Genomic DNA, 230686 nt, shown 5'->3' with positions numbered 1-230686 from the left:
ACGGCCTCGGGCACCCCGGGCAGCTCGGCCAGCGGGGCGAGGGGATCTGTTCCAGTGCTCACTACCCGAGAGTAAGGTCCCGGCCGCCACCCCCGACACAGCAACCCCGCCATCACCCGTTCGAGGCAATCCTTCGTTCCCTGCCCTGTCCGGCCACTCGCCCCGGCTAGCATGGCGCTATCGGAGACGATAACGATTTCCAACACTGGGGATCGGGTAGATCACGAGCGCGAGCCAACGAGCGAGAGCCGGAGTCCCAGATGAAGATCGCCTTCGTCGGCAAGGGCGGCAGCGGCAAGACCACGCTGTCCTCACTGTTCATCCGCCACCTGGCCGCCGCCGGACGCCCGGTCATCGCCGTCGACGCCGACATCAACCAACACCTCGGCCCCGCACTCGGCCTGACCGACGCCCAGTCCGCCGCACTCCCCTCCCTCGGCGCGCACCTGCCGCTGATCAAGGACTACCTGCGCGGCGACAACCCGTTGATCAGCTCGGCCGACGAAATGATCAAAACCACACCGCCCGGCCGGGGTTCACGCCTGCTGCGGATCGTCGAGGAGAACCCGGTCTACGCGGCCTGCGCCCGGCCGGTGGCGCTGGACGAGGGCTCGGTCCGGCTGCTGGCCACCGGCGCCTTCACCGAGGAGGACCTCGGGGTCGCCTGCTACCACTCCAAGGTCGGCGCGGTGGAGTTGCTTCTCAACCACCTGGTCGACGGGCCGGACGAGTACGTGGTCACCGACATGACGGCCGGCTCGGACTCCTTCGCCTCCGGGCTGTTCACCCGCTTCGACCTCACCTTCCTGGTCGCCGAACCGACCCGCAAGGGCGTCTCCGTCTACCGCCAGTACAAGGAGTACGCCCGCGACTTCGGCGTCGCGCTGCGAGTGATCGGCAACAAGGTGCAGGGCCCGGACGACCTCGCCTACCTCCAGCGTGAGGCCGGCGACGACCTGCTCGCGGCCTTCGGGCACTCGGAGTGGGTCCGCCGCCTCGAGCAGGGCGCCGAGCCGCCGCTGCGCACGCTGGAACCCGCCAACCGCGCCGTCCTGGAAGTCCTGAAGACGCAGGCGGACGCCGCCCACGCCCGACGCGACCCGAAGCGGTACACCCGTCAGGCGGTGCAGTTCCACCTTCGCAACGCGGAGAGCTGGGGCAACGCCAAGGTCGGCCTCGATCTCGCGACCCAGGTGGACGAAGAGTTCGTGCTCGGCCGTGAGCAGGCCGTGGCGGGGGCACACGCCTGACCCGCGCCCTGCCCGCACGGCCGGGCCGGGGACCACCACGGCGGGCCGCCACCCTCTCCTCCGAGGGCGGCGGCCCGCCGCGCTGCCTGCGTCGCGAAAGCCCCGATCTGTTCCCCGTTGGTTCGGATACCACCCATAGGGGTGAATCCAGGCCCCGATTCCGCCACCATGTTCTACGCTGTGCAAAGCTTTCATTACTCTCGGTTTACCGATTCTTGATGGTTCCGATACCTGATGGTCCATGGGCCCGCCTGTGCCACCCCCGCGCAGGCCGCCGAGCCCACGCCATCCCGCCACACCGTCGCGACCCACGACAGCCGATCCGACTCCCCCGAGCACCATCCCGGACCTGACTGCGTTCGCTCCCCCGGAAAGACGGGAAGACATGACCCTCGACATCTCCGCCGCCCCCATCGCCTCCGACACCACCGACCACGCCCCGCCGGCCGCCGGCCGCAAGGCCCGGGCCTCGTTCGACCTTTCGGCCTCCCTGGTGGTCTTCCTGATCGCCGTGCCGTTCTCCCTCGGAATCGCCCTGGCCACCGGAGCACCGCTGACCGCCGGCCTGATCGGCGCCGCCGTCGGCGGCATCGTCGTCGGACTGCTCGGCGGCACCTCCCTCCAGGTCAGCGGCCCGTCCGCGGCCCTCACGGTGGTCACCGCCGGCCTGATCTCCCAGTACGGCTGGCAGGCCACCTGCGCCATCACCCTCGCCGCCGGTCTGCTCCAACTCCTGCTCGGGGCCCGCGGCCTGGCCCGCACCGCGCTAGCCGTCTCGCCCGCCGTGGTGCACGGCATGCTCGCCGGCGTCGGCCTGGCGATCGCCATCGCCCAACTGCACGTCGTACTCGGCGGCTCACCGCAGAGTTCGGCATTGGCCAACCTCGCCGCACTGCCCGACCAGCTGGCCGGCCCGCACCTGCCCGCGCTCATGGTCGGCGCGCTCGCCACCGCCATCCTCTGCGGTTGGCCCCGGCTGGGCCGGCTGCCGGGTCGCGCCGGGGAGCTGGGCACCCGGCTGGCACGGATCCCCGGCGCACTGGTGGCCATCGCGGCCGCCACCGCGGTGTCCATGGGCCTGAGCCTGCGGCTGGCCCGGGTCGACATCCCCGCCTGGCAGCCGCAGAGCCTCCCGGCGCTGCCGCACGGGTCGGCGGCCGGCCTGCTCGCCGCCGTACTCACGGTGACCGCGGTGGCCAGCGTGGAGTCCCTGCTCTCCGCCGTCGCCGTCGACCGGATGTCCAACCGCTCCGGCGACCTCGACCGCGAACTGCGCGGACAGGGCCTGGCGAACATGGTCAGCGGCCTGCTCGGCGGGCTGCCGGTGGCCGGCGGCGCGGTACGCAGCACCGCCAACGTACGGGCCGGCGCGCGGACTCGCTGGTCCTCCGTCCTGCACGGGGTCTGGGTGCTGCTCGCCGCCGTGGCGCTGACCGGCGGCCTGCGCCGGATCCCGCTGGCCGCGCTGGCCGCGCTCGTCCTCGTGGTCGGCCTGCAGATGGTGAGCTTCGCGCACATCCGCAAGGTGCACCAGCACCGGGAGTTCCCGGTCTACCTGGCCACCGTGCTCGGCGTCGTCCTGCTGGGCGTACTGCCGGGGGTCGCGCTGGGCGCCGCGATCGCCGTCCTGCTGGCACTGCACCGTCTGACCCGCGCCCATGTGGACGTCACGGCCGCACCCGACGGGTCGTTCGCAGTGCGGACGCACGGCCCGCTGACCTTCGCGTCGGTGCCCCGGCTGAGCCGGGCGCTGGGCACCATCCCCACCGCCGCCCGGGTGACGGTCTGCCACGACGGCTCGTTCCTGGACCACGCCGCGTACGAGGCACTGCACTCCTGGCGCAGCGGCCACCAGGCCGGCGGCGGGACGGTACTGATGGTGACCGAGCGCCAGGCGGACGAGGTGCTGGACCCGGACGGCGCGGTGCGCTCCGGCAGTTCCGCGGGCCCGCACCGCTGCCGGGCCTGGACCCCCTGGGTCGGCCACCACTGCATCGAACAGCAGGAGGACTCGCACGGCCGGCTGCTGGACGGGGTGCGGGTGTTCCAGCAGCACACCGCGCCGCTGGTCCGCCCCGAGCTGGCCCGGCTCGCCCGCGAGGGGCAGACGCCCTCGGAGCTGTTCCTGACCTGTGCGGACTCCCGGCTGGTCACCAGCATGATCACCAACAGCGGCCCGGGCGACCTCTTCACCGTCCGCAACGTCGGCAACCTCGTCCCCGCGCCGTACGAGCCCGGCGCCGCCGACGACTCGGTGGCCGCCGCCGTGCAGTACGCCGTCGAGGCCTTGGAGATCCGCTCCATCACCATCTGCGGGCACTCCGGCTGCGGCGCGATGAAGGCCCTGCTGGACGGTGTGCACGAGCGACCAGGACCGCCCACCGCGCTGACCCGCTGGCTCCGCAACGGACGCGGCTCGCTCGACCGGCTGCGGCGGGCTCCGGCCGGGTTCGCGGCCCGGCCCACCACCGATCTGGTGGAGCAGCTCTGCCTCACCAATGTCGTCCAGCAACTGGACCAGTTGCTGGCCAACCCCGCCGTGGAACGGCGGGTCGCGGACGGCAGCCTCCGGCTGGTCGGGATGTACTTCGACTTCGCCACCGCACAGGCCTACGTCCTCGACCGCCGGAGCGGTCTGTTCTCCCCGGTGACGGAGCACGACACGACACCGCTGCGCACGGCCGCCTGAGACCGGCCGGGCCTCCGCCCACACCCGGCGGAGGCCCGGCCCGGCGGGCCCGGGACCTCCCCGAGCGACCCCGCTTCAGGTCAAAGGTCTACACCAATTCCTCGGAGCCTCTTGTCAACAGCCCTGTTCGCCTGGTGAGCTGTGTGCTGGGACACACGGGACAATCCCTACGCACGGGAGTGTCCCTTGAAGAAACTCGATGAGGAGTGCGCGTTGAGCAACGAGAGCCTGGCCAACCTGCTCAAGGAGGAGCGGCGGTTCGCCCCGCCCGCGGAGCTCGCCGCCGCGGCCAACGTCACGGCGGCCGCCTACGCGCAGGCCTCCGAGGACCGGCTGGCGTTCTGGGCGGAGCAGGCACGCCGTCTCGACTGGGCCACCGAGCCGACCGAGACCCTCGACTGGTCGAACCCGCCGTTCGCCAGGTGGTTCGCCGACGGCACCCTCAACGTCGCCCACAACTGCGTGGACCGGCACGTGGACGCCGGCCACGGCGACCGCGTCGCCATCCACTTCGAGGGCGAGCCTGGCGACAGCCGCGCCATCACCTACGCCCAGCTCAAGGACGAGGTCTCCCGGGCCGCCAACGCCCTGCTGGAGCTCGGTGTCGCCAAGGGCGACCGCGTCGCGGTCTACCTGCCGATGATCCCCGAGGCCGTCGTCGCGATGCTCGCCTGCGCCCGCATCGGCGCCACCCACTCCGTGGTCTTCGGCGGCTTCTCCGCCGACGCCGTCGCCTCCCGCATCCAGGACGCCGACGCCAAGCTCGTCATCACCGCCGACGGCGGCCACCGCCGCGGCAAGCCGACCGCCCTCAAGCCCGCCATCGACGAGGCCCTGGCGAAGTGCCCGCAGGTCGAGCACGTCCTGGTGGTGCGCCGCACCGGCCAGGACACCGCCTTCACCGAGGGCCGCGACGTGTGGTGGCACGACATCGTCGAGCGCCAGTCCGCCGAGCACACCGCGCAGCCGCACGACGCCGAGCACCCGCTGTTCATCCTCTACACCTCCGGCACCACCGGGAAGCCCAAGGGCATCCTGCACACCACCGGCGGCTACCTCACCCAGGCCGCCTGGACCCACCACGCCGTCTTCGACCTCAAGCCCGAGTCGGACGTCTACTGGTGCACCGCCGACATCGGCTGGGTCACCGGCCACTCCTACATCGTCTACGGGCCGCTCGCCAACGGCGCCACCCAGGTCATCTACGAGGGCACCCCCGACACCCCGCACCAGGGCCGCTTCTGGGAGATCGTCCAGAAGTACGGCGTCACCATCCTCTACACCGCGCCCACCGCGATCCGCACCTTCATGAAGTGGGGCGACGACATCCCCGCCAAGTTCGACCTCTCCACCCTGCGGGTGCTGGGATCGGTCGGGGAGCCGATCAACCCCGAGGCGTGGGTCTGGTACCGCGAGCACATCGGCGCCGGCAAGGCCCCCATCGTCGACACCTGGTGGCAGACCGAGACCGGCGCCATGATGATCAGCCCACTGCCGGGCGTCACCACCACCAAACCCGGCTCCGCCCAACGCGCGCTGCCCGGCATCGCCGCCACCGTCGTCGACGACGAGGCCCGTGAGGTCCCCGACGGCGCCGGCGGCTACCTCGTCCTCACCGAGCCGTGGCCGTCCATGCTCCGCACCATCTGGGGCGACGACCAGCGCTACATCGACACCTACTGGTCCCGCTTCGAAGGACGCTACTTCGCCGGCGACGGCGCCAAGAAGGACGAGGACGGCGACATCTGGCTGCTCGGCCGCGTCGACGACGTCATGCTCGTCTCCGGCCACAACATCTCCACCACCGAGGTCGAGTCCGCCCTCGTCGGCCACCCCGCCGTCGCCGAGTCCGCCGTCGTCGGCGCCACCGACGCCACCACCGGCCAGGCCATCGTCGCGTTCGTCATCCTGCGCGCAACCGCCACCGACAGCCCCGAACTCGTCGAGGAACTGCGCGCCCACGTCGGCCGCACCCTCGGCCCCATCGCCAAACCCAAGCAGGTCAAGGTCGTCGGCGAACTCCCCAAGACCCGCTCCGGCAAGATCATGCGCCGCCTGCTGCGCGACATCGCCGAAGGCCGCGAGGTCGGCGACACCACCACCCTCGCCGACAGCAACGTCATGAACCTCATCCAGTCCCAACTCCCCACCAAGGGGGACCAGGCCTGATCAGGTTCGCGTACCGGTCCCGGTACGCGCGGGGGGCTCCCCGGGCAGTCGTGAGACCGCCCGGGGAGCCCTTGCACGTCCGCGCGCCCGGCGGGGCTACTCCGGGTGCCGCTCCGTCACCAAGGTCCGCAGCGTGTCGTAGGCGCCCTGGACGAAGCCCCGGCCGCGCATCGGCTGGGTCCCGGCCATCACGGCCAGTCCGACCTGCGTACGGGGGCTGAAGCCGACAAAGGTCGTAAATCCGCGGGTGGCACCCGCGTGGTAGACCAGCCCGTCGGCGCCGGCCTCGTCCTCCTCGTCGGGGGAGCGCCGGTCGTCCAGGGATCGGTCGTCCGGGGAGCGCCGGTCGTGCAGGGAGCGCTGGTTCCACCCCAGGCAGATCCGCACGCCCGTCCGGCGGCGGCCGACCCTGGGCATGAGCACCTCGCCGAGGGCGGTGCGCAGCGCTGACGCGTCGGTGCGTTCGGGCAACGGGACGGCGTCCAGCGCGAGGTGGGCCTGCAGGTAGCGCAGCATGTCGTCCGCGGTGGAGCGAAGCGCAGCCGCGCCGGGAAGGGCCGGCAGCCGGAACGAGGGGACCCGCCGTCCGCGCCGGTAGCCGATGGCGGGCTCGCCGCCCGGGCCGCAGGAGGTGTCGACCAGGCCGAGCGGCCCGCAGATCCGGGAGAGCAGCAGTTCCTCGTACCGCTGGCCGGCCGCGTTCGCCAGCACCAGGCCGAGCAGGCCGCAGCCGAGGTTGGAGTACCGCACCTGGGCTCCGGGCGTGCCACGGACCGGGGTGCGGGGCAGCGCCCGCAGCAGGTGCGACGGGCCGAAGGTGGCGTACGGCTTGGTGAACCAGCGGGGCACGGCCGCCGGGGTGAGCCCGACCGGGAGCCGGGGCAGGCCCGAGGTGTGGGTGGCCAGGTGGAGCAGGGTGATCGGCCGTTCGTGCGGGTAGCCGGGGGCGGCGTCGGCCGGCAGGTAGCGGTCGATCGGATCGTCGTACCGGACGTCGCCGCGGGCCGCCATCTCGGCGAGGAGCAGGGCGGTGAACGTCTTGGTGACCGAGCCGATCTCGAACCGGGTGTCGGCGCGGACGGGGCGCTCCCCGGCCCGGTCGGTGTAGCCGCGGCAGGAGACGGTGCGCTCGTCGCCGCGGATCACCGCCACGGCCACGGCGGCGCCGGGAGCGGCCGCGTGGAAGAGCGGGCGGAGCAGGGGTTCGAGGTCGGGCGAAAGACGGTCCATCAGATCGGCGTTCATCGGTCGGCGCCCCGAGAGCCGGCGCCCCGAGAGCCGATACCCGGGGTGTCCGTACCCCGGGGGCCGGCGGGCCGGGCGGGGTGACCTCCGAACCGCGGGCGGACGGGCTGCGGACGGGCAAATAACAGGGGCGGGACGCTCTGCGCGCCCTCGCCCCCGGCTATGGCGTGCGGCACGGCCTCGGGGCCGTCCGCCTCCTCGCTGGGCATGGGTGTCTCCGTTCCGGTCGAAGGCGCCGCCCGGTTCGGGTGGCGCCTTCGACCGACGATAGGGAGGGGGTCACCCGTCTGCACCCGCCCGCCGCCATTCGGGGCGCCCTCCCCCGACCCGTGGGGTCGATCGTCCTAAAATGCGCAAAACGGATATCTCCTCGCGCTGCCCTCTAGACTGTCAACGACGCATCAAGATCGTGGATGGGTCAAGGGCGCGCCGGGAAGTCTGGTCGGCACTGCACCACAGGTGTATCCGGATGCCGTTCCCGCCCCAGGAGGTCCCCCGTGACCAGCCAGCCGCCCACCGAGCCGACGCCCCGAAGCCGCCAGTTCCTCGGCCGGCTGTCGCTGCCCGAACGCACCTACATCACCGACGCGCTGCGCACCGAGACGGTCGGCGGCATTCTGCTGCTGCTCTTCGCGATCGCGGCGCTGATCTGGGCGAACGCCTGGCCGCACTCCTACGAGAGCGTGGTGGACTACACGATCGGCCCCTCCAAGCCGCTCCACCTGGACCTCAGCCTCGGCACCTGGGCCAACGACGGTCTGCTGGCGATCTTCTTCTTCGTGGCCGGCATCGAGCTCAAGCGCGAGTTCGTGGCCGGGGAACTGCGGACGCCCAGCGCCGCGGCGCTGCCCGTGATCGCCGCGATCTGCGGAGTCGCCCTGCCCGCGGCCATCTACGCCGTCGTGAACGCGACCAGCGGGCATCTGGGCGGGTGGGCGATCCCGACCGCCACCGACATCGCGTTCGCCCTGGGCGTGCTGGCCGTGGTGGGCAGTCACCTGCCCTCCGCGCTAAGGGCGTTCCTGCTGACCCTGGCGGTGGTGGACGACCTGGTCGCGATCCTGATCATCGCCGTCTTCTACAGCTCGGGCATCAAGTTCTGGGCCCTCGGGCTCTCCGTCGCCGGCCTGGTGCTGTTCTGGTTCCTGCACCGCCGCGGGGTGCACGGCTGGTACCTGTACGTGCCGCTGGCCTTCGTGGTGTGGGCGCTGATGCACGAGAGCGGCGTGCACGCGACGGTCGCCGGTGTGGCCATGGGCCTGATCCTGCGCTGCCACAAGGTCGGCGACGAGAAGCAGTCCCCCGGCGAGCACATCGAGCACCTGGTGCGTCCGATCTCGGCCGGCTTCGCCGTCCCGGTGTTCGCACTGTTCGCCGCCGGAGTGACGATCTCCGGCCCGGCACTGGTCGAGGTGTTCAGCCAGGCGGCGCCGCTCGGGATCATCCTCGGCCTGCTGGTGGGCAAGACCGTCGGCGTCTTCGGCGGCACCTGGCTGGCCGCCAGGTTCACCCGGGCGGAGCTCAACCCGCAGCTCACCTGGGCGGACCTGTTCGCGGTCGCCACCCTGGCCGGCATCGGCTTCACGGTCTCCCTGCTGATCAGCGAGCTGGCCTTCGCCGACGACGCGGCGCTGGCCGACCGGGCGAAGGCCGCCGTGCTGGTCGGCTCGCTGCTCTGCGCGGTGGTCGCCACCGTCCTGCTCAAGCTGCGCAACCGGCACTACCGCGAGCTGGTCGACGAGGAGAACGCGGACGTGGACGGCGACGGCATCCCCGACATCTACCAGCAGGACGACCCGGCCGGGCAGAGCCGGTCGGGCCGCCGGCCCGACCAGCCGCAGTGATCCTGGCCGGTGACCCGGACCAGTGGCCCTGGCCGGTGCCCTCGACCGTGACCCTGCCCGGTGCCCTCGACCGGTGACCCGAAGAAGTGACCGGAGCACCGGTCGAGGGCACCCGTCCGAACGCCGCCCGTCCGACGCCGCCGACCGCCCCCGAGGGCGCGCCGAACTGCCGAACGGGTGCGCGCCGAACTGCCGGACGGGTGCGCGTGGCTCGGACACGCCGCTCCGCCGGCCCCCCCGGAGTGGTGTCCGACTCACCGGTAGGGGCATGATTCTGAGCTGTCGACAGTGCACAGAAGCCGCAGAGGAGAACGCTGATGCCCGCAGGAGCCGCAGACCCGTCCAGCATCGGCCGGGCGCCCTACGAGGGCGAGCGTTCGGTCGGGCAGCTCTTCGCCGAGGCCACGGCCGACCTGTCCGCCCTGGTGCACGACGAGATCGCCCTGGCCAAGGCCGAGATCAGGCAGGACGTCAAGCGCGGTGTCTCCGGCGGGGTCTCGCTCACGGTGGCCGGCGTGGTCGCGCTGGCCGCCGTCCCGATGCTGAGCGCCGCGGCGGCCCTCGGGCTGCACGCGCTGGGCATCACCCTCGGCTGGTCCTTCCTGATCGTGGCGGGCGCCTACCTCCTGCTGGCGGCCGTGCTGGGCCTGCTCGCGCTGCGCTCGTTCAAGAAGATCGAGCCGCCGCGCCGGACCATCGAGGGCGCCCAGGCGACGGCCGACGTCCTCAAGAACGCCAGGCCTCGGCCGGCCACCCAGGAGGAGATCGACCGGGGCCTGGGCCGCCGCCCCTGACCCCGCCCGCACCCGGCCGACGCCCCCGGGTCACGGCCCGTCCCACCGCCGTCCGGAACCCTCCCCGGTGCCGCCCGGGCGGGGCTCCGGAGGGCGTGCCCGGTCGTGCGCCGCCGGATCGGGCGCGGCCAGTACGAGTGCCGGGCACGTGTCCGGCGTACGGATATGACACGCTCTCGCTATGCCGCTCGACCAGAAGCCCGTGCCCCAGCCCCAGCCGTCGCAGCCGTCCTCCGGTGACCTCCCCGGCGATGCCGTCCCGGGAGTCCCCGGTCCGGGACGCTCCGCCGGCGACGCCGCGGCCGACTGGAGCATCCGGCAGGCCGGGCCGTGGACGCACCGCGACCTCGCGGCCAACGGGGCCCGGTTCCACATCGCCGAGCTCGGTGAAGGCCCGCTGGTGCTGCTGGTGCACGGCTGGCCGGAGTACTGGTGGGCCTGGCGCCACCAGATGACCGCGCTGGCCGAGGCCGGCTACCGCGCCGTCGCGCTGGACCTGCGGGGCATCGGCGGCAGCGACCGTACGCCGCGCGGGTACGACCCGGGCAACCTGGCCCTGGACATCACCGGCGTGATCCGGTCGCTGGGCGAGCGGCGGGCGCACCTGGTCGGCCACGCCTCCGGCGGCACGCTGTCCTGGGTGGCGGCCGTGATGCGGCCCTCGGTGATCCAGAGCCTGACGGCGGTCTCCGCCGCGCACCCCCGGGACCTGCGCCGGGCGCTGCTCACCGACCGCCGCCAGCTGGCCGCCTTCGAGCATGTGCTGAGCTTCCAGCGCCCGTGGATACCGGAACGCCGACTGGTCGCCGACGACGGTGCGCTGGTGGGCCGCTACCTCGACGCCTGGACGGGCCCCAACCAGCTGGACCGCGCGGCGGTGGCCGCGTACCGGCAGGCGATCCAGATCCCCAGCACGGCGCACTGCTCGATCGAGCCGTACCGCTGGCTGCTGCGCTCGATGGCCCGGCCGGACGGCATCCAGTTCGCCCGCCGGATGAAGAAGCCGATCACCGCGCCGACCCTGCACGTCCAGGGCGCGGCCGACCCGGTCCTGCTGTCGCACACCGCGCTCGGCGGCGGCGAGTACGTGACGGCTCCCTACCGGTGGCGGCTGATGCCGGGGGTCGGGCACTTCCCGCACGAGGAGGCGCCGGAGGAGTTCTCGGCGGAGCTGATCGACTGGATCGGCCAGCACAAGGACTGACCCGAGAACTGACGCGAGGACTGACGCGAGACCTGCTCGCGAGCCGACGCAGAGACCGGAGCAAGGACCGAACGGTACGGCGCCGCACGGTCGCGCTCGGCCGGACCGGCCCTCCGAGGGCCGGGCCGGTGACGCCGGGAACCGGGCCCGTGACGCCGGGAACCGGGCCGGTGACGCCGAGAACCGGGCAGATGGTCTCGGACGCCCGGCAGTGGCCGCCCACCGGGGCCGGACGGGTCGACCACCGGAGGCGGCGGGCTTCGCCCCATCAACTGTCTTTATGTTGCGCTCATATGACAAACGCATAGGCCAATTCGAGACCCCGCCAGGTGGTTACTCCAAGCGGCCCAGGGGCATCTTTCCGGTATGACCTGGATGCCCGATCGCAGCGCAGCGCCGCGCAGTCGACGCCGTACCAGCCACAGCTCGCAGAGCCTCGTCCACCGGTCCGACTGGACGGACGACCTCGGCTACGACGGGCCGGAGCACCGGTCCGGCCAGGGCGGCCCGAGCCCGCTCGGCATCCCCCGCATCATCGGCCGCCGTGCCCGCTGGGTCGGCGCCCGCCTGCGGCGCGACACCTGAGGGCCCCGAGCCGCCGCGCCTCCGGGGCGGCTCGCCGCCCCGGAGGACCGCCGCCCGGTCAGCCGATGACGCCCGGCGACAGCACCGTGAACCAGAGCAGGACGAAGGTCGCCACCGACATGATCGGCACCAGCACCTTGGTCTCCACGCTGTTGCCGCTGCGCTTGATCAGCACCAGCTCGTAGCGCTCCTTGTGGGGCCAGAGCAGCGGCGCGCCCTTCTTGGTGAGACAGTCGCCCAGCAGGTGGGCCAGTGTGCCCAGCACCACCGCGTACGGCAGCCAGCCCGGCGCGCTCGGCATCCACTTGTTGAGGCCGGCCGTACCCAGCGCGGCGAGACCGATGATCGTGATCCAGCTCGCCGGTCCGTCGCCGGGCGGGTGCAGTCGCAGCGCCCGGATCGCCAGCGCGAGCAGGAAGAACGTCAGGCCCAGGGTGAAGTTGCGGCCGAGGAAGGTCACACCCGCCCAGCTGCCCGCGCCCATCAGCGCGACGAACAGCAGCGAGTGGGTGGCGTGCCGGTGCCCGCCGGAGATCCAGGCGACGAAGCGGCAGAGCGCCCTGGAGATCGGGCCGAGGAAGTTGGCGATCGTCCCGTCGTGGTGGTCGAGGTCGGGCAGCAGGGCCGCGCCCGCGCAGAGCACCGTGCCCATGAGTATGTCGGCGGGCTGCAGCGTGGTGTGCAGCAGCAGCGGGGGCAGGAACGGCGCCGAGGCCGCGTACAGCATCGCCCCGCTGACCGCGTGCGAGTGACCCATCATGGCGTGCTCCCCCTCGTCGCGTGCTCCCCTTCGGGCGCCGCTTCCGTCACGTCGCCGTACGACGCCCCGGCGGGTCCACCACCAGGGCCGGCAGGGCCGGGCGGGTGGGCCGCGCCGACGCTATCAGCAGCGCCCGGGCCGCCGGCGGACGCCGTCGGAGGCGTCCAGGCGTACGGATACCCGCCCGGGGCACCCGTACGCCTGGACCCCGGAGCCCCGGAGTCCCGGAGTTCTGGGGTCCTGGGGTCCGCAGGCCTGGCCGCCGGTGCGCCGGCCGCCGGGCCGGGTCAGAGCGCGCAGCCCTCGGTGTCCACCCTGGCCGTGGCCGTGGCGCCCTTCTCGGCGTCCCCACGGACCTCGGCGGCGGTGAGCACGTATCCGGTGTCGGCGCTGTCCAGCGACTTGGCGAAGACCACGCCGTACACCTGCCCGTCCGGGGTGAGCAGCGGCCCGCCGCTGTTGCCCTGGCGGATCAGCGAACGCACCGAGTACACGTCGCGGACGACCTGGCCGCGGTGGTAGATGTCCGGCCCGTTGGCCTGGATCCGGCCGCGGATCCGGGCCGGCTGGACGTTGAAGGCGCCGTTCTCGGGGAACCCCGCCACGACCGCGTTGTCGTTCGTCCGGGCCTCGCCGGCGAAGGCCAGCGCGGGGGCGTTGAGCTTGGGGACGTCCAGGATCGCGATGTCGCGCTGCCAGTCGTAGCTGACCACCGTGGCGTCGTAGAGCGGCCCGACGCCGCCGACCTGCACGGTCGGCTCGTCGACGCCGCCGACCACGTGGGCGTTGGTCATCACCCGGTGCGGGGCGTAGACGAACCCGCTGCCCTCCAGGGTCTTGCCGCAGGAGGTCGCGGTGCCGACCACCTTCACCAGGGACTGCCTGGCCTTCGCCACCGCGGGGCCGGCGGCCAGGGCCGGATCGGGCGGCGAGACCTCGGTGATCGGCTCGTGCTCGAAGGGGTTGAAGACCTGCGGGAAGCCGTTGCGGGCGAGCGCCTTGGAGAAGTCGGAGAACCAGTTCGGGGCGTCACCCGGCAGGGTGTCCTGGACACCGCCGAGCACCACGGACGTCCGGACCTGCTTGGAGACGGTCGGCAGCGAGGTGCCGGCCAGGGCGGACCCGATCAGCCAGGCCACCAGCAGCATCGAGATCACGTTGACCACCGACCCGCCGGCCGCGTCCAGCACCTTGGCCGGCTTGCGGTCGATGTGGCCGCGCAGTTTCCAGCCGAAGTGCGTGGTGACCGCCTGCCCGATCGCCGCCAGCACGATCACCACCACGACCGCGACCACCGAGGCGGTGGTCCCCGGACTGAGGTGGCTGAGCAGCAGCGGGAGCAACTGGACGGCGATCAGGCCGCCGCCGAGGAAGCCCAGGACCGACAGGACGCCCACCACGAATCCCTGCCGGTACCCGGACACGGCGAAGCCGATCGCGGCGACGATCAACAGCAGATCCAGGACGTTCACCCGGACACCCTCCCACGGCCTCGCGCCGGGCGGGCACCAGGCTCGGTGAACCGCTCCTGCCCCGTGAGCGTCCGGACAACCCCGGACGACCCCGGACGACCCGGGCATCCGAGGGTGTCCGGCGACTCTCCAGCGGCTTCTCCGGCCGCTCTCCGAAAACTTGTCCGGCGGCTCTTCGGGGGTTGTCCGGCCGCTCTCCGAAAACTTGTCCGGCGGCTCTTCGGGGGTTGTCCGGCCGCTCTCCGGAAACTTTGTCCAGCGGCTCTTCGGGGGTTGTCCGGCGGTTATCCGGCCGCGGGGGTGTCGCCCAGCAGGGCCCCGGAGCGGCCGAGACTGGCCTGGGCAAGGTCGATGGCCTCCTCGGAGAGGGCCAGCGTCCTGGTGGTGTCCCAGGGGCGCTCCAGGCCGCTGTGGTGCAGCACCCGGTCGATCACCCCTGCCGTGAATCCCCAGACCAGCCGGTCGGCGACCGCGAAGGCCGGACCGAGGTGACCCGAGGGGTGCCGCAGCCTGGCCCGGTTGGCCGGGTCGGTGAGCTCGGCGATCGGTACCCGGAACACCGCGCCGGTCTCGGCCTGGTCCACCGGCCCGACCGGGCTCTCCCGCCGCCACCAGCCGAGCACCGGCGTGACCACGAACCGGCTGACCGGGATGTACAGCGCCGGGAGCGTCGCGAACACCTGCACGCCGGACGGATCGAGGCCGGTCTCCTCCCAGGCCTCGCGCAGCGCCGCCGCGACCGGCCCGGGCCCGTGCGGGTCGCCGTCCTCCGGGTCCAGCGCGCCGCCGGGGAAGGACGACTGGCCGGCGTGCGAGCGCAGCGAGCGGGCCCGCTCGATCAGCAGCAGATCCGGACCGGACGGCCCCTCGCCGAACAGCATCAGCACCGCGGAGGGCCGGCCCCCCTCGGTCGGCGGCAGGAACCGGCTCAGCTGCTCGGGCCGGACGGTCTCGGCCGCGTCCCGGACGGGCAGCAGCCAGGCCGGCAGGCCGTCCCGCTCGATCCGCGTGCTCATGCGACCTCCCCCTGCCCGTCGCCGGCGGCGGCTCCAGAGCCTGCCGCCCCGCCCGCGCCGGGCGCCGCGGCCTGTCCCGGGTAGCCGGCCGGCGGCCGCAGCCGCTGGCCGGGCTGCCCGCCCAGCTCGTACTTCAGCAGCTTCCGCGCCTTCTCCGGGTCCGTCTCGCCCTCCCCGTAGGAGGGGCAGAGCGGGGCGATCGGGCAGGCCCCGCAGGCGGGCTTGCGGGAGTGGCAGACCCGCCGGCCGTGGAAGACCACGCGGTGCGAGAGCATCGTCCACTCGGACTTCGGGAAGATCTCGGCGACCGCCGCCTCGACCTTCTCCGGGTCCTCCTCGGCGGTCCAGCCGAAGCGTCGCGCCAGCCGCCCGAAGTGGGTGTCGACGGTGATACCCGGCACTCCGAAGGCGTTGCCGAGCACCACGTTCGCGGTCTTCCGGCCGACTCCGGGCAGGGTGACCAGGTCCTCCAGGCGCCCGGGCACCTCGCCGTCGAAGCGGTCCCGCAGGGCGGCCGAGAGGCCGAGCAGCGAGCGGGCCTTGGCCCGGAAGAAGCCGGTCGGCCGGATGATCTCCTCCAGCTCCTCCGGCACCGCCACCGCCATGTCCTCCGGCGTCGGATACTTCGCGAACAGCGCCGGCGTGGTCTGGTTCACCCGCAGGTCGGTGGTCTGCGCCGACAGCACGGTGGCCACCAGCAACTCGAAGGGGTTCTCGAAGTCCAGCTCCGGGTGCGCGTACGGGTACAGCTCCGCCAGCTCACGGTTGATCTTCCGGGCCCGCCGCACCATCGCCAGGTGCGACTCCGGCTTCCTCGGCTTCGCGGCCGGCTTCGTCACCGGCTTCGTGACCTTCTTCGCCACCGGCGCGGCCGCCTTGCGGACCTTGCTCTCTGCCATGCACGAAGGCTACGCCGCGGGAGCGGGCCCACGAAGCTCGTTCACGAGGACGGCCGGACGATCGGCGCCCGGCTCCGGTCCCGAGCCGGAGCCGGGCGGGTACCGTCCGACGGCCGGGCCGGCGGGCCGGACCGCTTCGCAAGCGTCCGGCGCGGCCGCGCCGATCTTGATTGACGCACCGCCAGGCAGGTTGCGCGGCTTCGCGAATGCCCGCACACACGCCGGGGGGGAACAGGCCGCGGAACACATCAGGATTCGAGAAGCGCCGGCCACCGGGCCGCCGCTACGGTGACGGCCATGGACATCACCATTCACACCAGCTTCCTCCCGCACGACGACCCGGAGGCGTCCCTGGCGTTCTACCGCGACGTGCTCGGGTTCGAGGTCCGCAGCGACGTCGGGACCGGGACGATGCGCTGGATCACGGTCGGCCCCGCCGGCCAGCCCGGCACGTCCATCCTGCTGGCGCCGCCGGCCGCCGACCCCGGGATCACCGAGGAGGAGCGCCGCACCATCACCCAGATGATGGCCAAGGGCACCTACGGCTGGATCCTGCTGGCCACCCGGGACCTCGACGGCACCTTCGAGAAGCTGCAGGCCGGCGACGCCGAGGTGGTCCAGGAGCCGACCCGGCAGCCGTACGGCATCCGCGACTGCGCCTTCCGGGACCCCGCGGGCAACCTGGTCCGCATCCAGGAGGTGGGCTGAGCCGGCCGGCCGGCCGACCGGCTCGGCCGCCGCACAGCCGGCGGGCACCCTGCCGCCTGCCCCGGCGGACACCCAGGGTGCCCGCGGACACCGACGAGAAGAAGGAGTCCTCACATGTGCCGTCCCGGGTGGCATCGCGCACGCATCGCGGCGCAGCACCTGAACGACCTCGCGCGGCTGCGCCGCGTACGGGACCGGATCGACCGGGAGTACGAGCAGCCGCTGGACGTGGTGGCGCTCGCCCGCAGCGTGGAGATGCCGGCCGGGCAGCTCGGCCGGGAGTTCCGGCTCGCCTACGGCCGTTCGCCGTACGCCTATCTGACGGCGCGTCGCATCGAGCACGCCAAGGCGCTGCTGCGGTGCGGGGACCTCGGCGCGGCCGAGGTCTGGTCCGCGGTCGGCTGCGCCTCGCCGGGCGTCTTCAGCGCCCGCTTCACCGAGCTGGTCGGCCTGCCGCCCGCCGCCTTCCGGCACCGGGCCGCGGGCCCGGCCGTGGGGTTGCCGCCGAGGCCGGCGGAACACCGGAGCGGACCGGTCAGGAATCGAGAAGCGCTCGCCTCCGAGCCCCAACCAGCGTGACTGTCATGGCAACCGTCGAGTCCCTCGCCATCGAGGTGGCCGGCCTCGCGGCCGCCGACGACATCGGTGTCCCGATCGACGGCAACGGCTCGCACCGGCTGGTGCTCAGCGGCGACGCCGGCCCGTTCAGCGATCCGGACGGGTTCGCCCGGGAGGCCGCCTCGCCGGTGCCCGCGGCCTGATCCTCGCCGCCGACGCACCACGGACGACGCGCGCGCAGGACCCCGCACGCACACGCACCGACGCACGATGCACCGACGACCCGATGAACCACCTGCCCTGCCCTGCCCTGCCCTGCCCTGCCCTGCCCTGCCCTGCCCTGCCCTGCCCTGTCCTGTCCTGTCCGAGAGGAACCGCAATGAAGAGCACCCGGACGTCCGGCACGAGCACCACCGCAGCCGCCGAGAAGTACGACGGCTTCACGGACGAGGAGCGCAGCGCGATGAAGGAGCGCGCCCAGGAGCTGAAGGCGGTCAAGTCCCGCGGCTCGAAGGCGGCCAAGCCGGATCCGGAGATCGAGGTGCTCGCGAAGATCGCCGAGATGACGGAGGCGGACCGCCTGCTCGCCGAACGGGTGCACGGCATCGTCAGGGCCACCGCGCCGGACCTCACCCCCAAGCTCTGGTACGGAATGCCCGCGTACGCCAAGGACGGCAAGATCGTCTGTTTCTTCCAGTGCGCGCAGAAGTTCAAGTCCCGCTACGCCACGCTGGGCTTCAGCGACCAGGCGGCCCTGGACGACGGCACCCTGTGGCCGACCACCTTCGCGCTGACCGAGCTGACCGCCGCCGCCGAGGCGCAGATCACCGAGCTGGTCAGGAGGGCGGTGGGCTGAGGGCAGGCCGGACGCCGGAGGCGCCACGCCGGGGGCGGCGCCGAGAGGGGCTGGCGGCCCCGGCGGGCCGTGGCGGTCCGGCTCGTGGATCATGGGTCAGGGGGCGCGGAGCGCGGGCGTGCGCGCCCTGGCAGACGGGGATGCGACCGTCTCGTCGCCCCCGCGGGGCCCGGTGTGATCTTCTTGAGCCGGACGGTGTCCGAAGCCGCCCGGACGGGTGGACAGCCCACCCGGCCGGCGCTGAACAAACCCTCATCGGAAGGAACTCCCCCATGGACGAGCAGTTCGACGTCGTCGTACTCGGTGCGGGCCCCGGCGGCTACGTGGCCGCCATCCGCGCCGCCCAGCTGGGCAAGCGGGTCGCGGTGGTCGAGGAGAAGTACTGGGGCGGCGTCTGCCTGAACGTCGGCTGCATCCCGACCAAGGCGCTGCTGCGCAACGCCGAGCTGGCCCACATCTTCACCCATGAGGCGAAGACCTTCGGGATCAAGGTCGACGGTGAGGTGTCCTTCGACTACAACGAGGCGTTCAAGCGCAGCCGCCGGGTCGCGGACGGCCGGGTCAAGGGCGTCCACTACCTGATGAAGAAGAACGGCATAGCCGAGTTCGACGGCCGCGGCACCTTCCTCGACGCGAACACCCTGCAGGTCGCGCTGGCGGACGGCAGCACCCGGACGATCGGCTTCGGCGACTGCATCATCGCCACCGGCGCGACCCCCCGCCTGCTGCCCGGCACCAGCCGCAGCGAGCGGGTCGTCACGTACGAGGAGCAGATCCTGGCGGAGGACGTGCCGCGCTCGATCGTGATCGCGGGCGCCGGGGCGATCGGCATCGAGTTCGCGTACGTGCTGCACAACTACGGCGTGAAGGTCACCGTCGTCGAGTTCCTGGACCGGATCGCCCCGCTGGAGGACGCGGACGTCTCGGCGGAGCTGGCCAAGCAGTACCGCAAGCTCGGCATCGACGTCCTGACCTCGACCCGGGTGGAGTCGATCGACGAGTCCGGGCCGCAGGTGCGGGTGAGCGTCACCGGCAAGGACGGCGTGCAGCAGGTGCTGGAGGCCGACAAGGTCCTGCAGGCGATCGGGTTCGCGCCCAACGTCACGGGCTACGGCCTGGAGGCCACCGGCGTGCGGCTCACCGAGCGCGGCGCGATCGACGTGGACGGCCGCTGCCGCACCTCGGTGCCGCACATCTACGCGATCGGCGACGTGACCGCGAAGCTGATGCTCGCGCACACCGCCGAGGCCATGGGCGTGGTCGCCGCCGAGACGATCGCGGACGCCGAGACGATGGAGCTCGACTACCCGATGATCCCGCGCGCCACCTACTGCCAGCCGCAGATCGCCAGTTTCGGATGGACCGAGGCGCAGGCCCGCGAGAAGGGCTTCGACGTCAAGGTCGCCAAGTTCCCGTTCACCGCGAACGGCAAGGCGCACGGCCTCGGCGACCCCACCGGCTTCGTGAAGCTGATCAGCGACGCGAAGTACGGGGAGATCATCGGCGCCCACCTGATCGGCCCGGACGTCACCGAGCTGCTGCCCGAGCTGACGCTGGCCCAGCAGTGGGACCTCACCGTGCACGAGGTCGCCCGCAACATCCACGCGCACCCGACCCTGGGCGAGGCCGTGAAGGAAGCGGTGCACGGGCTCGCCGGGCACATGATCAACTTCTGATCCCGGGGGCGGCCGGACGGCCGCCACCGCATCACCGGGCCCGGCCCGCGGCACCTGCCGCAGGCCGGGCCCGGCCGCGTCACGGCAACCGACGAGCCGATCGCCTCACGCCCCCGCCGAGCCGATCGAGGAGCCCGTCCGGGGGCGCCACGGACCCGTGGTCCACGCCTTTCATGAACATCGTCCGAACTCGGCGCTCCGGGCCGGTCCCGCTGCCTAGGCTGCGGCCGTCCCGCACCAGAATCCGAGAGATGTGACGATGCTCTTCCTTTCCATCCTGCTGCTCGCCGTTGCCCTGGTCCTGCTCATACTCAGACGGCGGCGGGTGACGACGTCCGGCTGGGCCACCTTCGGCGGTCTCCTGTCCGGCGTGCTCGGGCTGCTCGTCGGGCTCGGTACGGTCATGTACGTGGTGGCCCCGTACCAGGTGGGCGTGCCGACCACTCTGGGCAAGGTCGGGGGGACCTGGCAGTCCGGCCTGCACCTGAAGTCGCCGCTGACGGACGTCACCACATTCTCGACCCGGCCGGCCGACCTCAACCTCACCGGCGACAACACGGTGGAGGTCCGCTCCTCCGAGGGCGGGGTGCTCTACGCCGACCTCACCGTGAAGTGGTCCATCGACCCCGAGCACACCCTGGCGCTGTACAAGCTGGCCGGCAGCGCCGAGGCCGTCGAGCAACGCCTGGTCTACCCGGACAGCCGGGAGATCGTCCGCAACGTCTTCGCCAAGCACACCGGCGTGGAGGGCTACTCCTCGCAGCGCGAGGCGATCAGCACCGAGATCGACCAGCTGATCACCCAGCGGCTGGCCCCGCGCGGCATCCTGGTGAACGGCGTCAACCTGCGCAACGTCAAGCCCAGCGACGGCCTGCAGAAGGCCATCGACCAGAAGATCCAGCAGGACCAGGCCACCGCCCAGGCAGAGGCGGCCACCCGGACGGCCAAGGCCGAGGCGGAGAAGCGCAAGATCGAATCGGAGAGCACCGCGGCCGCGAACAGCGTGATCGCCAACTCGCTGACCGACAAGATCCTGCTCAGCCAGTGCATCGAGGCCTTCAAGGCCGCGGCCGAGAAGAACCCGGTCTACGCCAGCCCGTGCGGCCCGGCGGGCACCCCGGTGATCGTGGACGGCACCAAGCGCTGACCGGGCCCCCACGCCGGAGTCCGGCCCGGGCCGCGGCCTGCAACCAGCGCGCGAGCGACCCACGACCGCCCCGCGACCGACCCACGAGCGCCGTCGTGCCCGGGCCGGAACCGGCCTCCCGCGCCCGGCCGGGCGGGCCCTGACCAGCGGGGCCGAAATGTAACCGATGAGTACGAATGGCCCCGTACAGTGCTCCCCGGCGCACCCCCTCCTCATATGATCGGAGCGACATGCGCCATGCTTGGTGATGCAGAGCACTGTACGGACTTGCGCCGACCGCCCCGACAGGCGGACGGCCGAGAAGGAGGAAGCACGTGGACGACGTTCTGCGGCGCGCCGCACTCTTCGCGGCACTCGACGACGAGCAGGCCGGCGAGCTGCGCGCTTCCATGACCGAGGTGACCCTCGCCCGTGGTGAGTCCCTCTTCCACGAGGGCGACCCGGGCGACCGCCTCTACGTGGTCGCCGAGGGCAAGGTCAAGCTGCACCGGGCCTCGCCCGACGGCCGCGAGAACATGCTCGCGGTGCTCGGCCCCAGCGAGATGATCGGCGAGCTGTCGCTCTTCGACCCCGGACCGCGCACCGCCACGGCCAGTGCGCTCACCGAGGTCAAGCTGCTCGGGCTCGGCCACGGCGACCTGCAGCCCTGGCTGCACGCCCGCCCGGAGGTCTCCATCGCGCTGCTGCGGGCCATCGCCCGCCGCCTGCGCCGGACCAACGACGTGATGTCCGACCTGGTCTTCTCCGACGTGCCCGGCCGCGTGGCCAAGGCCCTGCTGGACCTCTCGCGCCGCTTCGGCGTGCCGTCCGACGAGGGCATCCACGTCGCCCACGACCTCACCCAGGAGGAGCTGGCCCAGCTGGTCGGCGCCTCCCGCGAGACGGTCAACAAGGCGCTCGCCGACTTCGCCGGCCGCGGCTGGCTGAAGCTGGAGGCCCGCGCCGTGGTCCTGATGGACGTCGAGCGGCTGTCCCGGCGCTCGCGCTGACACCCGCCGTCACCGGCACCGACGAGGGCCCGTACGCCACCGGCGTACGGGCCCTCGGGCGTTTCCGGGCGCGGGTGCCCGGCCGTGGCAGGCGGGCCGGCCGGCGCTCAGATCAGGCCGTGGTCCTCCAGGTAGCGCAGCTGCGCGCGTACGGAGAGTTCGGCGGCCGGCCACAGCGCCCGGTCCACGTCCGCGTAGACCCGGGCGACCACCTCCTGTGCGGTGCGGCAGCCGGCCTCCACGGCGGTCTCGACCTGGGCCAGCCGGTTCGCGCGGTGCGCCAGGTAGTAGTCCACCGCGCCGAGCGCGTCCGCGAGCACCGGGCCGTGGCCCGGCAGCACCGTACGGACACCGTGCTCGGAGGCCATGGTGTGCAGCCGGCGCAGCGAGTCCAGGTAGTCGCCGAGCTGCCCGTCCGGGTGGGCGACCATCGTGGTGCCGCGGCCCAGCACGGTGTCGCCGGTCAGGACGGCGCCGTCGGCGGGCAGGTGGAAGGTGAGCGAGTCCGCGGTGTGGCCCGGGGTCCCGACCACCCGCAGGTCCAGGCCGCCGACCTCCAGCCGCTGCCCGGGCCGCAGGCCCTCGTCGCCGAGCCGGTGCGCCGGGTCCAGCGCGAGCACCTTGGTGCCGGTCAGCTCGGCGAAGCGGGCCGCGCCCTCGGCGTGGTCCGGGTGGCCGTGGGTGAGCAGGGTCAGCGCGACCCGTCGGCCCTGCCGCTCGGCGGTCTCCACCACGTGGCGCAGGTGGCCCTCGTCCAGCGGGCCGGGGTCGACGACCACGGCCAGGTCCGAGCCGGGCTCGGCGAGCAGCCAGGTGTTGGTGCCGTCCAGCGTCATCGGTGACGGGTTCGGCGCCAGCACGCAATGTGCCCGGGGGGTGGCCTCGCCGCCGACGACGGCGGCGGGGTCACCCGGGAGAAGACCGCTCACCGGCCGCCCTCGCAGCTGCGATGCAGCCGGCGCGACGGGAAGGTGCGCGTCAGCGGGCGCAGCCAGGGCTCGTCGCCGCACTGGCCGCCGCTGTCGGTGGCGAGCGCACGGGGCGTCAGGGTGTGGGAGGTCAGGGCGCGGGCGGGCAGCTCAGGTGCCGTCCGGCGATCCACGTCGTTGTGGTTCATCGGGCGAAGTTCCTTCCTCGGGGTAGTGTCCGTCGATGGTCAGCTCCTCATACCCCGACCATCGCACCGTCATTCGATCACCCGCCACCTCGGCCCGGCCGAGGATCGGGTCCAGTCCGCGGTTGCTCGCCGCGGACAGGGCTTCGGCGGCCGCACGCAGCGGCAGCAGTTCGCGCAGCACGGTCACGGTCGGCGGCAGCATGCCGTACCGGCCCTGCTCGTGCCCCTGGACGGCGTCGGCCGGGGAGAGCCAGGCGACCTTGTCGGCCTCGCCGACCTCAAGGGCGGCGAGCTGACCGGGCGGCATCACGGCGACGAAGAACCAGGTGTCGTAGCGCCGCTCCTCGAAGGCCGGGGTGACCCAGCGGGCCCAGCCGGCCAGCAGGTCGCTGCGCAGCACCAGGCCGTGCTTGCGGAGGAACTCGGCGAAGGAGATCTCGTGCGCCTCCAGGGCGGCCCGCTCCGCGCTCCAGTCGCGCGGGGCCACCGTGCTGGTGGCGTCCGGGCCGGCCAGCAGGACGCCGGCCTCCTCGAAGGTCTCCCGGACGGCCGCGCAGACCACCGCCTGCGCGGTGCTCGGGTCCACCCCGAGTCGGGCGCCCCACTCCTGCGGGCCGGGACCGGCCCAGCCGATCTCGGCCTCGGCATCCCGCGGGTCCACCCCGCCGCCCGGGTAGGCGTACATCCCGGCGGCGAAGGCCATCGAGGCGCGCCGGCGCAGCAGGTATGCCTCGGGTCCGGCGGCGCCGTCCCTCAGCAGGACGACCGTCGCGGAGGGCTTGGGCACCGGCGGCGTCAGCTCGCCGGCCTCGACCGCCCGGATCCGGGCAGGCCAGGACGGCGGCATCGGGAGCGACTTCGCCTGGTGATCCATGTCCGGATGCTATGCAGACGGAGGCGGCCTTGGACAGAGCCCAGGCCGGCCGATTCACGCCGCCGCCCGCCGGAGCGGGCCCGGCCCGGCCGCGCTGCCCCCGCCCGCCGCCACCGACCGGGCGGGCGACCGGCCGGGCGGCGCCCCGGAAAGAGGTCAGGCCCGCGGCCCGAGGGCGGCGGGCCTGCGGCTCCGAGGGGTCAGGCCTGCGGCTTCAGCCGGACCTGGATCTCGATCTCGACCGGGGCGTCCAGCGGCAGCACCGCGACACCCACCGCGCTGCGGGCGTGCACACCGGCCGCTCCGAAGGCGTGGCCGAACAGCTCGCTGGCGCCGTTGACGACGCCCGGCTGCCCGGTGAAGTCGGCGGCGGAGGCGACGAAGCCGACCACCTTCACGATCCGCTCGATCTGGTCCAGGTCACCGATCACGGCCTTCACGGCGGCCAGCGCGTTCAGCGCGCAGATCTGCGCGAGCGCCTTGCCCTCCTCGGGGGTGACCTCGGCGCCGATCTTGCCGGTGGTCTGCAGCTTGCCCGCCACCATGGGGAGCTGACCCGAGGTGAAGACGTACTCGCCCGAGCGGACGGCCGGCACGTACGCGGCGACCGGCGGGGCCACCTCGGGCACGCTCAGGCCGAGCTCGGCCAGCTTGGTCTCGACCTGGCTCATGCCTTCTCCCGCTTGAGGTAGGCCACCAGCTGCTCGGGGTTCGGCCCCGGAACGACCTGGACGAGCTCCCAGCCGTCCTGGCCCCAGTTGTCGAGGATCTGCTTGGTCGCGTGGACGAGCAGCGGCACGGTTACGTATTCCCACTTGGTCATGGGGCTGACTCTAGACGAGGAGGCGGGCGGGCCGGCGCCGCGCGAAGCGCGTCGGGCACGGCGCCGCGGACCCGGCCGGGGTGTGAGGTGAGCCACAAACAGGGCATGAATCAGACCTGGCCATCCCGATGCTCCCGGCATCGGGCCCGGTCCCTGGTTACCCTCGCGGGAGGGCACCTCGCGGTGCCGGCCCTCGGAACGGACGGAGACGGAGCGTGGCACGCACCCCCGACCAGGCGGCCCGGCGCGACCCCGGCGGGGAAGCCGGACCGCGCGGGACGGAGGCCCCGGAGGGCGGTGGGCCGGCCGGCGCAGCCTCGGAGGAGGCCGCACCCGCGGACCGGACCGGCGAGGACGGCCACTGGGAGGGCGTCCGGCTGCACGTGGTCAGCGGGAAGGGCGGCACCGGCAAGACGACGGTGGCCGCCGCGCTGGCGCTGGCCCTGGCCGCCGAGGGCGGCCGCACCCTGCTGATCGAGGTCGAGGGCCGCCAGGGCATCGCCGAGCTGTTCGGCATCGCCGCGCTGCCCTACGAGGAGCGCCGGATCGCCACCGTCTCGCGCGCCCAGCTCGGGCTGCCGGCGGACGGCGGCGAGCGCCGCGCCGGGCGGAGCGCCGCCGGCAAGGCGGGCGCCAAGCCCGTCGGCGGGGGCGGGGAGGTGTTCGCGCTCGCGATCGACACCGAGCTGGCCCTGCTGGAGTACCTCGACATGTTCTACAAGCTCGGCCGGGCCGGGAAGGCCCTGCAGAAGACCGGCTTCGTCGACTTCGCGACCACCATCGCCCCGGGCGTCCGGGACGTCCTGCTGACCGGCAAGGCCTGCGAGGCCGCCCGGCGCAAGGGCGCCGACGGCCGCCGGGCGTACGACGCGATCGTGATGGACGCGCCGCCCACCGGCCGGCTCACCAGGTTCCTGAACGTCAACTCCGAGGTCGCCGGCCTGGCCAGGTTCGGCCCGATCCACTCCCAGGCCCAGGCGGTGATGCGGGTGCTGAAGTCGCCGGAGACGGCCGTGCACCTGGTCACCCTGCTGGAGGAGATGCCGGTGCAGGAGACCGTGGACGGCTTCACCGAGCTGCGGGAGGCCTCGCTGCCGGTGGGCGGGGTACTGGTCAACATGGTCCGGCCGCCGATACTGGACGCCGCCGCGGTCGCGGCCGTGGACGGCGACCACCGCGAGGAGGTCGCCCTGGCGCTGGCCGACGCGGGCCTCGGCGGGCGCGCGCGGACCGGCGCCGCCGTCCGGGCCGCGGTGGAACCACTGATCGACCCGCTGCTGGAGCAGGCCCGCGAGCACGCCGAGCGGGTCGAGCTGGAGCGTGAGCAGCGGGCCGATCTGCAGCACCTCAAGCTGCCGACCTACGAACTCCCGCTGTTGAGCGAGGGCGTGGACCTCGGCGGCCTGTACCGGCTGGCGGGCGAGCTGAAGCGGCAGGGGGCGGCATGACGAGCGGCGGCAGGGGCGACGCGCGCAGCGGCGCACGGGGCACGGCCGAGGACGGCGCACGGCCCGGGGCCCGGGGCAACGGGCTGGCGGTCGACCGGCTGATCGACGACCCGGCGACCCGGATCGTGGTGTGCTGCGGCTCGGGCGGCGTCGGGAAGACCACGACGGCGGCGGCGATCGGCCTGCGGGCGGCCGAGCGCGGCCGGAAGGTGGTCGTGCTGACCATCGACCCGGCCCGCCGGCTCGCCCAGTCGATGGGCCTGACCGAGCTGGACAACACCCCACGGATCGTCAAGGGCGTCAGCGGCGACGGTGAGCTGCAGGCCATGATGCTCGACATGAAGCGGACCTTCGACGAGGTCGTGCTCGCCCACGCCGAGCCCGAACGGGCCAAGGCGATCATGGAGAACCCGTTCTACCAGTCCCTGTCGGCCGGCTTCGCGGGCACGCAGGAGTACATGGCGATGGAGAAGCTGGGCCAGCTGCGCGACGCCGGCGAGTGGGACCTGATCGTCGTCGACACCCCGCCCTCCCGCTCGGCCCTGGACTTCCTGGACGCGCCGAACCGGCTCGGCTCCTTCCTGGACGGGAAGGTGATCCGGCTGCTGGCCGCGCCCGCCAAGGTCGGCGGCCGCAGTGCGATGAAGTTCCTGAACGTCGGGATGGGTCTGATCACCGGCACCCTGGGCAAGATCTTCGGCGCCCAGCTGCTGACCGACGTGCAGACCTTCGTCAGCGCCATGGACTCGATGTTCGGCGGCTTCCGTGAGCGCGCCGACCGGACGTACCAGCTGCTGAAGGCACCGGGCACCGCGTTCCTGGTCGTCGCGGCGCCGGAGCGGGACGCGCTGCGCGAGGCCGCGTACTTCGTCGACCGGCTGGAGGCGGACCGGATGCCGCTGGCCGGCCTGGTGCTCAACCGGGTGCACAGCACGGGCGCGCCGCAGCTCACGGCCGAGCGCGCGCTGGCGGCGGCCGAGGCGCTGGAGGAGAACGGCTCCGAGACGGCCTCCCCCGAAGCCGAACTGCTGGCGGCCGGACTCCTGCGGCTGCACGCCGAGCGGATGCAGATCATGGCCCGGGAACGGCGCACCCGGGACCGTTTCGTGTCGGTGTACCCGGACGTGCCGATCGTCGAGGTCGCGGCCCTCCCCGGTGACGTCCACGACCTGGACGGGCTGCGCGCCGTCGGCGAACTGCTCGGCGGCGGCACCGGGGAGTGACCCGGCGCCCCGCGGCCGAACGGCGGCGGGCTCAGCCCGCCTGCGCGTAGTCCGTCAGGATCACGCCGGTCGCGAGGGACTCCTCGTACTCGGTGCGTGCCGTCTCCAGCAGGCGCCGCCAGGACATCACCGTCGGGCGCCGGCGCAGCAGCGCCCTGCGCTCGCGCTCCGTCATACCGCCCCAGACCCCGAACTCCACCCGGTTGTCGAGCGCGTCCGCCAGGCATTCGGTACGTACCGGACACCCGCTGCACACTGCCTTGGCGCGGTTCTGCGCCGCCCCCTGGACGAACAATTCGTCCGGATCACTAGTGCGGCAGGCAGCCTGCGCACTCCAGTCGTCTACCCAGCCCATGCCGGCGCCGTCCTCTCCCGAATCGAGGCTCCCCCACGGCGGCAACGGCATATTCACCGTTGCCAGTTGAGGACGTTACGGAAGAACGGCAGGTTGCAACAGCCCCTTCGGGCCCAATCTCGAATGACCCGATTGGACTATGGGTACCGGCTAGCTCACTCGTTGGAGTGATCGCAGGTCGCAGGCCTTGCCAAGAACACACTGGCAACTCTCGCCACGCAGGCCGCCACGGAGAGTCACCGATTCGGCGGTACCGCACCCGTGCCAACCACTGCAGACTCGGGCATTTCGGGCAAAGCTCATCACTCACAAGAGTGAAGGAAGCTCACACAGCGAAGCTGTCGCAAGCTTGTGACAAGCCTAGGCGAACACCTGCCCCCATGTGCGGTATTCGGAGACGTAGTGTTCTCCCCATGGCACCGAAGCGCCCCATGGCATCCCAGCGCCCCGGCAACCCAGGATCTCCGAGCGGCGACGGACGCGGCTCACCGCTCGACATGGCGGGGCTCGGAATCAAGTTCCTGGGTGTCAGCGTGCTGTCCGGCGTGCTGCTGGCCGGCATGGCACTGCCCGCCGTCGGCGCCCTGGGGCTCACGGCCAAGAACACCGCCGAGAGCTTCGCGAACATCCCGGACGACTTCAAGACGCCCGCGCTCTCCCAGGCGACCCAGATCTTCGACGCCAAGGGCGGCCTGATCGCGAAGGTCTACGAGCGCGACCGGACGGTGCTGACCGCCGAGCAGATGGCCCCGGTGATGCGCCAGGCCCAGGTCGACATCGAGGACGCCCGCTTCTACGAGCACGGCGCGGTCGACCTCAAGGGCGTGCTCCGCGCGGCCAGCAAGAACGCCGAGAGCGGCACCACCGCCCAGGGCGCCTCCACCCTCACCCAGCAGTACGTGAAGAACGTCAACGTCGAGAAGGCCGGCGACGACGTGGCGGCCGTCCAGGAGGCACAGCGAAAGACCCTGGGCCGCAAGATCCAGGAGCTGAAGTACGCCATCAAGCTGGAGGAGGACCTGACCAAGGACCAGATCCTCACCAACTACCTCAACATCACCTTCTACGGGCACCAGGCGTACGGTGTCGAGGCCGCCTCCCAGCGCTACTTCAGCAAGAGCAACAAGGACCTCACCGTCCCCGAGGCCGCGATGCTCGCCGGTCTGGTGCAGAACCCGTCGGCGTACGACCCGGTGCGCTTCCCCGAGGCCGCCCTCAAGCGCCGCAACGTGGTGATCGACAAACTGCTGGAGAACAAGCACATCACCGCGGACCAGGCCAAGGAGGCCAAGGCCGCCCCGCTGGGCCTGAAGTACAAGGACCCGCAGAACGGCTGCATCACCGCCCAGGCCGGCATGGGCTTCTTCTGCGACTACGTCCGCCACGTGGTGAAGCAGGACCCGACCTTCGGCAAGAGCGCCGCCGAGCGCAAGAAGCTCTGGGACCAGGGCGGCCTGAACATCTACACCACCCTCGACCCGGACAAGCAGGCCGCCGCACAGAACGCCGTGACCAAGAAGGTCAAGGTCACCGACCCGGTCTCGGCCGCCGCCACCATGATGGAGCCCGGCAGCGGCAAGATCCTCGCGATGGCGCAGACCCGCCCGTACGGCCTGGACCCGAACAAGAACCAGACCGTGGTCAACCTCAACGTCGACGCGTCGATGGGCGGCGGCAACGGCTTCCAGACCGGCTCGACCTTCAAGCCGATCCTGGCGGCGGCGGCCCTGGAGTCCGGGATGCCCCCCACCCAGGCCTTCCCGTCCGAGAACCGGATCGACTACCCGTCGATGACCACCTGCGCCGGCACCTGGAAGAACAACGCCAAGGGCAAGGACCGCAGCGTCGGCAACGAGTCCGCGAGCGAGGTCGGCCCGTACGAGCTGAAGGAGGCGATGGCCAAGTCGGTCAACACCTACTTCGTCCAGATGGAGCAGCAGGTCGGCCTCTGCGCGATGAAGCAGATGGCCAACAAGCTCGGCATCAGCCAGACCGCCAAGGGCGACCCCTTCGTGGAGGTCCCCTCGATGGTCCTCGGCACCCTGGAGCTCAGCCCGCTGACCATGGCGAACGTCTACGCGACCTTCGCCGCCCGCGGCAAGTACTGCACCCCGGTCGCGATCAGCAAGATCACCACGGTGGACGGCAAGGACGTCCCGGTCCCGGCGAGCACCTGCAGCCAGGCCTTCTCCGAAGGCACCGCGGACGCGCTCAACACCGTCCTGCTGAACGTGACCGAGAAGGGCACCGGCGCCTCGCTCCAGCTGGACGACGGCCGCAAGATCGCCGGTAAGACCGGTACCACGGACAAGAAGAAGGCCGCCTGGTTCAACGGCTACACCCCGCAGCTCGCCACCGCCGTCTGGCTCGGCGGCCCGGCCGGCGGTGTGGAGATGAACAACATCACCATCGGCGGCCACTACTTCGACACCGTCTTCGGTGCCACCGGCCCCGGCCCGATCTGGCAGCTGGCGATGAACCAGGCCCTGGCCGGCTCCCCCCGACAGGACTTCACCACCATCAACATCCCCGACCCGGCCCCCAAGCCCGACCCCAACGCCACCGCGACCCCGCCCAGCGGCGACGCGGCGGCGAACGGCGCCGGCGCCGGCGGAATGATCGGCGGCGGCTTCACCCTCCCGCCGGGCATCATCGGCGGCGGGAACGGCAACGGGAACAACGGCGGGAACGGCAGGCCCGGCGGGCACTGAGCCGGGGCCGGACCACAGCGCCTGAACAACCACAGCGCTTGAACCACAGCGCTTGAACCACAGGCGCTTGAACCACAGGCGCTTGAACCACTGAGGGGGCGCCTCCCGGATTCGGGAGGCGCCCCCTCGGACGTTCCTGGCGTGTGCGGCGCGGCCTGCGTACGTCCGGGCCGGGCCCCTGCGGAGCTCCGGTGCGGGGCCCCGGCGTGGGCGGGTCAGCCCGCCAGGGCGGCCCGGACCGCGGCGGCGACCCGGCCACCCTCGGCCAGCCCGTCGACCTTCGGCTTCACCAGCTTCATCACCGCGCCGATGCCCTGCGGACCGCTCGCCCCGCTGGCCGCCACCGCCTCGGCCACGACGGCCGCCAGCTCCTCGTCCGAGAGCTGCTTCGGCAGGTAGCCCGCCAGCACCTCGCCCTCGGCCCGCTCCCGCGCGGCCGACTCCGTCCGGCCGGCCGTGTCGAAGGCCTCCGCGGCCTCCCGGCGCTTCTTCGCCTCCCGGGCGAGCACCTTCAGCACCTCGTCGTCCGAGAGCTCACGCTTCGTCTCGCCGGCCACCTCCTCGCTGGTGACCGCGGCCAGCGTCAGCCGGATGGTGGAGGAGCGCAGCTCGTCCCGAGTCCTGATGGCAGCCGTGAGGTCCTCATGCAGCTGCTCCTTGAGCGTCGTCATGCCCCGAGTCTCGCACCTGGCGCGGCAGACCGCCCCGGATTAAGCAGCCGGCCGGAACTGCCGAAGAAACTCCCGAAGAAATTCCGAACCCACCTGCAACCCCGACCCGCGCCACACGTCTTCATAACTGAGGGGCGAGAAAGCCCCCGAGGAGACGGGCGGACCAGAACCCGCCCGCACGACCAGCAAGGCCGGCACCACCACCAACGGGACCAGCAGCACCAGCAGCACCAGCAGGACGAACGGGACGACGGACAGCACGCCGCGGACAACCGGCGGACCACCGTCCACCCGAGGACGACAGGCGGACGGGAAACCGTCCGAGTACGGCAAAGCACTACCCGGCCGCCGCAGCAATTTCGGCCCGCCGCACATCCACCGGCACCGCCAATCGCTGCTGACGCATGCCCGCAGCCAGAATTCAGGGGGAATTCGATGTCCGTCACCACCCGCACCCGCCGCTCGCGCCGCACCATCACCACCGCCGCCACCCTCGGGGTCGTACTGGCCACCGGGACGCTGCTGCTGTCCGCCCCCGCCGCCTTCGCCGAGACCGCGCCCGAGGCCAAGCTCACCGTCCAGGCCCCGGCCTCGGTCGGCTTCGCCGGGCAGCCGGTCGAGTTCACCGAGACCATCAGCAACCCGACCGCCGAGGACGCCGGGTACCACCTGTACCTGAGCACCACCACCGAGCTGGGCACGCCCCCCGACGCCATCGTCATCGACTACAAGGACCCGGCGGACGGCGCCTGGAAGTCCGTCCCCCTGGAGTTCGCCACCAACGAGACCGCTCACTACGACGGCGAGCTGCCCTCGGTGGTCACCGTCCCGGCCGGCGGCAGCACCACGCTGAAGCTGCGCATCGGCGCCCCGATGGGCCTGCCGCACCACGGCGCCAGCAACGGCGGCTTCCGCTCCATCGACCTGCGCTCGGCCGTTTCCTCCCTCGACGGCTCCCACGTCGCGCTGGACCAGTCGACCAAGACCATCGGGGTCGACTCGATCTCCACCTCACTCGCCCACGTGCCGGCCGCGGCCGTGGCCGGCGGCGCCCCGATCGAGTTCGACGCCGTGCTGGCCAACCCGACGCTCTCCGACTACATCAACGTCGGCAACGTCCTCTTCACCGACACGCACGCCACCGTCCAGGTCCGCAAGGCCGACGGTTCCTGGAGCAAGCTCGCCCAGGTGCTCCCCGGTGCGGCCGACACCCAGCCCGGCGTCTACCTGGAAGGGCGCGACTCCGCCATCCGCAGCGGCACCACCACGACCACCCGGGTCCGGGTCTCCTTCGACGCGACCACTCCGGCCGGCGACATCAAGCTCAACCCGTGCGTCTTCGTCAACGAGGGCAAGGACACGCCCTTCCGCGGCACCACCCACTGCGCCCAGGGGGCCACGGTGAAGGTCACCGCAGCCACCGGGACGCAGTCCCCGGCCCCGGCTCCGAGCAGCACCGCCCCCACCACGCCGGCGCCCTCCGCCACCGCCACCGCCTCCGCCTCGGCCCCGGTGCCCACCACCCCCGCCACCCCCACCACCTCGGCCCCGTCCGAGGCTCCCGTCTCGACCGACGGCCGGCTCGCCGAGACCGGCGCCGGCCGCGCCCCGGCACTCCTCGCCGCCGGTGCCTCCCTGCTCACGGCGGGCGGCGGCGCGCTCTGGCTGGCCCGGCGCCGCCGCAGCGCCTGAGGCCCAACCGGCGGCCGGCGGCCCCGGTGCACGGCCGGCCGGGCCCGGGCCGCCGGGGCCGACCGGCCGTGCACCGGCTGATCCACCGTCTGAGAGCATGGACCGATGCGACCGCTGTACTCCGTCCCCCTCGGAATCGCCGCCACCGGCGCCGCCTGCCTCGCCTACTCCGCCGGGTACGAGGTCCGCTCGTTCCGGCTGCGCCGGATCGACGTGCCCGTCCTGCCGAAGGGCGCCCGGCCCATCCGGGTGCTGCAGGTCTCCGACATTCACATGGTGAGCGGGCAGGAGAAGAAGCAGCGCTGGCTGAAGAGCCTTGCCGGACTCCGCCCCGACCTCGTGGTGAACACCGGTGACAACCTCTCCGACCCGCTGGGCGTACCCGCCACCCTGGACGCGCTCGGGCCGCTGATGGACTTCCCCGGTGTCTACGTGTTCGGCTCCAACGACTACTACGGCCCGGCCCGCAAGAACCCGGCCCGCTACCTCTCCGCCATGCGCAGCGGCATGCACGGCCTGAACAACCCCGACGGCACCGGCAAGCGCGGCATCACCGGCGCCGTCCACAACCCTTGGGAGAAGCTCCGCGACGGCTTCGACGCCGCCGGCTGGCTCGACCTCACCAACCGCCGCGGCCGGCTGCCGATCGGCGGCCTCGACATCGAGTTCACCGGCCTCGACGACCCGCACATCCGCCGCGACCGCTACGCCGAGGTGGCAGGCGGCCCGTCCGCCGACGCCGACCTCTCGCTCGCGGTCGTCCACGCCCCGTACCTGCGCGTCCTGGACGCCTTCACCGCCGACCGCTACCCCCTGATCCTCGCGGGCCACACCCACGGCGGCCAGCTCTGCATCCCCTTCTACGGCGCCCTGGTCACCAACTGCGACCTGGACGCGAAGCGGGTCAAGGGCCTCTCCACCCACCAGGCCGGCGGCCGCCTCTCCCACCTGCACGTCTCGGCCGGCTGCGGCACCAACCGCTACACCCCCGTCCGCTTCGCCTGCCCGCCGGAGGCCACCCTCCTCACCCTCGTCGCGGCCCGCTGACCCACCCACTGACCTGCACCGAAGGCTCGCCGGGAATCGGATTTCGTCTCCCGGCGAGCGTCCGGTAGAGTTCTACTCGTTGCACCGGAGACGGAGGCAACACCAGCAGGACCGGGGTGTGGCGCAGCTTGGTAGCGCGCTTCGTTCGGGACGAAGAGGCCGTGGGTTCAAATCCCGCCACCCCGACCCAGTAACACCAGCTCAGGGCCGGTGACCCGCAAGGGTTACCGGCCCTGACTGTTTTCCCCGAGCCCCTGTGGAGAATTCTGGGAGCACCCCGCAGGGGAGCTCCTCCCAGCGACAGCTACTGACGCGCTCTCAGCAGTGTGTCGAGGGCCGTCGACGCTCTCCCGGCGCCGTCCTGTGACGCCTCCCACGTCCCCGCCAGGCCCACCAAAACCACCCGCCGCATCTCCGGTGTGACGTGGGGGGCACCGGGCCTGGGCCGAGCCGTCCAGGCGCCCCACGCGATCGGCGCTCAGGGTGCCTGACGAGCGCGCTGCGGCACCTCGGCCTCGTGGAGGTCGAGGTATGCCATCCGCCGTTCCTTGAACGAGGCTGGCTGGTTGGGCGCGGAACCCGGGGACGGTGCGATGCGTTGCGTCGTACGAAGATCGCCCAGCAGATCGTCGGAGGGCTTCCGTGGTGATGTCGAGTCTTGTGGATGAGATCTGCGAAGTTGTCGAGGCTCTGCCCGTCGACCAGTCGTTTGCGCTGTCGGCTCGCCACCAACCGATCACGCTGCTGTGGGCGATCGGGCCCTCGGGGGCGGCGATCGGGCACTTGCGCGAACTTCCGTCCCACCAGGTCGACCGGAATCAGCTTCTCTACCATCGGGATCATCACTCCACGGGTGAATGGCACGGACCCGGCGGTGATCCGGCAACCCCGACCGAGTAGTGCAGAGGCCCCATCGGAGAGTTCCGACGGGGCCTCTGCCGTATGCCGGCGCGAGCTTGGGCGACGTTCCGCCGGGCCCCGACTGCGGGCAAGGACTGCTGAGGAGACGTCGGGCGGGCGGACCGCCCCGGTCGGTGTCGTCCGACGGCGGACGGCCGGGCCGTGGTCCGTCCTGGCCCCGGGCCGGGCTTCTCAGCTCCTTCTTTCCAGCAATCCGGCTCGGGGCGGCCCGCTCGGGACGCCGCCCCACGTCCGGACGCCGGGCTGCCCCCGCGAACCACCCCTGCTGCCCGAAAGGGCAATGGCGGGTGATCACCTTGCGCCCCCGTATACCGGGTATGCATACTCGGTATGTAGAGGCTCGGCGTATCGGCCGGGCCACGCGGCCGGGGCGGTGACGCCAGGTCATAGCCTTGCCGCCACCGGCGGCAGCCACAGGAAGAGAGCCGACGAGTGACGAGCACGACCACACGGGAGCGGGTGCCCGGGCAGCGGGCCGTCCTGCAGTTGCGGGGGCTCTCCCGGACGCACGGGCAGGACGGGGCACGGGTGCACGCGCTGCGCGAGGTGGACCTGACGGTGCTTCCGGGAGAATTCGTCGCTGTGATGGGCCCCAGCGGCTCGGGCAAGTCCACCCTGCTCGGGCTGGCCGGTGGGCTGGACAGTGCCACCTCCGGCGAGGTCCTGGTGGAGGGGCAGGGGCTGGGCGGACTGTCCCGGAGCGCGTTGTCCGCCGTCCGGCGCCGCGCGATCGGGTACGTGTTCCAGGACTTCAACCTGATTCCGACGCTGACCGCCGCCGAGAACGTCGCCCTGCCGCGCGAGCTGGACGGGGCGCCGGGGCGCCGGACCAGGGAAGAGGCGCAGGCCGCGCTCACCGAGGTCGGGATCGCCGAACTGGCCGACCGGTTCCCCGACCAGCTGTCCGGCGGCCAGCAGCAGCGGGTCGCCATCGCCCGCGCGCTGATCGGTGACCGGCGGCTGGTGCTCGCCGACGAGCCGACCGGTGCCCTCGACTCCACCACGGGCGAGGGCGTGCTGACCGTCCTTCGGGCCCGGTGCGACGCCGGGGCCGCCGCCGTCGTGGTCACCCACGACCCCCGTCATGCACAGTGGGCGGACCGGGTGGTCCTGCTGCGGGACGGCCGGGTGGTGGAGGAGCGCGCCGGGTCCGGCGGGGCTCGGGCCACCGGGACGGCAAGCCCGTGCTGAGCGCGAGCCGGGGTCGGCCCCGGACACTCGGGCGTCCCGCCGGACCGCCGGCCGCGTGCCCTACCGCCCCGGCCGGGTGGACCACCAGGAAGGACGACACCCGATGAGCCTCTCCGCCTGGCGGGCCGCCCTGCGCATCGCCCGCCGCGACGCGCTGCGTGCCAAGGGCCGCAGCGCCCTGATCATCGCCATGATCGCGCTGCCGGTGGTCGGGGTGACGGCTGCGGACGTGGTCGCCCGCAGCAGCCGGCTCACCCCGCAGGAGAGCGCCACCCGCCTGATGGGCGGCGCCGACGCGTACCTCAGCACCGTGCGGGCCGGCTGGCGGCTGGAGCAGGCTCCGACCCCCGATCCGGCCACCACACTGGTCCTCTCGCAGCACGGTCCGAAGCCCGTTCCGACCGAGCAGGAGTCGGCGCGCTCCGCCCAACCGCTGGACCGGTTGCTCACGGAGGCGCTGCCGGTCGGGGCCCGGCTGCTGCCGGTGGAATCCCCCGCGGGCTACACACTGACCAGTACGACCGCCGGCCAGGGGCGGGTGCAGGCCTGGGGCCTGGACCTCGCCGATCCGCTCGCGCGAGGCATCACCACGCTCCGCGAGGGCGACTGGCCCGGTGCTCCGTACGAGGTCGCCGCCACCACCGAGTTCCTGGCCGAGTCGGGGCTGAGCGTCGGCCGGAGCACCACCCTGGCCGGCACCCACCAGGCGCTGCGGATCACCGCGGCGGTCGAGTACCCCGGGGATCTCAAGGCCGTCCGCCTGGTGGGGCGGCCCGGCGAGCTGGGCGGGCTCCTGGCCACCGCCGAGAACCGCGCCGAGCAGAACTCGGCCGGCGGCCCGACGGACTTCCTGGTCTCGCTGCCCGCCGGCGCCGCCTTCGGCTGGGAGGACGTGCAGCGGGCCAACACCTACGGCTTCACGGTCGCCTCCCGGGCCGTCCTCGCCGACCCGCCGCCGGACGGCGCCGTCCCGTTGTTCCGGGACACCCCGCTCTCCGGCGCCGCCGACACCGACGCCCTGAAGTCGTCGACGATCGCCGCCACCGTCGTCGGCATGGCCCTGCTCGAGATCGTGCTGCTGGCCGGTCCGGCGTTCGCGGTCGGCGCCCGGCGGTCCCGCCGGCACCTCGGACTGGTCGCGGCGGGCGGTGGCGACCGCGGGCACATCCGCGGGGTGGTCCTCGGCGGCGCCGTCGTGCTCGCCGGTACGGGCGCGCTGGCCGGCACCGTGCTCGGCGCTCTCGCCGTGGCCCTGGGCCGGCCGTGGCTGGAGGTGAGGTCCGGGGCGCGCTTCGGGCACTTCGCGCTGGAGCCGCTCGACCTGCTCGGTGTGCTGGCGATCGGCGTCGTGACCGGCCTGCTGGCCGCGATCGTCCCCGCGGTCCAGGCCGGGCGGCAGCCGGTGGTCGCCGCTCTCACCGGCCGCGCCGCCGCCCGCCCGCCCGCGATCTGGATCCCGGTGGCCGGTGTGCTGGTGGCCGGGGCCGGGACGTGCCTCGCCCTGTTCGGCGCGCTGGAGGGCTCGCGGACCCGGGTCGTGATGCTGGGTTCGGTGATCGCGGAGCTGGGTCTGGTCGCCTGCACCCCATGGTTCGTCAGCCTGCTCGGCCGGCTCGCCCGGGCCCTGCCGCTCGGGCCGCGCCTGGCGTTGCGCGACGCGGCCCGCAACCGCGGCCGCTCCGCCCCGGCCGTCGCGGCGGTGATGGCCGCCGTCGCCGGGGCGGTCGCGGTGCTGACCTTCCAGACCAGCGGCGACGCCGGGGACCGGGCGGACTACGCGGCGGCCGCCCCCAGCGGCGCCGTCGTGCTGCAGACCCAGCAGGTGTCGCCCACCTCCGTCACAGCTGTCACAGCCGTCCCGGCCGGGACGTCCGCGGCCTCCGTGGCGGCCGCCGCGTCCGACCAGGCCGCCGACGACCTGCGCCGGACGGTGGAGCGGGCCGTCCCCGGCCTCGGCGTCCGCGCGGACCTGCGGGACCTGACCTACGGCGCCTGCGACGGCCGGCCGGGAAGCTTCTGCGGCAGCGTCAAGCTGACCGTGCCGGCCGAGAACGCCTGCCCGCCGGCGCTCGGCGCGGCGGGCCCCTGGGGCACTGTGCGCCTCGACGTGGCCGAGGCGCGGCGACTGCTCGCCGAGGACCCCCGGTGCCGTCCGAGCACCCCCGCGCCGCAGAACGTCCGCGAGGTGATCACCGGCGACGCGAACGTGCTGCGCAACCTGCTCGGGGTGGACGACCCCGCGGCCGTGCAGGCGCTCGCGGCGGGCCGGGCCGTCGTGCTGGACCCGCACTTCGTCAAGGACGGCACGGTCCCCCTGCAGCTCACCCGGTACGGCGCCGACGGCCCGGGCGGCAACCAGCTCAGCACCGTCAGCCTCCCGGCGTTCGCGGTGCGGGCGCAGGTCCCGGCGGCGCGCGCGGTGCTGTCGCCGGCCGCGGCCGAGGCGGCGGGCCTGACCCCGACCACCTACGAGTCGGTCTGGCTGCCCCCGCACGCCCCGGGCGCGGCCGACGAGCAGCGGGCCAACGCGGCCGTCGTCGCGCACGGCGCCGGCGCCAAGCTGTCCGTGGAGCGCGGTTACCGGAGCACGTACGGCGACGCCACCCTGCTGGGCCTCGCGATCGCCGCCTCGGCGGTGGCGATCGCGGCCGCCGGCATCGCCACCGGCCTGGCCGCGACGGACAGCCGGGGCGACCTGGCGACCCTCGCGGCCGTGGGCGCCGCGCCGGGCATCCGGCGCCGGCTGTCGGGCTTCCAGTGCGCCACGGTGGCCGCGCTCGGCGCCGTGCTCGGCGCGCTGGCGGGCTTCGTGCCGGCGGCGGCCGTCCAGCGGGTCGAGAACCTCGCTGTCAGGCCCTGGGTGGACGCCACGGGCGGCATCCGCCTCGGCACCCACCCTCTGGTGGTCCCCTGGCCGTACCTGGCCGCCCTGGTGCTCGGGCTGCCGCTGCTCGCCTGGGTGGTCGCCGCCGGGTTCACCCGCTCGCGGGTGGCGCTGACCCGGCGTACGGGGTGACGCGGGGGGGCGAAGCAGCCCGGCGTACGGGGAGAAGCGGGGGGGCGAAGTAGCCCGGCGTACGGGGTGACCCGGCGTCCCGCCCGATCACCGGACGGCACGACCGCGGCCGCCCGGCCCCGCTACGGGGCCGGGCGGCCGCGGGTTGGAGTCCCGTTACTCGGCCCCGGTGCCGTGGCGGCCCGGCCGGAACGGTCCGGCGGGGCCGCCGGGGGCGGGCGGGGGTTCGGTGCCGGTCCGCTCGAAGGGCGCGGAGCCGTCGGAGATCTCGGGTGCGCCGACGTCCGGACCGGTGGACGGCAGTTGGGTGGCGCCCTTCGCGCCGGCGGCCGCGTCGAGCTCCCGGTGCACCACTTGGGCGACCCGCTGGATCGTGCTGATCCCGTACGCCTCGGTGGGGTTGTCGTGGGTGAGGAAGGCCATCCGGTAGTTCCGCCCGGGGCCGGTGAAGATGCCCAGGCTGTGCACCCGCCAGCCGTGCGTTGCCCGCTGCAGCCAGCCGTTCTTGACGTGCACGGTGACGCCGGCCGGCGCGCCGTACGGGGCGCCCCAGCGCTGCTCCGGCACGACCTGGCTCATCAGGTCCAGCCCGTACGCCCGGCTCTCCGGCGAGAGGACCGACGGGTCGTCGGTGTAGACGTCCAGCACCTTCAACTCGTCGGCCGCCGTGATCTGGGTCAGGCCCCAGTGGTCGTCGGCGCCCAGGACGGTGTCGGTCAGGCCGGCCAGCCGCAGGAAGGCGTCCAGGCGGGGCCGGCCGAGGTCGCGCCACAGGGCGGTGGCGGCGGCGTTGTCGGACTGCGTGATCATCGGCCGGAGGTTGTCCTCCTCCCAGGCGGTCACCGGCCGGCCCTCCTCGTCGGCCCGGCGCAGCACCGCGCCCATGATGGTCGCCTTGACCACGCTCGCCGAGTCGAAGTGCGCGGACGGGCGGTAGGCGCACGAGGTGCCGGTGCCGGCGTCCCACAGGGTCAGGGCCACCGTGCTCTGCCGGCCCGCCAGGGCGGCCGTGATGTCCCCGGCGAGGCGGTCGGCCAGGGCCGGGTCGGTGGCCGAGCTGCAGCTGCCCGGTGTCGGGGCCGACGGACGGATCGTGGTCCGGGCGTCGGCCGGCGCGGCGAGTACCGTCAGCAGGGCGACCGCGACGGCGGCCGGGGCGGCCTTGGCCAGGCGTCTGCCGGTGGTCGAGGGGTGGGCCATGGGTGGGGTGCCTTCCGCTGGTCGGGTTGCCGGCGCCCTTGGGGGGGACCGGACGGTCCAGCACCAGCAGACACGACCGTCCGTCAGGGCCCCTGCTCCGAACCGCGTTCCAGCGGAGGCGGCGGACGAAATCACTCGGCGGGCGCAGGCCGGGACGGCCGACCGACCGACGCACTCCCGACGAACCGCCCACCCCGGCCCACCGATCACCGGGTTACCCGACTACCCGACTACCCGGGGCGAACGGTCGCCCCCTCGGCTCGGGCGGACTCGCCCAGCCGGCGGGCGCCCTCGGCCAGCTCGGCCGGGGTCGCGGCGGCGGCGAAGCCCAGGCGCAGGTAGCTGCCCGGTGCCTCGGCGGGGAAGTAGCGGCCGCCGGCGTCGACGGCCACGCCGCCGGCCCGGGCCGTCTCGGCGGCGGCGCGGTCGTCCTGGCCGGCCGGGAGGGCGACCCGGACCGGGGTGCGACAGGAACCGGGAGCGGAGAAAGTCGGAGCACCCGGCCGGTGACCGCTGCCGGGGCGCCCGTCCGATCGCCCCGGCAGCGTCCGGCACGCACCTCTCAAGAATTAGTAGCCATGGACATAGTATCCATGTACTGTAAATGCCATGGGCCGGAGCACATCGACCCCGGCCCGCGGCAGCGGACTCCCCGAAGAAGGAGCAGCCATGTCCACCACCCCCAGCCTCAACGGCCAGGTCATCGGCCTGGCCCACTACGCCACCCGGGCCCTGCTGGAGCGCGAACTCGCCCGCACCGGAACCACCTTCGTCGAGTCGCTGGCGCTCAACGCCACCGCCGACGGCGGTGGATCAGCCGACTGCGACCAGCTCGTCGCGCGGCTGACCACCGGCCTGAAGATCGACGACGACAGCGCCTGGGCCGCCCTCGCCGGGCTCACCGAAACCGGCCTGTTGGAGGAGCAGCCCGCCGAACCCTCCCGGCTGCGCCTGACAGCCGCCGGCCAGGAGCGGCAGCACCGGATCCGGGCCGCCGCCGGCGGGATCACGGCGCGGCTGTACGGCGACTTCACGACCGAGGAGCTCGCCGTCGCCGGGCGGGTGGTCGCCACTGTCACGGCCCGCGCCAACGCCGAACTGGCAGGAGCCTAGGGCGGGTTCACCCGTACGCGGCCGACCCTCAGCCGGGCGGCACCGGTGCGGGGACGCTCAGCCGGGCGGCACCGGTGCGGGGGCGCTCAGCCGGTACGTGGTCGGGTGGGCGAGGCGTCCGCAGAGCACGTCGTACCGGAGCCGCGACTCGTCGGGGTAGCGGCCCTCGGTGCGGATCCGGCGGAGGTACGCCCTCCACTCCTCGGGGTCCTGGGTCTCGAACACCGTCTCCCAGGGGCCCTCCCAGGCGGCGGCGCGCTGCCGGCGCTCCCGCTCCCGACGCTTTCGTTGTCCTGGCACGGAACGATCCTGACGGGCCGTCGGCGGACGGGCAAGGGGGTTGTTCACCGGTCCGTACCAGCCACGGCCCCGCGGGCCGGCGCCGGCCCGCGCCGGGCGTACCGGGCCGGCGGGGCCCCGACCACGGCGGTGAAGTCCCGTACCAGGTGGGCCTGGTCGGCATAGCCCAGGTCGGCCGCCAGGGCGGCCCAGTCGACGCCGGTCCCCTGCTCGGCCCGGGCCGCCGCCTCGTGCAGCCGGGCCCGGCGCAGCACCCACTTCGGGCCGGCCCCGACATACTCGGCGAACAGCCGTTGCAGGCCCCGCACCGAGATTCCCGAAGCGGCGGCCACCTGGTCGACCCGGACCAGGGCGGGCGTGTCCGCGATCAGGGCCAGGACCGCCTCGGCCTGCCGGGCCGCCGGCTGCGGCGGGTCCGCCGGCAGGACGCCGCGCAGGAAGTCCTCGGCCGCCGCCGCCATGGCGGCCGGGTCGGCGGTGCCCAGGACGGCCCGCCCGGCCTCGTCGGCGGCCGGGCCGAACAACGCGGCGGCGGGCACCACCCGGTCGGCGAGGCCGGCCACCGGGGCGCCGAGCAACGGCCGGAACGCCCCCGCGCGGAACCTCACCCCGAGGACGTGGCCGGCGCCCGTCAGCCGCCGGGAGAAGAGTCCGCGCTGCACCCCGTAGACGGCGGCCGCCGGCTCCTCGAAGACCAGGTGGACGTTCGGGTGGGAGAGCACCTGCTGCTCGTACGGCGGGCGGCCGCGCAGGTCCCACCGCACGATCCAGTGGTACTCGACGTACGGGGCGAGGTCGGCGGCCGGCTCCCGTCGCAGCAGGTCGAACTGGGTGGCGGCGGCGGCCGGGCGGAGCACCCCCCGCCCGAGCCCGGGGTCGGTCATCGTCCCAGCGTAGTCCGGCGCGGGGGGCCGGCGGGGGCTGTCGCGTTTGTTCAATACCGGGCCCCGACGGGGTGCCTACGGTCGCCCCATGAACCAGAAAATTGAGCAGGCCGGGCCGGCGGCGGCTCCCGGAGGGGCGATGGACGAGCAGTTGCACCGGGCGCTGGCCGAAGCCGCCGCCGAAGCCGCTCGGGTGGCCCGCGGCATCACCCCCGGGCAGCTCCCCGGCGCCACGCCCTGCACCGACTACGACACCCGCACCCTGGTCAACCACTGGGTGCTGTACTCCTCGCACGGCCTGGAGCACCGGGCCCGCCGCGAGCCGATCCCGGACGAGTTGCTGACCCGCGACTTCACCGCCGAGGACGGCTGGGCCGACGCCTACGCCGAACAGCTCGACCGGGCCGTGGCCGCCTGGGCCGACCCGGCGGTCTGGGAGGGCGAGATCGAGAGCGGCGGCGGCAGCACGCCGGCCCCGGCGCTCGCCGCCCTGCTGCTGGCGGAGCTGGTCCTGCACGGCTGGGACGTCGCCCGGGCGACCGGCCAGGAGTTCCGGTGCTCGCCGGGGACCGCCGAGGCGGTGCTCGCGGTGGTCGAGGAGAACGCCGAGCTGTACCTGAAGTACGGGGGCTTCGCGGAGCCGGTGGAGGTGCCCGGCACGGCGCCCGCGATGGACCGGGCGCTGGCCCGCTCGGGCCGGAACCCGGCCTGGGCCGGCTAGCCCCGCTCCCGCCCCGACCCGCCCTGCCCCGACCCGCCCTGCCCCGACCGGGACCGGCCGTCCGGCCCAGGTGTCAGTGCGCGCCGACCGCCAGGTCGCTCGCCCGCAGCGCCGCCACCAACCCGGCGGGCGCGGTGGCGACGGACCAGGCCTCGTACGGCGGCCGGGGGTCGTACTCCACCACCAGCTGGATCGCGCGGGCGGTCTCCTCGCCCGCGATCCGGCCGGCGAGTTCCAGGGCGAGGTCGATGCCGGCCGAAACCCCGGCGGCCGTGGCGTACTTGCCGTCCACGACGACCCGCTCGGGGGTGGGGACGGCCCCGAAGGCCGGGAGGTGCTCCAGGGCGGCCCAGTGCGAGGTGGCCCGGCGGCCGGTGAGCAGTCCGGCCGCGCCCAGCAGCAGCGAGCCCGAGCAGACCGAGGTGGTCCAGGTGGTCCCGGCGTCGACCTGGCGGATCCAGTCGAGCGTGGGCCGGTCCGCCAGGACGTCGGCGGTGCCCGGGCCGCCCGGGACGAGCAGGACGTCCGGCGAGGTCACCTCCGACAGCGCGGCGTCGGCGGTCAGCGCCAGCGTGCCCTGGTCGGTGCGGACCGGCCCCGGCCGGGCGGCGGCGAAGACCACCTCGACCCCGGGGATCCGGCCGAGGACCTCGTACGGGCCGACGGCGTCGAGCGCGGTGAAACGGTCGTGGAGCAGGACGGCGATCTGCATCGGGGTCTCCCTCGGTGATGGCGGGTCGGTGGGTGGATACGGCGCGCCCGGGCGCCGGGGGGGCGAGGTGCTGCGTGCGGTACGGGCGGGCGGTGCCCGGGGGGGGTGGGCGTGCGCGGTCAGGCCCCGGTCAGGCGGGCCTGAACCGCCGGCGGTACTCCGCCGGGGACACCGCCAGCATCCGGACGAAGGCGCGCCGCATCCCCTCGGCGGTGCCGTAGCCGCAGGCCCGGGCGATCTCCTCGATCCCGCTCGCGCTGTCCTCCAGCCGGCGCCGGGCGGCCTCCAGCCGGACACCGTCCACGTACCGGCCCGGGCCGACGCCTACCTCGGCCTTGAAGACCCGGGCGAACTGGCGCGGCGACAGCGCGGCGCGGGCGGCCAGCGCGTCCACCGAGAGGTCGTCGCCGGGGTGCTCGGCGATCCAGCGCTGGACCTCGCGCAGCGGGCTCCGCTCCGCGACCTGCGCGGCCAGCTGCACGCTGAACTGCGCCTGCCCGCCGGGCCGGCGCAGGAACATCACCAGGTGGCGGGCGACCAGCAGCGCCGCGTCCCGGCCGTGGTCCTCCTCGACCAGGGCCAGCGCCAGGTCGATGCCGGCGGTCACCCCGGCCGAACTGGCGATCCGCCCGTCCCGAACGTAGATCGGCTCGGGATCGACCCGGGTGTCCGGGTACCGCCGGGCCAGCGCGTCGCAGTACGCCCAGTGGGTGGTCGCCCGGCGCCCGGCCAGCAGGCCGGCCTCCGCGAGCAGGAAGGCGCCGGTGCAGACCGACACCACCCGCTCGGCCCCCGCAGCCAGTTCGGCGATCCGCCGCACCAGCGCCGGATCGGGGTCGGCGGTGCCGTGACCGCCGGGCACCAGCAGGGTGTGCGGCGGCTCGTCCGGGCCGGGGGCGAGGTCCAGGTCCAGGTCCAGGTCCAGGTCGGGCAGCAGGCACAGCCCGCTGCTGGTCCGGACCGGCAGGCCGGCCGGCCCCGCCGTCCGCACCCGGTAGCCCGACCCCGGCCCGGCGGCGGCACCGGCGCCCGCGAACACCTCCAGCGGGCCGGTCACATCGAGGCTCTGCACGCCCTCGAAGAGGACGATCAGCACGTCGCGGGTCGTCATGCGCCCCAGCCTGGCAGCGGCCGGGGACGGCAGCAATGACGTCCTTCCCACCATTCCTGCCATCGGCGCCGGGGCACTCCCCGGGCCGCGGGGCCGACCGGAACTCTCAGAGCAGTCCGGCGAGTTCGCCGCGGGAGGCGACGCCGAGCTTCGGATAGGCCTTGTACAGGTGGTGGCCGACCGTCCGCGGGCTGAGGAACAGCTGGGCGGCGATGTCGCGGTTGGAGCGGCCCTGCGCGGCGAGGCGGACGATCTGGAGCTCCTGCGGGGTCAGCACCGCGAGCGGCCCGCCGGCCGGCCCGGTGGGTCCGGCTGGGGCGGCCGTGCCGGTGGCGGTCAGCTCGGTCCGGGCGCGCTCCGCCCATGGGTGCGCGCCGAGCAGTTCGAAGGCTTCGAGCGCGGCGCGCAGGTGCGGACGGGCGTCGGTCCGGCGGCGCTCGCGGCGCAGCCACTCACCGTAGAGCAGCGCGGTCCGGGCCTGCTCGAAGGGGCGGCCGGAGTCACGGTGCAGCTCCAGGGCGGCCAGGTAGCCGGACTCGGCGAGCTCGTCCGGGCCGAGCAGGGCCTGGCAGCGCAGCCGCAGCGCGTGCGCCCAGGGCTGCCCGGTGGCGGCGGCCCAGCGGGCGAAGCGCTCGTAGGGTTCGGCGGCCCGCTCCGGGGCGCCCAGCCGGACGGCGGCCTCGACCAGGTCGGGGACGGCCCGGGTGGCGCCGACGTGGTGGCGGTGGCGTCCGGTGGTCAGCGGCCGGAGCCGGTCGGCGGCGTCGGCGGCCCGGCCATGGCCCAGGTCGAGCAGGGCGAGGGCCCACTGCGCCCACGGCTCGCCGGCGGGCGGCGCGCCGCCCGGACCGGCTCCGGCGAGGGCCCGGCGGACCAGGGCGGCGCAGCTGTCGGCGTCCCCCCGCAGCGCCGCCAGGTAGGCCAGCAGTGAGCCGAGCTGGCTGACCCACTGGCGCTGGCCGGTGTCCTCGGCGAGGGCGAGCGCCTCCGTCGCGGTGACCTCGGCGTCCCGGTGGCGGCCGTGGAAGAGTTCGGCCTCGGCAAGGAAGAACTGCACGGTGGGCAGCATGCCGACGGCGCCCTTGGCGCGGGCCTCGGTAGCGAGTTCGGCGGCGAGTTCATGGGTCTCGGCGTCCCGGCCGAGGATCAGCGTGGCGCCGCAGAGCTGGACCAGATCACTGGGGACGGCGCCGGCCCGGCGAGCCGCGGCGGCCGTCTCGCGGGCGGACGGCAGGGGCGGCGCGTCCCGGCCGAGCAGCGGGAGGGTGCCGGCCAGCAGGTGGTGGACGAGCGGCGCGGCCGGCTCCCCGGCCGGCAGCCGCAGGGCCGCGAGGCGGTCGAGGACGGCGCCCACCGGCTCCTCGCCGACGTACCAGGCCGCGTGGAAGGCCTGGAAGAGCATCCGGGCGGCGTGCGAGACCTCGATGCCGGGGGTGCAGGCGTCCAGCAGCAGGCGGTACGCGGCCGGGTGGTCGCCGCGCCAGAACTGGGCTGTGGCCCGGACGTGCGCGATCATCGCGTGCGCGAAGGGGTCGTCGGTGCGGGCGCCGGCCCGCTCCGCCAACGCCTCGGCATGCTCCAACCGCCCTTCCTCGGTGGCGGCTTCGGCGGCCAGCACCAGCCGCCGGGTGGCGCCGTCGCGGTCGGGGGTGAGCCGGGCCGCCCGCTCGTACGCGGCGGAGGCGGCGCCGTGCCCACCACGGGCCTCGGCCCGTTCGGCGGTCCGCTCCAGGGCGTCCGCGAGGGCCGCGTCGGGTGCGGTGGCGGCCAGCGCCAGGTGCCAGGTACGGCGGTCGCCGTCCGCCAGGGCCTCGCCCAGGGCCCGGTGCGCGGCCGACCGCTGCCGCAGCGGCGCGCGGTGCAGGATCGCCGCCCTGACCAGTGGATGCCGGAAGGCCAGCACGGCGGCGTCCTCCGGGCCGGTGATCCGGACCAGGCCGGCCCGCTCGGCGGGGGCGAGCGCGTCGGGGCCGGCCCCGAGCGCGGCGCCGGCGCGCAGGACGGCGGCCAGGTCACCGGCCTCTTCGGCGGCGGCGACCAGCAGCAGCGTCTGGGTGGCGGCGGGGAGTTTGCTGACCCTGCCGTGGAAGGCGAGTTGGAGCCGGCTGGTGAGCGGCAGGCCGCCGGAGCCGGTGCTGCCGGCCGGTTCGGCGGCCAGCGCCGCGGGCAGCTCGGTCAGGGCCAGCGGGTTGCCCCGGGCCTCGGCCAGCACCCGGCGCCGGACGACCGGCGGTACGGTGCCGACGCCGTGGGCGGGAGCGTCGGCGAAGGCGGTCGGCGCCCCGGATTCGGCTGCTGCGGAGAGCAGTTCGGCGGCGGCCGCCTCGTCCAGCCCGGCCAGCCGCAGCTCCGGCAGGCCGGCCGCCGGGAACGCGCCCTCGTCGTCGCGGGCGGCCAGCAGCAGCACGATGCCCTCCGCCTGCAGCCGGCGGGCGGCCAGCAGCAGCGCCTCGGCGGACGAGCCGTCCAGCCACTGGGCGTCGTCCACCAGGCACAACAGCGGTTTCTCGGCAGCGAGTTCGGCCAACAGTCCGAGGGTGGCCAGGCCGATGAGCAGCCGGCCGCCGGCCGGCCCGGACTCCTCGGCGAGTCCGAAGGCGCCCTCCAGCGACCGGCGTTGCGGCCCGGGCAGGGCGGGCAGCCGGTCCAGCCCGGGTGCGAGCAGCAACGTGAGCCCGGCGAAGGGGAGTTCCGCCTCGTACTCGACGCCGGTCGCCCGGATCACCCGGAATCCCGGACCGGCGGCCGACGCGGCGTGCTCCAGCAGTGCCGTCTTGCCGATGCCCGGCTCGCCGCGCAGCACCAGCACCCCGCTGCGGCCGCCCCGCGCCTCGTCCAGCAGGCGGCCGATGGCGGCCTGCTCCGCACCCCTCCCGTACAGCATGCCCCCGACCCTACCCACCTCAACGCCGGTAGTCCCGGCCGCGATTACCGATGCGTGACCGATTCGGCCGGCCGGCGATCTCCGTACCTTTTCGACCAGCGGGAACGGCCCGCGACCGAGCACGAAGGAGCAGGACCATGACGGATCTCCAGCAGCTGGCCGAGCGCTACATCGCCACCTGGAACGAGGCCGACGCCGACGCCCGGCGCAAGCTGGTGGGCGAGCTGTGGAGCGAGGACGGCGACTACACCGACCCGCTGATGGCCGTCACCGGCCCGGACGCGATCTCGGCGGCGATCGGCGCGGCCCGGGCGCAGTTCCCGGGGCTGGTCTTCACCCTCGGCACGGTGGACGCGCACCACAACCTGGCCCGGTTCACCTGGGACCTGGGGCCGGCCGGGGCGGATGCGCTGATCGTCGGCTTCGACGTCCTGGTGGCGGACACCGAGGGCCGGATCGCGTCGGTGCTCGGCTTTCTGGACCGCGTCCCCACCGCGTGATGCCCCGCCGGGGGCGCCCCACGCGTCCCCGGCGGCGCACCGCCCCGCACCCACCGGCACCACTCCGCACCATTTCGCACCCCCCGCCCCGCCAGGACCGACCCGGCCCGGCCCGCCCCGGGCTCGCCGGAGCCCGGCACCGAGGAGAGTCCCGCGATGAACAGCAGCCTGCGCAGCAACCGGCCGGCACGCCGGCCCACCCCGGCCCCGGCACCCGGCCCGAACCCCGGGCCGGCACCCAGACCGAAATCAGCACCGAAATCCGTACCGGGACCCGGACCGGGACCCGGACCGGGACCCGGACGCCCCGCCCGGGGCCTGCTCCCGGTCGTCCTGGCCGCGACCTTCATGACCGCGCTCGACTTCTTCATCGTCAACGTCGCCGTCACCTCCCTCCAGGTCGATCTGCGCGCCGGGCCGGCCGCCGTGCAGTGGGTGATCGCCGGATTCGGACTGGCCCTGGCCGCCGGGCTGGTCACGGCCGGGCGGCTGGGCGACCGCTACGGGCGCCGCCGGGTGTTCGCCCTCGGGCTGGCGCTGTTCACCCTCGCCTCCGCCGGCTGCGGGCTGGCCCCGACGGCGGGCGCGCTGGTCGGCGCCAGGGTGCTGCAGGGGCTGGCCGCCGCCCTGACGGGCCCGCAGGTGCTGGCCATCCTGCGGACGGCGTTCAGCGGGCCCGCGCTGGCCAGGGCGTTCGCGATGTACGGGCTGACGCTCGGAGTCGGCGCGGTGTTCGGACAGCTGATCGGCGGCCTGCTGATCCGGGCGGACCTGTTCGGCCTGGACTGGCGGGCCTGCTTCCTGATCAACCTGCCGGTCGGCCTGGCCGCCCTGGTGCTGGTGCGCCGCTGCCTGCCCGAGTCCCGCGCGCCGCAGCGCCCCGGGCTGGACCCGGTCGGCGTCGTCCTGGCCACCCTCGCCCTCACCACCCTGGTGCTGCCCCTGATCCAGGGCCGGGAGCAGGGCTGGCCGCTCTGGACCTGGCTCTGCCTGGGCGGATCGGCCGTTCTGCTGGCCGCCTTCGGCGTGCACCAGCACCGGCACAGCGCCTCCCCGCTGGTGGACACCCGACTGTTCCGCGAGCGCGCCTTCACCGCCGGGATCCTCGCCCAACTGGCCTTCTGGCTCGGCCAGGCCTCCTTCTTCCTGGTGCTCGCCCTCTACCTGCAGCAGGGCCGCGGCCTGGACGCCCTCGGCGCCGGCCTGGTGTTCACCGCGATCGGCCTCGGCTACCTGCTGACCTCGATCACCGCGCACCGGCTGGCAGCCCGGCTGGGCCGCCAGGTGGTGGCGGTGGGCGCGCTGCTGATGACCGCCGGTCTGGGGCTGATCGGCCTGGCCGCGTACGAGGTGGGGACCACGGGCAGCGTCTGGTGGCTCGCGCCGGGCCTGTTCCTGGACGGCCTCGGGATGGGCATGGTGATCGCCCCGGTGACCACCACGGTGCTGACCAGGGTCGCCCCCGAACTGGTCGGCTCGGCCGCCGGGGTGCTGGCCACCGTCCAGCAGGTCGGCGGGGCGCTCGGGATCGCGCTGATCGGCATCGTCTTCTACGGCGCCGACGGGTTCCCGCAGGGTTTCGAGCGGAGCGTGGCCGCGCTGGCGGTGCTGGAGCTGGTGCTGGCGGCCTTGGTCCAGCTGCTGCCCCGGACCGGCCCGGCCCCCGCCGTTCCGGCCCCGGCCCGGGGCGCCTGACCGGCACGACACTCCCCGCCCGGCGGTCCCGGCAGCCACTGCCGGGGCCGCCGGCGTTCCGATCTCCCCCGCCCATCGGGTTGGATGGGCGGATGAGTGACGAGAAGAGCGCGGTGCCGGTCTGGGAGCAGCGGTTCAGGGCGGCGCGGGTCTCCCTGCCGGACTGGGCGGAGGACGCCCCCGACCGGTCCCTCTACGTGTCGAACGCGACCGGCACGTACGAGGTGTACGCCTGGGACCGCGCCACCGGCGTCCACCGCCGGGTGACCGACCGGCCGAACGGCACCACCGACGCCGAACTGTCCCCGGACGGCGAGTGGATCTGGTGGTTCGACGACAGCGACGGCGACGAGTTCGGCGTCTGGCGCCGCCAGCCGTTCGCCGGCGGACCGGACGAGCCGGCCGTCCCCGGCCTCGCCGCCTCCTGGTCGGCCGGCCTGGTGCTGGGCCGGGACGGGACCGTGGTGGTCGGCCGCTCCACCGACGAGGACGGCACCACCCTGCATCTGCGCCGGGCCGGCTCGGTGGAGCCGGAGGAGGTCTACCGGCACGAGGAGTACGGCGGCATCGGCGACCTGTCCTACGACAGCGCGCTGCTCGCCGTCGACCACACCGAGCACGGCGACGCGATGCACTCCGCGCTCAGGGTGATCCGGCTGGCCGACGGCGCGACGGTCGCCGAACTGGACGAGGTGACCGGTCGCGCCGAGCCGCGCGGGGTGGCCTGCCTCGGCTTCGCCCCGGCCGAGGGCGACTCCCGGATGCTGATGGCCCACCAGCGCCGCGGCCGCTGGGAGCCGATGCTCTGGGACGTCCTGACCGGCGCCGAGACCGAGCTGGTGCTGCACGACGAGGACGGGCGCGAGCTGCCCGGCGACGTCTCCGCCCAGTGGCGGCCGGGCGCCCGGGCTCTGCTGGTGGAGCACGAGTTCGAGGCCCGCAGCGAGCTGTTCTCGTACGACCTGGAGAAGGGGCTGCTGACCAGGCTGGCCACCCCGCGCGGCACGGTCGGCGGCGCCACCGCCCGCCCGGACGGCACGGTGGAGTTCCTCTGGTCCTCCGCCGCCGAGCCCGCGGCCGTCCGCTCGACCTCGGGCGCAGTGGTGCTGCGGGCGCCGGGCGAGGTACCGCCCGGGTCGGTGCCGGTCGAGGACGTCTGGGTGGACGGGCCCGGCGGCCGGGTGCACGCGCTGGTGCAGCGCCCGGCCGGCGAAGGCCCGTACCCCACCGTCTTCGAGATCCACGGCGGCCCGACGCACCACGACAGCGACTCCTTCGCCGCCGGCCCCGCCGCCTGGCTGGACCACGGCTTCGCGGTCGTCCGGGTCAACTACCGGGGCTCCACCGGTTACGGGCAGGCCTGGACGGACGCGCTGCGCGAGCGGGTCGGGCTGATCGAGCTGGAGGACATCGGCGCCGTCCGCGCATGGGCGGTGGCGAGCGGGCTGGCCGACCCGGCGCGGCTGGTGCTCTCCGGCGGCTCCTGGGGCGGCTACCTGACCCTGCTCGGGCTCGGCGTGCAGCCGGAGGACTGGTCGCTGGGCCTGGCCGCCGTCCCCGTCGCGGACTACCTCACCGCGTACGACGACGAGATGGAGGCACTCAAGTCGCTGGACCGCACCCTCTTCGGCGGGACGCCGGAGGAGGTGCCGGAGCGCTGGACGGCGTCCTCGCCGCTGACGTACGTGGAGCGGGTCCGGGTGCCGGTGTACATCAGCGCCGGGGTGAACGACCCGCGCTGCCCGATCCGGCAGATCGAGAACTACGTCGAGCGGCTGGAGCAGCTGGGCCGGCCGCACGAGGTGTACCGCTACGATGCCGGCCACGGTTCGCTCGTGGTCGACGAGCGGATCAGGCAGTTGCGGCTGGAGATCGCCTTCGCGCTGCGGCACCTGGACATGGGGGAGATCCGATGAGAAACCGCACCGGGCCGGCGGCCGTGGTGATAGCCGTCGCGGCACTGGCCCTGACCGGCTGCTCCAGCGAGGACGCGCAGGCCTGCCCGGACACCCGGCAGGTCTTCACGCCCGCGGCCACCTCGTCGGCCGTACCGTCGGCCGTACCGTCGGCCACGCCCTCGGCCGCCAGGACGGCGGCCGCCCCGACGGCCACCAAGGCGGCGTACGACGGCGCCGGCACGGTGCTTCCGGCCGTCTTCGGCACCCGGCTGACCGGCGCGGACGCGGCGGGGTCGGAGGTGGCGGGGTCGGACGTGGCCGGGGCGGACGCGGCGGGGTCGGACCCGGCGGTCGCGTCCGGGAGCGCGGCGGCGGGCGGCACCGCGGTGAGCTTCCTCGCGAAGAGTTCGAAGAGCTCGAAGAGCAGCAGTTCGAAGAGCTCCAAGAGCAAGCGCAAGGTGCGTCACCACACCGACCACGATGACGACGACAGCTCCTCGGGCAACAACAACTGCAGCGACACGTACCCGACGAGCTCGCCGTACCCGTCCCGGTCGCCCTCGGCGTCCCCCTCGCCGTCGCCCTCGGCCGGCCGCGGCGCCGGCGTCCCGAGCCCGTCGGCGAAGCCGGCGCTGCCGCCCTCGGTGCCCTCGGTCAAGCCGTCCCGCTAGTCAAGCCGCCCGGCCGGTCCGGGCGCCCGGCGTCACTCCAGGACCGGGTCCAGTCCCAGGGCCCGGTCCTGCTCGGCCTCCGCCTCCCGGCGCACCAGGCGGAACCACATGAAGACCACGAAGCCGCCGAAGACGAACCACTCCAGCGTGTAGCCGAGGTTCTGGAACGCCCGCAGGCTCAGCCCGTCGCCGCCCTGCGGCTGCACGGTCGGCACCGCGGTCAGGCCGGCCGGCACGGTGTCGGCGGCCACCCAGCCGTCGTACCAGCCGTCGTACGGGAGCATGTTGAGCAGGGTGGCCCGGCTGATCGTGCCGAGCTGACCGGGCGGCAGGCCGCCCGCGACCGCGCCGTTGCTGCCGCTGCTCTCGCCGGCCTGCAACCGCCCGGTGACGGTCACCTCGCCGGCCGGCGGCGCGGGCGCGGCGGCGGGCGCACCGGGGGCCCAGCCCCGGACGACGGCGACGGTACGGCCGTCGGCGGTGCGCAGCGGGGTGAGCACGTAGTAGCCCTGCCGGCCGTCCAGCACGCGGTCGGGCACCAGCAGTTGGTGCTCCGGGTCGAAGCTGCCGGTGGCGCTGACGCTCCGGCCCACGGTGTCGGTGCCGACCTGCGGGACGGCCTCGGTGAGCACGCCGCCGAGCGGTTCGACGGATCCGGCCGCGGCGGCGGCCATGGTGGCGGTGGTGTCCCGGTGGGTGGAGACCCGGTCCTCGAACCGGCCGAGCTGCCAGGAGCCCAGCCAGAGGCAGACCGCCACGGCCACCAGGGCGAGGACGGTGCTGCTCAGCCAGCGCGGAGTCAGGAGGAACCGGTACACACCCCCCACGGTAACCAGTGCCCCCGGGTCGGCGGACCGCTGGGGTGCGCCCTGCCCGCACCGCGGCGGGCCGCCCGGTGCCTCCCTGGCCCGGCCCACCCGGGTCCCCGACAGCTCGCCCACGCTCATGGGTCCGGGTCGGACCCGGCCCGCCGCTGGGCCAGCCGGAGGGTCAGCCGGAGGCGGAGGGGCCCGAGGGAGCGGGCGGGGCGGGTTGCGGAGCCGTGCGGTAGACCGTGCCGGAACAGGCTCCGGCGATGACGGCGGTGACGGTGCCGGCACCGGCGGGCGCCGGGGTGTACGCCAGCGTGATGCTCGTGCTGGGGGCGGTCGGCGCGGCGGTGGGGCTCGCGGTCGGACTGGGCGCGCTGGTGCCACCGGCGGTCGGGGAGGGGGACGGCGCCGCCACCACGCCCGGTGTCGGCGCGGCCGAGGCGGCATCCGCGGCCGTCCTCGGCGCCGGTGAGGCCTGTTCCTGGGCGCCCCCGGCGGGGACGGCCGGCGGCGCGCCGGTCCGCGGACAGGAGCCACCCGGCACCCAGCCGAACTGCACCCGGTAGGCGGTCTTCGGAGCCAGTACGGGCGGTCCGGCGGCGGCGATCCCCACCGGGTCCGGCAGGGCCGTCGCGGCGTCGCCCGCCAGGTGGTCCAGGACCTTCACCAGCGCCGGGTCGAACCCGGTCACGGCGCTCACCAGCAGGGTGCCGGGCCCGCTCAGTACGCAGCTGCGTCCCGAGGTGTTGGCCACCGTGAAGGAGCCGTAGACCGCCCCCGCCGCGTCGGGCGCACCGACCTGCGCGGTGCCCGGGCCCAGGTCGGCCCGCTCGCACTCCGGCAGCGGCGCCATCCCCGATCCCGGCCCGGCGGAGACGGCGCCGGTCGCCGTGCCGCCGGCGCCGGCGGCGCTCGACGTGCTCGGGGACCCGGGCCAGCTCCCGGCCGTCCCGCCGGCGCCGCCCCAGCTGTAGGGGCCGGTCGGCCGCCCGGCCGAGGTCGCGCCCGTCGTCCGGGCGGGCGAGGGAACGGTGCCGGTGACGTCCGCGGTGCCGACCGCGGCCGGGCCGGACAGTCCGAGGCCCTCGGGGTAGTGCAGGGCGGGCAGCGCGACGGCGGCGGCCAGCACCACGGCGGCGGCGCCCGTCCAGACGCCCCTGCGCACGGCCCGGCGGCGGGGCACCCCGCTGCGGATCCGGGCCAGCGCGGTGCCGTCCGGTTGGAGCCCGGCGACGGAGCGCCGCATCAGGTCCCGGACGAGCCGCTCCTCGGCCGACAGCTGCCCGCCGGGGCCGGCGAGGTCACCGGTGACGTCGAGGTCGTCCAGGTGCTCCACGCCGCCGGTGCGGCCGGTGCTTTCGAAGCGGCCCGGGCCGCCGGGGGTGCCGGGCCGGCGCCGACCGGGCTCGCCGGGCGGGCAGGCCGGCTGCCCGGCCGGCCGGTGGTCGTCGGTCATTGCCCGGCCTCCATCTGCACCCGCAGCGCGGCGAGCCCCCGTGACCCGTACGCCTTCACCGAGCCGAGCGAGATGCCCAGGGTGTCGGCGACCTGCGCCTCCGTCATGTCCACGAAGTAGCGCAGCACCAGCACCTCCCGCTGACGACGTTGCAATCCCCCCAGCGCGGCCTTCAGTTGGTCGCGCTCCAGCGCATCGTAGGCGCCTTCTTCTGCACTGGCCATGTCAGGCATCGGCTTGGGGAGCAGCCGCAGGCCGAGGATGCGCCGGCGCAGCGTGGACCTGGAGAGGTTCACCACCGTCTGCCGCAGGTAGGCGAGGGTCTTCTCCGGCTCGCGGACCCGCCGGCGGGCCGCGTGCACCCGGATGAACGCCTCCTGGACGACGTCCTCACAGCTGGAGAGGTCGTCGAGGAGCAGCGCCGCCAGCCGCAACAGGGAGCGGTAGTGGGCCTGATAGGTCTCGGTGAGCAGGTCTTCGCTGGTACCCGCCGTGCCGGCTGCGACCGCCGTCATCGTGCCTTCTACCGACCTATCCACCGGCCGCAGGGCGCGCGGGGACAGCGTCGCGACGTTCATCGCCCCGACACCGACCCCTACCCCGACCATGTTCGCCACGCCCGTTGGACACTCGATCCCCTGTCATGGTTGCCCAGCTTGCGGCACATTCTCCCGCATAGGCCGAATCCCCCTCCAGGGGTGGGAGGGGGATTCTGACAGTTTGTCTCAGAAGAGGTCCGGCGGTACCGGTCGGCCCGGCCGCGCGGAGCGGTCCGAAGCGGGCGGCGTCGGGCCGGGAGCCCGGCCGGACCAGGGCCGGGACCCGCCGCACCGGGCGGCGGGACCGACCCCGGGGTTCAGCGGCCGGTGCCGCCGTAGACCACTGCTTCGTCCGTGTCGCTGTCCAGGCCGAAGGCGGAGTGGACGGCGCGGACGGCCTCGTTGACGTCGTCGGCGCGGGTGACGACCGAGATCCGGATCTCCGAGGTGGAGATCAGCTCGATGTTGACGCCCGCCTCGGAGAGCGCCTCGAAGAAGGTCGCGGTGACCCCCGGGTTGGAGCGCATACCGGCGCCGACCAGGGAGATCTTGCCGATCGCGTCGTCGTAGCGCAGCGACTCGTAGCCGATGCCCTCCTTGACCCGGCCGAGCGCGTCGATGGCCTTCTGGCCCTCGGCCTTCGGCAGGGTGAAGGAGATGTCGGTCAGACCGGTGGCGGCCGCCGAGACGTTCTGCACCACCATGTCGATGTTGACCTCGGCGTCCGCGATGGCGCGGAAGATGCGGGCCGCCTCGCCCGGCTTGTCCGGCACGCCGACGACCGTGACCTTGGCCTCGGACGTGTCGTGGGCGACCCCGGAGATGATGGCCTGCTCCATCTCGCCCCCTTCGGGCTTGGTCGGGTTGGTGCTGCTGACAATGGTCCCCGGAAGCCCGGAGAAGGACGAGCGTACGTGAATCGGGATGTTGTAGCGGCGCGCGTACTCGACGCACCGGTCCAGCAGCACCTTGGAACCGGAGGACGCCAGTTCCAGCATGTCCTCGTACGCGATCCAGTCGATCTTGCGGGCCTTCTTGACCACCCGCGGGTCGGCGCTGAACACGCCGTCCACGTCGGTGTAGATCTCGCAGACCTCGGCCTTCAGCGCCGCCGCCAGGGCGACGGCGGTGGTGTCCGAGCCGCCGCGGCCCAGGGTGGTGATGTCCTTGCTGGACAGCGAGACACCCTGGAAGCCCGCCACGATCGCGATGTTGCCCTCGTCGAGGGCGGTGCGGATCCGGCCGGGCGTCACGTCGATGATGCGCGCCTTGTTGTGGACCGAGTCGGTGATGACCCCGGCCTGACTGCCCGTGAACGACTGGGCCTCGTGACCCAGCGATTTGATCGCCATGGCCAGCAGCGCCATGGAGATCCGCTCTCCAGCGGTCAGCAGCATGTCGAACTCGCGGCCGGCAGGGATGGGTGACACCTGCTCCGCGAGTTCGATGAGCTCGTCCGTCGTGTCGCCCATCGCGGACACCACGACGACGACCTCATGGCCGTCCTTCTTGGTGTCGACGATTCGACGGGCCACGCGCTTGATGCCCTCGGCATCCGCAACGGATGAGCCGCCGTACTTCTGCACGACAAGGCCCACGTGCGCTCCTCGACTTGTGTCGGTTCTCCGGTGACCGGGTCAGCCGCGGGTGGCGCCTGCCGGCCGCCGGACCCCCGGTGTGTGCCGGGGTTCTGCGGTCCGCGCCAGTCTACCGAGCGGGGCGGGCCCGCCAGCCGCTTTCCATATGATGAGACGCCTGTTTCACCTGATGGTCAGCCGTCCGACACTCCGACGGGCAGGTCTGCGGACCGGCCGGTGCGGGCCCGGAGAATCGCCGGGCGGCGAGGGGCGGGCCCCGGAATTCTTCGACCGGCCCACGCCGAAAAGATTTTCCGAGGCCTGCGTCACAGTCCCTCCACAGGCCGGCTCCGGCCGCCACCGACGCGCCCCGGAGCCCTGGCCGGCCGCCACCGCCCGGGCGCAGCCCGACCGGCGCCGCCGCCCTACAGGCCGAGTTCCGCCGCCATCAGGTCGCCGGCCTGCTGCTCCAGCTGCTCGTCCGTCAACCCGTCGTCGTCCGTGTCCGCGCCGTCCTCGGCCGCGCCCAGCGGGCTGTCCAGCCGGACGTGCGCGATCAGCGACTGCAGCGCGCGCAGCACCGCCGAACAGGTCGAACCCCAGTTGGAGAGGTACGAGAACTGCCACCACCAGAGCGCCTCGCTGACCCGGCCCTCGCGGTAGTGGGTCAGCCCGTGCTGCAGCTCGCTGACCACGCCGGCCAGATCGTCCGAGATCCGGAAGGCGTTCGGCCTGGTCGGCGGCTCGTACGGGTCGAAGACCTCGTGGTAGACGTCGATCGGCGCCAGCAGCTCGGCCAGCCGCTCGCGCAGCTCCACGCCGTCCGGCTCCGGGCCCGCGTCGGGCTCGAACCGGTCGTCCGGCACGACGTCCTCGATCGCGCCGAGCCGGCCGCCCGCCAGCAGCAGCTGCGACACCTCCAGCAGCAGCAGCGAGACCGCGCTGCCGGGCTCGTCGCCCTTGGCCACCTCGGTGACCGCGAGGACGAAGCTCTCCACCGAGTCCGCGATCTGCACCGCGAAGTCGTCCGGCTCCGAACCGTGGGCGTGCGTGTGGGTACCGTGCGTCTGGTCAGACATCGAGCAGTCGTCTCCCTTCGAAGGCCCGGCCGAGGGTGACCTCGTCCGCGTACTCCAAGTCCCCGCCGACGGGCAGTCCGCTCGCCAGCCGGGTCACCCTCAGGCCCATCGGCTTGCACAGCCGGGCCAGGTAGGTGGCGGTCGCCTCCCCCTCCAGGTTGGGGTCGGTGGCCAGGATCAGCTCGGTGACCGTGCCGTCCGCGAGCCGCGCCAGCAGCTCCCGGATCCGCAGGTCGTCCGGGCCGACGCCCTCGATCGGGCTGATCGCGCCGCCCAGCACGTGGTAGCGGCCGCGGAACTCCCGGGTGCGCTCGATCGCCACCACGTCCTTGGACTCCTCGACCACGCAGATCACCGCGAGATCGCGCCGCGGGTCCAGGCAGACCCGGCAGCGCTCGGACTCCGCGACATTGCCGCAGACCGCGCAGAACCGGACCTTGTCCTTGACCTCCAGCAGCGAGTGCGCCAGTCGGCGGACGTCCGTCGGGTCGGCCTGCAGGATGTGGAAGGCGATCCGCTGCGCGCTCTTGGGCCCGACGCCGGGCAGCCTGCCCAGCTCGTCGATCAGGTCCTGAACCACGCCCTCGTACAACGTCGTGCCTTCCCTCGTGCCTGCCTGCGGTCCGGTCGCCCGGCCCTGCTCGCGGTACCGGTCGCCCGGGTGCTCCGCCGTCCTACCGGCCTGCCCGACCTGACGGGGACGGCGCCGGCCATGCCTCCGGCCGGTCGGGCCGTCCCGCGGCGGGTGCCGACGGTCCGGTGCCATCATCCAACGAATCGGGCGCCGGACACACCGTCCGACGCCCGACTCCCTCACAAATCACACAATGCCGTCGCCACGGTCACCCGCTGTTCGAACGGATGCCTCCGGACCGGCCGGAATGGACCGATCCCGACCGAACGTGAACCGACCCGGTCCGGGCGTGGACCGACCGGTCCGGGCGTGGACGGGCGTGCCGGGCCTGGACCGGGGTACCCGGACGTGAGCCGGGTGGTCAGAACGGCAGACCGGGGATGCCGCCGCCGCCCAGGCCCTGGGTCAGCGGGCCCATCCGCTCGGCCTGGATCTTCTGCGCGGCCTGGTTGGCGTCCCGGACGGCCGCCAGGATCAGGTCCGCCAGGGTCTCGGTGTCGTCCGGGTCCACGGCGGCGGGCGCGATGGTCAGCGCCACCAGCTCACCGGCCCCGGTCACCGTCGCCTCGACCAGGCCACCGCCCGCCGAACCGCTCACCTTCGCCTCGGCCAGCTCCTGCTGGGCCCGGGCGAGCTCCTCCTGCATCTTCTGCGCCTGCTTCAGCAGCTGCTGCATATTGGGCTGGCCACCACCGGGGAACACGGCTCACTCCTGCCTTGGTACGGACGTCGGGTACGCACTGGATCACGCCGCCGGCACGGAAGCTCCGTACCCGGACCCCCGTACGCCGGCGTACGTCACAGGCGAGCCTACGTGCTGCGGGTGAACAGCGCGGGCCTACCCGGCGCGGAACCGCCGCGGCCCGCCCCCGGCCTGTGCCGGGGGTGCCGGGCGGGTGGTGGATCGGTGCCGGGCGAGTGCCGGGACGCCGCCGGGCAGGTGCTGGGCGAGTCCTGGGCCGCCGCCGGGCGGGTGCCGGGTCCGCGTCCGGCGGGTGATCCGGGCGGCGGCGGGCCTGGGTCGGCGCCCGCGTCTCACCCTCCCGTGTGGTGGATCTCCTCCAGGATGGTCGCGCCCAGCTCGCGGATGATCAGCTCCTGGCCGGAGAACGCCTCCGCCTGCGGGGCCGGGCCGTCGTTCTCGGACATGTCGTCCTCCGGCCCCTCCCCCGGACCGCCCTGCGGACCGGCCGGCTGGCCGACACCCGACGACCGCCCCTGCGCCTGCGCCTGCCCCTGCGACTGCGACTGCGACTGCGACTGCGACTGCGCGGAAGCCTGGCCCGGCCAGCCCTGCTGGCCCTGCTGGCCCTGCGCCGAAGGAGCCGGCTGGACCGGCGGCGCGTCCTGGACCGTCCTGGACGGCGCCGGCGGCGCGGCGGCCGGCGTCGCCATCGGCGTGAACGCGGCCGGTGTCTGCGGCAGCGCTCCGGGAGCGGTCGAGGCCGCATGGGCACCACCGCCCCACCCGCCGCCGCCACCACCGGAGGCGGGCGGCGGCGCGCCGCCGCCCGACGGGTCGACGATGCACTCGATCCGCCAGTCCACGCCCAGCGCGTCGGCCAGCGCCTGCTTCAGCACATCGTCGCTGTTGCTGCCGACGAAGCTGTCCCGGGCGCCCGCGTTGATGAAGGAGACCTGCAACACGCTGCCGTCGAAGCCCGCGACCTGCCCGTTCTGGCTGAGCAGGATCCAGGTGAAGCGGCGGCGATTCTTCACCGCCTCCAGGATCTGCGGCCACATCTGCCGGATCTGCGCCGCACCCTGCGCCGCCGCGGGCGTCGGCTGGCCGCCACCGGGCGGTGCCACGACCGGCGCCGCCGCGGCCACCGGAGCAGGAGCGACGGGAGCCGGCGCCGACGGCTGCGGCTGCGCGGCCACCGGTGCGGGCGCCCCGCCGGCCGGCGGGAAACTGCGCGGGATCGGCCAGGCCCCCGGGGCGGGCGCCCCCGCTGCCGCGGGCTCGGGAGCCGCCGGGGCGACCGGCGCGGACGCGACCGGCGGGTAGGCAGCCGGTACCGGCGCCGGCGCGGGCGCCTGGAGCTGCGCGGGTGCGGGAGCCTGCGGGGCGACGGCCGGGGCGGCCGCCGGCATCGCCGCGACCCCTGCCCCTGCCCCTGCCCCTGCCCCGAAGCCTGCCGGGGCCTGGGCCGCGAAGCCGCCGGCGGCCGCCCGCCGCTCCAGCTTGTCGAGGCGCGCCTGCAGCGACAGCTCGTCGCTGTACGCCCCGGGCAGCATCACCCGGGCGCAGATCAGCTCCAGCTGCAGCCGGGGCGCGGCGTTACCCCGCATCTCGGTCAGGCCGGTGTTGACGATGTCGGCGGCCCGGCTCAGCTCGGCCGCCCCGAAGGAGTCCGCCTGCGCCTGCATGACCGCGACGCGGTCGGCCGGGGCGTCGATCAGGCCCTTCTCCCCCGCGTCCGGCACGGTGGCGAGGATCACCAGGTCCCGCAGCCGCTCCAGCAGGTCCGTCACGAACCGCCGGGGGTCGTGCCCGCCCTCGACCACCCGGTCGATGACCTGGAACACCGTCGCGCCGTCCTGGACGGCGAAGGCGTCCACCACCTCGTCGAGCAGCGCCGAGTCGGTGTACCCGAGCAGCGAGGTGGCCATGGTGTACGTGACGCCGGCCTCGTCCGCGCCCGCCAGCAGCTGGTCCATCACCGACATCGAGTCCCGGACGGAACCGGCGCCCGAGCGCACGACCAGCGGGAACACCGAGTCCTCGACCTGGATGCCCTCGCGCCCGCACACCTGCGCCAGGTAGTCCCGCAGCGTGCCCGGCGGCACCAGCCGGAACGGGTAGTGGTGGGTGCGGGAGCGGATCGTCCCGATCACCTTCTCCGGCTCCGTGGTCGCGAAGATGAACTTGAGGTGCTCCGGCGGCTCCTCCACCACCTTCAGCAGCGCGTTGAAGCCGGCCGAGGTCACCATGTGCGCCTCGTCCAGGATGAAGATCTTGTACCGGCTGTGCACCGGCGCGAAGAAGGCCCGCTCACGCAGGTCACGCGCATCGTCCACACCACCGTGCGAGGCCGCGTCGATCTCGATCACGTCGATCGACCCGGGGCCGCCGGTCGCCAGGTCCGTACAGGACTGGCAGACCCCGCACGGTGTCGGCGTCGGCCCCTGCTCGCAGTTCAGGCAGCGCGCCAGGATGCGCGCACTGGTCGTCTTGCCGCAGCCACGCGGGCCGCTGAAGAGGTAGGCGTGGTTGACCCTGTTGTTGCGCAGGGCCTGCTGGAGCGGAGCGGTCACGTGCTCCTGCCCGATGACCTCGGCGAAAGTCTCGGGGCGATAGCGGCGGTACAGGGCTAGGGACACACCACCGACGATATCGGGACGCACGGACAAACGCGGCGCCCCTCGACCCCCGGCCCCGCCCCCGGGAACGCAAAGACCCCCCGTGCACCCGCCAGAGCCCTCTTACCCTTGCTGCCTTCCGGCCCTGGGGGGGTTCAGAGAGATAACGCCACACGAGGGGCTGCCCCCAGAGTAGCGGATCCCGGCCCCACCTCCTACCGCCCACCCCACCTTCCGATCCGCAGGTCCCCGCCCACGACCACCTGCGGATAGCTGGTCGCGAGCACCCCCAAACATGTACTAAGCTCTCCCACGGAGGATTCGCCTAGTGGCCTAGGGCGCACGCTTGGAAAGCGTGTTGGGGGCAACCCCTCACGAGTTCGAATCTCGTATCCTCCGCACCCGCCCGCCAGGGCAGATGAAGGCCCCGACCGCACTGCGGTCGGGGCCTTCATCGTTCCGTGGTTGCAGTTTTGGTTGCGTTTACATAGGGCATTGAGCACATTTCGCTCCTTTTTGCAGCCTGGTGGTCTGCCACGCCAGGTGGAGGAGTCGCACTCGACCCCCGCGATCATGAGGGAGAATGCCGACGGGCGGGGAGAGCGCGCTGACCGAGTTGCCGCATCGCGCGGGGCTGGAGGCGGTCGGGCATGGTCGCGTCCATGAGGCGAGGCCGGTGGGGCCGCCTGGCGGCCGATGATCGTCGGGAGCGCGGAACCCCCGGTCACTGCACCGGGCGACCATCCCGACCTGGTGGCGGAGCCGAACCGGCGGTGGCACGGACTTGCGGTCGAGCATGGGGTCATCGACACGAACGGCGAGTTCCTGATCAGCGTCGCCGGCCAGGGTTCCGGCTGCTGTGGGCGCCCCCACCGGACGAGGGCGAGGCTGCCGGAGCAGGCCGACCCCGCCGGGGCTCTGGGCCCCGAGCCGGGCCGGCCGGAGTTCGTCGCCATGTCCGTGGACGGGGAGAGCGTGCTCGGGGCCAGCGCCGAGGAGGACGCGGCGTGGCTCATCACAGTCGACCGGGTCATGGACTGCGCTCACCGCCGCACGCCGCACAAGGCGCGCCTTGCTTGCGGGTGCTATATATGGCAAGTATGGTCACTTGTATGGCATCGAAGAAAGTGACCGTGACGATCCCGGAGGATCTCCTTGAGGAGATCCGCGCGGAAGCCGACGAACGGGGCATCTCCGCCTACGTCACCGACGCGCTGCGTTCCAAGCGCGACCGGGACAAGCTCCGAGAGCTCGTCCACTGGCTCGAAGAGGAGCACGGACCCGTCACTGAGACTGAGCGCTCAACGGCCTACGCCGAGCTGGACGACCTCGATGCCGAGCACGAACGCCGCCGCGCTGCCCGGAGCAAGCGCACCGGAGAGGCCGCGTGACGAGGAAGCACGGCAGCGAGGCCACGCCGGTGCGTGTCTTCGTGCTCGACTGCGAAGCCCTCTCCCTGGCCGTTCGCGGTGATCGGATGATGATCGCCCGCCTCGAACTCGCGGCGCGTGGCGAGGCCGACGTGGTCACCTCTCCCATGACTCTCGTCGAGGCATACGACGGCAGGACCACCGAGCAGCGCTGGGACTGGGTCCTCTCTCGTGTCAGCGTGGCCGACCTGGGCAAGGACGAGGCCAGGCAAGCCCGCAGACTGCTGGCCGCAACGAACCTGCACGGTCACAAGTACGCCATCGACGCGATGCTCGCCGTTGTCGCCATGCGCCAGAAAGGACAGGTCACCGTCTTCACCTCCGACGTCGACGACCTGGAGAAACTGCTCCCGGACACCATCGTCGTCAGCAAGGTCTGAACCGGACCGGCCCGGCGGCAGCATGGTTGCAGTTCTGGTTGCATTCACCCCCGCCCAGGACCCTCCAAAGCCCGGCGGGCGGGCCGCTCCGCCGCAGGTCAGGATGCCTGTGACCATCCCTGCACGGCCGGACGGACAGTTGGAAAGCGTGTTGGGGGCAACCCCTCACGAGTTCGAATCTCGTATCCTCCGGCCTTCGTCGTCTGCTGGAACGGGCCGGCAGGCCCGGCCTGGACGAAATGGCTGCCGCCGCTGCGTTGTCGTGACAGGAACCGACCCGGCCGGACCGAACGAGCTCGCCGCAAGCCCCTGCGGCACATGTTGATCAAAAACGGTTCAGGTTCTCATCAGCAGGAGGGGTCTTCACCAGGGTCGCCTGGCCCGCCTCGGGGGTTCTGGCCGCGTTGGCCGCTTCCCGGAAGGTGACGACCGCCTCGCCGTTCTCCCGCGCCCAGGCGGTGAGCAACCTGATGGGCTCCTCCAGGGTTCGCCCTAGATCGGTCAGGCCGTATTCCACCCGCGGCGGCGCCTCGGCATACGCGTGCCGCTCGACGAGCCCGTTGGCCTGGAGTCGGCGCAGCGTCTGAGTCAGTACCTTGCGCGAGATGCCACCGCTCAGCTCGACCAGCTCGCCGTGGCGCAACGGGCCGTCGGTCAGCGCGAAGAGCGTGACCATGGACCACTTGCTGGCGATGATCTCCATGGCCAGGAGAGCGGGGCAGTCGGCGAGGAAGGCGATTCCGGGTCGCAGGCTCATGCCCCAAAGGTTACCTGGAGGTACCTATCGGCCGCCTATCGTCATCGAGGTGCGCACATCCCTTGCTCGCATCTCGCACGATTGAGGTTTCAGCCGTGTTCGTCTCCCTTGCCGTCGTCACTGTGTTCATGTCGGCCGTTCTCCTGATATCGGCCGGGGCCAAGTCCCTGCGGACGCGACACATCACCGAGCAGATGTCCACCCTCGGAGTGCCGCAAAGCATGATGGCTTTCCTGATCGGCACTCAGGTCGCGGGCGCAGCCGGTGTGCTCGCCGGACTCTGGTGGGGACCTGTCGGAATCGCCGCCGCGATTGGCCTGACGCTCTACTTCGCCGGGGCGGTCGCCTCCCACCTACGAGTCGGCGACCGCAAGGGCGCGCCTCCCGCGGTGGTCCTCACCATGGCCTCCATCGCCCTGATCGCACTGCGCGCCGCCACCCTCTGATCCGCCGAGAGCGCCGGGCCGGTCCGACACGGCTGTCCGGTGCTCGGCCAGTGGTCACCGGCCGCCATCAGCTCCGGTGCGTCGTGGCGTGACGGTAGGCCAGTGGTGACAGGCCCAGAACCGGCCGCCCGAACGCTGGCGCCGTGGTCTCAGTTCTGGTCTCGTTCACCCCCATCCAACCAAGTTCAGTCGCCGACGGGCCACCCGCTCCGCTCCAGGTCAGAACGGGTGCGAACCCCGGCGGACGGAGTTCGTGAGAATTGGAAAGCGTGTTGGGGGCAACCCCTCACGAGTTCGAATCTCGTATCCTCCGCCTGATTGAAGGCCCGGACCGCACCAGCGGTCCGGGCCTTCGTCGTTCCGTCGCCGCCGCGCGGGGGGCCACTTCGCCCACCACGTCCGCGACATCCCGGACGGCGCGGCCGCATACCGCGCCGCAGCGGACGGCACTACGAGATTCCCGCAGCTCCTGGTCCCACAGCCGCGATCAGGGCCGCCAAACCGTCGAGGTGGCGGTCGAGGCCGAAGGTGAACAGGGACTCGGCGGACAGGTCCAGGCCGGGGTCGGCGCGGGTGGCGGTGAAGGCCGGGAAGGTGCCGTCCGACAGCAGCGCGGCCATCCGGGCCTCTTGGACCTGCATCCACTGATCGCCGGTGACACCACTGGCCCGACCCGCCTCCTGCTCCGCCGCGAGGTCGACAGCGCAGCCCCGGACGAACCCGAAGAGCGAGACCGCCGCGTGCATCCGGGCGCCGGCGTCGAGACCGAGGCCCTCCAGCGCTGCCAGGGCCCATTCGACATGGCGCATGCCGTTCGGGGCGAGCAGCGGGCGGGCGAGGTTCATCGTGGCCGCCAGCCAGGGGTGTTCCTGGTAGAGCCGCCACTGGGCCCGGGCCGAGAGCTCGAGGCGGGACCGCCAGTCGGGCGGGGCCGGGGTGGGCAGGTGCGCCTGCGCGTAGGCCGCGTCGACCATCAGCGCGAGGAGCTGGTCCCGGTTCTGCACGTGCCGATACAGCGACATCGCCGAGGTGCCGAGTTCTGCGGCCAACCGCCGCATGGTGAGCGCGGCCACCCCCTCCGCGTCGGCGATGGCGATCCCCGCCCGCACCAGGCGCCGGCGCGCCGCCGACTCCTCCGAGAGCCCCTCCTGCCGCTGGCCCGCCGCCGCTGCGGCCGCCCGCGGCGCGCGGGGGACGGCGCAGACCACGGTGCCCACCCCAGGCACCCCTCGGACCAGGCCCTCCTGCCGCAGGACGGCCAGTGCCTTGGTCGCCGTGGCCATGGCGACCCCCCACCGCTGGGTGAGCGCCCGCGTGGAGGGCACCCGGTCACCCGGCCGCAGCTCGCCGGTCTCGATGCGGTGCCGCAGCTCGCCGGCGATCTTGGCGTACGGCGGCTCTGCGGACATGAGGCACTCCTTGGTGTACTAGTACATGAAGCCTAGTGCACTAGGATTCCTTCCTCAACTTCGCACTTCACAGGGGAATCTGCCGCCCATACGTTGTACGCATCGACCTGAGAGAGGAACCCGAGATGACCACCACCACCCGCACCGTCCTGATCTCCGGCGCCAGCGTGGCCGGCCCCGCCCTCGCCTACTGGCTGCGCCGCCACGGCTTCGTCCCCACCGTGGTGGAGCGCGCCGAAGCGGTGCGCGAGGGCGGCTACGCGGTCGACTTCCGCGGCGAGGCCCTGGACGTGCTGGACCGGATGGGCCTGCTGGAGCAGATCCGCGAGCTGGACACCGAGATGGGCGACGCCGCCATGGTGGACGCCGAGGGCCGCCAGTACGCGACCCTGCCGGCCGTGATCTTCGCAGGCGACCTGGAGGTCCTCAAGGGCGACCTGACCAGGATGCTGCACGAGGCCACCCGCGACGACGTCGAGTACGTCTTCGGGGACTCCATCGCGAGCCTGACCGAGGACGAGCACGGCGTCGAGGTCACCTTCGAGCGCGGCGCCGCCCGCCGCTTCGACCTGGTCGTCGGCGCCGACGGTCTGCACTCGCGCACCCGGGCACTCACCTTCGGCCCCGAAGAGCAGTTCGTGCGCCACCTCGGTATCTACACCGCCATCTTCAGCCTGGACAACTACCTCGGCCTGAAGAACACCGGCCGCCTCTACGCCGCCCCGGGCAAGGCCGCCAACATCTTCACCGCCCGCGCCAACACCGAGGCCCGCGCCGCCTTCCACTTCGCCGCCGAGCACCTGGAGTACGACCGCCACGACCGCGCCGGGCAGCAGCGCATCATCGCCGAACGCTTCGCGGACGACGGCTGGGAGATCCCGCGCCTGCTCCAGGAGGCGGCGCAGGCACCCGACTTCTTCTTCGACGCCAACGCCCAGGTGGAGATGGACACCTGGTCCAAGGGGCGGGTCGTGCTGCTCGGCGACGCCGGGTACTGCGCCGGCCCGACCTCCGGCCGCGGCACCTCGCAGGCCCTGATCGGCGCCTACATCCTGGCCGGTGAACTCGCCGCCTCTGGTGGTGACCACGCCACGGCATTCGCCGCGTACGAGCGCGAGATGCGCGGCTACGCGACGGAGCACCAGACCCTGGGCCGTGAGGGCGCAGAGCGGTTCTTCATGCCCGCGCCCACCCAGGAGATCCTGGACATGCTGGCAGCCCAGGCGCCCGAGAACACCCGCACCACCCCGGTCCGGCTGCGCGACTACGCCGCATCGTCGCCCGAGTCGGCGGCGGCCGCAGCAGCCCCGGGCACCGCGTGACGGAGACAGGTCGACGGGGCAGCCCTCCAGTCCAATCTCCTGTCCGCGAGCGCCCCGGACCGGCAGCACCGACTGCGAGGCCGGCTGCCGCCCGCACACTTTGAGGCCGGGCAGGACTCTGTTGCTCTATTCGGGCCGTGGGTCGGTTGACTGCGGCATGATCGTTCCTGTGGTCGTCTCGTGGGCAGCCGGTTGTGGGGGTGGTGCGGGTGTCGATGAAGGCGGTGGGACTGCCGGAGGTCCCGGAGCAGACGGCGCTGGTCGCGGCGGCGGCCTTCCCGAAGGGGACGCTGGCGATGCGGGTGCGCCAGGAACTGGCGGAGGTCTTCGCGGACGAGCCCTTCGCGTCCGCGTTCGGGGTGCGCGGGGCGCCGGGCCTGTCACCGGGGATGCTGGCGCTGGTCACGGTGCTGCAGTTCGCCGAGAACCTGACCGACCGCCAAGCGGCCGGGATGGCGGTCCGGGCGATCGACTGGAAGTACGCGCTCGGCCTGGAGCTGACCGATCCGGGGTTCGACTTCACGGTGCTGGCGAAGTTCCGGGCCCGGCTGGTCGAGCACGGTATGGAGCGCCTGATCTTCGACCGGCTGGTCGAGCACTGCCGCCGCGAGGGGATGATCTCAGCTGGAGGCAAGCAGCGCACCGACTCCACCCATGTCATCAGCGCGGTGCGGGACTTGAACCGGCTGGAGCTGGCCGGTGAGAGCGTGCGCGCGGCGCTGGAGGCACTGGCCATCGCGGCCCCGGCCTGGCTCGGGCGGGCGATGCCGGTGGCGGAGCTGGAACTGCGCTATGCGGCGCGGGTCGACTCATGGCGGCTGCCCACCTCGAAGACGAAGCGGGAGCGGCTGGCCGAGGTCTACGGCCAGGACGCACATCGGCTGCTGCATGCGGTCCACTCGCCCGACACCCCGGTGTGGCTGCGGGAGATCGAGGCGATCCAGCTGCTGCGGCGGATCTTCCTGCAGACCTACTACGTGCACACCGATACCCGGGGACGGGAGGTGGTCAGGAAGCGGGAGGCCGAGAAAGACGGCGTCCCGCCCGGCCAAGTCCGGCTCGCCTCCCCCTACGACCCGGACGCCCGCTGGTCCGCCAAGGGAGACGAGCTGTTCTGGTGCGGCTACAAGGTTCACCTCACCGAGACCTGCGACGACAAGGCCAGCGGGACCGGCGCCCGAACCCCGAACCTGATCACGGACGTGGCCACCACTGTCTCGACCGCGCCGGACGTGACCGCCACCGCCGGCATCCAGCAGCGCCTGACCGGGCGGCAGCTCAAGCCGGGCGAGCACTACCTCGACTCCGGCTACCCCTCCGCCGACCTGGTCACAGCCGCCGCACACGAGGGCATCGCCATGATCACACCGCTGCTGGCCGACCACTCCCCGCAGGCCCGAGCCGCCGAAGGCTTCGACAAGAGCGCCTTCCGCATCGACTGGACAACTCGTCAAGTCCGCTGCCCCGAGGGCCGCACCAGCACCGGCTGGTATCCCGTCCAGCAGCACGGCCACGACGCCATCGTGATCGAGTTCGCCCGCTCCGACTGCGGCTCCTGCCCGTCCCGCGACAAGTGCACCACCGCGGCACGAGGCAACCGCATGCTCACCCTGCGGCCCCGCGAGCTGCACGAGACCGTCACCGCCGCCCGCGCCGAGCAGAACACCGACACCTGGCAAGCCAAGTACGCCCTCCGCGCCGGTGTCGAGGGCACCATCAACCAGGCCCTGGACGTCACCGGGTTGCGCCGGGCCCGCTACCGCGGCCTGCCCAAAGTCAGCCTGCAGCACGCCTACTCGGCCGCAGCGATCAACGTCATCCGCCTCGACGCCCACTGGTCCGAAGGCCCCCGACGTCCCCGGACCAGCCGACTCACCCGACTCGCCCACCAACTCGCGGCCTGATCCTCGACCCGAATAGAGCAACAGAGTCGGGCAGTCCACCTCTCGTCCATGCCTCACCTCAAGACCCCAATGACACCGACAGCCAGCCAAGTCCGAGGAGTGGTCGGCCCACCGCCCGAGCGCCCGTGCCGTGGTCTCAGTTTTGGTCTCATTCACCGGGGTCCGGGACCGTTCAACCAACGCTGCGGCAACCAATCCGCCGCAGGTCAGAACGCATGCGGACCCGCTTGAACAGCGCCGAGCAGAATTGGAAAGCGTGTTGGGGGCAACCCCTCACGAGTTCCAATCTCGTATCCTCCGCCTCTGCCGGCCACGGCAGCACGAAGGCCCCGACCGCCAAACCGGCCGGGGCCTTCGGCGCTCTCCGGCTCAGTTTCCGTCTCACTCGACCCAATCGCAGCCGGTCGGCCCCGAACCCCGCGAGCAGCGGACGGCGACCGTCAGACGGTCACGAGAGGACGCAGCAGGCGTCCCGGCCAGCAGGGGGATGAGATGACCGAGAACCAGGCCGTCCAGCAGAGCGAGGACTACTTCCAGCAGGGCCTGAACCCGGTCGGCGCGACCGTCGCGCTGACCGGACGCCAGGGGCTCTCCGCGTGCTCGGGCGAGGAGATGATGCGCGACCTGACCCAGGGCAAGGCCACCGCGTACGCGTCGGTGACCTGGACCTTCGACACCGACGGCCTGCTGATCGAGTCGGCCGCGAGCGCCCCTGCCGGGAGCCTGGCCACCACCTGGGAGAAGCAGCTCGTCGCGCTCGTCCAGGACTGCCAGGACGAGCCCGCCGGCCACTGGCACTACGGCGCGGCCCACACCCTGACCGCCGCCGGCGGCACCGCCCGCTGGTACCCGTCCTACCGCGGCGACGGCACCGTCGGCGGAGGGGTCGCGATCCTGCGCAGTGGCACCAGGGTCGCCATCGTCGAGCTCACCGGCCAGCCCACCGACGCCCCGACCTACCTGGAAGGCATCGTCACCGCAGCACTGAACCGCCTCCCCTCCTGAACGGCAGCCCCGCTCCGCCCGCGCCGCCGGGCGGAGCCGGCGCCTCCTGTTTTCGTGGAGAGCGATCCGGTGTCGGAGCGGTCACGAATCAGCGAACGTCCATCTGGTCGGCACAGGCCGGGGCTTGGATGTCCAGCACGCCCACCCCGTCCTGATCCGCCCTCCCGGAAGCGTGGCGCCCATATGGCCTCCGAAGCAGTAGTCCTGACGAAGGCGTCCCCCACCGTCTCCTTGAACAAGCACGGCGTGACGTCCGGGCTCATCCGGGTCAACCTGAACTGGACCTCGGCACGGGCCGTCGCCCAGCGGGAGGCCGGGGAAGCACGAGGTCTGTTCCGAAGGATGCAGGCCTCGCTGCGGGCGGGAACCACCAAAGACGTGGACCTCGATCTCGGCTGCATGATCAGGTTCAGCGACGGCAGCAAGACCGTTGTCCAGGCTCTGGGGAATTCGTTCGGTGCGGTGGGTCACTTCCCGTACGTCGCCCTGGACGCGGACGACCGAACCGGTGCACGGACCACCGGCGAGAATCTCGTCATCAATCTGGATCACCAGGCCGAGTTCTCGAAACTGCTGCTCTTCGTCTACATCTACGAGGGCTCAGGGGACTTCCGTGGGCTCGACGCCGTGGTGACCCTCACCTCCGACCGTGGGGACCGGTTCGAGGTGCGGCTCGACGAGTGCCCGCCGCAGGCACACGCCTGTGCGATCGCTCTGATCAAGCGACAGAAGGGCGAACTCGTGGTCGGGCGCGAGGTGAGGTGGTTCACCCCGCAGGACGGCCCGGCCATCCAGGACGCAATCTCCCGGGCATACCGGCTCGGTATGAAGTGGACCCCGGGACGCAAGTAGTCAGCTGACTCCAGCAGTGCGGACCAGCGGCGGACGGGAGACGGCCGGACCCGCACCCACGAATCCCGCTCCTCCGCAGGCCCCGCCCGGCACCCTCCCCCGCGCCCTCGGCCGACACCCCTTCGGAGCAGTCCCGGCATCTTCCGCTCGCGGGTACCGCTGTGCCGTCGGCGCGGACCGGCGGATCATCGACGCGAGTGCACTGCCGCCCGCGATCCCGGCGAGGCCCGGTGTTCCGGCGGCGTGGCGCGTCGGCCACGTCAGGGTGGTCGGACGCCGGGCTCCGCCCGGTGAGAGGGTGGCATGCGGAAGAGCCCTCCACGAGACAGGTTGTGACCATGACGGCCGTACACGCGAGCACTGTCGAGATTCCGACCCGGGACGGTACGGCGGAGGCGTACTTCGTCCGCCCGGCGGGCGAGGGACGGCACCCCGGCGTGCTGCTCTACCAGGACGCGTTCGGGCCGCGGCCGGCGCTGAACGCGATGGCGGACCGGCTGGCCGCCGAGGGCTACGCCGTCCTGCTGCCGAACGTCTTCCACCGCCAGGGCCGGGCCCCGGTGGTCGAGCTTCCCGAGCACATCGACCACGACAACCGCGATGCGCTGTTCGCTCAACTGATGCCGTTGATCCAGGGACTGGCGCCCGCCCTGGTGGTGGCCGACGCGGACGCCTATCTCGGCTGGCTCGCCGACTGCCCGCAGGTCGCCGACGGGCCGATCGGCATCACCGGCTACTGCATGGGCGCACGGCTCGCCCTGCGCACGGCCGGCGCCTACCCGGACCGGGTGGCGGCCATCGGCGGCTTCCATGGCGGCCGCCTCGCCACCGACCAGCCCGACAGCCCGCACCTGGCGGCCGCGACGATGACCGCGGAGGCGTACTTCGGCCACGCCGACCAGGACGAGTCGATGCCGCCCGAGCAGCAGGAGCGCTTGGAGAAGGCGTTCACCGAGGCGGGCGTCGTCCACCGCTGCGAGGTCTACCAGGGGGCGGGCCACGGCTACACGCAGTCCGACACCTCCGAATTCGACTCCGCGGCGACGGAACGGCACTGGGCCGCGCTGCTGGACCTCTTCGCCCGCACCCTGGGCGGCTGACGGCGGCCCGGCCCCGGAGCGGCCGGTTCGGGGGGACGGGCCCACGACGGCTCCGGCCCGCGACGCCTCCGGCCGGCCGTGGTAGCGGCGGCTTCGGGGCCCGCTCGGCCTCTCCCGGGTGTTGCGAACCGCCCGACGCGCCCCTAGCGTGTGCGAGCGTCGGTCCATTCCGTGGAGGGGACTCGCCTTGATGCTCCGTCACGTTCGCAACACAGTGCGGGCGATGTTCGCAGCCGGCCTGCTCGTCGCCGCTGCGACGGTCGGCGCGTCGCCCGCGGCGGCCGCTGCGGCGCCGACGACGCTGCCCGCGTCCGAGTACACCCTCACCGCGGACTACCACCGGTTCGACACGCTCGACTCGGCCCTGGTCACGGCGCTGGGGACCTCCGCCGTGCACACGGTGATGGAGAACGCGAACCACGACCGGCAGGCGCTCCCCTCGTCCTTCTCGGTCGGCGGCCTGTCCACCGGCTTCCGGTTCGACGACGGCGACAACTCCGACTGCCAGAGCTTCCCGCAGGGCATCACCACGAGCCGTGACGCCGTCGGGACCGCGGACAGCGGCAACTACGACGGCCACCAGCTCGTGCTGGTGAGCTGGTACACCAAGGACGGCTGCGGCAGCGCCCGGCCCCAGCAGCGCAGTCGGATCACGCTGGTCGACTGGGACGCCACCTACCCCAACACCTACCGGAAGATCCTCCTGGTGGAGCCGACCGGCACGGCGGCGGCGCCGAACTTCAAGGACATCCCGATCCACGCCGGCGGTGTCTCGTGGTACGGCAACTACCTCTATGTCGCCGACACCGGGCACGGCATGCGCGTCTTCGACATGCGCAAGATCCTCAACACCGACCCCGGCGGCACCGCCGACCAGATCGGCCGGCAGTCCGGGACGCTCTACTACGCCCACAACTACGCCTACGTGCTGCCGCAGATCGGCACGGTCACGTCGCGGACGACCTCCGACACGGACCTGGTGTGGTCGTCGATCTCCCTCGACCGGGTCAGCAAGTCGATCGTGATGGCGGAGTACACCTGCCAGTCGGGCTGCACCGACTACCCCAACCGTCCGCCGAGGGCTGTCCGCTTCCCCTTCGCATCGGGGGCGACGACGTTCGCCGCGACGACGACCGCCGCTCAGGCCCTCCAACTGCCCTGGTACAACCTCAACGGCGTGGCCTCCCACAACGGCCGGTGGTGGTTCAACTCCTCGGGTCAGAAGAAGCTCTACTACTGGACCCCGACCGCCGGCCCCGCCACCTTCGCCTGGGTGGGCGGCGGCGAGAGCCTCTCCTACTGGGAGGACACCGCCGACCCCGACCTGCTGTGGTCGCTGCAGGAGACCACAGGCGGACGCAACGTCTTCGCCGTCAACCAGGCCACCTACGGCGGCGGCTGAGCACCGGAGCTGCAAGCAGCGGTTCACGCCGCCGCAGGCCCAGAACATCTGCGGCCTGCGGTGCACTCACCGGGGAGAGGCGGAAATCGGTCGCGACTCGCCACCGGCTCGGCCGGCACCCTCGGCCTGTGGGATCTCAGTCATGGAGCCGGATCAGCAAAGAAGTAGGGATTGGTCGCGGTCTGGACAACCGGTCGCCGTGGTTACGGTGGCGGTTGCCTTCACCGAGGTCGAGTTTCGTCCGAACCACAACCCGTGAGCCGCGTCTCCACGGGCCGGGCCACCGGCCGGCGACGCCGGTCGCCCCGGCCGGGCCACCGGCCGGGACGGCCGGCCGGGACGACCGGCCGGGACGACCGGGACGACCGGGACGACCGACCGGGGCCGCGCGTCAGTCCACGGTGACGGTCATCTTGCCCAGTGCCTGGCCGGATTCCATGACCCGGTGGGCCTCCACGATCTCGTCGAACCGGAAGACCCTGACCGGCCCGGCCCGGAGGGTGCCCGCCGCGACCTTGGCGTAGATCTGCTCCAGGGGTACGTCGGCGAGCGGGAACGCGGGGCCGCCCAGGACGAAGGCGCTGGCGAAGAAGCTGAGCTGGACGCCGGTGGGCAGGTCGGCGATCGGGTCGAAGTCCGGGACGGGGTCGAAGCCGCCGAGGAAGCCGATCTGGCAGACCCGGCCGCGTGCCCGGACCGTGGCCAGGGAGTCCCGCAGGGCGCTGTTGCCGACGATGTCGAGGACGGCGTCCACGGCGATGCCCCGCTCCTTCACCTGTGGGGCGAGCAGGCCGTCGTCGATGAGGACGTCGTGGGCTCCGAGTTCCTTGAGCAGGGCCGCGTGGGCCGGGGTACGGGTGGTGGCGAGGACCTGGGCGCCGCGATCGACGGCGAGGCTGACGGCGGCCTGGCCGAGCGAGGAGGTCGCGCCGCGCACGAGGACGGTTTCACCGGTGCGCAGGTCCAGGTTGCCGAACAGGCCGCTCCACGCCGTCGCGTACACCTCGGGGACGGCCGCCAGTTCGGCCCACCCGAGGGACGCGCGCACCGCGACCACGTTGGTCGCGGGGACCGTCACCAGCTCCGCGTAGCTGCCGTCGCGGGTGCGTCCCATGCCGCCGAGGATCGCCACCACGGCGGCGCCGGGCGCCAGTCGGCCGGAGGGGTCGGACTCGACCACCCCGGCGCACTCGATCCCGGGGACGGCCGCCACCTCGCCCCAGGCGCCGGCCCGCATGTAGGCCTCGGCGTGGTTGAGGCCGAACGCCTTGACCCGGATCAGCACCTCGTCGGGGGCGGGTACGGGGTCGGGCAGCTCGGTGACGGTGAGCACCTCGGGACCGCCGTAGGCAGAAATGACGATGGCCTTCATGATCGAACTCCGTTCTTGAATACTGATTCAAATATTTGGCCGAAAAAAGAGCCACCGCCTGGGTGGCCCGTGTTCCTTCCTTCCCCTGCCGCACCCCGGAAGACGGACCGCAGGACGGCGGTCGGGCGAGTACGGAGATCAGGCGAGTACGGCGAAGGCGTTGTCCGCGATCGCGCGCAGCACCGCCTCGTCGGGATTCGCCTTACCCACCACCATCAGGCCCTGGCAGGTCGCGACCAGCAGCTTCGCGCCGCCCTCCGGATCCACCGAGGCCCGCACCTCGCCCTGGCTGCGCGCGTTCCGCAGCGCCGTGGCCATACACCGCTCCAGCCGGGCCAGGTGGCCGCGCACCACGGCCGCGGCCTCGTCGTCGCCGGCCGCGTTCTCGATCGCCGTGTTCACCAGCAGGCAGCCCTGCCTGCCCTCGGGGCTGAGCAGATCGCGCACCAGTCCGTCGAAGTAGCCGCGGAGCTCTGCCAGCGAGGCGCTCGGGGCCTCCAGTTCGCCGAGCTTCTGCGGGACGACCAGCTTGGAGTAGCGCTCCAGCGACTTCAGGAACAGCGCACGCTTGCCGCCGGGGAAGGCGCTGTAGATGCTGCCGGGCTTCACTCCGGTCGCCTTCACCAGGTCCTCGATCGAGGTGGCCCGGTAGCCGCGCTCCCAGAACCGAAGCATCGCCTGGTTCAGGACGGCTTCGGGCTCGAACTCGCGGGGTCTGGGCATGCGGAGAACATACATGAATGCCCATTCAAGAACAAGCGTCGATGCGCAGCGGGACGGAGGGGGCGGCCGCATCGGCCGGGCGGCCCCAGGATTTACGGAACGGCAACACGAAGATCGTTCCCGACCGCGCCCGCCGTCGTTGGACCGATCATGATGATCACGACCGACGCCCCTGCCACCCTCGACCCCGACGGCTTAACCGAGGTCCTCTTCGAGGACGGTCCGGACGGCGCCTACCTCCACGGGCACTGGCGCAAAGCCGTCTCCGCCGATCTGTTCCGCTACCGCCCCGGGGCCCGGATCGAGGAGAGGTGGCAGCTCGCGTACGACCGCCTGCGGGCACTGAACGCCGAACTTCCGCTCTCCCCGCAGTGGCTGGCCGGGGATCCGCGCGAGCTGGCCGCGCTGCACGAATGGGCCGCGGTGGTGGACGGCGCGACGGCGACCGTGGCCGGCATCCACTACAACCTCTTCCTGGGCAGCGTGCTCGACGACGAGGTGTCGCCGCCCCGCGAACTGGGCGAGTTCGCCTCCCTGGCCCGCATCGGCACCTTCCTGTGCACCGAGCGGGCACACGGGAACGACGCGGCCGCGTTGGAGACCGTCGCCCGCTACGACCGTGAACTCGACGGTTTCGTGCTGCACACGCCGAACGAGGGCGCACGGAAGTACATGCCGAACACCGGCCCGGCGGGCGGGCCGAAGACGGCGCTCGTCGCCGCCCGGCTGCTGGTCGACGGCCGGGACCAGGGCGTCTTCCTGTTCCTCACCCCGCTGAGCGACCGCCGGGGGACGCTGCCGGGAGTCACCGTCGCGCTGCTGCCGGAGCGGGTCGGCAGTCCGGTGGACCACTGCGTCACCGGCTTCCACCACGTCCGCCTGCCGCGGACCGCGCTGATCCAGGGGCCGCACGGACGGCTGCTGCCGGACGGCACCTTCACCAGCGCGGTGGGCAGCTCGCGCAAGCGGTTCCTGCACGCCATCGGCCGGGTGACGGTGGGCAAGCTCTGCATGAGCGCGAGCACCCTCGGCGGCTGTCGGGCGGCCCTGGCCGCCGCGGTCCGCTACGCGTACGTGCGGCAGATCTCCGGTGCGGGCGACGGGGGCCGGGTCCCGCTGGCCGCGCACCGCAGCCACCACGGCCGGCTGCTGGACTGTGTGGCCACCGCGTACGCCATGACCTTCCTCCACCGGGCGGTCACCGAACGGTGGATCACCCACCGGCCCGAGGAGCGCGCGGCGGCGGAGCGCCTGGTGGCGGTCGCCAAGGGCTGGATCACCTGGCGGTCCAGGGACATCACGATCGAGAGCCGGGAGCGCTGCGGGGCCCAGGGGCTCTTCCCGGTGAACGGCCTGGCGGAGTACGCGGCCAACGTGGACGGGGCGATCACCGCCGAGGGGGACAACCTGGCGGTCTGGTGCAAGGCCGGCGCCGAGATGATCTTCGGCCACGCGTCGGCCCCGGCGCCCGAGGTGGCCACCGGCGCGGAGGACCTGACCGACCTGGCCTTCCTCCGGCGGGCTCTCGCCGCCGCCGAGCACCACTGGCACTCGGCCGCCCGGCGCGACCTTCGCGGCGGCGGGTCGGGCGACGGCCTGGGGCGCTGGAACAACGCGTCCGACGCCGCGCTGGCCCTCGTCGAGGCGTACGCGGTGGGGCAGGCCGCGGACGCCTTCGTCGCGGCCTGCGCGCGGGTCGCCGACCCCGCCACGCGCGCCGTCCTGGCGGACCTGGGCGCGCTCTTCCTGCTCGGGCAGGTGGACTCGCGCAGCGGACTGCTGCTGGTCGGGAAGGCACTGACCGCCGGGCAGGTCGGGGCGCTCGCCGGGACCCGGCGGCGGCTGGTCGCCCGCCTGGCCCCGCACCTGGCCGCGCTGACCGCGGCCTTCGACGTCCCGGAGGAGCACCTGTCCTCGCTCCCGATGCTCGCGGCGGTCCCGGTTCCCCGCCCCTGAAGCCGACGCTGTTCACGAACCGCCACCGCTCCGGGGCCGGCGCCTGCTCCTGAACCCGGCACCACTCCTGGACGGGCACCAATCCTGGACGCCCCCCGACGGCGGCACGCCCGGACGCGGGCGTGCCGCCCCGGAGGCCGCCGCGCCGGGGCCACCGCCCCCTCGGCAGCAGGACGCCCCACCGGCCCGACTCACTCGTACGGAGGAGGCCGCCGGCCAGCCCGGCCGCCCCGCCCGCGCCGAGGGTCCCGACTCCCCCGTGGTCGGGACCCTCGGCGCGCACCGGCCGATGGCCGGCGGCCTCAGCCGCGCAGGTGGCCCAGGACGGACCGGACGGCGTGCCGCACGGCCTCGCGGGCCTCCTCCGTCAGGTCGACGGTCTCGAAGCCGTGGTGGCCGCCGGGCACGTCGACCACCTCGACGTCGGCCCCGGCGTCCTTCGCGGCGGCCAGGAACTTCTCGATCGTGGCGTCGATGTCCGTGCGTTCCAGCTCCACCCGGGTCAGGACGATCGGCAGCGCGCCCGCGGAACGCACCGCCGTGGCGGGGACGAACCGGCCGTCGGCGGCCATCCCCCAGTTGGGCAGCGGCGCGAGGACGGGGTAGGTCGCCGCGACGCAGCGCAGCCAGGACGGGGGCGCCGCGAGCACCTCCGCCGAGAGCGGCCCGCCGCCGGAGAAGTACCAGATCGCGATGCGGTCGCCGTCGACCCGCGGGTCGGCCCGGACGAGTTCGACCGCCGCGGAGACGTTCTCGGCGGCCTCGGCGTAGTCGTGCAGGTCGTGCAGCCCGTGGTCCACCGTCACCCCGACGGCGCCCAGGCCCGCGACGTACCGGGCGTAGCCGACGAAGGTCGGCCAGTCGCGCGGGGTGGGCCGCATCTCGGCCGGCACCGGGCCGCCGTGGACGAACACGATCGCCGGCGCCGGCAGGTCGCCGTCGGGGCGGTAGAGGTCGACCGCCCCGACCCGCTCCCGGGGGCGCTCCGGAAGGTCCAGCAGGAAGGGATCGAGGTGCGCGGGCCGCTCGGTGGCCGCCGCGGACAGCCGGTGGCCCTCGCCGGCGGCGGCGGCGAGCAGTACGGCGGACAGCTCCCCGGGGGCCGAGAGCATCGGCCAGTGGCCGGTGTCGAGGTCGAAGAAGCTCACCTGCGGGTCGGTCAGCGACTGCAGGCGCGGGTCGCCGAAGCCCACCAGGGCCTGCACCATGGCGATGCTCGTCCCGTTCACCGTGCAGAACACGCCGGTGGTCGGCAGGCCGGCGGTCGCGCCCGACAGGCGGAGCGGCTGGGTGAGGGTGCCCCGCGGCTGCGGTGCCGCGAGCCGGGTCATCCGCGCCAGGGCCTCCTCGGAGAGCCCGGCGACGCTGCCGCCGCGCTGCCACTCGTCGGGCGCGGGCGCGGGGATCCGCCAGTCGGCGTTCTCCTGCTCGGCGGCGTCGAGCAGGAGGTCGCGGACGGCCTGGTCGGCCACCTGGAGCGCGGCGTCGCCGTCCTGCGGCATCCCGGCGTCCAGGTACACGATCCGGGCGATCCGGTCCGGGCGCCGGTCGGCGGCGCCCAGCACCGGGTGGATGCCGTAGTCGTGGCCGACGATCACCAGCTGCGGCGCGTCCACCTCGTCGATCAGCTGGACCAGGTCCTCGACGTGGGTCTCCAGGTCGGTGCCGGGGCCCGCCAGGTGGCGGCGGTCCCCCATGCCGGTGAGCGTCGCCGGGTGCACCTCGGCGCCCGACTCGCGCAGCCGGGCTGCCAGCTCCTGCCAGATCCAGCCACCGGTCCAACTGCCCGACACCAGTACGAAAGCCGTCATGACTGCCTCCTCGCATACCTCATCCCGCGCGGTCGGCCGGGCCGGCCGTCCGCGCTCGTCGGTACGGTAGGAACTCCCCCTGCGGGAGATTCAAGGCCGCCGGCGGGCTCCGGGCCGGCCGCACCTGGCGCCCGGGCTCAGATCCAGCCCCGTTCCTTGGCCAGCAGGCCCGCCTGGAAGCGGTTGGCCGCGCCCAGCCGGAGCATGATGTCGGCGATGTAGCGCCGGAAGGTGCGCAGCGAGACGCCCATCTCGCGGGCCGCCGCCTCGTCCTTGTCGGTGCGGGTGAGGACGTCCAGGACCCGGCGTTCGATCTCGGACAGCGGCGGCAGGACGACCTCCCCGTCGCCCTCCTCGGCGGGCAGCTCCCGGCTGCTCTCCCAGACCTGTTCGAACCACGCGACCGTGTTGGCGACCAGGCCGGCCTGCCGGACCACCAGGGTCGCCTGCTGGTAGTCGTCCGGATCGACCGGCACCATGGCGACGCCGCGGTCCCAGATCACCATCCGCCGGATCGCCTGTTCGGTGAACCGTACTTCGCCGCCGAGCGCCACGAGTTCGCGCAGGTAGGCCCTGGTCGCAGGATCGGCGACCGCCTCCGGGCCGACGACCGTGCGCCAGCGGATGCCGCGCCGCAGCATCCGCAGGTCGGACTGCCGGGCCTGCTCGATGCTCTCCGGCTGCCACCGGTTCGGCAGCAGCGCCATCAGCTCGCGGAAGGTGAAGAAGGCCAGGTCGGCGAGGCGGTCGCGGATGGCGTCGACACCGTCCACCCGCTCGATCTCGCCGACCGGTGTCTCCGCCAGGCCGTGCTTGTGCTCCTCGGAGAGCGCCGCGATCACCTTGCGGGCGGCGACGACCTGGTCGGTGGCGTTCCGCAGCTCGCCGAGCTGCTGCTCGACCAGCCACTCGACGGCCACCGACGGGTCCGAGACCAGCACGGTGTGCTTGTCCGAGAGGCGGATCAGGCCCTTGCCCTGCAGCCGCTCCAGGGCCTCCTCGACGGTGTCGCGGTCCCAGCCGAAGGCGGCGCCGGCCACCTCGGCCGCGTGACCCGGATGTCGCAGGAAGTACCGGTACAGCCGGAGGTGTTCGTCCGGAACCCCCAGCGCGATCAGACTCGACAACGTTCCCCCCGATCCCCGGTCGAGTGGCAACAAGCTGTCATCCGTTGCCGTTTCTGACACTAGAACAGGGCCCGGCGGCGGAGCACGCTGGGGTCATGCCCAAGATCTTCTCGTCCTCGGCCCGCCCGGCCGCCGTGCCGGACCTCGACCCCGGCGCCAGTCCGGAGGCGGCCGTGAGCCTCGCCTCGGTCACCAAGGTGTACGGCCGCGGCGCCGGCACCGTGCACGCGCTGCGCGGCGTCAGCGTCGACATCCCGCGTGGCAGCTTCACCGCGGTGATGGGGCCCTCCGGCTCCGGGAAGAGCACCTTCCTGCACTGCGCCGCCGGCCTCGACCGGCCCACCGGCGGCACGGTGACGCTCGGCGGGAGCGAGCTGACCGGGCTGGACGAGACCCGGCTGACCCGGCTGCGCCGGGACCGGATCGGGTTCGTGTTCCAGGCGTTCAACCTGATGCCGTCCCTGACGGTCCTGCAGAACATCACCCTGCCGCTGCGGTTGGCCGGGCGCCGCCCCGACCGGGCCTGGCTGGCGGAGATCGTCGAGCGGGTGGGCCTGGCGGACCGCACCGGGCACCGGCCGGCCGAGCTGTCCGGCGGGCAGCAGCAGCGGGTGGCCGTGGCGCGGGCGCTGGTCACCCGGCCGGAGGTGGTGTTCGGCGACGAACCCACCGGCGCGCTGGACACCGTGACGGCGAAGGAGGTGCTCGGGCTGCTCCGGCAGACCGTCGACGAGCTGGGCCAGACCGTCGTCATGGTCACCCACGACCCGGTCGCCGCCTCCTACGCCGACACCGTGCTCTTCCTCGCCGACGGCGCCCTCGCCGACGCCCTGACCGCGCCGACCGCCGAGCTGGTGGCCGACCGGATGAGCCGGCTGGGAGCGTGGGCCTGATGTTCTTCCTCGCCCTGAGCACCCTGCGGGCCCGCAAGGGAGCCTTCATCGGCGCGTTCGTCGCGCTGATGTGCGCCGCCGCGCTGGTCACCGCCTGCGGCGCGCTGCTGGAGACCGGACTGCGCGGACGGATCCCCACCGAGCGGTACGCCGGTACGCCGCTGCTGGTGACGGCGGACCAGCAGCTGCACCGGATCGAACGGAAGGGGGACAAGACGAAGGACAAGACGAAGGCGCTGACCGAGCGGGCCTGGCTGGACGCCCGCACCGCGGACCGGCTCGCCGCGCTGCCCGGCGTCCGCGCCGTCGTCCCCGAACTGACCTTCCCCGCCCAGGTGCTGGGCCCGGGCGGCCGCGACGCGGGCCTCTCCTCCTGGGGGCACGCCTGGGAGTCCGCCGTGCTCACCCCGTTCGGGCTGGACGCGGGTCGGGCCCCCGCCGCCGACGACGAGATCGTGCTGGACTCGGCGGCCGCCCGGAGCGCCGGGGTCGGGGTCGGTGGCACGGTCACCGTGCAGTCCGGGGCCGCGCCCGCCGCGTACCGGGTGGTCGGGGTGGCCTCGCCCGCCGGCGGCGCACTGGCCCGGCAGTCGGCGCTGTTCTTCGCCGCCGGTGAGGCCCGGCGGCTGGCGGCCCGCCCCGGGCAGGTGGCCGCGATCGGGCTGCTCACCGAGCCGGGCGCGGACCTGGCCGCGGTACGGGCCCGGGCCGTCGGGGCGCTGAAGGGCACGGCGGCCGAGGTCCGCTCGGGCGACGCCCTCGGCCCGGCCGAGTTCCTGGACGCGGGCAAGGCCCGGGTGAAACTGATCAGCATGGGCGCCGCGATGGGCGGCACCTCGCTGCTGGTGGCCCTGCTGGTGGTGACGGGCACCTTCTCGCTCTCCGTCCAGCAGCGGGTGCGTGAGCTGGCACTGCTCCGCGCGATCGGGGCGACGCCGCGCCAGCTCCGCCGGACGGTCGGCCGCGAGGCCCTGGTGGTCGGCCTGCTCGCCGGACTGCCCGGTGCGGTGGCCGGGCTCGCGCTGGCCGGCTGGCTGCACCGCCGGTTCCTCGCGCTCGGCGCGCTGCCGGACACCCTGCATCTGCTGCTGAGCCCCTTCCCGCCGATCGTGGCCGTGCTCGCGACGCTGCTGGCCGGCTGGGGCGCCGCCCGGGTGTCGGCGCGGCGCCCGGCCCGGGTGCACCCCACCGAGGGTCTCGCCGAGGCCGCCGCGCCGAAGCCCCGGTCGGGGGCGGTGCGGCTGGTCGCCGGCCTGCTGGCGGCCGTCGGGTACGGGGTGCTGGTGCTCGTCCTGTCGAGCCTGCACACGGACGCCGGTGCCACCCCCGTGACCTTCCTGTCCGTCGTCCTGGCCGCGATCGCCACCGCCCTGCTCGGCCCGCCGGTGGTCGGGTTCGCCACGGCGGTGCTGGGCCGGGTCGTCCAGGTCCTCTCGCCGGCCGCCGGGTTCCTCGCCGCGCAGAACGCCCGCGCCCAGGCGCAGCGCCTCGCCGCCGTGGTCACGCCGCTCAGCCTGGCCGTCGCGATGGCCTCGACGATCCTGTTCACCCAGACCACGACGACCCGTGCGGCGGGCGACCAGGTGCGGACCGGCACCACCGCCCCGTACGTGCTGGCCGCCGCCGGGCCGGGCGTGCCGCGGGCCGCCGCCGAGGCGGTGCGCGGGGTGCCCGGGGTCGAGGCGGTGACCGAGGTGGTGCGGTCGACCGTGTACGCGGGGCCGGACAGGTTCCCGGCCCAGGGCGTCACCCCGCGGGGCCTGGGTCGGACGATGGATCCGAAGGTCACCGCCGGGTCGCTGGACGCGATGGGCGAGGACACCGTCGCCGTCAGCCGGCTCGCCGCCGACACCAGGAAGGCCGCGGTCGGCGGGACGCTGCCGGTCACCCTGGGCGACGGGGTCACGGTGACGCTTCGGGTGGTCGCCGTCTACGAGCACGGGCTCGGCTTCGGCGACCTGCTGCTGCCGCTGGGGGTGCTGGCGGCGCATGTGGACAACCCGCTCGCCTCCTCGGTGCTGGTGGCCGGCTCCGCGACCGGCGGAGAACTGGGCGCCGCCCTGGGCCCGTTCCCGGCCGTCCGGGTCCTGGACCGGGCGGAGCTCGACGCCGTCCGGGGCGCGCAGGCCGGCAGCCAGGCGCAGGTCAACCATGTGGCGATGGGCCTGATCATCGCCTTCACCGGCATCGCGGTGGTGAACACCCTGGTGATGGCGACCGCCGCCAGGCGCCGCGAGTTCGCGATGCTGCGCCTGATCGGCACCACCGGACGGCAGGTCCGGGCGATGCTCCGCTGGGAGACGCTGATGGTGGCCCTGCTCTCCGTCGGGCTCGGCACGGCCGTGGCGTACGCGACGCTGGCGGCGTACAGCGCAGGTATGACGGGGACGGCCAGGCCGTACGCACCGCCGCTGACCTACCTGGGCGTGGTCGGGGCGGCGGTGGCCCTCACCTTCGTGGCCACCGCGCTGCCGGCACGGCTGGCGCTGCGCGCGGACGCGGCGGGGGCGATCGGGTCGCGCGAGTAGGACGGCCGGGGGCCGGGCCGCGCACCGGCCCGGCCCGCCGGCCGCCCTACCGCCTGCCCTACTGCCCGCCCTGCCGGTCAGGGGCCGGGCGGGTCCGGCGGGTGGCTCGGCTCCGGGCCCGGCTCCGGCTCCCGGTCCGGCTCCGGGTCCGGGCCGGGGTCCGGCGGCAGGATCCGGCAGAGCGCGTCGAGCGCGGCGCCGTAGGCGGACTCCGAGGGGGTGGCGTAGCCGACCACCAGCCCGTCGGCGGGCGGCACGACGGCGTCCGGGTGGCGGAAGCCGGCCAGGCCGTCCAGGGCGACGCCCTCCCAGGTGGCGGCCTTGACCGAGGAGGCCTCCGTCCCGGGCGGCAGCCGCAGGACGGCGTGCAGCCCGGCGGCGATGCCGGTGACGGCGATGTGCGGTGCCTGCGCGGCGAGTTGCTCCACCAGTCGGCCCCGCCGCGCGCGGTGGCGCTGGCGCATCCGCCGGACGTGCTTGTCGTACCGGCCCGACTCGATCAGCTCGGCGAGGGTCAGCTGGTCCAGCGCGCCGGTCCAGGCCTCGCGCTCCCCCTTCAGCGCGAGCACCGGGGCGACCAGGTGCTCGGGCAGCACCATCCAGCCGAGGCGGACCGCCGGGGAGAGGCTCTTGCTGACCGAGCCGATGTACACCACGTGCTCCGGGTCGAGGCCCTGCACGGCGCCGACCGGCTCCCGGTCGTAGCGGAACTCCCCGTCGTAGTCGTCCTCCAGCACCAGGGTGCCGTTGGCGCGGGCCCAGTCGACGGCGGCGGCCCGCCGCTGCGCGTGCAGCGGGCCGCCGGTCGGGAACTGGTGGGCGGGGGTGAGCAGCACGGCCCGGGGGGCCGTCCGCGGCGAGGCGGCGGTCCTCGGCGCCAGCTCGTCCGTCCGGGTGCCCCTCCCGTCGATGCCGAGCGGCACGGTCCGGACGCCCGCCCCTTCGAGCAGCCCGCGGTGGAAGGGCAGTCCGTACGCCTCCACGGCGAGCGGGCCGCGCAGCACCTTGCCCTCGAAAAGCAGCCGCAGGGCGTGGGCGAAGCCGGCGCAGACCACGATCCGGTCGGGTGTGGTGCGGACTCCGCGGACCCGGGCGAGGTAGGGCGCGAGGGCCTCGCGCAGCTCGGGCCGCCCCTGCGGGTCGCCGGGGCCGAAGGCCTCGTCGGGGGCGGCGGTGAGCGCCCGGCGGGTGGCGGCGACCCAGGCGGCGCGGGGGAAGGACGCGGCGTCCGGCTGACCCTGGCGCAGGTTGTGCGCGGGGCCGGGCCGGTGGCCGGAGGGCTTCTTGGGGGTACGGGCCGGTCTGGCCGGTGCGGCCCGTTCGGCGACCCGGGTGCCGGAGCCCTGCCGGGCGGTGAACCAGCCTTCGGCGACCAGTTCGGCGTAGGCGTCGGCCACCGTGTTGCGGGCCACCCCCAGGTCGAGGGCGAGGGTGCGGTACGGCGGCAGCCTGGTGCCCGGGGCGAGCCGGCCCGCGCGCACGGCCTCCCGCAGTGCCTGGGTGAGCGCGGCGCGGCGGCTGCCGGTGGCGGGGAGGTCCAGGTGCAGGTCGGGGCCGGTGGCGCCGGGCGGTTCGGCCGCTGGTCCGGCTGCTGGTTCGCGCATCGGGTCGCCCCTTCGGTCGGGCTGCCGTTCCCGGTCGGCGGCGCTCGGCAGGGCTCGGCGGGGGTCAGGGTCAGGGCTCGGCGAGCGGTCAGCGGGCGGTGTCCTGGTCGCCGGCCCGGCGGCGCAGGGCGTTCTGGGCCGCGACGTACTTCAGCATCAGGCGGGCGAATTCGAGGCGCTCGTCCTCGGGCCAGTCCGCCGTGACGTACTCGAAGGCGGCCCGCTGGTGGCGCCGGAAGCGGGCCATCAGTTCCCGTCCCTCGGGGCTGAGGTGAAGGATCGTCCGGCGGCCGTCCTGCTGGGAGGCGGTGCGGACCAGGTAGCCGGCGCCGATGGAGTCGGAGACCATCCGGCTGGCCACCGAAGGGTCCACGCTGAGGTGCTCGGCCACGGCGCCGACGGTGATCTCGCGGGCCTCCTCGGCCTGTTCGCCCTCCAGGACGATGTTGAGGACGAGGGTGCGGCTCAGGTCCTTCTGGGAGATCGGGTTCTCGACGTCCAGCAGCGAGGAGCGGCGCAGCTTCCCGAACGCCGGGCCCACGGCGTCCAGCAGCTCGTCGGCGGTGCCGGGCGGGTGCTTGGTCATGCCCTCATCGTACATAGGTGACTCCTTGCAGGCATGTGTTGACACGCAAACGTGTGCATGTAAGCATGCATATGTAGCAAGCAAACAACTGGACGGAGTCCTCATGACCACCCTCGTAACCGGCGCCCGCGGCAAGGTCGGACAAGCTGTCATCAGCCGTCTGCACGCGGCCCGTCACGCCGTCCGCGCCGCCAGCGCCGACCCCTCCGCACTCACCGTCCCGGACGGTGTCGAGGTCGCCGAGCTCGTCCTCGACCGGCCCGCGACCTTCGAGGCCGCGCTCCGCGACGTGCGCCAGGTCTTCCTCTATCCCAACCCCGCCGGCATCGACGCGCTGGTCGCGGCCGCCGAGGCGGCGGGCGTCGAGCACGTCGTCCTGCTCTCCTCCTCGTCCGTGCTCGGCCCCGACGCGGAGCGGGACCCGCTGGCCGGCCACAGCCTCCGGGTCGAGCGCGCCCTCACCGCGTCCACCCTCACCTGCACCTTCCTGCGGCCGGACGCCTTCGCCAGCAACTCCTTCGGCTGGGCCCGCGCCATCGGCGGCGCCCTGCCGGTCGAACTCGCCTACCCGGACGCGCAGATCGCGCCCATCCACCCCGAGGACATCGCCGACATCGCGGCCGAGGCGCTGACCGGCGACTCCCTCACCGGCCGCTCGTTCACCCTGACCGGCGCCGAGTCGCTCGCCTTCCGCGAGCAGATCGCCCTGCTCGCGCAGGCCGTCGGCCGGGAGATCGAGGTCCGCCGGATCACCCGCGCCGAGGCCGAGGGGCAGTTGGGCGCCTTCATGCCGGCGCCGATGGTGTCCTCCCTGCTCAACCTGTGGCAGGCCGCCGACGGCCGGCCCGCCGAGGTCGCCGACACCACCGAGACCCTGCTCGGCCGGCCCGCCCGCACCTTCCGGCAGTGGGCCGAGGAGAACGCCGCCGCCTTCGCCGGACACTGAACCCGCCCGGGCCCGTCCCGCGGCAGAACAGGAGCAGAACATGGAACCGCAGAGGCAGATGAAGCCCGTCGGCTACTGGCTCAACCGCACCGACGCCGCCCTGACCAGGTACGTCGACGGGATGCTGGCCGCGGACGGCCTCAGCCGGCTCGGCTGGCAGGTCCTCAACGTGATCGAGGACGACCCGGAGGCCACCGACACCTCGGTCCTGACCGTGCTGGCCGCCAACGGCGAGGCCGCCGTGCTGGCCGCCACCGTCGAGTCACTGGTCACCGGCGGCTGGGCGGCCCGCCCCGCTCCCGGCCGCCTCGCCCTCACCGACGACGGCCGGACCCGGTTCGCCCGGGCGGCCGTCCGGGCCGGGGCCTTCCGCAAGGAGGCGACGGCCGGCGTCACGGACGAGGAGTACCGGATCGCCGTCACCGTCCTCGAACGCATCGCGCGCAACGCGGAGGCCGCCGCCGACGCGGCCGGGTACGCCGGCCCTGGGCGCTGAGCCCCGCCCCCTGGTACGGGCTCCTCGGGTCAGCTCGCCGGCTTGAGCCGTCCGAGGGTGAAGCCCTCCCCCGCCGGGTCCAGCTCCCTGGTGGCCCGTTTGAAGAGGTACTCGGCCCGCTCGTACGACAGCCGGCCGCGGCCGGTGTGCGGGCACAGGTCGGCCGGCCCCGGCATCCGGGCCGGACCGGGCCGCCGGTCGGCGAGGAAGAGCGGCCCCGCGGACCGGCCCGCCAGCAGGCCGGGAAGCAGCCGGGCCGTCCCGGCGCGCCAGCTCACCCAGCCGTCGCCCGCGCGGGCCCGGCGGTCCTCCAGGTCCAGATCCTCGATGTTCAGCGACAGGACGACCCGCACCGCGGCCGCCGACTCGTGCAGCAGGCGCCACAGGGCCAGTTCGCGCGGCGCCGGGCCGGGGCTGCTCCAGAGGGCCGCCAGCTGGGCCGGCCCGAGCGGCTCGGTCCGGTGCCCGGGCCCGGTCCGCCGGGCCAGGCCGTCCGCCAGGCCCTCCGCGCCCGCCCAGGCGCCGAAGGAGCGGACCGCCGAGCGGTGGCGGTTCCAGGTCGCGGCCGCCGTGCCGCCCCAGACCGCTGTGAAGGCCCGCGCCACCTCCTCGGGGGCCACGGCGGACAGGGGCCGCCGCTCGCCCACGGCCAGGCCGAGCCGCCGCAGGGTCTGCCCGTACGAGCGGACCGTCCCGGCGTCCAGGTCCTCGCGTGCCAGGAACTCCGCCGCCGCGTCGCCGAGGGTGGGGCCCGGGGCCACGGCCGGCGCGATCTCGTCCGCGCGCCGGAGGAGGAAGGCGCGCTCGGCGGCGTTCCCGGTCAGGGAGGCGGCGCGCTGGAACTCCTGCCGCGCCTCCTCCCGCCGGCCGAGCCCCGACAGCAGGTCGCCGCGCACACTCGGCAGCAGGTGGTAGTCGCGCAGCGCGGGGTCGGCGGCGAGCGCGTCGGCCACCGCGAGGCCGGCCTGCGGCCCGCGCGCCCGGCCCAGTGCCACCGCCCGGTTCAGTTGCACGACCGGCGTGGGCAGCAGCCTGGCCAGCGCCTCGTACAGCGCCGCGATCTGCTCCCAGTCGGTGTCCTCGGCGGTCCGGGCCTGCGCGTGGCAGACCGCGACGGCGGCTTGCAGCACGTACGGGCCGGGTGTCCCGCCGATCCGGCGGGCCGTCAGCATCGCGGTGAAGCCGCGGCGGATGCGCAGCTGGTCCCAGCGGCCGCGGTTCTGCTCGTGCAGTCGGACGGGCTCGCCGGCCGGGCCGGTCCGGGCGGCGGAGCGGGACTCCTGGATCTCCATCAAGGCGAGCAGTCCGTGCACCTCGGCCTCGTCGGGCACGAGTTCGGCCAGCAGCCGGCCCAGCCGCAGCGCTTCGTGACAGAGCCCGGGGCGCATCAGGTCGTCGCCGGAGGTGGCCGAGTAGCCCTCGTTGAAGATCAGGTAGACCACTTCGAGCACCGAGGACAGCCGCCCGGCCAGTTCCGGCCCCTCCGGCAGGGTGAACGGCACCTGCTCCTCGGCCAGGGTCCGCTTCGCCGCGGCGATCCGGCGGGCGACGGTGGGCTCGTTGACCAGGAAGGCCCGCGCGATCTCCTGGGCCGTCAGCCCGCCGAGCAGCCGCAGGGTCAGGGCGATCCGGCCCTCGGCCGGCAGGACGGGGTGGCAGGAGATGAAGATCAGTCGCAGCAGGTCGTCCTGCTCGGGGGCGGGCCGCGACCGCGGCTCGGAGTCCCGCTGCTGCTCCAGCTCGTGGGCGAGCTGTTCCTGCTGCTGCGTCAGGCGCCGGGAGCGGCGGACGTGGTCCACGGCGCGGCGTTTGGCCACGGCGGTCAGCCAGGCGCCGGGGTTGTCCGGCACTCCGGCCGCGGGCCACTGTTCGAGTGCGGAGACCAGGGCGTCCTGGGCCAGCTCCTCGGCGAGGCCGACGTCGCGGACCATCCGGGTGAGGGCGGCGACGATCCTGGCCGATTCGAGTTTCCAGACCGCGTCGATCGTGCGGTGCACATCCAGCACAGGCACGATCACAGCACCCGCCCCGGCCGGGCCGCAACCGGGGCGGCCGGGGACGGGGCGGGTGCCGGGCACGGTGCCGGACGCCGAGCGGGCCGGCCGGCAGCGTGCCGGCCGGCCCGGGCAGGCGTTCAGGGCAGGCGTTCAGGGCAGGCCGGTCGGCGCGGGCCGTTCAGGGGCCGAACACCTGCTGGACCACGCTCTCGCCGTCTCCGACGATCCGGCGGAAGCGGCGGGCGAGTTCGATCGCCTCCTCCTTGGAGCGGACCTCGATCAGGGCGAAGCCGGCCACGGCCTCCTTGGCCTCGGCGAACGGGCCGTCCGTCACGGTGATCTCGTCCCCCGCGGAGCTCACCAGGATCCCGCCCGGCTCGAGTCCGCCGGTGGCCAGCAGGACGCCGGCCGCACTCAACTCCTCGATGAACTTGCCCATCTCGGCGAAGAGGGCCTCGTCGGGGGCGGTGTCGGTGGCCTTGGTCGTCATCAGGTAGCGCATGGTCTCTCCTCGGTCGGGTCGTCCGGTGACTTGCTCTGCCCAGACGTCGATCGGGCCGATGTGACAGGGAATGGTGCCGTTCCCTGTCACATCGCCGGTTCGACGTGGAGGCGAGACCCGAAGCTTCCGCCCCGGAAAGTGAGACCAGCCATGAGCACCGTCCAGCTCCCCACGGCTTCCACCAGCACCACCGCCCCCGCCGCGGCCGCCCGGACGGCCGGCACCCGTACCCTGCTGGCCTGCGCGGTCGTCGCGGCGCCGCTGTGGGCCGTCGTCTCACTGACCCAGGCCCTCTGCCGGGAGGGCTTCGACCTGACCCGGCACCCGCTGAGCGCCCTGGGCAACGGCTCCCTGGGCTGGCTGCAGATCGCGAACTTCCTGCTCGCCGGCCTGCTGACCGTCCTCGGCGCGACCGGCCTGCGCCGGGTCATGCGGGGCACGCCCGGCGGCACCTGGGCACCCCGGCTGGTCCGGGTGTTCGGCCTGGGCATGATCGCGGCCGGCGTCTTCGTGATGGACCCGGCCGACGGGTTCCCGGTCGGCACCCCCGCCGGGCCGCCCGCCACGCTGAGCCCGGGCGGTTACGGCCACATGGCGGCCGGCTCGATCGCCTTCACCGCCCTGATCGCCGCCTGCTACGTCCTGGGCCGCCACTTCTCCCGGGCCGGGCGGCGGGGCCCGGCGGTCGCCTCCCGGGTGGCCGGCACCGCGCTGCTGCTGGGCAACGGCTGGGCGATGAGCGGCGGCCCGGACGGCACGGTGACCCTGGCCGTCGGCGTCATCACCGCGATGCTCTGGGTCTCCGTGGTCGCCGCCCGGGCCCGCCGCAGCGCCTGACCCCCCGGCGGGCACTCCCCGACAGGGCAGGTCCCCGGCAGGGGCAGGCCCCGCCGGACGGGGGACGAACGGACGAGGACCCCGACCGGAAACCCGGTCGGGGTCCTCCCCTGTCGCCTGAGGACCCCCGTACCCCAGGCCTCCCACGCCCCGGCGCCGCCGGGCGGCCGTCAGGCCGCGAGCGCGTGGTCGCTGCGGTGGGCGATCCGCCCGCGCAGGGCGAAGGTCGCCGCCGAGCTGAGCAGGCCGCCGAGCAGCGCGATCCACCACAGGGCGTTCGCGCCGAGACCGGCGTAGAGGGTGACGCCCAGGGTGAGGGCGGCGAACCGGGCGAGCCCCCAGGTCCAGCTGAAGGCGCCCTGGTAGCGGCCGCGGGCGTGCTCCGGGGCGAGGTTGGCGACCACCGCGGCGGCGATCCCGGCCACCACGGCCTCGCCCAGCGACCAGACGACCACCGAGAACGCGAACCCGGCGATGCTGTCCGCGAGCCCGGTGAGCGCCACCCCGACGGCGATCAGCACGCTGCCGGCGGCCTGGACGGGCAGCTGCGGCAGCCGGGACAGCCAGGCCGTCGCGAACGGCTGGACACCCACCACCAGCAGGGCGTTGACCGCCGCCATGGCGCCGTACACGGCCGGCGGGAGCCCGCTGTCGTGGACCGCCATCGGCAGCGCGACCTCGGTCAGCGAGTAGACGAAGAGCTGCACGCCGAACAGCGGGAGCAGCGCCATCAGCAGGCCGTCCCGCAGGACGACGCCGTAGCCCGCCCCGTCCCGGGCGACCGTCGGCGCCTTCGCCACCGGCCGGGTCTCGCGCAGCCGGGTCGCCACGACGAGGGCGTAGACCAGCATGGTGCCGGCGTCCACCGCGAAGAGCAGCCGGTAGCCGTGCTCGGCGAGGTAGCCGCCGAGCACCCCGGCTGCCGCCGTACCGATGTTGACGCCCCATCCGAACAGGGCGTACGCCCGCTGCCGGCGCTCCGCGTCCACCGCGTCGGCCATCAGCGCGTACGCGGCCGGGCCGACCGTCGCCCCGGCGGCGCTGAGCAGCAGCGCCGCGGCGGCCATCGTCGCCACGCCGGGGGCCACGTACAGCGCGCCCTGCGCCACCGCCGCCCCGAGCAGCCCGATCAGCATGGTCGGGCGGCGCCCGATCCGGTCCGCGAGCAGGCCGCCGACCGCCGGTCCGAGCAGGTTGCCCGCCCCGAGGGCGCCGAGCACGTACGAGGTCTCGCTGCCGGTGACGCCACGCGCGGCCAGGAAGAACACCAGGAACGGGGTGACCAGGTAGCCGAGGCGGTTGACGATGGTGCCGGCGAACAAGGTCCATACGGTGGGCGGGAGTCCGCGGAAGGTGGAGAGCATGGGAGGAGCCTGCGGCCGGGGCGCCCCCGGGCACCATTGATTAAGCTGAGACCGAATCAGTCGGACGATCCGGAGGGCGGGCGGATGGAATCGGGACTGAGTTTCTCCGCGGCGGACCTGGCGCAGACCCGCTTCGCGGTGTCCCCGATGTGGGAGGTCGTGACCAGTTTCCGGCTGCTCAGGGCGCAGGCCGAGCCGCCCGTGCACGGGCGCTGGGCCGCGCAGGTACGGCCCCGGCTGCTGCGGGCCGGGCTGGGCCACGGATGGCTGGCCGAGCTGATCCCCGGGCAGGGCTACCTCGCCGACCTGCTCAACCCGACTCCGGCCGGTCCCTTCCCCACCCTCGCGGCCGAGCTGGCGGCGATCCGGCGGACGGCGCCCGAGCAGGTCCGGACCGAACTGGGGATGCTGGACACCACCGGGCGCGACCTCGACGCCTCCCCACGGGCGCGGCTGCTGCGCGAGGCCCCCGAGGCGGCACTGGCGAAGGTGACGGCCGAGATCGAGGCGTACTGGGAGATCGCCCTCGCGCCCTACTGGGCCCGGATCAGCCAGCTGCTCGAAGCCGACGTGTTCCACCGGGCCAGGCAGGTCGCCGAGCACGGCTCCGCCCACGTCCTCAACGAACTGCACGGCTCCGTACGGTGGGACGACGGCACCCTGCACCTGGTCCGCCGGCAGTGCGCGCTCACCCGGGACCAGGCCGGCTCGGGACTGCTGCTGGTGCCCTCGGCGTTCGCCTGGCCGCAGGTGCTGACCCGTTCCGTCCCGCCGGACCCGCCCCAGCTCGCCTACCCCGCCCGCGGCATCGGCACCCTCTGGGAGCCGCGGACCGGCACCTCGGCCGACGCGATCGCCGGCGTCCTCGGCCGTTCCCGGGCCCTGCTGCTGGCGGAGCTCGACACCCCGGCCTCCACCACCCAGCTGGCCAGGCACTGCGGCCTGTCCGCGGCCGGCGTCTCCCAGCACCTCACGGCCCTGCGGGACGCGGGCCTGGTCACCGCCCACCGCAGCGGCCGGTCGGTCCTGTACGCCCGGACGGCCGTCGCGGACGCCCTGCTCTGCCCGTCGGGCGGCGCACGCGACCTGACCTGACCTGCCCCGCCCGGGCCCGACGCCGAGTGCTCGGCACGACGCCCCCGCCGGTGCCAGACTGGACGGTGAGCGACGGAGGACGCCATGGGCTTCTACACGACGCAGGTCGTTCCGCGGATCATCAATGTCGCCTGCGGCATGAAGGAGGCCGACCCCCTGCGCCGTCGCGTCTGCGACGGCCTGGCCGGCGAGGTCGTCGAGATCGGCTTCGGGTCCGGCCTCAACGTCCCCTTCTACCCGGCGACCGTCACCCGGGTCTCCGCCGTCGAACCCTCCGACCTGGGCTGGCGACTGGCCGGCCGGCGGCTCGCGGCGACCAGGATCCCGGTCCAGCGCACCGGCCTGGACGGCCAGTCCCTGCTGTACCCGGACGACAGCTTCGACGCGGCGCTGTCCACCTGGACGCTGTGCACCATCCCGGACGCCGACGCGGCCCTGCGCGAGCTGCGCCGCGTCCTCAAGCCGGGCGCGGCCCTGCACTTCGTCGAACACGGACTGGCTCCGGACGAGTCGGTGCGGCGCTGGCAGCACCGGCTGGACCCGATGCAGCAACGGCTGTTCGGCGGGTGCCACCTCACCCGCCCGATCGTCGACCTGCTGACCGCCGCCGGCTTCACCGTCACCGAACTCGACGTCTTCTACGAGAAGGGGGCCCCGAGGGTGATGGCCGCCGACTCCCTGGGCGTCGCCACGGCCGGGCACTGACCCGACCCGCCCGGCGGCAGCCGATCGCGCCCGCCCGGCCACCGGCCGGCGCCCGCCTCAGCGACCCGTCGGCAGGCCCCGGCCGGCGGCGAGCCGGCCCAGCAGTCCGGTGAGCACGGCGTGCTCCTGCTCGGTCAGACCGTCGGCGAACCGCGCGTCCAGCGTGTGGGCCGACGCCGAACAGGTGTCGAGCAGCTCGCGGCCGTGGTCGGTGAGGGTGAGCAGCTGACGGCGCCGGTCGGCGGGGTCGCGGGTCCGCCGGATCGCGCCGAGGCCCTCCAGGTGGTCGGCGAACCCGACCACCAGGCTGGGCGCGACGCCCATCACCCGGGCGACGTCGAGCTGGGAGGCGGCCAGCCCCTCGGACAGCACGATCATGAGGCCGACCTGCTTGGGCTTGAGGCCGTGCGGCTCGACGGCGGCGGCGAACAGCTCGGTGGCCATGGCCCCCAGGACCCCCAGGCGGAAGACCGTCGACGCCTGGACGGGCGGCACTGCGGGCGCGCCCGCATCCGCCGCGCCACCCGGCCGGGCGGCGGAGCGACCCTCCGCACGGGTTTCGGTACGGGGCTCGGTACGGGCTTCGGCGCCGCCATCGGCACTGACATCGGACATGCCGCCATGCTACATTCCAGAAATCATTCAAAGCTCGAATGATTCACGCTCTGACCAAGGAGGCACCGTGCTCGACCTCTCCACCGTCCAGCTGCACGCCGCGGACCTGCAGGACGGCATCGTCGGTCTGGCCGCCACCAACCCGGCGAGCACCCTGCGGCGGTCGGCCCAGGTGCTCGCGGACATGGCCCGTCTGCTGGACATCCCGGTCACCCTCTCGGCGGCGCCCCGACCCGGCGGCCCGGCCGTGATCGCCGAACTGACCGAGCGCCTGCCCGAAGCACCGCTCTTCGTCCGGAGCGGCCCGTGCGCATGGGACGACCAGGCCGTCCGGCAGGCGATCACCGCCCGCGACCGGCGGAACCTGGTGCTCTGCGGAGTGCTCACCGAGGTCGTGGTGCTGCACACCGCCCTGGCCGCCATCGAGGCCGGTTTCACCGTGCAGGTCCTGATCGACGCCTGCGGCGGCATGTCCGCCCGCACCGAGGAGGCCGCCCTGCGGCAGATCGAGGCGGCCGGCGGACGCGTCACGAGCGTGGCGGGCTTCATCTCCGACCTGGTCCGCGACTTCACCACCCCGACCGGCCGCCAAGCCGTCAGCGGCCTGCACGGCCTGCTCGCACCGGCGCACTGACCACCGGTCGCCGCACCCGCACCCGCACCCGCACCGCGCCGGGCCGCGCCGCCGACCACCCACCGCCCGTTCGCCGCCACCGGCGGCGCCGTCGGACCAACGCCACGACACCAGCCCCGCCGGCCCTCGCGGCGCGGCCGCAAACGGCCGCGCGGAGCGTAGCTTGAAAGGACATGGCAAGGGCGGGCCGCCGGCGGCCACCGCCACGACCAGGCCCTTCGCCCCTCGGAACCATCCCGGGACCCCGCCCCGCGCAGCCGCCGGCGCGCCGGCGGACCGGACGGCGCAGGAGGAGAAGGCCATGCCTTTGCGGACCGGATGGGTCGTCACCGCCCTTGCCCTCCTGCTGGCTTCCGGCACGGTGGCATCCTGCGGGGCCCCACCGGGCACCGTCACCGGGGCGGCGCGGACGACGGCCACCCCAGGCGGCCCGGCCGCACCGAGCGGCTCGGCACCGGCGGCCGGCACCCCGACCGCCACCTCCGCGGCCACGCCCGTACCGACCCCGTCCCCGACCCCGACCCCGAGCAGGGGAGCACCGACCTTGAACCCCACCGCCCCGCAGCCCACCGCGCCGGACAGCTCCGGCGACGGGACGGACGAGCCGACCCCGGCCCAGCTGGCCGGCCGGCGGGTCGTCTTCTCCTACCCGGGCCTGACACCGCCGCCCGCCCTGCTGGCGGACATCCGCGCGGGCCTTGTGGCCGGGGTGATCTTCTTCGGCGAGAACGTCTCCAGCCCTGAGCAGCTGCGCGGGGTCGTCCGGCAACTGCGCGAGGCGCAGCAGCAGAGTCCGGTCCAGGCCCCGCTGCTGCTGATGACCGATCAGGAGGGCGGCCTGGTCCGGCGACTGCCCGGCGCCCCCGAACTGTCCGCCCGCCGGATCGGCCAGGCCGCCGACCCGGTGGCCGCCGCGACCGCGGCCGGCACCGGCGCGGGAACGAACCTGGCCGGCGTCGGCCTCAACGTCAACCTTGCCCCCGTGCTCGACGTGTACGACGTGCCCGGCAACTTCGCCGACCACGCCGAGCGCTCGTTCAGCTCCGACCCCGACGTCGTCACGGCCCTCGGCACGGCGTTCATCAAGGCCCAGCAGCGGACCGGTGTCGCCGCCACCGCCAAACACTTCCCGGGGCTCGGCACGGCACCGGCGAACAGCAACACCGACACCGGCCCGGTGACCCTGCCGGCCGGCCTGAGCCGGCTGCGCGACGTGGACGAGGCGCCCTACCCCGACGCCGTCGCGGCGGGCGTCGGGCTCGTCATGCTGTCCTGGGCCGTCTACCCGGCCCTGGACCCGGACCACCCGGCCGGCCTGTCGACCACCGTGGTGGAGCGGGAGCTGCGGGAGCGGATCGGGTTCGAGGGCGTGACCATCACGGACGCGCTGGAGGCGGGCGCCCTGCAGGCGGTCGGCACCACCGGCCGGCGCGCGGTGGCGGCCGCCCTCGCCGGCATGGACCTGCTGCTCTGCTCGGCCCGGGACACCGGCCAGGGCGAACAGGCCGCGGCGGCCCTCGCCGAGGCTCTGAGCAGCGGCCGGCTCGACCGCGAGGAGTTCACGGCCGCCGCGGACCGGGTGACGGCCCTGCGGTCCAGCCTGGACTGACGCCGGTACAGCCCGGGCCGGGCCGCACCCCGGCGCAGGCCCAAGCACCCCGCCCCCGCCCGTCCGGCCGGCTGAGCCCCCGTCCGTCGGCCCCCGCTCGCCCCCCCGCTCGGCCCCGTCCGGCCGTACTCAGCCCTGCCACACGGCGACCACCGCGGCGGCCCGGGCCAGGCCCTCCGCATGGCCGGCGCGGGCTGCGGCGGCCCGGCGGGCGGGGTCCATCAGCTTGCGGCCGAACACCCGGCGGGCCTCCCGCCCCGGGACGAGCAGGGCGACCTCGGCGCCGCCGTCCCGCAGCTCGGCCACCTGCCGGGCGGCGCTCGGGCCGGGCGGGCTGGGCACCGGCGCGATCACCACGATCCGGCGGTGGCCGCGCGCCAGGTCGGCGTTGGCGGTCGAGCAGGAACCTGGCGCCCTGGACGGCGGTGATGCCGACGGCCGGCGCGTCCGCCGGGTCGCCGAGCTGCTGTCGGCGGAGCTCCTCCGGCGTGGCTCCGGAGGCCAGCTGGGTGCCCAGGACGGCGCCGGCCGAGGTGCCGATGAACTGGTCGGCGCCGGAGAGGTCGGCGCCGGCCTGTGCCAGGCCGGCCAGCAGGCCGGCCGCCCAGGCGCAGCCGACGATCCCGCCGCCGCCGATCACCAGTGCGCGCTGTTCCATGTCCGCCCGCCCGTCCCCGGAGAATGAAACGGGGATAACTCCCCGCTTGTGCCGAGCACGATAACATCCGAACCGGGGAATGCTCCCCGAATCCATCCAGGGAGTGGCCTTGAGCACCGAGGAACAGCACCCGGCGACCAGCCCGGAGCCGCCCGCCGGCCGCCGCCCGCCGGCCCTGCGGCGGGACGCCCGCCGCAATCGCGAGCTGCTGACCACCGCCGCCCGGGAGGCCTTCGCCGAGCAGGGGCTGGACGCGCCGCTGGACGAGATCGCCCGCCGCGCCGGCGTCGGCAACGCCACCCTGTACCGGCACTTCCCGAGCCGGGCGGCCCTGATCGAGGCGGTGTTCCACGACTCGCTGGCCGAGACCCTCCGGGCCGGCGAGCGGGCCCGGGAGAGCGAGGACGCCTGGGCCGGCCTCACCGCGTACGTCGACGTGGTCTTCGCCGGCCTGGCCGCCGACCGCGGCACCACCGACCTGATGACCACGGCGATCGAGGGCGTCGCCTCGCTGGAGACCCTGCACGTGAGCAACCGGGAGACGGTCGACCTGCTGCTCCGGCGGGCCCAGCGGCAGGGCACCGTCCGCGGCGACGTCACCACCGAGGACCTGCTGTTCTCGCTGGCCGCCCTCGGCCGGGCCGTCCCCGCGCTGGCCGCCACCGCACCCGCCGCCTGGCGCCGCTACCTGGCCCTGCTCCTGGACGGCCTGCGGGCCGGGGCCGCCGGCCCCGCGCTGCCCGCGCCGCCGCTCACCGCCGGCGAACTCGGCGGGGTGCTGCGGGAGCTGGGCCCGAACAGCGCGCGCTGACCGCCCGCCGGCCGAGCACGCGGGCGGGCCCGACGCCTCCGGCCGGAGACGTCAGGCCCGCCCGACCCTGCGTCAGATCCCCTGTCGCGGAGCCCGTCGGACCTCGCGTCAGATCCCCTGCGGCGCGGCCGGCTGGGCGGCCTCCTTCGGCGCGCGGAGCATCACGAGGGCCAGCACGAAGGCGGTGACGAGCAGTCCGGCCCCGACCGCGAACGCGAGGTGGTAGCCGCCGGTCAGCGCCTCGGCCCGGTTCCGGCCGGCCGCGAGCAGACCGCCGGTGCGGGACGCGGCCAGCGTGGAGAGCACCGCGACCCCCAGCGCCATGCCGATCTGCTGGGTGGTGTTGAACAGCCCGGACGCGAGCCCGGCGTCGTCGGCCCCGGCGCCGGACATCCCGAGCGTGGTCAGCGCGGGCAGGGCGAGCCCGAAGCCCGCCGCGAGCAGCATCACCGGGAGCAGGTCGGTGACGTAGTCGGCGTGCACGGGGATCCGGACCAGCAGGCCGAGGACGCCGACCAGCAGGGCCAGCCCCGCCAGCAGGACGTTCCGCTCGCCGAAGCGGGCGTTGAGGCGGGCGGATACGCCGAGCGACACCACGCCGATCACCACGGCAGCCGGGAGCATCGCGAGGCCCGTCCGGGCGGCGCTGTAGCCGAGCACCTGCTGCAGGTACAGGGCGACCAGCACCTGGAAGGAGAACAACGCGGCGACCATCAGGATCTGCACCAGGTTGGCGCCCCGGACCCCGCGCGGCCGGAGGATCCGCAGCGGCATCAGCGGGGTCCGCGCGGTGGCCTGCCGGACGACGAAGCCGACCAGCAGAGCGACGGAGAGCGCGCCGAGGCCGAGTGTCCGGGCCGAGGTCCAGCCCTGCTCGCCGACCTTGACGACGGTGTAGATCCCCAGCATCAGCCCGGCGGTGACGAGCAGCGCGCCGATCACGTCGGCCCCCGCCGCGAGGCCGGAGCCCTTGTCCGCCGGGAGCACCAGCTTGGCGCCGGCCAGCGCCGCCAGCCCGATCGGCAGGTTGATGATGAAGATCCAGTGCCAGTTGAGCGCGTCGGTGAGCACGCCGCCGAGCACCTGGCCGATCGAGGCGCCGGCCGCGCCGGTGAAGCTGAAGACGGCGATCGCCCGCGCCCGCTCGGCAGGCTCCACGAACAGCGTCACCAGGATGCCGAGGCTGACGGCGGCGGCCATCGCACTGCCGACCCCCTGCAGGAAGCGGGCGAGGACCAGCACGACCGGTGAGCCGGCCACGCCCGCCAGGAGCGAGGCGGCGGTGAACACCGCGGTGCCGGCCAGGAACATCCGCTTGCGGCCGAGCAGGTCGCCGAGCCGCCCGGCCAGCAGCAGCAGGCTGCCGAAGGCGATCAGGTAGGCGTTGACCACCCAGCTCAGCCCCGCCGGGGAGAAGCCCAGGTCCCGCTGGACGGCCGGCATCGCCACGGTCACGACGCTGCCGTCGAGGACGACCATCAGCATCCCGCTGGCGATCACCGCGAGGGCGAGCCCGCGCGACCGGGACCCGGAGGGGGTGGTGGGTGCGGGGAGCGGGGTGGTGTCGGGGGAATCGGAGACTACGGACGTGGCAGGCATGGGTCTCTCCCGTCGAATGGGTCAACAAGAAAGACCGTAGCAGATAGTTCCGTAATAGACGATCCTCTTCGGACCTACTTGCTGCGCTGACGCGCCCGGCGGACCGGCTGGGGATTCTCCACCGGGGTCGCCAACGGCCCGCCGACCAGGCGGTTCAGCATCCGCAGGAAGACCTCCCGCTCGCCCTCGGACAGCTCCGCCAGCGCCTCCCGGTGCACCTCGTCCACGATCGACTGGCTCTGCCCGGCCACCCGCGCCCCCTCCTCGGTGACCGCGATGATCCGGGCCCGCCGGTCCTTGGCGGACGGGCGGCGCTCGGCGAGACCGGCCTCCTCCAGCGCGTCCACCGTGACCACCATGGTGGTCTTGTCCATGCCGCCGATCTCGGCCAGCTGGATCTGGGTGCGCTCCTCCTCCAGGGCGTGGACCAGCACGCAGTGCATCCGGGCGGTGAGCCCGATCTCGGCGAGGGCCGCCGACATCCGGGTCCGCAGGACGTGACTGGTGTGGTCCAGCAGGAAGGACAGGTCCGGTTGGTTGCGCGCGGGCGCCATGGCGGTCATACCCACCAGCATAGGCAACTCGGTCCGTAGCGGATTATCCGGAACAGGAGCGAGACCCCGGCCGCCCGGGGCGGGACTCGGGCCGCCATCCGTGCCGGAAGGGCGTCGGCCGGGACCTACCCCATGGTCCTGGCGCCGTCCAAGGACTCCCGGATGATGTCGGCGTGCCCCGCGTGCTGCGAGGTCTCGGCGATGACGTGCAGCACCACCCGCCGTACCGACCACTGCGCCCCGGGCTCGAACCAGGGCGCCTGCGGGAGCGGATGGGCCGCGTCCAGGTCGGGCAGGGTCGCCACCAGTTCGTCGGTCCGCCGGGCCACCCGCTCGTACTCGTCGAGCAGTCCGGCCAGCGTCTCGTCCCCGATCATCCGGAACTGGTTCTCCCAGTCCACCGGCTCGCTCGCCATCGCCTCGGCGCCGCCGACCGCGAAGCGCATCCAGCCGGCCTCGACGCCGGCCACATGCTTGATCAGGCCGCCCAGGCAGAGTTCGCTGACCGTGGTCCGGCGGGCCGCCTCCTCGTCGGTGAGGCCCTGGACGGTCTGCCGCAGGAAGCCCCGGTGCCGCGCGAGCGACTGGAGCAGATCGGCGCGCTCGCCGGCGGGAGCTTCCCGAAGAGCCGACATGGCACCTGCTTCCTCTGAGGTCCGGCGGGCAGGGGCGCGGCCGGCGCGGTCCGGCCGCCCGGGCCGCCGACCCGGCTGCCACCCAACCACACAGCGGGCCCGGGCTCCCGGAACCGGGCCGGACGGTCCCCGGTTCGGCCCACCGGGCCCGGCGGGCGCGACCCCGAGGGGGATCATCCCTGTGCTCGGGACGAACAGTTCCACCGTTCGGTGCCCGCCGAACCGTCCGGTGCGCATCATGGACGCATGTCACTCGCCGGGATCGCCGGACTGCTCGCCGACCACACCCGGGCCGCGTTCTGCCTGGCCCTGCTGGACGGCCGGGCCTGGACCGCGGGTGAGCTGGCCCGGCACGCCGGGGTCTCGCCGTCCACCGCCGGCGAGCAGCTGTCCCGGCTGGTCGCGGGCGGCCTGCTGGCCGAGGAACGCCAGGGCCGGCACCGGTACCTCCGGCTGGCCGGCCCGGCCACCGCGACCATGATCGAGGACCTCTGCTCGTACGCCGCCGGGTCGCCGGCCGGGACCGGTCCGGGCAAGGCCCCCGCCGGGACCGAGGGGCTGCGGGCGTCCGGCCGGCTCGGCACCGAGGCCCGCGCCCGGACGTGCTACGACCATCTCGCCGGGCGGCTCGGAGCGGCTCGGGGCGGCTCGGGGCGGCCGTCGCGGACGCCGCGCGGGCCCAGGGCCTGGTCGCGGACGACGCCGGGCTCGTCCTCACCCGGGCGGGCCTGGACCGGCTCGCCGGCGTGGGCATCACCGCGGCCGACCTGTCGGGGTCCCGACCGGTGGTCCGCAGCTGCCTCGACTGGACCGAGCGCCGCACCCACCTCGCCGGCGCGGTCGGCGCCGCGCTCTGCCGGCGCGCCTTCGAGCTGCACCGGGTGGAGCGGATCGGCACCGGCCGGGCCCTGCGAACCACCCCGGCGGGCCGCCGGGGCCTGCGGGAGCTGCTGGGGATCGAGGTGCCGCGGTAACCGGGGCCCGCACGGTCGCCGGCCCCGGCTCACACCCCGGCGGCGAGGGGTGTGCGGCCGACGTAACCCCTGGCCACGGGCGCTGTGACGTCAGCGCAACCGGCACCGTCTACGGTCCCCCTGCAGGACACGCCCACCGACGGCCGACCGTGCCCCTGCCGTGCGGGCGGTACACCGCGGTCTTCCGAGAAGGGGTCTGCCCGTGACGGCACCGAACCCGACGAGCGCCACCGACCCGGTGAAGACCGTCTGCTCGTACTGCGGCGTGGGCTGCGGGATCCTGCTCGACGTCACGGTGGACACCGGTACCGGGCGGCGCACGGTGGTCAAGGTGTCGGGGGACAAGGCCCACCCGGCGAACCGCGGGCGGCTCTGCACCAAGGGCGCCACCCACGCGGACATGCTGGCCGCGCCCGGCCGGCTGGGGACGGCACTGGTGCGCACCGCCCGGGACGAACCCGCCGTGCCCACCGACGTGGACGCGGCGATCGGCGAGACCGCGCGGCGGTTGCGGGCGGTCCTGGAGGAGCACGGGCCGGACGGGTTGTCGTTCTACGTGTCCGGGCAGATGTCGATCGAGGCGCAGTACCTGGCGAACAAGTTGGCGAAGGGGTTCGTGCGGACGAACCAGATCGAGTCGAACTCGCGGTTGTGCATGGCGTCGGCCGGTACGGGTTACAAGCTGTCGTTGGGGGCGGACGGGCCGCCGGGGTCGTACCAGGACTTCGAGCGCGCGGACGTGTTCTTCGTGATCGGCGCGAACATGGCCGACTGCCATCCGATCCTGTTCCTGCGGATGACGGAGCGGGTGAGGTCGGCGGGGGCGAAGCTGATCGTGGTGGACCCGCGGCGCACCGCCACCGCGGACAAGGCGGACCTGTTCCTGCAGATCAGGCCCGGTACCGATCTGGCGTTGCTGAACGGGCTGCTGCACCTGCTGGTGGCGGACGGGCACATCGACCGGGAGTTCATCTCGGCCTTCACGCAGGGCTGGGAGGTGATGCCGGGCTTCCTGGCGGACTACGGGCCGGCGCGGGTCGCGGAGATCACCGGGATACCGGAGGCCGACATCCGGCTGGCCGCGCGCTGGATCGGCGAGGCCGGCGAGTGGACGAGCTGCTGGACGATGGGCCTCAACCAGTCCACCCACGGCACCTGGAACACCAACGCGCTGGTGAACCTGCACCTGGCCACCGGCGCGATCTGCCGCCCGGGCTCCGGTCCGCTGTCGCTGACCGGGCAGCCCAACGCGATGGGCGGCCGCGAGATGGGCTACATGGGCCCGGGCCTGCCCGGGCAGCGCTCGGTCCTGGTCGACGCCGACCGGGCCTTCACCGAGGACCTCTGGGGCCTGCCCCCGGACACCCTGCGCACCGACGTCGGCCGCGGCACCGTCGAGATGTTCGAGCGGATGGCCGCCGGGGACATCAAGGCCTGCTGGATCATCTGCACCAACCCGGTCGCCTCGGTCGCCAACCGCCGCACCGTCATCGCCGGCCTGGAGGCCGCCGAACTCGTCATCACCCAGGACGTCTTCACCGACACCGAGACCAACGCCTACGCCGACATCGTCCTGCCGGCCGCGATGTGGGCCGAGTCCGAAGGCGTGATGATCAACTCCGAGCGGAACCTCACCCTGCTGCCCGGCGTGATCGACCCGCCCGGCCAGGCCACCCCCGACTGGCAGTTGATCGCCCGGGTGGCCTGCGAGATGGGTTTCGCCGAGGCCTTCTCCTACACCTGCGCCGAGGAGGTGTTCGACGAGCTCCGCCGGGCCTGGAACCCCGAGACCGGCTGGGACCTGCGCGGGGTGACGTACGAGCGGCTGCGTGGGACGCCGGTGCAGTGGCCGGCCGCGCCCGGCGGCCCGGACCGCAACCCGATCCGCTACCTCGACGACGGCGCCGGCCGGAGCGCCGCCGAGAACCCGGACGGCACCCGCCCCCGGCTGCACTTCCCCACCCCGAGCGGCAAGGCGCAGTTCTTCGCCCGCCCGCACCTGCCCGCCGCCGAACTCCCCGACGACGACTACCCGTTCGTCCTGAACACCGGCCGCCTGCAGCACCAGTGGCACACCCTCACCAAGACCGGCAAGGTCGCCAAACTCAACAAACTCAACCCCGGCCCCTTCGTCGAACTGCACCCCGAGGACGCCCGACGGCTCGGCATCGCCGAACACGACCACGTCGAGATCGCCTCCCGCCGCGGCCGCGCCGTCCTGCCCGCCGTCGTCACCGACCGGGTCCGCCCCGGCAACTGCTTCGCGCCCTTCCACTGGAACGACCTCTTCGGCGAGTACCTCTCCGTCAACGCCGTCACCAACGACGCCGTCGACCCCCTCTCCTTCCAACCCGAGTTCAAAGCCTGCGCGGTCTCGCTGACCAAGGTCGCCGCCCCGGCCCGGCCCGGGAGCGACCGGCGGCCGGCCGAGGCGACGCCCGCCCCGGCGGCACCGGCCACCGTTCCCGTCCAGGCGCTGCAGGGCGCCGGCGCCGCCGCGCTGCTGGCCGGCGCCCTCGGCGTCGCCGATCTCGTACCGCCCGCCTTCGACGCGGACGAACGCCGGTACCTGGCCGGCTACCTGGCCGGCCTCGGCAGCGCGGAGCGGCCCGGCGCCGGCGGCGCCGTGCCCGTGCTGCCGGTCGAGGCACCGCTCGACCCGGACCGCGCGCGCTGGGTCAACGGGCTGCTGGCCGGGCTCTTCTCGCGGGCCCCGCTCGACCCGCCGGCGCCGGCGGCCGCCGCGGGGGGCGGCGCCGGCGTCCCCGGCGGCAACGGGCCGTCGTCCGAGGTGGTGATCCTCTGGGCCTCGCAGACCGGCAACGCCGAGGAGGTCGCCGCCGGCGCCGCCCGCCGGCTGACCGAGGCGGGCTGGGTCCCCCGGGTGCTCAGCATGGCCGACAGCACCCCCGGCTCGCTGCCGCCCGGGGCGCCTGTCCTGCTCATCACCAGCACCTTCGGCGACGGCGAGGCCCCCGACAACGGCGCCGGCTTCTGGGACGCCCTCACCGCCGACGGGCACCCGGGGATCGGCGGCCTGCAGTACTCGGTGCTCGCCCTCGGCGACTCCAGCTACGACGACTTCTGCGGCCACGGGCGCCGGATCGACCAGCGCCTCGGCGAACTCGGCGCGACCCGGCTGGCCCCCCGGGTGGACTGCGAACCCGACTACCACCGGGCCGCCGCCCGGTGGCTGGAGGAGGTCCTCGCCGCCCTGGCCGCCCAGCGCGCCGCCAGGGCCAGGGCCGCCGCACGGCTGTCGGCGACGCCGCCGTCCGCCACGGCCGGCTCCGGGTACTCGAAGACCTCGCCGTTCGCCACCCTGCTGGTCGGCAACCGGGTCCTCAGCCTGCCGGGCTCCGCCAAGGAGGTCCGGCAGTTCGCCTTCGACACCCGCGGCCGGGAGCACGGCGGCCTCGCGTACGAGGCCGGCGACGCACTCGGCGTCTGGCCCGCCAACTGCCCGGAACTGGTGGCGGAGTGGCTGGCCGTCACCGGTCTGGACCCGGACGACGACGTCCTGCTGACCGGGGGCGGCGCGGCGGGCCCGGCCGCCGTCCCGCTGGGCGAGGCCCTGCGGACCCGCCTGGAGATCGCCCGGATCACGCCCGACCTGCTGCGCTTCGTCGCCGAGCGGACCGGCGACCGCGACCTCAAGCGGCTGCTGCGCCCGGACAACAAGGGCGAGCTGGCGCGCTGGAGCTGGGGGCGGCAGGCCGTCGACGTGGTCGGGGCCCATCCCGTGCGGGCCACCGCGCAGGAGTGGGGCGGCGTCCTCAAGCGCCTCCAGCCGCGGCTTTACTCGATATCGTCCAGCCCGCTGGCCCACCCCGGCGAGGTACGGCTGACCGTCTCCGTCGTCCGGTACGCGGGCGAGACGGGCCGCGATCGCAAGGGCGTCTGCTCCACGTACCTGGCCGACGCGGCGGACGACGGCCCGGTGCCGGTGTTCGTCCAGCGGTCGCCGCACTTCAGGCCGCCCGCCGACCCCACCGCGCCGATGGTGATGGTCGGGCCGGGGACGGGCGTGGCGCCGTTCGTCGGGTTCCTGGAGGAGCGTCAGGCCCTCGGGCACACCGGCCCGAACTGGCTGTTCTTCGGCGAGCAGCGGGAGGCCACCGACTTCTACTACCGCGAGGAGCTCGAAGGCTTCCGCCGCGGCGGCCACCTGGACCGCCTCGACCTGGCCTTCTCCCGGGACCAGCGCGCCAAGATCTACGTCCAGGACCGGATGCGCGAGCACGGTCCGCGGCTGTGGGACTGGCTGCGCGGCGGCGCCCACTTCTACGTCTGCGGCGACGCCGGCCGGATGGCCAAGGACGTCGACCAGACCCTGCGCGACATCGCCGTCACCCACGGCGGCCTCACCGAGGAGGAGGCGGCCGGGTACCTGAAGCAGCTCGCCGCCGAGAAGCGCTACGTCCGGGACGTCTACTGACGGCGGAGCGGGGCAGCCGGCGACCCGCTCAGCCCGCCGGGGCCGGCCGCCGCCGCAGCCTGCCCCAGGTCCTCCGGACGGCTTCGACCGGGTCCCACCGGCCCGGGCGGGCGCGGACCAGCGGATAGCAGGCCAGTCCCAGCAGCACCGCCGAGAAGTGGCCCACGCTGGTGAAGTCCCGGGCCTCGACCAGGGCCAGACCGTAGAAGAACAGCAGGCCACCGAGGTAGAGGTAGCGCCAGGGCGCGGTGATCCGGTACGCCAGCACGGCCTCGACGCCGGCCAGGGCGTAGCTGACGCCGTAGTCCAGCGTGTAGACGGCGCTCTGCGGCGCGTGGCCGTGCTCGATCGCCCAGTAGAGGACGCCCTCGCTGAGGTAGGTGGCGCCGACATGGGCGATCAGCAGCACCGCGAGCCAGCGCCGGGTGCCCAGCCAGCGCTCGGCCGGCACATGGAAGATGTTGTAGAGGACGAAGTAGAAGTACCAGCCGCCGCCGGCGATCCACATCGCGCTGGTCACCAGCACCCGGACGGGCGACTCGGCGAGCTGGTGGAGGTTGGTCGAGCGGCGCTGAAGGATGTGCTCGGCCGTCTCGGGCGACACGTGCCGGATCACCACGGTGGTCGCGAACAGGATCACCAGCCAGATGTGGGTGCCGGGAGCCCGGCGGATGTACGCCCAGTAGGCGCGGGCCGCGCGGGCGGGCTGCGTCGGCACGGGCGGCTCCCCTCCGGCAGGGCCGGCCTGGCGCGGCCGGCATCAGGCCCAGCCTGCTGGACGGGCGGCACGGGTACGCTCCGCACTGCTCCGACCGGGTGAGGCGGGCGGGCGCGGAAGCCGTAGCAGGACTGTGACATGCGCCACACCGATCCCGGAAGCGGGGCTGCCACCCTGCTGAAGACCGTCACCGTTCCCGGGGGGAAGCACCGATGTCCGTACGCACCCGCCTGAGCACCGTCGCCGCCGTCGCCCTCACCACCGCCGTCACCGCCGGCGCCGCCGCGCTGCTGGCCGGCTGCGGTCCGGAGAACCCCGCCGGAGAGTCCGCAGCACCGCCCGCCGCCACCGCGCCGTCCGGGGCCGGGACGGCGTCCGGCCCGAGCACCCGCCCGGGCGGCACGGCCGCCCCCACCCCGACCGCCCCGACCGCGACCGCCACCACCCCGGCCGTCAACGGCACCGCGGGCAACCATCTGACCATCAGCAACGGCACCGACCACGTCCTGATGAACGGCACCTCGGTCGACTTCGGCACCGTCGTCCGGGACCTCGCGTGGTCGCCGGACGGCGCCAAGGCGGCCTTCGTCGACGGCGCCGGCAACCTGATGGTCGCCAACCCGGACGGCAGCGGCCGGGTCCTGGTGGCCCGGGCCCCAGGCGGGGAGACCTGGTCCCACCCCACCTGGCAGGTCAGCGCCGTGGTGCCGGGCGTCGAGGTGCCCCTGAAGAACAACATCTTCTTCGCCGCCGCCAAGGGCGGGGTCTCCCGGCTCAAGGGCATCGCCGCCACCGCCGTCGACGGCACGCCCCAGGTGCTCGGGCTGGGCACCGAGGAGGGCCCGGACATCAAGCCGCTCCCGCAGACCGGCAACACCTGGCCGAGCGCGGCGGGCCCGCACGGCACCGCGGTCTACGCGAACAGCGACACCGGCGAGGTCTACATCCGGGACGACTTCCTGCGCCAGCAGGGCGGTCCGCTCCTCCCCGGGTCCCAGCCCGCGCTGGCGCCGGGCGGCGAGGACCTGGTCTTCGTCCGGGCGGTGGGCGGCCACGACCACGTCTTCGAGGGCGGAGTGGCCGAGCGGCCGGCCAAGGACCTCACCCCGGGCGCCGCCACCGACTTCACCGAGCCGGCGTGGTCCCCCGACGGCAGGACGCTGGCCGTCCGGGCGCCCGACGGCATCTACACCCTCCCGGTCGACGGATCCGCGGCGCCGGTGAAGATCTCGACCTACACCGGCCTGCCGGCGTACCGGCCCTGACGGCCCGGCGGCCGGGCCCCCGATCGCGGGGGCCCGGGCGCAGGAAGCCCGGGCGCAGGATGCCCGGGCGCAGGATGCCCGGCGGCTACCGCCCGGAGCGGGCGATCTCGGCCCGCAGCTCGGCCAGTTGCTCGTCGGCCACTCCGAACGGAAGGAACTCGACCAGCCCGAGGAAACGGAACAGCACCTGGGCCCCGGTGACCGCGTACTCGTAGTCGCCGAAGCCCGCCACGGCACCCACCGCGCCCCTGGCCGCGCCCCGGACGACGTGCCCGGTCAGCTCGTCCGGGGCGTCGGCGGTCAGCCCGCGCCGCGCGCCGGGCCGGGCCAGGTACGGGCAGACCATCGAGGCGTACAGCATGCAGACCCGGTGGCCGGGGGCCTCCGGGGTCGGCGCGAGGTTGCGGTACGGGCGTCCGGCGGCCAGCGCCTCGGCGATCGCGGCGCACTCCGCCGGGCCGACCACCCGCCAGACCGGGCCGGGCGCCATCTCCCGGTCGCAGACCGAGCAGCGCCGCTGCCGGGCGCAGTCGGCGCTGCGGCCGTGGTCGGTGCGGGCGAACTGCGGCTCGCCGCCGGTCCACGGGGTGATGGCGGGCACCGGGTAGCCGCGGGTGTCGCGGGGCCTGGCCTCGACGGCCGGCGGCATCGGAACGCGGTCGAAACGCACCCCTCCTGCCTACCAGCCACCGCGGCACGGCACCAGGGTCCGCCCGGCTCGGCCCCGGCTCCTCCGGTCCCGTCGGGGCGACGGCCGCTACGCGCTGCCCGGGCGCACCAGCCCGCTCTCGTAGGCGATCACCACCACCTGGGCCCGGTCCCGGGCGCCGAGCTTGGCCATCGCCCGGTTCACATGGGTCTTGGCGGTGAGCGGGGTGACGAACAGCCGCTCCGCGATGTCGTCGTTGGAGAGGCCGGCCGCGACCAGGGCGACCACCTCCTGCTCGCGGGCGGTCAGCACGTCCAGCCGGGGCAGCGCGGCCCGGTCCTGCGGGGCCGGCTGGGCCAGGAAGCGGCCGATCAGAGCCTTGGTCGCGGCCGGGGAGAGCAGCGCGTCGCCGGCCGCGACCACCCGGATCGCGTCCAGCAGCTCCTCCGGGTTGATGCCCTTGCCGAGGAACCCGCTGGCCCCGGCGCGGATCGCCTCGGCGACGTACTCCTCGCTCTCGAAGGTGGTCAGCACCAGCACCTTGACGCCGGCCAGGTCCTCGTCGGCGGTGATCAGCCGGGTGGCTTCCAGCCCGTCCAGTTCGGGCATCCGGATGTCCATCAGGACGAGGTCGACCCGGGCGCTGCGGGCCAGCCGGACGGCCTCCCGTCCGGTGCCGGCCTCGGCCACCACCTCCAGGTCGGGGGCGGAGTCGATGAGCATCCGGAAGGTGCCCCGGAGCAGTGCCTGGTCGTCGGCGAGCAGCACACGGATCGTCATGGACAGCAGCCCTTTCGGCCGGTGCCGGCGGGCAGCGGCAGTTCGGCGTGGATACGGAAGCCCCCGCCGGGGCGCGGGCCGGCCGCGAGGGTGCCGCCGGCGGCCCGGGCGCGTTCGTGCATGCCGATCATGCCGTGCCCCGTCCCGGCGCCCGGTCCGGCGCCGGGCCCCGCGGCGGCGCCGAGCGGGCCCGTCCCGCGTCCCACCGGGCTGCGGCCGTCGTCCTCGACGGTCAGCCGAAGGGTGTCCGCGCCGAACTCCAGGCGGACCCGCGCGCTGGCGGGCCCGGCGTGCTTGTGGGAGTTGGTCAGCGCCTCCTGGATGATCCGGTAGGCCGTCAGGTCGGTGATCGGCGGGAGCTCGACCGGCGTACCGGCACGCTCCAGCCGGACCGGCAGCCCCGAGTGGCGGAAGGCTTCGAGCAGGTCGTCCAGGCCGGCGAGGCCCGGCGCCGGCTCCCGGGGGGCCGACTGCTCGCCGCTGTTGCGGAGCAGGCCGACGGTGGCGCGCAGCTCGTCCAGGGCGGCCCGGCTGGTGTCGCGGATCCGCTCCAGCGCCTGGTAGGCGTGCTCGGGGTCGGTGCGCATCAGATGGTGGGCGACGCCGGCCTGGGCGTTGACCAGGGTGATGTGGTGGGCCACCACGTCGTGCAGCTCGCGGGCGATCCGCATCCGTTCCTCGGTGACCCGGCGGCGGGCCTCCTCCTCGCGGGTGCGTTCGGCCCGTTCGGCCCGCTCCATCGCGGAGGCGAGCAGCTCGCGGCGGCTGCGGACGGCGTCGCCGACGGCCACCGACAGGCAGGTCCAGGCGATCAGGCCGAGGTTCTGCGGCAGGTCCTCGACGCCCGGGCGGGTGAACAGGCCGGCGGTGGTCAGCGCGACGGCGGCGCAGGCCCCGGAGCGCCAGGCGGTACGCCGGTCGGTGCGGGTCGCGACGGCGAAGAGCGCGAACCCGACGGCGGCCGGCGGCGGCCCGTTGACGGGGACGAGGACGAACTCGACCACCCCGATCAGCACGGTCGCCGAGGCCACCTGGACCGGCCACCGGCTGCGCGCCAGCAGGGGCACGCAGGAGATGGCGAGCAGCACCAGGTAGACCGGGATCGAGGCGTTCTGGTGGTAGGCGGTGGCCGCGGTGACCGGCGCGACCAGCACGAAGCAGACCAGCGCCACGGCCAGGTCGGTCATCAGCGGCCGCGCGCGCAGCCACTGCCTGATCGGGTCGGCCATCTGCACTCCTTCACCGTACGCAGTCGGGGGCGGTCAGCGGGCCGGGCGGGGGCCCGGCGGGCGGGGATCGGGTGGGGCGGGGACCGGCGGGCGCGGCCCGGGTGGGGCGGGGACCGGCGGGCGCGGCCCGGGTGGGGCGGGGACCGGCGGGCGCGGCCCGGGTGGGGCGGGGACCGGGTGGCACAGGCCGGGGCCCGGACCGGTCCTGCCGCCCGGTCCGGGCCCCCACCGCGCTCGGACGGTCAGCGGGCGGCGTCCACCCGCGCCGGCTCCTCGGCCGGCCGCTCGGCGAGCAGCACCGGCGGCTGCGGCGCCGGATCCGGCTCACCCTCGACCGAGACGTGCGGCAGCAGCCGGTCCAGCCAGCCGGGCAGCCACCAGTTGGCCGCGCCGAACCGGTGCATCAGCGCCGGGACCAGCACCATCCGCAGCACCAGGACGTCGAGCAGGACGGCGAGCGCCAGGCCGATCCCGAACTCGGCGATCATCCGCTGGCCGCCGAAGATGAAGGCGGCGAAGACGCAGGCCATGATGACGGCCGCGGCGGTGATGACCTGCCCCGTCTCGCCGTGGCCGACCCGGACGGCCCGGCGGTTGTCCCGGGTGTGGGTCCACTCCTCGTGCATCCGGCTGATCAGGAAGACCTGGTAGTCCATCGAGAGGCCGAACAGGATCGCGATGATCATGACCGGCGCGAAGGCCTCGATCGGGCCGGCCGCGCCGGCTCCCAGCGCCTCCGACCCCCAGCCCCACTGGAAGACCGCGACGATCGCGCCGAACGCCGCCCCCATCGTGAGCAGGTTCATCGCCACGCCGATCAGCGGCACCAGCAGGCTGCGGAAGGCCACCATCATCAGCAGGCAGCCCAGGCCCACGATGATCGCGATGAACACCGGCAGCTTGGAGATCAGGACGTCCGCGAAGTCCGCCGCGGTCGCCGTGGCGCCGCCCACGTACACCTGCAGTCCGGTGCCGGCCTCGGCCTGCGGGACGACCCGCTCCCGCAGGTCGGTGATCAGGGCCGAGGTCTGCTCGGACTGCGGGGAGGTGCTCGGCACCACCCGTACGGTGCCGATGCTCTGGCCGTCCTTCATCGGCGCGGAGGCCACCTGGGCCACCCCGGGCACCGTCTTCAGCTCGGTGACGAGCTTCGCCAGCGCCGCCTGCTCCGGCGCGCCGGGCGCTTCGGCGACCAGCAGCAGCGGCCCGTTGGACCCGGCGCCGAACCCGTCGGCCATCAGGTCGTACGCCTGCCGGGTGGTGCTGGACTTCGGGTTGTTGCCCGCGTCCGAGCTGCCGAGGCGCAGGGAGAACACCGGCACCGCGACGGCGGCCATCACCAGCAGCGCGACCAGCGCCTTGCCGGTCGGCCTGGCCTGCACCCGCAGCGCCCAGCGGGCCCAGACCCCGGCGGACTGCAGCTCGGTCGGCCCCTGGTCGGCCAGCTGCCGGCGCTGGGCGCGGCTCAGCACCTTCAGCTTCAGCATGCCGAGCATGGCCGGCAGCAGGGTGATCGCGGCCAGCACGGTCAGTCCGACGGTCAGCGCGGCGGAGATGGCCATCCCGTTCAGGAAGCCGATGCCGAGGATCAGCATGCCCAGCAGGGCGATCACCACGGTGAGCCCGGCGAAGAGCACCGCCCGGCCGGAGGTGTTCAGCGCCCGGACCACCGAGTCCTGCACGCTCAGCCCGGCCATCAGGCCCTTGCGGTGCCGGTTGACGATGAACAGGGCGTAGTCGATGCCGACGCCCAGGCCCACCAGGGCGCCGAGGGTGGGGGCCACCGAGGCGACGCTCATCCCGTGGCTGAGCAGACCGGTGCCGATCACGCCGGTACCGACCCCGGCCACCGCGGTGAGCACCGGCAGGGCGGCCGCCCACAGCGAGCGGAACACCAGTGTCATCACGATCAGCGCGGCCACGATGCCGATCAGCTCGCTGGCACCGCCCATCTCGCTCTCGCTGTTCTGCACGGCCTGCCCGCCGAGCTGGACGTCCAGGCCGTCGGTGCGGGCCTGCTCGGCCAGCTGGACCACGTGCTCGACGTCGGCCTTGGGGATCTCCCGGGCGTTGCCGGTGAAGTTCACCTGGGCGTACGCGGTGGTGCCGTCCTTGCTGATCTGCGGCGCGCCCTGCGGGCTGTACGGGCTCACCACCGAGGCCACGGACGGGGCGGTGGAGATCTCCTCCAGCACCTTGCCCATCCGGTCCTTGGTCGCGGCGTCGTTCACCGAGCCGCCGGTGGTGTGCCAGACCACGGTGTCGGTGTCGCCGGCCGCGGCCGGCATGCCCGCCTTCAGCAGGTCCAGGGCCTTGCTGGACTCGGTGGCGGGCATCGACATGCTGTCGCTGTACTTGGTGCCGAAGGCGCCGGACGCCGCGCCGAGGCCGACCAGCAGGCCCAGCCACAGCAGGACGGTCACGAGCCGGTGCCGGTGGCACCAGCGGGCAAGCGCGGACATCGGGTCTCCAGAAGTGTCGGGCCCGGGGTCGGGCCGGCCGGCGCGCCGCCGCGCACGTCGCCAGGGGTGCCGGACGCGGGCGCCCGCCGGGTGCGGCGGGTGCGCGGCCGGGTGCGACCGGCACCCGATGGGCACCCGGCCGTCACGCGGATCGGATCCGGAGGCGGGGACGGCACTGTCCGGCCCCGGCCCCGAGTGGGCCGCGGGCCTCTCCCCCGGTCCGTTCCACCCTCCCTTCCGGGGGCCGCGCTGTCGTCACCCGTCCGCAGACACCCGGCGTACCGCGCCCGCGGTATCCGGCACGGCGGCGTACCGCGGGCGCGGGCACCGGAGCCGCGCGCTGGCGTGTTGCCCCGGCGCTCCCGGCCGGGTCCGGGAGACTGGCACCGCCGGACGGACGGCCGGCCGGAAGCGAGGACCGGACCCCATGGACATCACACTTCGGCTGGCCCAGCAGCCGGAGGCCGACGCGTTGCTCGGCCGCAGCCCGCTGGCCGCCCTGGCGGGCATGCTGCTCGACCAGCAGGTCCCGATGGAGTGGGCCTTCTCGGGGCCGTACACGATCGCCCTTCGCCTGGGCCGCGACGACCTGGACGCGCACGAGATCGCCGCCTACGAGCCGGAGGCCTTCGCCGCCCTGCTGTCGCAGAAGCCGGCCGTGCACCGCTACCCGGGCTCGATGGCCAAGCGCCTCCAGCAGCTCTGCCAGTATCTGGTCGAGCACTACGACGGGGACGCCGCCGCCGTCTGGGAGGGCGTGGAGAGCGGCAAGGAGCTGCTGACCCGGCTGAACGAGCTGCCCGGCTTCGGGAAGCAGAAGGCCCAGATCTTCCTGGCGCTGCTGGGCAAGCAGTTCGGGGTCGCCCCGGAGGGCTGGCGGGAGGCGGCGGGCCCGTACGGGGAGCAGGGCTGCCACCGTTCGGTGGCGGACATCACCGGGCCCGAGTCGCTGGAACAGGTCCGCGCGTACAAGCAGGAGGCGAAGCGCGCGGCGAAGAAGGCCTGAGGTGTCCATGCGATCTTTTCAGAAGCCTCACACGAACGTCTGTTCCCGGGCGGCGTGGCCTGCTTAGGCTCCGCGTGCGTGCACAACGGCGTGTGCGGCCTCCGGTGCCGGCGGCGCGCCTTCGCGCCTCCGCCCGTACGGAAAGATCACATGGACTACTGCGCATCCTGCCGACGCCATCTCAACGGCGCCCTCTCCTGCCCCGGGTGCGGCGTGGCCGCCGCCATGGCCGCCGCTCCACCGCCCGGCCCCGGCCGCGCGACGGCGGCCGACACCCCGACCGAGCTGCTGCCCGCCGTACCCCTGACGCCCGGCGCGGCGGCTCCCCGTACGCGGGCCGACCGGCGCGGCCGGGCCCGTTCCGGCCGGCGGCGCGGCGCGCTGGTGCTCGGCGCCGCCGTCCTGGTGCTCGCGGGCCTCGGCGCGGTGGCCCTGGCCAGCACGGACCAGGAGCCGGTGGCCGCGCCGGCCGCCTCCCCCGCTGCGCCGTCCCCCGTACCCACCGCCGGCGGCGGCGCCACCACGGCCGCGCCCGCGCCGGCCCCGGTGGCCACCAGCGCGAAGGCCGCCACGGGTACGCCGAGCGGCAGACCGAGCCCCAGCGCCTCCCCCTCGGCCAGCGCGACGGCGCCTTCGCCCGGGCCGGCCGCCCCCGCGCCGGCGACCGCGCCGGGGACGGCTCCCGGATCGTCGGCGCCCCGGCCGAGCACGCCCGCCCCCGCGCCGAGCACGCCCCAGCCGCAGCCCTCCCCGACGGCCTCGCCGAGCTGCACCCGGATCCTCTTCTGGTGCTCCTGACACCGGGTGCCCCGCGCCCCGGGGCTCCCGCCCGGCCGAGGGTGCGTCAGCGGATCCTGCGGTACGGGTAGCGGCCCCGGACGGTCCGGCCGAAGCAGCGGCCGTGGCTCGGGGCGTCCATCAGCTCCTCGTGCACCCGCCGGGGGACGTCCGCGTAGCTGTACACCGCGCCGCTGACGAACTCGATCTCCAGCACCCGGTTCGCCGCGTCGTAGCCCACCGAGCGCAGCGCCGAGGAGTCCACCGGCCGCCGGTGGGCGACCGTCCGTGTCCGTGCCATGGGGCCACCAGCCTTCGCCGTCCCGGGTCCTGGCCCCCCGTCCAGTGTGCGCCCGTCAGACCGGCCACGCGAAGGGGTCCCGGCCGGCGGCCGGAACCCCTCGGGTGCAACCCCTGGTCAGAGGACGGGCACCGGCTCCCCCTGGGCGTGGGCCCCGGCGGCCGGCTCCGCCGCCGAACCGTCGGCGGTGTCCCCGGCAGCGTCCTCCGCCGTGTGCCCGGCGGAGTGCTTCGGCAGGGCGAACATCAGCGCGAAGACCGCCAGCAGCACGCCGACGACCCACCACATCGCGTGGACGAACCCGGCGGTGAACTCCGCACCGACCGCCTGCGGCGCCGCGTTCTCGTCGATCACGCCGAAGAAGGCCACCGACACCAGGCCGAGCCCGAGCGCCATGCCGAGCTGGCCGGTGGTGTTGATCAGCCCGGAGGCCGACCCGGCGTGCTCGCGCGGCACCTCGGAGAGGATCGCCTCGGTGATCGGGGCGACGATCAGGCCCATCCCGGCGCCCATCACCACCAGCGGCAGCGCCATCTGCCAGGACGCGATCGCACCCGCGTACCGGTCGGCCTCCCAGATGTAGAGCAGCACGCCCGTCGCCATCACCAGCGCGCCGGCCTGCAGCACCTTGCGCCCGAACCGCGGGACGAGCTTCTGCACCGACATCCCGGCGGCCACCGAGACGGCGATCGAGAACGGGATGCCGGTCGTGCCGGCCTTCAGCGCGCTCCAGCCCAGGCCGACCTGCATGTAGAGCGTCCAGACCAGGAAGAAGATGCCGGTGACGATCCCGAAGGTCAGCTGCACGCCGATGCCGGCGGCGAAGCTCTTCACCCGGAACAGCGTCAGCTCGACCAGCGGCGAGCCGTCCCGGCGGGTCTTGATCTGCTCGTACCGGACGAACAGCGCGAAGACCGGCAGGCTGCCCGCCATCGAGAGGTGGCCCCAGAGCGGCCAGCCGGCGTCGCGGCCGTGGGTGAGCGGGTAGAGCAGCATCAGCAGGCCGACGCTGGCCAGCGCCATGCCCAGCAGGTCCAGGCGCAGCGCCTTCTCGGCCCGGGACTCCGTGATGTACCGGCGCCCGAGCAGCAGCCCCGCGACGCCGACCGGCAGGTTGATCAGGAAGATCGGCCGCCACTGCAGGCCGAAGAGGTCCCACTGGGTCAGCAGCGCGCCGATCAGCGGCCCGGAGACCGCGCCGAGGCCGACGATGGCGCCGAACATCCCGAACACCTTGCCGCGCTCGTGGGCGGGGAAGGTCGCGTGGATGATCGACAGCACCTGGGGCACCATCAGCGCGGCGGTCGCGCCCTGCAGGACGCGGGTGGCGACCAGCATCTCCGGGCCGGTGGCCAGGCCGCAGAGCGCGGACGCGACGGTGAACCCGCCGATGCCCAGCAGGAAGAGCCGCTTGCGGCCGTAGATGTCACCGAGCCGCCCGCCGGTGATCAGGCCGATCGCGAACGCCAGCGCGTACCCGCCGGTGACCCACTGGACGGCGCTGAACGAGGCGCCGGTGTCCTGCTGGATGCTCGGGATGGCGATGTTGACGATGGTGACGTCGACCAGGTCCATGAAGGAGGCCATCATCACCACCGCGAGGGCGATCCAGCGGCGGCGGTCGGCCGCGCCGTCGGGTTCGGTTCCGGTGTCGGTCCTGGGTACTGCTGCGGCGGTCATCGCACGCCTTTCCTTGGCTGTCCGGGGCACGTCGCCGACTCTAGAAGCCATGTAGGTCGGATTCCGTCCTCGTTCTGCGGCATGCTGGCGGCCATGACGGACACCCCGGCACGACTGCTGAATCTGCTCTCCCTGTTGCAGACCCCGCGCGAGTGGCCCGGCAGCGAACTGGCCGAGCGCCTGGAGGTCAGCCCCCGCACCATCCGGCGCGACATCGAACGGCTGCGCGACCTCGGCTACCCCGTCCAGGCGACGATGGGCGCGGTCGGCGGGTACCGGCTGATCGCGGGCACCGCGATGCCGCCACTGCTGCTGGACGACGAGGAGGCGGTGGCCATCGCCGTCGGCCTGCGGGCGGCGGCCGGACACGCCGTGGGCGGCATCGAGGAGGCGTCGGTGCGGGCGCTCGCCAAGCTCGTCCAGGTGCTGCCGTCCCGGTTGCGGCACCGGGTGAGCACGCTGAACGAGGCCACCGTCCCGCTGCTGAGGGGGGACGGGCCGACCGTCGACCCGGAGGACCTCACCCTGCTGGCCGCCGCCATCTCCAACCGCGAGCGGCTGCGCTTCGGCTACCGGGCCGTCGACGGCGCCGAGAGCAAGCGGCTGGTGGAGCCGCACCGGCTGGTCTCGGCGGGGCGCCGCTGGTACCTGGTGGCGTACGACAACGGCCGGGACGACTGGCGGATCTTCCGGGTGGACCGGATCACGGAGCCGTTCGCGACCGGCGTGCGGACCCCGGCCCGCGAGCTGCCCGCCGAGGACGCCGCCGCGTACGTCGCCGCCAAGTTCTCCCGGCTCACCCCGTCCTTCCGGGCGGTGGCGACCGTCTTCGCGCCGGCCGAGGAGGTGCTGCGGCGCTTCCCCCGCGCCGACGAGGTGCTGCCGCTGGACGAACGGAGCTGCCGGCTGCAGAGCCGGGAAGACTCACTGGAGTGGCTGGCGATGCGGCTGCTCATGCTGGGCTGCGAATTCGAGGTGCACGAGCCGCCGGAGCTGGCCGACCACCTGCGCGCACTCGGCGGCCGGGCCACCCGCGCGACGGCGGGCGGCCCCGGCTGAGGACGGCTCAGCTGCTCAGCTGCTCGGCTACTCAGTTGCCCGGCGGCTCGGCGGCGCGGGCGACGCCTCAGGCGCTGTACTCGGCGGTGATCACCGCGCGGGCCAGCGTGTGGAAGGTGATGTGGAAGCCGATCTGGGCCGCCGGGGTGTCGCGGGTGACCTCCAGCGCCGGGACGTCCAGCGCGTGCACGGCGAAGAGGTACCGGTGGGCCGGCCCGGGCGGCGGGGCGGCGCCGTCGTATTGGTGACCGGGGAAGTCGTTGCGGGCGTGGAAGGAGGCGCCGCCGGGGAGGTCCGCGTCCGAGGAGCCCGCGCCGCGCGGCAGTTCGGTGGTGCCGGCGGGCAGGTTGAGCGCCAGCCAGTGCCACCAGCCGCTGCCGGTGGGCGCGTCCGGGTCGTAGCAGGTGACGGCGAAGCCGAGGGTCCCCTCCGGCGCGCCGGACCAGGCCAGCTGCGGCGAGAGGTTGCCGCCGGCGTGGGCGAAGTCCTTGGGCAGCACACCGCCGTCGGTGATGTCACTACTGGTCAGACTGAAGGACGGCACCTGCGGCAGGAACTCGTACGGAAGCGGCGGACGGGCGCTCACGGGGGATCACCTTTCGACGGGGCTCTCGGGCGTCCCCACTTTATGGCTCCCCCTCCCGCCGGGGCAGCAGCTCGCCCTAGAGTCTGCCCATGGCCTCGGACGACCGCAGCAGCACTCCCGCCCTTGACCCGGCCCGCATGATCGCGGACGCACGCCGGGCCTTCTTCGTGATGATCGGCGTCCTGGCCGTCGTCTGGCTGATCCAGGTCGTCAACTGGACCGACGACTACCGGCTGACGCGGGACTTCGGCATCCGCCCGCAGCAGCTGGGGCGGCTCGGGGACGTGTTCGCGGCGCCGTTCCTGCACATGAGCTGGCACCACCTGGAGGGCAACTCCGGGCCGCTGTTCATCTTCGGGTTCCTGGCCGCGTACCGGGGCGTGCGCAAGTTCCTCGGCCTGACCGTGCTGGTCACGGTGACCAGCGGGGCGGCCGTCTGGCTGTTCCAGGGCACGGACACCATCTCGGCCGGGGCCAGCGGGGTGATCTTCGGGTACTTCGGCTACGTCGTGCTGCGCGGGGTCTTCGACCGGAACCTGGTCGACACGCTGATCGGCGTGGTGATGGGGGCGTCCTTCGCCTACATCCTCACCACCGCCCTGCCGGGCACCCCGGACGTGAGCTGGCTGGGCCACCTGGGCGGTCTGGTGGGCGGCCTGGCCGGCGCCTGGATCTTCCGGGACCGGAGCGGGAGGAACGCGCCCGCAGCAGCCGCCACAGCATCCGCCACGGTGCCCGGGCCGGCCCGCAGCCCGCACGCCGACCTGCTGAAAGAGCTGGACGACCTCGGCATCTGATCCCTTTAGGTATAGACCAATCCTGGGCGCCGGGTTAGCGTGAGGGCACCTGTACCCCCCTGCTCCGGAGCCGCGCCGTGGAGTCGTCCGTCCTCGCCTTCGCCACCGACCTGATCGACGAGGGCGCCGACACGTTCTTCGGCAACCTCACCGACCGCGCCGGCGTCGGCGGCGTCACCCTGGCCTCCGTCTACCACGAGGCCCGTGACGTCTTCCCGCACAACCCCGAGCGGGTGATCCGGTACCTGGAGCCGGGCGCCGCGTACTTCCGCCCGGACCCGTCCCGCTGGGCCGGCCGGCGCCTCGCCCCGGCGCCGTCCACCGCGATCGGCGACCGCGACCCGTTCGCCGAGGCCGCCGACGAGGCCCGCCGGCGCGGCCTCAAGCTGCACGCCTGGACGGTCTTCTGCCACAACGACCGGCTCGGCTTCCAGCACCCGGACTGCGCCCCCGCCAACGCTTTCGGAGACCGCCACCTCACCGAGCTCTGCCCGGCCAACCCCGAGGTCCGCGAGTACGCCGTCACGCTGGTGGCCGAACTCGCCCGGTACGGCGTCGACGCGATCCGGGCCGAGTCGCTGCACTTCCACGGCCTGCGCCACGGCTACCACCACGAGCGCTACTTCGAGGAGCTCGGCCCGCTCGCCGAGGCACTGCTCGGGATCTGCTTCTGCGACCACTGCCGGGCGAACGCCGTCCGCGCGGGCGTCCCCGCCGAGGAGGCCCGCACGGCCGTCCGGGCCGAGCTGCGCCGACGCCTCGCCGACGAGGACGCCGCCGCCGAGCAGACGCCGCTGGACCAGCTGGCGGGCGGCGCGGTCGCCGCGTACGTCGACGCCTCGGCGCTCACCGTCACCTCGCTGTCCGCCGAGGTGGCCGAGGCCGCCGGGCAGCACGGCATGCGGCTGACCTTCATGGACGGCGGCGGGCCCGGCAGGGGCTGGCTCTCCGGCATCGAGCTGCCGGCCCTCGCGAAGGCCGCCCACCAGATCGAGACGCTGGGCTACGCGAAGACCCCGGAGGCCGTCCGCGAGAAGGTCGCCGCGTTCGCGCTGCACGGCGTCCGCCCGGAGGACATGGCGGTGATCCTGCGTCCGATGGCCTCCGACTGCGACGGGCCGGCCAACCTCGCCGCCAAGATCGAGGTGCTGCGCTCGCTGGGCGTGCCGGAGGTCGAGTTCTACAACTACGGCCTGATGCGGCTGTCCTCGATGGACCGGATCGGCGCCGCGCTGGCCGGCTGACCCCGCCCCGCCGGGCCGGCGGCCGACCCGCCCGGCCGGCCGCCGGCCCGGCGCGCCGTCACCGCCGTCGCCTGGACGTCCCGAACAGGCTGCGGCTGATCTCCCGGCCGAGCTGCGTACCGGCCGAGCGGGCGAAGGACTTCAGCGCGGGGTTGGCCAGCAGCGAGCCGAGCAGCCCGCCCTCGTCCTTCCCGGCCCTCCCGGCCCTCCCGTCCTGCCCGGGCTTCGCCGGCTTGTCCGTCCGACCGGACCCGGCCGGCGGCGGCGCGTCCTGGGGTTCCGGCCGGGCCGCGCGGGCGGCCAGCTTCTCGTACGCCGACTCCCGGTCGATCGCGTCCCGGTACCGCGCGCCCAGCGGGGACGCGTCCACCGCGGCCCGCAGGGCCTGCTCCCCGAGCGGACCCATCAGCGAGCGCGGCGCCCGCAGCCGGGTCGCCGCCACCGGCGTCGGCGCGCCCGTCTCGGAGAGCACCGTCACCACGGCCTCCCCGGTGCCGAGCGAGGTCAGCACCTCGGCCAGGTCGTAGGAGGAGCGGGGGAAGGTCGAGACGGTCGCCTTCAGCGCCTTGGCGTCGTCCGGGGTGAAGGCCCGCAGCGCGTGCTGCACCCGGTTGCCCAGCTGGGCCAGCACCTCGCCCGGCACGTCCTTCGGCGACTGGGTCACGAAGAAGATCCCGATCCCCTTCGACCTGATCAGCCGTACGGTCTGGGTGATCGCCTCCAGGAAGGCCTCGGAGGCGCCCTTGAACAGCAGGTGCGCTTCGTCGAAGAAGAAGACCAGCTTGGGTTTGTCCAGGTCGCCGACCTCCGGCAGCTCCTGGTGGAGGTCGGCCAGCAGCCACATCAGGAAGGTGGAGAACAGCCTCGGCCGGTCCTGCACGGCGGGCAGTTCCAGGACGGAGACCGTCCCCTCCCCGGTGGGGCCGACCCGCAGCAGGTCGGCGGTGTCGAACTCGGGCTCGCCGAAGAACGCCCCCGCGCCCTCGTTGTCGAGCACGGTGAGGGAGCGCAGGATGACGCCGGCCGTGGCCGCCGAGAGGCCGCCGATGTCCTTCAGCTCCGCCTTGCCCTCGGGGGAGGTGAGGAAGGTGATGACCGCGGTGAGGTCCTTGAGGTCGTACAGCTCCAGGCCCTGCTTGTCGGCGTAGTGGAAGACCAGGCCGAGCGAGGCCTCCTGGGTCTCGTTCAGGTCGAGCACCTTGGCCAGCAGCAGCGGGCCGAAGCTGGTGACGGTGGCTCGGACGGGGATGCCGGCGCCCTGCCCGCCGAGCGCGTAGAACTCGGCCGGGCAGCCCTGCGGGGTCCAGTCCTGGCCCACGTCGGCGGCCCGGCCGGTGATCCGGGCGCCGGGGGTGCCGGGGGCCGCGATGCCGGAGACGTCGCCCTTGATGTCGGCGAGGAACACCGGGACACCTTGGGCGGAGAGCTGTTCGGCGATCAGCTGCAGGGTCTTGGTCTTGCCGGTGCCGGTGGCCCCGGCGACCAGCCCGTGCCGGTTGAGCACCGGGAGCGGGATCCGGACCGGTGCGGCCGGGTACGCCGTGCCGTCGAGCAGGGCGGCGCCGAGATCCAGGGCCGGCCCGGTGAAGGCGTAGCCCGCGGCGATCTCCCGCACGGCCGCCGGCAGCCCGGCCTCCGGCAGGTCCCGGCCGGCCGCATCCTCGCCGGACGGGCCCGGTTTCTGGTCGGTGGTCATCTGGGCACGCTCCTGGGCAGGCTGGACAACGATCGCGACATTTCCCATGAAACATCCGCAATCGCCCGCCGGAGCTGCGCGACAGGCCCCCGCACGCGGGAACATTTCGCCCGCAGTTCCGGGCATCGACGCAGGTCGGCCATACTCAGGCGGTCTTGCCGGGCCGCGTCTGCTGCGCCGGCCGCCACCCAAACGGTAGGCTTTCCGTGTGATCTTCAAGCGCATCGGCAACGGGCGGCCGTACCCGGATCACGGCCGGACCAGCACCCGCCAGTGGGCGGACGTCGCCCCACGCCCGGTGCGACTGGACCAGCTGGTGACCACCAAGGGGCAGTTGGACCTCGAAACCCTGCTGGCGGAGGACTCCACCTTCTACGGGGACCTCTTCGCCCACGTCGTCAAGTGGCACGGCGACCTCTACCTGGAGGACGGGCTGCACCGTGCCGTCCGGGCGGCCCTGCAGCAGCGTCAGGTGCTGCACGCCCGCGTCCTCGAAATGGAGTGACGGGCCCGGCCCGTCGCTCCACCCTGTCCGGCAGGCACTCCGGCCTGCCCTGCCACGCCCCGCACCAGGGCGCCTCCCGCTCGGCCCGTACATCCTTTCGGGTGCCGCCGTACTCCAGATGATGATCATTTAGTACCTTCGGAGCGGTCCCGCACTAGTCTGCTGACAACGGCCGAAATCTCCCTGGCGCCCCGCCCGACCGGCCGTACCCGTCACCGAACCCCGCCCTGGCACGAGGGGGAGACAAACCGTGAGCATGTTGACTCCCCAAGGCTTGAAGGGGAAGCAGTACCGGGTCACCGGCACCGCGTATCCGCGGCTCGGCCGACCCCCCAGGAAGGGCCGCAAGATCTTCGCGTTCATCTGCTCGCTGCTCGCGCTGGCCCTGATCGGCCTCGGCGGCGTGCAGCTGGTGGACATCTTCACCGGGAAGTTCAAGCACGCCACCGCCCAGGCCTGCGCGACCCCGTCGGCCGCCGCCACCGGCAAGGCACTGGCGGCCCCGGCCGCCGACGCCCCGCCGGGCACGTCGCCCGCCCCGGCCGCGCCGGTCGACCCGGCCGCCGTCCCGCAGCCCCAGGCCGTGACCGTCAACGTCTACAACGCCACCGCCAAGGCCGGCCTGGCCGGCCGCACCGCCGAGGAGCTGAAGAAGCGCGGCTTCGTCATCGGCACCGTCGGAAACGCGCCGACCGCCCTCGACAAGAAGGTGCCCGGCACCGCCCAGGTGATCGGCGGCCCCGCCGCCGTCGGCGCCATGACCCTGCTGACCTCGCAGATCGCCGGCGCCACCAGCACCCCCGACGCCCGGACGGACGCGACCGTCGACTTCGTGATCGGTGACAGCTACAACGCCCTGCTGGACGAGACCCAGGCCGCCGCGGCACTCGCGCTGGCCACCAAGCCCTCGCCGACCCCCACCCCGGGCAGCTGCTGAGGCGGACGCGACCACCCTGAGCACGGCGAAGGCCCCCGGTGACCGGGGGCCTTCGCCGTGCTCAGGGTTCGGGGGACGCGACCCGGGGGCGGTTCAGCCCGCGGTGCCGTAGAGGCGGTCCCCGGCGTCGCCGAGGCCCGGGACGATGTAGCCGTTCTCGTTGAGGCGCTCGTCGACCGCGGCGGTGACGACGGTGACCGGCAGGCCGGTCAGCTCCTTCTCCATCACCGCGACGCCCTCGGGGGCCGCCAGCAGCACGACCGCGGTGACGTCGGTGGCGCCGCGGTCGATCAGCATCCGGATGGCCGCGACCAGCGTGCCGCCGGTCGCCAGCATCGGGTCCAGCACGTACACCTGGCGGCCGGAGAGGTCGTCGGGCATCCGGGTCGCGTAGGTGGAGGCCTCCAGGGTCTCCTCGTTGCGCACCATGCCCAGGAAGCCGACCTCGGCGGTCGGCAGCAGCCGGGTCATCCCGTCGAGCATGCCGAGGCCGGCCCGCAGGATCGGGACGACCAGCGGGCGGGGGTAGCTCAGCCGGGTGCCGGTGGTGACCGCGACCGGTGTGGTGATCTCCACCGCCTCGGTGCGGACGTCCCGGGTGGCCTCGTACGCGAGCAGGGTGACCAGCTCGTCGGTGAGGCGACGGAAGGTCGGTGAGTCGGTGCGCTCGTCGCGCAGGGTGGAGAGCTTGTGGGCGACCAGGGGGTGGTCGACGACGTGGATCCGCATGTCTCGACCATAACCGCGGCCGGACACCCGTACGACCCGCCGAACGGGGCCCTGCGGCCGCCCGCGGGCCGGCACCCGCCGCGGGCACCGACCGTCACGCGATCGGCGGCACGCCGTGACACACCGCGAATGCCCGAGTCGATCCCGCTCCTGTGGTATCAAACCGGCGGATCTGGGAAGGTCAGACGCTATGACGAGCAACCCGAACGCCGGGGGCGGCTCGACGGGCGGGCCGCTGGGCCCGTCGGGCGGGCCCGCGAGGGCGGCCCCGGACCACCCGGAGACCGAGACGGAACGCCGCAAGCGGCGGGCCGTGTTCCTGCGTGAGCTGGCCGAGGCACGCGAACTGCGGGCCCGGGTGCAGCCCCGGCGCACCAAGGAGCGGCGGATGCGCGAGGCCATGCGGATGCGGACCTTCCGGATCTGACGGCGTGTCGGCCCACTTCTCGGCCCCCGGCCAATACTTCCTACACGAGCTGCGAAGACGCGCTGCCGAACACCCCCCGCAATCGCGGGCTTTCTGTCACGATTCCGATGGGACGGTCCGAACAGCGGACCGCCTCCGGCGCGGGGGCGGCCAGACCGCGTTCGCCCGAGATCGCCTACAGCCGAGACCAATCTTGGGAGTGTCCCTGGTGGCGTACTTCGCTGCAGTGCTTGCTCGCACCGAGGACGGGTGGGATGTGAGCGAGACGGAACTCGACAGCGTCGAGAGTCTCGCCGACCTGGCCGACCTGGCCCGCGAGGCCGCACAGGAGGACGACAGCGTGCTCGTCTTCATCGAACAGGAGGACGCGTGGTTCGCCATCGTCCGCGTGGACGGTGAGGAGGACCCACGGATCTTCGTCTCGGACGGCGCCGCAGCCGCCCGCAGTTCCTACGGGTCGGTCCTCACCGACGAGCTGGTGGAACAGGCCGGCGAGAGCGAGTTCGACGACCTCGACAACCTCGTCGCCGAGCTGGACGACGAGGACTCGGCCTCCGAGGAGGACGAGGACGAGGACGACGGCCCCGCCCTGGGTCCCGGCGGGGTGCCGGTCGGCCCGCTCGGCGACTCCGAGATCCTGGCCGAGTTCGGGCTCGCCGCCAAGGATCTCGTCGACCTCAGCGGCGAGGGCGCGGTGCCGGGCGACGCCCTGGCCGAGATCGCCGACGCCCTGGGCTGCGGCGAGATCCTGGAGGCGGTGCGGTAACCGCCGTGCGGACGCCGGGTGCGGGCGGCCCACCGCCGGCCCCGGGCCGGCGGCTCCCGCAGGACGGCCCCGGACGCACGCGCCGTCCGGACGCCACCGCGGATGCCCGACACTGGATGCCATGCAGTCCGCCCCGCAGATCGCCCCGCTGCCCGCACCCGTCCGCCCCGACCCGGTCCGCGACCGGTGGGCGGCGCCGATGCGCCTCGCCGTCGCCGAGGCCGCCCTGGCGCCGGCCACCGGCGACGTACCGGTCGGGGCACTGGTGCTCGGGCCCGACGGGACCGTCCTCGGGCGGGGCCACAACGAGCGGGAGGCGGTCGGGGACCCGACCGCCCACGCCGAGGTGGTCGCCATCCGCGCGGCCGCGAAGGCCCTGAACGAAGGCCTGCACACCCTCGCCGGCACCGATGCCGGGGCCGAGCAGCGGCGTGCGGGCGAGTGGCGGCTGGCCGGCTGCACGCTGGTCGTCACCCTGGAGCCCTGCACCATGTGCGCGGGCGCGATCGTGCTCTCCCGGATCGCCCGGGTCGTGTACGGCGCTTACGACGAGAAGGCCGGCGCGGCCGGCTCGCTCTTCGACGTGGTCCGCGACCGGCGGCTCAACCACCGGCCCGAGGTGATCGCGGGCGTGCTGGCCGACGAGTGCGGCGAACAGCTCCGCTCCTTCTTCGACGGCCACCGGCCCGGTTCCGCGGAACGGATTTCGTGACCACCACCGGCGTCCGGTAGAGTCTCCCTCGGTAGCGTGTCCGAGCGGCCAAAGGAGCACGCCTCGAAAGCGTGTGTGGGGGCAACTTCACCGTGGGTTCGAATCCCACCGCTACCGCCACTTCGAGAAGGGCCCGTCCTCGCGGACGGGCCCTTCGTCGTTACCCGGCCGTCCCGGCCCCGCCCGCCCTTTTACGCACCCCCGAACCGTGGTACCCGGCCCGACTCCGGACATGGCAAGGCTCCGCACCCGGACCGATGACCACCATCATCGGAGGGGTGCGGAGCCTGGAGGGGGAACGGTTCCGGGGGATCGAACCGCTCCCCCGGCGGAGTCCCACAACCGGCACCGCGTCGGGGGGAAGCCGCGGCGGCCGGTCCCACAGCGGGGAGCTCCGGATCGCTGTACCGGTGATTCCTGCCAGATCCTCGGTACAACAACCATCCTGCTCCACCGGGCCCGCCGGGGCACCCGCAGAAAGCCCCCACTCGCGGGGACCTTCGTCCCGTCGGGCGAACGGGATGCTGATCCGCTGCGCCGTCCGGTCGAACGGACCGGACGGCGGACGGGGCGGAAGAAGGGCGGGAATCCGGGCGCCGCGCCGCCGCCCGCGCTGGGCCGGTCGGTCTAAGCTGCTGCCAGGCAAGGGGACGCTCGGGGACCGGATGACGGCGGCCCACGGCAGGGAGGCGGGCAGTTCGATGGCACAGGCGCGGAAGATCGGCATGTACCTCCTGCTCATCTTCGTCCTCTACACGATCATCACCTCCCCCGCCCGCGCGGCCGAGCTCGTCCAGTCGGGGTTCGAGGGGATCTCGACGGCGGCCAAGGCCGTCGGCACGTTCATGACCGGTCTGGTCAAGTAGCCCCCCGCCCGGCCGACGGCGCCCGACCCGGGCACCCGGCCCGGTGAGGGCCGTGCGGAGCCGGTCCGGACCGGGCGGCTACCGTGGCACGGTCCACCACCCTCGCCCGCTGGGAGCGGCATCATGATCCGGCACCTGGTCCTTTTCAAGCTCGACGAAGGCGTCACCAAGGACGACGAGCGTGCGCTCGCCGGCGCCAAGGCCTTCGAGGAGCTCGGCTCGCTGATCCCCGAACTCCGTGAGTGGGAGTGCGCCTGGAACATCACCGACCGCGACATCGCCTACGACTACGCGATCAACAGCCTGGTCGAGGACCGCGCGGCGCTGCAGGCGTACATCGCCCATCCGGCCCACCAGGCCGCCGCCGGGCAGTGGCGGGAGTTCGCCACCTGGGTGATTGCCGACATCGAGGTCTGATCCCCCGAGCGCGTCGGTCGCATCCGTACGACCCCTGGCGCCCCGCCTCCGACCGAGCCGGGGCGCCTTTCGCATGCCCGGACGGGGCGCCCGGGCGCTGCGCCGGATGCCCCAACGGTGCTTCAACACACCTCCGCGCGGTACTTGAACGAACTGTGCCCACCTTGTGATGCTATGACCGGTTTTGCCGGACATGGCGAGGTGATGAACGGGGGCACGACACCCGACCCGCAGGTCCCCACCGTTGTCGATCTTGGGAGGGGTGAGTCCGTGCGGACTCGAGGGAGTGCACCTGATGTCGGCACGGGCCCGCCGGCCGTGACCGTCTCCGCGACCGTCACCACCGGCGCCACCACCACGGCGGTGGCCGCCGTCCAGCCCGCCCAGACCGTCCAGCCACCCCCACCGTCCCCGCCGCCCCTGACCGCTCAACCCGTCCAGCCGCCCCAGGCCGCCCGGCCCCCGCAGACCCCGCAGACCGTCCGGTCCGGCTTCGCCGACCGGACCGAGCCCGACGACCCGGGCGACGAGGCCTTGGTCAAGCCCTCGCCGGACGAGGCGGTCGCGGCCGTCTTCGGCCCGGCCGGCGAGCTCAGGCCCGGCGGGCGGCGGCCCGCGGTGGACGTCCGGACACTGACCCGGGTGCTCTTCGAGCGGCTCGCCGAACTGCCCCCGGACGCCCCCGAGCGGCGGCGGGTGCGGGCCGCGCTGATCGAGGTCAACATCCCGCTGGTGCGCTACGCCGCGACCAGGTTCCGCAGCCGCAACGAGCCGATGGAGGACGTCGTCCAGGTCGGCACCATCGGGCTGATCAACGCGATCGACCGGTTCGACCCGAGCCGGGGGGTGCAGTTCCCGACATACGCGCTGCCGACCATCCTCGGCGAGATCAAGCGGTACTTCCGCGACAACGTCCGCACCATGCACGTACCGCGCCGGCTCCAGGAGCTGTGGGTCCAGGTCAGCGGCGCGATGGAGGAACTGACGGTCACCCACGGGCGGGCGCCGAAGGTCCCCGAGATCGCGGCCAGCCTGCGGATCCCGGAGGAGGACGTCCGGGCCTGCCTGGACGCCGGCCGGGCCTACAACGCCGCCTCGCTGGAGGCGGCGCAGGAGCACGAGGGCGGCCTGGCACTGCTCGACCGGCTCGGCTACGAGGACTCCGCCCTGGCCGAGGTCGAGCACCGGGACATGGTCCGGCACCTGCTGGTGCAGCTGCCCGAGCGCGAGCGGCGGATCATCATGCTGCGATTCTTCGCCAATCTGACGCAGTCGCAGATCAGTAATGAGCTGGGCATGTCACAGATGCACGTCTCCCGTCTGCTCTCCCGGATCCTGACGAGGCTTCGGACCGGCAATTCCTGGGAAGACTGACCGTCACAGACCCACCCATACCGCCAGATTCGGACCAGTCGTACCGGGATTGCTGCGCGTTACTGCCACGTGACATCTTGCGATGTTCGGGTTTGCGGGCACCCGGGGGCCGGTATGGAGGGGGAGGGCGCCGCGCGGGAACCACCGGGCGGTGACGAGCGTTCAACAGTCAGTCACAAGGGGGTGGGTGCATGTCCGGAGAGCTGGGCACTGCTGAGATCCACGGCGCCATCACGGTCGTCGACCAGATCCCTGTCCAGGGGGCCCGGCGGCAGGCCGCGCCGCCGCCCGCGCCGGACACTGTCGACACGCCCGGTACGCCCGACACACCGGAGGCGCCCGTCGCGGCCGCGACCCCCGCCGCACCGGCGACGCCGGCGCTGGACACCCGCACGCTCTCGCGGGCGCTGTTCCTGCGGCTGGCCACCCTGGAGGCGGGCAGCGCGGAGCACACCTACGTCCGCGACACGCTGATCGAGCTCAACCTGCCGCTGGTCCGGTACGCCTCCGCGCGCTTCCGCAGCCGCAACGAGCCGATGGAGGACATCGTCCAGGTCGGCACGATCGGGCTGATCAAGGCGATCGACCGCTTCGACCCGGAGCGCGGGGTCGAGTTCCCGACCTTCGCGATGCCCACCGTGGTCGGCGAGATCAAGCGCTTCTTCCGTGACACCAGCTGGTCGGTCCGGGTGCCCCGGCGGCTCCAGGAGCTGCGGCTGGCGCTCACCAAGGCCGGCGACGAGCTGGCGCAGAAGCTCGACCGCTCCCCCACCGTCGCCGAGCTGGCCGTCTGCCTGGGCGTCAGCGAGGAGGACGTGGTCGAGGGCCTGGCGGTGGGCAACGCGTACACCGCGAGCTCGCTCGACTCCAGCCCCGGCGAGGAGGACGGGGACGGCCCGCTGGCCGAGCGCCTCGGCTACGAGGACCTCGCCCTGGAGGGCGTGGAGTACCGCGAGTCGCTGAAGCCGCTGCTGGCGAAGCTGCCGCCGCGGGAGCGCCGGATCATCATGCTCCGGTTCTTCGGGAACCTGACCCAGTCGCAGATCGGCGAGGAGATCGGCATCTCGCAGATGCACGTCTCCCGGCTGCTCACCAAGACCCTCACCCAGCTGCGCGAGGGCCTGATCAGCGAGGCCTGAGGGGCCCGTACGGGGGCTCCGGGAGTCCGTTCCCGGTCACACCCGCACCAGGCGCCCCACAGGCCCGAGGAGGCCCGCCGGGGCCCCGTCCGTCCCGCCCGCCGGAGCAGTCCGCCGGCGGCCGGGACGCGGGGCCCGACGGGCCTCCTCGGCGTCAGCCCGCCAGCAGGTTGGCCCGCAGGCCTGCCAGCACCTCGTCGTCCAGGCCGAGGCCGTCCTGCCAGAACTCCTCGAACGACGCCCAGCCCTTGGCGACCTCCTCGAAGGCGGCCTCCAGGTAGCCGCGGTCGGCGCGGAAGACCGGCAGCAGCAGCTCCGGCTCCTGCATCAGACCCCGGGTGCCGAAGCTGTCGACGATGTGCTCGACGATCGCGGCGGACCGCTCGTTGGTCAGCAGGTAGTCGGTGAAGACGGTGTCGCGGTCCACCCCGAGGGCGGTGAGCAGGACCGCGGCCGTCCAGCCGGTGCGGTCCTTGCCGGCCGAGCAGTGGAAGAGCAGCGGCGCGCCGTCCGGAGCGGCCAGCAGCCGCAGCACGGTGGCGAACCGCTCCCGGGCGACCGGGTCGGTGACGAACCAGCGGTAGAGGCCGACCATCATCGCGGCGGCCCGGCCGTCGCCGAGCAGGGCGCGCTGCTTCTCGGGGCTGCGGTCGGCCAGCGCGTCGCGCAGGGCGACGTAGATGTCGAAGTCCGCGGCGAAGACCGGCAGGTGGTGCAGGGTGACGCCGTCGGGGGTGGTGCGCCCGACGGTGATCGGGGTGGCGGAGAGCTCGGCGGCGGCGATCTCGGCGACCGGCAGGCCGGGGACCCGGTCCGGACCCGCCTCGCGCACCTCGTCCAGGCTGCGCAGGTCGACGATCTGGCGCAGGCCATACCCGACGAGTAGGTCGAGGTCCTCGTCGGTGAGGCGGTTGAGGCCGTCGCTGCGCAGCGCGACGCCGTGCCGCAGCACCGAGCCGTCGGCCGTCCGGTATCCGCCGAGGTCGCGGGCGTTGACGGCGCCGCGCAGGCCGAGACTGCGGGCGGCCGCGGCGTCGGCGAGCGGCCCGCCGGGCAGGACGTCGGCGACCCGGCCGGTGGGGCCGGGGGCTGCGGTCTCGGTCTGCTGATCTGTCACGGGTCGGGCCTCCATCGGATATTCGGAACGCCGCAGCGCAGAACCTCGCACGATGTTGCATGAACCTGCCCGACAGAGGGCACAGATGTGCGAGAGTGGTGGTGCTTGATCAGTCTAGGCAGCCTGGTGGGGCCTACCCGGGAGTAGCCGGTGACCAGCGAAGATCCCGCCGACGGCCACTTTCGCCAACAGATTGCTGTCAGCTGCTGACGGATTGTTGTTCTCATTTAATTATTTGCGTAGATTGTGCCTTTCTGACCGCGTTCAAACCCTTTATGGCATCGCCATGAACGTTGGTAACAGATTCGCTGCACTCTCACCCATTTGGTCCCTAGCACCCCTGAACCTCCACCAAGATGACACCAGGCAGCCTGCTGCCTTCGAACAGAGTCAGGGCAGGCGCGCCGAGCAGCGGACCGCCCCTGCCCAATGGGGAGGAACCACATGGGTCGAGCGACCCGAAGAGCTGCCGCTTGCGCGGTGGCAGTCCTGCTGGCCGGCGGTCTCCAGTCGTCCTTCGCCAACGCCGCGACGACGACCCGGATCGACCTCACCGTGCTCGTGATCAGCGACGGTGGCCCCGCCACCGCCGCCATCGCCGCCGAACTGGCGAGCCAGGGCACCCCCTACAAGATCGTCAATCTGAACGACGCCAACCGGCCCGTGATCGATGCCGCCTTCCTGAGCGACACCGTCAACGGGCAGCCCCGCGCGAAGTTCCAGGGTGTCGTCCTGCCCAACGACAACCCCTTCGCCGCCGGGTCCGCCGAGATGACGGCCCTCGCCGCCTTCGAGGCCGCCTTCGGCATCCGACAGGTCGACGCCTACACCTATGCCCGCCCGGACGTCGGTCTGAACTGGGCGCAGAACCCCGGTTACATCGGCAGCCTCGACGGCGCCCAGGGCCAGGTCACCACGACCGGCCTGGCCGGCCCGTTCGGCTACCTCAAGGGCAGCGTCCCGTTCGAGGACAACGACCCGAACATCGGCGAGAGCTACGGCTACCTCGCCACCCCGCTGGCCGGCGCCGATTTCAAGCCACTCGTGGAGGCCCCGATCCCGGGCACCACCGAGCGCGGCTCGCTGGTCGGCGAGTACACCCACGACGGCCGCAAGGAACTGGTCGTCACCTTCGTCTACAACCAGTACCAGCAGCAGTACCGGCTGCTGGCCCGGGGCATGGTCGACTGGGTGACCCAGGGCATCCACCTCGGCTACGACCGCAACTACTTCGCGGCCCACGTCGACGACGTCTTCCTCGCGGACGACCGCTGGGACACCACCCTCAAGTGCACCCCCGGTGACGTCACCTGCCCGCCCGGCACGCCCGAGTCGACCAATCCGATCCGGATGACGCCGGCCGACGCGCAGTACGCGAAGCAGTGGCAGATCGACCACAACTTCACCATGGACATGGTGTTCAACGGTGGCGGCAGCGAGGACTGGAAGGCGGACCACGAGGTCACCGCCGACCCGGTCGTCGACCAGATGGTGACCGACCAGGCCAGCTACCGCTGGATCAACCACACCTACACGCACCCGTACCTGGGCTGCCTGCAGGACGTCTCGGTGGTGCCGTGGAAGTGCACCAAGGACGCGGGCGGCAACACCGTCTGGGTGGACCAGGCGACCATCACCGGCCAGATCAAGAACAACCTGGACTGGGCCGCCGCGCACCACATCACGCTCGACAAGAGCGAGCTCGTCACCGGTGAGCACTCGGGTCTGCTGACCGCTCCCCAGGAGACCAGCGACAACCCGTACCTGGCGCCCTCCCTGGTCACCAACGGTGTCAAGTGGACGGCGAGCGACGCCTCCCGCGAGAGCGGCCAGCGCGCCGTCGGCAGCTCCACGCTGACCGTCCCGCGGTACCCGATGAACGTCTTCTACAACGCCGGCACGGCGGTGGAGGAGACCGACGAGTACAACTGGATCTACACCAGCGTCGCCAACGGCGGCAGCGGGGTCTGCGAGAACAACGCGAACTCCACCTGCCTCACCACCCCGCTGAACACCTCCACCGGCTACACCTCGTACATCGTGCCGCTGGAGGCGCGGATCGACCTGGGCCACGTGCTCAACAACGACCCGCGGCCGCACTTCATCCACCAGTCGAACCTGGCCGAGGGCCGGATCGTCTACCCCGTCCTGGACACGGTGCTCTCCACGTACCGCAACCTGTACGCGGACAACGCCCCGATCGTGAACCTCCCGCAGCGCGAGATCGGCGCCGAGTTCCAGCGCCGCGCGGCCTGGAACACCGCCCTGGCCGCCGGCCAGATCACGGCGTACCGGATCGGTGACACCGTCACGGTGAACGCGCCCGCCGGGCTGGCGAGCGAGGCCACCATGCCGACCGGCACGGTCCAGAAGCTCACCTTCGGCAGCACCGCGTTCGGCACCGCCTACGCCGGTACGCTGTCCGGCTGGGTCAAGGCCGGCTCGCTGCAGAGCACCGTCACGCTGAAGCTGACGGCCGCGCAGACCCCGGCGGCCCCGGCCGCCGCCGCTGCCGCCGCCGCCAAGACGGCGCCCGTCACCGCGCCGGCCGCCAAGACGGTCGTCCCGAACGGCGCCGCCACCGCGGTCCCGGTCGGCCCGAGCGACACCGACCGGACCGACGCGGCGACGCTGGTGCCCGGCAGTGGCAAGCCCGTCCTCGGCAAGGCCCTCCTGGGCAAGGCCGGGAACAACACCGCGGGCAAGCCCGCCGCGGGCAAGAGCACGGCGAAGAAGCCCGCCGGCAAGTCCGGCAAGCAGTAAGACGCAGGAACGGTGGTGGGGCGGGCGATCCCGCCCCACCACCGGCTGTACGTCCGCCACCACATCGGACGTCGACGGGAGAAGGAGGGGGATCGGGGATGCGCGTCACCCTGCTCACCGAGGGGACGTATCCGCACCAGCACGGGGGCGTGAGTGTCTGGTGCGACCAGCTCGTCCAGGGCATGCCGGACGTCGATTTCGACATCGTCGCGGTGACCGGCACCGGCCACGAGCCGCTCGCCTGGGAACTGCCCGCCAACGTGCGGTCGGTGACCACCGCACCGCTCTGGGGCCCGGCCTCGGGTGCCAAGCCGCCGCGCCGCAAGGAGCTGCGGAGATTCCTCGACGCGTACGAGCGCTTCCTGCACTCCATCCTCGACCCGGTCTACACCACCCACTTCGGCACGGAGCTGTACGGCTTCGCCGACCTCGCCCGGCGCGGCCTGCTCAGCCCGGCGCTGCGCAGCGAACCCGCCCTGCGCACCCTGCAGCGTGTCTGGACCCGCGACTACCTGCCGACCGCCGTCTCCCGGCCCACCCTGCACGACGCGCTCAATGCGACCGACCTGCTGGAGCACGCACTGCGCCCGCTCTCGGTCGAACCGCCGCAGGACGGCGTCGCGCACGCGGCCAGCGGCGGCCTGGCGACCCTGCCCGGCCTGATCGCCTCGCAGCAGTTCGGCGTACCGTTCCTGCTCACCGAGCACGGCATCTACCTGCGCGAGCGCTACCTCGGCTACCGCACCGGCCCGTACCGGTGGCCGGTCAAGGCGCTGCTGCTGGGCTTCTACCGGATGCTCGCCGAGGAGAGCTACCGGCGGGCCGCGCTGGTCACCCCCGGCAACCGGTACAACCGGCGCTGGGAGGAGCGCGGCGGCACGCCGTCCGCGCACATCCGCACCGTCTACAACGGCGTCGACCCGGCGGCCTTCCCGCCCGCCGGTCCCGAGCCGCAGACCCCCACCCTGAGCTGGGCCGGCCGGGTCGACCCGATCAAGGACCTGGAGACGCTGATCCGGGCCTTCGCGATCGTCCTCAAGGAGATGCCGGACGCCAAGCTGCGGCTGTTCGGCGGGACCCCCAAGGGCGGCGAGGGCTACCGCGACGGCTGCATAGCCCTGGCCGCCGAGCTCGGCATCGCCGACTCGGTGGTCTTCGAGGGCCGCGTCGCCGACATCACCGACGCCTACGCGGCCGGGAACGTGGTGATGCTCTCCAGCATCAGCGAGGGCTTCCCGTTCACCCTGATCGAGGCGATGTCCTGCGGCCGCTCGACCGTCTCCACCGATGTGGGCGGCGTCCGCGAGGCCGTCGGCGACACCGGCCTGGTCGTCCCGCCGCGCGAGCCCGAGCCGATGGCCGCCGCCGCCCTGGAGCTGCTGCGCGACCCGGAACGCCGGGCCCGGCTCGGCGAGCAGGCCCGGCTGCGGGTGATCGAGCAGTTCACCCTGCGCCAGAACATCGACGGCTTCCGCAACATCTACACCGAGCTGCTCGGCACCGCCCGCTGGCTGCCCGAGGGCGTCGTCGCGGTCGGCGCCGACGGCCCGGACCTGCCGCAGGAGCGCGCCGGCACGGCCGCCGGCCGCCCCGTCACCAGCTGGGGCCGGCGCGCCGAGAAGCTGCAGGAGGCCCGATGAGCGGCCCGCTGCGACTCGTCCCCGACGAGGCCGGCCCCGAGTGGGCCGAGCAGACCATGCAGTTGCGCACCCTGCCGCGCCAGCGCCGCCGCCCGGAGCCGGCGGACGACGGCCTCGACCTCTCCGCCGACCCGATCGACGCCCTCGCCGAGCGGCTCGCCGACGTCTGCGCCGACGCCGTGCACCCGTACGAGATCGCGGCGTTCCTGGAGTCGGACGGGCTGACGGACGAGCAGGCCGCGCTGAACTACGGCCGGCCCGACTCCTTCACCCTCGCCGAGGAGCTGTTCACCAAGGTCGCCCGGCGCTACCCCGGCCCGAGCGCCGAGTTCGCCAACCCCTGGCGGGCCGACCCCTGGCGCTGCGTGGTGCGCGGCCTGGTGTTCGCGCTGCCCGGCCTCGGCTACCTGCTCGGCGCCAACCTCTTCGCGGTCGACCGGATGCGCTTCGGCCTGCCCTCGGGCATGGTCGCGCTCTCCGTCGCCACCCTGGCCAGCTGGTCCTGGAACCAGGCGCTCGCCCACCGCTCCTACGCCTGGCTCGGACGCGGCAGGCGCCGCGCCGCCGGCCGCTGCCTGGCGATCGGCGCCCCGGCGGGCGCGCTGGTCGCGGCCGTCAGCGCCTACGTGGTCGGCGGGCCGCTCAGCTCGCTGCTGTTCGCGGCCGGGCAGTCCGGGTACCTGGCGGCCGCCACCGTGCTGCTGGTGCTCGGCCGGGAGAAGTCCCTACTGGTGGCCCTGGCGCCGTCGGCCCTCGGCGCGGGCGTGGTCCTCGCCGTGGACGTGCCGCAGGTCGTCCGGACCTGCGTCCTGCTCGCCACCCTCGCGCTCGCCCTCGCGCTGGCCGTCCGGGAGGTGATCCGCTGCCTGCGCTCCGAGCAGGACGCCACCGTGCTGCGGCTGCCGCTGAGCAAGGAGATCCCGCAGGGCCTGTTCGGGCTCGCGGTCGGCACCCTGACCCTGATCGCCGGCCTCGGCACCACCATCCACCAGGCGGTCGACGGGGGCGTCCGGGTCGGCGACGCCGCCGCCCCGACCGGGCCGGCGATGGTCGCGCTGACCCTCAGTCTCGGCCTCGCCGAGTGGCTGCTGTTCCGCTACCGGGCGATGGCCGTCGCCGCGCTGCGCACCAGCCACACCCCCGGCCAGTTCGTCCGCCGGACCGGCGGCGTGCTGCTCGGCTGCCTGCTCACCTACCTCACCACCGTGGCCGCGCTGGACGCGGCCGCCACCGTGCTCTGGCCGGGAGCGCCGAACCTCGGGACCGTCCAACTGGGCGCCCTGCTGGTCCTCGGCGGCGCGCTCTGGCTGGCCCTGCTGATGAACGCCTTCGGCCACAGCTGGAGCACCGCCCTGATCTGCCTGGCCGCCGCGATCGCCGAGTGCGCCGGGCTGCTGGCCGGTGCGGACCCGACCCTCCTGCAGCTGATCGGCTGCGGGGCGGCCGCCCTGGTCCTCACCTCCATCGCCGGGCCCGCGCTCGGCAGAACCACCAAGCACCGCTGAACCGCGCCGGCCGCGGGGCCAGGCACGACACCCACCTCAGCTGAACACCCACCAGAAAGAGAACGCGTATGAGCACCGTCGCCGTCACCGGAGCCGAGGGCTTCATCGGCTCCCACCTCGTCGAGACCCTGGTCGCCGACGGCCACCAGGTCCGCGCGATGGTCCAGTACAACTCCTTCTCCTCCTTCGGCTGGCTGGAGACCCTCGACCGCGAGGTGCTCGACTCGGTCGAGATCGTCCTCGGCGACGTCCGCGACCCGGGCTCGGTCAACGGCCTGGTCAAGGGCACCGAGGCGGTCTACCACCTGGCCGCCCTGATCGCGATCCCCTACTCCTACCGGGCGCCGCACTCGTACATCGAGACCAACGTCACCGGCACCCTCAACGTCCTGGAGGCCGTGCGCCACCTGGAGATCCCGCGCCTGGTGCACACCTCGACCAGCGAGACCTACGGCACCGCGCAGACCGTGCCGATCACCGAGGACCACCCGATCAACACGCAGTCCCCCTACGCGGCCTCCAAGGCCGGCGGGGACCGCCTCGCGGACAGCTACCACGCGAGCTTCGAGACCCCGGTCGTCACGCTGCGCCCGTTCAACACCTTCGGCCCGCGCCAGTCGATGCGCGCGGTCATCCCGACCGTGATCGCCCAGCTCGCCGCCGGCGAGACCGTGATCACCCTCGGCGACCTGCGCCCGACCCGTGACTTCACCTTCGTCAAGGACACCGCGGCCGCCTTCCGCACCGTCGGCACCGCGCCCGCCGAGACCGTGGTCGGCAAGACCTTCAACGCCGGCACCGGCGGCGAGATCTCGGTCGGCGACCTGGTCACCCTGGTCGGCAAGCTGATGGGCGTCGACGTCACCGTCAGGGAGGACGAGCAGCGCATCCGCCCGGCCAACTCCGAGGTCATGCGTCTGGTCGCGGACGCCACCCGGCTGCGCACGGCCACCGGCTGGGCCCCGGGCCACTCCCTGGAGGAGGGCCTGGAGCAGACCATCGAGTTCTTCCGGGACCCGGCCAACCTGTCCCGGTACAAGACCGACCTGTACAACGTCTGATCCGTCCAGCACATGCAGACATCGTCTTCCGTGGGGGAACCACCATGCACGCAGTGATCCTGGCCGGCGGCAAGGGCGTACGCCTTCGTCCCTACACCACCGCCCTTCCCAAGCCGCTCGTCCCGATCGGCGACCAGCACGCGATCCTGGAGATCGTGATGCGCCAGCTCGCCTCGGCGGGCTTCAAGACCGTGACGCTGGCCATCGGCCACCTCGGCCACATCATCCGCGCCTACGTCGGCAACGGTTCGCAGTGGGGGCTGCGGGTCGGCTACGCCGTCGAGGACAGCCCGCTCGGCACCATGGGCCCGCTGCTCACCATGCAGGACCGGCTGCCGGAGAACTTCCTGGTGATGAACGGCGACATCCTCACCGACCTGGACTTCGCCGGGGTGCTCAAGCACCACGAGGAGTCCAAGGCGCCGCTGACCATCGCCACCTACGCCCGCCAGGTCAAGATCGACTTCGGCGTGCTGACCACCGAGGGCAGCAGCATCGTCGGCTTCCAGGAGAAGCCCAGCATCGACTACCGCGTCTCGATGGGCGTCTACGGCGTCTCCCGCTCCACCCTCGCCAAGTACACCCCGGGCCTGCCGCTCGGCTTCGACGAGCTCGTCCTGGACCTGCTCGCCGCCGAGACCCCGCCCTCCGCCTACGAGTTCAGCGGCTACTGGCTCGACATCGGCCGCCCCGACGACTACGACCGGGCCAACGCCGAGTTCGCGACGCACCGCTCGCTGCTGCTGCGCGACGAGGCACCCGAGGGCCTGCACTCCGTGCCGTCCGCCGAGGCCCCGGCCACGCCGGTCCCGGCCGCCCGGACCGCCACGGAGGCGTCCTCCGAGCCGGTGCAGCCCACCGGCGCCGACGGGCGGGCCGCGTGAGGATCCTGCTGCTCGGCGCCGACGGCTTCCTCGGCCGGCACGCCGCCGACGCCCTGCGCGAGCTGCCCGGGGCCACCCTGCTCACCGGCGGCCGCCGGGCCGCCCACGACCTGCCGGTCGACCTCGCGACGGCGCAGGCCGACGTGCTGGCCGAGCAGTTGCGGCAGCTCTCGGTCGACGCGGTGGTCAACTTCGCCGGCGCGGTGGCCGGCAGCGCCGTCAAGCTCGCCGAGGTCAACGCCCGCGGCCCGGCCGTGCTCTGCGAGGCGCTCCGGGAGGGCGCCCCGCAGGCCCGGCTGGTGCACATCGGCTCGGCCGGCGAGTACGGCGCCTGCGAGAACGGCACCTCGCTGGGCGAATCCGCGCAGCCCCGCCCGGTCGGGGTGTACGGCGCCACCAAGCTGGCCGGCAGCCTCGCGGTGGCCGGTTCGGCGCTGGACGCGGTGGTCCTGCGGGTCTTCAACCCGGTCGGGCCCGGCGCGCCGGCCGGCTCGCTGCCCGGCCGGCTCGCCGCCGAGCTGCGCCGGGCCGGCCCGGACGGCGTGGTGGAGGTCGGCGACCTCTCCGCGTACCGGGACTTCGTGGACGCCCGGGACATCGCCCGGGCGGTCGCGCTGGCCGTCTCGGCACCGGCCCCGCTGCCCCGGGTGATCAACCTGGCCGGTGGCGTGGCCCGCCCGGTGCGGGCGATCGCGGACGGCCTGGTGGCCGCGGCCGCCTTCGCCGGCCGGATCGACGAGAGCGGCGCCGGCTCGGAGCGGTCCGCCGCCGTCTCCTGGCAGCAGGCCGACATCTCCCTCGCCGCACAGGAGCTGGGGTGGAAGCCGGAGACCGATCTCGGTGACACCCTGCGCGACCTGTGGCTGAGCACCGAGCCGGACCCGGTCGCCGCATGACCGCCGGCTCCTCCCACGACGGCCGCCTGCTGGTGCCGCTGTACGTCCACCCCGCGGTGGACCCGGCGGCCTGGCGGGCGGTCGCCGCCGCCGGGCCCGCCCGGGTCGCCGGCGTCGTCATCAACATCGCCGACGGCCCCGGTGACGCCTTCGACAACGTCTTCGCGGCCGGCGCCGAAGAGGTGCGGGCGGCCGGCATACCGCTGCTCGCCTACTCGGACACCGACTACGGCCGCCGTCCCCACGCGGACGTGGTCGGGGACCTGCTGACCTATCGTCAGTGGTACGCCCCGGACGGTGTCTACTTCGACCAGGTCGCCGGCCACACCGGCGCCCTGCCGCACTACCGCCGGCTGGCCACCGCCGCCCGCGCGGCCGGTTGCGGCACCGTCGTCTTCGGCCACGGCGACCACCCCGAACCGGGTTACGCCGAGATCGGCCTGGCCGATCTGCTGGTCACCTTCGAGGGCGACTGGGAGGCGTACCGTGAGATGACCCTGCCGCTGTGGACGGGCCGTCACGCCGCCGCCCACTTCTGCCACCTGGTGTACGACGTACCGGCCGAGGCCGCCGTCGAGGCCGCGGCGCTGATCACCGCGCGAAGAGCCGGCGTCGGCTGCGCGGTCCCCGGCAGCGGGGACAACCCGTGGTCGACCCTGCCGTTCGAACTGTCGGCGCTCCAGACCCAGGGCTGACCGGCTGCGCCCGCGATCCGGGCCGACAGCCCCCGCGCGCGGACCCGACCGGCCCGCACCGCAGCAGGCCCGGAGCTGACCTGACCGGACCGACACGGACCCGAGCAGCACAGACCTGAGCACCACAGACCAGACCGACCCGATCCGATCCGGAGTTCGAGTACTGTGACCCGCCGTTCCAGGCCCATGCTGGCCGCCATCGCCCTGACCACCGCCCTGCTGGCGACCTCCTGCAGCAGCTCGGACGACGGCGACGACGAGACCTCCGCCGACGCGACGGGCTCCGGATCGCCGGTGGCCACCGCCCCGGCGGTCCCCCAGCCGAGCACGCCTTCGGACACCCCGACGGACACCGGCTCCGCGACCCCCGGCACGACCGGGCCCGCACCGGCCACCCCGGCCCCCGGGACGCCCCCGGCACCCGGCACCCCCCGGCCCACCGGCCAGCCGCCCGCCCCGGGCCCGGCCGGCGCCGTCTGGCAGCCCAAGCCCGGCGTCACCTGGCAGTGGCAGCTCGGCGGCACCCTGGACCAGTCGGTGGACGTACCGGTGTACGACATCGACGGCTTCGAGCACGACGCCTCGGTGGTCGCCTCGCTGCACGCCAAGGGCCGCAAGGTGATCTGCTACGTCAACGCCGGCTCCTGGGAGGACTTCCGCCCGGACGCCGCCGCCTTCTCCAAGAGCATGCAGGGCTCGGGGAACGGCTGGCAGGGCGAGAAGTGGTTCGACATCCGGCAGATCGACAAGCTGAAGCCGCTGATGGCGACCCGCTTCGACATGTGCAAGGCGAAGGGCTTCGACGCCGTCGAGCCCGACCTGCTCGACGCCTACATCAACAAGACCGGTTTCCCGCTCACCGCGGACGACCAGCTGAAGTACAACCGCATGATCGCCGGCCTGGCGCACGAGCGCGGCATGGCGGTGGCCCTGAAGAACGACCTCGACCAGATCCCCGCCCTGGTCGGTGACTTCGACTTCGCGGTCAACGAGCAGTGCGCGGAGTTCAGCGAGTGCGACAAGCTCAGCCCGTTCATCAAGGCGGGCAAGGCCGTGCTGCACGTCGAGTACAAGGTGCCGACGAGCAAGTTCTGCGGGCAGGCGAAGGCCCTGGGCCTCAGCTCGATGGAGAAGCACCTGGAGCTGGACGCCTGGCGCCAGCCCTGCTGATCGGCCTGCCGCGACGACCGGCCGGGCCTGCCCAGCAGGCCCGGCCGACGCGTCGGTCCGGCGCGCGGGCCGGAGCCGGGCCGCGCGCCGGGACACCCGAGCCGGAGCCGGGCCGGGCGGAATCGGGCAGGGAGCAGCCGGACAGGGAGAACTGCCCGGCCGCGTACGGACGTTGTTACTTGACCGCGAGCCAGATGACGACGGCCAGCACGGCCACCACCACGACGGCCACGCCGGCGATCACGCCGGTGCGGCTGTTGCCGCGGCTGCTGCCATAGGTGGAGACGGAGCCGGGCGCCTGCGGGGCCGGGGTCTCGTCGACGAACGCCCGGAACATCTGGGTGCTGCCGGCGGGGTCGTAGTCGTTGTCAGCCATGGCAGGGACTCTAACGAATCCGCCCGCCTCACCGACACCCCGGATCCCCTGCGAACGGCGGGTGGTCCGGGCCGGGAGCACCGCGGGGGCGCCGGCGGCCCGTCTGCAACGACCGCACGACAACCTCGTGAAGTCGTGGCGGTCCCGGAATGGCGGCTCCCGCGATCAGGTTGACTTCGGGCATGACCGAAAACCACAGTGACTCCCGCCCCGGTGTGACGCTCGGCACCTCCGACCTCACGGTGTTCCCGTTGTCGCTCGGCGGCAACGTCTTCGGCTGGACGGCGGACGAGGCGCAGTCCTTCGCGGTGCTGGACGCCTTCGCCGCCGGCGGCGGCAACTTCGTCGACACCGCGGACGTCTACTCGGCCTGGGTGCCGGGCAACACGGGCGGCGAGTCGGAGACCATCATCGGCAACTGGCTGCGCAGCCGGGGCAACCGGGACGACATCGTGGTCGCCACCAAGGTCGGCGCGCACCCCGACTCGACCGGCCTGAAGGCGCACACCGTCAAGTCCGCCACCGAGGAGTCGCTGCGCCGCCTCGGGGTGGAGCGGATCGACCTGCTCTACAGCCACCGGGACGACACCGACACCCCGGTGGAGGAGTTCATCGCCGCCCTGGACGAGCTGGTCAAGGAGGGCAAGGTCCGCGAGATCGCGGCCTCCAACATCAGCGCCGAGCGCCTCACGGAGGCCTTGGAGTTCTCCGCCCGGGAGGGCCTGGCCCGGTACGTGGCCGTCCAGCCGCACTACAACCTGGTCTCCCGCGGCACCTACGAAGGGCCGCTCGCCGAGGTGGTCGCCGCGCACGGCCTCTCCTCGGTGCCCTACTTCGCGCTGGCCTCCGGGTTCCTGACCGGCAAGTACCGGCCCGGCGGCGCCGCCGTGGACAGTGCCCGGGCCCAGGGCGCCGCCCGCTACCTGGCCGACCCGCGCGGCCCGAAGGTGCTCACCGCCCTCGACGCGGTCGCGGCCGCCCACGGCACCGAGCCGGCGACCGTCGCACTGGCCTGGCTGGCGTCCCGCCCGACCGTGGCCGCGCCGATAGCCAGCGCCCGGACGGTCGAGCAGCTGCCGCCGCTGCTGGCCGCCGCCACCCTGCGGCTCGCACCGGAGGAGCTGGCCGCGCTGGACGAGGCCTCGGCCTGAGCCGTCCGGCGCCGTCCACAGGCTGTGGACATCACCGTGCCCGGTTCACTTGTCCACAGGCCTGTGGACAAGTGAACCGGGCACGGTCCTTGCGGGCCTCCTCCGGCCCGACGAGCCGCCCACCACTCCCGGGCCGCTACGGCCGCCCGAAGTGGGTGGGGTAGAAGCCACTGCTGAGGGTGGAGACCCGGACGTTCTTGCCGGGTCGCGGGGCCTCGACGAACCGGCCGCCGCCCAGGTAGATCCCGACATGGTGGATGGCGGACGCCCGGCCGCTGTCCGACCAGAAGAGCAGGTCTCCCCGACGCAGGTCACCGGCGTCGATCGGGGTGGTCGCCGCGTACTGGTCGCCGGCCACCCGGGGGAGGCTGACGCCGGCCTTGCGGTAGGCCTGCTGGACCAACCCGGAGCAGTCGAAGCCGCCCGGGCCGTTGCCGCCCCAGACGTACGGCTTGCCCACCTGCGCCAGCGCGTAGGCGACAGCCGTCTCGGTGCTGCCCCGGTCCGTCCCCTCGGCCGCGTCCGGCCCGTCGGACTCCGGGCCCTCGGCCGCCGAGCCGGTACCCGGGCCGGCCGCGGACGCGGCGCCCTGGCCGACACGACTGAGGTAGACGTCGTAGTGGCTGGTGTACCGCCACTCGCCGCTGACGCTCCGGAACCAGTACTTCGAACCGTCCCAGCCCTGCTCGGGACCCGTACCGCTCGCACCGGCGGTGCTCTTCGGCGCGGTGGCCTTGGGCGTGGTGCTCTTCGGCGCGGTGCCCTGGGCCTGGCCGGCCGGGGCGGCCGGCTTGGCCCCCATCCGGTTCAGGTAGACGTCGTAGTGGCTGGTGTACCGCCACTCACCGCCCACGCCCTTGAACCAGTACTTCGAACCGTCCCAGCCCTGCTTCACCGGCGCGGGCGCGGCGTGCGCCACTCCGGTACCGGCGCTCAGAGCCACCACGCCGGCGCCGGCCACCACGGTGGTCGCCAGGCAGGTGCCGCGAACCGTGCGGTGTATTCGGCTGTCCCCGGCCCGGGCGGCCCGGGCGGGCATGCGCACCCGGGCGGCGCAGCCGAGGCAGCCGCAGCCCGCCGGAGCGGGCATGCTGCCGCGGCTCTCCACGAACCCCGCCAGCGCCGGATCGGCGGCGGCGGGTGCGGTGGCTATCTTCATCAGGATCGTCCTTCCTTACGCCCGGCCCGAACGGCCGGCGACGGTCCGCCGGCCCGGACACTGGGGGATGGCACCGAGGCGGCCACTCCGGACGGAGCGACGAACGCGACGAGCAGGTGCTCCATCAGGGCACTGCGCGCGGCCTCGTCCAATTCGTGGGCGGTCGCCCGCTCCAGCCGGCGGACCGCCAGGGCCGCCGCCTCGACCGCGTCGTCGACGAGCACGGTGCGCAGGCCCGCGTCGAGGTCCGCGAGGCGGCGGCGGCGCATCGACTCGGCGACCTCGGGGGCGTAGTCGAGCGCCATCGGCTGCACGGAGTAGACCTCCAGCCCGGCCGGGGCGACCTCGGCCGCCAGCGCCCGGGTGAGCTCGTCCGCGAACCACTGGCCGTCCCGCAGGGCCGGCCCGGGCACCGCGTTGCTGTCGCACGGCAGCGTGGAGGCGGTGCGGGTGAGCACCGCGTGGACCTGCTCGCGCAGGTAGTTCTCGTGGTCGGCGATCGAGAGCAGGGCCCGCGCCGTGTCCTTGACCCGCCAGACGATCAGCAGCCGGACCACGATCGGGGTGCCCGTCCGGTCGACGGCGTTGACGGGCTCGCTGCGCCAGTGCCGCAGCCGGACGTCCACCCGGCGCCGGCGCAGCAGCGGGTTGACCCAGACCAGCCCGGTCCGCCGGACGGTGCCGCGGTAGCGGCCCCAGCGGGTCAGCACCCGGGTCTCGCCGCCGGCGTTGGCCAGCAGTCCCGCCAGGGTGAGCAGGATCAGCAGCCCGGCCCCGCTGACGGCGGCGACGTCCCGCAGAGTCACCACCGGCCCGCCGGCCGCCCGCGCGGCGCCGCCGCGGACGTCCGGGAGGACCCGCCAGTGCGGGATCACCCCCGTCCGGGCGAGCAGCAGGACCACTGCGGCGAAACCGGCCAGCAGCGCGAAGAGCGCGATCCATCCGGGCAGGGCCACCGCGCTGTGCTCGCGCAGCGCGGGATCGGTCCGCGGGGGGCGCCGGGTGGTGGTGGCGCGCACCGCCGTCTCCTCCTCCTGCCGGGCCGACCGGTCCGCACCCAGCGGCGGCACCGGCTGCACAGGCTGCACGGGCTGGACCGGCTGGACCGGCTGGACGGGTTGAACGGCCTGCACCGCCAAGGGCTGGGCGGCCGGGCCGTCCAGCGGGTCGAGGACGGTACGTTGCGCCAGCCGCCGGGCCATCGGGTCCAGCGGAAGCTTCGCCGCCTTGGCCAGCGGGGTGGCACCCCCCGTCGGAGGGTCGGGCAACGGCCGGATGACGGCGTTGGCCGGATTGTCGGGTCGCTGCGAAGAATCGCGGGTGACGTCCATGCACGGATCCTCGGGGTCGGTGTGTCGCGCAACGGGCGGCCCGGATCTGACGGGCAGTGCCAGACTCAGGCTAAGTTCATACGTCATCAAATGCGACATTTAACGCATAGCGTGTCGACATTCACTGACGAACCGTCTGAGCTCGACCTGACGCGCAGGCACATGGTGGGTGAGATGACGGACAACTTCAGCGCCGGCGCCGCCCGGACCCCCGCCAGAACACCCGGCGGGTGATCAGCCCCACCGAGGCCAGCAGGAGCAGGGCCCCGGCAAGGGCGGCCCGCCAACCGGTCGACACCGGCCGGTGCTGGGCCACCGCCCCGCCCACGGACGGCCCGCCCGGTTCAGCGGCCGGGTCCGCGGCCTCCTCGCCGGCAGCCGCACCGTCACCACCCGATCCGGACAGCCGGACCGCGGAGGAACCCGCGGGCGGGAGCGGCTGGGCGGAGCCGCGCACGGTGGACGAGGCGGCCGCAGACGGGGACAGGGCCAGGGAGGGGGGTGGCATCGACACCGGCCCGGACGGCGCCGCCGAGTGTGCGGCGGAGGGGGTCGGCAGCGGGGGCACCGTCTCGGTGCCACCCGGTGACGCGACCACAGGCTGCGCGGACGGCCGGACGGACGGCGAGGGAGACGGTGAGGCGGACGGTCGGGAGGTGGCCGACGCCGTGGCGGAGGCGGCGGACGGCAGTACGGACGGCAGTGCGGGCACCGCCGCAGGCGGGACGACGATCGGCAGCAGACCGGGCGGCGCCGGCGGTAGCGCCGTCTCGACCTCCGCCGGCACCGCGATCGGGCTCAGCCCCGCAGTGGCGGCGGCGGAGGCCCCCGGTGCGCCGGGCCCCGCCGACGGCCGTCCCGGCATCGATGTCGCGGTGGGAGCAGGGGACGCAGGCGGGGCGGACGGCTGCGACGAGGGGTGCGACGAGGGGTGGGGCGAGGGCACGGACGAGGGCGACGGCTGCGCGGAGGATGCCGCCGCGGCCGTGGACGCCTTCACCGGTACGGGGGAGGAAGCGGACGCGGCCCCGGACACGGCCGATGCCACGGGTGAGCGGGAAGGCGTGGGCGAGGGCGAAGGCCTGACCGCGGGTACGCCCGTCGCGGCGCTCGTCGCGGTGGCCGAAACCGTAGCGGTGCCCGTCGCATTCGCGGCTCCCGTCGCCGAAGGGACGCCTGCCGCCGAGCCCGTCGCCGAGGCCGAAGGCGCCGCCACCGGCGCCGCGAGACGGATCGTCACGGCGTTCGCCGTCGTCCCGTTGCCGGCCCGGTCGGTGGCACTGACGAATGTCGAGTGGTCGCCCGGCGCGAGGTCCCGGGCGGCCGTGCAACTCCAGCCACCGTCCACGGCGGCCACCGCGCTGCAGGCCGGGACGCGCTCCGCCGAGGCCGGGGCCACCGCCCTGGTGCCGACCATGACGGTGCTGCCGCCCTCCGCGCGGCCGGCGAACCGGGGGCGGGCCGTACGGAGGGTCTCGCCCGCCGCCGGGCTGGTCAGCACCGGGGCGGCCGGGGCGACGGTGTCGACGATCAAGGGGGTGGCCCGGCCGCTCACCCGGTTGCCGGCCGCGTCGACGGCGGAGGGGGTGAGCCGGTGCGTCCCGTCCGGGAGGTTCTCGACCGGCAGGCAGGACCAGCTGCCGCCGGGGCCGACCAGGGTGCTGCACAGTTCGACGGCCGCGGCGCCGGCCTGGTCGGCGACCGAGACGGTGCTGCCGGGCTCGCCGGTGCCGGTGAGCAGCAGCCCGGGGTCGTTGGTGAACTCGGGCAGGGCGAGCACCGGCGCGGCCGGCGGTGCGCTCTTCACCGTGAACCTGACGGGGTCGCCGGTCAGCACCACCCCGCCGATGGTGGTCTCGACCGGGGTCAGGCCGTGGGCCCCCTGGGCCAGTGCGGCGGCGGGCCGGCAGGCCCAGCCGCCGGCCCGGTCGACCGTGGCCCGGCAGAGCGCGGAGCCGCCCTCCCGGATCTCGACGGCCGCGCCCACGACCGCGCCCTCGCCGCGCACCTCGGGGCGGGCGTCGGCCACCGTGCTGCCGTCGACCGGGCGGCTGATCTCGGGCCTGGCGGCGCCGACGGCGAGCCGGACGCGCTGGTCCTCGACCCCGCCGGAGTCGGCGAATCCGCCGGGGGCGACCAGTTGCGAGGCCTCCCGGGCGAGGCGCAGCCGGGCCCAGGTCTCGCCCGCCGAGGCGCCGGGCGGGACGGTCCATTCGAGGTCCGCCGTGGTGGCGCCGGCCCGTGCCTCGGCCTGCACCCGCTCGGTGGCGTCGAACCGGCCGTTGCGGTCGAAGTCGACCCAGCCGGCCAGGGTCGCCGAGGCCCCGCCGACCGCGACCGGCACGCTCAGCCGGTAGTAGTGCCCGATCGAGGCCTCGGCCGGGTAGCGGACGGCGGGATCGGCGCCCTGGTACTCGCCGCGCGCCGGCTCGGGCCTGGGCGCGCCGACGCCGGCGAAGGCGCTGCGCCGGGCGGCGCCGTGGTCGAGTTCGACCAGCGGCCCGCCCGTGGTCGCGCCGCCGCCGGCCGGCCGGACGGTGCGGGCCGGACCGAGTCCGGCGTCGGTGCCCAGGAGCAGGTCGGTGACCAGGTGCGACGCGTTGGTGTAGCCGGCGGGCGCGGTGCCGACCGCCTCGTCGAGGGTGACGGTGTACGCCTGGCGCAGCGCGGCCGGCGGGGTGCCGCTGCCGGCCCGCGCGGTGGAGCGCTGCTCGATCCGCAGGGTGGCGGTGCTGAAGGTGCCGGCGAGTTCGAGGCTGCCCTCGGCCGCGGCGTCCGGCGAGGCGTCCGAGCCGCCGTCCGGCCCGGCGGGGGCCAGGGTGTTTCCGGCCACCGTCCAGCCGGTCCAGCTGGTCCGGGCGGTCAGCACCGGGGCGGCGGGCGAGCCGCCGGTGACGGTCAGCCGGGCGGCGGTGGCGGTGCTGCCGCCCTGACCGGTGGCGAGCGCGGCCAGGCCGCTGACGTGCAGCCTGGGATTGCGTACGGGACGGGAGAAGGAGATCTGGAGGGTGCCGAGGGTGCTCCAGGAGCCGTCGGCCCGCGGGCGGTCCGGCGCGAGGGCGAAGGCCTCGGCGGGGGCGCCGGCGGTGAGGCCGTCCGCGTAGCCGGCGGGTCGCCCGACGCCGGGGCGGTCGGCCAGCCGGCCCGGCTCGGCGGTGGCGGTCACGCCGGGGGCGGCGGCGAGGTCCAGGCGGACGGTGAGGCCGGAGGGGAGCGTCGCGCGCCCCTGGCCGGACCAGCCGTCAGGCGACTGTTGGGCCAGCGAGGGGGGCGAATTCCAGCCAAGCAGGAGTCCGGCGGCCAGCAGGGCGGCCATGGCGGCGCCGAGTGCCCGCCGACGCCCCGTACGCCGCCCGTCCGGGTGCCCGCCGACGGTGGGCCCGGCGGCGGGGTGGGAATACTGTCGGCCCATCCGGCTCTCCCTCGGTGTCGGCCACCCGAAGGGGGTCTGGGCACAGGATCCGACAAAACGGAATCACGATCACGAGCCGGTAATACTCCGACACCGGCGGCATTGCCCAGGTCGTACCCAAATGGCGGCCCTCTCCCGGCCCGCCGCTCGGCACACCACCCGGATGACACCGGAGGTCGCCCGGCGTGACAAGTTCCGAGGGATCGTCAGATCATTCCAACCGACCGTTACTGACCAGTATTTGACCATTCATCGATCATCCCTGTTCGAATTGCCGAAAGGCTCAGTAGAGTCGGCGCCCGTGACCATCAATCCCGTTCTCATCAAGAGCAGTTTCGCGGTCGTCGAACCTCATGGCACGGACGTCACCGCGCACTTCTACCAGCACCTGTTCGAGCACAACCCCGGCGTCCGCCCCCTTTTCGCCGAACATCTCGACGCCCAGCAGGACCGTCTCTGGGGCGCGCTCGGCGCACTGGTCACGCACCTGGAGGACACCGAGACCCTGGTCGGCATCCTCAGCGACCTGGGCGCCCGGCACGCGCGCTACGGCGCCCTGCCCGAGCACTTCCCCGCCGTCGGGGCCAGCCTGCTCGCCACGCTGCGGCACTTCGCGGGCGAGGAGGCCTGGACGCCCGAGGTGGAGGCCTCCTGGACCGCCGTCTACGGCGTGGTCGCCACCACCATGACCGAGGCACTCACCGCCGCGCAGACCGACTCCTGAGGCCGCCGCGGTGCCCCTCGACCCCGCGGTCATCCGCGCCAGCTTCGCCGTCGTCGAGCGCCGCGCCGACCACATGGCCAAGTACTTCTACGCCCACCTGTTCGCCCACCACCCCGGCGTCCGCGACTTCTTCCCCGAGCAGATGGCCGAGCAGCGCGACCGGCTGTTCGCCGCGCTCACCCAGCTCGTCCTGCGACTGGAGAGCCCCGGACAGCTCACCGGCTACCTGCGCGCGCTCGGGCGCGACCACCGCAAGTTCCAGGCCGCGCCCGAGCACTACCCGGCCGTCGGGGCCAGCCTGATCGCCGCCCTGCGGCACTTCTCCGGCCACAGCTGGACCCTGGAGATCGAGAAGGCCTGGACGGAGGCCTTCAGCGTGATCGCCCAGGTGATGACCGAGGCCGCCGCGGAGGACGAGCCCGAGTCCCCCGCCTGGTGGGAGGCCGAGGTGACCACCCGCCGCCGGTGCGCGCCCGACGTCGTGGTGCTCACCCTCGCACCGGACCGCCCGTACTCCTTCACCGCCGGGCAGTACCTCAGCCTGTGCAGCCCGCGGGTGCCGCGGGTCTGGCGCCCGTACTCGATCGCCAACGCCCCGCGCCCGGACGGCAGCCTGGAGCTGCACGTGCGCCGGGTCCGCGGCGGGCTGCTGAGCACCGCGCTGGTCGACGACGTGATGCCCGGCGACCGGCTGCGGCTGGGCCCCGCCCTCGGCGACGCCTGCCTGGTGCCCGGCTCCCGGCGGCCGCTGCTCGCGGTGGCCGGCGGCACCGGCTGGGGCCAGATCAAGGCCCTGCTGGAGGAGCTGCTGGCCGGCCCCGACCCGCGCCGGGCGATGGTCTACCTGGCCGCCCGGGACGACGCCGACCAGTACGACCTGGCCACCGTCGAGCGGCTGGTCGAGCGCTACCGCCGCCTGGACGTCCTGCTGGCCGCCCCCGCCGACGGCGCGGACCGCAGTTCGGCCAACGGGCTGCTCACCGACGGCCTGCGCGCCCACGGCGACTGGGCGGGCTGGGACATCCACCTCAGCGGTCCGCCCGGGCTCGCCCCCGAGATCACCGAGCTGCTGCTGGGCCTCGGCGCCGAGCCCGAGCGGATCCGGCACGACCCGGTGCCCGAGACGCTCAACCGGACCCGCCCGCTGACCTCCTCCGACTGGTTCCTCGACCGCCGGGACGTCGCGTGGATCAACCGCACCGAACTCGGCCGCACCGAGCCCCTCGACCTGGAGGGGTAGCGGCCGGCCCCGGAAACGGCGGAAGCCCCGCCGACCTGGTGGTCGGCGGGGCTTCCGCGTCAGCTGGTGCGCTCAGCAGGATTCGAACCTGCAACCTCTTGATCCGTAGTCAAGTGCTCTATCCGTTGAGCTATGAGCGCCCTCAGAGGTCTTGCGACGCCCTGTGGTACTCGGGAAAGCCTACCTGATCCAGGAGCTCTCCCCGCACACCCGGCGCGGCGTGTGCGGCAAGCGGCGAGGCCCCGGGCCGGAGCCTGGGGCCTCGCGATTGCGGTGCGCTCAGCAGGATTCGAACCTGCAACCTCTTGATCCGTAGTCAAGTGCTCTATCCGTTGAGCTATGAGCGCTCGCCCTGGCTTTGTTGCCGCCGGGGCGGTGCGGGAACAACATTACATGACCTGCGACGTGGGGCGAAATCGTTTGATCCCTACCCCCGGCGCCGGGTGCGAGGCCCCTGGAGCCGACTCGGCGGCCGGCGGGCGCCGAGCCCGGCCTGTCGGGCAGGTCCGGCTTCGACCGGAAGGAAGACGGCGGGCCCCGGCCCGTCCGACGCCCCGGCCCCGGGGAACGCGGAAGCCCCGTCGACCTGACGGCCGACGGGGCTTCCGGAGGCGGAGGCTGAGGGATTTGAACCCTCGATGGGCTTGAAGGCCCAAACCGCATTAGCAGTGCGGCGCCATAGACCGGACTAGGCGAAGCCTCCTCCACACAAGGACCGTTCCCGCATGGCGGACCCGTTCCGTGTGCCAGTGATGATGCCACAACCTACCGGCCCGGCACCAACCACCGCTTACGTTACTAGGCGGGTCGTCCCGTCCGCAAAGAACAATGAGATACTTCCGTCTCCGGAGGAGCTGCCCTGAGCCGAGGAGACCTGTCGACGTGAGCAGCAGGCCGATCCGAGGCGCTGCTCGCCTCGCCGCCATACTCGACGCCCTGCCCGACGCGCTGCTGCTGGTGAACAGCAACGGCACTGTCGTCGATGCCAACAATGCCGCCGTGCAGAGCCTGCAGGCGCCCGGGACCTCACTGGTCGGAATGGGCGTGCTCGATCTGCTGCCCGACTTCGATCCCAGTCGGATCCCGGGCTCGATGCGGCCCGCCCCCCGCGAGGACGACGCGCTCGACCGGCCCGTGCGGATGACCGCCCGGCGCACGGACGGCACCGCCTTCCCCGTCGAGGTGTCCGGCAACGACTTCGCGGACGACGGCGCGAGCGAGGGCCGCGGGTACGCGCTGTCGCCGCTGGTGCCGTACGACCCGTACCGGGACAGCCCGCGGCAGTCCTCCGGCAGCGACCTGCTGCTGCTGCTGGTGCGCGACCTCTCCAGCCGGCTCGGCGTGGAGGCGGAGCTGCGGCGTCAGCACAAGCAGACCGAGATGATCCTGCGGGCCGCCGCCGAGGGCGTGCTGGGCGTCGACCTGGAGGGCCGCTGCGTGCTGGTCAACCCGGCCGCCGCGCACATCCTGGAGTACCGGGCGAGCGAGCTGGGCGGGCGCGAGCTGCACCCGCTGATCCAGCACTCCAAGGCCGACGGCAGCCCGCTGACGCTGGAGGAGTCCGCCCTCCTGGACACCCTCACCTCGGGCCGCAAGCACCGGGTCCGCGGCGCCGTGCTGTGGCGCAAGGACGGCCGGCCGGTCACCGTCGACCTGACCACCGCCCCCGTCCGGGACGGCGACCAGCTGGTCGGCGCGGTGATGACCTTCACCGACCGCAGCCGCGAGCTGGCGCTGGTCGCCCGCAACGAGCACCTGACCGCCGTACTGGAGAGCGAGCTCGGCGGCGCGCTGACGGCCCTTCACCGGCGGATCGACGCACTCGCCGGTGACCCGGCCGGCCAGCTCTGGCCGGAGGCGAACTGGACCCTGCGGCGGCTCGCCGACGAGTGCCGGCGCTTCGGCAAGCTGATCGACGGGGTGCTGTCCTACCAGCGCTACGAGGCCGGCGCCGAGAGCGGGCAGAGCACGCCCGAACGCGAGCCGGTCAGCATGGACAAGGTCGTCCGGCGGGCCGTGGAGCACGCCGGCGAGCTGGTCGGCGCCGGGCGGGTGCGCTTCTCGGTGCACGCGGCCGCCGTCGAGGTGATCGCGGACGAGGAGCGACTGGCCCAGGCGCTGGCCCACCTGGTCGCGGACGTGAGCGGGGTGGCCCTGTCGCTGGACGCCGTGGCGACCGTCGACGGCGTGGCCGCACCGGCCTCGCCCGGCCCGGCCGCACTGCCGCCGTCCGGCGGGGACGCGCCCATGGTGGTGCTGGCCGCCGCCCAGCGCGGCGAGGTCGCCCGGGTCGAGATCCGCGGTCCGGGCCTCGGCCCGAGCCCGGTCCATCTGCCGATAGCGCGCAGCGTGGTCGAGCGGCACGGCGGTGTGCTGCAGTCCCACGAGCTGCCGAACCGGGCCGGCACCACCTACGTGGTGGAGCTGCCGCTGGACCCGGCCACGGCGAAGGCCGCGGCCGAGCGCGCGGCGGCCGGCGGGCGCCGGGACGCCCCGAAGGAGTCGGACACCGCGGTGCTGCCCGACCTCCCGGGCATCCCGCAGCTGCCTTCCGGCGAGCGGACGACGGAGACCGACGGCACGGACGACACCGGCGCCGAGGCGGCCGAGAAGTCCGCGGCCACCCGGCCGGCGCCGGCACAGGCGCAGGCCCCCTCGGCGGCACCCGAGGACGAGGGCCGGACCGGGCGCGGCCGCCGGGCCGCCCGGACCGCCGACCCCGAGCACTGGCAGGACGCGCCCGCCGCCCGCAACGGCCAGGGCGGCGGCACCGGGACGGGCGTCACGCTCGGCCGGACCGTCCCCGAGCAGTGGAACGGTGACAACGGCGACGCCGGCTACGGCAGAGCCGCCGCCGACCAGGCCGACCGGCCGGAGCACGACCTGTGGCGCGGGGGCGACAACGGCGGGACGGCCTACGCCGTCCCCGCCGGCGACGCCGACCGGGCGGCCGACGACCGGGACTCCGCGCCGGAGCCCCGGGCGGCCGCGCCGGCCGCCAAGACGTCCGGCGGACCGATCGCACTCGGGCCCGGCCCCTCCGCGGCGCCCGCCGAGCCGGAGCACCCGCCGGCCCAGCAGGCCCCGGAACCCGGCCCGCTGGCCCTCGGGCCGGCCGCGACCGCACCCGAGCCCGCCGCCGACCAGGCGCCGGCCCAGGCCCAGGGCCCCTCACGGCGTCGGCGCGCCCTGCCCGCCGCGGCCGAGGAGCCGCCGGCCGGCTTCTCGCTGCCCGGCGTGCCCGACCCCGGCACCCCGCTCTACCCCGGTCTGGAGCACGCGCTCCCGGCCGGCCCGGCGCCCGCCGCGCCCGAGCCGGGCACGGTTCCGCCCACCGGCCGGCGCCGGCGGCTCGCCGTACCGCCGGGCGGCGAGGCCGAGGCCAGGCCCGAGGAGCAGGGCGAGGAGCAGGGCCCGACCCCGGCCACGCCCGAGGCGGCCCCCGCGGCCTCCGGCGCGCTGGAGATCGCCAGGCCGGCGCTGCCGGCGGGCGGCAACCTGCCCGCGACCACGCAGGCCGCCCAGCCGGGCGGCGCCGAGGCGGCCGAGCCGCGTCCGCCGCAGCCGGTGGGCAGCGGGCTGGGCGAGCTCGCGCCGCCGCGTCCGATGGGAGCCGGCGGCCAACTCCCCGGCGCCTTCCCGGCCGCCCCGGCCGGCACGGTGGCCGTCCCGCAGCCGAGCGGCCCGGGGGACGGCGGCGCGCCCGTGGAGGCCCGTACTCCCCCGCGTCCGATGGCCGAACTGGCCCCCGCCGGCCACGGCGAGCCCGCCCCGGCACCGGCCGGCGACCCGTCGGCCGCCGACGCCCCGGCCGGCGACGCGAACGCCCGCCGGCTGCTGGTCTGGCCGGAGCCCGATCCGTCCACCAAGCAGGCCCTGCAGGAGCGCGGCTACCACCCGGTCATCGTCCGCTCCCGCGAGGAGGTGGACGCGCAGGTCACCGCCTTCCCCGCGGCGCTCTTCGTCGACCCGCTGACCGGCCCGATCACCCGCACGGCCCTGCAGTCGCTGCGGACCGCCGCGCTGAACAGCCGGGTGCCGGTACTGGTCACGGCGGGGCTCGGGCAGTCCACCCGGGAGGCCGCCTACGGCGCCGACCCGGCGGTGCTGCTGCGCGCCCTGGCGCCCCGCGACGGCGAGAACCACGCTCCCCGGGTACTGCTGGTGGAGTCCGACCCGGACATCGCGGCCGCGATGATCAGCAGCCTGGAACGGCGCGGCATGCACGTCGAGCACGCGGTGGACGAGAACGACGCCGTCTCCCGCGCCAGCAGCGTGCAGCCCAACCTGGTGGTGATGGACCTGCTCCAGATCCGCCGCCGCCGGGTCGGCCTGCTGGACTGGCTGCGCGCCAACGACCGGCTGCACCGCACGCCGCTGGTCGTCTACACCTCGGTGGACCTCGACCCGCGCGAGCTGCCGCGGCTGCGGACCGGCGAGACGGTGCTCTTCCTGGCCGAGCGCTCGACCAGCCCGGACGTGCAGTCCCGGATCGTCGACCTGCTGGGCCGGATCGGCTCGCTGGGCGAGCCGGGGGCGGCCACCGGAGCCGGGATGATGCGGCTCGCCGACCGCTGAGCCGGCCGCAGCTCCGGTGACCGTCGAACGCCGTCGGGCCGCCCCTCCGGTGGGAGGGGCGGCCCGACGGCGTTTTGCCCGAACAGGGCCGGCGGCTACTTGCCGAGGACGGTCACGTCCAGCTCGTCGGCCGCGTACGAGGCCCTGATCACCTTCTTGTCGAACTTGCCGACCGAGGTCTTCGGGACGGCCTCGACGATCGACCAGCGCTCCGGCAGCTGCCAGGAGGCGACCCGGCCGGCGAGGAAGGCCCGCAGCTCGGGCAGCCCGGCGGTGGCGCCGGGGCGCAGCACCACGGTGGCCAGCGGACGCTCGCCCCACTTCTCGTCGGGGACGGCCACCACCGCGGCCTCGGCCACCTCCGGGTGCGCCATCAGGGCGTTCTCCAGCTCGACCGAGGAGATCCACTCCCCACCGGACTTGATCACGTCTTTGGCGCGGTCGGTCAGGGTCAGGTAGCCGTCCGCGGTGATGGTGCCGACGTCACCGGTGCGCAGCCAGCCGTCCTCGGCGAACTTGTCGTCCGGCCGCTCCGGGTCGTGGCCCGCGCCGCCGTAGTAGGCGCCGGCGATCCACGGGCCGCGGACCTCCAGCTCGCCGGCGGCGACGCCGTCGTGCGGCATGAACTCCCCGCCCGGGCCGGCCAGCCTGGCCTCGACGGAGGCGGGGAAGAGGCCCTGGGTGAGCCGGTACGGCCACTCCTGCTCGGTGCTCAGGCCCGCCGGGGGGAGGGCGAAGGTGCCGAGCGGCGAGGTCTCGGTCATGCCCCAGGCGTGCACCACGTTGATGCCGTGTCGGTCCTGGAAGGCCTTCATCAGGGCGGGCGGGCAGGCCGAGCCGCCGATCACGACCATCCGCAGGGCGGAGGTGTCGTAGTCGCCGGCGTCCAGTTCGTCGAGCAGGCCGCTCCAGATGGTGGGGACGGCGGCGCTGACGGTCGGCTTGATCCGGTCGATCATCTCGGCGAGCGGCTTCGGCTGCAGGAAGCGGTCCGGCATCAGCAGGTTGGCACCGGACATGAACGCGGTGTGCGGCAGGCCCCAGGCGTTGACGTGGAACATCGGCACCACCGGCAGCGCGGTGTCGCGGGCGGTCAGCCCGAAGCTGTCGGCGGCGATCACCTGCAGGCAGTGCAGGTAGACCGAGCGGTGGCTGTAGAGCACACCCTTCGGGTCCCCGGTGGTGCCGGAGGTGTAGCAGAGCGCGGCGGCCTGGCGCTCGTCCAGGTCGGTCCGCCACGGGAAGTCCGTGGGGCGGCCCTCGATCAGCGCCTCGTAGTCGTGGACGGTGCCGTCGAAGCCGGCCAGCACGGCGCGGTCGCCGGGGCCGCTGACCACGATGTGCTGGAGCGTCGGGTTCAGCTGCGGCAGCACGGCCGCCAGCAGCGGCAGCAGGCTGCCGTCCACCACGACCACCCGGTCGGCGGCGTGGTTGACGATGAAGGACAGCTGGTGCCCGGGCAGGCGGAGGTTCAGGGTGTGCAGTACGGCGCCCATGGAGGGGACGGCCAGGTAGGCCTCCAGGTGCTCGGCGTTGTTCCACATCAGGGTCGCCACGCGGTCGTCGCCGCTCACGCCGAGCTCGTCGCGCAGGGCGTGCGCGAGCTGGGCCGCGCGGGCCCCCACCTCGGCGTACGTGCGGGTCACCGGGCCGGTGCCGTCCCAGGTGGTGACGGTGGAGCGGCCGTGGACGGTGGATCCGTGCACGAGGATCCGGGCGACGGTGAGCGGTACGTCCTGCATGGTGCTGAACACGCGGGTCCTCCTTGACCTGGCGGCTCCTGGCCGGGCTACCCGACGGTAACGACGGGCGCCCGTGGCCGATTCTGCCGCCCGGGGGAGCCGATGTCAGCATCCGGCAGCCGTTGCGCCGGTCACGGCTGGGCCACGTTCGCCCGGCGCACCGCCCTCATCCGTCGTGATCGGGGAAAGGGCCCGGTGCTCCGGGCCCGTGTCGCCCGGCGCACACGCACGGCTCGCGTCGCCCACCCGCCCGGAGCTCCGCGGCGGGAGCCGTGCCCGACCGCAGCCACGGGTAGTACGGGACCGCCCGGGCGGTCGGTGCCGGCACGTCCGGTGGCGGCGCGGGGATGACCCCGGGCACTCGACCTGCGGCGGGCCCGCCCGCCGCACACTCCTCCATGCTGCTCGTCACGACACTCCCCACCACGGCGCCCAGCGTCGCCGCCCCCAGGGTCAGCAGGATCAATTCGGCCACGTCCCAACTCATCGCACGTTGCCCGTTGTGGCCAGTGGCGACTTCCGACCGGTCATCGGCCGCCCTTTCCCGATCGGCAGCTCGGCGGACAGGCCGACCGCCCGACGGCTCCGCACCGGCCGCCCGCACCGAACGGGGGCCATCAGGCCGCGACCGGCACGGCCGCCGCGGTGGCCCAGATCGCCTTGCCGTACGTACCGATGTCCGTCACTCCCCAGGCGTCGGCCAAGGCCTCGACCAGGAACAGCCCACGACCGGAGGTGTCGTCGGGGTCCGCTCTCCGCACCGCGACAGCTCCGGGGACGTGATCCGCCACCGTGATGCGGACAACCTTCGCCCGCAGTTCGAGAGTCACGGCCGGGAAGCCGCCGAGCCGAACGGCGTTGGACAGCAGCTCGGTCAGCAACAGGCAGGCCGTGTCCGGCTCCAGCCCGAGCGCCGCGAGCAGGTCGCGTAGGAGATGCCGCACGGCCGGCACCGACTGCGGCAGCGCGGGCAGGAAGAGATCGAGCCGGAACTCGTCCGGGGTCTCGTCGTCCGGCGGGCGCACCAAGGACAGCAGCATTCGAGGGTCTCCAGTCTCCCGGATGAGTGGGTAATCGCGACGGACTCCGGCCCGTGGCGTTGCCCCCGCCGAATCAACAGGCGGGCAGGCATCGGCTACCTGCACGCCCGCACGGGGTGCACTTCGGGCCGCTTGACGGAACGTCAGAGAACGGCGCATGCACCACCGTAGGGCACGAGGGGCCAATCTTGCTACCCATTCGGGAGTCACTCGCGGGATCGAGGATCACGCAAGCTACGCCACGATCCGGGTGGACCCGCTCCGACGCCGCGCGGCACACTGGCACCACCTATCGAGGAAGGTCTGCATGCCACCCCGCCTGTCACCGACGGTCCGCCAGCAACGCGTGGGCATCGAGCTGCGCAAGATGCGCGAGTTTGCGGGAATGACGCCGCAGGTCATGGCTGCGGCTCTCGGCACTGATCCGCCCAAGATCAGCCAGATGGAATCAGGCAAGGCCGGAATCAGCCCGGACCGACTGCGCTCCTGGGCCTCCGCGAGCAAATGCACCAATCAGCCGCTGATCGACGCCCTTGCCGCCATGACCCAGGACCGAGGCAAGCGGTGGTTCGACGAGTACCGCGGCCGACTGCCCGCAGGATTTCTGAATATCGCCGAGATGGAATATTACGCGGACGACGAACGGGGGCTTGTTGCATGGGCAACGACCTACATTCCCGGACTAGGGCAGACGGGCCCGTACGCGGGCGCGGTGTTTGCTCGGATCCGGCCACCGCTTCCCCGGCATGAGGTCGACGCGCGAACTGCCTTCCGGGTGCAACGCCAACGAGTCGTGCTGGATGGGAAACCCTACACGGCGTACATCCACGAAGCCGCGCTACGAATGCAGTTCGGCGGCCCGACCGTGCTTCGCGAACAGCTCAGCAGCCTCCTGGAAGACTCCGAGCGTGCGAACGTCACCATCCGAGCCGTCCCGTTTGACGTAGACACGTTCCCGGGAGCGGGCGAGAACTTGTGCGTGGCATCCGGCGCGGTCCCAGAGCTCGACACCGTGCAAATTGACCTGACACAGGGCCCCCAGTTCATACACGCCGAGACTGAGCTGCAGACGTATCGCGGCATGGTATCGGAAATGGACATGGCGGCTTTGCCCCCGGACACCTCCCGCGACTTCATCCACAGGATCATGAAAGCCCTGAAAGGCTAGACAAAAAATGAGCAACTGGCAGAAGTCGTCCTACAGTGGAAATGCGAACGAGTGTGTCGAGGTGCGCCACGTCGACGGCTTGGTCGAGGTGCGCGAGTCCGACAACGGGGACGTCGTCATCCGAACCACGCCCCAGAAATGGGCGAAGTTTCTGCTCGGCGCCCGAGACGGCGAATTCGACCGTTACGGCGACTTCTCTGCCTAGCGCGACGCGCGATCCCAGCGGCCCCACGCCCTGCCCGGGTGTGGGGCCGCTCCGATTTTGGGAGCACTCAACCAAGGTCGGGGGGTAGCACATGCAACCCCGTCACTCTCGTTCCGAGAAGGGACAGCCATGACGTTCATCGATCCCGGCCGACACGGAACCACCCACCCTGCCCAGGGCGCGGCTCCCGGGCCAGACCGGTGCGGACCGACCGGCCCGGCCCGGGCGGGAAGCGGTGGCCCGACCGGGCCCCCGGCTCCAGGCGTCAGGCGTCAGGCGTCAGGCCGCGACCAGGGCGTCCAGCTGGTTGCGGTCAACGGTGAGGGCGACGCCGCCGTGGGTCTCCTCGACGTCGCCGCGGTACTGGTGGATCCGCTGGTGCTTGGTCCACAGGCCGCGCAGGCTCGCGTGGTCGGTGCTCGGGCGGTCGTCCCAGCGGGCGTACCAGAGCGCGTCCGGGAGCGGGGCGGCGCCCGCGCGGGCGGCGGCGGCCAGGTCGGCGATGCCGGAGTCGAGGCTGGAGTAGAAGCCGGACCGGTACCCGGCGGCGTGCAGGGCCTGGGTCCAGCCGAGGGTGAAGTCGACCACCGCCTGACCGCAGGCGGGATCCTGCGGCGGGTAGGACTCCATGTCCAGGTAGACCGGGCTGCCCTTGCCCAGCCCGACCGCCTTCAGCCCGCGGACCGCGGCGGCCGCCTCGTCCCGCCCCTGCCGGACGGCGTCGGCGGGGTCGATCCGCCGGGGCTTGCCGGCCTGGGTCCGGCAGGGCGCCTGCAGGCCGACGTGGACCGGGACGAAGCGCCAGCCCATCGCGCGGGCCTGCCGGATCCACTCGGCGGTGAGCCGGGGCTGGCCGCAGGCGCGCTGGGCGCCACTGGTGTAGATGCCGACCGCGCCGTACGGCGAGTCTGCGCGCCAGGCCTTCAGCGTCTCCAGCGAGGGTGCGGTGCAGGTGTCGAAGCCGGCGCCCTCGAAGACCTCCCGGCGCACGCCCTGCAGCGGTCCGGCCGGGTCGTCCAGGACGGTGGCGCGGATCCGGGGCGGCGGCGCGGGCGCGCCCGCGGCGGCCGTGGCGGCGAGCGCCTCGGCGCTTGAACCCGCCCCGCCGTCGGTGGCGAGGAGCAGCACGAGGGAGGCGGCGGCGAGGGACGTGGGGCGAAGATAGCGCACAGTCCATAGGTACTGACGGTTCGTCGGATGATCTGAACGACAGGGCCGCCATGGCGCCCCCGGGCCACCCATTTGGCCGACCCGTCCAGGTACGTCCATATTCTGGTAACGAGCTTGCCGGGCAAGCAGTCCTTACGGCACACTCACTGGCATGCCCGCTCCTCAACCGACCGCCCCCGCCTTCCCGGCCCGGCCCGGCGCCACCGTCGCCACCGCCGAGGCCCTCGCCATGCCGCCCGCCCCCAAGGGCGAGCCCGCCGGCGAACGCGGTGGATGGCGACGAGGCGGCGGCAGCGGCACGGCCGACGGGCCGGCCGCCGCACCACCGGGCACACCCGTCGACCGGACACCGTCCGGCCGACGGACCTCGAAGCTGCTGCGGCGCCCGGCGAGAATCCCGGCGCCGCTTCTCTGCGTTCTGGCCATGTTCACCGTCCAGAGCGGCACCGCCCTGTCCAAGCCGCTGTTCGGACTGCTCGGCGTCGGCGGCACGACCTTCCTGCGACTCGGCTTCGCCGCGCTCGTCCTGCTCGCGGTCGCCCGCCCACGGCTGCGCGGCCGCAGCCCGCGCGACCTCGGCTCGGCGGCCCTGCTCGGCGTCGCCTCCGCCGGGATGACCCTGCTCTTCGCCGGGGCGGTCGACCGGCTGCCGATGGGCACCGCCGCGACCATCGAGTTCCTCGGCCCGCTCGCGGTCGCCCTGGTCTTCGCCCGACAGGCCGCCCACCTGCTCTGGGCCCTGCTGGCCGGCGGCGGTGTCGCCCTGCTCACCCTGTTCACCGGCGCCGGGCACGGCGGCTCCGCGCTGGACCCGGTCGGCCTCGCCTACGCCTTCGGCGCGGCCGCCTGCTACGCGGTGTACATCCTGTTCACCGACAAGGTCGGCGCGGCCTTCCAGGGATTCCAGGGGCTGGCCGTGTCGATGACGGTCGGCGCGATCACGCTGGCGCCCTTCGGCCTCGGCCAGGCCTGGCACGGGCTGAGCGCACCCGGCGCCTCACCCGTCCTGCTGCTGCTCGCCGTGGCCGGGGTCTCCCTGCTGCTGCCGGTGATCCCGTACGCGCTGGAGATGACCGCCCTGCGACGGATGCCGCAGCGGGTGTTCAGCGTGATCGTGAGCCTGGAGCCGGCGGTGAGCGCGCTGGTCGGCCTGCTGGTGCTGCATCAGTTGCTCGGGTGGCCGCAGCTCGCGGGAATCGGGTGCGTGGTCGCCGCCAGCGTGGGCGCCACCCTGACCGGACGCCGGTAGCGCCGCCGGCCCGCCCTGCTGCCCGTGACGCGCGGATGCCCCGCCGGCCCTTCGAGGGCCGGCGGGGCATCCGCCGCGTCGGGGCGTCCCGGGTGTCACGGCCAGAGCAGGGTCCGCTCCCAACCCGCCGGGGCGTCGCCACCGGCCGCGGCGGCCGGCCGGTCGTAGCGCAGGCGGACGTGCCGGCGGCTCTGGTCGCCCTGCCAGAACTCCACCTCCCGGGCCCGCAGGGTGTAGACGGTGTGGGTCGGGGCGTCGACCGCCGGATCCAGCTCCAGCCGGCGGCCCGCCTCGTCCGCGGCGAGGTCGTACTCACCCAGGGACGCCAGCGGTTCGCTCTGGCGGCCGACCAGGACCGCGGCCCGCGCCCCCGGCGACCTGGTGGCGAACTCGGCGGCCGAGACCTCCCGCGACGCGGCCTCGACCGTGCCGCGCACCCGGACCTGCCGGCCCTGCGCCGGCCAGTACAGCGTCATCGCGGCCACCGGGTGCGCCGCGAGCTGCCGGCCCTTGGGGCTGTCCGCGTCGATCGCGAAGACCCACGCCCCGCCGTCGGCGTCCACGTCGCGCAGCACCAGCGCCCGGGCGTCCGGCACACCGTCGGCCCCGATCGTCGACAGGGTGACCACCTGCGGGTCGAGGACACCGGCCGTGAAGGCTCCGGCGAGCCAGTCGGCGAACAGCGGCCCGGGTGCGTCGGGCGCCCGCTCGGGGTCGAAGAAGGGCAGTGCGCGGGCCATCGGCGGCCGGCCGAACAACAGCCCGGCAACCGCGCTCCGGCCGGGACCGGCCGGCCGGGGGGCGTTCACCGAGTCAGTCACCATGGGTCTCTCCTCCGTGCTGGGCAGGTCAGGTCGGCGCGGCGGCACCACGCGAGCGCCACCGTACCGGGCGCACCCGCGCCGGAGCAGGACCGCCCGGCGACGGCCCGGCGCCCGGCCCCGGGGGTTACGGCAACGGCCTACGGCACCACCGCGTACTGCAGCACGGGACAGGCCCCCGGACATGGCGGTGGGCGGCGCCGGTGATCGGCGCCGCCCACGAGGCCGGTTCGCGGTGACCCTTTCCGCTGTCCCGGTGAGGCCGGACGGCCGCGGTCGCGCCGCGCCGTCCCGTACGGTCTTCGAGCTCGCTCCGCGGGTGCTCAGCTCACCCGCGGCCGCGCCCCGTCCGACGATGCCCGCCTCCGGCGCCCCCGCCGTCGGTGTGCGTGTCGTGCGGGCGCGATGCCCGTCGCCGTGCTTCCCCGCGCTGCCGCCGTGGCTCCGCGGGGTGCTGTTCGCCCGGCTGTCGACGCCGGTGTCGGCGCTGCGACGGCCCGGTGGGCCCGGTGGACCCGGTGGACCCGGTCCGCCCTTGCGGGCTCGGGGCTAGCCGAAGGCCGGCACGAAGACCGGGTTGAAGTAGACGTTGAGGTTCTTGTCGGACTGGTCGGCCATGACCAGGCCGGCGTTGTCCTTCACTCCCAGCGTGTTGTTCTGGTTCGAGGCGCCGGAGCCGGTCGCCGTCTGCTGCGTCGCGTTGTAGTTGCCGTCCACCGAACCGAAGATGTTGCCGCTGCCGATGTTCGACACCACGCTGCTGTTCGAACTGTCCCCGGCCAGTGCCCCGTTGTCGGCCGCAGCGGCCCCCGAACCGGCCAGCAGCAGGGCCGCCGTGATCGGGAGCGCGGCGAGCAGGCCGAGGTGACGAGTGGTGCGGATGCGAGCCATGAATGCCTCCATAAAATCGGTAAGTCATGCCATCTGTACAGAAGTTCGCGGCCAGACGAACCTCTGCGGGCTGCGACGCCGAGACACAGACTTCCGCAACAAATCGACAAAGCACCACCCCCGCCCGCCTTTTTCGCCCATTAGCGTGACATCGGGCCGGGTGCGAATATCCGCCGGACACCCGATCCGACGACCGACACACGGGCGGCCAGCTGGGATTTCCCCCGAACGGCTGCCCCGCTCGGACCTCCCGGCCAGCTCGAAGCCCGGCGCGAGCGGCGTGAAATGGAAACGGCCCGCACCACCCCGGCGCGGGCCGTCGACCAACGCCCCCCTATTCGGTGCGGTCAGCCATCCAAGTCGACATATCAAGCCATTCTTCGGCGGCGCGAAAATCATCTCGTCAGCCACTCTGATTTCAGGCCGCGGAATGCACCGACGGACACGCCGCCGAGCACGGCCCCACGAACATCGCCACGGACATCGCCGAGTACGCGCCCGACCGCCTCAGAGCGCCTTGCCCGGATTGAGAATGCCCAACGGGTCGAACACCGCCTTCAACTGCCGCTGCAGCTCCACCGCGACCGGGCCCAGCTCCCGCTCCAGCCAGTCCCGCTTCAGCAGCCCGACACCGTGCTCGCCCGTGATCGTCCCGCCCAGCTCAAGCCCCAGGCCCATGATCTCGTCGAAGGACTGCTTCGCCCGGGCGGCCTGCTCCGGGTCGTCCGCGTCGAAGATGACGATCGGGTGGGTGTTGCCGTCACCGGCGTGGCAGACCACGCCGATGGTCAGGTCGCAGCGCTCGGCGATCGCCGCCACCCCGTTGAGCATCTCGGCCATCCGCGAGCGCGGCACCGCGACGTCGTCGATCATCGTGGTGCCGAGCCGGTCCAGTGCCGTGAGCGAGAGCCGCCGTGCCTGCAGCAGCATCTCCGACTCCGCCTGGTCCTCGGCCGGCACCACCTCGGTCGCCCCCGCCCCCAGGCACAGCTCACCCACCGCGGCCAGCTCCGCCGCCGGGTGCGGACCGTCGAAGGCCACCAGCAGCAGGGCCTGGGTCGACTCCGGGAGCCCCATCTGCGCGAGGTCGTTGACCGCCCGCACGGTCACCGTGTCCATCAGCTCCATCAGCGAGGGCGTGAAGCCCTTCGCCATCACCTCGCACACCGCGGCGCAGGCCGCGTCGGTGCTCGGGAACTCCGCCGCCAGCGCCAACTGCGGTGCCGGGGCCGGACGCAGCGCCACCACGGCCCGCACCACGACACCCAGCGTGCCCTCCGAACCGACCAGCAGCCGGGTCAGGTCGTAGCCCGCGACGCCCTTGGCGGTCCGGCGGCCGGTGGACAGCAGCCGCCCGTCCGCCAGCACCACGTCGAGCCCGAGCACGTACTCGCTGGTCACCCCGTACTTGACGCAGCAGAGCCCGCCCGCGCCGGTGCCGATGTTGCCGCCGATCGTGCAGGACTCCCAGCTGGACGGGTCAGGCGGATAGACCAGACCCGACCGGCCGGCCGCACGGGAGAGTTCCGCATTGACCACACCGGGTTCGACCACCGCGATCCGGTTCACCGGGTCCAGCTCCAGGATCCGGTTCATCTTGACCATCGACAGCACGATGCAGTCGTCCACCGCGTTGGCGCCGCCGGACAGGCCCGTCCTGGCGCCCTGCGGCACCACCGGGACCCGCAGTTCGGTCGCGGTGCGCATGATGTGCTGCACCTGCTCGACCGTCTCCGGGAAGACCACCACGGCCGGGGTTCCGGCCTCGCAGAAGCCCGCCATGTCGTAGCGGTACGCGGCGGTGACGTCCGGGTCCACCACCAGCGCCCCCGCCGGCAGCCCCTCCGCCAAACGGTCCGTCAGGTCACTCACAGTGCTCTCCGATCGCTCGCCGCGCGGGCAGTCCCACCTCCCCCGCACTCTGCCCCGCCACCCGGGCACCGGCAAGCACCCACCCCTACCCCGGCCGGGGGCCGGCGCCGACCCCTACCGCGGCCCGGACGGACGCCGGCCCCGGCCCCGGCCGCTCCCGACGCGGCGGACGTCGGGGTGACCGGGGGCCGGGGCCGGCGAGACCTCGGGGCGCGGGTACGCGAAGACAGGGGTACCGGAGCGCTCGGGTCAGGCCTTGGCGACCGGCTCCTGGATCTCGGTCACCCACTTGTCCCGGTCGTCCGGGCACTCCAGGTACAGCTCGCGCGCGTACCCGGTCGAGCGGTAGCCGTTCCCGTCGGTCCAGCGGGCCAGGGTCTGCACGGTCGGCATGATCCCGTCCATGGAACCGCGGTGCACGATGGTCGCGGCCGTCCCGATCGCGGGCAGGTCGACGACCGCGAAGTCGTAGCCGTCGGCCGGATCGACCGTGACGGTCATCGCGGCGTGCATCAGGACGGCGTCACCGTCGCCGGGCGCGTCCTCGTAGTACGCGATCCCGGGCCCGAACGGGCCGACCCCGGCCGCCTCCAGCCGGCGGCACAGCTCGTCGTACAGCGGGCCGATCACCGGGCCGATGTCCTGGGGCCCGTAGCTCGCCGCCACACCGGTCAGCTCGGCCACCCGGACCGCCGGGATGCTCTTCACCACAACGTCGTCGGCAGGCATCTGTCCCTCACTCTCGATCGTCCGGAGCCTCGCCTCGACGTGCGCCAGCCGCCTGGCGTCCGCGGCCATCGTGGCCGCCAGTTCCGCCCGTCGCAGCCGGAGCATCCCGCGCAGCTCCTCCGCGCCGACCTGCTCGTCCAGGACGGCCTGCACCTGCTGGAGCGTGAAGCCGAGATCCTTGAGCGCGATGATGCGGTTGAGCCGGGCGAGCTGCCCCGCCTCGTAGAAGCGGTAGCTGCTGACCGGGTCGACCCGGGCGGGGCGGAGCAGTCCGATCGCGTCGTAGTGACGCAGCATGCGGACCGACACCCGGCCGTGCTTGGCAAAGTCTCCGATGTTGAACATGACGCCTCCTACTGGACAACCTCACACGGTGTCATGGTCAAGCCCGTCCTCCCTGCCGTCGCCTCCGCCTCCGTCCTCGCCCTGCTTCCCTGCTTCCCTGCCTGCTTCCCTGCCTGCCTCCCTGCCTGCCTCCCTGCTTCCCTGCCTCCCTCCCTCCTCGGCCTCCTGGTCAGTCCGTGACGGTGAACCCGTGCCGGTCGCCGAGCTCGCTCAGGCTGCGCTGGCCCGGGATCCCGTCCGCCTGGGCGCCCTCGTAGCCCAGCCGGCGCTGGAACCCGGCGTACGCCTCGATCGTCCGGCTGCCGAGCGAGCCGTCCACCCAGACGGGGTCGAGAAGCCCTTCGTCCACCAGCGCCTGCTCGACGATCCGCACCTCGTCGCCGTACGTCAGGTGCCCCTGCTCCGCCCCCGGGTCGGTCCGGGCGGCGGCCCGTACGTGCGCCAGCGAGACGACCCGCGGGGCGGGGATGTGCCCCAGCAGGCTGCGCAGCGAGGACTCGCCCGGGACGCCGTCCGCGCCGGTGCCGGTGTAGCCGAGGGAGCGCTGGTAGTCGGCGTAGTTGAGGGTGTCCGGGTCCCGCCAGTCCTCGTCCGGACCGCTCCGGTAGTGCGAGCCGTGGCCGTGCGCGACCAGCGCCTCGCCCACCTCCCGGACGTGCGGGCCGTGCGCGCCGTAGCCGTACACCAGGCCGCCGATGGTCACCTGGTAGCGGGCGACGGCGGGCTCCGGGGGCGGGGTGGGGGTACGCGGGGTGGGCAGGTTGCCACCGCTCGCCCGGGCGACGATCCCCGGGAGGACCGCCTCCAGGAACTGGCGCACCCGGGCGTCGCCGGGGCACGCCGTCCCGCCGTCCGACCACTGCGGGAACAGCCGGTGGTACCCGTACCCGGGGTCGTCCCAGGTGCGGCAGGCCCGCAGCGGGATGCCGTGCTGCTGGTGCATCCAGACGCCGAGCCGGATCAGCGCCTCGACCTGCTCCGGGGTCCAGGGGTCGGTGTGCTGGAGGTTGGACGCGCTCTCGACGGACACCGCCCCCGTGCCGTCGGGACGGCGGTTGGCGTACATGTTCGCGTCGGCGCGAGTCTGCGTGCCGACGTACTGCGCGATCGCGCCGTCGTACCCGAGGCCGAAGTGGCTCTCCAGGTTCGTACTGTCCCGCCAGTACTCGAAGATCCGCTGCGGCGTCCATGGCGCAGCGATGCTGTGCATGATCAACTGGGTCGGGACGATGGCCGGCTGGCCGTCGGATTCGGGTTGCAGCTCCATGCGCTCAGCGCCGGGGTACCAGGCCATGAGGTGCCTCCTGGACATGCCGAAGTTCCCGGCGCGAACGCCCGGAAGTGGTGCGCGGACTGTTCGCCCGCGATCCACCAGCGAACGGCAAAACCGGAACGTCGGCCTTCAGATCGTATTCAAACCACCCGATCGAGTCACCCGGCGAACCGCCTGTGACCAGTGATCCGAACACCTGAACCCGCCACCGACGGTCGCGCGAAACCCACCCCGACCTGCGGCAGAAAGGGTGGTGACACCGTGTCGGCCCCGACCGGGCGCCCGCCGCGGCCCTAGGGTCGGCCGCATGCGCAAGCTCGTCCTGATCGACCTCGACCACACCCTGATCGAACGCCGGGTCCCGGTGGCGACCTCGATCGCCGACTTCTGCGCGGCCCGCGGCCTCGACCCGGACGCCACCCGCCGCGTCGCCGCCGCCCTCAAGGAACGCACCTGCCCCGAGGCCTTCGCCGCCCTCCGCGAACCCCTCGGCCTCCCCGGCAGCACCGAGGAACTCTGGGCCTCCTACGTCGCCACCCTCGCCGCCGACGTCACCCACGAACCCGCGACCCTGACCGGCCTCGACCGCCTCCGGGCGGCCGGCTGGACGGTCGGCATCCTCAGCAACGGCGTCACCGACGTCCAGCGCGCCAAGATCCGCTCGGCCGGCATCCACCACCACGTCGACGCCGTCTGCATCTCCGAGGAGGCCGGGGCCCGCAAGCCCGACCCCGCGATCTTCCGGATCGCAGCCGAACGCTGCGGCCACCCCCTCACCCCCAGCACCTGGATGGTCGGCAACAACCCCGCCACCGACATCACCGGCGCCACCGCCGCCGGCATCCGCTCCCTCTGGATCTCCGCCGGCCACCCCTGGACCGCCGACCAGCCCGCCACCCCGGACCACATCGAGCCCGACGTCGCGAGCGCGGCCGAACACCTGCTGAGGCTGGAAGGGGCGGCGGCCTGACGGCTACTCGGGCGCCCGGCGACCGGGCCCCGGGGCAGACAAGACACCCCGGGTCACCCGGAGCGCGGGACCTGCTCCGCGATTCGCGCCTGCTCCGCCCTCACCAGGACGGCGAGGCGTCTCGTCCCGGACACCACCCGGTCGGCGGCCACCTCGAACCACACGACCTTGCCCGCCCCACACGGCTCCCAGCCCCACGCCTGCGCCAGGCCCGCCACCAGGCACAACCCCCGGCCGCCCGTGGTGGTGTCCTGGGCAGCGGACGGATCGGGCGGCCACAGCTGGTCCACGCACGCTGATCCCGACCGGCACACAGGTGGGACACCCCGGGACACATGTGCGAAGGGCGGGTGCCGGCGCGATGCCGACACCCGCCCTGAGCAGGTTGTTCTCCCACCAGCGGAGAGCGTGGGATTCGAACCCACGGTGAGGGGTCACCTCACGACAGTTTTCAAGACTGTTCCCTTAGGCCGCTCGGGCAGCTCTCCAGGCGGAGGTCAGCCTAACGGGTCCGGCGGGGTTCGGTGCACCTGGTTTGCCGGGTGGGTGGGGGTGGCGCCGGGGACCGGCCGGGGTCACTGGTCGCCGGTGCGCTCGCCGAGGGTGACCTTGGTGGTGCCGGTCTTGCCGTCGCGGATGTACTCCACGTCGACCGTCTCGCCGGGCTTGTGCGTCCAGATCTTGCTGACGAGGGCGGGGCCGTTCTCGATCGGGCTGCCGCCGAGCTTGGTGATGACGTCGCCGGGCTTGAGGCCGGCCTTGTCGGCGGCGCCGCCGGGGGTGACGGCGGGGGTGCCCTGGACGGCGTTGGTCTGGATCTGCGCGCCGTCGCCCTTGTAGTCGTCGTTGCGCAGGACGTCGAGCTTGGCGTAGACCGGGCGGCCGGTCTTGATCAGCGTGTCGGCGACCCACTTGGCCTGGTTGATCGGGATGGCGAAGCCGAGGCCGATGCTGCCGGCCCGGCCGCTGCCCGAGGAGTTGGACTGGATGGCCGAGTTGATGCCGATCACGGCACCGCTGCCGTCGAGCAGCGGGCCGCCGGAGTTGCCGGGGTTGATCGAGGCGTCGGTCTGCAGGGCGTTCATGTACGAGGCCTGCGCGCCGGTCTCGTCGCCGGAGGCGACCGGGCGGTCCTTGGCGCTGACGATGCCGGTGGTGACGGTGGACTCCAGACCGTACGGCGCGCCGATGGCGATGGTCGCGTCGCCGACGTTGACCTTGTCGGAGTCGCCCAGCGGAAGGGGGCTGAGCTTGTCCTTCGGCGGGTTGTCCAGCTTGACCACGGCCACGTCGTAGCCCTCGGCACGGCCGAGCACCGAGGCGGTGTAGGAGGAGCCGTCGGCGAACTTGACGGTCAGTTTGCCGCCGTTCGCGGCCGGGGCGACCACGTGGTTGTTGGTGAGGATGTGGCCCTCGGTGTCGAAGACGAAGCCGGTGCCGGTGCCGGACTCGGTGCTGCTCTGCGCCTTGATGGTGACGGTGCTGGGCAGCGCCTTCTGGGCGATGGCCGCGACGGAGCCGGGGGCGGCCTCGTTCTTCTGGGTGTTGCCGGCCGGGACGGTGGTGCTGCGGTGGTCGTTGGCGGAGCTGACCCTGTCGCCGTGGTCGGTGACCGCGACGCCGACGGCGCCGCCGGCCACACCGGCGACCAGGGCGACGGCCGCGATCAGGGCGACCAGGCCGCCACGCTTCTTGCGCGGTCCGCCGGGTGCCGCGCCCGGGTACTGGCCCGGGTAGCCGGGACCGCCGGGCAGGCCGGGCCCGCCGTGGCCGCCGTAGGTGCCACCGGCACCGGCGTCCTGGGAGCCCCAGCCGCCGAGCGGCTGGCCGGAGCCGAACGGGTGGTGGCCGTGCTCGGCCGGGGTGCCGGGCGGCGGGCCGTACGGGTCGGCGGCGGGGCCCTGGCCGGGCGCGGGCGCGGCGGCGTAGGGGCCGGCGGCGACCGGGGCGGTGCCGGCGTACGGGTCGGCCGCGGGGGCGGGGGTGGCGTACGGGTCAGCCGCGGGGGCGGGGGTCGCGTACGGGTTGGTCGGCGGCGGCGCGTCCAGGTAGGACGGGGCGGCGGGCGCGACCGGCGCGGCCGGGGGCAGTACGGGCGGCGGCGCGTCCAGGTAGGACGGGGCCGCGGGGGCAACAGGGGTGGCCGGTGCGGCGGGTGCCACTGGCGCGGCGGGTGCGGCCGGCTCGGGCTCGCTCAGCTTGCCGAAGGCCAGCGTCCGCGGGGAGTCCCCGGCGGGCGGCGTACCGGCACCTGCCGCGGCGGCCGCGGGCTGCTGCGCCGGGCCGTCGGACACCGGACCCACCGCCCCGTGACCGCCGGAGGGCTGCCCCTCCTGCGGTCCGGTGGACCCACTCTCGCGCTCGGTGCTCACTGACGACCTCCATAGCTGACAGGACCAAGATGCATAGTTTTTCGTATGCGGGATTCGATTGCCGTAAGGGGCCCTCTGAAGAACTCATAAGAATCCTTAGCCGGACCGAACACCGGCGGCCGGCCCGGCCCGCGCGTCCCGCGATGCGGACGGCCTGCGGCCCCGGCCTTGGCGTTCCTCCCGGCTCCCGCTAGCCTGTCGCTTCAATCTGAACACGCGGGAGCTTGGACCCCTTCCAGGCTGAGAGTGCGCTGGTCGACCGTACGCCACGGTAGTCGTGGACGGCGGGCGAGGGAGCGCTGACCGCCGGAACCTGTCCGGGTAATGCCGGCGTAGGGAGTATCGGCCATGCCGCCTGCTTCGCCATCCTCTTCTTCGGACGCGTCGGCGTCCACGGAATTCCCCGCTCCTTCGGAAGGCCTTCACAAGGGGGGCCTGCACACGGACGTCGCCGTGCTGGACCGTCCGGAGGCGCACGGGCGCGCCGAGGCGCCGCTCGTTCTCGACACCGAGCCGCCGCGCACGCTGTCCTTCAAGGACCAGTTCGCGCTCTGGCTCAACCTGGGCGTCAGCCTGATCGGCTTCAGCACCGCCGCGACCGTGCTGGGCGCCCCGGGCTCGGAGATGTCCTTCACCGCGGCCGTGGTCGCGATCCTCGCCGGCACCGTGATCGGCACCGCCGCGCTCGGCGTGGCCGCCCTGATCGGGGCGAAGACCGGCGCGCCGGCGATGGCCAACCTGCGCGGGCTGTTCGGTACGAAGCTGAGCTACCTGCCGACGGTGCTGAACATCGCCCAGTGCGTCGGCTGGGGCGTCTTCGAGCTCACCGTGATCGCCCAGGGCGCCCAGACGGTGGCCGGCACCGACGGGTACCGCTGGCTGTTCGTGCTGCTGGCCGGGGCGCTGACCACCGTGCTGACGATCTGGCCGCTGGGCTCGATCGCTGTGCTGCGCAAGTACGTGGCCGCCGCGGTGGCCGTGGCGATGGTGTACTTCACCGTCCAGCTGGGCCGTCAGGGCTTCCCCGACCCGGGGGCGGGCAACTGGCACGGGTTCCTGCACGCGACCGACGCCGTCATCGCGCTGTCGATCTCCTTCGTGCCGCTGGCCGCCGACTACACCCGGCACTCGCGCACCGCCTCGGCCGCCTTCTGGGGCACCTTCTCGGGCTACACCGTGGCCCAGGTCTGGTGCTACGTGCTGGGCCTGATCGCGCTGCTGCAGTCCGGCGGGGACACCGAGAAGATCTTCTCCTCGTTCACCGGGGTCTGGGCCGGCTGGGCCTTCCTGCTGGTGCTGGTGCTGCGCGAGACCGACCAGTCCTTCGCGAACGTGTACTCGACCGCGATGTCGGTCCACAACCTGTTCCCGCGGATCGACCGGCGGCTGCTGACCGGCGGGATCGGCGTGCTGACCACCGTCCTGGCGCTGCAGATCAAGGAATTCACCGCCTCGTACTACAACTTCCTCGGCCTGATCGGCTCGGTCTTCGTGCCGCTGTTCGCGGTGCTGGCGGTGGACTACTTCTTCGGCGCCGGCCGCCGGGGCTGGGATCTCTCCGAGCGGGCTCCCACGCGTTGGCTGATGCTGCTGCCGTGGGCGCTGGGCTTCGCGGTCTACCAGTTCATCGCCCCGACCGCGATCGCCGGCTGGTGGGTGGACCTCTGGACGGGCGCGCAGAGCGCCCTGCACTTCACCCCGCAGGAATGGACCTCGGCCTCGCTGTTCGGGTTCCTGGTGCCCGCGCTGGTCACCCTGGCCCTCACCCCGCTGACCGGGGCCGGGCGGACCGAGGACTGACCCCCTCCGGGCGGGCCGGCCGGGGCCGACCGCCCGAGCCGACCGCCCGGATCGCGCCACCGCGGCGACGGCGGCCCCGCAGGTTGGGGCCGCCGTCGCCGTTCCGTCATCCGGGGCGCCTATCGTTGGCGCTGTGACCAGCGCCGACCTGTCCCCCGCGACCGCCCGCACCGCGCAGCACGTCCAGGTGGTGGCCCACCGTGGCTCCTCCCGGGCGCTGCCCGAGCACACCCTGGCCGCGTACCGGCGGGCTCTCGCGGAGGGCGCCGACGCCTTCGAGTGCGATGTCCGGGTGACTGCGGACGGGCAGCTGGTCTGCGTGCACGACCGCCGGATCCAGCGGACCTCGGACGGCCGCGGGGTGGTCTCCGCGATGACCCTGGCCGAGCTGGAGGCGTACGACTTCGGCTCCTGGAAGGACGGGGCCGGCGCCGCCGACCCGGAGGCCCGGGCCGTGCTGCGACTGGACAGCCTGCTGGAGCTGGTCGCCGACTGCGGCCGCCGGGTCGACCTGGCGATCGAGACCAAGCACCCGGTCCGGTTCCGCGGCCGGGTGGAGGCCGAGCTGCTGAAGGCACTGGCCCGGTACGGGATCTCGGGGCCGGGCGGCAACCCGGAGAGCCGCCCGCAGGCCCGGATCATGAGCTTCTCGGCGCTGGCTCTGGGCCGGGTGCGGCAGGCGGCGCCGGAGTTCTCCCGGGTGTTCCTGTTCGACCGGACGCTGCCGCTGCGACTGCGGCCGGGCGGTTCGCTGCCGGGCGGCGCGACCATCGCGGGGCCCGGGATCGACCTGGTGCGGGCCCGCCCCGAGCTGGTGCCGGCGCTCCGCCGGGCGGGGCACCAGGTGCACGTCTGGACGGTGGACGAGCCGGCCGACGTGGAGCTCTGCCTGGAGCTCGGGGTGTCCGCGATCATCACCAACCGCCCGGCCGAGGTCCTGGCGCAGCTCGGCCGCTGACCGGTCGTCCGGCGAAGGGGCCCCATGGCCCGGCCGGGCCGGTGTCCGGTTTCCGGTGGGTTCCACGGGGCGGAAGACATTCAATGTCCGGAATGTACCGAGGGTGAGCGCGGAATCACCTCGCGCTGCCGGTTTGCCGTTCGTCTTGAAATGTCCGCGCAGGATCGCCCCGCGGCCGTTTCCGACCCATTCCCAAGGGGCATCCATCCCTCGGCATACGCTGAAGGAGGTCCGGGGGTGGCGTTGATGGTGGCACGCGAAGTGCCGACTTCATCGACCATGGCGGTGCCGCACGGCCCGGCCAGCGTCGGGGTCGCGCGGCGTCGGCTGCGTCGGGATCTCGGCGAACGACAAATACCGGACACGGTCGTGGACGACGCGGTTCTGATTCTCTCGGAACTGCTCAGCAACGCCTGTCGGTACGCCAGACCGCTCGGCCGGCTGCTCGACCTGGGCCGGGACACCGAGGCCGAACTGGTCGACCAGGTGCTGGTGGCGGTGCCTTCGCGGCAGCCGGCCGGCGGCCAGGTGAACGGGTTCCCGGCCAGCGGCCCGCGGGGTCGTGGCCCGGGCGACGGCGAGAGCGCCGAGGAGCCGGGCGGCGTCCTGGTCCGCTGGGGCCTGCACCCGGACGGGATGCTGACCCTGGAGGTCACCGACGGCGGTGCGCCGACCCGGCCGATCCCGTCCAGTCCTTCGCTGACCTCGCGCGGCGGGCGCGGCCTGAGCATCGTCGGCCAGCTGGCCAGCGACTGGGGCGTACGGGACCTCCCGGACGAGGTGACGGTCTGGGCGGCGCTGCCCGTCCGCGGTCGGCACGCCCGGCGGGGCGGGAGCGACGCGCGAAGCGCGTGAGGAAACCTCAGTAGGCTTCCGGGAGCACGACCGACCGGCCGGCCGGGATGGGTGACGCCATCCCCGGCGGCCGCCGGTCCCAAGAATTCACCGTTCCCGGGAGAGCCGCACCATGGGCAAGAAGGCCGCCAAGAAGGCGCCGCAGCGCAGCCAGTCCGCCACCGCCACGACCTCCGCCACCGGCGGGATCCCCGTGGTCGGAGCCCGGGAGGACTGCCCCTGCGGGTCGGGCCGCCGGTACAAGGCCTGTCACGGCCGGGAGGCGTCGCACGCCGTCCAGGAGCTGGTGCACCGTCCGTTCGAGGGCCTGTCGGGCGAGGCCGACTGGGTCGCGCTGCGCGAGCTGGTGCCGGCCGCCACGGTGCCGCTGACGCTGGCCGCGGGCGTGGTGGACGAGGCGACCGGTGACATCCCGTCGGTGACACTGGCGACCGTGCTGCCGCTGGCCTGGCCGGCCCTGCGCCGCCAGGACGGTTCGATCCTGCTGGGCCTGCAGACCCAGTCCTCCTCCGGCGACCTGAGCCGCGACCTGGCGGACGCCCTGGAGCTGGCGCTGGCCGCCGAGCCCGGCGCCCCGGTGCCCTCCCGCCGGACCGTCCCGGGCGGTCGCCGCCTGCAGGACCTGCTGGACGTGACGGCCCCGTTCACGCCGGCCGTGCACACCGGCTTCGAGTTCTGGCTGGAGGACGCCGAGTCCGCCACCGGCGAGGTCGCCGCCTCGCTGGAGCGGGCCAACGCCTCGGCCATCCCGACCGAGAAGCTGTCGAGCGTGGACTCCGCGTACTGGTGCGGCACCCCGGACAAGAACCACCTGCGCTGGGTGATGACCGTCCCCGAGGAGCAGCTGCTGGACGCGCTGGCCCGGCTGACCGCCGCCGACCGGTCCTCGATCGGCCCGGACACCCGCCTGGTCGGCTCGTTCCGGGCCCACGGGCTGACCGTCCCCGTCTGGGACCTGCCGCTGGCGATGACGGCCGCCGACTGCGAGAAGCCGGCCGCCGAGTTCGCCGAGCGGCTCGCCGCCACGCTCGCCGATCCGACCCCGCTGACGACCGAAGAGCGGCGTGCACGCGCCAACTTGGTGAACCGTCAGGTAACGCTGAACTGACGGTGTGTGATACGCGTCACATTCCGGTCGCCGACCGCAATTTCCGGGCGGCGACCGGGTCTTGGAAATTGGCGCGGCCGCCGATCCTTGTTACTGTTTAAACAGTCCGGTCGCTGGTGCATCCCCCGTCGCCAGCGGCCGGATTTTTTCATGCCCCTCGCCGGCCCGGCCGACCGCACCCGAACCGGCCGCGGACGGCGTCGTGGCGACCGGCCGGGCGGGCGGCGGAAAACCCGCCCGCGGGGCGGGCCGCAAACCGGGAACGGCCCCGGGCGAGCACCCGGAGCCGTCCCCTCGTCGGCCATGCGGAACCGTCCCTCTGTCGGCCGCGCGGAACCGGCCGGACAGGTCTAGAACCGCGGCCGGCCGCTGTCCTGCTTGGCCGTCGCCGCGACGAGCTCCTCCAGCATCGGCCCGACCTCCGGCAGCCGCACCCCGCCGCCCTCCACCCGCTCCGGCGCCAGCACCCAGCGCACCCGGCCCCGGTCGCACCCGGGCGGCAGCGCCAGGTAGCCGCCGGGCCCGTGGTAGCGCATCGAACCCGGGACCCACGGCTGCTGCGCCAGCAGCTCGGCCAGCGTGTCCAGCGAGTACGGGGCCACCAGCAGCGTGTAGCGGCCGGGCGTGGCCAGCACCGGGCCGAGCGGCATCCGCAGCGCCTCGAAGTACGCGAGCGCCCGGGCCGCCGCCGGGGCGGGCAGGCTGACCGCCGAGACGGCCCGGCCGGTGGCGACCAGGACCGGCGCGTCCGGGCTCTGCCGCTCCCACCACCAGCGCACCATCCGGGCGTCGGTGGTGGCCGCCAGCAGCTCCGGGTCGTGCGGGTGCGCTCCCGGTACCGGGCAGTCCGGGCTGTCGCAGGAGCAGCGGCCGCCGGGTGCCCCCGCGCCCGGCACCACGGGCCAGCGGTACTCCACGGCGGCCTCCAGGGCCGCGGCCAGCCGCGCGGAGCGGCCCTCCTGCCGGTCTCGCCTGGTCTCACGCATGGGCGCTCGTTCCTTTCCGTGACCGCTGGGGCTTGCCGGCCCCGACGGAGCCATACGGCCACAAGGGCCGGCCATCACCGCAGCCGCGCCGTACCGCACGCGACGTGGAACACGACATGGAACAGGACTTGAAAAGGGCCCCTGAGAGGTCGGCCCCTGGAACGAGAATCCCTCATGCGACCAGATGGACGCCGCTCAGACGCCGCTGGTTCCACCGTACGAGTGAGTGACCCGCGACCGGCCCGGGCCACGGGCCGCGCAGGCATACGATCCGGACGGCCACCGGTTCGGTCGTCGGAACAGGCGGGCCGCGAAACACCGTCCCTGCCTGTCTTGCCCGCTCCACGGACTTCCATGCCGACGGGTCGGCGCTCGGTGCGGGCCGGCCGGCTCGCACCGCTCCACCCCGGGACGGCGTCGGAACCGCTCCCGGATATGCCCCGAATGGCCTGTCCAGAAGTAGGGCCGATGCTGTCGATCAATGACGAGTAGTGCCGAGAAATGACGAGTAGTGCCGAGCGGTGACGCCTGCCGGCGATTCGCGGCGATCGAGGCGGAGCGAGGGCTCGGCCGGACTTGGGGGTATCGCATGACACGTACCACCGCGCTGGGAGAAACGGCATGACCGAGCCCCACCCGTCCGCCGCCCGGCTGCGCACCACGCCGCCGCTCACGGCCGCCGCCGCCCCGGGCGACCTCGGCCGCGGCACCCGGCTCCCCCTGCTCGACCTGCCGCCCGCCGCCCCGCCGGCCGGGGCGGGGCCGTACGCCGCCGCGCCCGGCCCGGCCGGGCCGCCGGAGCCGGCCGACCCGCGCGGACCGGCCGACCCGGCCGAGCTGGCCGGCGCCCTGGCCGACCTCACCGAGCTGTACGAGCACACCGCGCTGCTGGCCCGCGCCCGCGGCCTGGACGCCGCCCTGGCCGCCCTGCTCGGCTCCGGGGCCGCCCTGCTCGGCGCCCGCCGGGGCTTCGTGGTCGTCGGGTCGCCCGGCGGCGTGAGCCGGCCGGTCGGCCTCGGCCTGGACCGCTCCGCCCTCGGCGCGCTGGAGACCGTACCCGCCGACCTGGGCCCCTTCCGCGGCCTGCTGCACCCGCACGGCCGCCCGCCGCAGGTGCTGCACCCCGACCTGGCCGGCCCCGCGACCCCCGCCCGGCTGCGCGAGGTCGCCGGGCAGCTCGGCCTCGGCGCCGCCGTCGGGCTGCCGCTCAGCACCGAGGAGGACGGCCCGCCGGCCGCCGCCGTCTGGTTCTACGACGGCCCCACCGAGCCGGACGAACGGCGGCTGCGGCTCGCCCGTGCCTACTGCGAGGCCGCGGCGCCGCTGCTGGCCGGGCAGCTGGAGGCGGAACGCTCCCGGCGCGCCGGTGAGGCGCTTCGCCGCGGCCTGCTGCCGGACCGCCTCCCCCGCCTGCCGGGCGTACGGCTGGCCGCCCGCTGCGTGCCCGCCGGGCTCGACCGGTCCACCGGCAGCGACTGGTACGACGCCATCGCGCTGCCGGACGGCACCCTCGGCCTGAGCGTGGGCAGCGTCTCCGGCGACGGGCCCGGCGCGGGCCCCGGCTCAGCACCCGGCGCGGCCGCCGCGATGGGCCGGGTCCGGGCCGCCCTGCGGGCCTACGCGGTGCTGGAGGGCGAGGACCCGGTCTCCGTCCTGGGCGACCTGGAGCTGCTGCTCAAGACCACCGAGCCGGCCCGCAGCGCCACCGCCGTCTACGCCTGGGTGGAGCCGGACGAGCGCCGGATCACGCTGGCCGGCGCCGGGCACTGCCCGCCGGTCCTGGTCACCCGGCACGGCGCGAACTTCGTCGAGACCTCGCTGTCCGCCCCGCTCGGCATGCTCAGCTGCTGGGAGGCGCCCGGTGTCGAGCTGGACGCCGAGCGCGGTGACCTGCTGGTGCTCTACACCGAGGGCATGGCCCGCCGCTTCGGCCCGACCCTGCACGCGGGCCAGAGCGCGCTGCGCCGGGCGGCGGCGGACGCCCCGCGCGACGTCCGGACCGACCCGGACCGGCTCTGCGCCCACCTGCTGGCCTGCTCCGCCCCGGCCGACGGCGACACCCCCGCCGTCGCCGGCCCGGACGGCGGCACCGACGACCTGGTGCTGCTGGCCGCCCGCTTCGAGTAGGCCGGCCGGTCCCGCCGCCGCCCCCGAACGGGTGAACGAGCGGCCGTCCGTACCATGGGACGGACGGCCGCCCACGGGTGTCGCGATCCGACGCGTCCGGGGCGGCGAGACTCGCAAGGAGGCGACGTACGTGACCGAGGACCGTACCCCGGCAGTGGCCGAGAACCCCGAGGCCGCCGGAACCGATGGGGACGAACGGCCCAAGGGCCGCAAGAACGGCCTCTACGACGAGGTGTCCGACGAACTCGCCGCCTCGATGAAGACCGGCTGGGACGACACCGAGCTGCACGGCCTCGCCCCGGTCGCCCAGGCCTCGTACGCGGCCGAGCGCCGCGCCAAGCTGTCCGCCGCCTTCCCCGGCGAGCGGCTGGTCGTCCCCGCCGGAAACCTGCGGGTGCGCGCCAACGACACCGAGTACGCCTTCCGCGCCGCCAGCGAGTACGTGCACCTCACCGGCGACCGGACCGAGGACGCGGTGCTGGTCGCCGAGCCGACCGGGGCCGCCGGCCACGAGTTCGGGCTCTACCTGCTGCCCCGCTCCAACCGCGAGAACGGCGAGTTCTGGCTGGACGGCAACGGCGAGCTCTGGGTCGGCCGCCGGCACAGCCTGGACGAGGCCGAGCAGCTGTTCGGCCTGCCCGCCCGGGACGTCCGCAAGGCCGCCGAGGAGCTCAAGGCCGCCGCCCCCGCGCCCACCCGGATCGTCCGCGGCTACGACGCCGGCCTGGAGGCCGCGCTCGCCGGCGTCCTGGACGAGGACAAGGACACCGAGCTCAAGGAGTTCCTGAGCGGGCTGCGCCTGGTCAAGGACGAATGGGAGATCGGCGAGCTGCGAGCCGCCTGCACCGCCACCGTGAACGGCTTCACCGACGTCGTCCGCGAGCTCGGGCAGGCCGTGGCCACCTCCGAGCGCTGGATCGAGGGCACCTTCTGGCGCCGCGCCCGGGTCGAGGGCAACGACGTCGGCTACGGCTCCATCTGCGCCGCCGGCCCGCACGCCACCACCCTGCACTGGGTGCGCAACGACGGCGACGTCCGCCCCGGCGAGCTGCTGCTGCTCGACGCCGGCGTGGAGACCAACACCCTCTACACCGCCGACGTCACCCGCACGCTGCCGATCAACGGCCGCTTCGACGCGCTGCAGCGCAAGATCTACCAGGCCGTCTACGACGCCCAGGAGGCCGGTATCGCCGCGGTGAAGCCCGGCGGCCGGTTCCGCGACTTCCACGACGCCTCGCAGCGGGTGCTCGCCGAGCGGCTGCTCGCCTGGGGCCTGCTCGACGCCTCCGTCTACGACGTCGAGAAGGTCCTGGAGCTCGGCCTGCAGCGCCGCTGGACCCTGCACGGCACCGGCCACATGCTCGGTCTGGACGTCCACGACTGCGCCCAGGCCCGCCGCGAGTCGTACGTCGACGCGGACCTGGAGCCCGGCATGGTGCTGACCGTGGAGCCCGGCCTGTACTTCCAGCAGGACGACCTGACCGTCCCGGCGGAGTACCGCGGCATCGGCGTCCGGATCGAGGACGACATCCTGGTCACCGCCGACGGCAACGAGAACCTCTCGGCGGGCCTGCCCCGCTCGGCCGACGAGGTCGAGGCCTGGATGGCGTCCCTGACGGGCTGACCCCCCCCTCGCACGCCGGCGCGGGCCGCCCCCGGAACTCGGGGGCGGCCCGCGCTGTGGTGTGCCGCGGATCAACCGGTGTTCCGGTGGTCAGCCGGTGACCGACGGGGTGACGTTGACGGTGGTGGCGGCGTGCTGGTCGGCGGTGGCGCCGATGGCGAGGTTGAACTTGTTGCCGGTGGTCCAGCCCTTGTCGACGCCGACGCGGAAGGTGTAGTCGGTGGTGGCGCCGGCGGGCAGGGCGCGGTTGAGGGAGGCGGCGTCGATGGCGAGGTTGCCGTCGCAGTCGTAGTCGACGGCGAGCGGGCGCCACTGGCCGTGGTCCTGGACCTCGACGACGAGGTCGGCGGGCTCGATGAAGTGCTTCGTGTAGTCGCCGGAGGCGGGGTCGACCACGGTGGGCAGGGAGATCGTCGGGGCGACCTGGCGGAAGGCGGCCTTGGTGGGGTTGGTGACCTTCACGGTGTACTGGGCGGCCTGCTTGCCGACCACGAGGGCGCCGGGGGCGCCGGTGACGGTGACCTTGGGCATGTGGGTGTCGACGACCTTGGTGTCGACGACCTTCTTCTTGCCGATCTCGTTGAAGGTGGTGGTGCTGCCGTAGGAGCCGGCCTCGACGGCCAGGGTGCCGGGGCGGTTGTCGGCGTCCAGGTGGATGCGGTACTGGATGGTGCGGCTGGCGCCGGAGGCGAGGGGGAAGGCGGCTGCCCTGCCGGTGGTGACGTAGTCCATGCCGCCGCCCTGGCTGATCGGGAACTCGTGCCAGGTGTTGCCGTCCTTGCGCTCGATGGTGCCGTCGGCCATCGCGAGGACCTGGGAGCAGGGGGCGCCCTCGTACAGCTGGGAGGCGACGACGGGCACGACGTTGTCGTAGCGCTTGGTGCCGGTGTTGGTCCAGGTGACGGTGAAGGAGACGGTGGCGCCGCCGGCCTCGATCTTCTGGCCGGTGTTGAGGCCGTCGAAGCGGATCTCGATGCCGCCGTCGGGCTTGACCACGCTCGCCGGGGTCTTGGTGGCGGGGGTCTTGGCGGCGGCGGGGGCCGCCGGGGTGGTGGTGCTCGGGGCGGGGGCCGGGGTCTCGGTGAGGGTGGCGGTGGGGGTGGCGGTCGCCGACGGCGCGGGGGCCGGGGTGGTGGCGGTGGGTGCGGGGGTGCTCGGTGCGGCGGCCGGGGCGCTGAGGGTGGGTGCGGTGCTGGGGGCGGCGTTGTTGGTGGTGTCGGGGGTGCAGCCGACGGCGCCGGTGGCGATGACGGCGGCCAGCGGCAGGGTGAGGGCCAGGCGGCGGGAGCGGCCCTTGGCGGAGCCGGCGGTGACGATCTTCGCAAAGCGGTTGATAACGGACGCGTTCATGATGCAGATCCCCCTGGGACGTGGTCACGGAAGTTTTGACTCGACGAGGCGGCCGGCCTGCCCCCCGGCTCCATCTCGCCGGTCCGCCTCGCTGGCCCTCACCCTGATAGACGTGCATCCCCCCGGGAGGTTGCAGGTCGATCCGAAGAACTTTTCCGGACCTGTCCACGTGCCCCGTCGCAGGTACCGAAAAGGGGCGCCGTGAGCCGGGAAATCCCAGCTCACAACGCCCCTTCGGCCCCGCGTCCGTACTCGGCGCCCTGGCCGGTCGCGGGCCGCCCTGCTGCAAGGCGGCCCGCGGCCGAACGTCCTACTTCACGACCACCCGCACCGGAGTGCTCTTCTGGCCGCGGACGGCCAGCTCGCCGCTCCCGTCGTAGGGCAGCACCGCCTGCGCGGTCACGGGCAGCACACCCGCGCCGTCCTCACGCGTCAGCTTCATCCGGTATTTCACGGTCCGACTCTGACCCGGCGCCAGTGGGAAGGCCGCGTCCTTGCCCTGCGTCGCGTAGTCCATGCCGCTGCCGACCCCGAGGCCCAGCGCCTTCCAGGCGGTACCGTCCATCCGCTCCAGCGATCCGGCGGTCATCGACACCACCTCGCCCGGCGAACCCGCGTACCACTCGGCGAAGAGCAGGGGGTGCACCGCGGGGTAGTTGGTCTGGCTGGTGTTGCGGAAGGTGACCGACACCTGGACCATCGTTCCGTCGTTCGGCACCGACTGACCGGGGTTCAGGCCCTCCACCGTGACCGCGATGTCGTTCTGGTGCGCCTTGCCGGCGGGCGCGGGCCGGGAGCTCAGGTCGAGGGTGTCCAGGATGGAGACCAGATCGGCCTGGTACTCCGGCTTCAGCCCGATCGCGGCCACGTACACCTGGTCGTCGGCGAGGCCCCACAGCTGCGCGGTGAAGTTCTCCTTGCTGTTGCAGGAGACCTGCCACTGCGTCTTGCTGATGGTCTTGCTGGCCACGATGTCCCTGGTCCGGACGACCTTGCCGACCGTCTTGAGGGCGTCACCGCTGCCGATGGCGTGCGGGTTGCCCCAGACCGGGCAGTACGGCTGGCTGCTCCAGCCGGAGTCCGAGTCCAGGTCCGCCATCGACGGCCACAACCCGACCTGGACCTCCTCGGCCGTGCTGTACGCGGTCAGGGTGACGCCGTACGGCTCGCAGCTCTCGGCACTCGCCCCGGCCGGCGCCCCCGGGCTCAGGATGCACAGGCTGTTGCGCGCCGGATCCTGCGTGGGCACCGTCCACCCCGCGGGCACCTTGAACTTGACACCCCGGAAGTTGTACGGAACCGCCGCGCCACTGCCCGGCGTCGTACTGGTCGAGGACGCCAGGTCCTCCGGCGGGGTCAACGGGGAGGCCGTGGTGACGGAGGCGGTCGGCGAAGCACTCGGGCTGGGTCCCTCGCTCACCGTGGGCACCGGACTGCCGCTGATCGTGGCGGCCGGCGGCGCGTCATGGTGCTGGGCCGCGTTGTCACCCCGGAATCCGAGGACGCTGAACGCCAGCGCGGCGGCGAGTCCGAAGAGCGGGACCGCGGCGACGTAGACCGGCCGTAGCCGGCGGACCCGACGGCTCGGCGGGGCGGCCGGGCGCAGGTCGTGCGCGGTGATCTGCCCCGCGCGCGCCTCCAGCGCATCGCGGAGCAGGCGTTCCATCGGGGTGCCGCCCTGCCCGTCGTCGCCGTCGAGCGACCGGGGATGCTTCTTGCTCATCGGACCTTCTCCAGCTGCTTCTCAAGGGCGTCCAGGGCCCGACTCGCGGTGGACTTCACGGCGCCCCGGGACAGCCCCAGGGTCTCGGCTATCTGCGCCTCCGACATGTCGGACCAGTAGCGCAGCACCAGCACCTCACGCTGGCGCGAGGTCAGCTCCTGCAACGCCACCAACACGCGGCGGTGCTCGTCGTTCAGGACGGCGTGGTCCTCGGCCGAGGGTGCGTCCGCCTCGTGCGGCGGCACGTATTCCCGGGCCGTCTTGCGGCGGCGCAGCATCGAACGGGCGCCGTTGACCACCGAGGTACGCAGGTATCCGAGCGCGTTGTCGAGGTCGTCCAGCTCCTCGCCGTGCCGCTGGTAGAGGGCGGTGAAAGCCTCCTGCACCACATCCTCGGCGAGGTCCTGATGGTCGACCAGCAGGACGGCCATCCGCACCAGGCCGAGCCGGTGGGCATGGTAGAGGTCGGTCAGGGTGGGCTTCTCCTCGGCGGGCTTGCGCCCGCCCCGCAGCAGCCGGAAACCCGATCGCCGCTGGGTCGCCTCCTGCTCGACGGCCGGCCCGCCGAGCGGCTCCCCACCGCTCTCCGCCGCCGACCGGGCACCGAGGAGCAGCTTCAGCAGGCCCCGGAGAGTGACGACACGCCCCCCGTGGGGTGCCCCTGCCGGCGCGATGGCCATGGACATCTACAGTTTCGCTTTCCCCCAGGACCGCGGCGATGGGCCCATCGCCGCGGTCAGGACAAGTGATCAAGGTCGTGATCGCTGTGATTGTGTCAGCGTCGTCGCCACCGGCCACGCCGCCCCCACTTGTATGGACGTCCGTCCCCCGCCGAGGTTGCAGGCGGCTTCGGACTTTTTTCCGGACGACGCCGGGCCGGGGACAGCGGGCGAGGACATCGGGCCGGGGCAGGGCGGCGGAGAACGCCCAGCGGGCCATGACCGGACGTCAGCAGACCAGTCCCAGGTCGGCCGCCGAGGCGGTCATGTCCGGGCTCCTGGGGGTCGGCGGCGCTCCCTGCTGCGACGAGTCGATCCTCCGCCGCCGGGCACCCGCCCCGACCGTGGCGGGAGCGACTACACTCGCCAACATCCCGCCAACCCACTCGATCAGGGGGATCCCGTGGCCGAGCAGCAGACCTCCGGACCGCCGGCCACCGCGGCCGGACCAGTGGCCGTCACCATCGGCCGCCGCCCGGAGCCGGTGCACGACGTCGCCGTGTACGCCTTCGACGGCATGACACCGTTCGAACTCGGGGTGGTGGTCGAGGTGTTCGCCCTCGCCCGGCCCGAACTCGGCGGTCTGCTGGCGGCCCCCTGGTACGGCCTCAAGGTCTGCGCGGACCGGCCCGGCGCCGCGCTCGGCGCGGTCGGCGGGTTCTCCCTCACCGCCCACCACGGACTGGACGAACTCGCCGCGGCCGACACGGTGGTCGTCCCCGGGGTGCCCAACGCGTTCGGCGGCACGGTGTCGCCCGAGCTGGTCGCCGCCCTGCGGACCGCCCACGGGCGCGGGGCCCGGATCGTCTCGATCTGCTCCGGCGCGTTCGCCCTCGCCGCCGCCGGCCTGCTGGACGGACAGGAGGCCACCACCCACTGGCGGTACGCCGACCTCCTCCAGCAGCGGTACCCGCTGGTCCGGGTCAACCCGGACGTCCTGTACGTCGACAGCGGCGAGGTGCTGACGAGCGCGGGCAGCGCGGCCGGCATCGACCTCTGCCTGCACCTGGTCCGGCGCGACCACGGCGCCAAGGTCGCCAACAGCGTGGCCCGCCGGTTCGTCGTCCCGCCGCACCGCGACGGCGGCCAGGCCCAGTTCATCGAGGCGGCGGTCAACCCGGTGGAGGAGGAGGACGACGGGATCGCGCGCAGCATGCAGTGGGCGATCGGGCACCTCTGCTCCCCGCTCACCGTCTCGCTGCTGGCCCGCGCCGCCCGGATGTCGGACCGCTCCTACCTGCGCCACTTCACCGCCCGCAACGGGACCACGCCGATGCGCTGGGTGATCACCCAGCGCATCGCCGCCAGCCTCCCGCTGCTGGAGTCCCCGGACGGGACGGTCGAGGAGATCGCCGCGGCCGTCGGCTTCGAGAGTGCGGCGACCTTCCGTCACCACTTCGGCCGTGCCATGCGGACCTCACCGACGGCCTACCGGCGGAGCTTCGGGCGTACGGTGGCGTGACCCCCGGCCGGCCTCAGCCGCCCTCGCCGCCACCGCCCTCGCCGCCACCGGCCGCGCCCTCGGCGCGGTCGGCATTGGCGATGATCGCGTCGTGCAGCCAGCGGGCCAGGCCCGGGGCGAGCTGCTCGTAGGTGGCGGTGAAACGCGGGTCCGCGAGGTACATCGCGGCCAGGCCGCGGTGGATCGCGTAGCCGCAGTCGTAGAAGTTGTCGGTGATGTGGCCGCGATGCACCTCGGCGAGGTCCATCGCCTCGCCGCTGTCGGGTGCGAGGCCCGCCGCCAGGGCCTGGACCAGCCGCTCGTTGAGGGCGTCCATCTCGGCCTTGATGCGCTGCCAGTCGGCCTTGCCGTACCGCGTGGTGCGGCGCCGGGACTCCTTCCAGGCGTCGGTGCCGCCCCACTTCTGCTCGGCCTCCTCCTCCCAGCTCTCCTGGTAGTCCGCCCCGAACACCTCGAACTTCTCCTCGGGTGTCAACCGGTGTCCCATCCTCTGTGCCTCCATCGCTCGTTCGACCGCCGCGGCCAGGTCCTGGAGGTGGCCGATCCTCGCGGTCAGCAGCCCGTGCTGACGTCTGAGGTGTTCGGCCGGGCTCACCGAGCCGTCGTCCAGGATCGCCGCGATCTCCTCCAGCGGGAACCCGAGCTCGCGGTAGAACAGGACCTGCTGCAGCCGGTCCAGGTCGGCGTCCTCGTAGCGGCGGTAGCCGGACGCGGTGCGGCCGCGCGGTGACAGCAGGCCGATCTCGTCGTAGTGGTGCAGGGTCCGGACGGTCACGCCCGCGACCCCCGCCACCTGGCCCACCGAGTAGCCGGTGCTCATTCGGGTTGCTCCCTTCTGCTGCCACCGACCCTCCCGCCTCACGTCGCGTGAGGGTCAACCCCAGTTTCCGGGAGCACCGCCCGCCCCCGGGGCACACACCGCCGTGCGACTCTCCGAGCCGGGGCCCGGGCAGCGGGACCGCTTTGGACGGAGCAGCCAATTGCCGGGGCCCGGCGGCGCCCGCGAGCATGTGGCCATGACCCTCACCGCGCCTCCCCTGCTCCGACGACTGGCCGCGGAGGCGGTGGGCACGGCGGCGCTGGCGGCCGTGGTGGTCGGCTCCGGCATCCGGGCCGGCGCCCTCAGCCGGGACGCCGGGGTGCAGCTGCTGGCGAACGTCACCGCCTCGGCGTTGGCCCTGGTGGTGCTGATATCGGTGCTGGGCCCGGTGTCCGGCGGCCACTTCAACCCGCTGGTCTCGGCCGCCGCCTGGTGGACCGAACGGCGCACCGGGACCGGCCTCACCGTCCGGGAGCTGGGCGGGTACGCCGGGGCGCAGCTGGCCGGCGCGGTCACCGGGACGGGGCTGGCCAACGTGATGTTCGAGCGGCCGTTCCTGGAGGTGTCCGCGCGGGCCCGGGACGGCGTCCACCTCTGGCTGGCCGAGGTGCTGGCGACCGGGGTACTGATCCTGCTGGTCTTCGGCCTGGTCCGGAGCGGCCGCGGCGGTTTCGTGCCGGCGGCGGTCGGCCTGTGGATCGCCGCGGCCTGCTGGGCGACCTCCTCGGGCGCCTTCGCCAACCCCGCCGTGACCGTCGCCCGGATGTTCACCGGCAGCGGCACCGGGATCGCGGCCGGCTCGGTGCCGCCCTTCGTCCTGGCCCAGCTGGTCGGCGCGGTGGCCGGGGTGGCCCTGCTCCCGGTGCTCTTCGGACGCCCGGTGCGGCCGGCCGCGGTGCCGGACGACGCCCGGGAGCTGATCGCCGGCTGACCCCGGGCCGGGCCACGGGCGGGGCCGGGTACGGGCGCCCGGCGCCGGGCTCGGCACGGTCGGTGCAAGGCAGCTCCCGCACTCGACCGCTCCCGTCCCCGAACGCTCCCGTGCTCAGCCCCGGGTGCCGGCCAGCACCCGTCCCGCCCCCGCCCGGACACCCGAGCGCGGGCCCGGTCGCCCGCGCCGTCGCCCACCCGGCCACCCGCTCCGGCGCCCGCGCGGCCGCTTGGCCGGCCGGAGCAGCACGTACGCCGTGGAGAGCACCACGAAGGCCAGCCGCACCAGGCCGCAGACCGGGTCCGACGGGATCACCAGGGTGCCCCCGTACAGTGCCGCCAGCGCGATCCAGCTCCACCACGGGACGAGGCGCTTCTGCCCGACCGCGTCCCAGAGCAGCGTGCCGAGCAGGATCGACGCCGTGTAGTACGTGTAGACGCTGGGGTCGAACAGGATCCGGGCGTTCGCGCCGACCAGGACGACGGCCGGCCAGCGGCCCCGCAGCACCGCCAGCGTGCCGAGGACGAGCCCCACTGCGGCCTGCGCCGGCCGGTCCCACCAGGGGGTCGCGGGATCGGAGACGCCCAGCCAGCGCAGCGAGGAGGCGGCCTGGTTGGGGATGGTGAACCTGGCGGCGGCGAAGGAGCCGGAAGTACCGAGGTAGAACGGCAGCCAGGCGATGGCCACCAGTGCGCACAGCCACAGCGCGGCACGCCGCCACTGCGGGCGGGGCAGTGCCAGGATCAGCGGGACGAACGACAGCGCCCACGGCTTGGAGTCCACCGCCAGCGCCAGGTAGACGCCCACGGCGGTGGCCCGGCCCCGGCTCAGCGCGTACGCGGCGAGCGTGGTGAAGAACAGCGCCAGGACGTCGTCCAGGTGCGCGAACCGGACCGAGACCTCCACCCACATCGGGATGAAGGCCAGGCCGGCCACCAGCAGCCGCTGCTGGAGGCGCCGGTGGTTGGTGCCGGTGCCCAGGTAGTACCAGGCCGCGGTACGGCCGACCAGCACCAGCATCAGCAGGCCCAGCGCGGACATCGTCGCCTCGGCCAGCACCTGACCGACGTGCTCGGGGAAGGGCGCGAACAGCCTGGCCGCGGCCAGGCTGACCGGGCCGATCTGGAGTTCCGGGTGGTGCGCGTAGAGCGAGAGCCCGCCGCCGGGCTGCTGGTCGAAGAGCAGTTGCTCGCCCTGGCGCAGGTAGTGCCAGGAAACGCCGCCGCTGGGCTCGACCATCAGGAACCAGAGCACCGTCCAGGCGACCAGCAGGACGTGGTGCCTGCGGACCGGCAGGCCCGCGATCCGGCCGGTGGCCGCCTCGTAGTCGCCGGTGGCCCTGGCCGGACTCGCTGTGCGCACGTGTACCTCTTCCCCGGCCGTCCGGTCTCCCGGGGCCGTCCCCGGGTCGGCCGGTCATCCTAGACCCGCGGGAAGGACGACCTGTGCAGGCGCGGTGGGGAAGAGGTGGCGGCCCGGGCCCGGGGGGAACGCGCGAGCCCCCGACCCCGGCGGAAGGCCGGAGTCGGGGGCTCGCGTCAGGCCGGTCCCGGCCGAGTGCGGCCGTGAACGGGGTCGACTGTGACCGGGGGTCAGCTGTCCTGAGCGGTCTTGCGGCGGCGGAGCACCACGAGGGTGCCGACGCCGGCGGCCAGGACGGCACCGCCCGCGATGGCGATCGGGGTGCTGTCGCTGCCACCACCGGTCGCGGCGAGGTCCTTGGCGGCGGCGTCGGCCTTGGCCTTGGCCTTGGTGACGGCCTCGTCCGTGATCTTCGGCGGGGTGACGGTCGGGACGTTGACCGGGAAGTCGACCGGCGTCTGGGTGCCGTCCGTGGCGCTGGCGGACGGCACCGGGGCGCTGGTCGAGGCGGACGGGCTGGTGGCCGGGGTGGTGGCCGGCGTGGTGGCCGGCGTGGTGGCCGGGGTGGTGGGCGTGCTGCTCTGCGTGGCGGTGGCCGAGGGGGACGCCGACGTCGAGGGGGACGTGGTGGCCGACGGCGAGGTCGTCACGGTGGCGCTCGGGCTCGGGCTGGTGCTCGGCTTGGTCGTGCTCGCGCTCGGGCTCGGGTGCGGCTTGGGGGCCTTGATGGTGAAGCCCGCGCCCTTGATCTGGTCGCAGGACCAGACGCCGTCGCCGTTCGCCTCGTGGGTGGTGTCGTCCAGCTCGGCGGAGACCACCACCGGCACCACGGCGGCCTTGCCGAGCGGCGCGTTCTCGGTGAAGGCGACCCGGACCTTGATGGTCACGCTGGTGCCCTTGCCCACGAAGAGCACGCTGTCGTCGGTGAGCTCGCCCTCCGGGGTCAGCGAGGCGAGGGCGGTCAGCCCGGCGTCGTCACCGCTGCCGTCGACGCCGGGCGGCGGGACGGTCGGGATCCACGTGGTGGTCTTGGGGAGCTGGTACTCGGCCTTGAAGTCGGCGGCGCGCAGCTTGCCCTTGTTGTCCTTGAACTTGAGCAGCGGCACGAAGGCGAAGTCGTGCGCCGTGGCGTTGTCGATCGTGAAGGTGAACTCACGGGCATCGCCACCGGCGAAGAACTCGTTCGGCACGCCCTTCACGGACAGGTCGAGTTCCTTGTGCGCCGCCTTCTCGGCCTTGGCCGCGGCGGAGGCCGACGGGGAGGCGCTCCCGACGGCGAGCGCGCCCTGAGCACCGCCCAGCACGATGGAGGAGGCGAGCGCGACGGCGCCCGCGAGGGCCAGACTGCGACGAATGGACAAAGCGATACCTCACGAAGAAGTCCGGGTCGTCCCGGAGGGCGCGGCTCGGATCCGCCGCCGTGCAGCAGAGCCCCCGCGAAGCTGAAGTCCGACGGACGATACCGAAAGATCTGTGCGATTCGGTAGCCGGATACCATCTTGTGCCCCGGAATGGGAGATTCGGTGTCCGTTTAGACCAACTCCGTCACAGCAAAAGGCTTTTGTTCTCAGCCTTCGGAGGCCTGAATTCACGCCGACGCGCCCCCTGCGGGCGCCGGGCGCCGGGCCCCTCGAACGCACACACCCTTCCGCGGCACCCGAATGCCCCGGCTTCCGTCACGGCCCGAATCCCATTCTGCACACGACAATTGAGGCACCCGCGCGGCCCGCGCGCCCCGGTCGCCCCGGGCCCGGCGGGCGGGGCGACCGGGCAGCGAACGGGGCGACGGCAGAGGCGGCGGCGACAGCGACAGTGGTCGGGCTCAGTCCGGCAGGCCGGCCCGGCGGCGCGCGACGGCGGCGACGGCCGCCCAGTCCTTGTCACCGTCTCCATGGGCCAGCGCGTCCAGGAAGGCGTCCCGCAGCACGCTCCCGAACGGCAGCGGGACGTTGCGCGCCTCCCCCGCGGCCAGCGCCAGCCCGACATCCTTCAGGCCCAGCGGCAACCGGAACCCGGCCGGTTCGTAGCGGCGCTCGGCGACCATCGACCCGTAGCCCGAGTAGACCGGACCGGGGAACAGCGTCCCCGTCAGCATCTCGACCAGGTCGGTGGGCCGCACCCCGTTCGCCTCGGCGAGGCTGCACGCCTCGGCCATCGACTCGATGGCGCAGGCCAGCAGGAAGTTGGCGCTGATCTTGGCGGTGTTGGCCTGAATCGGACGGTCGCCGAAGTACCAGGTCCGGCGGCCCATCGCGGCCAGCACCGGAGCGACCCGCTCCAGCAGCGCCTCCTCGCCGGCCGCCAGGATGTTGAGCTCCCCCGCCGCCGCGACACCCGGCCGGCCGAGGACGGGCGCGGCGACGTAGCCGACGCCGTGCTCGGCGTGCAGCGCGGTGGCGCGCTCGGCGAGCGCGATCGAGACCGTCGCCATGTTGACGTGCACCCCGGTGCGGGCGCCGGCGAGCAGCGCGCCGTCCAGCAGCAGGGCCTCCACCGTCCGGTCGTCGGGCAGCATCGAGACGACGACCTCACTGTCGTAGACCTCGCCGAGTCCGGCCGCCGCGGTGGCACCCTTGGCCACCAGCTCCTCGACCGGCCCGGGCGAGCGGTTCCACACCCGCACCGGGTGGCCGGCCGCGAGCAGGCTCGATGCCATCCCCCGGCCCATCGCACCGAGGCCGACGAATCCGACCGTCATCACGGACATGGCTGACTCCCTGTTTCCCGCTCCGGCGCCCTGCGACGGTTAGACCCTAGGCCGTCGGCGGCCCCCGACGGGGAATCAGCGCGTGCCGGCCGGTGTGCGGGGGCCGTCCGATGTGCGGGGGCCGTCCGGCCGCCGGACGGACGCGGGGTCAGCGGGCCGCGGCGTGGGCGGGCGTCCGGCCGTGCTCCCGGGCGCGGGCGCCGGCGGCCAGCGCGGCGAGCACCCGACCGCGCAGCAGCTCGTACTCGCCCTGCAGACGGCCGGGCCGCTCCGGGCGGGCGACGGGCCGGCCCGGGCCGACCTGCTCGCAGGCGTCGAACTGCTCGCGGGTGAGGTCGATCTCCACCCCGCCGCCGAAGCGGTTCCACCAGTGCAGGTCCGTCCGGACGCCGTCGACGTGCACCTCGCCCATCATCAGCTCGCCGCCGAGCAGGTCGTTCAGCACCATCGCGACCACACCGCACTGCCCGCGCGCGGGATTCCCCGGATGCCACCGGCCCAGGTCCTCGGGCGCACAGGTGTCGACGCCCCAGGAGGAGCGGATCGCGTGTTCGATGTCGATGAGGGTCCACGGCGTCATGCCCGGAAGCCTGCCACGCGGCACCGACAATCGGTGGCCGCCACCGGCCGGACGCGGACCGGGGTCACGCCGACGGACGCGGGAGGGGCGCGCGGGCGCGGACCGGGGGCCGGACGGGAGGTCGCGCCCGGACAGACGGTACGGGCGTGGCGTTCAGTGGGCGATGCCCGCCCGGGCCGTCACCTTCTCGATCCGCACCCGCACCAGCAGCTCGCCGGGCACGCCGTTGCGCTCCCCGTACTGCTCGGCGAGGTCCTCGCCCATGTAGCGGGCGGCGATCCGGGTGGCCCAGGCGCGGACCTCCGGGAGGTCCTCGCTCAGCGTCGCCGTGCCCTGCACCAGCACGAAGGAGAACGGCGGCCGGTCGTCGTCCACACAGAGCATCACCCGCCCGTCGCGGGCCAGGGTGCGGCCCTTGACGGTGTCCTTCCCGGTGTTGAGGACGATGTCCTCCCCGTCCAGCAGGAACCACACGGGGGCGACGTGCGGTCGCCCGTCGGCGCGGGTGCTGGCGAGCTTCGCGGTACGGGTGCCGGCGCCGAGGAACGCGCGCCACTCGGGCTCGGTCATATGTGCCATGCCGTCCATCCTGCTGGACGCCCCGCCCGTCCGCCGCCCGACGGCCGGTCCCGCCCGCGCCGCCGCACCGCGCCCGGCGGTCACGTCGCCCGCGGGTCGGGGCGACCGCGGGTCGGGCGCCCGCGAGTCAGGGCGTCCGGTCGGACCGGCCGCCCTGGCCGGGGTGATTTCGGCACCCCGGTGCCGGGGCGGCGGCGTCCGGGTCACTTGCCGAGCGCCGCCACACCGGCCTGCGCGAACTGCTCGTCCAGGTCGCCGCTGGGGGCGCCCGCCACGCCGATCGCCGCGATCGGGGCGCCCTTGGCCTGCACGGGCGCACCGCCGGCGAGGAACAGCGTGCCGGGGATGTCCTTCAGGTTGGGGGCCTGCGCCAGGCGCTTCGCCAGCTCGGAGGTCGGGGCGTTCCAGGAGACGGCGGTGAACGCCTTGCGCTCGGCGGAGACCGGGGACTGCGGGCCGGCGCCGTCGCCCTTGAGCAGCACCCGGGTGATGCCGTCCCGGTCGACGACCGCGACCGAGACGTGCTGGCCGGCCTTGGCGGCGGCGTCCAGGGTGGCCTGCGCGGCCTTGGTGGCCGCCTCGACGGTCAGTTCGGTGGTCTCGGTCAGGTTCTTGTTCTGGGGGTCGGCCTTCGCCGCAGCCTGCACGGCCGGGGTCTGCGCGGTGTCCGCGCTGGCGGAGACGGCGCCGAGCGTGCCGGCGCCGAGAGCGGCCGCCGCGACGGCACCGGTCAGTACCCGGGTGCGCATGCTGATCTTCTTCATGGTCCAGCTCCTCGTTGGATCGGGCCGGAGCTCGGCGGCTCCCGCTCTGCTTCGATCCTGGTGCCGCATCGCGCCGCGCCGGGTCGGCGTTCCGGCCCGCCCCGCGACGCATGATGGTGGACGGCGGGGTCAACCGATCGGCTGATGCGCGGGTGGGCCGGGCGGGCCAGGATCGTGGTGTCGGCCCAGGTCGGGACCGCCTCCGGCCCGGCCCGCCGAATCCGCCGCCCGGCCCCGGGCACCGGTCCGGCGCCGGCGTCCACAGACATCCGGGGCCCGCCCCCGCAGCAGAAGGAGCCACCGGTGCAGCACCCCCGCCGTCCCGGCAGCGACCCGGACGCGGGCTGGCTGGCCGCGGTGCTGGACTCCGCCTTCCTGCTGCTGCTCGCCGCCTCGCTGGTCCGCTACCTGAGCCACCACCCGGGCAATCCGCGGGTGCCCTGGGTGCTCGGGCTGAGCGCCGCGCTCGCCGTCGCTCAGCCGGCCGGTTCGTGGCTGCTCCGCACCCGGCCGACCGGCACCGGCCGGGGCGCGACCTCGCGCGCGGGCACCGGCACGGGTACGAGCGCCGGCACGGGTACGAGCGCCGGCACGGGTACGAGCGCCGACGCGAACACCGCCACCGGCGGCGACCCGTTCGCCGCCCGCCGACGGCTGCTGCCGCTCACCGCCGTGGTGGCGCTCTGGGTGGTGCTGGTCCTGCTGGCGCCGAGCTTCGCCTGGTGCGCCGTCCCGCTCGTCTACACCGCCCTGCGCGCCCTCCCGGCCCGGGCCGCGATCCCGCTGGTGGCGGTGCTCACCGGGCTGGTGGTGGTCGCCCAGGCCCGGCTGGCCCACACCCTGGACCCGATCCAGCTGCTGGTGCCGCCCGCGGTGGCCGCCCTGGCCACCGCGGTCTTCCTGTACATGGAGCGGCAGGCCGCCCGGCAGCGGGCCCTGATCGACGACCTGGTCCGCACCCGGCGCGAACTGGCCGCCACCGAGCGCCGCGAAGGCACCCTGGCCGAGCGCGAACGGCTCGCCATGGAGATCCACGACACCCTCGCCCAGGGCCTGTCCAGTCAGCAGATGCTGCTCCAGGCCGCCGACCGCACCTGGGACACCGACCCCTCGACCGCCCGCGGCCACGTCCGCACCGCGGGGTCGGTGGCCGCCCGCAACCTGGCCGAGGCCCGCCGGTTCGTCCACGACCTCGCCCCCGCCGAACTCGCCGACGGCCGCACCCTCGACCAGGCCCTGCGGGCCCTGGCCGAGCGCGAGTCCGGGGAGAGCGGCCTGCCCGTCCGCTTCCTGCTGGAGGGCGTGCCCGCGCCGCTGCCGGCCGCCGCGCAGTCCGCGCTGCTGCGGATCGCGCAGGGCGCGCTGGCCAACGTCCGGGAGCACGCCGACGCGACGGCCGCCGCACTGACCCTCTCCTACCTGGGCGACCAGGTCGTCCTCGACATCGCCGACAACGGTCTCGGCTTCGCCCCGCCCCCGGCGGGCTCCGGACCGGACGGCCCGCCCGGCCGCGGCCACGGGCTCCCCGCGATGCGCGCCCGGCTCCGCCGGTTCGGTGGCACGCTGACCGTGGAGAGCTCCCCCGGCGAAGGCACCGTGGTCTCCGCCGCGATCCCGCTCGAAGCCGCATGACCCCGGACCGCGCATGACCCTGGAGGCCGCATGACTTCGCCCGTACGCCTGCTGGTCTGCGACGACCACGCCGTGGTGCGCGCCGGCCTGCTCGCGCTGCTCGCCAGCGCGGGCGACATCGAGGTGGTCGGCGAGGCCAGCAGCGGTGAGGAGGCCGTCGCGCTGGCGGCCAAGCTCCGCCCGCAGGTCGTCCTGATGGACCTGCAGCTCGGCGAGGGCATCGACGGGGTGGAGGCCACCCGGCGGATCAGCGGCGCCCCCGGCGCGCCGTACGTGCTGGTCCTCACCACGTACGACACCGACGCCGACATCACCCGGGCGATCGGCGCCGGCGCCACCGGCTACCTGCTCAAGGCCGAGCGGCCGGAGGAGCTGTTCGCCGCCGTGCACGCCGCCGCCCAGGGCCGCACCACCCTGTCGCCGCCGGTCGCCTCCCGGGTGATGGCGCAGATGCGCGCGCCCGCGCCGCAGCTGACCGACCGCGAGCAGGACATCCTGGCCCAGCTCGCGCAGGGCCTGGGCAACCGTGAGATCGCCCGGGCGCTGTTCATCAGCGAGGCCACCGTGAAGACCCACCTCGGCCGGATCTACGACAAGCTGGGCGTCGACACCCGGGCCGGCGCGGTGGCCACCGCCAAGGAGCGCCGGCTGATCCGCTGAGGCGGCCCGCTCATGGTGTGGACGGGCTCCTGCGGCGACGAGGCCGCAGGCGGCTCGGAGGCGAAGGTCAGGCCCCGCCGGCCGACGGCGCCCCGCCCTCCGCCGCGTCCGCGCAGGCCGCCGCGCGCTCCAGCAGCATGGTCCGCTCCCGGCCGTTGCCGGTGAGCGAGGCCGCCCGCCGGAACTCCTCGGCCGCCTCCGAGGACCGGCCCAGCCGGGCCAGCAGGTCCCCGCGCACGCTCGGCAGCAGGTGGTACGCCTTGAGGGCCGGCTCCGAGGTCAGCTCGTCCACCAGGGCCAGCCCACGGGCCGGCCCGAACGCCATCGCCAGCGCCACCGCCCGGTTCAGCTCCACCACCGGCGACGGCGTGACCTGGGCCAGCACGGCGTACAGCGCCGCGATCCGCACCCAGTTGGTCTCCTCGGCGGTCCGGGCCCGGGCGTGGCAGGCCGCGATCTCGGCCTGCAGCCGGTACGGGCCGCGCGGGGTCCCGAGCGCCTCCGCCCGCTCCAGCGCCGCCAGTCCGCGCCCGATCAGTACCCGGTCCCAGCGCCCGCGGTCCTGGTCGAGCAGCAGGACCGGCTCGCCCGCGGGCCCGGTCCGCGCGCCGGCCCGCGAGGCCTGGATCTCCATCAGGGCGACCAGCCCGTGCACCTCGGCCTCGGCGGACGCCAGTTCGGCGAGGATCCGGCCGAGCCGCAGGGCCTCCTCGCAGAGCGCCGGCCGCATCCAGTCATCGCCGGCCGTCGCCGAGTAGCCCTCGTTGAAGACCAGGTAGACCACCTCCAGCACCGACGAGAGCCGGCCGGCCAACTCGGGGCCCTGCGGCACCTCGAACGGGACCTTCGCCTCGGCGAGGGTCCGCTTGGCCCGGACGATCCGCTGCGCGACGGTCGGCTCGGGGACGAGGAAGGCCCGCGCGATCTCCTTGGTGCTGAGGCCGCCGAGCAGTCTCAGGGTGAGCGCCACCCTGGCCTCGGTGGACAGCACGGGGTGGCAGGCCGTGAACACCAGCCGCAGCAGGTCGTCCCCGATGTCGTCGTCGAGGGCCGCGTCGACGTCCGGCACCGCCCCGCCGCCGTCCCCCTCGACGGCGAGTTCGTGGCCGAGTTCGTCGATCTTGCGGCGCAGCACCTCCTTGCGGCGCAGCGCGTCCACCGCCCGGTTCTTTGCCGCGGCGGTCAGCCAGGCCCCCGGGTTGCGCGGGACCCCGGACGTCGGCCACTGCTCCAGCGCGGCGACCAGCGCGTCCTGCGCCAGTTCCTCGGCCAGCCCGACGTCGCGCACCAGCCGGGCGACGGCGGCGACGACCTTGGCCGACTCGATCCGCCAGACCGCCTCGACGGCCCGGTGCGCCTCCATCACCTGCCGCGCCCCGGCGACCTCGTCCTCCTCGGCGGCCGGGCGCCCCTGGGTGGCCGGGCGCCCCTCGGCGCCACCGGGCGGGCCACCGGCGGGCCGGGCCGGGCCGAACGCGTCGGCCCGGGCGGCCGGGTCGAACGGCGGGGCTGCCGGCGGGTCGCGGGGGTCGTCGGGGCCGGCGGTGCTGTCCTCGGAAGGCGTCACGGCCACCCATCAGAGCAGTTCGCCACGGACCGGGCCACCATCGACGCGCCCGGCCGGCGTCACCCCGAGGCGCTGCCCGCCCGTGCGCCGGACAGGCCCTAGCGCTCGGGGGCGTTGCGCAGCGGCTCGTCCCGGAAGGCCTGTTCCTTGGCGACGATCTCCGGCGACACCACCTCGGGCGGGAAGTCCGCCGCCTCGAAGACCTGCCGCAGCTCCACCGCGCCCTCCTCGAACGGGATCCGGGTGGCCCACTGGACCGCCTCGTCCTTGGAGGAGACCTGGATCAGCCAGTACCCGGCGACCAGTTCCTTCGCCTCGGCGAACGGCCCGTCCGTGACGGTGGCCCCGGCCGCCGAGTAGGAGACGAGCGCGCCTTTGGAACTCGGGTGCAGCCCTTCGGCGGCAAGCAGCACGCCCGCCTTGATCAGCTCGTCGTTGTAGCGGTCCATCGCCTCGACGATCTCCTTGGTGGGCGGTGCGCCGTCCTCGGTCTGCGCGTCCGACCTGACCAGCATCATGAATCGCATGGCTGTCTCCTCCTGCGTCCCGGTCGGAGCCCGGGGCGGCCGGACGCGTCGTCCGGCCGGGGGTTTCCGGCCTCCACCTGGACGTCGAACGGCGGCCCCGGTTCTCGACAGCGGCCGCGAAGATCTTTTCGGACCGGGGGGTACGGGGCCCCGCGGCGGGCCCGGAGTGCGGCGGCTGCTGCCGCTGCCCGGCGGCCGGTCCGGGGCGGCGGTCAGGGCTTGTCTGACAATTCGCGTCGCATCGGCGCGCGGCGTTGGGCGCCCGGCTGGGCGTGCCGCCGGAGCGTCCTCGTACTGGACGTACTTGGACGATTCGGCGGTGCGTTCAGCTGGGATGCTCGGCGTCGCGCGCGCGGCGGGAATTGTCAGACAAGCCCGAGGGCGTGTTCCCCTTCAGCCGCTTGCTGTGCCGGGCCACCCGGACCCGGTTGCCGCAGCCGACCGTGCACCACTCACGGCGGCCGTGGCTCTTCACGAAGTAGAGGATGCAACCGGGCGCCGGACAGGCCCTGACCTGCTCGGCCGCCTCACCGGCGAGGAGCCCGACGCCGGCGGCGGCCACCTCGCCCAGGGCGGCCAGGAAGGGATCCGGCTCGGACCACCGGGTCACCATCCGGACCGGGCCGCCGGCCGCCGGTGCGAACTCCGGCCAGCTGACGGCCAGCCGGGCCGAGGCGTTCAGCAGGGCGACCGGCGCGTCGGCCGGCCGCACCCCCGCGACCTGGTCCGCCGCGAGTTCCCGCAGGGCCTGCCGGAGTTCCCGGAACCGCGCCAGGTGCTCCCCGGTCGCGACCGGCCCGGACAGCTCGGCCCGCAGTGGGTCGCTGAACAGCGACGTCCGGGCCGCCAGCCAGTGGCCGAGGTCCTCCGGCGTCCGCAGGGCGTCCACCAGGACACCCCGGACCCCGCCCCGGACGAAGGTGGTGTTGACCAGCTCAAGGGCGAGGGGCTCGCCCGTGAGCGGCATCCCGTCCGCCGTCGCGCGGGCCTGTGCCTGTGTGTCCACCGTGCCACCGCCGTCCATCGCCCCATCATCCCGCGCCGGGCCCGGGAACCCGGGGCACCCACCCGGGTGGCCGCCCCGGCGGACGACCCCGACCAAGTACTAATGCCAGTTTCCAGATTCATACATTATCTTGAGTCGGGTCACGGACCCCAGACGTAGGGAACGCCATGTCCAACGCCCCCGCCACGACCGCACCCGCCACGACCGCCACCACGGACGCCGCCCCGAGCCCCGAAGCCACCGGGCCACGGCGCGGCTCGGCACGATTCGCGAGCGCCCGGCCGGCGATCGCCCGGTTCGCGAGCAAGGCGCCGGCCCGGCCGCCGGCCGCGTTCCTCGCCGTCGCCACCGCGGGCGGCGTGGCCGGACTGGTGCTGCTGGTGGCGGTCGGAAAGCTGCTGGCACTGCCCGTCCTGATCCCGCCGCTGGCCGCCAGCGCCGCGCTGGTCCTGGCGGCGCCGGCGCTGCCGCTCGCCCAGCCGCGCAGCGTCGTGGGCGGGCAGCTGGTCTCGGCCCTGGTCGGCTTCGCCGCCCTCGCGGTCGGCGGCGGCTCGCTCTGGACGGCCGCCGTCGCGGGTGGCCTGGCGATCGGTGCGATGGCGGCGGCCCGGACGCCGCACTCACCGGCCGCCGCCACCTCGGTGATCGTGGTGCTGACCCAGCCGCCCGCCCTGCGGTTCCTCGGCATGCTGGCACTGGCGACCGTGCTGCTGGTACTGGTCGGCGTCCTGGCCGGCCGCAGCGGCCGGACGGCCCGCTACCCCGCGTACTGGTGGTAGGACCGGTCCGGCCGGCGGCGCTCCCGGCCCTCCCGCGGCCGGCCGGGGAATTGCGCCGGCGCCGGCCGCCGCACCCCGGAATTCCCTCGGATGCCCACCAGGACCGCCGCCCGTCGGAAATGCCGAACACCGGCGGGGTTGCGACGGCGGTGAAACGGCGACGGACCGTCCTTTTGGGGAGGAATATCGGGGGAATTCGCGATAAAGGGTGCCTCCGACCTCACTCGCCGTGCGCCGGGCAGCAGTCACGACCAGGCGCCGGGCGGGAAATTACCCGACGGTGGTCGGCACTCCGGCCGGCTTCCGGCAGCCGGACCGGGATCCCCCGATCCTGGTCGCCCCTCGACCCGACCGACCGCCACCGGCCGAGCGCTCAGCCCCGGCTGCCGGCCCAGTGGCGGCGGGCGGCCATGGCGATCAGTCCCAGGCCGAGGCCCACGGCGAGCCCGCCGGTGGCGGCAAGCGAAAGCCCGCTGGTGCCCCCGCCGGTCTCGGCCAGACCGGCGCCCAGGGTGGCCTGCGAGCTCGGGGACGCCACCACCGGGGCCGCGGTGACCGCGGTGGGCGACGGGGCGGACGGCTCGGGGCCGGTCTCCTCGGTGGCCGGGACGACCGCGTGCAGCGCGGGCCCGGGGGCGGCGGTGTAACCGCGGATCGTGGTGGGCGCCGGCGCGGCGCCCGAGGTGACGGTGAACAGGGCGGCGCCGGCGAGGGCCTGGCCCTGGACGGAGGCCCGGCCGGGCGCCCGGTCCAGCGGCTCGGCGAGCAGCAGCTGGAAGGTGTAGGTCTGGAACTCCCCGGCCGCCAGGGTCCGGGTCTGTGCGCACAGGTAGACGGTCGGTTCGGCGGGCCGCTCGGCGCATTCGGCCGGCGCGCCGGCCGCCTCGACCCCGGGCGGGAAGCTCACCAGCAGTCCGGGCGGGTCACCGTCGGCCGTCCGCCCGCCGCCCGCCGCCGCCGGCTCGTTCCCGTCGTTGCGCAGGGCGAAGGTGGCCGGCACTGTCGCGCCCTGGATGCCCGTGACGTCGCCGGCCACCGCGGCCAGCGCGTACCGCCGACCGGTCTCCAGGTAGGTGAAGGCGGCCTCGCCGCCGAAGCCGCCGGCCGGGCCCGCGGTCAGCGTCAGCGGCGCCCCGGCGCCGGGCCGGGCAGCGCCCTGGGCGGCGGTGAGCTGCCGGTCCGTCGGCCCGCCGGCGACGTCCGCGCCGTACTCGAACCGGCCGTCGCGCGGATCGTCACCGGCCACCAGGGCCACCGGTACGGACGGGCGCAGCACCTCGCCGGGGCGGACCACGGCGTCGTCGAAGCGGCAGAGCACCAGGCCCGCCGGGCGGTCCGGGTAGCGGCAGTTGCCGAAGTCCCCGAAGGCGGCGGCCGGGGCGTACCGCTCGGGTATCCGGAACCAGAGCAGGACGCCGTGGGCGTCGCGGTCGCCCTGGTTGGTGAGGCCGGTGGCGAGGGTGGTGGCGGCGCCCGCCTTCGTCCGGGTGAGCACCGGCAGCCGGGCGACGGAGAGCTGGGGGCCCTCACCGACGCGTACCTCGGTGACGTCCCGTCCGGAGGCGCGGTTCACCGCGGCGTTGCTGGCGGTGACGGTGAACAGGATCTTCCCGGCCGCGCCGGCCACGGCGCCCGGGGCGGCCCGGACGCCCAGCGTCAGGTGTCCGCCGCCGTCGGCGAAGTCCCCCGGCGCGCAGAGTGCCTGCAGGTGCTCGGTGTCGGTGAAGGCGCAGGGTGCGGGCAGGTTCAGCTCCGCGAGGTGGGCCAACTGCCGGCCGTCGACGGCGACCTTGACCCCGGCCAGGGTGCTGCTGCCGTCGTCGGCCGCGAAGGAGACCAGCAGGTCGGAGTAGCCGCCGTCGCCGCCCGCCGCGGGTGCGACCAGGGTGTGCGCGCTCGCGGTCACCGTGAACAGGGCCCGGGAGCCGTCGGCCAGTGCGGGCAGGGCACCCGCCGCGGTCGCCAGTGCGGCCACCGAGAACGCCGTCGCGGCGCCGCCAGCCCAAGGTCTCCGGCGTACCGGCGAGTCCCCCATGAAAAGCCCACTCCCCCACAGAACATGACGCACAGCACTCCGGATCAAACCACTCCGGACCCGGCGACGCCACTTCGTTCCACCGCCGTCCGCCTCGTACACGCAGCACCCTGCCCACGCCGCGCGACGGCGCCGGGACGGCCGCCGGAACAACGCCTGTACGGGTGGTGGCCGGGCGTCGCCGGGCGGCCGGGCGGCCGGCACCGGGCAGCCCGCTCCCGGGGCCCTCCGGCGACGTCGGAAATCCGCTCGAAGGGGGGGAAGGCGTACTGCCGCTCGTACTTCTGCGCCGAATGACCGTTCGGCCGGTCGGGCGCACTCGGAGCCGGCCCGCGGAAATGCGCGGAACGCGGTGAATTTCCCCGAGGTCGGCACTGTGGTCATCTGCAAGTTCCTGCACTTGCGGAAACCTGCAATCAGGCGCCACTTGTTCACCGGCCGACACACTGTGATGGTTGGAGACACGCCAAGTCGTCCGGGCAATCGCGGCCCGATGATGGCGACCTGCTCTTCGCATGGGTGCGCCCGGCACGTCCGTGCCGGCGCACACGGGGGGAAGAGCGCCGGGAGGATGCCATGTGTGGTGATGGCCTCCGTCCCCGGTACCGGCGAGGCGTTGCTGCTCCGCCTCACCGGAAGCGCCGTGCACTTGGCGTTCACCGGCGGACCCCTGGGGCCGGGCGTGCGGGTGCACGGCCGGCCCGGGGGGCCGTCGGCAGCGGCGTCCTTGATCGCGGACATGCACGAGCCCTGCGATCATGATCGGACGTTGAGGGACATCCGGCAGGGAGTTGTTCGAGTGACCGCGGATCCGACGGCCGGCCAGGCCCCGGGCGTGCCCGACGAGCCGGCCCGCCAGCTGTACCTCGCGATCCTCTCCGAGGGCGGACGGATCCCGGTCAGCGCGGTGGCCCCCTCGGCCGAGCCCGCGCTGCGCCAGCTCCTCGACACCGGTCTGCTGATGCCGAATGCGGTGGACGCCTCCTACACCGCGGTCAGCCCGCGCGCCGTGACCGACCGGCTCGGCGCCGAACTGCGCTCCGAGGCAACCCGGTTGCTGGTGCGGGCCGAAGGCCTGCCGACCGCGCTGGACGGTCTGACCAAGGCCTACGACGCCGTTCCCCGGCTCCCCGACCAGCCGGGCGACACCACCCTGGTCCAGGGCCGCGAGGCCATCCGGCACCGGATCGCGGAACTGCTCTCGGACTGCCAGGAGGGCCTGCTCACGGCGCAGCCCGGCACCCGGCAGGCCACCACGATGGCGCTGTCCCTGCGTCAGGACGTCCCCCTGCTGCTGAGCGGGCGGACCTTGCGCACGCTGTACCAGCCGACGGCCGTCCTGGACGGCAGCGCCGCCGACTACGCGCTGGAGGTGACCCGGCTCGGGGCCCGGCTCAGGGTCCTGGACGAACCCTTCCAGCGGATGATCATCATCGACCGGTCGATCGCCGTGGTGCCCGCCGCCGACGACCACAGCCGGGCCGCGTTCATCTCCGACCCCGCCGCCGTCGCCTTCCTGGTCGCGGTCTTCGAACGCGACTGGGCCCGGGCCGACTCGGTCGAGTGGGAGCCGACGGCGGCCAAGGGGCCGGCCCGCCTGGCCGCCGACCGCGTCGGCCGCCTGCTCGCCACCGGGCTCACCCAGCGCGCGGTGGCCACCCGGCTGGGCCTCAGCGAGCGCACCGTGGCCGCCCACATCGCGCGGCTGCGCGAGCGGCACGGCGCCCAGACGCTCTTCCAGCTGGGCTGGCTGATGCGCGGCGGCCGGGGTGAGTGAGCGCGCCGCGCACCGCCCGCCGGACGTCCCGGCCCGGCCCGCGTACGGCCGGACCGCGGCGCCGGTACGGATGTCGCACGGACCGGCGGCGATCCACCGGCAGCTCGCCCGGGTGGGGGCGGAGCACCGGCCGAGGTCTGCGGCGGCGCTGCCGGGCACTCCCGCCGGGCCTTGTCCGGCCGATCGGGTCGGCCTCGTCCCGGTCGGCCGCCGAGGCGGGGACGCCGGCCGCGCGCCGGTCCTGTGCCGCCCGGCGGCCCGGGCCGGTGCCACGAGGCCGGCCGGTCCTGCCGGGGCGGGTGGAGCGATGGTGGTGTCCCGCGTCCTGGACGGACCGCCGGGGCCGGTGCCCGCCCGGGACCGCCGGCCGGCGGTCGTCCCCGGGGGTGCGGACCGCGCACGGGCGTCGGTCGGGGATCCGGCGGTGCTGCGGTTTCCGGCGGTGGGCTGCCTGGCGGCGGTCGGCGTGCCGGTGGTGCGCCGCGCACACGGCCGGCAGCGGGCCGCGCGGCTCCGCCGGGGAGTGCCCGGCGCGGGGCGCGGGTGCGGGCGGTCTGCCGACGTCCGGCTCGGGCGGCTGCCGTCCCGGGGGGTGACCCCGTGGGTGATCAGCAGTCGGGAGGACCTGGTGAGCGTACGGTTGCCGGCCGCCGCCCGGGGTTGCGGGAGCGGTACGACGCCGTGTGACTCTGCCGGCCGGGCCGGCGGGTGCGGGGAGCCGGGGTGTGCCCGGTGGGCGGAAGCTGGTGCCGGGGGGTCAGCCGGTCGCGGCGCCGGTGGCCCAGAAGTCGAACGGTCCCACGGCCGGCGGCTGCTGGCGCGGGATGGTGAAGTGCTCGCCGGGGGCGGTCCAGAAGCCCTCGCGCAGCGAGAGCGCCATGCCGGCCCAGTCGAGCGCGGTCTCCACGGTGTGCCGCAGGGCCTCCTGCGACCAGGTGTCGTCGAAGACCAGCGGCAGCACGGGGGCGACCTGCTCGATGGTGGCGATCAGCGGGTTGTGGGTGATGGCCTCGTCGACCAGCAGCACAACGGGCTTGCGCAGCGCCGACGCCCAGCCGAGCTCCAGGCTGACCCCGGCGCTGAGCGGCGCACCGACGTACGCGAAGACCAGGTCGGCGGTCTGCAGCGCGCGGAAGTCGGAGGGGACCCGCGGCTCGGGGGCCCGGCCGGCCACCGTCCACGCGTCGCTGTGGTGGGCGCTGTACACGGCGGCACCGCTGCGCAGCAGCGTGGACCGGAGCGTGGTCAGCCTGGTCCGGCTCGCCAGGGTCACCACGCTGTCGGCAGGCCCGGTCAGTCGCATCAACGGCGCGGCGAGGAACACTCGGGCTCGCCGGCCCTCGGGGGCATGACCGGCGTGATCGCGCTGGTAGGGCTCACTCATGTCGACTCCGGGGGAATGGCCGGCCGGAGCGGGGGCTCAGGTCGGCCTGCGGGCTTTCGGGCTGGCGGTGACCGACGCTCACGGCATTCGGATGCCAGTGTTGAGTTTTGGTTGACGGATCAATATGTGGCGATATGCCTGGTATGGTCTGCGGAAACCATGAGCTGATCGTCCAACAAGCACCGCAAAGGCGTCCACTGTCACGCGGTGTCATCTGGCTGCCTGGCAGAGAGATGACAGCCCCCCGCCCTACTGCTGCTGCCGACCATCTGCCAGAGTTAGCTTCGCTTCGAAAGATTGAGGATCAGGAATCCGGCAGAATCGATTGCCGTTCCTGGACAACGGCGGGCACAGTCGATCGAATGTGAACCGCAGTAGTCATGTAGGCCTGATCTTGAAGGAAGTGGTCTTGTGCGCAAGGCGCGTCGTCTCGTCACCGTGGCCCTCCTCGCCGGAGCAGCCCTTTTCGTCGGCTCCGGCCCGGCGAGCGCCGACCTCATCTGGAACAGGTCCGTCCCGGCCTCGTCGGTCGAGCCGGCCACCGTGGCGCCCGAGCCGGCGCCGCAGCCGGACAGTGACGGCGACCTGATCTGGACCGTCGCCAACCCCCGCCCCGCCGTGCAGTCCTCGCCCGGCGACCTGATCTGGACCTGATCCCGGGCCGCTCCGTCAGTCGAGCTCGCCGTCGGCCTCAGGCAGCCGGTGGAAGCTCTCCGAGAGCTTCCACCCCAGCTGGAACAGGGTCTCGGCGTCGTTCTCCTCGCGGAGCTCGGCGATGTGCCGTGCGAGCGTTCGCTCGCTGAGGCCCAGGTTGCGGGCGATGACCCGGTGGCCGACCCCCTGCAGCATCATCCGGATGATGTTGCGGCGCAGCCGGGTCACGACCTCCGGCGGCACGTCCCCGTTGCCGAGGAAGGGTATGGCGCGCTCCCAGCACCCCTCGAAGAGGCTCAGCAGGTAGCCGATCACCGCCTCGTCGCGGATGAACGCGGCCCGCTCCGTGTCGCCGCTGCCGGGGATGACCGCCACCGTCCGGTCGATGATCATCAGCCGGGTGAAGGGCTCGTCCAAGGTCCGGACCTGGCCGCCCTCGGCCGTCATCGCGGTGACGTAGTGCCTGGTCGGCGCCGAGTAGCGGGTGCTCGGCTGGTAGATCGTCCGCCGGGACACCCCGCGCCGCAGGATGCCCACGTCGAGCGCTATGGCCGCCTCCGTGGGGAACGACCTGGCCCCGCCGCCGGGCTGGGCGCTGAGTATCTCCTTGGTGCTGCCCTCGAAGAGCGCGGACAGGCGCTGGTTGATCTCGGTCTTGCCCACCAGGTGCTCGACCGGACCGCCTTCGTGGGGGTCGGCACCCACCTCGCTGTAAGCCTGGCTGAGCTGCTGGAAGTCGCTGGGCAGGGCCATCGACCGGCTGAGCAGCTCCAGCGCCTTGCGCTGCCAGGCGGCGGAGAGGCCGGCCGTCAGCTGCCGCGGGTCGACCGCCACCAGGACCCCGGGGTCGTCCATGTCGGGGACCAGCAGGCCGATCTCCACCAGCTCACGCAACTGGCTGGTGCCGTCGCACCCCGACTCGGCGGGGACCAGCCGGCCTCCCGACCGGACCGCCGACAGGTAGAGCGACCGGGCACCCGCGGACAGAACACCAAGTCCGCCCTCGGTCACTCCTGGCTCATCGGTGCCGCCCATTTATGGCTCCTTGACCCCCGCCAGGCCGATAGCTGGAAGATCGGCCGTACTCACCCACCCTGATACCAGTGAATACCGTATAGGAGTTGACGCTTCGCACTACCGTCCACGATCCGGCTTTTCGGCGCGGGGAGCAAGAAAGATGTTGTGCGCAGAACAAGTTCGGGGGCGGCCGAAGGTCGCCGACGCTCGGTGGAATTGACCGTCGGCGACCTGCCCATGACAATGCCGGCTTTACCGCTTCGGCCGCCAGACCACGAGTGCGCTGGACTGCGTGACCTGCTGGTACGGCACCAGGTCCCGGCGGTAGGAGGCGTGCACGGCGGCCTCGCGCTGCTGGAGCGCGCTCGCGGCGCCTTCCAGGGAATCGGCGAGCTCGGTGATCCGCGACTGCAGCGCGGCGACCTGGTTCTCCAGCTCGATGATGCGCTTGATTCCGGCCAGGTTGATGCCCTCGTCCTGGGACAGCCGCTGCACCTCGCGCAGCTGCTGGATGTCCCGGGCGGAGTAGCGCCGGCCGCGCCCGGCCGTACGGTCGGGGCAGACCAGGCCGAGCCGGTCGTACTGGCGCAGGGTCTGCGGGTGCAGGCCGGAGAGCTCGGCGGCGACCGAGATCACGTAGACCGGGGTGTCCTCGGTCAGCACGTACGCGGCGTTGCCTGCCGGGCTGCGGGTGGGCCGGCCGGGACGGGGGCCTCCGGGGAGGCCGTCGCCGAGGCCGACGCCGATCGAGTCACGGTTCATGAGCTGGTCACGCTCCCTCCGCCGCCCGGAAGAGGGCGGCCCGCGGGTCGTCCGAGGCGGTGGCCTCGCGGTACTGCTCCAGAGCCGTCAGCGCGTCGCCGGAGACGTGCTGCGGTACCACGACGTCCACGGTGACCAGCAGGTCCCCGCGGGTGCCGTCCTTGCGGGTGGCGCCCTTGCCACGGGCCCGCAGGGTGAGGCCGTTGGCACTCCCCGCGGGCAGTCTGAGTTTCACCGGCGGGCCCTTCAGCGTCGGCACCTCGATGGTGCCGCCCAAGGCCGCTTCGGGGAAGGACACCGGCACACTGACCGTCAGGTTGTCGCCCTTGCGTCCGAAGACCGGGTGCGGGTCGACGTGCACGAGGACGAACAGGTCGCCGGGCTGGCCGCCGCGTTCGCCCTGGGCGCCCTTGCCCTTGAGCCGGATCTTCTGGCTGTCCTGGACCCCGGCCGGGATCCGCACCTGCATGGTGCGGGCCGAGCTGGCCCGGCCGCTGCCGTGGCAGTCGGGGCACGGGTCGTCGACGATCATGCCGCGCCCGCGGCAGTCCCGGCAGGGCTCGGAGAGCGCGAAGGCGCCCTGGCCCCGGCTGACGGTGCCGGCGCCGACACAGGTCGGGCAGACCCGCGGTGTGGTGCCGGCCCGCGCCCCGGTGCCGCTGCAGGAGCGGCAGGGCGCCTGGCTGGTCATCCGCAGCGGCACGGTCGCGCCGTCCACCGCCTCCTCGAAGCTGAGGGTCACCTCGGTCTCGACGTCGGCGCCGCGGCGCGGCTGGGCCTGTCGCCCGCCCCGCCCGAACAGGCCGCCGAAGACGTCGCCGATCCCGCCGCCCCCGCCGGCGGGACCGCCCTGGGTGCCGCTGAAGAGGTCGCCGAAGTCGAAGCTGTAGTTGCCGCCGCCGGGGCCGCCGGCCCGGTAGCCGCCGTTCGCGAAGAGGGTCCGCGCCTCGTCGTACTCCTTGCGGCGCTTCTCGTCCGAGAGGACGTCGTAGGCCTCGGAGATGTCCTTGAAGCGGTCCTCCGCCTTGGCGTCACCCTTGTTGGCGTCGGGGTGGAACTCCCGCGCCAGCTTCCGGTAGGTCTTCTTGATCTCGGCTGCGGTGGCGTCCTTGGGCACGCCGAGGACCTTGTAGTAGTCCTTTTCCACGTAGTCCTTGCCGCTCATGGCTGCCGCCACCTCCCAGAGTCAATAGGTCCGTGGTACCCGCGGGCGGCGCCGGCGGGGCTGACCGCCGCGCCGGAACCGCCCGTGGATACGGCGCTGCGGAGCCGTTCGCCGTACTGGACGACGTACGACCCCGCAGCGCACAGGGTGTCAGCTTTCCGCGCCACCGTCAGCCTTGTCGGCGTCGCCGTCCGCCGCCTTCTCGGCGTCGTCCGGCGCGGACGTGGTCTGGGTGCCCGGCTGGGGCTCCGCGACCGCGACCATCGCCGGGCGGATGATCCGCTCGCCGATCCGGTAGCCCGGCTGGAGGATCTGCACGCAGGTGTCCTCGGTGACGTCCGAGGAGTAGCTGTGCATCAGCGCCTCGTGCATCGTCGGGTCGAAGGGCTCGCCCTCCTTGCCGAACTGCTGCAGGCCCAGCTTGGCGACGACCGTCTCCAGGCTGTCGGAGACGGACTTGAACCCGCCCGTCACCTCGCCGTGCTCGCGGGCCCGGCCGATGTCGTCCAGCACCGGGATCAGGCTCTCCAGGATGTTGGAGACCGCGATCTCGCGGACCGTCATCCGGTCCCGCTCGACCCGCTTGCGGTAGTTCTGGTACTCGGCCTGGAGGCGCTGGAGGTCACCAGTGCGCTCGGCCAGCTCACGCTTGGCAGCGGCGAGCTCCTCCGAGGCTCCGCCCGAGACCGCCTCTTCGGCAGCCTTCAGGACAGCCTCCTCGGCGGCGGAGTCGTCGCCGGGCTCAGCGCCCTGCGGCTTCTCCGTCATGCCGCACCACCCTTGGGCTTCTCGTCGTCGACGATCTCGGCGTCGACCACGTCGTCGTCGGCGGCGGCACCGGCCGAGGCGCCGTCACCCGCGGCCGCCGCACCCGAGGCGTCGGCGTTGGCGTAGAGCGCCGTGCCGAGCTTCTGGGCGGTGGTGGAGACCTTCTCGGTGGCCTCGCGGATGGCCGCGATGTCCTCACCCTTGAGGGCTTCCTTGAGCTCGGCGATCGCGGCCTCGACCTCGGTCTTGACGTCGGCCGGGAGCTTGTCGGTGTTGTCCGCGATGAACTTCTCGGTCGAGTAGACGAGCTGCTCGGCCTGGTTGCGGGTCTCGACCGACTCGCGACGCTTGTGGTCCTCCTCGGCGTACTGCTCGGCCTCGCGCATCATGCGCTCGATGTCGTCCTTCGGCAGCGCGGAGCCACCGGTGACGGTCATCCGCTGCTCCTTGCCGGTGCCGAGGTCCTTCGCGCCGACGTGCATGATGCCGTTGGCGTCGATGTCGAAGGTGACCTCGATCTGCGGCAGGCCACGGGGGGCCGGGGGCAGGCCGGTCAGCTCGAACATGCCGAGCTTCTTGTTGTACGAGGCGATCTCGCGCTCGCCCTGGTAGACCTGGATCTGCACGGACGGCTGGTTGTCCTCGGCCGTGGTGAAGATCTCGGAGCGCTTGGTGGGGATCGTGGTGTTGCGCTCGATCAGCTTGGTCATGATGCCGCCCTTGGTCTCGATACCCAGGGACAGCGGGGTGACGTCGAGCAGCAGGACGTCCTTGACCTCGCCCTTCAGGACACCGGCCTGCAGGGCGGCGCCGATGGCGACGACCTCGTCCGGGTTCACGCCCTTGTTGGCGTCCTGACCGCCGGTCATCTCCTTGACGAGCTCGGCGACGGCCGGCATGCGGGTCGAGCCACCGACCAGGACGACGTGGTCGATCTCGGACAGCGAGATGTTCGCGTCCTTGATGACGTTGTGGAACGGCGTCTTGCAGCGCTCCAGCAGGTCGGCGGTGAGCTGCTGGAACTGGGCCCGGGTGAGCTTCTCGTCCAGGTGCAGCGGGCCCTCGGCGGAGGCCGTGATGTAGGGCAGGTTGATCGACGTCTCGGAGGACGAGGACAGCTCGATCTTCGCCTTCTCGGCGGCCTCGCGCAGGCGCTGGAGCGCCATCTTGTCCTTGGAGAGGTCGACACCGTGACCGGACTGGAAGACCTTCACCAGGTGGTCGACGACCTTCTGGTCCCAGTCGTCACCACCGAGGTGGTTGTCACCGTTGGTGGCCTTCACCTCGACGACCCCGTCGCCGATCTCCAGCAGGGAGACGTCGAAGGTGCCGCCGCCGAGGTCGAAGACCAGGATGGTCTGGTCGTCCTTGTCGAGGCCGTACGCCAGCGCGGCCGCGGTGGGCTCGTTGACGATGCGCAGGACGTTGAGGCCCGCGATCTCACCGGCCTCCTTGGTGGCCTGGCGCTCGGAGTCCGAGAAGTACGCCGGAACGGTGATGACGGCGTCGGTGACCGTCTCGCCCAGGTAGGCCTCGGCATCCCGCTTGAGCTTCTGCAGGATGAAGGCGCTGATCTGCTGGGGGTTGAAGTCCTTGCCGTCCAGGTTGACCTTCCACCCGGTGCCCATGTGGCGCTTGACCGAGCGAATGGTCCGGTCCACGTTCGTGACCGCCTGGCGCTTGGCGACCTCGCCGACCAGCACCTCGCCGTTCTTGGCGAAGGCGACGACGGACGGCGTGGTCCGAGCGCCCTCGGCGTTCGTGATGACGGTGGGCTCGCCGCCCTCCAGAACGCTGACGACCGAGTTCGTCGTACCGAGGTCGATGCCGACCGCGCGTGCCATCGTAAATACCTCCACGGAAGAGTTGAGCTTTACGGGCTCAAGCATGCCTGACGAGATCGGGAGCGTCAACAGGCTTGAGCCGTTGCCACTCAACTTTACTGCGCGCTTATCTGTAGGGCATGCCGCGACGCGCCCGAACGGGCCGGTCGGCGCGGCGGTGCGGGCACACTCGAATATGGCCCGCGACCGAGCGGGTCCGGCTCGCCCGCCGGCCACCCCCCTGGCGGGACATGCCTCAGACAAACGGGTGAGTAAGCCCTTAGTGACTGCCGCCATACCTTGCGCATCTTCTGAACGGGCGTTAACGAGCGATAGTCTCCGCCGAGGTCCACCTGCAAGTTACCGATGAGTACAATCGGTCGGACCCCTCTATACACAGCTCGACCCCAGCCGCAGGAGACGGAGAGCCGATGCAGCTAGCAGCGATCGTCATCTCGCTGGTCACCACTGTGATCGGCACCGCGCTCGCCGCCCGTGCGGCCGCGTACATCTACAAGGTGGTGAAGACCGGTTCGCCGGACGCCACCCGCACCGGCAACCCGGTGCTGAGGGCGAAGACGGTGGCCGTCGAGTTCCTCGGCCACACCCGGATGAACCAGTGGGGCGTCGTCGGCGTCGCGCACTGGTTCGTCGCGGTCGGCTTCTTCACCCTGATCACCACCCTGGTCACCGCCTTCGGGCAGCTCTTCGACGCCGAGTGGACGATCCCCGTGATCGGCCTCTGGCTGCCGTTCGAGATCTTCACCGAGCTGGTCGGCACCCTGACCACGCTGGGCATCGCGACCCTGATCGTGATCCGGCTGCTCAGCCTGCCCGGCCGGGCCGGCCGCAAGTCCCGCTTCGCCGGCTCGATCGCCTGGCAGGCCTTCTACGTCGAGTACACGATCCTCGGCATCGGCATCTGCATCATGGTGCTGCGCGGCCTGGAGGGCGCCCTGGCCGGCGTCGAGTCCTACGAGGCCGCGTACCTGATCTCGTACCCGCTGGTGCTGGCCTTCAAGGGCCTCTCGCACAGCACCCTGGAAAACCTGATCTACCTGTTCGCGATGCTGAAGATCTGCATCTCCTTCGCCTGGGCGACCACCATCGGCGTCAACCCGTCGATGGGCGTGGCCTGGCACCGCTTCCTCGCCTTCTTCAACATCTTCTTCAAGCGCGAGGAGAGCGGCTCCGTCGCCCTCGGCGCGCTGCGGCCGATGACCAGCGGCGGCGCCCCGATCGACTTCGAGGACCCGGCCGACGACGCCGTCTTCGGCGTCTCCCAGGTCGAGCACTTCTCCTGGAAGGGCATCCTCGACTTCTCCACCTGCACCGAGTGCGGCCGCTGCCAGTCCCAGTGCCCCGCCTGGAACACCGGCAAGCCGCTGTCGCCCAAGCTGCTGATCATGAGCCTGCGCGAGCACGCCTTCGCCAAGGCGCCCTACCTGCTGGCCGGCGGCGGCAAGGACGCCGAGGGCAACGAGATCGCCACCGCCGAGCAGCTCAAGGACGTCCCGGCGGCCGCGCTGGCCGAGGCCGAGCGCCCGCTGATCGGCACCGCCGAGGAGAACGGCGTCATCGACCCGGACGTGCTCTGGTCCTGCACCAGCTGCGGCGCCTGCGTCGAGCAGTGCCCGGTGGACATCGAGCACATCGACCACATCGTCGACATGCGCCGCTACCAGGTGATGATCGAGAGCTCCTTCCCGACCGAGGCCGGGACGATGCTCAAGAACCTGGAGAACAAGGGCAACCCGTGGGGCATGGCCACCAAGGCCCGTCTGGACTGGGTCAAGGAGCTCAAGAAGGAGACCGGCATCGAGGTGCCGGTGATCGGTGAGGACATCGACCCCGCCGAGGTCGAGTACCTCTACTGGGTCGGCTGCGCCGGCGCCCTGGAGGACCGCGCGAAGAAGACCACCAAGGCCTTCGCCGAGCTGCTGCACACCGCGGGCGTCAAGTTCGCGATCCTCGGCAAGGAGGAGACCTGCTCCGGCGACTCCCCGCGCCGCCTGGGCAACGAGTTCCTCTTCCAGATGCTCGGCGCGCAGAACGTCGAGACGCTGAACGCCGCGCTGGAGGACGCCCCGGCCAAGCGGATCGTCGCGACCTGCCCGCACTGCTTCAACACCATCGCCAACGAGTACCCGCAGCTGGGCGGCCACTTCGAGGTCATCCACCACACCCAGCTGCTGCAGCACCTGATCGACGAGGGCAAGCTGCTGCCGGTCAACCCGGTCGAGGGCCTGATCACCTACCACGACCCCTGCTACCTGGGCCGGCACAACAAGGTCTACAGCCCGCCGCGCGAGATCATGGACAAGGTCCCCGGCCTGCGCCAGCAGGAGATGCACCGCCACAAGGAGCGCGGCTTCTGCTGCGGCGCCGGCGGCGCGCGGATGTGGATGGAGGAGCGGATCGGCAAGCGCATCAACAACGAGCGGATGGACGAGGCGCTGTCGCTCAACCCCGACATCGTCTCCACCGCCTGCCCGTTCTGCCTGGTGATGCTCTCCGACTCGGCCAACGGCAAGAAGAACGAGGGCGCGGCCAAGGAGCACCTGAAGGTGGTCGACGTCGCCCAGCTGCTGCTGGAGTCCGTCAAGGCGGCGCCGACCGCCGAGGCGGCCCCCGAGACCGTCGACGCCTGACCCCTGCCGGCCGGCCCGCCACCCGTGCGGGCCGGCCGGGCGGGGTGCCGCGGGAGCGGCGCCGTTCGACAGTTCTGCTACAAGTTCGACCACAGGTTCTACTACGACCGGGCCCGGTCCGCGCCTCCTCGGCGTCGGCCGGGCCCGGTCGTCCCGGGGCCGCGCCCGGGCCGTGGCCGGGGCCTGCCCGGGCCACCCCCGGGGTCTCGTCCGGCGTCCCGTCCAAGGCCTCGTCCGGCTGGACGTCCCGCCAATCGGGCGGGCGCCTGACCGGGCCGCCGCGGGAAGGAAATACAGTAGGCGCCTGACCCGCGCCGTGCGGGTCTGTCCCGCACCCGGACGGACCGGGCGGGGACCACCACCAGCGGGGGCTGCAGCCGCACCGGCGGCGGCGCCACACCGGAGCACAAGGGGAACAGCGCAGACCATGACCGAGGCGATCATGCTGGTCGGCGGCAAGGGCACGCGACTGCGCCCGTTGACGACCCACACCCCCAAGCCCATGCTCCCCGTGGCGGGCGTCCCCTTCATCGCACACCAGCTGGCCCGCGCCGCGGCCGCCGGTGTCACCCGGGTCGTGCTCGCCACGTCCTACCTGGCCGAGGTGTTCGAGGACCACTTCCAGGACGGCACCCCGTACGGGATCGAGCTGGTCTACCTGACCGAGCGCGAGCCGCTGGGCACCGGCGGCGCGATCCGCAACGCCGCGTCCGGCCTGACCTGCGGCCCCGACGAGCCGGTCCTGGTCTTCAACGGCGACATCCTGTCCGGCGTCGACATCGCCGGCCTGCGCGACGGCCACGTGGCCGCCGGCGCGGACGTCACCCTGCACCTCACCCGGGTCGAGGACCCGCGGGCCTTCGGCCTCGTCCCGACCGACGAGGACGGCCGGGTGCTGGAGTTCCTGGAGAAGCCGGAGACGCCCGAGCAGATCGTCACCGACCAGATCAACGCGGGCTGCTACGTGTTCACCCGTTCGGTGATCGACCGCATCCCGGCCGGCCGCGAGGTCTCGGTCGAGCGCGAGACCTTCCCCGAGCTGCTGGCCACCGGCGCGCTGCTGCGCGGCGTGGTGGACACCTCGTACTGGCTCGACCTGGGCACCCCCGCCGCGTTCGTCCGCGGCTCCGCCGACCTGGTCCTCGGCAAGGTCGACTCGCCCGCCGTCCCCGGCCCGACCGGCGACGCGCTGCTGCTGCCCGGCGCCAGCGTGCACCCCGGCGCCGTGCTCAGCTCCGGCACCGTGGTCTCCGAGGGCGCGGTGGTCGAGGCCGGCGCGATCGTCGAGGGCAGCGTGGTGCTGCCGGGCGCGACCATCGCCGCGGACACCTTCGTCAAGGACTCCATCGTCGGCGCCTACGCCGTCATCGGAGCCCGCACCTCGCTGGACGGCGCCGTGATCGGCGACGGCGCGACCGTCGAGGCCGACAACGAGCTGCCGAACGGTATCCGGATCGCCTGCGGCACGCTGCTGCCGGTCGGCGCCGTACGGACCACCGCGGGCCCCGGCGGCTGCCCGGCCGGCGCCTCCGCGGCGGCCGCCGTCCACGCACCGCGGGTCGGCGCCCAGCACTAGGTCCGCCTCGGAGACTCGCTCCGTCTCGGAGACTCGCTCCGCCTCGGAAAGGCCCTGGCGGGGGTCGGACGCAGGCCCCCGCCGAGGCACTCCCGGAGTCCCTCCCGGCCCCTCCCGCGGGCTCCTTCGGGCCGGGAAACGGCGGCGGGAGCGCACCGCCGCCGCGGACGCCCGTCACAGAGTCGCTGCAATCCGGCCCCGGACCCTTGATCGACCGCCACCGGGGCCGAAGGACCGGTACCTTCGGAACGTGGCTGGCAATCAATACGACAACGGTCAGGGCGCCGATCCCCGCAGGTGGACAGCGCCCCCCGGGGGGCACCCGCAGCAGCAGTACGGGCAGGCGGACGGACCCGAGTACTTCACCGCGCCGCAGGGCCGAGGCCCCGCGGCCGGCCCCGACGGCTACGACCCGTACGGCGCCGACCAGCCCGGCCACACCCGGGCCTTCCCGGTCGGCGACGGCGACCCGTACCCGGGCGGCCCGGACGGCCCCCCGCAGGGGTACCCGCAGCCCTACCCGCCCGAGTACCGGCAGGACGGCTACGGCCCGCAGGGGTACGACCGGCAGGGCTACGGCCCCGAGTACGGGCAGGACAACGTCGCGGTCTACCGGGCCGGCGGCCAGTCGGCGCCGCGGGTGGCCGGGCCGCGCCCGCGCTGGCGCGAGCTGCTGACCGGCCTCTACCGCTCGCCCTCCGCCACCTTCGACCGGGCCCGCGACCACCAGGTCTGGCTGCCCGCGCTCTGCGTCTCGCTGCTGTACGGCGTGCTCGCCGTCCTCGGGCTCGGCCTGACCCGCAACGACGTGCTGGACTCCACCTTCACCGTCGCGCTGACCGCCCTCGCCGCCTCCGGGGTGGTCTTCACCCTCGCCGGCGGCATGCTGGGCGCCGTCACGTACGCGCTGGCCCGGCAGTTCGGCGGGGACGGCCCGTGGCGCTCCACGGTCGGCCTGGCCGTCCTGATCGGCTGGACCTCCGACGCGCCGCGGCTGCTGCTCGCGCTCTTCCTGCCGGCCGACAACCTGGTCGTCCAGGTGGTCGGCTGGCTCACCTGGCTGCTCTGCGCCGGTCTGCTGACCGCCATGGTGCGACGGATCCACGACCTGCCCTGGGGCAAGGCCGCCGGAGCCGCCTCGCTGCAGCTGCTGGCGCTGCTGGTGCTGATCAAGCTGCCGACCCTGGGCTGAGGCCGGGGCGCGGGGCCGTACGGGTCGAGGCACGGGACGGGGACGGGTCGAAGCACGGGCCCGGGACGGGTCGAGGCACGGGCCCGTCGAAGGTGTACGCGGGTGTCCGGACGGGCCCCGGTGCTTGGCCCCGTCCGGGGGAGAATGGCCGGGTGGGCCGCCGGCACCGGGCCCGCCCCGCTTCCGGCTCCTCGGAGCTTTTTCCACCCACCCTCGTACCAGTGCACGGAGCCCGTATGACCCTCCCCACCACGCACGTCAGCTTCCCGGCCGGGGCGGTGACCGGCGAATCACCCGTCCTGGCCGTCCAGCCGCTGGCCGACGGGCGGTACGCCGTCGTCACCGCCGCGACGCCGTTCCACCCGCTCGACCACACCTGGCCGGACCAGCCCGCCGACACCGGGACGCTGACGGTCGACGGCGTCGAGCGGCCCGTCGTGGACTGCCTGACCGGCGCCCTCGGCCCGGACGGCGGCGACCTGCTGGCCGGCGCGGACATCCCGGTCCGACGCGGCGACGAGCAGTGGTCCTGGCTGGTCCTGCACGTGCTCACCGACGACCCGGGCGATATCGTCGGCCGCCCGGCCTCACTGGCCGTCGACGCGGGCCGCAGGGCCGCCCTCAGCGCCTCGCACAGCGGCTGCCACCTGCTCGCCCTGGCTCTCAACGCCGCTCTCGCCCCGCGCTGGCGCAAGGACCCGGGCCGCGCCGACGCCTTCGGCAACGCCGACTTCGACAGCCTGGCGATGGCCTCCTCGGTGATGGACACGGAGGCCAGCACCGACACCTACCGCCTCGGCAAGTCGCTCAAGAAGAAGGGCTTCACGGCCGAGGCCACCGACGAGCTGCCCGCCCTCGCCGAGGCCCTGCCCGCCGTCACCGAAGCCGTCAACGACCTGCTCGCCACCTGGGTCGCCGCCGACGCGCCGGTGCGGATCGAGACCCCCGGCCCCGAGCTGACCGCCCGCCGCCAGTGGCACTGCGAGCTGCCGGCCGGCCCGGCGCAGATCTTCTGCGGAGGCACCCACCTGCACCACCTGGGGGAGCTCGCCGAGCTCCGCACCGAACTGCGGCTCTCCGAGGACGGCAGCGAACTGACCGCCGTCACCCGCCCGAAGCGCGCCTGAGCCGCACGCATACCCGGCCGGGCCCGGTGCGGAGCCTGTACGGGCCTCGCCCGTACGAGTGACGGCCGCCGGCCCCGGACAAGCCTGCGGGCGGCCACCCCCGAGGGGTGACCGCCCGCTGCTGCGTTCTCCGCCCGGATCAGACCTGGCTGCGGTGGAAGTTCAGGTGCGAGCGCGAGGCCGTCGGGCCGCGCTGGCCCTGGTAGCGCGAGCCGTACCGCGCGGAGCCGTACGGGTGCTCGGACGGCGAGGAGAGCCGGAACAGGCACAGCTGCCCGATCTTCATGCCCGGGTACAGCTTGATCGGCAGCGTCGCCACGTTCGAGAGCTCCAGCGTGACGTGCCCGCTGAACCCGGGGTCGATGAAGCCCGCCGTGGAGTGCGTCAGCAGCCCGAGCCGGCCGAGGCTCGACTTGCCCTCCAGCCGGGAGGCGACGTCGTCCGGCAGCGAGATGACCTCGTACGTCGACGCCAGCACGAACTCACCCGGGTGCAGGATGAACGCCTCGTCACCCTCCGGCTCGACCAGCCGGGTCAGGTCCGGCTGCTCCTCGGAGGGGTCGATGTGCGGGTAGCGGTGGTTCTCGAACACCCGGAAGAAACGATCCAGCCGGACGTCGATGCTGGAGGGCTGGACCATCGAAGGGTCGAAGGGGTCGATGACGACCCGACCCTTGTCGATCTCGGTTCGAATGTCCTTGTCAGAGAGCAGCACGCTTCGAGGTTACGTGCACCGGACGGCCCCGGACGAATCCGCCCGGGGCCCGACACCACCTCGCCCGGCCTCAGGCCAGGAACTCCGCGGCCTCCAGCCGCAGCGCCCGCTCCAGTTGCGGCTCCGACAGCTCCCGCACATCGGCGAGCACCGAACTGCGCATCCGTCCACACTGCGGACACCGGATCAGTCTCCCCGGCCCCAGTCGCGCCGGGCCGAGATTCTGCATCGGGAACGTGGTGGTGCTGAACAGGTGCCCCTCGGCACAACGAACGACGGCGCGCTGCTCCATCGGTCCCCTTCCCATTCTTCCCCCGTACTCATGGCGTCCCGACGGGATTCGCCTCGCGGGACAGCGACACATTAGGGGATCTTCCGGACATTCCGCACAGCGGCTCGCCGCCCCCGGGAAGGCACCGCCGGGACTCTCCACGCGACCAGAACAGTACGCCCCCGCACCCCACCCGGGGGCGCTCCGACGCGACTCCCACCCGACTCCGCCACACCCCCACCGCGCCGGCCGACCGGACGACGCGGGACCGAGAACCCGACACTCACGACCGGCGGCGGCACGGCTGCGAAGGCCGCTACAAGCACCCGCGACGATGGGGTAGAGTGATCGTGGATCGAGCGGTCTCATGACGGCTCATCAGGCGGGCGTAGTTTAATGGTAGAACATGAGCTTCCCAAGCTTATAGCGCGAGTTCGATTCTCGTCGCCCGCTCAGAGGTAAAGCCCCAGGTCAACGACCTGGGGCTTTCTTGTTGTCTGGACCAATACTGGGCCGTCGTGCCAGATCCGTGCCAGAAGGCCGCTGGTGCGGCGCCTGGGTAGCGGATTTCGGCTGGTCGATCCGGCTCCTGGAGCGTGTGGGCAGCGTCGTCCCAAATGGCGAACTCCACTTCCTGTGGCCTTCGTCACGCGCCCTGCCCGGGGCGGCTGCTGATCACCGTGGCGGACGACCGCTCGCCGCCGACCACCGCGGGCGCCCAAGCTCACTTGTCGGTGTTCGACAGGATGATCCGCCGGTGAGGCTGCTGGCGATCGTCGTCAGCGGGCGGTTCCGAGGGCATCGGCGAGGTGGGCGTCTTGCCCAGGCGAGAGGCCGAAGTGGGCGGTGGGGGCACCGTTGAGAGGGGCCGCCTCCTTCGATGTGCTCGGTCTCGGTTTCCCGGGGGAGCGCGGAGCGGGGCCTTGGCAAGGGCACCATGACCTTGAACGGAGTGTCGATGGCGGTGACGCCGGCGATCGGCGTGCGCGGCCTAGCCTCCAACGGCGGCCCATGAACCGCACCCCTGTCCGAATGCTCAGGAGCTGTCGGAGCCGCGCCTAACCAGCTGTGCGCGCAGGCGGGGTGCTGGCAGCGCATCCGGGTGCGTCAGGAGCGATTCTCGTGCGCGGCGAAGAGCGTCCTCTTCGACCTCGCTGGGTAGGTCATTACGTTGCAGAAGGTGAAGCAGGACGAAGGAGGACCTTGGAGAGGCGCCGCGCGTAGTCAGCCATCGTGCCGTGTGCGCCAAAAGTTGGGACAGCTGGGCCGATGAGAGGTCCTGCCGTTCCAGGAGTGCACAGAGGATCTCTCGCGTCTTGTTGCTGGAGTTGGTCGAAAGTCGCTCCAGCCCTAGCGTGATCGCTCGCGAGGCTTGTTCGGGAGTCAGGTCCGATCGCCTCAAGAGCGGGCATAGAAAAGGTCTTTGATAATGGAACGTTGTATACCTAGTGCATTCTTCGAGGGCGAGCTCGATCCCGAACTGGGCCTGGTCGGGCCGGAGTCCTGTTCGACGACTGAGTAGCATGCCGATGAGCGAAGGCTGGGCGGGACGGGCTCGAAGCTCCACCATTGTGAGATCAGCGACGTTGGCCAGCTGCTCTCCGACCAATTCCTGCCGCCATAGCATTGCTTGGAGGACGAGTTGGCGGTCAGTAGCCGTCTCGTTCAGCGTCAGCCACTGGAAAGCCCGCGAGATGATGGGACGGGCTTCTTCAGGCGTCAGATCGTGTTCGAGTAGCCGTTGCAGCGCAGCAGCCGCCGATGGCTCGGTGAGATCGCCGGCCAACCGCTTCAGCAGCTTGACGCCTTTGCCGGAAGCCTCGCTGGCCAGTAGGGCACGCAGAACGTTGCTCCGGTGGACGCTAGACGGATGAAGTGTGCTCCAGGCCTCGACATATCGGGCCGTCCTCTGTGCCTGCTCGGCCGTGAGCTGGCACGCCTCGAGCACAGCGCGCAGCACAACACCGGCGGTGGGCACGGCAGAGTGGTTCACTGAAAGCCAGTCGAAGGCGAGTTCGAGCGCAGAGTGTTCTTCGAGCGCCGTTAGGCTGTGACAACTCAGGAGCGCGCCCAGGAGTGATGCGGCGGCGGCGGCGGCGCTGGCATCGCGATGATTGGTGAACCAAGTAAAGGTACGATCGACGGCTGCCCTTCGATATTCGACTGCCAGGTCATCGTGCTCCAGAAGGCGGCGTAGGACGGCAGCGCTCGATTCAGGCAAGCGGCGCGGACTAAGCCAGTCGAACACGCACTTCATCACCTGTTCCACTCGGTGTGCGTCGTGGTCTCGCTTCAGCAACTGCCCGAGTATCAGAGGAGCGGCGCGCCAGCTGGCGTGCTCACGAACCCAGTTGAGGGCGTAGTCCACAGCCAGCTGTTCCTGGCCGGACGAGAGATCACTTCGGTCCAGCAGCGCCCTGATGACATGGTCGGCATCAGTCTGCTCAGCTCGTCGGGACAGCCAGGACAGTGAGGCTGAGACGAGTGGCTGCGGCAAGTTCTGCGGGTCACTGAGGGCCGTGTCCAGGAAATGCCTTGCAGCGTGGTCACGCTCGGCCCGGACCAGCCAGGGTCGGACCAGATCGTCCCAGACCTCCAGAGTCGCGGACTTCCAGGGCGAGTTGAGCACCATGGTGAGCAGGGCATGCTCACCGTTCTTGCCTGCGTGCTCCAGTAGCTTCCCCAGCGTCGTCGCGTTTCGGGTGACCCAGTTCCGACAAAACCGCTCGAGGGCGCCGGACCGGTCACCCGGCCCCTGTCCTTCCAGGTCAGTGGCCAACCGTCGCAGGTGGTCGGCGATTAGGACGAATGAGCGGGACCGTCGAGACGTGGCGTCGAGAAGGGCCTCAGCTGATGCGTCGTGGACGCTCCAGCCTGGTGGCGGCAGCATGGAATGGAGCACCAACTCGTCGGTCACGATGTCGTGAACAACATGGAGCTCTCCCTCGGACTCGTCCATCCACCCCAGCGAGAGAAGGGTATCGACGACGTGTCGTCCGCCCGTGATCGCTGGATCGGCGGAGGGACGGGCGGCGAGCAGTGCGTCGACCGCGTCCTCCACGGCCTGGCGAGGCTGCGGGCAGATACTGACGGCGGTCGCGAAGGCTATGTGTGCGAGGTCCGGAACCGTGGTGGCCAGTGGGTTGGTTGCTTCTACCGTGTTGACGGGTGCCAATGCGTCCTGCCAGATTCCCTCCCTGATCCAGCCGATCAGCTCTCCAGGGCGGACCCGCGTCAGGTCCGGGGCAGGGCGGCCAGCTGTGAGTCGGCGCTCGAGCGCGTCAGCGATGAGTAGGGCGGTGACCGGGCGACGCCCGCACGCCCGCGCGAGTTCCGTCGCTCCCCATCGCTGCAGCGATCTCGGAGCGACTTCATGCAGGATGTGCGTGATCACCGTGGTCTGATAGTTATCGTCCTGACGCAGGAACACCTCGTCGAAGAAGAGTCCTGCACCACGTTGGTGGAGCCTGCGGCGGGCACCCGGACGTATCGATGCGAGCGCTGCCACATGGACACCGAGCCGTTTGGCCTCCGGCAGGAAGCCGTTGACGAGCACTCGCAGGTCCAGCTGCGGGCAGGCGTCGAGGTGGTCAAGCACGAGCAGAACCCGGGACCGATCGCCGCTGAGCACGACCCGTGAGAGGTCCTCCACTGTCACGGAGTTGTTCGCCTCAACGTGGAAGACCTGCCAGTCGGCTCGATGGGCGGCCTCCGCGACTTCGAAACAGGTCCGGGTCTTTCCCACGCCAGCCGGTCCGACAAGAAGGACACCGCGTGGGTCTGCGGCGGAGAGGTGGCGGAGCAGGTTCTGCGGATCGGCTTCGTGGGAGGAGCCAGGGCTGATGAACGAGAGCTGGCCCTCCGTAAGGTGAGTCCGTCGGCCATGGAGTCCGCGGATGACCTCGTGGTGGGTGTGGATCTCCCGCAGGTGCGTGTCCGCGCCCTCGGGTTTGGTCACCGGAACAGGATCTGGATCGACACCGTGGGCGCGGAGGTAACGGACGAACTTGGGATCGCGGGGCAGACCTTCAAATCCCGTCGCCGTCAGACTTGCCGTGCCCCCGAGGACGTGGTGGCTGCTGCACACGCCGATCAGTACGTCGTCATGAGCGAGTACTCCGGCGCCGGAGAAGCCCGTCCACGGCGAGCTAACGCGGTGCTCGTCGGAAGATGCCTCGGGAGGCGGAGAGCTCAGCGAGAGTTCCATCCCTGCCCTGCCGAGGAACGAGCCGAGTAGCACATCGCCATTGATCTGCCGGGTTGTTGGCACGTTCCGGTCGAGAGCGAAGTCCGGGAAGCCGACAGCCGTGAACTGGACGGTGCCGAGCTGGACGGGCAGGACACCGAGACGAACTGGCGCTAGGTCATCCTGGTCGTCAGACAACACGAGCAGGGCTAGGTCGAGGGACGGGTCCTGGTGGCATACCACCAGCTCAACGGCATTGGGTCGGCAGTCCCTGTCCTTGCGAGTTGCGGTCGCTGCCAGACGGATCTCGTAGGCGTAGCGGTCGGATTGCTCGAACGCGTGGCCCACGGAGATGGCGAGACTGCTCGTGAGAAGGAAGCCCGACGCGAGGAACTTTGCTTGGCCAGTGGTCCGGTCGCGTTGGGCGACCATGACCACCCGGTCCAGCACGCCGTCCGGGCCATGCCGCATGCCCCGCCTCCCGCCAGCCGTTCGGACCGTCCTGGAAGGCTATCCCGGCTTCGCTCCGCCCGGCTCACCGGTTGGCCGCACACGATCAGTCGGGGAGCAGTACTCCGGCGTCGGAGCTGGTCAACACCGCTCCACCCTGGTCCGTCTCGGCCGTCAGCTCCAGGGATACCGTGTGCGTGGCGGTCGTGCTGCCGGCGGCCTTACCCCCAGCCGAGACCACCCAGAACCTGACGCCCCCATTGGCCTCAGCCGAGGCCGTGACGGCGACCTCGACGTCGAGCTTGACCGAGTTGACGCGTAGCCGTACCGGTGAACCCTCGCCATCGGCCATCGCGGTCGCGAGCTCCTGCCGAAGTGCCCTAATCGTGTCCGCGAGCCCGATCTCCATAACCGCCCCCTTCGGCTTGCCCCTCGTGCGCTAGGCGCAACTACGAGGTGATCAATGAGGTCATGGTAGGCCACGCGTGCCTGACCAGTTCGTGGAACGGTGAAACCCCGGCGAGGATGGTTGTGAGGCGTGGTCGTACGGACGTGCGGTCAAGCCTCACAACTGCCGAGGGGCGTTAGACGTGCCGGATAACCGGCTCGGTCGCGTTGTTGTCAACTGAGGGGGATCGCCGACCAGTGCGTATGTCGACGACGGCGGCGCTGATGCCGTTGGAGATCTTGGTCTGCTGCTCGGCGGTGGCGTGCTGGTAGATCAGCGCGGCGTGGACGGAGGAGTGGCCCATGTGCGCCATGAGGTCTTTGAGGCTGGCGCCGGTGCCAGCGGCGAGGACGTTGCCGGTGTGGCGGAGGTCGTAGAAGCGGAAGCCGTCCATGCCGAGCTTCGCGCGGGCCTTGCGCCACTTGCGGCCGAAGGTTGAGCGGCGGAAGGGGGCGCCGCGCTCGCCGATGAACAGCAGGCCGTCGTCCTCCTTCGCCGCGTACCAGCGCAGGTGCAGTTCGAAGTCGGGGACGATCTCGGGCGGGATGCCGACCGGTCGCTTGCCGGCCTTGGACTTCGGGTCACCCAAGACGCGCTTGCCGGTGGTCAGTTCGGGGGCCGCGCGGCGGATCCACACGACCCGCTTGACCAGGTCGACGTCGGAGCGGCGGACCTCGGCCAGCTCCTCGGGGCGGAGGGCCATGAAGGAGCCCATGAAGACCATGAGCTGCCAGCGCGGGCCCATGAGGTCGGCGAGCTGAAGGACCGCCGCGACGCCGGCCTCCCGACAACACCGGCAGCGGCGAAGCCGAGCACACGGATCGGCGCGGCACGGGCCAGGACGACCGTCACCGACCGCATGGTCGCGACGCCGGTGAACCGCGCCGCCCAACCTCAGCCGCCGACGCCGCCAGCCCCACGACCCCGACGCCGATAGCCCATCACCCGTCGGTGCCAACTTCTCAGGCGCGACGGGTGAATGGACTACGCCAGTAGCCCGCGGAGAGCATCGGCATCCGCGAGGAATCGGTGATCCGCGGGATGGCCTGGCCGGAGGAAGGACGTGGGGAGTGGCGATCCTGGCGCTGGATCGTCGTCGTACCTGGGGATGAGGTGGACGTGCAGGTGGGGCACCGAGTTTCCCAGCACCTCATAGTTCATCTTGACGACGTTGAAGTGGCTCTCGACCGCCCGCGCGGCCAGGAGCATCTCGCGGAAGAAGCCAGCGGCCTGGTCCTCGTCGAGTTGCGTCGGCTCGGCGACGTGGGGTCCGTTCCAGATCGCCATGGCGTAGCCGGGAAGGGCCGCCCGGTTCAGGTACACGTCGGCGAATGCTCCGTGCAGGATCCGGAGGCCATGGCCGTTGTCCTCCATCCCTCGGGTGGCGCACATGGGACAGTCGAGACCGGCCTTCCGGTCCTCCCAGTCTGCTGGCCACGTCGACGTACTCATGATCCTTGGATAGCGCCCGAGGGCTCCTCCCGCACCTTGAGCGGGCCAAGGCGGACTCGGCCGCGTGGGCGGCTGCAGGTCGGCACCAGCTGTCCGGGGACTCATAATCCGGCGGCCACTTTCCGTCAGCACCTCTACTATTTAAACAAGTTGGCAGCGGATTGTCCGTTCGCGCCGGAGAGGGAATCCCAGTGACTGAGGTAATTGCAGCGATCAGCCTTGCGGAGCAAGCCGTGTCGGCCGCCATGGCCCGCGTCCTGCCGCCTGAGCTGTCCGAGCGAGACCCTCTCGTCCGACCCTCCGAGCACGCCGACTTCCAGTCGAACGTCGCCATGTCGCTGGCCAAGCAGGCCGGGCGCCCGCCGCGGGACCTGGCGCAGACACTCCAGGGTGAGCTGGACGGCGGCCTGATCTCGTCGAGCCTGTCCGGCCCCGGGTTCCTCAACCTGACAGTGGCGGACTCGCAGCTCTGGGGACAGGTCGAGGCCCGGCTCGCGGACCACCGGCTGGGCATCGGCCTGCCGCTGGCTGGCACGCGCACCGTCATCGACTACTCGGCGCCGAACATCGCCAAGGAGATGCACGTCGGCCACCTGCGGACGACCGTTATCGGTGACTCGCTCGTCCGGGTGCTGACCTTCCTCGGTGGCGATGTCGTCCGGCAGAACCACCTGGGTGACTGGGGAACCCAGTTCGGCATGCTGATCCAGTACATCGATGAGCACCCCGAAGCACAGTGGCGGGGTGGTGCCGGGGGTGCCGATGTCGGCGAGCAGGTCTCCGCGCTCGACGGCCTGTACCGGGCAGCACGGCAGAAGTTCGACGCCGACCCCGAGTTCGTCGAGCGTGCCCGGCAGCGGGTGGTGGCCCTGCAAGGCGGCGACGAGACCACGCTGGCCGTGTGGCGCGAGCTGGTCGCGGTGTCCACCCAGGCGTTCCAGCAGCTCTACGACCGGCTCGGAGTCCTGCTGACCGAGCAGGACTCCGCTGGCGAGTCGACCTACAACCCGTTCCTGGAGGAGGTCGTCGAAGAGTTGGTCGAGGCTGGCATCGCGGTCGACAGCGACGGCGCGCTGTGCGTGTTCTTCGACGACGTGACCGGCCCGGACGGCGAGCCGGCGCCGCTGATCGTGCGCAAGAAGGACGGTGGCTACGGCTACGCGGCCACCGACCTGGCCACCATTCGCCACCGGATCCGGAAGCTCGAAGCCGACCGGATCCTGTACGTCGTCGACGCCCGGCAGTCCCTGCACTTCCAGATGGTCTTCGCCACCGCCCGCCGGGCCGGCTGGCTCACCGACGACGTCGAGGCCGTCCATGTGCCGTTCGGGACTGTGATGGGCCCTGGCGGCACCCCGTTCAAGACCCGCTCCGGCGGCACGGTGCGGCTGTCGGAGCTCCTGGACGCGGCGGTCGAGGGCGCTCGAGAGGCAATCGCCGACAAGCCGCACGACCTGACCGGCGACGCGATGGAGCAGGTGATCCAGGCTGCCGGGATCGGCGCGGTCAAGTACGCCGATCTGTCGACGTCACGCGCGAAGAACTACGTTTTCGACATCGCCCAGATGGTCTCGCTCCAGGGCAACACCGGCGTCTACATGCAGTACGCCCACGCCCGGGTCCGGACCATCCTCAGCAAGGCTCCGAAGGAGGCCCTGGGCCAGCCCGTCGACGCCTCCCTGCCGCTGCACCCCGCGGAGCGCGCGCTGATTCTTCTACTGGACGGCTTCGACGCCGCCGTTCGCGAGGTTGCCCAGGAGTTGGAGCCGCACCGGCTGTGCGGGTACCTGTTCTCCCTGGCCAAAGCCCTCACGGACTTCTACGGCGCCTGCCCGGTCCTCAAGGCGGAGACGCCGGCCATGCGGGCGAACCGGGTGGCCCTGTGCCGTCTGACCGCACAGACGCTGGCCCGGGGCCTGGACCTGCTCGGCCTCCAGGCCCCGGATCGGATGTAGCAGGTGGTTCCCCCGGTGGGCGCGACTACGCGCCCACCGGGGTCTCGCGCAGCGCCCTCAGCAGCTGTCGGCGTTGGTCGCTGTCCTGCCGCAGGTGGATGCCGTCCCGCGTGCTGACGGCACCATCGGCCACGAGCGGGCTCATCCCGCGTTGCAGTGAGGAGAACAGCGCCGGGGATCGGCCCAGCGCCTCGTCGTAACCGAGGTGGTCCTCACCGCACACACCGCCAGGGTCTCCCGTCAGCGCGCGTAAGACGTCATGGACTGTGAACTCCTCGTCCTCGTTGACCAGGGACAGGGCGAGCAGGGCGACGGACCGCTCGGCGCGGTTGCGATGCCTCTCGTACGCTGCGGCGTCGCCGCCCAGGAAGACGTGCGGAACGGTGAGCGCGTTGAGGACCAGCCGGAGCCTGAAGAGCCGGGAGTCGAGGAACCAGGGCTCTGCGACCACGGGATCCACCGTCACCTCGCCCTCTGGTGTCACGGCGAAGCCCCCGAGGGTGATGGCGTCCTCGACCTCGTACACGGTGGCGTGGAGCTTGCTGGCATAGGAGACCTCCTGGTCCAGTCCGAGCCCGTGCTGTTGGTGGAGTCCGATGACGTCGCGGGTGAGCGCGTGCAGCCGTTCGGAGGGCAGAACCTCGACGCCGACGAAGAGGAGGTCGATGTCGGACGAGGCATGCGCGCTGCCGTCGGCGTGCGACCCGTATGCCAGTCCGTAGCCGTCGGCGCCGACGTACTCGGCGCGGAGCATGGCCGCGGCTCCGAAGACGTCATACGGGCTTCTGTTGTGCTGGCGGGGAAGCAGGTGGTCGTCGGCGGTCACGCGGCCTCCGCCCGGTTGCGCGGAAGGTGGCGATCGGCCGGGCCGGCCCAGAAGTCGATCACGTAAGCGCCGGTGGGGATGAAGACCTCGCCAGACGGCTGGGTGTGGGCGTCCACGAAGGCACTGATCTCGCGGTGCACGTGCGGGTCGTCCATCAGCACCGACAGGGACTTCATGTGCACGATGGCGAACCACGCGCGGGCGGCCTCCGGGTTGGGCGCGACAGCGATCCCACCGAGCCGGGAGAAGTGCAGTCGTCCCTCCCCGCGTGCCTCCGCGTCCTGGAGCTCCTCGAGGAGGATCTCGCGGGTGTAGCCGCGTCCTGTTCCGGGGAACGGAGCGACCTTCTCCCAGGCCCTGGTGACCAGCTGCTGCTCGGGGGTCTCGGAGTCGAAGAACAGGGCCAGCAGGTGCCCGCCCGGCGCGAGCAGCCGGAGGGCGTCGCGGACCAGACCGCCCGCCTCCCGGCGCCCCTGCGCGAGGTCGGCCCTGGGCACGATGCCGTCGGCGCCCAGCGCCTCGAAGTAGTCCATCAGCGGATAGCTCAGCGACCAGAACGCACCGACGACGTCGAAGGAGCCGGCCAGGCCCTCGTCGAGCATCCGGCGGACCGAGAACTTGGTCTCCTGCTGGAGTGCCTCGGCCTTGGGGTACCGGGCCTTGAAGGTATCGACCATGGACTGGCTGTAGTCGGTGGCGCGCAGGTGACGCGCGTACGGGGCGAGGCTGGCGGTGACGCGCCCGGTGCCGCAGCCGAGTTCGGCGACGGACAGGCCGGGCGCGTCGCCGGGACGGCCGTAGTGGCGCTCCATCAGCTGGCCGATGAGCTCGGTGTCCTCGACGCCGTCGAAGTAGTGGGGGAGGAGGAGCTGGTCGTAGAGGCCGGGGACCTGGTAGATCTCCCGGAACAAGGACTGGTGTGCTGAGGACATAGTGGTGCCCCTTCTCGGTTGGGAGGAGTGCGCGCCGCCGCCGGTGCGGCGGCGCGCAGGCTGACGACCGCCGGAAGTGCTACTCGCAGTCGCGCCCGAGTGCGGTGAC

General features: G+C 73.5%; 194 protein-coding genes, 8 tRNA genes, 1 other RNA gene, 5 pseudogenes and 1 riboswitch (2 of these 209 only partly in view). Of the genes and pseudogenes, 102 read left to right on the top strand and 106 right to left on the bottom strand.

Annotated elements, in window-relative coordinates; translation table 11 throughout:
• On the bottom strand, positions 1–113 hold the beginning of the coding sequence (locus tag OG689_RS22625; RefSeq protein WP_266327351.1) for an oxidoreductase. Its footprint begins 835 nt before the window's first position; 113 of the gene's 948 nt are visible here — the first part of the coding sequence; its start codon is at positions 111–113; its stop codon lies off the left edge, out of view.
• A 147-nt stretch (positions 114–260) separates the two neighbouring features.
• Between OG689_RS22625 and OG689_RS22620 the strand changes: the two genes are divergently transcribed.
• The 3 genes from OG689_RS22620 to acs all read left to right on the top strand — a co-directional run bounded on the left by OG689_RS22620 (position 261) and on the right by acs (position 6108).
• Positions 261–1250 carry an ATP-binding protein gene (locus OG689_RS22620; protein ID WP_266322730.1) on the top strand — a complete coding sequence of 330 codons (990 nt, stop codon included), beginning with the start codon at positions 261–263 and terminating at the stop codon, positions 1248–1250.
• 385 nt (positions 1251–1635) lie between these two features.
• Positions 1636–3939, top strand: a complete 2304-nt coding sequence (locus OG689_RS22615; protein ID WP_266322729.1) for a SulP family inorganic anion transporter — start codon at positions 1636–1638, stop codon at positions 3937–3939.
• 213 nt (positions 3940–4152) lie between these two features.
• Positions 4153–6108 carry an acetate--CoA ligase gene (gene acs, locus OG689_RS22610; RefSeq protein ID WP_266327349.1) on the top strand — a complete coding sequence of 652 codons (1956 nt, stop codon included), beginning with the start codon at positions 4153–4155 and terminating at the stop codon, positions 6106–6108.
• A gap of 96 nt (positions 6109–6204) precedes the next feature.
• On the opposite strand, the gene OG689_RS22605 is transcribed toward acs, so the two are convergent.
• Positions 6205–7353, bottom strand: a complete 1149-nt coding sequence (locus tag OG689_RS22605; protein ID WP_266322728.1) for a serine hydrolase domain-containing protein — start codon at positions 7351–7353, stop codon at positions 6205–6207.
• Positions 7354–7850: 497 nt separating this feature from the next.
• On the opposite strand from OG689_RS22605, the gene nhaA reads away from it, so the two are divergent.
• From nhaA to OG689_RS22585, 4 genes are all read left to right on the top strand, one after another.
• Positions 7851–9197: a Na+/H+ antiporter NhaA gene (nhaA, locus tag OG689_RS22600; RefSeq protein WP_266322727.1), complete on the top strand. Its 1347-nt coding sequence runs from the start codon at positions 7851–7853 to the stop codon at positions 9195–9197.
• Positions 9198–9514: 317 nt separating this feature from the next.
• Positions 9515–9991 carry a phage holin family protein gene (locus OG689_RS22595; protein WP_266322726.1) on the top strand — a complete coding sequence of 159 codons (477 nt, stop codon included), beginning with the start codon at positions 9515–9517 and terminating at the stop codon, positions 9989–9991.
• A 181-nt stretch (positions 9992–10172) separates the two neighbouring features.
• On the top strand, positions 10173–11195 hold the full coding sequence (locus tag OG689_RS22590) for an alpha/beta fold hydrolase (protein WP_266322725.1): 1023 nt from the start codon (positions 10173–10175) through the stop codon (positions 11193–11195).
• A gap of 366 nt (positions 11196–11561) precedes the next feature.
• Positions 11562–11780 (top strand): hypothetical protein, encoded by a 219-nt coding sequence (locus tag OG689_RS22585; protein ID WP_266322724.1) that lies wholly within the window; start codon positions 11562–11564, stop codon positions 11778–11780.
• A gap of 58 nt (positions 11781–11838) precedes the next feature.
• On the opposite strand, the gene OG689_RS22580 is transcribed toward OG689_RS22585, so the two are convergent.
• The 4 genes from OG689_RS22580 to nth all read right to left on the bottom strand — a co-directional run bounded on the left by OG689_RS22580 (position 11839) and on the right by nth (position 15927).
• Positions 11839–12540 carry a metal-dependent hydrolase gene (locus OG689_RS22580; RefSeq protein WP_266322723.1) on the bottom strand — a complete coding sequence of 234 codons (702 nt, stop codon included), beginning with the start codon at positions 12538–12540 and terminating at the stop codon, positions 11839–11841.
• Positions 12541–12827: 287 nt separating this feature from the next.
• The gene (locus tag OG689_RS22575; RefSeq protein ID WP_266322722.1) at positions 12828–14012 is read right to left on the bottom strand and encodes a MarP family serine protease; all 1185 of its coding nucleotides are present in this window, start codon (positions 14010–14012) and stop codon (positions 12828–12830) included.
• Between the two features lie 284 nt (positions 14013–14296).
• Complete coding sequence (locus OG689_RS22570) at positions 14297–15028, bottom strand: CoA pyrophosphatase (RefSeq protein WP_266322721.1); 732 nt, start codon at positions 15026–15028, stop codon at positions 14297–14299.
• The gene (nth, locus tag OG689_RS22565) at positions 15025–15927 is read right to left on the bottom strand and encodes an endonuclease III (RefSeq protein WP_266322720.1); all 903 of its coding nucleotides are present in this window, start codon (positions 15925–15927) and stop codon (positions 15025–15027) included. The genes OG689_RS22570 and nth overlap by 4 nt, the downstream gene beginning before the upstream one ends.
• A gap of 297 nt (positions 15928–16224) precedes the next feature.
• Here nth and OG689_RS22560 point away from each other — a divergent pair, with 297 nt between their 5' ends.
• The 7 genes from OG689_RS22560 to OG689_RS22530 all read left to right on the top strand — a co-directional run bounded on the left by OG689_RS22560 (position 16225) and on the right by OG689_RS22530 (position 21861).
• Positions 16225–16635 (top strand): VOC family protein, encoded by a 411-nt coding sequence (locus tag OG689_RS22560; protein WP_073924787.1) that lies wholly within the window; start codon positions 16225–16227, stop codon positions 16633–16635.
• Between the two features lie 114 nt (positions 16636–16749).
• Positions 16750–17214: an AraC family transcriptional regulator gene (locus tag OG689_RS22555; protein WP_266322719.1), complete on the top strand. Its 465-nt coding sequence runs from the start codon at positions 16750–16752 to the stop codon at positions 17212–17214.
• A 5-nt stretch (positions 17215–17219) separates the two neighbouring features.
• Positions 17220–17396 (top strand): hypothetical protein, encoded by a 177-nt coding sequence (locus tag OG689_RS22550; protein WP_266322718.1) that lies wholly within the window; start codon positions 17220–17222, stop codon positions 17394–17396.
• 176 nt (positions 17397–17572) lie between these two features.
• Positions 17573–18049, top strand: coding sequence for a DUF1801 domain-containing protein (locus OG689_RS22545; protein WP_266322717.1), 477 nt, complete (start codon positions 17573–17575; stop codon positions 18047–18049).
• Positions 18050–18321: 272 nt separating this feature from the next.
• The gene (gene lpdA / locus OG689_RS22540) at positions 18322–19725 is read left to right on the top strand and encodes a dihydrolipoyl dehydrogenase (RefSeq protein WP_266322716.1); all 1404 of its coding nucleotides are present in this window, start codon (positions 18322–18324) and stop codon (positions 19723–19725) included.
• 259 nt (positions 19726–19984) lie between these two features.
• Positions 19985–20872: a prohibitin family protein gene (locus tag OG689_RS22535; protein WP_266322715.1), complete on the top strand. Its 888-nt coding sequence runs from the start codon at positions 19985–19987 to the stop codon at positions 20870–20872.
• Positions 20873–21186: 314 nt separating this feature from the next.
• Complete coding sequence (locus OG689_RS22530) at positions 21187–21861, top strand: Crp/Fnr family transcriptional regulator (RefSeq protein WP_073924653.1); 675 nt, start codon at positions 21187–21189, stop codon at positions 21859–21861.
• A gap of 107 nt (positions 21862–21968) precedes the next feature.
• Here the strand turns inward: OG689_RS22530 and OG689_RS22525 are convergent, their stop codons facing one another.
• The 5 genes from OG689_RS22525 to OG689_RS22505 all read right to left on the bottom strand — a co-directional run bounded on the left by OG689_RS22525 (position 21969) and on the right by OG689_RS22505 (position 24675).
• Entirely contained in the window at positions 21969–22790 is an 822-nt protein-coding gene (locus tag OG689_RS22525; protein ID WP_266322714.1) for an MBL fold metallo-hydrolase, read from the bottom strand.
• Positions 22787–22978: a hypothetical protein gene (locus tag OG689_RS22520; protein WP_266322713.1), complete on the bottom strand. Its 192-nt coding sequence runs from the start codon at positions 22976–22978 to the stop codon at positions 22787–22789. The genes OG689_RS22525 and OG689_RS22520 overlap by 4 nt, the downstream gene beginning before the upstream one ends.
• Complete coding sequence (locus OG689_RS22515) at positions 22941–23852, bottom strand: NUDIX domain-containing protein (protein ID WP_266322712.1); 912 nt, start codon at positions 23850–23852, stop codon at positions 22941–22943. The genes OG689_RS22520 and OG689_RS22515 overlap by 38 nt, the downstream gene beginning before the upstream one ends.
• Before the next feature lie 200 nt (positions 23853–24052).
• Positions 24053–24523 carry a RidA family protein gene (locus OG689_RS22510; RefSeq protein WP_073924655.1) on the bottom strand — a complete coding sequence of 157 codons (471 nt, stop codon included), beginning with the start codon at positions 24521–24523 and terminating at the stop codon, positions 24053–24055.
• Positions 24520–24675 carry a DUF4177 domain-containing protein gene (locus OG689_RS22505; protein WP_190211199.1) on the bottom strand — a complete coding sequence of 52 codons (156 nt, stop codon included), beginning with the start codon at positions 24673–24675 and terminating at the stop codon, positions 24520–24522. Before OG689_RS22505 ends, OG689_RS22510 begins: the two co-directional genes overlap by 4 nt.
• Positions 24676–25052: 377 nt before the next feature.
• On the opposite strand from OG689_RS22505, the gene OG689_RS22500 reads away from it, so the two are divergent.
• Both OG689_RS22500 and OG689_RS22495 read left to right on the top strand, forming a co-directional pair.
• Entirely contained in the window at positions 25053–26123 is a 1071-nt protein-coding gene (locus OG689_RS22500) for an ArsA-related P-loop ATPase (protein ID WP_266327347.1), read from the top strand.
• Positions 26120–27346: an ArsA family ATPase gene (locus OG689_RS22495; RefSeq protein WP_266322711.1), complete on the top strand. Its 1227-nt coding sequence runs from the start codon at positions 26120–26122 to the stop codon at positions 27344–27346. Before OG689_RS22500 ends, OG689_RS22495 begins: the two co-directional genes overlap by 4 nt.
• 31 nt (positions 27347–27377) lie before the next feature.
• Here the strand turns inward: OG689_RS22495 and OG689_RS22490 are convergent, their stop codons facing one another.
• Complete coding sequence (locus OG689_RS22490; protein WP_033333275.1) at positions 27378–27701, bottom strand: WhiB family transcriptional regulator; 324 nt, start codon at positions 27699–27701, stop codon at positions 27378–27380.
• A 497-nt stretch (positions 27702–28198) separates the two neighbouring features.
• Between OG689_RS22490 and OG689_RS22485 the strand changes: the two genes are divergently transcribed.
• A complete protein-coding gene (locus tag OG689_RS22485) occupies positions 28199–30412 on the top strand; it encodes a transglycosylase domain-containing protein (protein ID WP_266322710.1) in 2214 nt (737 codons plus the stop codon).
• Between the two features lie 215 nt (positions 30413–30627).
• Here OG689_RS22485 and OG689_RS22480 read toward each other — a convergent pair whose 3' ends face one another.
• Together OG689_RS22480 and OG689_RS22475 are read right to left on the bottom strand one after the other, a co-directional pair.
• Positions 30628–31083 carry a GatB/YqeY domain-containing protein gene (locus tag OG689_RS22480; protein WP_266322709.1) on the bottom strand — a complete coding sequence of 152 codons (456 nt, stop codon included), beginning with the start codon at positions 31081–31083 and terminating at the stop codon, positions 30628–30630.
• Between the two features lie 39 nt (positions 31084–31122).
• Positions 31123–31344, bottom strand: coding sequence for a hypothetical protein (locus OG689_RS22475; RefSeq protein WP_266322708.1), 222 nt, complete (start codon positions 31342–31344; stop codon positions 31123–31125).
• A gap of 174 nt (positions 31345–31518) precedes the next feature.
• Between OG689_RS22475 and OG689_RS22470 the strand changes: the two genes are divergently transcribed.
• The 6 genes from OG689_RS22470 to OG689_RS22445 all read left to right on the top strand — a co-directional run bounded on the left by OG689_RS22470 (position 31519) and on the right by OG689_RS22445 (position 38950).
• Positions 31519–32775, top strand: coding sequence for an LPXTG cell wall anchor domain-containing protein (locus tag OG689_RS22470; RefSeq protein WP_266322707.1), 1257 nt, complete (start codon positions 31519–31521; stop codon positions 32773–32775).
• Positions 32776–32880: 105 nt separating this feature from the next.
• On the top strand, positions 32881–33822 hold the full coding sequence (locus OG689_RS22465; protein ID WP_266322706.1) for a metallophosphoesterase: 942 nt from the start codon (positions 32881–32883) through the stop codon (positions 33820–33822).
• Positions 33823–33934: 112 nt separating this feature from the next.
• A tRNA-Pro gene (locus tag OG689_RS22460) sits at positions 33935–34008 on the top strand.
• Between the two features lie 456 nt (positions 34009–34464).
• Complete coding sequence (locus OG689_RS22455; RefSeq protein ID WP_266322705.1) at positions 34465–34722, top strand: hypothetical protein; 258 nt, start codon at positions 34465–34467, stop codon at positions 34720–34722.
• Between the two features lie 453 nt (positions 34723–35175).
• Positions 35176–35934 carry an ABC transporter ATP-binding protein gene (locus OG689_RS22450; protein WP_266322704.1) on the top strand — a complete coding sequence of 253 codons (759 nt, stop codon included), beginning with the start codon at positions 35176–35178 and terminating at the stop codon, positions 35932–35934.
• 103 nt (positions 35935–36037) lie between these two features.
• Positions 36038–38950: an FtsX-like permease family protein gene (locus tag OG689_RS22445; RefSeq protein ID WP_266322703.1), complete on the top strand. Its 2913-nt coding sequence runs from the start codon at positions 36038–36040 to the stop codon at positions 38948–38950.
• Between the two features lie 156 nt (positions 38951–39106).
• On the opposite strand, the gene OG689_RS22440 is transcribed toward OG689_RS22445, so the two are convergent.
• Together OG689_RS22440 and OG689_RS22435 are read right to left on the bottom strand one after the other, a co-directional pair.
• Positions 39107–40150 (bottom strand): serine hydrolase, encoded by a 1044-nt coding sequence (locus OG689_RS22440; RefSeq protein ID WP_266322702.1) that lies wholly within the window; start codon positions 40148–40150, stop codon positions 39107–39109.
• Between the two features lie 230 nt (positions 40151–40380).
• Positions 40381–40542, bottom strand: coding sequence for a hypothetical protein (locus OG689_RS22435; RefSeq protein ID WP_266322701.1), 162 nt, complete (start codon positions 40540–40542; stop codon positions 40381–40383).
• A 277-nt stretch (positions 40543–40819) separates the two neighbouring features.
• Between OG689_RS22435 and OG689_RS22430 the strand changes: the two genes are divergently transcribed.
• A complete protein-coding gene (locus tag OG689_RS22430; protein ID WP_266322700.1) occupies positions 40820–41263 on the top strand; it encodes a hypothetical protein in 444 nt (147 codons plus the stop codon).
• 57 nt (positions 41264–41320) lie between these two features.
• On the opposite strand, the gene OG689_RS22425 is transcribed toward OG689_RS22430, so the two are convergent.
• Both OG689_RS22425 and OG689_RS22420 read right to left on the bottom strand, forming a co-directional pair.
• The gene (locus tag OG689_RS22425; RefSeq protein WP_266322699.1) at positions 41321–41563 is read right to left on the bottom strand and encodes a hypothetical protein; all 243 of its coding nucleotides are present in this window, start codon (positions 41561–41563) and stop codon (positions 41321–41323) included.
• A gap of 44 nt (positions 41564–41607) precedes the next feature.
• Complete coding sequence (locus tag OG689_RS22420; protein WP_266322698.1) at positions 41608–42447, bottom strand: helix-turn-helix domain-containing protein; 840 nt, start codon at positions 42445–42447, stop codon at positions 41608–41610.
• A gap of 139 nt (positions 42448–42586) precedes the next feature.
• Between OG689_RS22420 and OG689_RS22415 the strand changes: the two genes are divergently transcribed.
• Positions 42587–43168 (top strand): TIGR03086 family metal-binding protein, encoded by a 582-nt coding sequence (locus tag OG689_RS22415; protein ID WP_266327345.1) that lies wholly within the window; start codon positions 42587–42589, stop codon positions 43166–43168.
• A gap of 73 nt (positions 43169–43241) precedes the next feature.
• On the opposite strand, the gene OG689_RS22410 is transcribed toward OG689_RS22415, so the two are convergent.
• From OG689_RS22410 to OG689_RS22400, 3 genes are all read right to left on the bottom strand, one after another.
• The gene (locus OG689_RS22410) at positions 43242–43880 is read right to left on the bottom strand and encodes a DJ-1/PfpI family protein (RefSeq protein ID WP_266322697.1); all 639 of its coding nucleotides are present in this window, start codon (positions 43878–43880) and stop codon (positions 43242–43244) included.
• Between the two features lie 130 nt (positions 43881–44010).
• Positions 44011–44991, bottom strand: a complete 981-nt coding sequence (locus OG689_RS22405; protein WP_266322696.1) for a DJ-1/PfpI family protein — start codon at positions 44989–44991, stop codon at positions 44011–44013.
• 106 nt (positions 44992–45097) lie between these two features.
• Complete coding sequence (locus OG689_RS22400) at positions 45098–47875, bottom strand: helix-turn-helix transcriptional regulator (protein ID WP_266322695.1); 2778 nt, start codon at positions 47873–47875, stop codon at positions 45098–45100.
• Between the two features lie 137 nt (positions 47876–48012).
• Between OG689_RS22400 and OG689_RS22395 the strand changes: the two genes are divergently transcribed.
• From OG689_RS22395 to OG689_RS22380, 4 genes are all read left to right on the top strand, one after another.
• On the top strand, positions 48013–48375 hold the full coding sequence (locus OG689_RS22395) for a nuclear transport factor 2 family protein (protein WP_266322694.1): 363 nt from the start codon (positions 48013–48015) through the stop codon (positions 48373–48375).
• A gap of 156 nt (positions 48376–48531) precedes the next feature.
• A complete protein-coding gene (locus tag OG689_RS22390) occupies positions 48532–50070 on the top strand; it encodes an MFS transporter (RefSeq protein ID WP_266322693.1) in 1539 nt (512 codons plus the stop codon).
• Between the two features lie 92 nt (positions 50071–50162).
• Positions 50163–51986, top strand: a complete 1824-nt coding sequence (locus OG689_RS22385; protein WP_266322692.1) for a prolyl oligopeptidase family serine peptidase — start codon at positions 50163–50165, stop codon at positions 51984–51986.
• On the top strand, positions 51983–52639 hold the full coding sequence (locus tag OG689_RS22380) for a hypothetical protein (RefSeq protein WP_266322691.1): 657 nt from the start codon (positions 51983–51985) through the stop codon (positions 52637–52639). The genes OG689_RS22385 and OG689_RS22380 overlap by 4 nt, the downstream gene beginning before the upstream one ends.
• A 32-nt stretch (positions 52640–52671) precedes the next feature.
• On the opposite strand, the gene OG689_RS22375 is transcribed toward OG689_RS22380, so the two are convergent.
• From OG689_RS22375 to ffs, 9 genes are all read right to left on the bottom strand, one after another.
• A complete protein-coding gene (locus OG689_RS22375; protein WP_266322690.1) occupies positions 52672–53457 on the bottom strand; it encodes an SURF1 family protein in 786 nt (261 codons plus the stop codon).
• 172 nt (positions 53458–53629) lie between these two features.
• Entirely contained in the window at positions 53630–54907 is a 1278-nt protein-coding gene (locus OG689_RS22370; protein WP_266322689.1) for a hypothetical protein, read from the bottom strand.
• Positions 54904–55422 (bottom strand): SigE family RNA polymerase sigma factor, encoded by a 519-nt coding sequence (locus OG689_RS22365; protein WP_266322688.1) that lies wholly within the window; start codon positions 55420–55422, stop codon positions 54904–54906. The genes OG689_RS22370 and OG689_RS22365 overlap by 4 nt, the downstream gene beginning before the upstream one ends.
• A gap of 341 nt (positions 55423–55763) precedes the next feature.
• Positions 55764–57044, bottom strand: a complete 1281-nt coding sequence (locus tag OG689_RS22360) for an aspartate kinase (RefSeq protein ID WP_073924683.1) — start codon at positions 57042–57044, stop codon at positions 55764–55766.
• A 404-nt stretch (positions 57045–57448) separates the two neighbouring features.
• Complete coding sequence (locus tag OG689_RS22355; RefSeq protein WP_073924684.1) at positions 57449–58102, bottom strand: DUF5063 domain-containing protein; 654 nt, start codon at positions 58100–58102, stop codon at positions 57449–57451.
• Positions 58095–58694 (bottom strand): recombination mediator RecR, encoded by a 600-nt coding sequence (gene recR, locus OG689_RS22350; protein WP_073924685.1) that lies wholly within the window; start codon positions 58692–58694, stop codon positions 58095–58097. The genes OG689_RS22355 and recR overlap by 8 nt, the downstream gene beginning before the upstream one ends.
• Positions 58695–59097: 403 nt before the next feature.
• Positions 59098–59439, bottom strand: a complete 342-nt coding sequence (locus OG689_RS22345) for a YbaB/EbfC family nucleoid-associated protein (protein ID WP_266322687.1) — start codon at positions 59437–59439, stop codon at positions 59098–59100.
• A 332-nt stretch (positions 59440–59771) separates the two neighbouring features.
• Positions 59772–62060: a DNA polymerase III subunit gamma and tau gene (locus tag OG689_RS22340; RefSeq protein ID WP_266322686.1), complete on the bottom strand. Its 2289-nt coding sequence runs from the start codon at positions 62058–62060 to the stop codon at positions 59772–59774.
• Positions 62061–62128: 68 nt separating this feature from the next.
• Positions 62129–62225: signal recognition particle sRNA small type (ffs, locus tag OG689_RS22335), an RNA gene on the bottom strand.
• Positions 62226–62353: 128 nt separating this feature from the next.
• Here ffs and OG689_RS22330 point away from each other — a divergent pair.
• From OG689_RS22330 to OG689_RS22320, 3 genes are all read left to right on the top strand, one after another.
• A tRNA-Ser gene (locus OG689_RS22330) sits at positions 62354–62438 on the top strand.
• A 713-nt stretch (positions 62439–63151) separates the two neighbouring features.
• Positions 63152–63430 carry a CopG family transcriptional regulator gene (locus OG689_RS22325; RefSeq protein ID WP_266322685.1) on the top strand — a complete coding sequence of 93 codons (279 nt, stop codon included), beginning with the start codon at positions 63152–63154 and terminating at the stop codon, positions 63428–63430.
• Positions 63427–63849 (top strand): PIN domain-containing protein, encoded by a 423-nt coding sequence (locus tag OG689_RS22320; RefSeq protein WP_266322684.1) that lies wholly within the window; start codon positions 63427–63429, stop codon positions 63847–63849. Before OG689_RS22325 ends, OG689_RS22320 begins: the two co-directional genes overlap by 4 nt.
• Positions 63850–64174: 325 nt before the next feature.
• On the opposite strand, the gene OG689_RS22315 is transcribed toward OG689_RS22320, so the two are convergent.
• Positions 64175–64606 carry a helix-turn-helix domain-containing protein gene (locus OG689_RS22315; RefSeq protein ID WP_266322683.1) on the bottom strand — a complete coding sequence of 144 codons (432 nt, stop codon included), beginning with the start codon at positions 64604–64606 and terminating at the stop codon, positions 64175–64177.
• A 95-nt stretch (positions 64607–64701) separates the two neighbouring features.
• Between OG689_RS22315 and OG689_RS22310 the strand changes: the two genes are divergently transcribed.
• Complete coding sequence (locus OG689_RS22310) at positions 64702–65052, top strand: DoxX family protein (RefSeq protein ID WP_266322682.1); 351 nt, start codon at positions 64702–64704, stop codon at positions 65050–65052.
• A 449-nt stretch (positions 65053–65501) separates the two neighbouring features.
• On the opposite strand, the gene OG689_RS22305 is transcribed toward OG689_RS22310, so the two are convergent.
• Entirely contained in the window at positions 65502–66461 is a 960-nt protein-coding gene (locus OG689_RS22305) for a TetR/AcrR family transcriptional regulator C-terminal domain-containing protein (protein ID WP_266322681.1), read from the bottom strand.
• Between the two features lie 125 nt (positions 66462–66586).
• Here OG689_RS22305 and OG689_RS22300 point away from each other — a divergent pair, with 125 nt between their 5' ends.
• From OG689_RS22300 to OG689_RS22275, 6 genes are all read left to right on the top strand, one after another.
• Entirely contained in the window at positions 66587–67783 is a 1197-nt protein-coding gene (locus OG689_RS22300) for an FAD-dependent monooxygenase (protein ID WP_266322680.1), read from the top strand.
• Positions 67784–67998: 215 nt separating this feature from the next.
• Positions 67999–69687, top strand: a complete 1689-nt coding sequence (locus OG689_RS22295) for an IS1182 family transposase (protein ID WP_266327343.1) — start codon at positions 67999–68001, stop codon at positions 69685–69687.
• A gap of 492 nt (positions 69688–70179) precedes the next feature.
• Positions 70180–70692, top strand: coding sequence for a hypothetical protein (locus OG689_RS22290; RefSeq protein ID WP_266322678.1), 513 nt, complete (start codon positions 70180–70182; stop codon positions 70690–70692).
• 246 nt (positions 70693–70938) lie between these two features.
• Entirely contained in the window at positions 70939–71544 is a 606-nt protein-coding gene (locus tag OG689_RS22285; RefSeq protein ID WP_266322677.1) for a hypothetical protein, read from the top strand.
• 338 nt (positions 71545–71882) lie between these two features.
• On the top strand, positions 71883–72644 hold the full coding sequence (locus OG689_RS22280; RefSeq protein WP_266322676.1) for a dienelactone hydrolase family protein: 762 nt from the start codon (positions 71883–71885) through the stop codon (positions 72642–72644).
• Between the two features lie 223 nt (positions 72645–72867).
• Positions 72868–74046, top strand: a complete 1179-nt coding sequence (locus OG689_RS22275) for a hypothetical protein (RefSeq protein ID WP_266322675.1) — start codon at positions 72868–72870, stop codon at positions 74044–74046.
• Between the two features lie 391 nt (positions 74047–74437).
• On the opposite strand, the gene OG689_RS22270 is transcribed toward OG689_RS22275, so the two are convergent.
• Complete coding sequence (locus OG689_RS22270) at positions 74438–75418, bottom strand: zinc-binding dehydrogenase (protein WP_266322674.1); 981 nt, start codon at positions 75416–75418, stop codon at positions 74438–74440.
• Between the two features lie 138 nt (positions 75419–75556).
• Positions 75557–76141 (bottom strand): TetR/AcrR family transcriptional regulator, encoded by a 585-nt coding sequence (locus tag OG689_RS22265; RefSeq protein ID WP_266322673.1) that lies wholly within the window; start codon positions 76139–76141, stop codon positions 75557–75559.
• Between the two features lie 150 nt (positions 76142–76291).
• Here OG689_RS22265 and OG689_RS22260 point away from each other — a divergent pair, with 150 nt between their 5' ends.
• Positions 76292–78097: an acyl-CoA dehydrogenase gene (locus OG689_RS22260; RefSeq protein WP_266322672.1), complete on the top strand. Its 1806-nt coding sequence runs from the start codon at positions 76292–76294 to the stop codon at positions 78095–78097.
• Between the two features lie 302 nt (positions 78098–78399).
• Here OG689_RS22260 and OG689_RS22255 read toward each other — a convergent pair whose 3' ends face one another.
• Complete coding sequence (locus OG689_RS22255; RefSeq protein ID WP_266322671.1) at positions 78400–79908, bottom strand: alpha/beta fold hydrolase; 1509 nt, start codon at positions 79906–79908, stop codon at positions 78400–78402.
• Positions 79909–80045: 137 nt separating this feature from the next.
• Complete coding sequence (locus tag OG689_RS22250) at positions 80046–81035, bottom strand: helix-turn-helix transcriptional regulator (protein WP_266322670.1); 990 nt, start codon at positions 81033–81035, stop codon at positions 80046–80048.
• A gap of 95 nt (positions 81036–81130) precedes the next feature.
• Here OG689_RS22250 and OG689_RS22245 point away from each other — a divergent pair, with 95 nt between their 5' ends.
• Positions 81131–81928 carry an ABC transporter ATP-binding protein gene (locus tag OG689_RS22245; protein ID WP_266322669.1) on the top strand — a complete coding sequence of 266 codons (798 nt, stop codon included), beginning with the start codon at positions 81131–81133 and terminating at the stop codon, positions 81926–81928.
• A complete protein-coding gene (locus OG689_RS22240) occupies positions 81928–84456 on the top strand; it encodes an FtsX-like permease family protein (RefSeq protein WP_266322668.1) in 2529 nt (842 codons plus the stop codon). Before OG689_RS22245 ends, OG689_RS22240 begins: the two co-directional genes overlap by 1 nt.
• Before the next feature lie 77 nt (positions 84457–84533).
• On the opposite strand, the gene OG689_RS22235 is transcribed toward OG689_RS22240, so the two are convergent.
• Together OG689_RS22235 and OG689_RS22230 are read right to left on the bottom strand one after the other, a co-directional pair.
• Positions 84534–86060, bottom strand: coding sequence for a PLP-dependent aminotransferase family protein (locus OG689_RS22235; protein ID WP_266322667.1), 1527 nt, complete (start codon positions 86058–86060; stop codon positions 84534–84536).
• 88 nt (positions 86061–86148) lie between these two features.
• Positions 86149–86646, bottom strand: coding sequence for a MarR family winged helix-turn-helix transcriptional regulator (locus tag OG689_RS22230; RefSeq protein ID WP_266322666.1), 498 nt, complete (start codon positions 86644–86646; stop codon positions 86149–86151).
• A gap of 103 nt (positions 86647–86749) precedes the next feature.
• Here OG689_RS22230 and OG689_RS22225 point away from each other — a divergent pair, with 103 nt between their 5' ends.
• Positions 86750–87592, top strand: coding sequence for an NAD(P)H-binding protein (locus tag OG689_RS22225; RefSeq protein WP_266322665.1), 843 nt, complete (start codon positions 86750–86752; stop codon positions 87590–87592).
• 40 nt (positions 87593–87632) lie between these two features.
• Positions 87633–88088 carry a MarR family transcriptional regulator gene (locus tag OG689_RS22220; RefSeq protein ID WP_266322664.1) on the top strand — a complete coding sequence of 152 codons (456 nt, stop codon included), beginning with the start codon at positions 87633–87635 and terminating at the stop codon, positions 88086–88088.
• Positions 88089–88117: 29 nt separating this feature from the next.
• Here the strand turns inward: OG689_RS22220 and OG689_RS22215 are convergent, their stop codons facing one another.
• Both OG689_RS22215 and OG689_RS22210 read right to left on the bottom strand, forming a co-directional pair.
• The gene (locus OG689_RS22215) at positions 88118–90100 is read right to left on the bottom strand and encodes a sigma-70 family RNA polymerase sigma factor (RefSeq protein ID WP_266322663.1); all 1983 of its coding nucleotides are present in this window, start codon (positions 90098–90100) and stop codon (positions 88118–88120) included.
• A 163-nt stretch (positions 90101–90263) separates the two neighbouring features.
• Positions 90264–90587 (bottom strand): YciI family protein, encoded by a 324-nt coding sequence (locus tag OG689_RS22210; RefSeq protein WP_266322662.1) that lies wholly within the window; start codon positions 90585–90587, stop codon positions 90264–90266.
• A 150-nt stretch (positions 90588–90737) separates the two neighbouring features.
• Here OG689_RS22210 and OG689_RS22205 point away from each other — a divergent pair, with 150 nt between their 5' ends.
• Positions 90738–91424, top strand: a complete 687-nt coding sequence (locus tag OG689_RS22205) for a DUF998 domain-containing protein (protein ID WP_266322661.1) — start codon at positions 90738–90740, stop codon at positions 91422–91424.
• 170 nt (positions 91425–91594) lie between these two features.
• On the opposite strand, the gene OG689_RS22200 is transcribed toward OG689_RS22205, so the two are convergent.
• A complete protein-coding gene (locus OG689_RS22200) occupies positions 91595–92788 on the bottom strand; it encodes an MFS transporter (RefSeq protein WP_266322660.1) in 1194 nt (397 codons plus the stop codon).
• Positions 92789–92872: 84 nt separating this feature from the next.
• On the opposite strand from OG689_RS22200, the gene OG689_RS22195 reads away from it, so the two are divergent.
• Positions 92873–93883, top strand: a complete 1011-nt coding sequence (locus OG689_RS22195; protein ID WP_266322659.1) for a DUF5937 family protein — start codon at positions 92873–92875, stop codon at positions 93881–93883.
• Between the two features lie 84 nt (positions 93884–93967).
• Positions 93968–94588 (top strand): class I SAM-dependent methyltransferase, encoded by a 621-nt coding sequence (locus tag OG689_RS22190; protein WP_266322658.1) that lies wholly within the window; start codon positions 93968–93970, stop codon positions 94586–94588.
• A 57-nt stretch (positions 94589–94645) separates the two neighbouring features.
• Here OG689_RS22190 and OG689_RS22185 read toward each other — a convergent pair whose 3' ends face one another.
• Positions 94646–95203, bottom strand: coding sequence for a MarR family transcriptional regulator (locus OG689_RS22185; RefSeq protein WP_266322657.1), 558 nt, complete (start codon positions 95201–95203; stop codon positions 94646–94648).
• 67 nt (positions 95204–95270) lie between these two features.
• Here OG689_RS22185 and OG689_RS22180 point away from each other — a divergent pair, with 67 nt between their 5' ends.
• Both OG689_RS22180 and OG689_RS22175 read left to right on the top strand, forming a co-directional pair.
• Positions 95271–95837, top strand: a complete 567-nt coding sequence (locus OG689_RS22180) for an isochorismatase family protein (RefSeq protein ID WP_266322656.1) — start codon at positions 95271–95273, stop codon at positions 95835–95837.
• Between the two features lie 544 nt (positions 95838–96381).
• A complete protein-coding gene (locus OG689_RS22175; protein WP_266322655.1) occupies positions 96382–97446 on the top strand; it encodes a glycoside hydrolase family 3 N-terminal domain-containing protein in 1065 nt (354 codons plus the stop codon).
• Positions 97447–97575: 129 nt separating this feature from the next.
• Here OG689_RS22175 and OG689_RS44860 read toward each other — a convergent pair whose 3' ends face one another.
• The gene (locus OG689_RS44860; RefSeq protein ID WP_323189399.1) at positions 97576–97803 is read right to left on the bottom strand and encodes a hypothetical protein; all 228 of its coding nucleotides are present in this window, start codon (positions 97801–97803) and stop codon (positions 97576–97578) included.
• Positions 97804–97966: 163 nt separating this feature from the next.
• Positions 97967–98104: pseudogene (locus OG689_RS44855) on the bottom strand (patatin-like phospholipase family protein); the annotation flags it as partial.
• Between the two features lie 175 nt (positions 98105–98279).
• On the opposite strand from OG689_RS44855, the gene OG689_RS22165 reads away from it, so the two are divergent.
• Entirely contained in the window at positions 98280–98915 is a 636-nt protein-coding gene (locus OG689_RS22165) for a helix-turn-helix domain-containing protein (protein ID WP_266327341.1), read from the top strand.
• Positions 98916–99023: 108 nt separating this feature from the next.
• Here OG689_RS22165 and OG689_RS22160 read toward each other — a convergent pair whose 3' ends face one another.
• The 3 genes from OG689_RS22160 to OG689_RS22150 all read right to left on the bottom strand — a co-directional run bounded on the left by OG689_RS22160 (position 99024) and on the right by OG689_RS22150 (position 101703).
• Positions 99024–100514: an MFS transporter gene (locus tag OG689_RS22160; RefSeq protein WP_266322654.1), complete on the bottom strand. Its 1491-nt coding sequence runs from the start codon at positions 100512–100514 to the stop codon at positions 99024–99026.
• Between the two features lie 74 nt (positions 100515–100588).
• Positions 100589–101077 carry a MarR family winged helix-turn-helix transcriptional regulator gene (locus OG689_RS22155; RefSeq protein WP_266322653.1) on the bottom strand — a complete coding sequence of 163 codons (489 nt, stop codon included), beginning with the start codon at positions 101075–101077 and terminating at the stop codon, positions 100589–100591.
• A gap of 116 nt (positions 101078–101193) precedes the next feature.
• Entirely contained in the window at positions 101194–101703 is a 510-nt protein-coding gene (locus OG689_RS22150; RefSeq protein WP_266322652.1) for a DinB family protein, read from the bottom strand.
• A 246-nt stretch (positions 101704–101949) separates the two neighbouring features.
• Between OG689_RS22150 and OG689_RS22145 the strand changes: the two are divergent.
• Positions 101950–102677: pseudogene (locus OG689_RS22145) on the top strand (ArsR/SmtB family transcription factor).
• Positions 102678–102879: 202 nt separating this feature from the next.
• On the top strand, positions 102880–107115 hold the full coding sequence (locus tag OG689_RS22140) for a bifunctional nitrate reductase/sulfite reductase flavoprotein subunit alpha (protein ID WP_266322651.1): 4236 nt from the start codon (positions 102880–102882) through the stop codon (positions 107113–107115).
• A gap of 28 nt (positions 107116–107143) precedes the next feature.
• Here OG689_RS22140 and OG689_RS22135 read toward each other — a convergent pair whose 3' ends face one another.
• Positions 107144–107833, bottom strand: a complete 690-nt coding sequence (locus OG689_RS22135) for a rhomboid-like protein (RefSeq protein WP_266322650.1) — start codon at positions 107831–107833, stop codon at positions 107144–107146.
• A gap of 212 nt (positions 107834–108045) precedes the next feature.
• Between OG689_RS22135 and OG689_RS22130 the strand changes: the two genes are divergently transcribed.
• On the top strand, positions 108046–109098 hold the full coding sequence (locus tag OG689_RS22130) for a hypothetical protein (protein WP_266322649.1): 1053 nt from the start codon (positions 108046–108048) through the stop codon (positions 109096–109098).
• A gap of 85 nt (positions 109099–109183) precedes the next feature.
• Here the strand turns inward: OG689_RS22130 and OG689_RS22125 are convergent, their stop codons facing one another.
• From OG689_RS22125 to OG689_RS22110, 4 genes are all read right to left on the bottom strand, one after another.
• Positions 109184–109768, bottom strand: coding sequence for a hypothetical protein (locus OG689_RS22125; RefSeq protein ID WP_266322648.1), 585 nt, complete (start codon positions 109766–109768; stop codon positions 109184–109186).
• A gap of 87 nt (positions 109769–109855) precedes the next feature.
• On the bottom strand, positions 109856–110527 hold the full coding sequence (locus tag OG689_RS22120; RefSeq protein WP_266322647.1) for a response regulator transcription factor: 672 nt from the start codon (positions 110525–110527) through the stop codon (positions 109856–109858).
• Entirely contained in the window at positions 110524–111756 is a 1233-nt protein-coding gene (locus tag OG689_RS22115; RefSeq protein WP_266322646.1) for a histidine kinase, read from the bottom strand. The genes OG689_RS22120 and OG689_RS22115 overlap by 4 nt, the downstream gene beginning before the upstream one ends.
• Positions 111757–111998: 242 nt before the next feature.
• Complete coding sequence (locus OG689_RS22110) at positions 111999–114218, bottom strand: MMPL family transporter (RefSeq protein WP_266322645.1); 2220 nt, start codon at positions 114216–114218, stop codon at positions 111999–112001.
• Between the two features lie 427 nt (positions 114219–114645).
• Here OG689_RS22110 and OG689_RS22105 point away from each other — a divergent pair, with 427 nt between their 5' ends.
• The gene (locus OG689_RS22105) at positions 114646–115224 is read left to right on the top strand and encodes an HhH-GPD-type base excision DNA repair protein (protein WP_266322644.1); all 579 of its coding nucleotides are present in this window, start codon (positions 114646–114648) and stop codon (positions 115222–115224) included.
• A gap of 155 nt (positions 115225–115379) precedes the next feature.
• Here the strand turns inward: OG689_RS22105 and OG689_RS22100 are convergent, their stop codons facing one another.
• The 3 genes from OG689_RS22100 to OG689_RS22090 form a co-directional block, all read right to left on the bottom strand.
• On the bottom strand, positions 115380–115997 hold the full coding sequence (locus OG689_RS22100; RefSeq protein WP_266322643.1) for a hypothetical protein: 618 nt from the start codon (positions 115995–115997) through the stop codon (positions 115380–115382).
• 71 nt (positions 115998–116068) lie between these two features.
• On the bottom strand, positions 116069–116302 hold the full coding sequence (locus OG689_RS22095; RefSeq protein WP_266322642.1) for a KTSC domain-containing protein: 234 nt from the start codon (positions 116300–116302) through the stop codon (positions 116069–116071).
• A gap of 117 nt (positions 116303–116419) precedes the next feature.
• Positions 116420–117982 carry an MFS transporter gene (locus OG689_RS22090; protein WP_266322641.1) on the bottom strand — a complete coding sequence of 521 codons (1563 nt, stop codon included), beginning with the start codon at positions 117980–117982 and terminating at the stop codon, positions 116420–116422.
• A gap of 93 nt (positions 117983–118075) precedes the next feature.
• On the opposite strand from OG689_RS22090, the gene OG689_RS22085 reads away from it, so the two are divergent.
• Positions 118076–119041, top strand: coding sequence for a YafY family protein (locus tag OG689_RS22085; RefSeq protein ID WP_266322640.1), 966 nt, complete (start codon positions 118076–118078; stop codon positions 119039–119041).
• A gap of 67 nt (positions 119042–119108) precedes the next feature.
• On the opposite strand, the gene OG689_RS22080 is transcribed toward OG689_RS22085, so the two are convergent.
• Positions 119109–119627, bottom strand: coding sequence for a YbhB/YbcL family Raf kinase inhibitor-like protein (locus OG689_RS22080; RefSeq protein ID WP_323189319.1), 519 nt, complete (start codon positions 119625–119627; stop codon positions 119109–119111).
• Between the two features lie 89 nt (positions 119628–119716).
• On the opposite strand from OG689_RS22080, the gene OG689_RS22075 reads away from it, so the two are divergent.
• Together OG689_RS22075 and OG689_RS22070 are read left to right on the top strand one after the other, a co-directional pair.
• Entirely contained in the window at positions 119717–120424 is a 708-nt protein-coding gene (locus OG689_RS22075; RefSeq protein WP_266322639.1) for a rhomboid family intramembrane serine protease, read from the top strand.
• 77 nt (positions 120425–120501) lie between these two features.
• Complete coding sequence (locus OG689_RS22070; RefSeq protein ID WP_266322638.1) at positions 120502–121668, top strand: hypothetical protein; 1167 nt, start codon at positions 120502–120504, stop codon at positions 121666–121668.
• Between the two features lie 58 nt (positions 121669–121726).
• Here the strand turns inward: OG689_RS22070 and OG689_RS22065 are convergent, their stop codons facing one another.
• Complete coding sequence (locus OG689_RS22065) at positions 121727–123364, bottom strand: helicase HerA-like domain-containing protein (RefSeq protein ID WP_266322637.1); 1638 nt, start codon at positions 123362–123364, stop codon at positions 121727–121729.
• Between the two features lie 208 nt (positions 123365–123572).
• Here OG689_RS22065 and OG689_RS22060 point away from each other — a divergent pair, with 208 nt between their 5' ends.
• Both OG689_RS22060 and OG689_RS22055 read left to right on the top strand, forming a co-directional pair.
• Positions 123573–123869, top strand: coding sequence for a type II toxin-antitoxin system VapB family antitoxin (locus tag OG689_RS22060; protein WP_030061387.1), 297 nt, complete (start codon positions 123573–123575; stop codon positions 123867–123869).
• Between the two features lie 256 nt (positions 123870–124125).
• A complete protein-coding gene (locus OG689_RS22055) occupies positions 124126–124806 on the top strand; it encodes a LytR C-terminal domain-containing protein (protein WP_323189385.1) in 681 nt (226 codons plus the stop codon).
• Between the two features lie 93 nt (positions 124807–124899).
• Here the strand turns inward: OG689_RS22055 and upp are convergent, their stop codons facing one another.
• On the bottom strand, positions 124900–125535 hold the full coding sequence (gene upp / locus OG689_RS22050; protein ID WP_191294096.1) for a uracil phosphoribosyltransferase: 636 nt from the start codon (positions 125533–125535) through the stop codon (positions 124900–124902).
• Between the two features lie 190 nt (positions 125536–125725).
• Here upp and OG689_RS22045 point away from each other — a divergent pair, with 190 nt between their 5' ends.
• From OG689_RS22045 to OG689_RS22010, 8 genes are all read left to right on the top strand, one after another.
• Entirely contained in the window at positions 125726–125962 is a 237-nt protein-coding gene (locus tag OG689_RS22045; protein ID WP_229913337.1) for a hypothetical protein, read from the top strand.
• Positions 125963–126170: 208 nt separating this feature from the next.
• Positions 126171–126728, top strand: coding sequence for a tRNA adenosine deaminase-associated protein (locus OG689_RS22040; RefSeq protein WP_266322635.1), 558 nt, complete (start codon positions 126171–126173; stop codon positions 126726–126728).
• 121 nt (positions 126729–126849) lie between these two features.
• The gene (locus OG689_RS22035) at positions 126850–127440 is read left to right on the top strand and encodes a nucleoside deaminase (protein WP_266322634.1); all 591 of its coding nucleotides are present in this window, start codon (positions 126850–126852) and stop codon (positions 127438–127440) included.
• A 30-nt stretch (positions 127441–127470) separates the two neighbouring features.
• A tRNA-Ser gene (locus OG689_RS22030) sits at positions 127471–127560 on the top strand.
• 581 nt (positions 127561–128141) lie between these two features.
• Complete coding sequence (locus OG689_RS22025; RefSeq protein ID WP_190211020.1) at positions 128142–128306, top strand: hypothetical protein; 165 nt, start codon at positions 128142–128144, stop codon at positions 128304–128306.
• Positions 128307–128429: 123 nt separating this feature from the next.
• Positions 128430–128723, top strand: coding sequence for a Dabb family protein (locus tag OG689_RS22020; protein ID WP_190211019.1), 294 nt, complete (start codon positions 128430–128432; stop codon positions 128721–128723).
• Positions 128724–129041: 318 nt separating this feature from the next.
• Complete coding sequence (locus OG689_RS22015) at positions 129042–130097, top strand: RNA polymerase sigma factor SigF (RefSeq protein ID WP_266322633.1); 1056 nt, start codon at positions 129042–129044, stop codon at positions 130095–130097.
• 191 nt (positions 130098–130288) lie between these two features.
• Positions 130289–131236: an RNA polymerase sigma factor SigF gene (locus OG689_RS22010; RefSeq protein WP_266322632.1), complete on the top strand. Its 948-nt coding sequence runs from the start codon at positions 130289–130291 to the stop codon at positions 131234–131236.
• 154 nt (positions 131237–131390) lie between these two features.
• On the opposite strand, the gene OG689_RS22005 is transcribed toward OG689_RS22010, so the two are convergent.
• Entirely contained in the window at positions 131391–132353 is a 963-nt protein-coding gene (locus tag OG689_RS22005) for a tyrosine-protein phosphatase (RefSeq protein ID WP_266322631.1), read from the bottom strand.
• 444 nt (positions 132354–132797) lie between these two features.
• Between OG689_RS22005 and OG689_RS22000 the strand changes: the two genes are divergently transcribed.
• From OG689_RS22000 to OG689_RS21965, 8 genes and pseudogenes are all read left to right on the top strand, one after another.
• Positions 132798–135116, top strand: a complete 2319-nt coding sequence (locus OG689_RS22000; RefSeq protein ID WP_266322630.1) for a hypothetical protein — start codon at positions 132798–132800, stop codon at positions 135114–135116.
• A 98-nt stretch (positions 135117–135214) separates the two neighbouring features.
• Positions 135215–136756, top strand: a complete 1542-nt coding sequence (gene pelF / locus OG689_RS21995) for a GT4 family glycosyltransferase PelF (RefSeq protein WP_266322629.1) — start codon at positions 135215–135217, stop codon at positions 136754–136756.
• On the top strand, positions 136753–138261 hold the full coding sequence (locus OG689_RS21990; protein ID WP_266322628.1) for a hypothetical protein: 1509 nt from the start codon (positions 136753–136755) through the stop codon (positions 138259–138261). The genes pelF and OG689_RS21990 overlap by 4 nt, the downstream gene beginning before the upstream one ends.
• A gap of 68 nt (positions 138262–138329) precedes the next feature.
• Positions 138330–139322: an SDR family NAD(P)-dependent oxidoreductase gene (locus tag OG689_RS21985; RefSeq protein WP_266322627.1), complete on the top strand. Its 993-nt coding sequence runs from the start codon at positions 138330–138332 to the stop codon at positions 139320–139322.
• Positions 139323–139366: 44 nt separating this feature from the next.
• A pseudogene (locus OG689_RS21980) lies at positions 139367–140071 on the top strand (NDP-sugar synthase); the annotation flags it as partial.
• Positions 140072–140202: 131 nt separating this feature from the next.
• Positions 140203–141102 carry an NAD(P)-dependent oxidoreductase gene (locus tag OG689_RS21975; protein ID WP_266322626.1) on the top strand — a complete coding sequence of 300 codons (900 nt, stop codon included), beginning with the start codon at positions 140203–140205 and terminating at the stop codon, positions 141100–141102.
• Entirely contained in the window at positions 141099–141797 is a 699-nt protein-coding gene (locus OG689_RS21970; protein WP_266322625.1) for a spherulation-specific family 4 protein, read from the top strand. The genes OG689_RS21975 and OG689_RS21970 overlap by 4 nt, the downstream gene beginning before the upstream one ends.
• Positions 141798–141962: 165 nt before the next feature.
• On the top strand, positions 141963–142967 hold the full coding sequence (locus tag OG689_RS21965) for an endo alpha-1,4 polygalactosaminidase (RefSeq protein WP_266322624.1): 1005 nt from the start codon (positions 141963–141965) through the stop codon (positions 142965–142967).
• Positions 142968–143142: 175 nt separating this feature from the next.
• Here the strand turns inward: OG689_RS21965 and OG689_RS21960 are convergent, their stop codons facing one another.
• Complete coding sequence (locus tag OG689_RS21960) at positions 143143–143343, bottom strand: hypothetical protein (protein ID WP_073929080.1); 201 nt, start codon at positions 143341–143343, stop codon at positions 143143–143145.
• Positions 143344–143525: 182 nt separating this feature from the next.
• On the opposite strand from OG689_RS21960, the gene OG689_RS21955 reads away from it, so the two are divergent.
• Entirely contained in the window at positions 143526–144494 is a 969-nt protein-coding gene (locus OG689_RS21955) for an aldo/keto reductase (protein WP_266322623.1), read from the top strand.
• A 136-nt stretch (positions 144495–144630) separates the two neighbouring features.
• Here the strand turns inward: OG689_RS21955 and OG689_RS21950 are convergent, their stop codons facing one another.
• The 3 genes from OG689_RS21950 to OG689_RS21940 form a co-directional block, all read right to left on the bottom strand.
• The gene (locus OG689_RS21950; protein ID WP_266322622.1) at positions 144631–145653 is read right to left on the bottom strand and encodes a C40 family peptidase; all 1023 of its coding nucleotides are present in this window, start codon (positions 145651–145653) and stop codon (positions 144631–144633) included.
• On the bottom strand, positions 145653–146984 hold the full coding sequence (locus OG689_RS21945; protein WP_266322621.1) for an SPFH domain-containing protein: 1332 nt from the start codon (positions 146982–146984) through the stop codon (positions 145653–145655). Before OG689_RS21945 ends, OG689_RS21950 begins: the two co-directional genes overlap by 1 nt.
• Positions 146985–147171: 187 nt before the next feature.
• On the bottom strand, positions 147172–150396 hold the full coding sequence (locus OG689_RS21940; RefSeq protein ID WP_266322620.1) for an Ig-like domain-containing protein: 3225 nt from the start codon (positions 150394–150396) through the stop codon (positions 147172–147174).
• 301 nt (positions 150397–150697) lie between these two features.
• Between OG689_RS21940 and OG689_RS21935 the strand changes: the two genes are divergently transcribed.
• Together OG689_RS21935 and OG689_RS21930 are read left to right on the top strand one after the other, a co-directional pair.
• The gene (locus OG689_RS21935; RefSeq protein WP_266322619.1) at positions 150698–151120 is read left to right on the top strand and encodes a globin family protein; all 423 of its coding nucleotides are present in this window, start codon (positions 150698–150700) and stop codon (positions 151118–151120) included.
• A 10-nt stretch (positions 151121–151130) separates the two neighbouring features.
• Positions 151131–152360: a globin domain-containing protein gene (locus tag OG689_RS21930; RefSeq protein WP_266322618.1), complete on the top strand. Its 1230-nt coding sequence runs from the start codon at positions 151131–151133 to the stop codon at positions 152358–152360.
• A gap of 64 nt (positions 152361–152424) precedes the next feature.
• Here OG689_RS21930 and OG689_RS21925 read toward each other — a convergent pair.
• The 3 genes from OG689_RS21925 to OG689_RS21915 form a co-directional block, all read right to left on the bottom strand.
• Positions 152425–152500 (bottom strand) — tRNA-Arg (locus tag OG689_RS21925).
• 134 nt (positions 152501–152634) lie between these two features.
• Positions 152635–152707 (bottom strand) — tRNA-Arg (locus OG689_RS21920).
• A gap of 265 nt (positions 152708–152972) precedes the next feature.
• A tRNA-Ser gene (locus OG689_RS21915) sits at positions 152973–153063 on the bottom strand.
• A gap of 179 nt (positions 153064–153242) precedes the next feature.
• On the opposite strand from OG689_RS21915, the gene OG689_RS21910 reads away from it, so the two are divergent.
• Positions 153243–156938, top strand: a complete 3696-nt coding sequence (locus tag OG689_RS21910) for a PAS domain-containing protein (protein WP_266322617.1) — start codon at positions 153243–153245, stop codon at positions 156936–156938.
• A 95-nt stretch (positions 156939–157033) separates the two neighbouring features.
• Here the strand turns inward: OG689_RS21910 and OG689_RS21905 are convergent, their stop codons facing one another.
• Positions 157034–158692, bottom strand: a complete 1659-nt coding sequence (locus OG689_RS21905; RefSeq protein WP_266322616.1) for a long-chain fatty acid--CoA ligase — start codon at positions 158690–158692, stop codon at positions 157034–157036.
• 605 nt (positions 158693–159297) lie between these two features.
• Positions 159298–159720: an ATP-binding protein gene (locus OG689_RS21900; RefSeq protein WP_266322615.1), complete on the bottom strand. Its 423-nt coding sequence runs from the start codon at positions 159718–159720 to the stop codon at positions 159298–159300.
• 346 nt (positions 159721–160066) lie between these two features.
• Here OG689_RS21900 and OG689_RS21895 point away from each other — a divergent pair, with 346 nt between their 5' ends.
• Positions 160067–160888 carry a helix-turn-helix transcriptional regulator gene (locus tag OG689_RS21895; RefSeq protein WP_266322614.1) on the top strand — a complete coding sequence of 274 codons (822 nt, stop codon included), beginning with the start codon at positions 160067–160069 and terminating at the stop codon, positions 160886–160888.
• Between the two features lie 7 nt (positions 160889–160895).
• Positions 160896–161093: a DUF397 domain-containing protein gene (locus OG689_RS21890; protein WP_266322613.1), complete on the top strand. Its 198-nt coding sequence runs from the start codon at positions 160896–160898 to the stop codon at positions 161091–161093.
• Positions 161094–161372: 279 nt separating this feature from the next.
• Here the strand turns inward: OG689_RS21890 and OG689_RS21885 are convergent, their stop codons facing one another.
• Positions 161373–162263, bottom strand: a complete 891-nt coding sequence (locus OG689_RS21885) for a DUF1906 domain-containing protein (protein WP_266322612.1) — start codon at positions 162261–162263, stop codon at positions 161373–161375.
• Positions 162264–162414: 151 nt separating this feature from the next.
• Here OG689_RS21885 and OG689_RS21880 point away from each other — a divergent pair, with 151 nt between their 5' ends.
• Complete coding sequence (locus tag OG689_RS21880) at positions 162415–163512, top strand: EamA family transporter (protein ID WP_266322611.1); 1098 nt, start codon at positions 162415–162417, stop codon at positions 163510–163512.
• A gap of 95 nt (positions 163513–163607) precedes the next feature.
• Here the strand turns inward: OG689_RS21880 and OG689_RS21875 are convergent, their stop codons facing one another.
• The 5 genes from OG689_RS21875 to OG689_RS21855 all read right to left on the bottom strand — a co-directional run bounded on the left by OG689_RS21875 (position 163608) and on the right by OG689_RS21855 (position 169464).
• Positions 163608–164336 carry a pyridoxamine 5'-phosphate oxidase family protein gene (locus tag OG689_RS21875; protein ID WP_266322610.1) on the bottom strand — a complete coding sequence of 243 codons (729 nt, stop codon included), beginning with the start codon at positions 164334–164336 and terminating at the stop codon, positions 163608–163610.
• A 546-nt stretch (positions 164337–164882) separates the two neighbouring features.
• Positions 164883–165224, bottom strand: coding sequence for a hypothetical protein (locus OG689_RS21870; RefSeq protein WP_266322609.1), 342 nt, complete (start codon positions 165222–165224; stop codon positions 164883–164885).
• Positions 165225–165731: 507 nt separating this feature from the next.
• Entirely contained in the window at positions 165732–167096 is a 1365-nt protein-coding gene (locus tag OG689_RS21865) for an FAD-linked oxidase C-terminal domain-containing protein (protein WP_266322608.1), read from the bottom strand.
• Positions 167097–167345: 249 nt separating this feature from the next.
• Positions 167346–168170 (bottom strand): MerR family transcriptional regulator, encoded by an 825-nt coding sequence (locus tag OG689_RS21860; RefSeq protein ID WP_266322607.1) that lies wholly within the window; start codon positions 168168–168170, stop codon positions 167346–167348.
• 169 nt (positions 168171–168339) lie between these two features.
• Positions 168340–169464 carry a peptidoglycan-binding protein gene (locus OG689_RS21855; protein WP_266322606.1) on the bottom strand — a complete coding sequence of 375 codons (1125 nt, stop codon included), beginning with the start codon at positions 169462–169464 and terminating at the stop codon, positions 168340–168342.
• A 286-nt stretch (positions 169465–169750) separates the two neighbouring features.
• Here OG689_RS21855 and OG689_RS21850 point away from each other — a divergent pair, with 286 nt between their 5' ends.
• Positions 169751–170413, top strand: coding sequence for an HAD family hydrolase (locus OG689_RS21850; protein WP_266322605.1), 663 nt, complete (start codon positions 169751–169753; stop codon positions 170411–170413).
• 53 nt (positions 170414–170466) lie between these two features.
• Here OG689_RS21850 and OG689_RS21845 read toward each other — a convergent pair.
• From OG689_RS21845 to OG689_RS21835, 3 genes and pseudogenes are all read right to left on the bottom strand, one after another.
• Positions 170467–170655: pseudogene (locus OG689_RS21845) on the bottom strand (ATP-binding protein); the annotation flags it as partial.
• Between the two features lie 158 nt (positions 170656–170813).
• Positions 170814–170901 (bottom strand) — tRNA-Ser (locus OG689_RS21840).
• Between the two features lie 87 nt (positions 170902–170988).
• Positions 170989–172785: a trypsin-like peptidase domain-containing protein gene (locus tag OG689_RS21835; RefSeq protein WP_266322604.1), complete on the bottom strand. Its 1797-nt coding sequence runs from the start codon at positions 172783–172785 to the stop codon at positions 170989–170991.
• A gap of 206 nt (positions 172786–172991) precedes the next feature.
• Positions 172992–173141: riboswitch (TPP riboswitch) on the top strand.
• 97 nt (positions 173142–173238) lie between these two features.
• Between OG689_RS21835 and OG689_RS21830 the strand changes: the two genes are divergently transcribed.
• The 4 genes from OG689_RS21830 (at position 173239) to OG689_RS21815 (ending at position 177506) form a co-directional block, all read left to right on the top strand.
• Positions 173239–174585 carry a cytosine permease gene (locus OG689_RS21830; RefSeq protein WP_266322603.1) on the top strand — a complete coding sequence of 449 codons (1347 nt, stop codon included), beginning with the start codon at positions 173239–173241 and terminating at the stop codon, positions 174583–174585.
• Positions 174586–174718: 133 nt separating this feature from the next.
• Complete coding sequence (locus tag OG689_RS21825) at positions 174719–175543, top strand: glycerophosphodiester phosphodiesterase family protein (protein ID WP_266322602.1); 825 nt, start codon at positions 174719–174721, stop codon at positions 175541–175543.
• A gap of 246 nt (positions 175544–175789) precedes the next feature.
• The gene (locus OG689_RS21820; RefSeq protein WP_266327337.1) at positions 175790–176398 is read left to right on the top strand and encodes an ATP-binding protein; all 609 of its coding nucleotides are present in this window, start codon (positions 175790–175792) and stop codon (positions 176396–176398) included.
• 112 nt (positions 176399–176510) lie between these two features.
• A complete protein-coding gene (locus OG689_RS21815) occupies positions 176511–177506 on the top strand; it encodes a DUF5926 family protein (RefSeq protein WP_266322601.1) in 996 nt (331 codons plus the stop codon).
• A gap of 350 nt (positions 177507–177856) precedes the next feature.
• Here OG689_RS21815 and OG689_RS21810 read toward each other — a convergent pair whose 3' ends face one another.
• The gene (locus OG689_RS21810; protein ID WP_266322600.1) at positions 177857–178492 is read right to left on the bottom strand and encodes a bifunctional DNA primase/polymerase; all 636 of its coding nucleotides are present in this window, start codon (positions 178490–178492) and stop codon (positions 177857–177859) included.
• A 621-nt stretch (positions 178493–179113) separates the two neighbouring features.
• Between OG689_RS21810 and OG689_RS21805 the strand changes: the two genes are divergently transcribed.
• Both OG689_RS21805 and OG689_RS21800 read left to right on the top strand, forming a co-directional pair.
• On the top strand, positions 179114–180619 hold the full coding sequence (locus OG689_RS21805) for a SpoIIE family protein phosphatase (protein ID WP_266322599.1): 1506 nt from the start codon (positions 179114–179116) through the stop codon (positions 180617–180619).
• Positions 180620–180749: 130 nt separating this feature from the next.
• Positions 180750–182243, top strand: a complete 1494-nt coding sequence (locus tag OG689_RS21800; protein ID WP_266322598.1) for an aminopeptidase P family protein — start codon at positions 180750–180752, stop codon at positions 182241–182243.
• Positions 182244–182333: 90 nt separating this feature from the next.
• Here the strand turns inward: OG689_RS21800 and OG689_RS21795 are convergent, their stop codons facing one another.
• The 3 genes from OG689_RS21795 to OG689_RS21785 form a co-directional block, all read right to left on the bottom strand.
• A complete protein-coding gene (locus tag OG689_RS21795) occupies positions 182334–183593 on the bottom strand; it encodes a hypothetical protein (protein ID WP_266322597.1) in 1260 nt (419 codons plus the stop codon).
• A 310-nt stretch (positions 183594–183903) separates the two neighbouring features.
• Positions 183904–185316, bottom strand: coding sequence for a hypothetical protein (locus OG689_RS21790; protein WP_266322596.1), 1413 nt, complete (start codon positions 185314–185316; stop codon positions 183904–183906).
• Positions 185313–185996, bottom strand: coding sequence for a SigE family RNA polymerase sigma factor (locus OG689_RS21785; protein ID WP_266322595.1), 684 nt, complete (start codon positions 185994–185996; stop codon positions 185313–185315). Before OG689_RS21785 ends, OG689_RS21790 begins: the two co-directional genes overlap by 4 nt.
• Before the next feature lie 442 nt (positions 185997–186438).
• Between OG689_RS21785 and OG689_RS21780 the strand changes: the two genes are divergently transcribed.
• Complete coding sequence (locus OG689_RS21780; RefSeq protein WP_266322594.1) at positions 186439–187497, top strand: helix-turn-helix domain-containing protein; 1059 nt, start codon at positions 186439–186441, stop codon at positions 187495–187497.
• 13 nt (positions 187498–187510) lie between these two features.
• Here OG689_RS21780 and OG689_RS21775 read toward each other — a convergent pair whose 3' ends face one another.
• Positions 187511–188317: a MerR family transcriptional regulator gene (locus tag OG689_RS21775; RefSeq protein WP_266322593.1), complete on the bottom strand. Its 807-nt coding sequence runs from the start codon at positions 188315–188317 to the stop codon at positions 187511–187513.
• Positions 188318–188513: 196 nt separating this feature from the next.
• On the opposite strand from OG689_RS21775, the gene OG689_RS21770 reads away from it, so the two are divergent.
• Positions 188514–189248, top strand: a complete 735-nt coding sequence (locus tag OG689_RS21770) for an aquaporin (protein ID WP_266322592.1) — start codon at positions 188514–188516, stop codon at positions 189246–189248.
• A gap of 114 nt (positions 189249–189362) precedes the next feature.
• Here OG689_RS21770 and OG689_RS21765 read toward each other — a convergent pair whose 3' ends face one another.
• The 6 genes from OG689_RS21765 to OG689_RS21740 form a co-directional block, all read right to left on the bottom strand.
• Entirely contained in the window at positions 189363–190487 is a 1125-nt protein-coding gene (locus tag OG689_RS21765; protein ID WP_266327335.1) for a hypothetical protein, read from the bottom strand.
• Positions 190488–190840: 353 nt separating this feature from the next.
• Positions 190841–191971, bottom strand: a complete 1131-nt coding sequence (locus OG689_RS21760) for an LPXTG cell wall anchor domain-containing protein (protein WP_266322591.1) — start codon at positions 191969–191971, stop codon at positions 190841–190843.
• A 461-nt stretch (positions 191972–192432) separates the two neighbouring features.
• Complete coding sequence (locus OG689_RS21755; RefSeq protein ID WP_266322590.1) at positions 192433–193317, bottom strand: NAD(P)-dependent oxidoreductase; 885 nt, start codon at positions 193315–193317, stop codon at positions 192433–192435.
• A gap of 148 nt (positions 193318–193465) precedes the next feature.
• The gene (locus OG689_RS21750) at positions 193466–193897 is read right to left on the bottom strand and encodes a hypothetical protein (protein WP_266322589.1); all 432 of its coding nucleotides are present in this window, start codon (positions 193895–193897) and stop codon (positions 193466–193468) included.
• Positions 193898–194050: 153 nt separating this feature from the next.
• Positions 194051–194476: a PPOX class F420-dependent oxidoreductase gene (locus tag OG689_RS21745; protein ID WP_266322588.1), complete on the bottom strand. Its 426-nt coding sequence runs from the start codon at positions 194474–194476 to the stop codon at positions 194051–194053.
• Between the two features lie 203 nt (positions 194477–194679).
• Positions 194680–195240, bottom strand: a complete 561-nt coding sequence (locus OG689_RS21740; protein WP_073929106.1) for a heme-binding protein — start codon at positions 195238–195240, stop codon at positions 194680–194682.
• A gap of 303 nt (positions 195241–195543) precedes the next feature.
• Between OG689_RS21740 and OG689_RS21735 the strand changes: the two genes are divergently transcribed.
• Together OG689_RS21735 and OG689_RS21730 are read left to right on the top strand one after the other, a co-directional pair.
• The gene (locus OG689_RS21735) at positions 195544–196872 is read left to right on the top strand and encodes a sensor histidine kinase (RefSeq protein WP_266322587.1); all 1329 of its coding nucleotides are present in this window, start codon (positions 195544–195546) and stop codon (positions 196870–196872) included.
• A 30-nt stretch (positions 196873–196902) separates the two neighbouring features.
• Complete coding sequence (locus OG689_RS21730; RefSeq protein ID WP_266322586.1) at positions 196903–197532, top strand: response regulator transcription factor; 630 nt, start codon at positions 196903–196905, stop codon at positions 197530–197532.
• A gap of 67 nt (positions 197533–197599) precedes the next feature.
• On the opposite strand, the gene OG689_RS21725 is transcribed toward OG689_RS21730, so the two are convergent.
• From OG689_RS21725 to OG689_RS21715, 3 genes are all read right to left on the bottom strand, one after another.
• On the bottom strand, positions 197600–198895 hold the full coding sequence (locus OG689_RS21725; RefSeq protein ID WP_266327333.1) for an RNA polymerase sigma factor: 1296 nt from the start codon (positions 198893–198895) through the stop codon (positions 197600–197602).
• Between the two features lie 302 nt (positions 198896–199197).
• Positions 199198–199626 (bottom strand): YciI family protein, encoded by a 429-nt coding sequence (locus OG689_RS21720; protein ID WP_266322585.1) that lies wholly within the window; start codon positions 199624–199626, stop codon positions 199198–199200.
• 325 nt (positions 199627–199951) lie between these two features.
• Entirely contained in the window at positions 199952–200650 is a 699-nt protein-coding gene (locus OG689_RS21715) for an ABATE domain-containing protein (protein ID WP_266322584.1), read from the bottom strand.
• A gap of 149 nt (positions 200651–200799) precedes the next feature.
• Between OG689_RS21715 and OG689_RS21710 the strand changes: the two genes are divergently transcribed.
• Positions 200800–201411 carry an HPP family protein gene (locus OG689_RS21710; protein ID WP_323189318.1) on the top strand — a complete coding sequence of 204 codons (612 nt, stop codon included), beginning with the start codon at positions 200800–200802 and terminating at the stop codon, positions 201409–201411.
• Positions 201412–201784: 373 nt separating this feature from the next.
• Here OG689_RS21710 and OG689_RS21705 read toward each other — a convergent pair whose 3' ends face one another.
• Positions 201785–203386: a hypothetical protein gene (locus tag OG689_RS21705; RefSeq protein WP_266322583.1), complete on the bottom strand. Its 1602-nt coding sequence runs from the start codon at positions 203384–203386 to the stop codon at positions 201785–201787.
• Positions 203387–204245: 859 nt separating this feature from the next.
• Between OG689_RS21705 and OG689_RS21700 the strand changes: the two genes are divergently transcribed.
• Positions 204246–205223: a LuxR C-terminal-related transcriptional regulator gene (locus OG689_RS21700; RefSeq protein WP_266322582.1), complete on the top strand. Its 978-nt coding sequence runs from the start codon at positions 204246–204248 to the stop codon at positions 205221–205223.
• A 757-nt stretch (positions 205224–205980) separates the two neighbouring features.
• Here the strand turns inward: OG689_RS21700 and OG689_RS21695 are convergent.
• Positions 205981–206607 carry a hypothetical protein gene (locus OG689_RS21695; protein WP_190210976.1) on the bottom strand — a complete coding sequence of 209 codons (627 nt, stop codon included), beginning with the start codon at positions 206605–206607 and terminating at the stop codon, positions 205981–205983.
• A gap of 411 nt (positions 206608–207018) precedes the next feature.
• Between OG689_RS21695 and OG689_RS21690 the strand changes: the two genes are divergently transcribed.
• Positions 207019–207261 carry a hypothetical protein gene (locus OG689_RS21690; protein ID WP_266322581.1) on the top strand — a complete coding sequence of 81 codons (243 nt, stop codon included), beginning with the start codon at positions 207019–207021 and terminating at the stop codon, positions 207259–207261.
• Positions 207262–207276: 15 nt separating this feature from the next.
• Here the strand turns inward: OG689_RS21690 and OG689_RS21685 are convergent, their stop codons facing one another.
• The 5 genes from OG689_RS21685 to dnaK all read right to left on the bottom strand — a co-directional run bounded on the left by OG689_RS21685 (position 207277) and on the right by dnaK (position 212817).
• Positions 207277–208296 (bottom strand): helix-turn-helix domain-containing protein, encoded by a 1020-nt coding sequence (locus tag OG689_RS21685; RefSeq protein WP_266322580.1) that lies wholly within the window; start codon positions 208294–208296, stop codon positions 207277–207279.
• A 234-nt stretch (positions 208297–208530) separates the two neighbouring features.
• A complete protein-coding gene (locus OG689_RS21680; protein ID WP_266322579.1) occupies positions 208531–209040 on the bottom strand; it encodes a helix-turn-helix domain-containing protein in 510 nt (169 codons plus the stop codon).
• A 7-nt stretch (positions 209041–209047) separates the two neighbouring features.
• Positions 209048–210205 (bottom strand): molecular chaperone DnaJ, encoded by a 1158-nt coding sequence (dnaJ, locus tag OG689_RS21675; RefSeq protein WP_266322578.1) that lies wholly within the window; start codon positions 210203–210205, stop codon positions 209048–209050.
• A gap of 150 nt (positions 210206–210355) precedes the next feature.
• On the bottom strand, positions 210356–210973 hold the full coding sequence (gene grpE / locus OG689_RS21670) for a nucleotide exchange factor GrpE (RefSeq protein ID WP_266322577.1): 618 nt from the start codon (positions 210971–210973) through the stop codon (positions 210356–210358).
• Positions 210970–212817, bottom strand: a complete 1848-nt coding sequence (dnaK, locus tag OG689_RS21665; RefSeq protein WP_266322576.1) for a molecular chaperone DnaK — start codon at positions 212815–212817, stop codon at positions 210970–210972. Before dnaK ends, grpE begins: the two co-directional genes overlap by 4 nt.
• Positions 212818–213227: 410 nt before the next feature.
• On the opposite strand from dnaK, the gene OG689_RS21660 reads away from it, so the two are divergent.
• From OG689_RS21660 to OG689_RS21645, 4 genes and pseudogenes are all read left to right on the top strand, one after another.
• Complete coding sequence (locus OG689_RS21660; protein ID WP_266322575.1) at positions 213228–215447, top strand: (Fe-S)-binding protein; 2220 nt, start codon at positions 213228–213230, stop codon at positions 215445–215447.
• Positions 215448–215874: 427 nt separating this feature from the next.
• Positions 215875–216948 (top strand): annotated as a pseudogene (locus OG689_RS21655) (sugar phosphate nucleotidyltransferase); the annotation flags it as partial.
• Between the two features lie 325 nt (positions 216949–217273).
• A complete protein-coding gene (locus OG689_RS21650; protein ID WP_266322574.1) occupies positions 217274–218215 on the top strand; it encodes a Yip1 family protein in 942 nt (313 codons plus the stop codon).
• A 236-nt stretch (positions 218216–218451) separates the two neighbouring features.
• Complete coding sequence (locus tag OG689_RS21645; RefSeq protein ID WP_266322573.1) at positions 218452–219342, top strand: metal-dependent hydrolase; 891 nt, start codon at positions 218452–218454, stop codon at positions 219340–219342.
• A 139-nt stretch (positions 219343–219481) separates the two neighbouring features.
• On the opposite strand, the gene dcd is transcribed toward OG689_RS21645, so the two are convergent.
• Positions 219482–220057, bottom strand: a complete 576-nt coding sequence (dcd, locus tag OG689_RS21640) for a dCTP deaminase (RefSeq protein ID WP_073929122.1) — start codon at positions 220055–220057, stop codon at positions 219482–219484.
• Between the two features lie 653 nt (positions 220058–220710).
• Here dcd and OG689_RS21635 point away from each other — a divergent pair.
• Positions 220711–220781 (top strand) — tRNA-Gly (locus OG689_RS21635).
• 583 nt (positions 220782–221364) lie between these two features.
• Here the strand turns inward: OG689_RS21635 and OG689_RS21630 are convergent.
• From OG689_RS21630 to OG689_RS21615, 4 genes are all read right to left on the bottom strand, one after another.
• Positions 221365–224985, bottom strand: coding sequence for a trypsin-like peptidase domain-containing protein (locus OG689_RS21630; protein ID WP_266322572.1), 3621 nt, complete (start codon positions 224983–224985; stop codon positions 221365–221367).
• 85 nt (positions 224986–225070) lie between these two features.
• Positions 225071–225373: a trypco2 family protein gene (locus OG689_RS21625; RefSeq protein ID WP_266322571.1), complete on the bottom strand. Its 303-nt coding sequence runs from the start codon at positions 225371–225373 to the stop codon at positions 225071–225073.
• 175 nt (positions 225374–225548) lie between these two features.
• On the bottom strand, positions 225549–226157 hold the full coding sequence (locus tag OG689_RS21620; protein WP_323189317.1) for a site-specific integrase: 609 nt from the start codon (positions 226155–226157) through the stop codon (positions 225549–225551).
• 239 nt (positions 226158–226396) lie between these two features.
• Positions 226397–226864: an HIT family protein gene (locus OG689_RS21615; protein ID WP_266322570.1), complete on the bottom strand. Its 468-nt coding sequence runs from the start codon at positions 226862–226864 to the stop codon at positions 226397–226399.
• A 191-nt stretch (positions 226865–227055) separates the two neighbouring features.
• Between OG689_RS21615 and argS the strand changes: the two genes are divergently transcribed.
• A complete protein-coding gene (gene argS, locus OG689_RS21610) occupies positions 227056–228819 on the top strand; it encodes an arginine--tRNA ligase (protein ID WP_266322569.1) in 1764 nt (587 codons plus the stop codon).
• A 25-nt stretch (positions 228820–228844) separates the two neighbouring features.
• On the opposite strand, the gene OG689_RS21605 is transcribed toward argS, so the two are convergent.
• The 3 genes from OG689_RS21605 to OG689_RS21595 all read right to left on the bottom strand — a co-directional run.
• Complete coding sequence (locus OG689_RS21605; RefSeq protein ID WP_266322568.1) at positions 228845–229645, bottom strand: hypothetical protein; 801 nt, start codon at positions 229643–229645, stop codon at positions 228845–228847.
• Positions 229642–230577: a class I SAM-dependent methyltransferase gene (locus OG689_RS21600; RefSeq protein WP_266322567.1), complete on the bottom strand. Its 936-nt coding sequence runs from the start codon at positions 230575–230577 to the stop codon at positions 229642–229644. Before OG689_RS21600 ends, OG689_RS21605 begins: the two co-directional genes overlap by 4 nt.
• Before the next feature lie 79 nt (positions 230578–230656).
• Positions 230657–230686, bottom strand: the 3' end of a protein-coding gene (locus tag OG689_RS21595; protein ID WP_266322566.1) for a pyridoxal-dependent decarboxylase. Its footprint extends 1482 nt past the window's final position; the window shows 30 of its 1512 coding nt (coding positions 1483–1512); the start codon falls outside the window, past its right edge; it ends in the stop codon at positions 230657–230659.

The sequence above is a fragment of the Kitasatospora sp. NBC_00240 genome, from assembly GCF_026342405.1.
GTDB lineage: Bacteria > Actinomycetota > Actinomycetes > Streptomycetales > Streptomycetaceae > Kitasatospora.
The sequence above is the reverse complement of the archived record's forward strand: the minus strand, read 5'-3'. Positions and strand labels throughout refer to the sequence as shown.

Excerpts from the sequence above, each read along its gene's own strand:
- OG689_RS22620 (WP_266322730.1), top strand. The coding sequence starts at position 261 with ATGAAGATCGCCTTCGTCGGCAAGGGCGGCAGCGGCAAGACCACGCTG.
- OG689_RS22615 (WP_266322729.1), top strand. The coding sequence starts at position 1,636 with ATGACCCTCGACATCTCCGCCGCCCCCATCGCCTCCGACACCACCGAC.
- OG689_RS22605 (WP_266322728.1), bottom strand. The coding sequence starts at position 7,353 with ATGAACGCCGATCTGATGGACCGTCTTTCGCCCGACCTCGAACCCCTG.
- OG689_RS22595 (WP_266322726.1), top strand. The coding sequence starts at position 9,515 with ATGCCCGCAGGAGCCGCAGACCCGTCCAGCATCGGCCGGGCGCCCTAC.
- OG689_RS22590 (WP_266322725.1), top strand. The coding sequence starts at position 10,173 with ATGCCGCTCGACCAGAAGCCCGTGCCCCAGCCCCAGCCGTCGCAGCCG.
- OG689_RS22585 (WP_266322724.1), top strand. The coding sequence starts at position 11,562 with ATGACCTGGATGCCCGATCGCAGCGCAGCGCCGCGCAGTCGACGCCGT.
- OG689_RS22580 (WP_266322723.1), bottom strand. The coding sequence starts at position 12,540 with ATGATGGGTCACTCGCACGCGGTCAGCGGGGCGATGCTGTACGCGGCC.
- OG689_RS22570 (WP_266322721.1), bottom strand. The coding sequence starts at position 15,028 with ATGAGCACGCGGATCGAGCGGGACGGCCTGCCGGCCTGGCTGCTGCCC.
- nth (WP_266322720.1), bottom strand. The coding sequence starts at position 15,927 with ATGGCAGAGAGCAAGGTCCGCAAGGCGGCCGCGCCGGTGGCGAAGAAG.
- OG689_RS22560 (WP_073924787.1), top strand. The coding sequence starts at position 16,225 with ATGGACATCACCATTCACACCAGCTTCCTCCCGCACGACGACCCGGAG.
- OG689_RS22555 (WP_266322719.1), top strand. The coding sequence starts at position 16,750 with ATGTGCCGTCCCGGGTGGCATCGCGCACGCATCGCGGCGCAGCACCTG.
- OG689_RS22550 (WP_266322718.1), top strand. The coding sequence starts at position 17,220 with ATGGCAACCGTCGAGTCCCTCGCCATCGAGGTGGCCGGCCTCGCGGCC.
- OG689_RS22545 (WP_266322717.1), top strand. The coding sequence starts at position 17,573 with ATGAAGAGCACCCGGACGTCCGGCACGAGCACCACCGCAGCCGCCGAG.
- lpdA (WP_266322716.1), top strand. The coding sequence starts at position 18,322 with ATGGACGAGCAGTTCGACGTCGTCGTACTCGGTGCGGGCCCCGGCGGC.
- OG689_RS22535 (WP_266322715.1), top strand. The coding sequence starts at position 19,985 with ATGCTCTTCCTTTCCATCCTGCTGCTCGCCGTTGCCCTGGTCCTGCTC.
- OG689_RS22520 (WP_266322713.1), bottom strand. The coding sequence starts at position 22,978 with ATGAACCACAACGACGTGGATCGCCGGACGGCACCTGAGCTGCCCGCC.
- OG689_RS22515 (WP_266322712.1), bottom strand. The coding sequence starts at position 23,852 with ATGGATCACCAGGCGAAGTCGCTCCCGATGCCGCCGTCCTGGCCTGCC.
- OG689_RS22510 (WP_073924655.1), bottom strand. The coding sequence starts at position 24,523 with ATGAGCCAGGTCGAGACCAAGCTGGCCGAGCTCGGCCTGAGCGTGCCC.
- OG689_RS22505 (WP_190211199.1), bottom strand. The coding sequence starts at position 24,675 with ATGACCAAGTGGGAATACGTAACCGTGCCGCTGCTCGTCCACGCGACC.
- OG689_RS22495 (WP_266322711.1), top strand. The coding sequence starts at position 26,120 with ATGACGAGCGGCGGCAGGGGCGACGCGCGCAGCGGCGCACGGGGCACG.
- OG689_RS22490 (WP_033333275.1), bottom strand. The coding sequence starts at position 27,701 with ATGGGCTGGGTAGACGACTGGAGTGCGCAGGCTGCCTGCCGCACTAGT.
- OG689_RS22485 (WP_266322710.1), top strand. The coding sequence starts at position 28,199 with ATGGCGGGGCTCGGAATCAAGTTCCTGGGTGTCAGCGTGCTGTCCGGC.
- OG689_RS22480 (WP_266322709.1), bottom strand. The coding sequence starts at position 31,083 with ATGACGACGCTCAAGGAGCAGCTGCATGAGGACCTCACGGCTGCCATC.
- OG689_RS22470 (WP_266322707.1), top strand. The coding sequence starts at position 31,519 with ATGTCCGTCACCACCCGCACCCGCCGCTCGCGCCGCACCATCACCACC.
- OG689_RS22465 (WP_266322706.1), top strand. The coding sequence starts at position 32,881 with ATGCGACCGCTGTACTCCGTCCCCCTCGGAATCGCCGCCACCGGCGCC.
- OG689_RS22445 (WP_266322703.1), top strand. The coding sequence starts at position 36,038 with ATGAGCCTCTCCGCCTGGCGGGCCGCCCTGCGCATCGCCCGCCGCGAC.
- OG689_RS22440 (WP_266322702.1), bottom strand. The coding sequence starts at position 40,150 with ATGGCCCACCCCTCGACCACCGGCAGACGCCTGGCCAAGGCCGCCCCG.
- OG689_RS22430 (WP_266322700.1), top strand. The coding sequence starts at position 40,820 with ATGTCCACCACCCCCAGCCTCAACGGCCAGGTCATCGGCCTGGCCCAC.
- OG689_RS22420 (WP_266322698.1), bottom strand. The coding sequence starts at position 42,447 with ATGACCGACCCCGGGCTCGGGCGGGGGGTGCTCCGCCCGGCCGCCGCC.
- OG689_RS22415 (WP_266327345.1), top strand. The coding sequence starts at position 42,587 with ATGGACGAGCAGTTGCACCGGGCGCTGGCCGAAGCCGCCGCCGAAGCC.
- OG689_RS22410 (WP_266322697.1), bottom strand. The coding sequence starts at position 43,880 with ATGCAGATCGCCGTCCTGCTCCACGACCGTTTCACCGCGCTCGACGCC.
- OG689_RS22405 (WP_266322696.1), bottom strand. The coding sequence starts at position 44,991 with ATGACGACCCGCGACGTGCTGATCGTCCTCTTCGAGGGCGTGCAGAGC.
- OG689_RS22400 (WP_266322695.1), bottom strand. The coding sequence starts at position 47,875 with ATGCTGTACGGGAGGGGTGCGGAGCAGGCCGCCATCGGCCGCCTGCTG.
- OG689_RS22395 (WP_266322694.1), top strand. The coding sequence starts at position 48,013 with ATGACGGATCTCCAGCAGCTGGCCGAGCGCTACATCGCCACCTGGAAC.
- OG689_RS22390 (WP_266322693.1), top strand. The coding sequence starts at position 48,532 with ATGAACAGCAGCCTGCGCAGCAACCGGCCGGCACGCCGGCCCACCCCG.
- OG689_RS22385 (WP_266322692.1), top strand. The coding sequence starts at position 50,163 with ATGAGTGACGAGAAGAGCGCGGTGCCGGTCTGGGAGCAGCGGTTCAGG.
- OG689_RS22380 (WP_266322691.1), top strand. The coding sequence starts at position 51,983 with ATGAGAAACCGCACCGGGCCGGCGGCCGTGGTGATAGCCGTCGCGGCA.
- OG689_RS22370 (WP_266322689.1), bottom strand. The coding sequence starts at position 54,907 with ATGACCGACGACCACCGGCCGGCCGGGCAGCCGGCCTGCCCGCCCGGC.
- OG689_RS22365 (WP_266322688.1), bottom strand. The coding sequence starts at position 55,422 with ATGACGGCGGTCGCAGCCGGCACGGCGGGTACCAGCGAAGACCTGCTC.
- OG689_RS22355 (WP_073924684.1), bottom strand. The coding sequence starts at position 58,102 with ATGTCTGACCAGACGCACGGTACCCACACGCACGCCCACGGTTCGGAG.
- OG689_RS22325 (WP_266322685.1), top strand. The coding sequence starts at position 63,152 with ATGGCATCGAAGAAAGTGACCGTGACGATCCCGGAGGATCTCCTTGAG.
- OG689_RS22315 (WP_266322683.1), bottom strand. The coding sequence starts at position 64,606 with ATGAGCCTGCGACCCGGAATCGCCTTCCTCGCCGACTGCCCCGCTCTC.
- OG689_RS22305 (WP_266322681.1), bottom strand. The coding sequence starts at position 66,461 with ATGTCCGCAGAGCCGCCGTACGCCAAGATCGCCGGCGAGCTGCGGCAC.
- OG689_RS22300 (WP_266322680.1), top strand. The coding sequence starts at position 66,587 with ATGACCACCACCACCCGCACCGTCCTGATCTCCGGCGCCAGCGTGGCC.
- OG689_RS22295 (WP_266327343.1), top strand. The coding sequence starts at position 67,999 with ATGAAGGCGGTGGGACTGCCGGAGGTCCCGGAGCAGACGGCGCTGGTC.
- OG689_RS22290 (WP_266322678.1), top strand. The coding sequence starts at position 70,180 with ATGACCGAGAACCAGGCCGTCCAGCAGAGCGAGGACTACTTCCAGCAG.
- OG689_RS22280 (WP_266322676.1), top strand. The coding sequence starts at position 71,883 with ATGACGGCCGTACACGCGAGCACTGTCGAGATTCCGACCCGGGACGGT.
- OG689_RS22275 (WP_266322675.1), top strand. The coding sequence starts at position 72,868 with ATGTTCGCAGCCGGCCTGCTCGTCGCCGCTGCGACGGTCGGCGCGTCG.
- OG689_RS22270 (WP_266322674.1), bottom strand. The coding sequence starts at position 75,418 with ATGAAGGCCATCGTCATTTCTGCCTACGGCGGTCCCGAGGTGCTCACC.
- OG689_RS22265 (WP_266322673.1), bottom strand. The coding sequence starts at position 76,141 with ATGCCCAGACCCCGCGAGTTCGAGCCCGAAGCCGTCCTGAACCAGGCG.
- OG689_RS22260 (WP_266322672.1), top strand. The coding sequence starts at position 76,292 with ATGATGATCACGACCGACGCCCCTGCCACCCTCGACCCCGACGGCTTA.
- OG689_RS22255 (WP_266322671.1), bottom strand. The coding sequence starts at position 79,908 with ATGACGGCTTTCGTACTGGTGTCGGGCAGTTGGACCGGTGGCTGGATC.
- OG689_RS22245 (WP_266322669.1), top strand. The coding sequence starts at position 81,131 with ATGCCCAAGATCTTCTCGTCCTCGGCCCGCCCGGCCGCCGTGCCGGAC.
- OG689_RS22240 (WP_266322668.1), top strand. The coding sequence starts at position 81,928 with ATGTTCTTCCTCGCCCTGAGCACCCTGCGGGCCCGCAAGGGAGCCTTC.
- OG689_RS22235 (WP_266322667.1), bottom strand. The coding sequence starts at position 86,060 with ATGCGCGAACCAGCAGCCGGACCAGCGGCCGAACCGCCCGGCGCCACC.
- OG689_RS22230 (WP_266322666.1), bottom strand. The coding sequence starts at position 86,646 with ATGACCAAGCACCCGCCCGGCACCGCCGACGAGCTGCTGGACGCCGTG.
- OG689_RS22225 (WP_266322665.1), top strand. The coding sequence starts at position 86,750 with ATGACCACCCTCGTAACCGGCGCCCGCGGCAAGGTCGGACAAGCTGTC.
- OG689_RS22220 (WP_266322664.1), top strand. The coding sequence starts at position 87,633 with ATGGAACCGCAGAGGCAGATGAAGCCCGTCGGCTACTGGCTCAACCGC.
- OG689_RS22210 (WP_266322662.1), bottom strand. The coding sequence starts at position 90,587 with ATGCGCTACCTGATGACGACCAAGGCCACCGACACCGCCCCCGACGAG.
- OG689_RS22205 (WP_266322661.1), top strand. The coding sequence starts at position 90,738 with ATGAGCACCGTCCAGCTCCCCACGGCTTCCACCAGCACCACCGCCCCC.
- OG689_RS22200 (WP_266322660.1), bottom strand. The coding sequence starts at position 92,788 with ATGCTCTCCACCTTCCGCGGACTCCCGCCCACCGTATGGACCTTGTTC.
- OG689_RS22195 (WP_266322659.1), top strand. The coding sequence starts at position 92,873 with ATGGAATCGGGACTGAGTTTCTCCGCGGCGGACCTGGCGCAGACCCGC.
- OG689_RS22190 (WP_266322658.1), top strand. The coding sequence starts at position 93,968 with ATGGGCTTCTACACGACGCAGGTCGTTCCGCGGATCATCAATGTCGCC.
- OG689_RS22185 (WP_266322657.1), bottom strand. The coding sequence starts at position 95,203 with ATGTCCGATGTCAGTGCCGATGGCGGCGCCGAAGCCCGTACCGAGCCC.
- OG689_RS22160 (WP_266322654.1), bottom strand. The coding sequence starts at position 100,514 with ATGCCTGCCACGTCCGTAGTCTCCGATTCCCCCGACACCACCCCGCTC.
- OG689_RS22155 (WP_266322653.1), bottom strand. The coding sequence starts at position 101,077 with ATGACCGCCATGGCGCCCGCGCGCAACCAACCGGACCTGTCCTTCCTG.
- OG689_RS22150 (WP_266322652.1), bottom strand. The coding sequence starts at position 101,703 with ATGTCGGCTCTTCGGGAAGCTCCCGCCGGCGAGCGCGCCGATCTGCTC.
- OG689_RS22130 (WP_266322649.1), top strand. The coding sequence starts at position 108,046 with ATGTCCGTACGCACCCGCCTGAGCACCGTCGCCGCCGTCGCCCTCACC.
- OG689_RS22120 (WP_266322647.1), bottom strand. The coding sequence starts at position 110,527 with ATGACGATCCGTGTGCTGCTCGCCGACGACCAGGCACTGCTCCGGGGC.
- OG689_RS22115 (WP_266322646.1), bottom strand. The coding sequence starts at position 111,756 with ATGGCCGACCCGATCAGGCAGTGGCTGCGCGCGCGGCCGCTGATGACC.
- OG689_RS22110 (WP_266322645.1), bottom strand. The coding sequence starts at position 114,218 with ATGTCCGCGCTTGCCCGCTGGTGCCACCGGCACCGGCTCGTGACCGTC.
- OG689_RS22105 (WP_266322644.1), top strand. The coding sequence starts at position 114,646 with ATGGACATCACACTTCGGCTGGCCCAGCAGCCGGAGGCCGACGCGTTG.
- OG689_RS22095 (WP_266322642.1), bottom strand. The coding sequence starts at position 116,302 with ATGGCACGGACACGGACGGTCGCCCACCGGCGGCCGGTGGACTCCTCG.
- OG689_RS22090 (WP_266322641.1), bottom strand. The coding sequence starts at position 117,982 with ATGACCGCCGCAGCAGTACCCAGGACCGACACCGGAACCGAACCCGAC.
- OG689_RS22085 (WP_266322640.1), top strand. The coding sequence starts at position 118,076 with ATGACGGACACCCCGGCACGACTGCTGAATCTGCTCTCCCTGTTGCAG.
- OG689_RS22075 (WP_266322639.1), top strand. The coding sequence starts at position 119,717 with ATGGCCTCGGACGACCGCAGCAGCACTCCCGCCCTTGACCCGGCCCGC.
- OG689_RS22065 (WP_266322637.1), bottom strand. The coding sequence starts at position 123,364 with ATGACCACCGACCAGAAACCGGGCCCGTCCGGCGAGGATGCGGCCGGC.
- OG689_RS22055 (WP_323189385.1), top strand. The coding sequence starts at position 124,126 with ATGTTGACTCCCCAAGGCTTGAAGGGGAAGCAGTACCGGGTCACCGGC.
- upp (WP_191294096.1), bottom strand. The coding sequence starts at position 125,535 with ATGCGGATCCACGTCGTCGACCACCCCCTGGTCGCCCACAAGCTCTCC.
- OG689_RS22045 (WP_229913337.1), top strand. The coding sequence starts at position 125,726 with ATGACGAGCAACCCGAACGCCGGGGGCGGCTCGACGGGCGGGCCGCTG.
- OG689_RS22035 (WP_266322634.1), top strand. The coding sequence starts at position 126,850 with ATGCAGTCCGCCCCGCAGATCGCCCCGCTGCCCGCACCCGTCCGCCCC.
- OG689_RS22025 (WP_190211020.1), top strand. The coding sequence starts at position 128,142 with ATGGCACAGGCGCGGAAGATCGGCATGTACCTCCTGCTCATCTTCGTC.
- OG689_RS22020 (WP_190211019.1), top strand. The coding sequence starts at position 128,430 with ATGATCCGGCACCTGGTCCTTTTCAAGCTCGACGAAGGCGTCACCAAG.
- OG689_RS22010 (WP_266322632.1), top strand. The coding sequence starts at position 130,289 with ATGTCCGGAGAGCTGGGCACTGCTGAGATCCACGGCGCCATCACGGTC.
- OG689_RS22000 (WP_266322630.1), top strand. The coding sequence starts at position 132,798 with ATGGGTCGAGCGACCCGAAGAGCTGCCGCTTGCGCGGTGGCAGTCCTG.
- pelF (WP_266322629.1), top strand. The coding sequence starts at position 135,215 with ATGCGCGTCACCCTGCTCACCGAGGGGACGTATCCGCACCAGCACGGG.
- OG689_RS21990 (WP_266322628.1), top strand. The coding sequence starts at position 136,753 with ATGAGCGGCCCGCTGCGACTCGTCCCCGACGAGGCCGGCCCCGAGTGG.
- OG689_RS21985 (WP_266322627.1), top strand. The coding sequence starts at position 138,330 with ATGAGCACCGTCGCCGTCACCGGAGCCGAGGGCTTCATCGGCTCCCAC.
- OG689_RS21970 (WP_266322625.1), top strand. The coding sequence starts at position 141,099 with ATGACCGCCGGCTCCTCCCACGACGGCCGCCTGCTGGTGCCGCTGTAC.
- OG689_RS21960 (WP_073929080.1), bottom strand. The coding sequence starts at position 143,343 with ATGGCTGACAACGACTACGACCCCGCCGGCAGCACCCAGATGTTCCGG.
- OG689_RS21955 (WP_266322623.1), top strand. The coding sequence starts at position 143,526 with ATGACCGAAAACCACAGTGACTCCCGCCCCGGTGTGACGCTCGGCACC.
- OG689_RS21950 (WP_266322622.1), bottom strand. The coding sequence starts at position 145,653 with ATGAAGATAGCCACCGCACCCGCCGCCGCCGATCCGGCGCTGGCGGGG.
- OG689_RS21945 (WP_266322621.1), bottom strand. The coding sequence starts at position 146,984 with ATGGACGTCACCCGCGATTCTTCGCAGCGACCCGACAATCCGGCCAAC.
- OG689_RS21940 (WP_266322620.1), bottom strand. The coding sequence starts at position 150,396 with ATGGGCCGACAGTATTCCCACCCCGCCGCCGGGCCCACCGTCGGCGGG.
- OG689_RS21900 (WP_266322615.1), bottom strand. The coding sequence starts at position 159,720 with ATGCTGCTGTCCTTGGTGCGCCCGCCGGACGACGAGACCCCGGACGAG.
- OG689_RS21890 (WP_266322613.1), top strand. The coding sequence starts at position 160,896 with ATGAGCAACTGGCAGAAGTCGTCCTACAGTGGAAATGCGAACGAGTGT.
- OG689_RS21880 (WP_266322611.1), top strand. The coding sequence starts at position 162,415 with ATGCCCGCTCCTCAACCGACCGCCCCCGCCTTCCCGGCCCGGCCCGGC.
- OG689_RS21875 (WP_266322610.1), bottom strand. The coding sequence starts at position 164,336 with ATGGTGACTGACTCGGTGAACGCCCCCCGGCCGGCCGGTCCCGGCCGG.
- OG689_RS21870 (WP_266322609.1), bottom strand. The coding sequence starts at position 165,224 with ATGGCTCGCATCCGCACCACTCGTCACCTCGGCCTGCTCGCCGCGCTC.
- OG689_RS21860 (WP_266322607.1), bottom strand. The coding sequence starts at position 168,170 with ATGTTCAACATCGGAGACTTTGCCAAGCACGGCCGGGTGTCGGTCCGC.
- OG689_RS21855 (WP_266322606.1), bottom strand. The coding sequence starts at position 169,464 with ATGGCCTGGTACCCCGGCGCTGAGCGCATGGAGCTGCAACCCGAATCC.
- OG689_RS21850 (WP_266322605.1), top strand. The coding sequence starts at position 169,751 with ATGCGCAAGCTCGTCCTGATCGACCTCGACCACACCCTGATCGAACGC.
- OG689_RS21820 (WP_266327337.1), top strand. The coding sequence starts at position 175,790 with ATGGTGGCACGCGAAGTGCCGACTTCATCGACCATGGCGGTGCCGCAC.
- OG689_RS21815 (WP_266322601.1), top strand. The coding sequence starts at position 176,511 with ATGGGCAAGAAGGCCGCCAAGAAGGCGCCGCAGCGCAGCCAGTCCGCC.
- OG689_RS21810 (WP_266322600.1), bottom strand. The coding sequence starts at position 178,492 with ATGCGTGAGACCAGGCGAGACCGGCAGGAGGGCCGCTCCGCGCGGCTG.
- OG689_RS21805 (WP_266322599.1), top strand. The coding sequence starts at position 179,114 with ATGACCGAGCCCCACCCGTCCGCCGCCCGGCTGCGCACCACGCCGCCG.
- OG689_RS21795 (WP_266322597.1), bottom strand. The coding sequence starts at position 183,593 with ATGAACGCGTCCGTTATCAACCGCTTTGCGAAGATCGTCACCGCCGGC.
- OG689_RS21790 (WP_266322596.1), bottom strand. The coding sequence starts at position 185,316 with ATGAGCAAGAAGCATCCCCGGTCGCTCGACGGCGACGACGGGCAGGGC.
- OG689_RS21785 (WP_266322595.1), bottom strand. The coding sequence starts at position 185,996 with ATGGCCATCGCGCCGGCAGGGGCACCCCACGGGGGGCGTGTCGTCACT.
- OG689_RS21775 (WP_266322593.1), bottom strand. The coding sequence starts at position 188,317 with ATGAGCACCGGCTACTCGGTGGGCCAGGTGGCGGGGGTCGCGGGCGTG.
- OG689_RS21770 (WP_266322592.1), top strand. The coding sequence starts at position 188,514 with ATGACCCTCACCGCGCCTCCCCTGCTCCGACGACTGGCCGCGGAGGCG.
- OG689_RS21765 (WP_266327335.1), bottom strand. The coding sequence starts at position 190,487 with ATGGTCGAGCCCAGCGGCGGCGTTTCCTGGCACTACCTGCGCCAGGGC.
- OG689_RS21755 (WP_266322590.1), bottom strand. The coding sequence starts at position 193,317 with ATGTCCGTGATGACGGTCGGATTCGTCGGCCTCGGTGCGATGGGCCGG.
- OG689_RS21750 (WP_266322589.1), bottom strand. The coding sequence starts at position 193,897 with ATGACGCCGTGGACCCTCATCGACATCGAACACGCGATCCGCTCCTCC.
- OG689_RS21745 (WP_266322588.1), bottom strand. The coding sequence starts at position 194,476 with ATGGCACATATGACCGAGCCCGAGTGGCGCGCGTTCCTCGGCGCCGGC.
- OG689_RS21740 (WP_073929106.1), bottom strand. The coding sequence starts at position 195,240 with ATGAAGAAGATCAGCATGCGCACCCGGGTACTGACCGGTGCCGTCGCG.
- OG689_RS21730 (WP_266322586.1), top strand. The coding sequence starts at position 196,903 with ATGACTTCGCCCGTACGCCTGCTGGTCTGCGACGACCACGCCGTGGTG.
- OG689_RS21725 (WP_266327333.1), bottom strand. The coding sequence starts at position 198,895 with ATGGAGGCGCACCGGGCCGTCGAGGCGGTCTGGCGGATCGAGTCGGCC.
- OG689_RS21720 (WP_266322585.1), bottom strand. The coding sequence starts at position 199,626 with ATGCGATTCATGATGCTGGTCAGGTCGGACGCGCAGACCGAGGACGGC.
- OG689_RS21715 (WP_266322584.1), bottom strand. The coding sequence starts at position 200,650 with ATGGACGGCGGTGGCACGGTGGACACACAGGCACAGGCCCGCGCGACG.
- OG689_RS21710 (WP_323189318.1), top strand. The coding sequence starts at position 200,800 with ATGTCCAACGCCCCCGCCACGACCGCACCCGCCACGACCGCCACCACG.
- OG689_RS21695 (WP_190210976.1), bottom strand. The coding sequence starts at position 206,607 with ATGAGTGAGCCCTACCAGCGCGATCACGCCGGTCATGCCCCCGAGGGC.
- OG689_RS21685 (WP_266322580.1), bottom strand. The coding sequence starts at position 208,296 with ATGGGCGGCACCGATGAGCCAGGAGTGACCGAGGGCGGACTTGGTGTT.
- OG689_RS21680 (WP_266322579.1), bottom strand. The coding sequence starts at position 209,040 with ATGAACCGTGACTCGATCGGCGTCGGCCTCGGCGACGGCCTCCCCGGA.
- dnaJ (WP_266322578.1), bottom strand. The coding sequence starts at position 210,205 with ATGAGCGGCAAGGACTACGTGGAAAAGGACTACTACAAGGTCCTCGGC.
- grpE (WP_266322577.1), bottom strand. The coding sequence starts at position 210,973 with ATGACGGAGAAGCCGCAGGGCGCTGAGCCCGGCGACGACTCCGCCGCC.
- dnaK (WP_266322576.1), bottom strand. The coding sequence starts at position 212,817 with ATGGCACGCGCGGTCGGCATCGACCTCGGTACGACGAACTCGGTCGTC.
- OG689_RS21660 (WP_266322575.1), top strand. The coding sequence starts at position 213,228 with ATGCAGCTAGCAGCGATCGTCATCTCGCTGGTCACCACTGTGATCGGC.
- OG689_RS21645 (WP_266322573.1), top strand. The coding sequence starts at position 218,452 with ATGACCCTCCCCACCACGCACGTCAGCTTCCCGGCCGGGGCGGTGACC.
- OG689_RS21630 (WP_266322572.1), bottom strand. The coding sequence starts at position 224,985 with ATGCGGCATGGCCCGGACGGCGTGCTGGACCGGGTGGTCATGGTCGCC.
- OG689_RS21625 (WP_266322571.1), bottom strand. The coding sequence starts at position 225,373 with ATGGAGATCGGGCTCGCGGACACGATTAGGGCACTTCGGCAGGAGCTC.
- OG689_RS21620 (WP_323189317.1), bottom strand. The coding sequence starts at position 226,157 with ATGGGCCCGCGCTGGCAGCTCATGGTCTTCATGGGCTCCTTCATGGCC.
- OG689_RS21615 (WP_266322570.1), bottom strand. The coding sequence starts at position 226,864 with ATGAGTACGTCGACGTGGCCAGCAGACTGGGAGGACCGGAAGGCCGGT.
- OG689_RS21600 (WP_266322567.1), bottom strand. The coding sequence starts at position 230,577 with ATGTCCTCAGCACACCAGTCCTTGTTCCGGGAGATCTACCAGGTCCCC.